Annotated in this window: 222 protein-coding genes, 3 tRNA genes, 3 pseudogenes and 1 riboswitch (2 of these 229 running past the window's edge); of the genes and pseudogenes, 122 read left to right on the top strand and 106 right to left on the bottom strand. The window is 66.1% G+C overall.

All coding sequences use genetic code 11. The annotated features are described in order from the left end of the window. From F792_RS0106590 to F792_RS0106580, 3 genes are all read left to right on the top strand, one after another. Positions 1-322: the 3' portion of a pteridine reductase gene (locus tag F792_RS0106590; RefSeq protein WP_026305918.1), read on the top strand. The gene continues 401 nt to the left of window position 1, outside the view; only the last 322 of its 723 coding nucleotides appear in the window; its start codon lies beyond the left edge, outside the window; the stop codon is at positions 320-322. Positions 323-386: 64 nt separating this feature from the next. Further along, positions 387-647, top strand: a complete 261-nt coding sequence (locus F792_RS0106585; RefSeq protein ID WP_018168899.1) for an accessory factor UbiK family protein — start codon at positions 387-389, stop codon at positions 645-647. A gap of 59 nt (positions 648-706) precedes the next feature. Further along, complete coding sequence (locus F792_RS0106580; RefSeq protein ID WP_018168898.1) at positions 707-2,212, top strand: YifB family Mg chelatase-like AAA ATPase; 1,506 nt, start codon at positions 707-709, stop codon at positions 2,210-2,212. A gap of 72 nt (positions 2,213-2,284) precedes the next feature. Here F792_RS0106580 and F792_RS0106575 read toward each other — a convergent pair whose 3' ends face one another. Continuing rightward, positions 2,285-3,157, bottom strand: a complete 873-nt coding sequence (locus F792_RS0106575; RefSeq protein WP_018168897.1) for a c-type cytochrome — start codon at positions 3,155-3,157, stop codon at positions 2,285-2,287. 183 nt (positions 3,158-3,340) lie between these two features. Between F792_RS0106575 and F792_RS0106570 the strand changes: the two genes are divergently transcribed. Continuing rightward, positions 3,341-3,417 (top strand) — tRNA-Arg (locus tag F792_RS0106570). A gap of 179 nt (positions 3,418-3,596) precedes the next feature. Here the strand turns inward: F792_RS0106570 and rfaH are convergent. Beyond that, entirely contained in the window at positions 3,597-4,148 is a 552-nt protein-coding gene (rfaH, locus tag F792_RS0106565; RefSeq protein ID WP_018168896.1) for a transcription/translation regulatory transformer protein RfaH, read from the bottom strand. Positions 4,149-4,322: 174 nt separating this feature from the next. Here rfaH and F792_RS15055 point away from each other — a divergent pair, with 174 nt between their 5' ends. Continuing rightward, the gene (locus F792_RS15055; protein WP_018168895.1) at positions 4,323-4,457 is read left to right on the top strand and encodes a hypothetical protein; all 135 of its coding nucleotides are present in this window, start codon (positions 4,323-4,325) and stop codon (positions 4,455-4,457) included. Between the two features lie 94 nt (positions 4,458-4,551). Here the strand turns inward: F792_RS15055 and F792_RS0106555 are convergent, their stop codons facing one another. The 3 genes from F792_RS0106555 to F792_RS0106545 form a co-directional block, all read right to left on the bottom strand. After that, positions 4,552-5,490 (bottom strand): DmsC/YnfH family molybdoenzyme membrane anchor subunit, encoded by a 939-nt coding sequence (locus F792_RS0106555; protein ID WP_018168894.1) that lies wholly within the window; start codon positions 5,488-5,490, stop codon positions 4,552-4,554. A gap of 26 nt (positions 5,491-5,516) precedes the next feature. Then, on the bottom strand, positions 5,517-6,212 hold the full coding sequence (locus tag F792_RS0106550) for a 4Fe-4S dicluster domain-containing protein (protein WP_038032074.1): 696 nt from the start codon (positions 6,210-6,212) through the stop codon (positions 5,517-5,519). Between the two features lie 75 nt (positions 6,213-6,287). After that, positions 6,288-9,197 (bottom strand): molybdopterin oxidoreductase family protein, encoded by a 2,910-nt coding sequence (locus F792_RS0106545; RefSeq protein ID WP_018168893.1) that lies wholly within the window; start codon positions 9,195-9,197, stop codon positions 6,288-6,290. A 235-nt stretch (positions 9,198-9,432) separates the two neighbouring features. Here F792_RS0106545 and moaA point away from each other — a divergent pair, with 235 nt between their 5' ends. Continuing rightward, entirely contained in the window at positions 9,433-10,443 is a 1,011-nt protein-coding gene (gene moaA, locus F792_RS0106540; protein ID WP_018168892.1) for a GTP 3',8-cyclase MoaA, read from the top strand. Positions 10,444-10,539: 96 nt separating this feature from the next. On the opposite strand, the gene F792_RS0106535 is transcribed toward moaA, so the two are convergent. Beyond that, complete coding sequence (locus F792_RS0106535) at positions 10,540-11,028, bottom strand: universal stress protein (RefSeq protein WP_018145067.1); 489 nt, start codon at positions 11,026-11,028, stop codon at positions 10,540-10,542. 310 nt (positions 11,029-11,338) lie between these two features. On the opposite strand from F792_RS0106535, the gene F792_RS0106530 reads away from it, so the two are divergent. Both F792_RS0106530 and F792_RS0106525 read left to right on the top strand, forming a co-directional pair. After that, complete coding sequence (locus tag F792_RS0106530; protein WP_018168891.1) at positions 11,339-12,844, top strand: SulP family inorganic anion transporter; 1,506 nt, start codon at positions 11,339-11,341, stop codon at positions 12,842-12,844. Positions 12,845-13,109: 265 nt separating this feature from the next. Continuing rightward, on the top strand, positions 13,110-13,838 hold the full coding sequence (locus F792_RS0106525) for a rhomboid family intramembrane serine protease (RefSeq protein WP_018168890.1): 729 nt from the start codon (positions 13,110-13,112) through the stop codon (positions 13,836-13,838). Between the two features lie 115 nt (positions 13,839-13,953). Here the strand turns inward: F792_RS0106525 and F792_RS0106520 are convergent, their stop codons facing one another. Then, positions 13,954-16,074 carry a TonB-dependent receptor domain-containing protein gene (locus F792_RS0106520; RefSeq protein WP_018168889.1) on the bottom strand — a complete coding sequence of 707 codons (2,121 nt, stop codon included), beginning with the start codon at positions 16,072-16,074 and terminating at the stop codon, positions 13,954-13,956. Between the two features lie 243 nt (positions 16,075-16,317). Between F792_RS0106520 and F792_RS0106515 the strand changes: the two genes are divergently transcribed. Next, positions 16,318-17,343, top strand: a complete 1,026-nt coding sequence (locus F792_RS0106515; RefSeq protein ID WP_018168888.1) for a porin — start codon at positions 16,318-16,320, stop codon at positions 17,341-17,343. A gap of 121 nt (positions 17,344-17,464) precedes the next feature. Here F792_RS0106515 and F792_RS0106510 read toward each other — a convergent pair whose 3' ends face one another. Together F792_RS0106510 and F792_RS0106505 are read right to left on the bottom strand one after the other, a co-directional pair. Further along, positions 17,465-18,337: a dienelactone hydrolase family protein gene (locus F792_RS0106510; protein ID WP_018168887.1), complete on the bottom strand. Its 873-nt coding sequence runs from the start codon at positions 18,335-18,337 to the stop codon at positions 17,465-17,467. Positions 18,338-18,450: 113 nt separating this feature from the next. Further along, positions 18,451-18,915, bottom strand: a complete 465-nt coding sequence (locus F792_RS0106505; RefSeq protein WP_018168886.1) for a tRNA (cytidine(34)-2'-O)-methyltransferase — start codon at positions 18,913-18,915, stop codon at positions 18,451-18,453. On the opposite strand from F792_RS0106505, the gene F792_RS0106500 reads away from it, so the two are divergent. Further along, positions 18,914-19,906, top strand: a complete 993-nt coding sequence (locus tag F792_RS0106500; protein WP_018168885.1) for a dihydroorotate dehydrogenase — start codon at positions 18,914-18,916, stop codon at positions 19,904-19,906. The genes F792_RS0106505 and F792_RS0106500 overlap by 2 nt on opposite strands. 339 nt (positions 19,907-20,245) lie before the next feature. Here the strand turns inward: F792_RS0106500 and ntrC are convergent, their stop codons facing one another. From ntrC to F792_RS0106470, 6 genes are all read right to left on the bottom strand, one after another. Continuing rightward, positions 20,246-21,682 carry a nitrogen regulation protein NR(I) gene (ntrC, locus tag F792_RS0106495; RefSeq protein WP_018145059.1) on the bottom strand — a complete coding sequence of 479 codons (1,437 nt, stop codon included), beginning with the start codon at positions 21,680-21,682 and terminating at the stop codon, positions 20,246-20,248. Beyond that, entirely contained in the window at positions 21,682-22,779 is a 1,098-nt protein-coding gene (gene glnL, locus F792_RS0106490) for a nitrogen regulation protein NR(II) (protein ID WP_026312996.1), read from the bottom strand. Before glnL ends, ntrC begins: the two co-directional genes overlap by 1 nt. A gap of 188 nt (positions 22,780-22,967) precedes the next feature. After that, positions 22,968-23,615 (bottom strand): DUF4124 domain-containing protein, encoded by a 648-nt coding sequence (locus tag F792_RS0106485; protein WP_018168883.1) that lies wholly within the window; start codon positions 23,613-23,615, stop codon positions 22,968-22,970. A 102-nt stretch (positions 23,616-23,717) separates the two neighbouring features. Continuing rightward, entirely contained in the window at positions 23,718-24,572 is an 855-nt protein-coding gene (locus F792_RS0106480; RefSeq protein ID WP_018168882.1) for a hypothetical protein, read from the bottom strand. Beyond that, positions 24,572-24,967: a DUF2782 domain-containing protein gene (locus tag F792_RS0106475; protein ID WP_018168881.1), complete on the bottom strand. Its 396-nt coding sequence runs from the start codon at positions 24,965-24,967 to the stop codon at positions 24,572-24,574. The genes F792_RS0106480 and F792_RS0106475 overlap by 1 nt, the downstream gene beginning before the upstream one ends. After that, positions 24,967-25,692: a TIGR00730 family Rossman fold protein gene (locus tag F792_RS0106470; protein ID WP_018168880.1), complete on the bottom strand. Its 726-nt coding sequence runs from the start codon at positions 25,690-25,692 to the stop codon at positions 24,967-24,969. Before F792_RS0106470 ends, F792_RS0106475 begins: the two co-directional genes overlap by 1 nt. A 144-nt stretch (positions 25,693-25,836) precedes the next feature. Here F792_RS0106470 and polA point away from each other — a divergent pair, with 144 nt between their 5' ends. From polA to F792_RS0106455, 3 genes are read left to right on the top strand one after another with little or no spacing between them, the layout of a single operon-like run. Next, complete coding sequence (gene polA, locus F792_RS0106465; RefSeq protein ID WP_018168879.1) at positions 25,837-28,539, top strand: DNA polymerase I; 2,703 nt, start codon at positions 25,837-25,839, stop codon at positions 28,537-28,539. Then, on the top strand, positions 28,540-29,058 hold the full coding sequence (locus F792_RS0106460; RefSeq protein ID WP_018168878.1) for a hypothetical protein: 519 nt from the start codon (positions 28,540-28,542) through the stop codon (positions 29,056-29,058). An 11-nt stretch (positions 29,059-29,069) separates the two neighbouring features. After that, positions 29,070-29,717 carry an SCO family protein gene (locus F792_RS0106455; RefSeq protein WP_018168877.1) on the top strand — a complete coding sequence of 216 codons (648 nt, stop codon included), beginning with the start codon at positions 29,070-29,072 and terminating at the stop codon, positions 29,715-29,717. Between the two features lie 282 nt (positions 29,718-29,999). Here F792_RS0106455 and yihA read toward each other — a convergent pair whose 3' ends face one another. Further along, entirely contained in the window at positions 30,000-30,614 is a 615-nt protein-coding gene (yihA, locus tag F792_RS0106450; RefSeq protein WP_018168876.1) for a ribosome biogenesis GTP-binding protein YihA/YsxC, read from the bottom strand. Between the two features lie 160 nt (positions 30,615-30,774). Here yihA and F792_RS0106445 point away from each other — a divergent pair, with 160 nt between their 5' ends. The 8 genes from F792_RS0106445 (at position 30,775) to F792_RS0106410 (ending at position 40,461) form a co-directional block, all read left to right on the top strand. Further along, positions 30,775-31,398 (top strand): cytochrome c, encoded by a 624-nt coding sequence (locus F792_RS0106445; protein WP_018168875.1) that lies wholly within the window; start codon positions 30,775-30,777, stop codon positions 31,396-31,398. Positions 31,399-31,664: 266 nt separating this feature from the next. After that, positions 31,665-33,734 (top strand): cytochrome c biogenesis protein ResB, encoded by a 2,070-nt coding sequence (locus F792_RS0106440; RefSeq protein WP_018168874.1) that lies wholly within the window; start codon positions 31,665-31,667, stop codon positions 33,732-33,734. 26 nt (positions 33,735-33,760) lie between these two features. Further along, entirely contained in the window at positions 33,761-34,933 is a 1,173-nt protein-coding gene (gene ccsB / locus F792_RS0106435) for a c-type cytochrome biogenesis protein CcsB (protein WP_018168873.1), read from the top strand. Further along, a complete protein-coding gene (locus F792_RS0106430) occupies positions 34,934-35,566 on the top strand; it encodes a thiol:disulfide interchange protein DsbA/DsbL (RefSeq protein ID WP_018168872.1) in 633 nt (210 codons plus the stop codon). It abuts the gene before it with no gap. 27 nt (positions 35,567-35,593) lie between these two features. Continuing rightward, positions 35,594-37,234: an acetolactate synthase large subunit gene (locus F792_RS0106425; RefSeq protein WP_018168871.1), complete on the top strand. Its 1,641-nt coding sequence runs from the start codon at positions 35,594-35,596 to the stop codon at positions 37,232-37,234. 37 nt (positions 37,235-37,271) lie between these two features. Next, positions 37,272-38,153: an endonuclease/exonuclease/phosphatase family protein gene (locus F792_RS0106420; protein WP_018145044.1), complete on the top strand. Its 882-nt coding sequence runs from the start codon at positions 37,272-37,274 to the stop codon at positions 38,151-38,153. A gap of 117 nt (positions 38,154-38,270) precedes the next feature. Then, positions 38,271-39,557, top strand: a complete 1,287-nt coding sequence (locus F792_RS0106415) for a GGDEF domain-containing protein (RefSeq protein WP_018168870.1) — start codon at positions 38,271-38,273, stop codon at positions 39,555-39,557. A 19-nt stretch (positions 39,558-39,576) separates the two neighbouring features. Next, positions 39,577-40,461, top strand: a complete 885-nt coding sequence (locus tag F792_RS0106410) for a carbohydrate kinase (protein ID WP_018168869.1) — start codon at positions 39,577-39,579, stop codon at positions 40,459-40,461. Positions 40,462-40,821: 360 nt separating this feature from the next. Here the strand turns inward: F792_RS0106410 and F792_RS14990 are convergent. Continuing rightward, positions 40,822-41,157 (bottom strand): annotated as a pseudogene (locus F792_RS14990) (HlyD family efflux transporter periplasmic adaptor subunit); the annotation flags it as partial. Between the two features lie 1,156 nt (positions 41,158-42,313). Then, positions 42,314-43,654, bottom strand: coding sequence for a calcium-binding protein (locus F792_RS0106395; RefSeq protein WP_026305917.1), 1,341 nt, complete (start codon positions 43,652-43,654; stop codon positions 42,314-42,316). A 417-nt stretch (positions 43,655-44,071) separates the two neighbouring features. Between F792_RS0106395 and F792_RS0106390 the strand changes: the two genes are divergently transcribed. From F792_RS0106390 to ubiB, 4 genes are read left to right on the top strand one after another with little or no spacing between them, the layout of a single operon-like run. Next, on the top strand, positions 44,072-44,437 hold the full coding sequence (locus F792_RS0106390) for a gamma-butyrobetaine hydroxylase-like domain-containing protein (RefSeq protein WP_018145031.1): 366 nt from the start codon (positions 44,072-44,074) through the stop codon (positions 44,435-44,437). Positions 44,438-44,450: 13 nt separating this feature from the next. Next, positions 44,451-45,200, top strand: a complete 750-nt coding sequence (gene ubiE / locus F792_RS0106385) for a bifunctional demethylmenaquinone methyltransferase/2-methoxy-6-polyprenyl-1,4-benzoquinol methylase UbiE (RefSeq protein ID WP_018168865.1) — start codon at positions 44,451-44,453, stop codon at positions 45,198-45,200. A gap of 7 nt (positions 45,201-45,207) precedes the next feature. Then, complete coding sequence (locus tag F792_RS0106380) at positions 45,208-45,828, top strand: SCP2 domain-containing protein (protein WP_018168864.1); 621 nt, start codon at positions 45,208-45,210, stop codon at positions 45,826-45,828. Further along, on the top strand, positions 45,828-47,513 hold the full coding sequence (ubiB, locus tag F792_RS0106375) for a ubiquinone biosynthesis regulatory protein kinase UbiB (RefSeq protein ID WP_018168863.1): 1,686 nt from the start codon (positions 45,828-45,830) through the stop codon (positions 47,511-47,513). The genes F792_RS0106380 and ubiB overlap by 1 nt, the downstream gene beginning before the upstream one ends. Before the next feature lie 64 nt (positions 47,514-47,577). On the opposite strand, the gene odhB is transcribed toward ubiB, so the two are convergent. Both odhB and F792_RS0106365 read right to left on the bottom strand, forming a co-directional pair. Continuing rightward, positions 47,578-48,921, bottom strand: coding sequence for a 2-oxoglutarate dehydrogenase complex dihydrolipoyllysine-residue succinyltransferase (gene odhB, locus F792_RS0106370; RefSeq protein WP_018168862.1), 1,344 nt, complete (start codon positions 48,919-48,921; stop codon positions 47,578-47,580). Between the two features lie 35 nt (positions 48,922-48,956). Beyond that, positions 48,957-51,767, bottom strand: coding sequence for a 2-oxoglutarate dehydrogenase E1 component (locus F792_RS0106365; protein ID WP_018168861.1), 2,811 nt, complete (start codon positions 51,765-51,767; stop codon positions 48,957-48,959). A 189-nt stretch (positions 51,768-51,956) separates the two neighbouring features. On the opposite strand from F792_RS0106365, the gene uvrD reads away from it, so the two are divergent. Then, the gene (gene uvrD, locus F792_RS0106360; RefSeq protein WP_038032117.1) at positions 51,957-54,161 is read left to right on the top strand and encodes a DNA helicase II; all 2,205 of its coding nucleotides are present in this window, start codon (positions 51,957-51,959) and stop codon (positions 54,159-54,161) included. Between the two features lie 208 nt (positions 54,162-54,369). On the opposite strand, the gene F792_RS0106355 is transcribed toward uvrD, so the two are convergent. Further along, positions 54,370-54,900 (bottom strand): DsrE family protein, encoded by a 531-nt coding sequence (locus F792_RS0106355; RefSeq protein WP_018168859.1) that lies wholly within the window; start codon positions 54,898-54,900, stop codon positions 54,370-54,372. Positions 54,901-55,058: 158 nt separating this feature from the next. Between F792_RS0106355 and rpsT the strand changes: the two genes are divergently transcribed. Beyond that, complete coding sequence (gene rpsT / locus F792_RS0106350; protein ID WP_019612252.1) at positions 55,059-55,328, top strand: 30S ribosomal protein S20; 270 nt, start codon at positions 55,059-55,061, stop codon at positions 55,326-55,328. 169 nt (positions 55,329-55,497) lie between these two features. Here the strand turns inward: rpsT and ggt are convergent, their stop codons facing one another. Genes ggt through coaD form a run of 3 tightly spaced genes read right to left on the bottom strand, consistent with a single transcriptional unit; the run spans position 55,498 to position 57,989 of the window. Continuing rightward, the gene (gene ggt / locus F792_RS0106345; RefSeq protein ID WP_018168858.1) at positions 55,498-57,207 is read right to left on the bottom strand and encodes a gamma-glutamyltransferase; all 1,710 of its coding nucleotides are present in this window, start codon (positions 57,205-57,207) and stop codon (positions 55,498-55,500) included. 8 nt (positions 57,208-57,215) lie between these two features. Next, entirely contained in the window at positions 57,216-57,467 is a 252-nt protein-coding gene (locus F792_RS0106340; RefSeq protein WP_018168857.1) for a YfhL family 4Fe-4S dicluster ferredoxin, read from the bottom strand. A 33-nt stretch (positions 57,468-57,500) separates the two neighbouring features. Continuing rightward, a complete protein-coding gene (gene coaD / locus F792_RS0106335) occupies positions 57,501-57,989 on the bottom strand; it encodes a pantetheine-phosphate adenylyltransferase (protein ID WP_018145020.1) in 489 nt (162 codons plus the stop codon). Between the two features lie 104 nt (positions 57,990-58,093). Here coaD and F792_RS0106330 point away from each other — a divergent pair, with 104 nt between their 5' ends. Beyond that, positions 58,094-58,321 (top strand): hypothetical protein, encoded by a 228-nt coding sequence (locus tag F792_RS0106330; protein ID WP_018168855.1) that lies wholly within the window; start codon positions 58,094-58,096, stop codon positions 58,319-58,321. 96 nt (positions 58,322-58,417) lie between these two features. Here F792_RS0106330 and F792_RS0106325 read toward each other — a convergent pair whose 3' ends face one another. The 3 genes from F792_RS0106325 to F792_RS0106315 all read right to left on the bottom strand — a co-directional run bounded on the left by F792_RS0106325 (position 58,418) and on the right by F792_RS0106315 (position 60,396). After that, complete coding sequence (locus F792_RS0106325; RefSeq protein ID WP_018168854.1) at positions 58,418-59,428, bottom strand: PA2778 family cysteine peptidase; 1,011 nt, start codon at positions 59,426-59,428, stop codon at positions 58,418-58,420. Positions 59,429-59,440: 12 nt separating this feature from the next. Next, on the bottom strand, positions 59,441-59,854 hold the full coding sequence (locus tag F792_RS0106320) for a PA2779 family protein (protein WP_018145017.1): 414 nt from the start codon (positions 59,852-59,854) through the stop codon (positions 59,441-59,443). A gap of 104 nt (positions 59,855-59,958) precedes the next feature. Continuing rightward, positions 59,959-60,396 (bottom strand): hypothetical protein, encoded by a 438-nt coding sequence (locus F792_RS0106315; protein ID WP_018168853.1) that lies wholly within the window; start codon positions 60,394-60,396, stop codon positions 59,959-59,961. Between the two features lie 152 nt (positions 60,397-60,548). Between F792_RS0106315 and F792_RS14545 the strand changes: the two genes are divergently transcribed. Beyond that, entirely contained in the window at positions 60,549-60,773 is a 225-nt protein-coding gene (locus tag F792_RS14545) for a GDCCVxC domain-containing (seleno)protein (RefSeq protein ID WP_018168852.1), read from the top strand. Then, a complete protein-coding gene (merB, locus tag F792_RS0106305; RefSeq protein WP_018168851.1) occupies positions 60,770-61,405 on the top strand; it encodes an organomercurial lyase in 636 nt (211 codons plus the stop codon). The genes F792_RS14545 and merB overlap by 4 nt, the downstream gene beginning before the upstream one ends. On the opposite strand, the gene F792_RS0106300 is transcribed toward merB, so the two are convergent. Next, entirely contained in the window at positions 61,402-62,667 is a 1,266-nt protein-coding gene (locus tag F792_RS0106300) for a 6-phosphofructokinase (protein ID WP_018168850.1), read from the bottom strand. The two genes, merB and F792_RS0106300, sit on opposite strands and share 4 nt — an antisense overlap. A 217-nt stretch (positions 62,668-62,884) precedes the next feature. On the opposite strand from F792_RS0106300, the gene F792_RS0106295 reads away from it, so the two are divergent. The 4 genes from F792_RS0106295 (at position 62,885) to F792_RS0106280 (ending at position 67,315) form a co-directional block, all read left to right on the top strand. Further along, positions 62,885-63,898, top strand: coding sequence for a class 1 fructose-bisphosphatase (locus tag F792_RS0106295; RefSeq protein WP_018168849.1), 1,014 nt, complete (start codon positions 62,885-62,887; stop codon positions 63,896-63,898). A gap of 125 nt (positions 63,899-64,023) precedes the next feature. Next, the gene (locus F792_RS0106290; RefSeq protein ID WP_018168848.1) at positions 64,024-64,995 is read left to right on the top strand and encodes a chromate resistance protein ChrB domain-containing protein; all 972 of its coding nucleotides are present in this window, start codon (positions 64,024-64,026) and stop codon (positions 64,993-64,995) included. After that, entirely contained in the window at positions 64,992-66,344 is a 1,353-nt protein-coding gene (gene chrA / locus F792_RS0106285; RefSeq protein WP_018168847.1) for a chromate efflux transporter, read from the top strand. The genes F792_RS0106290 and chrA overlap by 4 nt, the downstream gene beginning before the upstream one ends. An 11-nt stretch (positions 66,345-66,355) precedes the next feature. Continuing rightward, entirely contained in the window at positions 66,356-67,315 is a 960-nt protein-coding gene (locus tag F792_RS0106280; RefSeq protein WP_018168846.1) for an MBL fold metallo-hydrolase, read from the top strand. A 70-nt stretch (positions 67,316-67,385) separates the two neighbouring features. Here F792_RS0106280 and F792_RS0106275 read toward each other — a convergent pair whose 3' ends face one another. The 3 genes from F792_RS0106275 to F792_RS0106265 form a co-directional block, all read right to left on the bottom strand. After that, positions 67,386-68,381, bottom strand: coding sequence for a 2-hydroxyacid dehydrogenase (locus F792_RS0106275; protein WP_018168845.1), 996 nt, complete (start codon positions 68,379-68,381; stop codon positions 67,386-67,388). A 211-nt stretch (positions 68,382-68,592) separates the two neighbouring features. Beyond that, entirely contained in the window at positions 68,593-70,620 is a 2,028-nt protein-coding gene (locus F792_RS0106270; RefSeq protein WP_018168844.1) for a CocE/NonD family hydrolase, read from the bottom strand. Further along, positions 70,617-71,930, bottom strand: a complete 1,314-nt coding sequence (locus tag F792_RS0106265; protein WP_018168843.1) for an ATP-grasp domain-containing protein — start codon at positions 71,928-71,930, stop codon at positions 70,617-70,619. Before F792_RS0106265 ends, F792_RS0106270 begins: the two co-directional genes overlap by 4 nt. Positions 71,931-72,116: 186 nt before the next feature. Between F792_RS0106265 and F792_RS0106260 the strand changes: the two genes are divergently transcribed. The 7 genes from F792_RS0106260 to F792_RS0106230 all read left to right on the top strand — a co-directional run bounded on the left by F792_RS0106260 (position 72,117) and on the right by F792_RS0106230 (position 78,584). Beyond that, complete coding sequence (locus tag F792_RS0106260) at positions 72,117-73,229, top strand: 4Fe-4S dicluster domain-containing protein (protein ID WP_026305916.1); 1,113 nt, start codon at positions 72,117-72,119, stop codon at positions 73,227-73,229. Beyond that, positions 73,226-73,699, top strand: coding sequence for a cyclic nucleotide-binding domain-containing protein (locus F792_RS0106255; protein ID WP_018168841.1), 474 nt, complete (start codon positions 73,226-73,228; stop codon positions 73,697-73,699). Before F792_RS0106260 ends, F792_RS0106255 begins: the two co-directional genes overlap by 4 nt. Beyond that, positions 73,689-74,549, top strand: coding sequence for an FAD/NAD(P)-binding protein (locus F792_RS0106250; RefSeq protein ID WP_018168840.1), 861 nt, complete (start codon positions 73,689-73,691; stop codon positions 74,547-74,549). Before F792_RS0106255 ends, F792_RS0106250 begins: the two co-directional genes overlap by 11 nt. Beyond that, positions 74,546-75,358, top strand: a complete 813-nt coding sequence (locus F792_RS0106245; RefSeq protein WP_018168839.1) for an oxidoreductase — start codon at positions 74,546-74,548, stop codon at positions 75,356-75,358. The genes F792_RS0106250 and F792_RS0106245 overlap by 4 nt, the downstream gene beginning before the upstream one ends. After that, the gene (locus F792_RS0106240) at positions 75,355-76,653 is read left to right on the top strand and encodes a Ni/Fe hydrogenase subunit alpha (RefSeq protein WP_018168838.1); all 1,299 of its coding nucleotides are present in this window, start codon (positions 75,355-75,357) and stop codon (positions 76,651-76,653) included. The genes F792_RS0106245 and F792_RS0106240 overlap by 4 nt, the downstream gene beginning before the upstream one ends. Before the next feature lie 40 nt (positions 76,654-76,693). After that, entirely contained in the window at positions 76,694-77,344 is a 651-nt protein-coding gene (locus F792_RS0106235) for a hydrogenase maturation protease (RefSeq protein ID WP_018168837.1), read from the top strand. Positions 77,345-77,576: 232 nt separating this feature from the next. Then, positions 77,577-78,584 carry a chemotaxis protein CheB gene (locus tag F792_RS0106230; protein WP_018168836.1) on the top strand — a complete coding sequence of 336 codons (1,008 nt, stop codon included), beginning with the start codon at positions 77,577-77,579 and terminating at the stop codon, positions 78,582-78,584. 110 nt (positions 78,585-78,694) lie between these two features. Here F792_RS0106230 and gdhA read toward each other — a convergent pair whose 3' ends face one another. Then, positions 78,695-80,044, bottom strand: coding sequence for an NADP-specific glutamate dehydrogenase (gdhA, locus tag F792_RS0106225; RefSeq protein WP_018168835.1), 1,350 nt, complete (start codon positions 80,042-80,044; stop codon positions 78,695-78,697). Between the two features lie 235 nt (positions 80,045-80,279). Beyond that, positions 80,280-80,601: pseudogene (locus tag F792_RS14890) on the bottom strand (EamA family transporter); the annotation flags it as partial. A gap of 157 nt (positions 80,602-80,758) precedes the next feature. Here F792_RS14890 and F792_RS0106215 point away from each other — a divergent pair. Further along, on the top strand, positions 80,759-81,892 hold the full coding sequence (locus F792_RS0106215; RefSeq protein ID WP_018168834.1) for an acyl-CoA desaturase: 1,134 nt from the start codon (positions 80,759-80,761) through the stop codon (positions 81,890-81,892). 33 nt (positions 81,893-81,925) lie between these two features. Here F792_RS0106215 and F792_RS0106210 read toward each other — a convergent pair whose 3' ends face one another. Next, positions 81,926-82,243 (bottom strand): response regulator transcription factor, encoded by a 318-nt coding sequence (locus F792_RS0106210; protein ID WP_018168833.1) that lies wholly within the window; start codon positions 82,241-82,243, stop codon positions 81,926-81,928. A gap of 210 nt (positions 82,244-82,453) precedes the next feature. Here F792_RS0106210 and F792_RS0106205 point away from each other — a divergent pair, with 210 nt between their 5' ends. Genes F792_RS0106205 through F792_RS0106175 form a run of 7 tightly spaced genes read left to right on the top strand, consistent with a single transcriptional unit; the run spans position 82,454 to position 87,981 of the window. Next, the gene (locus F792_RS0106205) at positions 82,454-82,801 is read left to right on the top strand and encodes a DUF3024 domain-containing protein (protein ID WP_018168832.1); all 348 of its coding nucleotides are present in this window, start codon (positions 82,454-82,456) and stop codon (positions 82,799-82,801) included. Positions 82,802-82,810: 9 nt separating this feature from the next. Beyond that, positions 82,811-83,071 carry a hydrogenase maturation nickel metallochaperone HypA gene (locus F792_RS0106200; RefSeq protein WP_018168831.1) on the top strand — a complete coding sequence of 87 codons (261 nt, stop codon included), beginning with the start codon at positions 82,811-82,813 and terminating at the stop codon, positions 83,069-83,071. Continuing rightward, positions 83,068-85,377 carry a carbamoyltransferase HypF gene (hypF, locus tag F792_RS0106195; protein WP_018168830.1) on the top strand — a complete coding sequence of 770 codons (2,310 nt, stop codon included), beginning with the start codon at positions 83,068-83,070 and terminating at the stop codon, positions 85,375-85,377. Before F792_RS0106200 ends, hypF begins: the two co-directional genes overlap by 4 nt. Before the next feature lie 4 nt (positions 85,378-85,381). Continuing rightward, positions 85,382-85,636 (top strand): HypC/HybG/HupF family hydrogenase formation chaperone, encoded by a 255-nt coding sequence (locus tag F792_RS0106190; RefSeq protein ID WP_018168829.1) that lies wholly within the window; start codon positions 85,382-85,384, stop codon positions 85,634-85,636. Further along, on the top strand, positions 85,633-86,721 hold the full coding sequence (gene hypD / locus F792_RS0106185; RefSeq protein ID WP_018168828.1) for a hydrogenase formation protein HypD: 1,089 nt from the start codon (positions 85,633-85,635) through the stop codon (positions 86,719-86,721). The genes F792_RS0106190 and hypD overlap by 4 nt, the downstream gene beginning before the upstream one ends. Next, positions 86,718-87,722: a hydrogenase expression/formation protein HypE gene (hypE, locus tag F792_RS0106180; protein ID WP_018168827.1), complete on the top strand. Its 1,005-nt coding sequence runs from the start codon at positions 86,718-86,720 to the stop codon at positions 87,720-87,722. The genes hypD and hypE overlap by 4 nt, the downstream gene beginning before the upstream one ends. 52 nt (positions 87,723-87,774) lie before the next feature. Further along, positions 87,775-87,981 (top strand): hypothetical protein, encoded by a 207-nt coding sequence (locus F792_RS0106175; RefSeq protein WP_018168826.1) that lies wholly within the window; start codon positions 87,775-87,777, stop codon positions 87,979-87,981. Positions 87,982-87,983: 2 nt separating this feature from the next. Here F792_RS0106175 and F792_RS0106170 read toward each other — a convergent pair whose 3' ends face one another. Beyond that, positions 87,984-88,487 (bottom strand): GNAT family N-acetyltransferase, encoded by a 504-nt coding sequence (locus F792_RS0106170; RefSeq protein WP_143592439.1) that lies wholly within the window; start codon positions 88,485-88,487, stop codon positions 87,984-87,986. Between the two features lie 170 nt (positions 88,488-88,657). Between F792_RS0106170 and F792_RS0106165 the strand changes: the two genes are divergently transcribed. The 3 genes from F792_RS0106165 (at position 88,658) to F792_RS0106155 (ending at position 91,641) form a co-directional block, all read left to right on the top strand. Beyond that, complete coding sequence (locus F792_RS0106165) at positions 88,658-89,608, top strand: PDC sensor domain-containing protein (protein ID WP_018168824.1); 951 nt, start codon at positions 88,658-88,660, stop codon at positions 89,606-89,608. Between the two features lie 93 nt (positions 89,609-89,701). Beyond that, the gene (locus tag F792_RS0106160; RefSeq protein ID WP_026305913.1) at positions 89,702-90,538 is read left to right on the top strand and encodes a PP2C family serine/threonine-protein phosphatase; all 837 of its coding nucleotides are present in this window, start codon (positions 89,702-89,704) and stop codon (positions 90,536-90,538) included. Positions 90,539-90,585: 47 nt separating this feature from the next. Then, entirely contained in the window at positions 90,586-91,641 is a 1,056-nt protein-coding gene (locus tag F792_RS0106155; RefSeq protein ID WP_018168822.1) for a LysM domain-containing protein, read from the top strand. On the opposite strand, the gene F792_RS0106150 is transcribed toward F792_RS0106155, so the two are convergent. Both F792_RS0106150 and F792_RS0106145 read right to left on the bottom strand, forming a co-directional pair. Continuing rightward, a complete protein-coding gene (locus tag F792_RS0106150; protein ID WP_018168821.1) occupies positions 91,638-93,359 on the bottom strand; it encodes a serine/threonine-protein kinase in 1,722 nt (573 codons plus the stop codon). The genes F792_RS0106155 and F792_RS0106150 overlap by 4 nt on opposite strands. A 19-nt stretch (positions 93,360-93,378) precedes the next feature. Then, positions 93,379-93,861, bottom strand: a complete 483-nt coding sequence (locus tag F792_RS0106145) for an FHA domain-containing protein (protein ID WP_018168820.1) — start codon at positions 93,859-93,861, stop codon at positions 93,379-93,381. A gap of 212 nt (positions 93,862-94,073) precedes the next feature. On the opposite strand from F792_RS0106145, the gene F792_RS0106140 reads away from it, so the two are divergent. Together F792_RS0106140 and F792_RS0106135 are read left to right on the top strand one after the other, a co-directional pair. Continuing rightward, positions 94,074-94,445 carry a DUF5362 family protein gene (locus tag F792_RS0106140; RefSeq protein ID WP_018144985.1) on the top strand — a complete coding sequence of 124 codons (372 nt, stop codon included), beginning with the start codon at positions 94,074-94,076 and terminating at the stop codon, positions 94,443-94,445. Positions 94,446-94,557: 112 nt separating this feature from the next. Next, on the top strand, positions 94,558-95,655 hold the full coding sequence (locus tag F792_RS0106135; protein WP_018168819.1) for a diguanylate cyclase: 1,098 nt from the start codon (positions 94,558-94,560) through the stop codon (positions 95,653-95,655). A 311-nt stretch (positions 95,656-95,966) separates the two neighbouring features. Here the strand turns inward: F792_RS0106135 and thiC are convergent, their stop codons facing one another. Further along, positions 95,967-97,856 (bottom strand): phosphomethylpyrimidine synthase ThiC, encoded by a 1,890-nt coding sequence (thiC, locus tag F792_RS0106130; RefSeq protein ID WP_018168818.1) that lies wholly within the window; start codon positions 97,854-97,856, stop codon positions 95,967-95,969. An 81-nt stretch (positions 97,857-97,937) separates the two neighbouring features. Continuing rightward, positions 97,938-98,035, bottom strand: a riboswitch (TPP riboswitch). Between the two features lie 101 nt (positions 98,036-98,136). On the opposite strand from thiC, the gene F792_RS0106125 reads away from it, so the two are divergent. Together F792_RS0106125 and F792_RS0106120 are read left to right on the top strand one after the other, a co-directional pair. Next, positions 98,137-98,817 carry a TIGR00153 family protein gene (locus F792_RS0106125; RefSeq protein WP_018168817.1) on the top strand — a complete coding sequence of 227 codons (681 nt, stop codon included), beginning with the start codon at positions 98,137-98,139 and terminating at the stop codon, positions 98,815-98,817. Positions 98,818-98,851: 34 nt separating this feature from the next. Beyond that, entirely contained in the window at positions 98,852-100,111 is a 1,260-nt protein-coding gene (locus tag F792_RS0106120) for an inorganic phosphate transporter (protein WP_018168816.1), read from the top strand. 52 nt (positions 100,112-100,163) lie between these two features. Here the strand turns inward: F792_RS0106120 and F792_RS0106115 are convergent, their stop codons facing one another. Continuing rightward, positions 100,164-101,672 carry a YdiU family protein gene (locus tag F792_RS0106115; RefSeq protein ID WP_018168815.1) on the bottom strand — a complete coding sequence of 503 codons (1,509 nt, stop codon included), beginning with the start codon at positions 101,670-101,672 and terminating at the stop codon, positions 100,164-100,166. A 145-nt stretch (positions 101,673-101,817) separates the two neighbouring features. On the opposite strand from F792_RS0106115, the gene F792_RS0106110 reads away from it, so the two are divergent. Beyond that, the gene (locus tag F792_RS0106110; RefSeq protein ID WP_018649594.1) at positions 101,818-102,321 is read left to right on the top strand and encodes a hypothetical protein; all 504 of its coding nucleotides are present in this window, start codon (positions 101,818-101,820) and stop codon (positions 102,319-102,321) included. Between the two features lie 67 nt (positions 102,322-102,388). Here F792_RS0106110 and argH read toward each other — a convergent pair whose 3' ends face one another. After that, a complete protein-coding gene (gene argH, locus F792_RS0106105) occupies positions 102,389-103,837 on the bottom strand; it encodes an argininosuccinate lyase (RefSeq protein WP_018168813.1) in 1,449 nt (482 codons plus the stop codon). A gap of 113 nt (positions 103,838-103,950) precedes the next feature. Between argH and F792_RS0106100 the strand changes: the two genes are divergently transcribed. The 4 genes from F792_RS0106100 to F792_RS0106085 all read left to right on the top strand — a co-directional run bounded on the left by F792_RS0106100 (position 103,951) and on the right by F792_RS0106085 (position 107,584). Further along, positions 103,951-104,982: a sensor histidine kinase gene (locus F792_RS0106100; RefSeq protein WP_018168812.1), complete on the top strand. Its 1,032-nt coding sequence runs from the start codon at positions 103,951-103,953 to the stop codon at positions 104,980-104,982. Next, on the top strand, positions 104,979-105,701 hold the full coding sequence (locus tag F792_RS0106095) for a LytTR family DNA-binding domain-containing protein (protein ID WP_018168811.1): 723 nt from the start codon (positions 104,979-104,981) through the stop codon (positions 105,699-105,701). Before F792_RS0106100 ends, F792_RS0106095 begins: the two co-directional genes overlap by 4 nt. A 103-nt stretch (positions 105,702-105,804) precedes the next feature. Further along, positions 105,805-106,749 carry a hydroxymethylbilane synthase gene (hemC, locus tag F792_RS0106090; protein ID WP_077276955.1) on the top strand — a complete coding sequence of 315 codons (945 nt, stop codon included), beginning with the start codon at positions 105,805-105,807 and terminating at the stop codon, positions 106,747-106,749. Between the two features lie 4 nt (positions 106,750-106,753). Then, entirely contained in the window at positions 106,754-107,584 is an 831-nt protein-coding gene (locus tag F792_RS0106085) for a uroporphyrinogen-III synthase (protein ID WP_018168809.1), read from the top strand. 260 nt (positions 107,585-107,844) lie between these two features. Here the strand turns inward: F792_RS0106085 and F792_RS0106080 are convergent, their stop codons facing one another. The 10 genes from F792_RS0106080 to dnaA all read right to left on the bottom strand — a co-directional run bounded on the left by F792_RS0106080 (position 107,845) and on the right by dnaA (position 121,290). Continuing rightward, positions 107,845-108,873, bottom strand: a complete 1,029-nt coding sequence (locus F792_RS0106080) for a CDP-6-deoxy-delta-3,4-glucoseen reductase (protein ID WP_018168808.1) — start codon at positions 108,871-108,873, stop codon at positions 107,845-107,847. Between the two features lie 90 nt (positions 108,874-108,963). Further along, positions 108,964-109,950 carry an alpha/beta fold hydrolase gene (locus F792_RS0106075; protein WP_018168807.1) on the bottom strand — a complete coding sequence of 329 codons (987 nt, stop codon included), beginning with the start codon at positions 109,948-109,950 and terminating at the stop codon, positions 108,964-108,966. Between the two features lie 3 nt (positions 109,951-109,953). Continuing rightward, the gene (gene ubiD, locus F792_RS0106070) at positions 109,954-111,417 is read right to left on the bottom strand and encodes a 4-hydroxy-3-polyprenylbenzoate decarboxylase (protein WP_018168806.1); all 1,464 of its coding nucleotides are present in this window, start codon (positions 111,415-111,417) and stop codon (positions 109,954-109,956) included. 45 nt (positions 111,418-111,462) lie between these two features. Further along, entirely contained in the window at positions 111,463-112,230 is a 768-nt protein-coding gene (gene xth / locus F792_RS0106065; RefSeq protein ID WP_018168805.1) for an exodeoxyribonuclease III, read from the bottom strand. Next, positions 112,227-114,278, bottom strand: a complete 2,052-nt coding sequence (locus tag F792_RS0106060; protein ID WP_018168804.1) for a M3 family metallopeptidase — start codon at positions 114,276-114,278, stop codon at positions 112,227-112,229. Before F792_RS0106060 ends, xth begins: the two co-directional genes overlap by 4 nt. A 93-nt stretch (positions 114,279-114,371) precedes the next feature. Beyond that, entirely contained in the window at positions 114,372-114,890 is a 519-nt protein-coding gene (locus F792_RS0106055) for a hypothetical protein (protein WP_018168803.1), read from the bottom strand. A gap of 39 nt (positions 114,891-114,929) precedes the next feature. Beyond that, positions 114,930-117,359 carry a DNA topoisomerase (ATP-hydrolyzing) subunit B gene (gene gyrB, locus F792_RS0106050; protein ID WP_018168802.1) on the bottom strand — a complete coding sequence of 810 codons (2,430 nt, stop codon included), beginning with the start codon at positions 117,357-117,359 and terminating at the stop codon, positions 114,930-114,932. Between the two features lie 115 nt (positions 117,360-117,474). Next, the gene (locus F792_RS0106045; RefSeq protein WP_051080698.1) at positions 117,475-118,557 is read right to left on the bottom strand and encodes a DNA replication/repair protein RecF; all 1,083 of its coding nucleotides are present in this window, start codon (positions 118,555-118,557) and stop codon (positions 117,475-117,477) included. 13 nt (positions 118,558-118,570) lie between these two features. Continuing rightward, positions 118,571-119,674: a DNA polymerase III subunit beta gene (dnaN, locus tag F792_RS0106040; RefSeq protein ID WP_018168800.1), complete on the bottom strand. Its 1,104-nt coding sequence runs from the start codon at positions 119,672-119,674 to the stop codon at positions 118,571-118,573. Between the two features lie 242 nt (positions 119,675-119,916). Continuing rightward, positions 119,917-121,290, bottom strand: coding sequence for a chromosomal replication initiator protein DnaA (gene dnaA / locus F792_RS0106035; protein ID WP_018168799.1), 1,374 nt, complete (start codon positions 121,288-121,290; stop codon positions 119,917-119,919). 155 nt (positions 121,291-121,445) lie between these two features. On the opposite strand from dnaA, the gene rpmH reads away from it, so the two are divergent. From rpmH to F792_RS0105935, 21 genes are all read left to right on the top strand, one after another. Further along, positions 121,446-121,580 (top strand): 50S ribosomal protein L34, encoded by a 135-nt coding sequence (rpmH, locus tag F792_RS0106030; RefSeq protein ID WP_018141118.1) that lies wholly within the window; start codon positions 121,446-121,448, stop codon positions 121,578-121,580. A 22-nt stretch (positions 121,581-121,602) separates the two neighbouring features. Next, entirely contained in the window at positions 121,603-121,956 is a 354-nt protein-coding gene (gene rnpA / locus F792_RS0106025) for a ribonuclease P protein component (protein WP_038084435.1), read from the top strand. Beyond that, positions 121,953-122,210, top strand: a complete 258-nt coding sequence (yidD, locus tag F792_RS14535) for a membrane protein insertion efficiency factor YidD (protein WP_047251849.1) — start codon at positions 121,953-121,955, stop codon at positions 122,208-122,210. Before rnpA ends, yidD begins: the two co-directional genes overlap by 4 nt. 8 nt (positions 122,211-122,218) lie before the next feature. Next, a complete protein-coding gene (gene yidC / locus F792_RS0106020) occupies positions 122,219-123,919 on the top strand; it encodes a membrane protein insertase YidC (RefSeq protein ID WP_038084433.1) in 1,701 nt (566 codons plus the stop codon). Between the two features lie 6 nt (positions 123,920-123,925). Further along, complete coding sequence (mnmE, locus tag F792_RS0106015; protein WP_018168796.1) at positions 123,926-125,242, top strand: tRNA uridine-5-carboxymethylaminomethyl(34) synthesis GTPase MnmE; 1,317 nt, start codon at positions 123,926-123,928, stop codon at positions 125,240-125,242. 338 nt (positions 125,243-125,580) lie between these two features. Next, entirely contained in the window at positions 125,581-127,455 is a 1,875-nt protein-coding gene (mnmG, locus tag F792_RS0106010) for a tRNA uridine-5-carboxymethylaminomethyl(34) synthesis enzyme MnmG (RefSeq protein ID WP_018168795.1), read from the top strand. Next, on the top strand, positions 127,445-128,074 hold the full coding sequence (gene rsmG / locus F792_RS0106005; protein ID WP_018168794.1) for a 16S rRNA (guanine(527)-N(7))-methyltransferase RsmG: 630 nt from the start codon (positions 127,445-127,447) through the stop codon (positions 128,072-128,074). Before mnmG ends, rsmG begins: the two co-directional genes overlap by 11 nt. Next, the gene (locus F792_RS0106000) at positions 128,071-128,826 is read left to right on the top strand and encodes a ParA family protein (protein ID WP_018168793.1); all 756 of its coding nucleotides are present in this window, start codon (positions 128,071-128,073) and stop codon (positions 128,824-128,826) included. Before rsmG ends, F792_RS0106000 begins: the two co-directional genes overlap by 4 nt. A gap of 47 nt (positions 128,827-128,873) precedes the next feature. Then, positions 128,874-129,716 (top strand): ParB/RepB/Spo0J family partition protein, encoded by an 843-nt coding sequence (locus F792_RS0105995; RefSeq protein WP_018168792.1) that lies wholly within the window; start codon positions 128,874-128,876, stop codon positions 129,714-129,716. 109 nt (positions 129,717-129,825) lie between these two features. Continuing rightward, entirely contained in the window at positions 129,826-130,212 is a 387-nt protein-coding gene (locus F792_RS0105990) for an ATP synthase subunit I (RefSeq protein ID WP_018144955.1), read from the top strand. Between the two features lie 31 nt (positions 130,213-130,243). Further along, positions 130,244-131,086: a F0F1 ATP synthase subunit A gene (atpB, locus tag F792_RS0105985; RefSeq protein WP_026287973.1), complete on the top strand. Its 843-nt coding sequence runs from the start codon at positions 130,244-130,246 to the stop codon at positions 131,084-131,086. 53 nt (positions 131,087-131,139) lie between these two features. After that, positions 131,140-131,376, top strand: coding sequence for a F0F1 ATP synthase subunit C (gene atpE, locus F792_RS0105980; protein ID WP_012983953.1), 237 nt, complete (start codon positions 131,140-131,142; stop codon positions 131,374-131,376). Between the two features lie 54 nt (positions 131,377-131,430). Next, on the top strand, positions 131,431-131,901 hold the full coding sequence (locus tag F792_RS0105975) for a F0F1 ATP synthase subunit B (protein WP_018144953.1): 471 nt from the start codon (positions 131,431-131,433) through the stop codon (positions 131,899-131,901). A gap of 9 nt (positions 131,902-131,910) precedes the next feature. Beyond that, positions 131,911-132,447: a F0F1 ATP synthase subunit delta gene (locus F792_RS0105970; protein ID WP_018144952.1), complete on the top strand. Its 537-nt coding sequence runs from the start codon at positions 131,911-131,913 to the stop codon at positions 132,445-132,447. Positions 132,448-132,460: 13 nt separating this feature from the next. Beyond that, positions 132,461-134,002 (top strand): F0F1 ATP synthase subunit alpha, encoded by a 1,542-nt coding sequence (atpA, locus tag F792_RS0105965; RefSeq protein WP_018168790.1) that lies wholly within the window; start codon positions 132,461-132,463, stop codon positions 134,000-134,002. Positions 134,003-134,014: 12 nt separating this feature from the next. After that, positions 134,015-134,875 carry a F0F1 ATP synthase subunit gamma gene (gene atpG, locus F792_RS0105960; protein WP_018168789.1) on the top strand — a complete coding sequence of 287 codons (861 nt, stop codon included), beginning with the start codon at positions 134,015-134,017 and terminating at the stop codon, positions 134,873-134,875. A 58-nt stretch (positions 134,876-134,933) separates the two neighbouring features. After that, complete coding sequence (atpD, locus tag F792_RS0105955; RefSeq protein WP_018144949.1) at positions 134,934-136,310, top strand: F0F1 ATP synthase subunit beta; 1,377 nt, start codon at positions 134,934-134,936, stop codon at positions 136,308-136,310. Positions 136,311-136,323: 13 nt separating this feature from the next. After that, positions 136,324-136,743 carry a F0F1 ATP synthase subunit epsilon gene (locus tag F792_RS0105950; protein ID WP_018144948.1) on the top strand — a complete coding sequence of 140 codons (420 nt, stop codon included), beginning with the start codon at positions 136,324-136,326 and terminating at the stop codon, positions 136,741-136,743. Between the two features lie 127 nt (positions 136,744-136,870). Next, on the top strand, positions 136,871-138,205 hold the full coding sequence (glmU, locus tag F792_RS0105945) for a bifunctional UDP-N-acetylglucosamine diphosphorylase/glucosamine-1-phosphate N-acetyltransferase GlmU (protein ID WP_018168788.1): 1,335 nt from the start codon (positions 136,871-136,873) through the stop codon (positions 138,203-138,205). Between the two features lie 3 nt (positions 138,206-138,208). Further along, on the top strand, positions 138,209-140,059 hold the full coding sequence (glmS, locus tag F792_RS0105940) for a glutamine--fructose-6-phosphate transaminase (isomerizing) (protein WP_018168787.1): 1,851 nt from the start codon (positions 138,209-138,211) through the stop codon (positions 140,057-140,059). Between the two features lie 103 nt (positions 140,060-140,162). Next, positions 140,163-140,459, top strand: a complete 297-nt coding sequence (locus tag F792_RS0105935; protein WP_018144945.1) for a hypothetical protein — start codon at positions 140,163-140,165, stop codon at positions 140,457-140,459. Between the two features lie 306 nt (positions 140,460-140,765). Here F792_RS0105935 and dtd read toward each other — a convergent pair whose 3' ends face one another. The 3 genes from dtd to F792_RS0105920 all read right to left on the bottom strand — a co-directional run bounded on the left by dtd (position 140,766) and on the right by F792_RS0105920 (position 142,595). Continuing rightward, positions 140,766-141,212: a D-aminoacyl-tRNA deacylase gene (gene dtd / locus F792_RS0105930; protein ID WP_018144944.1), complete on the bottom strand. Its 447-nt coding sequence runs from the start codon at positions 141,210-141,212 to the stop codon at positions 140,766-140,768. Then, positions 141,209-142,195, bottom strand: a complete 987-nt coding sequence (gene pip, locus F792_RS0105925) for a prolyl aminopeptidase (protein ID WP_018168786.1) — start codon at positions 142,193-142,195, stop codon at positions 141,209-141,211. The genes dtd and pip overlap by 4 nt, the downstream gene beginning before the upstream one ends. Positions 142,196-142,283: 88 nt before the next feature. Then, entirely contained in the window at positions 142,284-142,595 is a 312-nt protein-coding gene (locus tag F792_RS0105920; RefSeq protein ID WP_018168785.1) for a hypothetical protein, read from the bottom strand. Positions 142,596-142,824: 229 nt separating this feature from the next. Here F792_RS0105920 and F792_RS0105915 point away from each other — a divergent pair, with 229 nt between their 5' ends. Together F792_RS0105915 and F792_RS0105910 are read left to right on the top strand one after the other, a co-directional pair. Beyond that, positions 142,825-143,637: a tRNA 2-thiocytidine(32) synthetase TtcA gene (locus tag F792_RS0105915; RefSeq protein WP_018168784.1), complete on the top strand. Its 813-nt coding sequence runs from the start codon at positions 142,825-142,827 to the stop codon at positions 143,635-143,637. Next, positions 143,612-144,523, top strand: a complete 912-nt coding sequence (locus tag F792_RS0105910) for a lysophospholipid acyltransferase family protein (RefSeq protein ID WP_018168783.1) — start codon at positions 143,612-143,614, stop codon at positions 144,521-144,523. The genes F792_RS0105915 and F792_RS0105910 overlap by 26 nt, the downstream gene beginning before the upstream one ends. Before the next feature lie 81 nt (positions 144,524-144,604). On the opposite strand, the gene hslU is transcribed toward F792_RS0105910, so the two are convergent. The 8 genes from hslU to F792_RS14530 form a co-directional block, all read right to left on the bottom strand. Beyond that, complete coding sequence (gene hslU / locus F792_RS0105905) at positions 144,605-145,939, bottom strand: ATP-dependent protease ATPase subunit HslU (RefSeq protein ID WP_018168782.1); 1,335 nt, start codon at positions 145,937-145,939, stop codon at positions 144,605-144,607. A gap of 41 nt (positions 145,940-145,980) precedes the next feature. Next, positions 145,981-146,523: an ATP-dependent protease subunit HslV gene (gene hslV / locus F792_RS0105900; protein WP_018168781.1), complete on the bottom strand. Its 543-nt coding sequence runs from the start codon at positions 146,521-146,523 to the stop codon at positions 145,981-145,983. Between the two features lie 93 nt (positions 146,524-146,616). Then, on the bottom strand, positions 146,617-147,540 hold the full coding sequence (gene xerC, locus F792_RS0105895) for a tyrosine recombinase XerC (protein WP_018168780.1): 924 nt from the start codon (positions 147,538-147,540) through the stop codon (positions 146,617-146,619). Further along, on the bottom strand, positions 147,512-148,249 hold the full coding sequence (locus F792_RS0105890) for a DUF484 family protein (protein ID WP_018144936.1): 738 nt from the start codon (positions 148,247-148,249) through the stop codon (positions 147,512-147,514). Before F792_RS0105890 ends, xerC begins: the two co-directional genes overlap by 29 nt. Next, positions 148,246-149,082 carry a diaminopimelate epimerase gene (gene dapF, locus F792_RS0105885; protein WP_018168779.1) on the bottom strand — a complete coding sequence of 279 codons (837 nt, stop codon included), beginning with the start codon at positions 149,080-149,082 and terminating at the stop codon, positions 148,246-148,248. The genes F792_RS0105890 and dapF overlap by 4 nt, the downstream gene beginning before the upstream one ends. Beyond that, a complete protein-coding gene (locus F792_RS0105880) occupies positions 149,082-149,756 on the bottom strand; it encodes a trans-aconitate 2-methyltransferase (RefSeq protein ID WP_018168778.1) in 675 nt (224 codons plus the stop codon). Before F792_RS0105880 ends, dapF begins: the two co-directional genes overlap by 1 nt. Further along, on the bottom strand, positions 149,753-151,042 hold the full coding sequence (gene lysA / locus F792_RS0105875; protein WP_018168777.1) for a diaminopimelate decarboxylase: 1,290 nt from the start codon (positions 151,040-151,042) through the stop codon (positions 149,753-149,755). The genes F792_RS0105880 and lysA overlap by 4 nt, the downstream gene beginning before the upstream one ends. Further along, positions 151,043-151,177: a lipoprotein gene (locus F792_RS14530; RefSeq protein ID WP_018144932.1), complete on the bottom strand. Its 135-nt coding sequence runs from the start codon at positions 151,175-151,177 to the stop codon at positions 151,043-151,045. 79 nt (positions 151,178-151,256) lie between these two features. Here F792_RS14530 and F792_RS14885 point away from each other — a divergent pair, with 79 nt between their 5' ends. The 14 genes from F792_RS14885 (at position 151,257) to F792_RS0105805 (ending at position 160,873) form a co-directional block, all read left to right on the top strand. Further along, the gene (locus F792_RS14885; RefSeq protein ID WP_196799401.1) at positions 151,257-151,517 is read left to right on the top strand and encodes a hypothetical protein; all 261 of its coding nucleotides are present in this window, start codon (positions 151,257-151,259) and stop codon (positions 151,515-151,517) included. Next, positions 151,514-151,984, top strand: coding sequence for a thiosulfate oxidation carrier protein SoxY (soxY, locus tag F792_RS0105865; protein ID WP_018144931.1), 471 nt, complete (start codon positions 151,514-151,516; stop codon positions 151,982-151,984). The genes F792_RS14885 and soxY overlap by 4 nt, the downstream gene beginning before the upstream one ends. A gap of 46 nt (positions 151,985-152,030) precedes the next feature. Then, on the top strand, positions 152,031-152,315 hold the full coding sequence (soxZ, locus tag F792_RS14125; RefSeq protein ID WP_018168776.1) for a thiosulfate oxidation carrier complex protein SoxZ: 285 nt from the start codon (positions 152,031-152,033) through the stop codon (positions 152,313-152,315). 135 nt (positions 152,316-152,450) lie between these two features. Beyond that, the gene (locus F792_RS0105855) at positions 152,451-152,828 is read left to right on the top strand and encodes a hypothetical protein (protein ID WP_018168775.1); all 378 of its coding nucleotides are present in this window, start codon (positions 152,451-152,453) and stop codon (positions 152,826-152,828) included. A 409-nt stretch (positions 152,829-153,237) separates the two neighbouring features. Further along, entirely contained in the window at positions 153,238-153,831 is a 594-nt protein-coding gene (hisB, locus tag F792_RS0105850) for an imidazoleglycerol-phosphate dehydratase HisB (protein WP_018144928.1), read from the top strand. 24 nt (positions 153,832-153,855) lie between these two features. Next, positions 153,856-154,512 (top strand): imidazole glycerol phosphate synthase subunit HisH, encoded by a 657-nt coding sequence (gene hisH, locus F792_RS0105845; RefSeq protein ID WP_018168774.1) that lies wholly within the window; start codon positions 153,856-153,858, stop codon positions 154,510-154,512. A 10-nt stretch (positions 154,513-154,522) separates the two neighbouring features. Then, on the top strand, positions 154,523-155,251 hold the full coding sequence (hisA, locus tag F792_RS0105840; protein WP_018144926.1) for a 1-(5-phosphoribosyl)-5-[(5-phosphoribosylamino)methylideneamino]imidazole-4-carboxamide isomerase: 729 nt from the start codon (positions 154,523-154,525) through the stop codon (positions 155,249-155,251). 1 nt (position 155,252) lies between these two features. Beyond that, entirely contained in the window at positions 155,253-156,047 is a 795-nt protein-coding gene (gene hisF / locus F792_RS0105835) for an imidazole glycerol phosphate synthase subunit HisF (protein WP_018144925.1), read from the top strand. Next, positions 156,044-156,415 (top strand): phosphoribosyl-ATP diphosphatase, encoded by a 372-nt coding sequence (locus F792_RS0105830; protein ID WP_018168773.1) that lies wholly within the window; start codon positions 156,044-156,046, stop codon positions 156,413-156,415. Before hisF ends, F792_RS0105830 begins: the two co-directional genes overlap by 4 nt. Positions 156,416-156,635: 220 nt before the next feature. Continuing rightward, positions 156,636-156,926 carry a twin-arginine translocase TatA/TatE family subunit gene (gene tatA, locus F792_RS0105825; RefSeq protein WP_018144923.1) on the top strand — a complete coding sequence of 97 codons (291 nt, stop codon included), beginning with the start codon at positions 156,636-156,638 and terminating at the stop codon, positions 156,924-156,926. 41 nt (positions 156,927-156,967) lie between these two features. Further along, positions 156,968-157,678: a Sec-independent protein translocase protein TatB gene (gene tatB / locus F792_RS0105820; protein WP_018168772.1), complete on the top strand. Its 711-nt coding sequence runs from the start codon at positions 156,968-156,970 to the stop codon at positions 157,676-157,678. After that, complete coding sequence (gene tatC, locus F792_RS0105815) at positions 157,675-158,850, top strand: twin-arginine translocase subunit TatC (protein WP_018168771.1); 1,176 nt, start codon at positions 157,675-157,677, stop codon at positions 158,848-158,850. Before tatB ends, tatC begins: the two co-directional genes overlap by 4 nt. Positions 158,851-158,954: 104 nt before the next feature. Further along, positions 158,955-160,505, top strand: coding sequence for a 2,3-bisphosphoglycerate-independent phosphoglycerate mutase (gpmI, locus tag F792_RS0105810; RefSeq protein WP_018144920.1), 1,551 nt, complete (start codon positions 158,955-158,957; stop codon positions 160,503-160,505). Between the two features lie 11 nt (positions 160,506-160,516). After that, complete coding sequence (locus F792_RS0105805) at positions 160,517-160,873, top strand: cupin domain-containing protein (protein ID WP_018168770.1); 357 nt, start codon at positions 160,517-160,519, stop codon at positions 160,871-160,873. 249 nt (positions 160,874-161,122) lie between these two features. Here F792_RS0105805 and pyrE read toward each other — a convergent pair whose 3' ends face one another. After that, the gene (gene pyrE, locus F792_RS0105800; protein WP_018168769.1) at positions 161,123-161,758 is read right to left on the bottom strand and encodes an orotate phosphoribosyltransferase; all 636 of its coding nucleotides are present in this window, start codon (positions 161,756-161,758) and stop codon (positions 161,123-161,125) included. A gap of 103 nt (positions 161,759-161,861) precedes the next feature. On the opposite strand from pyrE, the gene F792_RS0105795 reads away from it, so the two are divergent. Beyond that, the gene (locus tag F792_RS0105795; protein ID WP_255349456.1) at positions 161,862-162,635 is read left to right on the top strand and encodes an exodeoxyribonuclease III; all 774 of its coding nucleotides are present in this window, start codon (positions 161,862-161,864) and stop codon (positions 162,633-162,635) included. A gap of 36 nt (positions 162,636-162,671) precedes the next feature. Next, positions 162,672-164,081: an AmpG family muropeptide MFS transporter gene (locus tag F792_RS0105790; protein WP_018168767.1), complete on the top strand. Its 1,410-nt coding sequence runs from the start codon at positions 162,672-162,674 to the stop codon at positions 164,079-164,081. A gap of 108 nt (positions 164,082-164,189) precedes the next feature. Here F792_RS0105790 and F792_RS0105785 read toward each other — a convergent pair whose 3' ends face one another. Then, positions 164,190-165,401 (bottom strand): hypothetical protein, encoded by a 1,212-nt coding sequence (locus tag F792_RS0105785; protein WP_018168766.1) that lies wholly within the window; start codon positions 165,399-165,401, stop codon positions 164,190-164,192. Between the two features lie 381 nt (positions 165,402-165,782). On the opposite strand from F792_RS0105785, the gene F792_RS0105780 reads away from it, so the two are divergent. The 8 genes from F792_RS0105780 to asnB all read left to right on the top strand — a co-directional run bounded on the left by F792_RS0105780 (position 165,783) and on the right by asnB (position 173,598). Next, positions 165,783-166,319, top strand: a complete 537-nt coding sequence (locus tag F792_RS0105780) for a MarR family winged helix-turn-helix transcriptional regulator (RefSeq protein ID WP_018168765.1) — start codon at positions 165,783-165,785, stop codon at positions 166,317-166,319. A gap of 22 nt (positions 166,320-166,341) precedes the next feature. Continuing rightward, the gene (locus F792_RS0105775; protein WP_018168764.1) at positions 166,342-166,749 is read left to right on the top strand and encodes a hypothetical protein; all 408 of its coding nucleotides are present in this window, start codon (positions 166,342-166,344) and stop codon (positions 166,747-166,749) included. Between the two features lie 81 nt (positions 166,750-166,830). Further along, positions 166,831-168,072 (top strand): Zn-dependent hydrolase, encoded by a 1,242-nt coding sequence (locus F792_RS0105770; protein WP_018168763.1) that lies wholly within the window; start codon positions 166,831-166,833, stop codon positions 168,070-168,072. Positions 168,073-168,097: 25 nt separating this feature from the next. Next, entirely contained in the window at positions 168,098-168,841 is a 744-nt protein-coding gene (locus F792_RS0105765; RefSeq protein WP_018168762.1) for a cysteine hydrolase family protein, read from the top strand. Next, the gene (locus F792_RS0105760) at positions 168,838-170,295 is read left to right on the top strand and encodes a sodium:solute symporter family protein (RefSeq protein ID WP_018168761.1); all 1,458 of its coding nucleotides are present in this window, start codon (positions 168,838-168,840) and stop codon (positions 170,293-170,295) included. The genes F792_RS0105765 and F792_RS0105760 overlap by 4 nt, the downstream gene beginning before the upstream one ends. Then, the gene (locus F792_RS15050; protein WP_018168760.1) at positions 170,292-170,414 is read left to right on the top strand and encodes a hypothetical protein; all 123 of its coding nucleotides are present in this window, start codon (positions 170,292-170,294) and stop codon (positions 170,412-170,414) included. The genes F792_RS0105760 and F792_RS15050 overlap by 4 nt, the downstream gene beginning before the upstream one ends. Beyond that, positions 170,402-171,484: an aspartate carbamoyltransferase gene (locus F792_RS0105750; protein ID WP_018144908.1), complete on the top strand. Its 1,083-nt coding sequence runs from the start codon at positions 170,402-170,404 to the stop codon at positions 171,482-171,484. The genes F792_RS15050 and F792_RS0105750 overlap by 13 nt, the downstream gene beginning before the upstream one ends. 95 nt (positions 171,485-171,579) lie before the next feature. Next, positions 171,580-173,598: an asparagine synthase (glutamine-hydrolyzing) gene (gene asnB / locus F792_RS0105745; protein WP_018168759.1), complete on the top strand. Its 2,019-nt coding sequence runs from the start codon at positions 171,580-171,582 to the stop codon at positions 173,596-173,598. Positions 173,599-173,825: 227 nt separating this feature from the next. Here the strand turns inward: asnB and glnA are convergent, their stop codons facing one another. Together glnA and F792_RS0105735 are read right to left on the bottom strand one after the other, a co-directional pair. Further along, a complete protein-coding gene (gene glnA / locus F792_RS0105740) occupies positions 173,826-175,235 on the bottom strand; it encodes a glutamate--ammonia ligase (protein ID WP_018168758.1) in 1,410 nt (469 codons plus the stop codon). Positions 175,236-175,455: 220 nt separating this feature from the next. Next, on the bottom strand, positions 175,456-176,709 hold the full coding sequence (locus tag F792_RS0105735) for a cation diffusion facilitator family transporter (protein WP_026305912.1): 1,254 nt from the start codon (positions 176,707-176,709) through the stop codon (positions 175,456-175,458). Positions 176,710-176,795: 86 nt separating this feature from the next. Between F792_RS0105735 and glyQ the strand changes: the two genes are divergently transcribed. The 4 genes from glyQ to F792_RS0105715 all read left to right on the top strand — a co-directional run bounded on the left by glyQ (position 176,796) and on the right by F792_RS0105715 (position 181,284). Beyond that, complete coding sequence (gene glyQ / locus F792_RS0105730; RefSeq protein WP_018168756.1) at positions 176,796-177,737, top strand: glycine--tRNA ligase subunit alpha; 942 nt, start codon at positions 176,796-176,798, stop codon at positions 177,735-177,737. A gap of 69 nt (positions 177,738-177,806) precedes the next feature. Beyond that, positions 177,807-179,888, top strand: coding sequence for a glycine--tRNA ligase subunit beta (glyS, locus tag F792_RS0105725; RefSeq protein ID WP_018168755.1), 2,082 nt, complete (start codon positions 177,807-177,809; stop codon positions 179,886-179,888). A 9-nt stretch (positions 179,889-179,897) separates the two neighbouring features. Next, entirely contained in the window at positions 179,898-180,653 is a 756-nt protein-coding gene (locus F792_RS0105720) for a 1-acyl-sn-glycerol-3-phosphate acyltransferase (RefSeq protein ID WP_018168754.1), read from the top strand. Next, positions 180,643-181,284, top strand: a complete 642-nt coding sequence (locus F792_RS0105715) for a hypothetical protein (protein ID WP_018168753.1) — start codon at positions 180,643-180,645, stop codon at positions 181,282-181,284. Before F792_RS0105720 ends, F792_RS0105715 begins: the two co-directional genes overlap by 11 nt. Before the next feature lie 120 nt (positions 181,285-181,404). Here the strand turns inward: F792_RS0105715 and F792_RS0105710 are convergent, their stop codons facing one another. The 7 genes from F792_RS0105710 to F792_RS0105680 all read right to left on the bottom strand — a co-directional run bounded on the left by F792_RS0105710 (position 181,405) and on the right by F792_RS0105680 (position 188,475). Beyond that, a complete protein-coding gene (locus F792_RS0105710) occupies positions 181,405-182,151 on the bottom strand; it encodes a ThiF family adenylyltransferase (RefSeq protein WP_018168752.1) in 747 nt (248 codons plus the stop codon). Next, a complete protein-coding gene (locus tag F792_RS0105705; protein WP_018168751.1) occupies positions 182,148-182,930 on the bottom strand; it encodes a TatD family hydrolase in 783 nt (260 codons plus the stop codon). The genes F792_RS0105710 and F792_RS0105705 overlap by 4 nt, the downstream gene beginning before the upstream one ends. Before the next feature lie 10 nt (positions 182,931-182,940). Further along, a complete protein-coding gene (locus tag F792_RS0105700) occupies positions 182,941-183,975 on the bottom strand; it encodes an NADP(H)-dependent aldo-keto reductase (protein ID WP_018168750.1) in 1,035 nt (344 codons plus the stop codon). 30 nt (positions 183,976-184,005) lie between these two features. Then, the gene (locus tag F792_RS0105695) at positions 184,006-185,136 is read right to left on the bottom strand and encodes an FIST C-terminal domain-containing protein (protein ID WP_018168749.1); all 1,131 of its coding nucleotides are present in this window, start codon (positions 185,134-185,136) and stop codon (positions 184,006-184,008) included. Further along, positions 185,133-185,591: a hypothetical protein gene (locus F792_RS0105690; RefSeq protein ID WP_018168748.1), complete on the bottom strand. Its 459-nt coding sequence runs from the start codon at positions 185,589-185,591 to the stop codon at positions 185,133-185,135. The genes F792_RS0105695 and F792_RS0105690 overlap by 4 nt, the downstream gene beginning before the upstream one ends. 108 nt (positions 185,592-185,699) lie before the next feature. Further along, on the bottom strand, positions 185,700-186,590 hold the full coding sequence (locus F792_RS0105685) for a phosphoribulokinase (protein ID WP_018144895.1): 891 nt from the start codon (positions 186,588-186,590) through the stop codon (positions 185,700-185,702). Between the two features lie 46 nt (positions 186,591-186,636). Further along, positions 186,637-188,475 (bottom strand): SLC13 family permease, encoded by a 1,839-nt coding sequence (locus F792_RS0105680; protein WP_018144894.1) that lies wholly within the window; start codon positions 188,473-188,475, stop codon positions 186,637-186,639. 267 nt (positions 188,476-188,742) lie between these two features. Here F792_RS0105680 and F792_RS0105675 point away from each other — a divergent pair, with 267 nt between their 5' ends. Then, positions 188,743-189,591, top strand: a complete 849-nt coding sequence (locus tag F792_RS0105675) for a universal stress protein (protein WP_018168747.1) — start codon at positions 188,743-188,745, stop codon at positions 189,589-189,591. A gap of 27 nt (positions 189,592-189,618) precedes the next feature. Here F792_RS0105675 and trmB read toward each other — a convergent pair whose 3' ends face one another. Genes trmB through thiS form a run of 3 tightly spaced genes read right to left on the bottom strand, consistent with a single transcriptional unit; the run spans position 189,619 to position 191,408 of the window. Beyond that, on the bottom strand, positions 189,619-190,347 hold the full coding sequence (gene trmB, locus F792_RS0105670; protein WP_018168746.1) for a tRNA (guanosine(46)-N7)-methyltransferase TrmB: 729 nt from the start codon (positions 190,345-190,347) through the stop codon (positions 189,619-189,621). Positions 190,348-190,349: 2 nt separating this feature from the next. Then, positions 190,350-191,153, bottom strand: a complete 804-nt coding sequence (locus F792_RS0105665) for a thiazole synthase (RefSeq protein ID WP_018168745.1) — start codon at positions 191,151-191,153, stop codon at positions 190,350-190,352. Positions 191,154-191,201: 48 nt separating this feature from the next. After that, the gene (thiS, locus tag F792_RS0105660; protein ID WP_018168744.1) at positions 191,202-191,408 is read right to left on the bottom strand and encodes a sulfur carrier protein ThiS; all 207 of its coding nucleotides are present in this window, start codon (positions 191,406-191,408) and stop codon (positions 191,202-191,204) included. Positions 191,409-191,473: 65 nt separating this feature from the next. Between thiS and F792_RS0105655 the strand changes: the two genes are divergently transcribed. The 3 genes from F792_RS0105655 to F792_RS0105645 all read left to right on the top strand — a co-directional run bounded on the left by F792_RS0105655 (position 191,474) and on the right by F792_RS0105645 (position 192,216). Continuing rightward, positions 191,474-191,547: transfer RNA gene (locus F792_RS0105655), tRNA-Gly, on the top strand. Between the two features lie 82 nt (positions 191,548-191,629). Beyond that, positions 191,630-192,067, top strand: coding sequence for a Fur family transcriptional regulator (locus tag F792_RS0105650; RefSeq protein WP_018144889.1), 438 nt, complete (start codon positions 191,630-191,632; stop codon positions 192,065-192,067). Between the two features lie 73 nt (positions 192,068-192,140). Further along, positions 192,141-192,216 (top strand) — tRNA-Thr (locus F792_RS0105645). Between the two features lie 264 nt (positions 192,217-192,480). Here F792_RS0105645 and F792_RS0105640 read toward each other — a convergent pair. The 3 genes from F792_RS0105640 to mobH all read right to left on the bottom strand — a co-directional run bounded on the left by F792_RS0105640 (position 192,481) and on the right by mobH (position 195,823). Further along, positions 192,481-193,419: a site-specific integrase gene (locus F792_RS0105640; RefSeq protein WP_018168743.1), complete on the bottom strand. Its 939-nt coding sequence runs from the start codon at positions 193,417-193,419 to the stop codon at positions 192,481-192,483. 104 nt (positions 193,420-193,523) lie between these two features. Then, positions 193,524-193,835, bottom strand: a complete 312-nt coding sequence (locus tag F792_RS0105635; RefSeq protein ID WP_018168742.1) for a carbon storage regulator — start codon at positions 193,833-193,835, stop codon at positions 193,524-193,526. A gap of 155 nt (positions 193,836-193,990) precedes the next feature. Then, the gene (gene mobH / locus F792_RS0105630) at positions 193,991-195,823 is read right to left on the bottom strand and encodes a MobH family relaxase (RefSeq protein ID WP_018168741.1); all 1,833 of its coding nucleotides are present in this window, start codon (positions 195,821-195,823) and stop codon (positions 193,991-193,993) included. Positions 195,824-196,560: 737 nt separating this feature from the next. On the opposite strand from mobH, the pseudogene F792_RS14310 reads away from it, so the two are divergent. The 5 genes and pseudogenes from F792_RS14310 to F792_RS0105605 all read left to right on the top strand — a co-directional run. Beyond that, positions 196,561-196,776, top strand: a pseudogene (locus F792_RS14310) (hypothetical protein); the annotation flags it as partial. A 233-nt stretch (positions 196,777-197,009) separates the two neighbouring features. Then, positions 197,010-197,882, top strand: a complete 873-nt coding sequence (locus tag F792_RS14805) for a hypothetical protein (RefSeq protein WP_156000293.1) — start codon at positions 197,010-197,012, stop codon at positions 197,880-197,882. A gap of 122 nt (positions 197,883-198,004) precedes the next feature. After that, positions 198,005-199,126 (top strand): adenine-specific methyltransferase EcoRI family protein, encoded by a 1,122-nt coding sequence (locus F792_RS0105615; protein ID WP_231362635.1) that lies wholly within the window; start codon positions 198,005-198,007, stop codon positions 199,124-199,126. Further along, complete coding sequence (locus F792_RS0105610; RefSeq protein ID WP_018168737.1) at positions 199,126-200,211, top strand: DUF262 domain-containing protein; 1,086 nt, start codon at positions 199,126-199,128, stop codon at positions 200,209-200,211. Before F792_RS0105615 ends, F792_RS0105610 begins: the two co-directional genes overlap by 1 nt. 95 nt (positions 200,212-200,306) lie before the next feature. Next, a complete protein-coding gene (locus tag F792_RS0105605; protein ID WP_018168736.1) occupies positions 200,307-201,305 on the top strand; it encodes a hypothetical protein in 999 nt (332 codons plus the stop codon). Between the two features lie 128 nt (positions 201,306-201,433). Here F792_RS0105605 and F792_RS14520 read toward each other — a convergent pair whose 3' ends face one another. The 4 genes from F792_RS14520 to F792_RS14800 form a co-directional block, all read right to left on the bottom strand. Next, on the bottom strand, positions 201,434-201,676 hold the full coding sequence (locus F792_RS14520; protein ID WP_081620119.1) for a WGR domain-containing protein: 243 nt from the start codon (positions 201,674-201,676) through the stop codon (positions 201,434-201,436). Continuing rightward, positions 201,669-202,250 carry a recombinase family protein gene (locus tag F792_RS0105600; protein ID WP_018168735.1) on the bottom strand — a complete coding sequence of 194 codons (582 nt, stop codon included), beginning with the start codon at positions 202,248-202,250 and terminating at the stop codon, positions 201,669-201,671. Before F792_RS0105600 ends, F792_RS14520 begins: the two co-directional genes overlap by 8 nt. A 349-nt stretch (positions 202,251-202,599) precedes the next feature. After that, complete coding sequence (locus F792_RS14115) at positions 202,600-203,376, bottom strand: hypothetical protein (protein ID WP_018168734.1); 777 nt, start codon at positions 203,374-203,376, stop codon at positions 202,600-202,602. After that, positions 203,373-204,281 (bottom strand): HipA domain-containing protein, encoded by a 909-nt coding sequence (locus F792_RS14800; protein ID WP_156000291.1) that lies wholly within the window; start codon positions 204,279-204,281, stop codon positions 203,373-203,375. Before F792_RS14800 ends, F792_RS14115 begins: the two co-directional genes overlap by 4 nt. Before the next feature lie 441 nt (positions 204,282-204,722). Here F792_RS14800 and F792_RS14305 point away from each other — a divergent pair, with 441 nt between their 5' ends. Further along, entirely contained in the window at positions 204,723-205,133 is a 411-nt protein-coding gene (locus F792_RS14305; protein ID WP_018168732.1) for a hypothetical protein, read from the top strand. Between the two features lie 30 nt (positions 205,134-205,163). Here the strand turns inward: F792_RS14305 and F792_RS0105580 are convergent, their stop codons facing one another. The 24 genes from F792_RS0105580 to F792_RS0105465 all read right to left on the bottom strand — a co-directional run. Then, positions 205,164-206,690, bottom strand: a complete 1,527-nt coding sequence (locus F792_RS0105580) for a conjugal transfer protein TraG N-terminal domain-containing protein (RefSeq protein WP_018168731.1) — start codon at positions 206,688-206,690, stop codon at positions 205,164-205,166. Continuing rightward, positions 206,687-207,025 (bottom strand): hypothetical protein, encoded by a 339-nt coding sequence (locus F792_RS0105575; RefSeq protein WP_018168730.1) that lies wholly within the window; start codon positions 207,023-207,025, stop codon positions 206,687-206,689. The genes F792_RS0105580 and F792_RS0105575 overlap by 4 nt, the downstream gene beginning before the upstream one ends. Beyond that, positions 207,022-208,290, bottom strand: coding sequence for an integrating conjugative element protein (locus F792_RS0105570; RefSeq protein WP_018168729.1), 1,269 nt, complete (start codon positions 208,288-208,290; stop codon positions 207,022-207,024). The genes F792_RS0105575 and F792_RS0105570 overlap by 4 nt, the downstream gene beginning before the upstream one ends. Before the next feature lie 85 nt (positions 208,291-208,375). Then, positions 208,376-209,398: a TIGR03756 family integrating conjugative element protein gene (locus tag F792_RS0105565; RefSeq protein ID WP_026305911.1), complete on the bottom strand. Its 1,023-nt coding sequence runs from the start codon at positions 209,396-209,398 to the stop codon at positions 208,376-208,378. An 11-nt stretch (positions 209,399-209,409) separates the two neighbouring features. Then, the gene (locus F792_RS0105560) at positions 209,410-209,805 is read right to left on the bottom strand and encodes a TIGR03757 family integrating conjugative element protein (protein WP_018168727.1); all 396 of its coding nucleotides are present in this window, start codon (positions 209,803-209,805) and stop codon (positions 209,410-209,412) included. Further along, positions 209,802-210,227, bottom strand: coding sequence for a hypothetical protein (locus tag F792_RS0105555; RefSeq protein ID WP_018168726.1), 426 nt, complete (start codon positions 210,225-210,227; stop codon positions 209,802-209,804). Before F792_RS0105555 ends, F792_RS0105560 begins: the two co-directional genes overlap by 4 nt. Further along, on the bottom strand, positions 210,224-212,965 hold the full coding sequence (locus tag F792_RS0105550; protein ID WP_018168725.1) for a conjugative transfer ATPase: 2,742 nt from the start codon (positions 212,963-212,965) through the stop codon (positions 210,224-210,226). Before F792_RS0105550 ends, F792_RS0105555 begins: the two co-directional genes overlap by 4 nt. Then, on the bottom strand, positions 212,965-213,384 hold the full coding sequence (locus F792_RS0105545) for a TIGR03751 family conjugal transfer lipoprotein (RefSeq protein ID WP_155987714.1): 420 nt from the start codon (positions 213,382-213,384) through the stop codon (positions 212,965-212,967). The genes F792_RS0105550 and F792_RS0105545 overlap by 1 nt, the downstream gene beginning before the upstream one ends. Further along, positions 213,341-214,744: a TIGR03752 family integrating conjugative element protein gene (locus tag F792_RS0105540; RefSeq protein ID WP_018168723.1), complete on the bottom strand. Its 1,404-nt coding sequence runs from the start codon at positions 214,742-214,744 to the stop codon at positions 213,341-213,343. Before F792_RS0105540 ends, F792_RS0105545 begins: the two co-directional genes overlap by 44 nt. After that, entirely contained in the window at positions 214,729-215,511 is a 783-nt protein-coding gene (locus tag F792_RS0105535) for a TIGR03749 family integrating conjugative element protein (RefSeq protein WP_018168722.1), read from the bottom strand. Before F792_RS0105535 ends, F792_RS0105540 begins: the two co-directional genes overlap by 16 nt. Continuing rightward, positions 215,511-216,137: a PFL_4703 family integrating conjugative element protein gene (locus F792_RS0105530; protein WP_018168721.1), complete on the bottom strand. Its 627-nt coding sequence runs from the start codon at positions 216,135-216,137 to the stop codon at positions 215,511-215,513. The genes F792_RS0105535 and F792_RS0105530 overlap by 1 nt, the downstream gene beginning before the upstream one ends. Further along, the gene (locus tag F792_RS0105525) at positions 216,134-216,466 is read right to left on the bottom strand and encodes a TIGR03750 family conjugal transfer protein (protein WP_018168720.1); all 333 of its coding nucleotides are present in this window, start codon (positions 216,464-216,466) and stop codon (positions 216,134-216,136) included. The genes F792_RS0105530 and F792_RS0105525 overlap by 4 nt, the downstream gene beginning before the upstream one ends. Before the next feature lie 33 nt (positions 216,467-216,499). Continuing rightward, positions 216,500-216,871, bottom strand: a complete 372-nt coding sequence (locus tag F792_RS0105520) for a TIGR03745 family integrating conjugative element membrane protein (RefSeq protein ID WP_018168719.1) — start codon at positions 216,869-216,871, stop codon at positions 216,500-216,502. Positions 216,872-216,883: 12 nt separating this feature from the next. Beyond that, positions 216,884-217,117, bottom strand: a complete 234-nt coding sequence (locus tag F792_RS0105515; protein WP_018168718.1) for a DUF3262 family protein — start codon at positions 217,115-217,117, stop codon at positions 216,884-216,886. Next, positions 217,114-217,416: an RAQPRD family integrative conjugative element protein gene (locus tag F792_RS0105510; RefSeq protein WP_038084421.1), complete on the bottom strand. Its 303-nt coding sequence runs from the start codon at positions 217,414-217,416 to the stop codon at positions 217,114-217,116. The genes F792_RS0105515 and F792_RS0105510 overlap by 4 nt, the downstream gene beginning before the upstream one ends. 310 nt (positions 217,417-217,726) lie before the next feature. After that, positions 217,727-218,470, bottom strand: coding sequence for a TIGR03747 family integrating conjugative element membrane protein (locus F792_RS0105505; protein WP_018168716.1), 744 nt, complete (start codon positions 218,468-218,470; stop codon positions 217,727-217,729). Then, positions 218,470-220,551 (bottom strand): type IV conjugative transfer system coupling protein TraD, encoded by a 2,082-nt coding sequence (traD, locus tag F792_RS0105500; RefSeq protein ID WP_018168715.1) that lies wholly within the window; start codon positions 220,549-220,551, stop codon positions 218,470-218,472. Before traD ends, F792_RS0105505 begins: the two co-directional genes overlap by 1 nt. Continuing rightward, a complete protein-coding gene (locus F792_RS0105495; RefSeq protein WP_026305910.1) occupies positions 220,548-221,060 on the bottom strand; it encodes a PFL_4695 family integrating conjugative element protein in 513 nt (170 codons plus the stop codon). Before F792_RS0105495 ends, traD begins: the two co-directional genes overlap by 4 nt. Positions 221,061-221,074: 14 nt before the next feature. Beyond that, complete coding sequence (locus F792_RS14515) at positions 221,075-221,473, bottom strand: transglycosylase SLT domain-containing protein (protein WP_156000315.1); 399 nt, start codon at positions 221,471-221,473, stop codon at positions 221,075-221,077. A gap of 80 nt (positions 221,474-221,553) precedes the next feature. Next, a complete protein-coding gene (locus F792_RS0105485; RefSeq protein ID WP_018168712.1) occupies positions 221,554-222,324 on the bottom strand; it encodes a TIGR03759 family integrating conjugative element protein in 771 nt (256 codons plus the stop codon). Then, positions 222,321-222,560, bottom strand: a complete 240-nt coding sequence (locus F792_RS0105480; protein ID WP_018168711.1) for a hypothetical protein — start codon at positions 222,558-222,560, stop codon at positions 222,321-222,323. The genes F792_RS0105485 and F792_RS0105480 overlap by 4 nt, the downstream gene beginning before the upstream one ends. Before the next feature lie 15 nt (positions 222,561-222,575). Beyond that, the gene (locus tag F792_RS0105475) at positions 222,576-223,283 is read right to left on the bottom strand and encodes a hypothetical protein (RefSeq protein WP_018168710.1); all 708 of its coding nucleotides are present in this window, start codon (positions 223,281-223,283) and stop codon (positions 222,576-222,578) included. Continuing rightward, positions 223,280-223,984, bottom strand: coding sequence for a hypothetical protein (locus F792_RS0105470; RefSeq protein WP_018168709.1), 705 nt, complete (start codon positions 223,982-223,984; stop codon positions 223,280-223,282). Before F792_RS0105470 ends, F792_RS0105475 begins: the two co-directional genes overlap by 4 nt. Before the next feature lie 1,015 nt (positions 223,985-224,999). Next, positions 225,000-226,237 carry the 3' portion of an ATP-dependent endonuclease gene (locus F792_RS0105465; RefSeq protein ID WP_026305909.1) on the bottom strand. It continues 577 nt past the right edge of the window, so 1,238 of the gene's 1,815 nt are visible here — the last part of the coding sequence; its start codon lies off the right edge, out of view; it ends in the stop codon at positions 225,000-225,002.

Raw genomic sequence — 226,237 nt, 5'->3', positions numbered from 1 at the left:
CGTCGACATCCATGCGCTGCGCCCGCTAAAGGGCTTCCCGGTGTACTCGGCGGCCAAGGCCGGTCTGTGGGCGCTGACCCAGGCCTACGCCCGCGAGCTGGGGCCGGACGTGCGGGTCAACGGCGTTGCCCCCGGCGCGATCCTCGCCCCCGAGGAGGCCGAAAACACTGGCACCCACGAGGCAATGATTGAACGCACCGCACTCAAGCGCGAGGGAAGCCCGGAGGACATCGCGCGCACCGTGCGCTTCCTGCTGCTGGACGCGCCCTACATCACCGGCCAGGTGATCCCGGTGGACGGCGGCCGGTCGGCATCGCAGTAGCCGCGCCCCCGTCCCGCCGCGCTACACTGGTCCCAACCGAGCATTTGCGCCAGGAGACTGCAGCATGATCGATTCCAAACGCTTCGACGACCTTGCCCGCCGCATCACCGAAAGCCTGCCGGAGTCGGTACGCCACATGCAGGAGGACGTGCAGCGCCAGGTCCGCTCGTCGCTGCAAAGCGGCTTCGAACGCATGGACCTGGTGACCCGCGAAGACTTCGACATCCAGGTGGCCCTGCTGGAACGTACCCGCGAACGCCTGGCGGAGCTGGAGGCGCGCGTCGCCGCGCTGGAAGCCCGCCCGAGCGACGAATCCGGGCAGTAACCACCACCTGAATCCACCCGCCGGGCACGGATGCCGGGCGGCAGAACGGAGGGGCACGGATGCCCGTCACTATCGCCTACGCCCGCGCCATCGACGGCATTCACGCCCCGCTGGTCACCATCGAGACCCACCTGGCCAACGGGCTGCCCGCCTTCCAGATCGTGGGCCTGCCCGAGGCCGCGGTGCGCGAAAGCCGTGATCGCGTGCGCGCGGCGATCCAGACCAGCGGCTTCGAGTTTCCACGGCGCCGCATCACCGTCAACCTGGCCCCCGCCGACCTGCCCAAGGACGGCGGCCGCTTCGATCTCGGCATTGCGCTGGGCATCCTGGCCGCCAGCCAGCAGATCCCGGGCGCAGCGCTGGCCCGGCACGAGTTTCTCGGCGAGCTGGGGCTGGACGGCACCTTGCGCCCGGTGGGCGGCACCCTGGCTGCCGGACTTGCGGCAGCCAACGCCGAGCGGGCGCTGGTGGTGAACCCGGAGGATGGGGCGGAGGCGGCCCTCGCCAGCCGCGCCCGGGTTCTCACCGGCTCGCACCTGAGCGCCGTCTGCGCCGCGCTGGCGGGGCGCGAGGCCCTGGTGCCGGCACAACCGCCCGAGCCTTCCGCACCCGCGCACCCCGACCTCGCCGACGTGCGCGGCCAGCACCAGGCGCGCCGGGCCCTGGAGATAGCGGCCGCCGGCGGGCATCACCTGCTGATGGTCGGCCCACCCGGGAGCGGCAAATCCATGCTGGCCGCGCGCATCCCCGGCATCCTGCCGTCAATGGACGAGGACGAGGCCCTGGAGACCGCGGCCATCCACAGCCTGCGCGGCAGTTCGCACCTGCGCCGGGACTGGCGCGCGCGTCCGTTCCGGTCCCCGCACCACACCGCCTCGGGCGTCGCGCTGGTCGGTGGCGGCAGTACGCCACGCCCCGGCGAGATCTCGCTCGCGCACCAGGGCGTATTGTTCCTCGACGAACTCACCGAATTCAGCCGCTCGGTGCTCGACGTACTGCGCGAGCCGCTGGAGAGTGGCGTCATCCACATCTCGCGCGCGGCCCGCCAGGCCGAGTTTCCGGCCCGCTTCCAGCTGGTCGGTGCGATGAACCCCTGCCCACAGGGCTTCGATTGCGACCTCGCCGAACGCTGCGAATGCACCCCGGAGCAGCGGGCCCGTCACCGCAAGCGCCTGTCGGCACCGCTACTCGACCGGATTGACCTGGCCATCGAGGTCCCGCGTATCCCGCCCGGGGACCTGGCGGGATCGGCCGACGCATCCGAAGACTCGGCCTCCGTGGCGAAACGCGTGGCGCGGGCCCGCAAGGTGCAGCGCGAGCGCCAGAATGGACTGAACAGCGCACTCGATGGCTCAGCCCTGGACCGGTACGCCGCCCTCGGCACGGCTGACCGGGAGCTGCTGGACAAGGCTGCGGAACGCTTCCGGCTCTCCGCGCGGGCCTACCACCGCATCCTGCGGGTAGCGCGCTCCATTGCCGATCTCAACGGCGCCGAGGCGATCGCGACCCAGCACCTGACCGAGGCTCTGAGCTACCGCGCCCTGGACCACTGGCGCACGCAATAGGCGCCGCCAAAGAAAAACCCCGCCCAGGCGATACCTGGGCGGGGTTTTGTAGTGCCATTGCTACGGGGTCGATCAGTCTTCGAACGTCGCCACGTAGACGGCCAGGTCGGCGATGTCCTCGTCCGACAGGTTGGCGGCATTCGGCGCCATCAGGGCGGTCTGGTCGCCAACGGTCTCGCCGGCGCGGTAACGCACCAGCTTGTCGGCAATGTACTCGGCATCACGACCGGCCAGCTTCGGGAACACCGGGGTACCCTGGCCCTGCGCACCATGGCAGGCAATACAGGTGTTGTAACTCGACTGGCCGCGCTCCGCATCGCCATCTTCAACCGCGATGGTGGCAACCGCTTCGGCCTCTTCTTCGGCCGCCGCTTCGCCAGTCTCGGTAGTAGCGACCGGCTCTTCGCCCTCGGCAGCATCTTCAGCGGCGGTGTCGCCATTGCCGTTATCGCTGCCTTCATAGTCGTGATCGACCCCGGCCTGGTCCAGCATGTAGGCGACCACGTCGCGCATCTGCTCGTCGCTCAGGCTGGAATCGCCACCGCGCGCCGGCATGGCGCCGATGCCGTTGATCGAGTTGGCGAACAGGGTATCCAGGCCCTTGTCGTTCAGGCGGTTGCTCCACTCGTCGGTGTCGTCTTTGAGCGGGGCGCCGGAAACACCAGCGTCATGGCAGGCCGCGCAGACGTTCGAGTAGAGGTCGCCCGGGCTCAGGTCCGCGGCTTCCTCGGCGCTATCCACCTGGCCGGACACCACCTGACCGATCGGCGCGATGCGCTGGGCGACGCGCTCGTCACTCACGGTGTCGGGCTGGGACACCTGCATGCCGGCAAGCCAGCCGGCCAGGTGCGACACCAGGAAAAGGACCGTACCCAGCAAGGCCAGGGACGCAATAAACAGCAACACCTTGTTCCCGGTGTCCATCTTGATCGGTTGATTTCCCACTTCTCTCCCTCCGAGATCCCGGCCTTGAGCGGCCATGTGGTGTGCTATTCGAAAGCCCTCGCGCATCAAGCGCAAATCGGGCGCAGAGTATAGGGCATCATGCAAACCACGACCACAAACCGAGTGTGGCGGTCAAATATGGCTGGACGCGTCAAAGCTCGCGCCCGTATCATTGCAGGTCTTGCGCCCGTAGCTCAGCTGGATAGAGTACTGCCCTCCGAAGGCAGGGGTCGCAGGTTCGAATCCTGCCGGGCGCGCCATCATGACGACGAAGAAGGGCCCATTGTATGGGCTCTTCTTCGTTATGCGGATGGATCCCGGAGCCGGACGCCCCCTTCTCCAGCCGAGGCCCGCTGAACGGGACAACCGATCCGCCCCACCATGACAATCCCCAGTCTCTGCACATCGCAGACGACCGCCTTGCCCTCGCACTGCCCGATCAGACAACAGGCCCTACGGCCGCAGCCGGCAGCTCGACCTGCTGACACTGGCTCATGATCTGCATGAGAACGATCACGCGCTCTTCTCCGGTACGGGCGAGAAACAAGGCCTCGCGCCCCTGGAACGGCCCATCCGTGATGGTGACCGGCTGCTGCGGGGCAAAGTCACTGTCACGGGTAAGGTCGAGACAGCCGCTCTCGGGGTCCAAGCGCAGGCGGATCCCCTCGATAACCGGCTCGGGAACCGGCACCGGGCTGGAGCCAAAGCGCACCAACCCAAGCACGCCGCGCGTGGAGCGAATTGGGGCCCAGTTTTCTGCGACGTCGCAAAGCTGTGCGAAAAGGTAGCGCGGAAACAGGGACTCGGTGACGGCGGTGCGACGCCCCCTGCGGCGAATGGGCCGGCGGATCAGCGGCCGGAACGTGCGATAGCCCTGGCGGTCGAGATTCGCCTCGGCGCGGGCTTCTTCCCGGGGTTTGCATTGGATGGTGTACCAGTGTTTCAAGGGGACCTCTTCGCAGCAGTGCGCCGGCAATTGCGCACCAGCCATAGCATCAGCTCACTCTAATGATAGGCCGACTGGCAGCGAACGTGCGTAGTTGCATCACGAAACTGGATGCACAGGGTTGCCGGGGCGATCGGCTACTGCCTTGATCTGGATCAAATTCGGCAGCCCGGGGCAGCGCTAGCTTCAGAGGTGCAACAACACCTCAGGAGAACCCTCATGCTGACCGAAATCATGTTCCAGTCGCCCATCGGCATTCTGACCATCATCACCCTGCTGGGGATCGTGGCCTTCTTTGGCTACGTGGGCTATTACATCATCCACGGCATGCGCCAGGACGAGCAGCGCGAGTAAGACATCCGCGCCCGACGGCCAGCGGCCACGACGGGCGCCCATGAAAACGCCCGCGCAAGGCGGGCGTTCGATGTGCCACTTCAGCCAGCGGGGCTCAGGTGTGCTGGTCCCCGTGGTACAAGCGCACGACGTGCCGGGCCTCGGCGAAGAACAGCCAGCGCTCCATGATCACACCCGCCAGGGCCGCGACCAGGCCGAGCCAGGCCACGATGGCCGGCACGCCGGACAGGATCGCGGCGAACACCAGGATCGGGGTACCGAACGCGAGCAGGAACACGCCCATCTTCAGGGTGTCGGTGGTGTTCTTGCCTGCATCGTAGCCAAACTCGTCGGTCAGGAAGGTACCGGCGGTATGCCCGGTATCCAGCAACCGCACGGTCGCGCGGTTGAAGGTGGTGGCGGTGTTGATGGTCGGGCCGGTCACGCGGGAGATCCAGAAGTAGTAGATCCCCTTGAGGACGCCAGCGATCAGCAGCAGCACGATGGCCACGCCCGCATGCATCGCGGTGGCGTTGCCGAACACACTGGCAATGGCGGCGAAGGCGACGGCACCGGTGGCCACACCCAGAAGGATGTAGTTGGCCGGGGTCAGCGCGGTGTTCCACTGGCGGATGGTCTTCAGGCAGCCGTAGATCATCCCGGTGGAGAACAGCGTGACCACCGCCAGCACGGCGGCGATGGCGCCAGCCACTGCGGCCAACGGACCGACTTCGTGGCCCTGCAGCAGCACGCCGAGGCCATAGATCGCGGCGAACGGGTAGAACAGCACGGCAAATACCGCCTCGCGCGAGAGCCAGGAGGTCTTGAAGCGCATGAAGGAACGCCAGGCGTTCTTCTTGTTCGCCAGGTGGCCGGTGGACAGCATGAGCCCGACGGTGATCATGCCCAGGGCCGCAACCCCGTGCGCGATCAGCTCGCCATGGCTCATGACCGGACCGATGCCCGCGAGATGGAAGGCCACCAGCAACAGGAACAGGCCGTAGCCCGCACCGGAGATGACAGTAAACAGAATGACGGAAAACGCCGGATGCATGGTTTTCTCTCCCCGATCGGGCGCGCTTAGCGCGCCACCATCTTGTTGACCCAGTCCTTCACCGAGGTGATCAGCGTGTTGGCACGCACGTCGTCGGTGGGGATGGAACGGGTGATCCGCGGCGGCAGATAGGTGTTGACCGGCTTGTAGCCAAGCTCGGGCATCTGCTTCACACCGCCACGTTCGCGGACCAGGCGGCTCACCTCGGAGGCGTCGTCATCAAAGTCGCCGAAGAAGCGCGCGTGCGCCGGGCAGGTGATGACGCAGGCGGGCTGACGCTCTTCCGGCGGCAGCTGCTCGTCGTAGATGCGGTCCACGCACAGCGTGCACTTCTTCATCACGCCGTCTTCGCGGTCCAGCTCGCGGGCGCCGTACGGGCAGGCCCAGGCGCAGTAGTTGCAGCCCATGCACTTGTCCTGGTCGACCAGCACGATGCCGTCTTCCGGGCGCTTGTAGGAGGCACCGGTGGGGCAGACGTTCACGCAGTCGGCATGCTCGCAGTGCATGCAGGACATCGGGATGTTGACGGTCTTGTTGTTGGGGTAGTCCCCGACCTCGTAGTGGCGGATGCGGTTGAACCACACGCCGCTCGGGTCCTCGCCGTAGGGGCGATAGTCGGTCAGCGGACCCGTGGTGCCGCTGGTGTTCCACTGCTTGCAGGCCACCGCGCAGGCATGGCAGCCCACGCAGGTGTCCATGTCGATTACGAGTCCAAGTCGCATGGTTGGTACTCCCTCAAATCGTTCGTGCGGGCAAGCCCCGCGATGGCCTTGAGGCCGTCGCGGAACCGGGCCGGATCAGTTTTTCTCGTCGTCCAGCGAACCGCGCGTGAGCACGTCGCGGATGTCGCGGTTCAGGTGCACGGGCTTGTGCGCGTGGTAGCGCAGCTGGTCCGGCGATTCGGACATGCCCGGCGTGGCCTTCACCTCGTCGAACTGCGGCCAGGCGCTCTGCTCGTCGGGACCGGCCGGGGTGATCTTGACCTTGAGGTCGTACCACGCGGCCTGCCCGGTGACCGGGTCGGAGTTGGTGATGTTGTCGATCGGGTCGCCCTTCTTCGGGAGCAGCTCGCTGATCAGGTGATTCATCAGGAAGCCCTTCTGCGACTCGTTCGCCTCCGGCTTCAGGCCCCAGGCGCCCTTCTGCTTGCCGATGGCGTTCCAGGTCCAGACGGTGCTGGGCTCGCAGCCCTCGATCAGCTTGACCTGCACGCGAATCTTGCCGTTGTGCGACTCCAGCCACACCCAGGACAGATCCTCGATGCCCATGGACTCCGCCTTCTGACGGTTCATGTACAGGTAGTTCTGGGCGCAGATCTGGCGCAGCCAGGCGTTCTGCGAATCCCAGGAGTGGTACATGAACATCGGACGCTGGTTGACCGCGTAGAACGGGTACTCGTCCTCGTCGATCCGGGTCTGCTCCAGCGGCTTGTGCCAGATGGGCAGCGGATCGAAGTACTGGGTCAGCCGGTCCTTGTGCTCCTGCTTGGTCGGTTGCGGGCCGTCGTACAGGCCCTGGCCGGCCAGCTTGAAGCGCTGCTGGGTCTCGGAGTAGATCTCGATCGTGATCGGATCGGTCTTGCCTACCCAGCCGGCGTGCTTGGCCAGCTCCAGGTAGTCCTTGTTGGCGTAGCGGTAGAACTGCTGATTCGGCGCCAGGTGGTACAGGAAGAACCCCTGGTTCTCGATGTACGCCTCCCACTGCTTCGGGTTCGGCTCGCCGCGCAAGTGGCTCTGGCCGTCCTTGCCGCGATAGCCGGACAGGAAGCCGATGCCCGGCTCCTTCTCGAAGTTGACGATGAAGTCCTTGTAATCCGAGAACTTGCGGCTGCCATCGTCCTTGGTGAACGCCGGGAACTTCAGGCGCCCGGCCAGCTCGACCATGACCTCCTGCCACGGCCGCACGTTGCGATCGGGCTCGAGGATCGGGTGGCGGATGGAGTCCGCCGCCGCGGCCGGCTCGGAGATCGGGCGGTCGAGCATGGAGATGGTGTCGTAGCGCTCCAGATAGGTGGTATCCGGCAGCACCAGGTCGGCGAAGCTGACCATCTCGGAATTGAACGCATCCGAGACCACCAGGAACGGGATCTTGTACTCGCCGTTCTCGTCCTTGGACCGCAGCATGTCCATCACTTCGGCGGTGTTCATCGTGGAGTTCCACGACATGTTCGCCATGAAGAAGATCAGGGTGTCGATCGGGTACGGGTCGGCGTTGACCGCGTTGGTCACCACCATGTGCATCATGCCGTGGTTGGACACCGGCGCATCCCAGGAGAAGGCCTTGTCGATGCGCAGCGGGTTGCCGTCGTCATCGATGACCAGATCCTCCGGCGCGGTCGGGAAACCGAGCGGCGGGCTCTTCAGCGGGGTGTTCGGGGCGCATTCCTTGGCCGGCTTGATGCCCGGCGGGATGTGCTTCGGATACGGCGGCTTGGCCAGGTGACCGCCGGGGCAGTCCACCGAGCCGAGCATGATCTGCAGCAGGTGAATCGCGCGGCAGGTCTGGAATCCATTGGAGTGCGCGGAGATGCCGCGCATCGCGTGCATGGACACCGGACGCCCGAACACCTTGTCGTGCTTGCGGCCCCAGGAGTCGGTCCACTCGATGTCGAGCTCGATGGTCTCCTTGAACGCGACGTGGGCCATCTCCAGCGCCAGGCGCTCGGTCTGCTCGGCCGGGATGCCGGTCACCGCGGCGGTATTCTCCGGGGAATACTCGTCCGCCAGGTAACGTTCGGCCAGCAGGGTCATCACGGTCTTGACCGGGCGGCCGTCCGGGGCGGTGTACTCGCCGAACAGGGCCGGCTTGATGTCGACCTGGCTGCCGTCGACGAAGGCCTCCTTCTCCAGTTCCCAGACCTGCGGGTTGCCGGCCTCGTCACGCAGGATCAGGCCGTCGCCCTTCTGGCCCGGGGTCTGTACGACCAGCTGGGTGGCGTTGGTGTAGCGCACCAGGAAGTCCCAGTCGAACTGGTCGTTCTTCAGCAGCACGTGCAGCATCGACAGCGCGAACAGGCCGTCGGTGCCGGGCTTGATGCCCACCCACTCGTCGGCGATCGCCTGGTAGCCGGTGCGCACCGGGTTGATCGCGACGAACTTGCCGCCGCTGCGCTTGAGCTTTTCCAGCCCGATCTTGATCGGGTTGGAGGCATGGTCTTCCGCCACACCCCAGAGCATGTGGTACTTGGTGCGATCCCAGTCGGGGTCGCCGAATTCCCAGAAGGCGAAGCCAGTGGTGTACAGGCCGCCGGCGGCCATGTTCACCGAGCAGAAGCCACCGTGGGCCGCCCAGTTGTAGGTACCGAACTGGGTTGCCCACAGGCCGGTCAGGGCCTGCATCTGGTCACGGCCGGTGAAGAACGCCAGCTTGCGCGGGTCGGTCTCGCGGATCTTCTGCAGGCGCGCGGACAGGGTGTCCAGCGCCTCGTCCCAGGAGATCGGCTCAAACTCGCCAGCACCGCGCTCGGTGCCCGGCTTGCGGCGCATCGGCTGGTGCAGGCGCGCCGGGGACTGCTGCTTCATGATCCCCGCGTTGCCCTTGGCGCAGAGCACACCCTTGTTGATCGGGTGGTGCCGATTCCCCTGGATGTAGCGGACCTTGTTGTCCTGGACGGTAACCTTGATACCGCAACGACAGGCGCACATGTAGCAGGTGGTGTACTTGATCTCCTGCTCGCCGTGCTTTTCGAATTCGGGCAACGCGCTCATGGGGGCGACCTCGTGATCTCGGTTCAGTTATGCATCGCGCATTGTGGACGGAGCGGACACATTCTGCCAACGAGTCTTTTCTATTTGCGGATAAACCAGAATTATCGGGTGAAGATTTTTTTTATTGTGACCCGAATCCACAGATGATTTGCACGTTCATGTGGCAAAGACCGCAAAATGATCTACGATGTGTACCACGGAACATATCGCCCCACTCGACGTCACAGGCCCGCCAATGGAACACGCCGACACCCCCACGGAAGGAAACGCCCTGATCGACGCCTTCGGTCGCCGCATCGAATACGTGCGCCTCTCGGTCACCGATCGCTGCGATCTGCGCTGTTTCTACTGCATGCCCAAGGGCTTTCGCGACTTCGAGGAGCCGGAACACTGGCTCAGCTTCGAGGAGATCGAGCGCGTGATGGGCGCCTTCGGTCGCCTCGGCACCCGCCGTGTGCGCCTGACCGGCGGCGAGCCCCTGGTGCGCAAGAACCTCCCGGATCTGGCCGCGCGCCTGAATGCCCTGCCCGGCATCGACGATATCTCGCTGTCCACCAACGCCACGCGCATGGCGCGCCATGCGCAGGAGCTGAAGGATGCTGGCGTCGACCGGATCAACGTCAGCCTCGATTCGCTCAAGCCCGAGGTCTTCAAGGAGATCACCGGCGGCAAGCTGGAGAAGGTGCTGGACGGGCTGATGGCCTCCAAGGCCGCGGGCCTCGCCCCAATCAAGATCAACATGGTCGTGATGGGCGGGATCAACGAGCCGGAGGTCGAGGACATGGTCGACTTCTGCATCGAGCACGGCTTCACCCTGCGCTTCATCGAGACCATGCCGATGGGCGACACGGGCCGCCAGGCGAAAGAGGGCCATTACGTGAACCTGCAGGATGTGCGTGCCCGCCTGGAGCCGCGCTACAACCTGGTGCCCGGCGTGATGCCCGGGGGCGGCCCGGCGCGCTACATGCAGATCCCGGATACCGATGTGCGCATCGGCTTCATCACCCCGATCTCGCAGCACTTCTGCGATACCTGCAACCGCGTGCGCCTGTCGGTGGACGGCACCATCTACACCTGCCTCGGCAACGACCACAGCCTGAACCTGCGCCCCTACCTGCGCGAGGGCTGTACCGATTCGGAACTGGAGGACCTGGTGGTTCAGGCCATCAACCTGAAGCCGGAACGCCACGAATTCTCCGAGCGCCCGGAGAAAGTCCTGCGCTTCATGTCCATGACCGGGGGCTGAGGCCCGGCCAGCCGGCACCGCGATGAGCATGCCGCAGGAACGAGAAAGGCCCGCTGAAAGCGGGCCTTCTGCATGCCGGGAGGGCTGCGAGCCGCTTCAGTCGACGGCGCCTTCCGGCGGCAGCTTTTCCTTCATCGAGTCGGACAGCGGCACGTCGTGCACCACCAGGACCGGCAGGCGCGCATTGCGCACCAGCCACTCGGTGGCAGAGCCGGAGAGCATGTTGGAGATCTGGCTGCGCCCACGGGTCCCCATCACGATCATGTCCGCACCCCACTCTTCGGCGTGGCGGGAAATTTCCTCGGGGGCGCTGCCCACGGCGATGGCGACGTCGTCGTCTGCCTCGGCCCACTCCTGCATCTGGGCACGCACCTTCTCCTCCGCAGCATTGCGCATGTCCTTCGCGTTCAGCGGCGACGAGCCCGCACCACTGAACGCACCGGCAGAGCTGGGACCGGCCACGTCCGACGGCTTCATCACATACAACAACCGCTTCTTCGCCCCCGGGCAGTGCTGGCGGGCAATCGCCAGGGCCGAGGCCGACGCGGGCGAGAAGTCGATGGCGATGATGACGCGCTGCAGCATGGGGATCCCCTTTGTGATCGCATGAAACCGACCCGGCGTACGCGCCCGGGGTCATGAAAACTTCAGAACCGACTACATAGAGTGGTACAATTTCGCGCCTTTCCTGAGCGGTTCTCAGTCTGTACTGGCACCGAACCGCTTGCAACCGCGCCATCCACTGGTGGCAACCGGGCCCGGCTACTTCCCGGGGAAGCGCCGATCCAACCCTTCGCGTGGATCCGCGCCTCCCAAAGTCTCTGGTACCTGTTCGTTCACCCGTTGATCCCGACCCGGGTCGGCTTCGGCGCGCACCGGTATTGGGGAACGCAACGTGCAGCAGACCATACAAGACTTCCTGTCCCGCCAGCGCAAGGTCTGGTTCTTCAATGTCCGCGGCGACCTGATCGCCGGGATCGTGGTCGCACTGGCCCTGATCCCCGAGGCGATCGCCTTCTCCATCATTGCCGGCGTCGATCCGAGCGTGGGCCTGTACGCCTCGTTCACCATGGCGGTGGTGATCGCCTTCGCCGGCGGGCGCCCCGGAATGATCTCGGCGGCGACCGGGGCGATGGCCCTGCTCACGGTCACTCTGGTGGCCGAGCACGGGCTGCAGTACCTGCTGGCGGCCACCATCCTGACCGGGCTCATCCAGCTCCTGTTCTCGTGGGCCAAGCTCGCGCGCTACATGATGTTCATCCCGCGCACCGTGCTGGTCGGCTTCGTCAACGCGCTGGCGATCCTGATCTTTCTCTCCCAGGTGCCCTACCTGGTCGATGGCGACACCACCATGTGGGCGCTGGTCGCGGCCGGCCTGATCATCCTCTACGGCCTGCCGATGATCCCCGGCTACCCGAAGCTCCTGCCGCCACCGCTGGTCGCGATCATCGCGCTAACCGCCGTCGTCTACTACATGGGCATGCCCACGCTGGAAGTCGGCGACATGGGCGACCTGCCCTCCGGCCTGCCGGTGTTCCTGTTCCCGGACATCCCGTGGAACCTGGAGACCCTGCAGATCATCTTCCCGACCGCCTTCGCGCTGGCGATCGTTGGTCTGCTGGAGTCGCTGCTGACGGCCTCGATCCTCGATGACCTGACCGACACCCCCTCCGGCAAGAACCGTGAGGCCCAGGGCCAGGGCATCGCCAATATCGTGACCGGCTTCTTCGGCGGCATGGCCGGCTGCGCGATGATTGGCCAGTCGGTCATCAACATCAAGTCCGGAGGGCTCGGCCGTTTGTCCACGCTGGCGGCCGGCCTCTTCCTCCTGCTGTTCATCGTGTTCCTGGGCGATCTGGTCTCGATCATCCCGATGGCCGCACTGGTCGCGGTGATGATCATGGTCTCCATCGCCACCTTCGACTGGGGCTCGCTGACCACGCTGCACAAGTTGCCGCGCACCGATGCCGTGGTGCTGATCGTGACCGTCGCGGTCACCGTGATCACCCACGACCTGTCGATGGGCGTGTTCGCCGGCGTGCTGCTCTCCGCGATCTTCTTCGCACGCAAGATGGTCAAGGCGGTGGAAGTGAAGAGTGACCTGTCGGAGGACGGCAAGACCCGCATCTACACCGTGCGCGGCCAGCTCTTCTTCGTCGCCGTGGACAAGTTCATCGACAGCTTTGACTACCGCGAAGGCATCCATAACGTCGAGATCGACCTGACCCGCGCCTCGCTGTGGGACAGCTCGGCCGTGGCCGCGATCGACAAGGTCGTCGGCAAGTTCCGCCGCAACGGCATGGAAGTCGACGTGAAAGCCCCGCACGGCGAGAGCGGCGAACTCCACGACAAGCTCGCCCTGCACGACAAGGGCGCCGACCTGGGGCCGGGCGGGCACTAATCCCGCCGTTCGCCTTCGGCACCGTCATTGCGAGGAGCCGAAGGCGACGCGGCACAAAAGCAGCGGAGCTGGGTTGAACGGCCGCAGGCCGGCCCGAAGGGCGTGCGGAGCGAGTAACCGCCATCCGGAACCACCGGCTCCCGACTCGGTGCCAGCTTTGGGAGGTTGCCACGGCCCCTGCGGGGCCTCGCAATGACGGTGCCAGGGGCGGCGCCCGGGAGCCAGAGAGATTGGACCTCGTGCCCGAGCGTGGCAGGCTAGGCGCATGATGAATCTGCGCCGGCCGGCACCCCCGACCGATCCCAGGGCCGAACGCGAGCGCATTCGGCGCGCCCTGATGTGGCCCATGCTCGGGGCCGGCATCCTGATCGCGATCCACGCGCTGCAGGAGCTGACCGGCGGTGACTGGTCACGCCTGGGCATCCTCCCGCGCGACGCGGTCGGGGTGCTGGGCATCATCACCTCGCCGCTGATCCACGGCTCCTGGGGCCACCTGCTGGCCAATGTCCCGACCCTCTGGGTGCTGGGCATGCTGACCCTCTACGGCTTTCCCCAGGCCACGCGCACGGCGGTGCCGCTGATCTGGCTGATGGGCGGGCTGGGCGTGTGGCTGTTTGCCCGCGAGGGGCTGCACATCGGGGCGTCCGGCCTTACCCACGGTCTGATGTTCTTCGCGGTCGTGATCGGGATTCGCCGCCGCGATGCGCTGTCCATCGCGCTCGCCATCATCATCCTGTTTCTTTACGGCAGCATGCTGTGGGGCGTGTTCCCCAGCGGTCCCAAGGTGTCGTTCGAGGCACACCTGTTCGGCGCGGTGGTGGGCGCGGTCTGTGGCGGGCTCCTGTACCGGCGTGACCCGTTACCCCCGGCGCGCCGATCCTCCTGGGAGGACGACGACGAGACCGACCCGGAGACCCTGCGCAAGATCGAGCAGGGGCGCCTGGACGAGATCGAGCCCGGGAAGTCGTCGGACGAGCCGTGGCGTCGTGATTAGTTGGACACGTGTGCTGATGCGGTTCGCTACGCTCAGCGCATCCTGCGGTCATGCTTCCGGACCCGCCGATCGCAGGGTGCCGTGAGCGCAGCGAACCGCACCGACCCCACCCCTCTCACTGTCCGAAATACATCCGCACCCCCGCCATCAAGGTCAGGCCCGGCGCTGGCTCGTAGTAGCGGCCGCCCGCCGCATTGATACGGATGTTGTCGACATTGTCCGCATCCAGCAGGTTGTTGGCGGCGACGAAGGCCTCGGCGCGGGTATCGCCCTGCTGCCAGAACCGGCCGGCGCGCAGGTTCAGCGTCGTCTGCGGCCCCACCTTCTCCGTGTTCGCGTTGTCCGCGTAACGCGACCCCACATGCAGCGCGTCCACGGTCACGAACCAGGGGCCGTCGCGCCAGTCGGCCTCGACGAACAACTGCTCGCGCGGCAGCCCCGGCATCCGGTTGCCGTCATGGCGAACACCCTCGGCATCCTCGAACTCTCGAAAACGGAAACGATTGAGGCTTGCAGCGGCGCTCAGGGTCCACTGTGGGTTCAACCGCCAGTCTGCGCTTAGCTCAACGCCATCGCGGGCCGTGCGCCCGGCGTTGGTATAGAACGTCCGGTCGCCCTGACCTTCAAGCTGGTACGGCGACAGCTCGTCGCGCACCCGGGTAGCGTAGACCGAGGCCTCCCAGGAGAGCTGCGGATTCTCGCGCCGGATACCGACCTCGATACTGCGCGCCCGTTGTGGGTCGACCTCGGGATTAAAGCCGCCTCCGCCCTCCGGATTGGCAAACTCGGTGAAGGTCGGGGTCTCGAAGTTGGTCGCCACATTCACGTAGGCGCGATACTCGGGCCGGAAGTGCCAGATCAGCCCGGCCATGCCGCTGGTCTCGTCAAAGGTCCGTCGGCCCGATCGGTCCGTGACGTCATCACCGTCGTCAAACCGCTCGACGAAGTGATCGTCGATGGACATGCGAATACGGTCGTGACGGGCGCCGGCCACCAGGTTCCAGTCCGACCCGAGTGCGGTATCGGTCTGCACGAACACCCCGCGCGAGCGGGCACGCTCCCGCTGGTCGAGCGCCAGGTCGCTCATGGGATCAACCGGGTCCGCGGAACACTCGCCGCCGTCGCGATCGAAAAGCCGGCCAGCAGAACAGCGCCGTGTGCGGTCATCGCGCTGTTCTTCCAGGTCGATGCCGGTGAGCACACGGGTCGCCCCAACGTCGCGCTCGTACTGGGCATTGACTCCAAAGAAATCGCGCTCGTAGGCGACGCGGGAATCACCGGGGAACGGCAACTGCTGCGCATAGTCGCGCTGGGTCCAGAATCCGCCCAGGCGCAGCTCGCCCCCGGCCAGCGGCTGCTCCCATTGCAGGCCGGTGGTCAGCTGTTCGGCGGACTGGGTACTGTCCAGCGCCGTGGCCAGCGGGGCCGCGGCACGCCGGTCCTCGCGCATCTCCTCGCGGGTCAGGCCGCCGGGATCGTCGGTGCGTGGCGCATCCAGGTAGCGCAGGTGAACGTTGAGCGTGCCGGCATCCAGTTCCGAGGCGGTATGCAGGCGCAGATAGCGCTTCTCGGCGGTGGACTGTTCGCGGTAGCCGTCGATGGCGAAATCATGTGCGGTCAGGGAATAGCGGTGGGTGCCGTGGTCCTGCTCCGCCACCGCCTCGGCGCGACGATAGCCGTAGCTGCCCAGCAGCACCCCGCCGCCGAAGCCGCGCGGATCCCGCCCATCGCGGGTGCGCGCAGCGATCACACCGCCGGAGGCATTGCCGTACAACGCCGCGCTGGGCCCGCGCAGCACCTCGATGTCGCGCAGGTTCAGCAGATCGATGGCATCCACCTGCGACTGGCCGTCCGGCGTGGTCTCGGGGACCCCGTCCTGGAGGATGCGCAGTCCACGCACCCCGAACGGGGCGCGCGAACCGAAACCGCGGATCGAGATTCGCGCATCCTGGGCAAAGTTGTAGCGGTTCTGGCCGAACAGCCCCGGCACACGGTTGAGCGCCTCGTCCAGCTGCAGACCCTGCCGCCCCTCGGTGGCCTGGCGGTCGTCGACCCGGCTGACCGCCGCCGGCAGATCCGCCAACGGGGTCGCCAGGCGCGGCGCCGTCACCGTGATCTCGACCGGATCGAGCACCGGCGGCGCCTCATCCTCCGCGCCGCTTGCCGGGGATACAACCAGAAGGGGCCACAGCATCCAGCCACTCAGGCGGGGGATCGTCGACTCCGATGCTTCCAATGCCGCACCTCCTCTCGCTCGCCCCGAGACCTCCAGTAGACCGGAAACCGGCTCCTCATCGGAAGGACCCATCGCCTTGCGGCGGGTTCCGTTCGAAGCCGTGTCATTTCCGCAACGGTGTGGCCTTTTAACGGGATCTTCATGAGCGCTTAACCAGGGCGTCACCCGGCCTCCCCATGCTTGCGCCCTGTCGAGAGGCACTCGCGTCTCGCCAACGTTCAAACGCAAATAGGGGAGAAATCCATGAACCGCAAGCACCTGCTGACCAGCCTGATCGCCGCCGGCCTGGTCGTCCCGGCCCTGGCCACCGCCGACTGGACGCTGTACGGCCGCGCCCACCTGTCCGCCGACATCCTGGATGACGGCGCCGAATACAACGAATTCAACGTCTCGAGCAATTCCAGCCGCCTGGGCTTCAAGGGCGAGCGCGAATTCCGCGAACAGCTGGTCGGCATGTTCCAGATCGAGCAGCAGATCGATTTCGACACCAACGGCACAAACTTCGCGACCCGCGACACCTTTGTGGGCCTGAAGGGTTCCGAGTGGGGCATGCTGCGCATCGGCAAGTTCGACACCCCGTTCAAGCGCGCCCGTGGCCCGGCCAACTTCTTCGGCGATCAGGTCGGCGATATGCGCAACCTGACTCGCTCACGCGCCCAGACCGGACGTTTCGACGAGCGCTTCAACAACAGCATCCACTACCAGACCCCCAGCTTCGGCGGCCTGACCTGGAACATCCAGTACGCCAACGAGACCGGCGATGCCTCCACCGTGGACGGTGCGACCAACAAGGCCTACTCCACCTCGCTGAATCTCAACATGGGCGACCTGACCGGTGCCCTGGCCTACGAAAAACAGGAAGACGGCGCGATGGATCCGGATGCCTGGCGCCTGGCCGTTGGCTACCGCATCACGCCGGCCTTCCGCATGGGTGCCTTCTACCAGAACTCGGAAACTACCAATGGCGACGAAGCAGATGTGTACGGCCTGGGCGGGCAGTTCCGCCTGACATCGAACATGTACCTGAACGGCCACGCCTTCCAGCTGGATTCCGATCTGGACGATGCCGACGCCACCATGTATGCGCTTGGCCTCGAATACCGTGTCGACAGTGACCTGCGTTTCTACGGCAACGTCGCAATGGTCGACAACGACGCGAACTCCGCCTTGAGCCCCTGGAGTGCGGCCCGCAGTGCCAACCCCGACGATGCCAACCCCCTCGCCCAGACGGCCACGGCACTGTCGATCGGCATGCGCTACGACTTCTAAGGCCGTAGCACGGACACCCCGACGGCCAGGACCGCCGGGGCGTCTACCATCCCAGGCCCTGCCGGATTACGCCCCGGCGGGGCCTTTTTCGTTGGTGCCCAGCTCGCGGACGGCAGCGAGGTCAGTCGCGCAGGTGCTGATTGACGAAGCGGGTGACGCGGATCATGGCGTCGCGCGATGCGAGGTCGTCGGCGAAGGTGCGGTTGTTGCCGTTGCGGAAGTCGAAGCCGCGGCCCACGCCGGGGTATTCGATCCAGTGCACTTCGCCCCCGCGGCTTGCGAGACCATCGGCGGCCATGCGCGCGGTGCGGTGGCGCTGGTACTGCTCCTCGTCCCCGATCAGGATCATCATCGGGATCTCGAGCTCGTTGACCTCGTTGGCGTAGCGATATACCTGGTGCGGCTCGCCCAGGTTCGGGTCCTGCAGGTGCGGGTAGTAGCCAGCCCAGCAGGCGACATCCTCGACCTGGCGCTCGAAGGTGACGGCGACCTTGAGCGCCTTGTAGCCGCCACGGGTGATGGAGAGCAGGCAGGCGCGGTCACCCACGATGTCGTCGCGTTCCAGCAGCACGTCCAGACCCTGGTTCAGGTCACCTTCCAGCTCGTAGTCATGGTCCAGCGGGTGGCTTTCCATGAAACGGCCGGTGTACAGGTCCGGTGCCAGCACGACGAAGCCGCGTGCCGCCAGGCGCTTCACATGCAGTTCGGCCAGATCGTCCAGGCCGCGCCGGCCATGGGTCCAGAGGATTGCGGGATAGTCCTCACCGTCCGCCGGACGGGCGACCATCGCCGGAATGCCGATGCCATCGCGCTCGTATTCGATGCGTTCGATCGCCACCTTGTGGTTTTCGAGATCGGCGTACATGACCCCGTCCTCCCACCAGTCGTCGTCCCACCACCAGTTGTCGGAACCGGTGGGTTCATCGGCCGCCAGCGGGGCCGAGATCAGGGCCGTGGCGGCCAGCAGACAGAAAGAACGCAGCACTGGAAACATCGGAAACCTCTCGTGGTGGACGTACGGGCGCGATCGCCCTCGAAAGACGGACGGCGCGGGTGCTTTCTTCCGAGGGTAGTGCAATCCCGCACGCCGTACCTGCTGACTCGGCGTCATGCGCCGTCGGGAAACCCCAGCTGGCGCCAGGCCTCGTAGACCACCACCGCCACGGCATTGGAAAGGTTGAGGCTGCGGCTGCCCTCGCGCATCGGGAGGCGCAGGCGATGCTCCGACGGCAGGGTATCCAGGACGGACTCCGGCAGGCCTCGCGTCTCGGGACCGAACAACAAGGCATCGCCATCGCGGAAGGTCGGGGCGTCGTAGCGAACCTGCCCGCGCGTGGTCATGGCGAAGACCCGGCCAGGCTGCACCGATTCCCGCCAATGGTCGAGGCTGTCATACTCTTGCACCCGGGCCAGCTCGTGATAGTCGAGCCCGGCGCGGCGCGCCCGCGCACTGTCCAGCTCGAAGCCTAGCGGATGGATCAGGTGCAGCGCCGCCCCGGTATTGGCCGCCAGACGAATGATATTGCCCGTGTTCGGCGGGATCTCCGGTTCATAGAGGACGATGTGAAGCATGAGTGATTCGCGCACCGATCCGCGGCTGGCCCTGGAATTCTGCGGCCTGCATTTGAACACGCCGCTGGTGCTGCTGTCCGGCTGTGTCGGCTTCGGCGAGGAGTACACCCGCGTGGCCGGCTTTTCCAACCGCGATGCGGGCGCGATCTGCCTGAAGGGCACGACCGGCCAGGCGCGGCTGGGCAACGCCCCGCACCGCGTCTACGAGACCCCGGACGGCATGCTGAACGCAATCGGCCTGCAGAACCCCGGGGTCGATCACGTGGTGGACCACACCCTGCCACAGCTCGATTTCGACGAGACGCGCTTCTTCGCCAACGTCTCGGGCTCCACCCTCGAGGAGTACATCGAGGTCACCCGACGCTTCGACGACTCGCCGATCGACGCCATCGAGATCAACATCTCCTGCCCCAACGTGAAGGAAGGCGGCGTCGCCTTCGGCAACGATCCCGACATGTCCGCGCGGGTGGTCGAGGCCTGCCGCAAGGTCACCTCCAAGCCGCTGATCACCAAGCTCTCGCCCAACCAGACCGACATCGCCGAGAACGCCCGGCGCTGCATCGAGGCCGGCACCGACGCGTTTGCGGTGATCAACACCCTGATGGGCATGGCGGTGGACGTGGAGAACCGCCGCGCGGTCATCGGCAACAACCAGGGCGGGCTGTCCGGCCCGGCGATCAAGCCGATCGCGCTGCTGAAGGTGCAGCAGGTCTACCAGGTGGCCGCGCCGCACAACGTGCCGATCATCGGCCAGGGCGGCGTGATGAACGCCACCGACGCGCTGGAGTTCCTGATCGCCGGCGCCAGCACCGTGGGCGTGGGCACGGGCCTGTTCTACGACGCGCTGTGCCTGCCGAAGATCCTGCATGGCATCAGCGACTACATGGACCGCCACGGCTACACCCACGTGCGCGACCTGACCGGCACCCTGCAGCTGAACGGTGCCGTCTCCGCCTGCGCCCCACCCGCTCCGCAGGATCCCACCACCTGAAAGGCCGGTTCACTAAAGAGCCTGTTGACCACGAAGCACACGAAGGCGCGAAGAAGGGCGAGATCAAGGGCGCTTCACAGGAAGAAGGAAAGTCCTGAGGGTTCGAGGGTGGGGCACTTGGTCTCCGACCCGGGACCCTGACAGAGGGGTAGGATGCGTTGAGCCATGCGAAACGCATCGGGGCCGGGCCACCCCGTGTGGCCGATGCGATTCGCTACGCTCATCGGCATCCTACCCGTAACAAAACGATCCCTGGTTTTCTCCGTGTCCTCCGTGATCTCTGTGGTTAAATCGCCCTTGCCCTTCTTCGTGCCTTCGTGGGCTTCGTGGTGAAAAAACCTACTCGTCGTCGAGGCCGAGTTCCTGGATCTTGCGAGTGAGGGTGTTGCGGCCCCATCCAAGCAGGGCGGCCGCCTGCTGGCGGTGACCACCGGTCGCGTTCAGGGCCTCGCGGATCACCGTGCGTTCCATCTGCGGCAGGACCGAGCCCAGCAGGTCGTGATCGCCGCGCTGCCAGTGCTGACGGGCGACCTGGGCGAGTTCGGCGGTCCAGTCCCGCGGACCGGCAGCGACACGGACCGGGGCACTCCCGGGCTCGGCACGGCTCTCGGTCGGCTGGTGCAACTCGGCCGGCAGGTCATCCAGGTGCACCTCCCGGCCCGATGCCATGACGGTGAGCCAACGGCAGGTGTTTTCCAGCTGGCGGACGTTCCCCGGCCACGGCAAACGCTGCAGCTCCGCGACCACCTCGGGGCGCATGGTCTTGGCCTCCACCCCCAGTTCCTGAGCGACCTCGGCCATGAAGTGCTGTACCAGCAACGGGATATCCTCCGGCCGCTCGCGCAGGGATGGCACGTGGATGCGGATCACGTTCAGGCGGTGGAACAGATCCTCGCGGAACAAGCCCGCGCGGACGCGTTCTTCCAGGTCCTGGTGGGTCGCGGCGATGATGCGCACGTCCACCCGGATCGGGGTATGCCCGCCCACACGGTAGAACGTGCCATCGGACAGCACCCGCAACAGGCGCGTCTGCAGGTCGAACGGCATATCGCCGATCTCGTCGAGGAACAGGGTGCCGCCGTCGGCCTGCTCGAAGCGGCCCTTGCGACTCTGGTTGGCCCCGGTGAACGCGCCGCGTTCGTGACCGAACAGTTCGCTTTCCAGCAGATCCTTGGGGATGGCCGCGGTGTTCAGCGCGATCAACGGCTGGTCGGCGCGCGGGCTGTGCTGGTGCAGGGCCCGCGCGACCAGCTCCTTGCCGGTACCGGATTCGCCGTTGATCAGCACGGTGATATTGCTGCGCGAGAGCCGCCCGATGGCACGGAACATCTCCTGCATGGCCGGGGCCTCGCCGATGATCGGGGTCTCCTCGATCTCGGGACCGGCGGGACCGTTCTCCTGCCCGGCACGGCGCGCCTCCAGCGCGCGCTGCACCAGGGCCACGGCCTCGTCCACGTCGAACGGCTTGGGCAGGTACTCGAAGGCCCCGGTCTGGTAGGCGCCCACCGCGCTCTCCAGATCGGAGAAGGCGGTCATGATGATGACCGGCGGCGGATCCGGGCGGGTCTGCATGCGGGCGAGGAAATCCAGCCCGTTCAGGCCCGGCATGCGGATGTCGGCGACGATGGTGTCCGGGACCGGATCCCGCTCGAGCGCCGCCCAGGCAGCGTCCGCGGTCTCGAAGCCGCGCACGGCGATCGCGTGACGCTGGAGGGCGCGTTCCAGCACCCAGCGGATCGAGTCGTCGTCGTCAATGATCCAGACGATGGGTTCCATCAGTGCGTCTCCTCCCGGCCCTGGGGGGAATCAATAGGAAGCAGGATGTCGAATGAGGTCGCCCCCGGGCGCGAATGGCATTCGATCAAGCCGTCATGCAGCTGGATCAGGCTCTGGGCAATCGGCAGCCCCAGCCCGGTGCCCTCGGCGCGCCCGGTGACCATCGGGAAAAAGATGCGTTCGCGGATCTCCTCCGGGATGCCGGGGCCGTTGTCGCGCACACTCAGTTTGGCCACCAGCCGGTGGCGCTTTCCGGAGATCGTGTACTGGCGCAGGATCCGCGAGCTCAGGGTGATCTGCCCCCCGTCTTCCAGTGCATGCACCGCGTTCTGCACCAGGTTGAGGATGGCCTGCACCAGCATGTCGCGATCCGCCTGCACGTCGGGAATACTGGGGTCGTAGTCGCCGCGGATCTTCAGCCCCAGCGGCAGTTGCACGCTGACCAGGCCCCGCACGTGCTCCAGGACCTCGTGCAGATTGACGGCCTCGCGCCGCGGCATGTTGTTCGGCCCCAGCATGCGGTCGACCAGGCTGCGCAGGCGGTCCGCCTCGCGGATGATGATCTGGGTGTATTCCTTGAGGCCCGAGTCGTCCAGCTCGCTGGCGAGCAACTGCGCCGCGCCGCGCAGCCCGCCCAGCGGGTTCTTGATCTCGTGGGCCAGCCCGCGCGTCACTGCACGGGTGATCGCCTGCTGCTTCTGCAACTGTTCCTCGCGGCTGATGCGCTCGTGGCGGTCGATGGCGTTCAGTTCGAACAGCAACTGGCCTGGCCGCTCGCCGGCCGGGTGCAGTGGCGTGATGATCACGTCGGCCAGGAAGCTGTCGGCTCGCAGGGGCTCCATCTGACGGGCACGCAGCGTGATCGGCTGATCCAGGGTCAGCGCCGAACGCAAGCGGTTGGCCAGATTCCGGTCCAGCTTGAGCCATTGCCCCAGTCCGTAACCGACGATGCGTTCGCGGCTCAGCCCGAGCAGGACCTCAGCCGCACTGTTCAGGCTCAGCAGGCGCAGGTCCGCATCGGTCACCAGCACCGCCGTGGAGAGGTCGTCCCACCAGGGCGGGGTGGTCATACCGGGATTGGCAAGGGGCGTAGTCATCGAAAGGCCTCAAGCAGGAATCGCGCCAAGCGAAAATCGCCGGGCGGGACGCTGAAGCCGAGGGCTGCGTCACACCAGAAGCCTGGCCGCCGACACCCTTGAAACCGAAACGCCCCAGATTGGTGCAAGTGTAGCACCAACCTGGGGCGCAAGCCGCACCACTTCGGTGCGCTATACGAGGGCCGCCGTCAATTCGGGCCAGGCGTCACCGGCTGCGGCGCCCGGGGAGCCTGCGGTGCCTGCGGTGCACCGCCCGACGGAAACTGCTGGGGCCGTTGCTGCTGTTGCTGGCTGCGCGGGATGGCCATGCGCAGCACGTTGAACTCGATGGTATCGCTGGCGCCCAGTTCCTGACCCGACTCGTCCACGACCCGCGCCTGCAGGGTATAGGCACCGCGGTTCAGGCCCTGGAAGGTCGCGCTCGTCGAAGCCCCCTCGCCGGCGGCCTCCCCGTCCAGCAGCCAGACCACGCGGTGGCCGGCGTCGGCATCAAGCGCCGGTTCAAGCTCGAGCTCGGCGGTCACGTTGCCGTCGTTCGCCCGCACGCCCTCGCCATCCTCCGGCCGCGCGATGGCGACCCGCTGGTAGGCACCCTCCACCTCCGGCTGGCCGCGGGGGCGCACCGGACGTTCGAGGATCTCGCGCGCGCCCTCCAGCGGCACGCCCCGCATCGGCTCACGCACATCGACCGACTCGCTACGGCTCCCCTCGGGGGGCCGGTCGCCGAAGTGGACATTGCCCTGATCGTCGGTCCAGCGATAGACGTCGGCACTCAGGAGCGCAGGGGCGAGAAGGGCGGCCAGGGGCAGCGCCAGCCAGACAGCGATTCGGAACATGGGCTTTCCTCCTTGGAAGGCACGGATCCACGACCCCGCCTCGTTGTGTTTGCGAACGACTGGCCCAGGCGCCCCACACGTCCGTGCGGGCCGGCTGGGCCATCAAGCCGCGGCGCGAACCCAGATACCCTGCAAGCGAGCCGCTTCTGCCTGAAGGGCTGCCAGCCGTTCGCGCTCGGTGCGCCCATCGGCCCCGGCCTCCAGTGCGGCGAGCCAGTCGTCCAGCGCAGCCAGGCGCAGCAGGGTCGGCGCCGCCCCTCGCTCGATGGCGGTCAACGGCCGCCGTCCGTTATATCCGGACAGCAACGCCCGGTAGCCCTCGGCATCCGGCCGCCCCGCGTCATCCACGGCGACCGCCAGGGCGAGCCGTGCGACCTGCCAGAAGGCCGGCACCGGCGCGGGCGGGAGGACCAGATCGGCCAGGCCGGCGCCCTCCGGATAGATGCGGACCGTCTGCCAGACACTTCCCGCCAGCGGCAGGTCCTCGAAACGGTAAAGCCCCTGATGGTGCAGCTCGGCATCCAGGATCGCCCGCGATTCGGCATCCAGCGAAGACGTGATTGTGTCCGCACGCTCGCGCATCCTCTGCTGCAGCACGCCGCGTCGGTAGCCGTCTCCAGCAGGCAGGGCACCGGCCGTGTGGCGGCCCTGCCAGTCGGCCGCGCGCTCGCCCAGGGCCTCCAGGCTGCCAGGCCCTTCGGCCGCGACCGTGCCCTGAATGGCCTGGCCACGCTCGAGCACCAGCACCACCTGCCCGGCCGCATCATCCGCACCCCGGCCGATCACGCGGCCACAGCCAGCAGGGACCTCGGCGAGGGCCTGCTCCAGGGCCGGCGCCGCGGCGGCCGGCAGGCGCAGGCACTGCACCGGCCGGCCGTCGAGTTCCGGCCCCTCGGGACCGGCCGTCAGTGCCAGGCCGGCAAGCTCGCCGCAGCCCTGAATTTCGGATTCATTCATTACCATCGGAAAATCACCCAGGACGGGGGTACAAAGTCGGGATCCAGCTCATTGCGGCGACCATCCAGCGTGCCATCGCCGGTGGTATCGATGAGGTAGTAGGTCGGGCCGACCGCAGGCGTAACCTCGACCATCACCAGCTGGCCGCCCATGCGGTATTCGCGCCGCGTCTCGCCATCGCGCTCGATAATGATGATGTCGGCCTCTTCCAGGGAGCGCTGCTCGCGGGCGCGCTCGTCCAGCACCGGGGGCGGCGGATCGGCAGCCTCGTCCAGTTCCGGCGGCGGCGGGGCATCCCCCCACTCGCGGTCTTCCTGCGCCAGCGCCGAACCGGGCACCAGCAGCAGGGCCGCCAGCAGCGACAGGGGCAGGCTCAGGCGGGTCGGGGTCATCATCACAGCTCCATCAGTCGTTTCTTTTCTTCCGCGGACGGCTCGAAGCTGCGCGTCTCGTAGTGCTCGAAGATCGCGCTCACCACATCCTCCGGCGAATCTACCAACGAGTATAGCTGCAGGTCCTCCTGGTCGATGGTGCCCTGTTCCACCAGGGTGTCCTGGAACCAGTCGAGCAGCCCCTTCCAGAACTCGCTGCCCACGAGGACCACGGGAATACGCCGAGTCTTGCCGGTCTGCACCAGCGTCAGGATCTCCGCCAGCTCGTCCAGCGTGCCAAAGCCGCCCGGCAGGACCACGTAGGCGGATGCATACTTCACGAACATCACCTTGCGCGAAAAGAAGTGGCGAAAGCCCAGTCCCACGTCTTGGTAATCATTCGCACTCTGCTCGTGGGGTAGCTGGATGTTCAGGCCGATGCTGGGCGAGCGCCCGCCGAAGGCCCCCTTGTTGGCCGCCTCCATGATGCCCGGACCGCCGCCGCTGACCACCGCAAAGCCGGCATCCGACAGCTGGCGCGCGGTCGTCTCGCCCAGCTGGTAATAGCGATGCTCCGGGGGGAAGCGGGCAGAACCAAAGATGCTGACCGAGGGCTTGATGTGCGCCAGGCGCTCGAAGCCCTCCACGAACTCCGCCATGATCTGGAAGATCTTCCAGCTTTCGCGGGTCAGGGCAGAGTCATCAATCGGACGCAGGCCCGGGTGTTCGGCACGTTCACGGTTGTTCATGCGGCGGGTTCCTCGGATGGAGACTCAAGCGTAACGGGCGCCCCGCGTCCATACAAACGTATCCATACAAATGGCCCGCACGAATGGGCGCCTCACGGCCAGCCCTGTAGAATGGCGCGCGTTCCCTGTCCGGATTCCGCCTGCATGTCGCAACCGCCCCTCGTCCTGGTCGACGGCTCGTCCTACCTGTTCCGCGCGTTCCACGCCCTGCCGCCACTGACCGCGCCGGATGGCGCCCCGACCGGCGCGATGATCGGTGTGGCCAACATGCTGCGCAAGCTGCGCGCGGACTACGGGCCGGAGCACATGGCGGTGGTGTTCGACGCCAAGGGCAAGACCTTCCGCGATGACATCTACCCCGAATACAAGGCCACCCGCCCCCCGATGCCGGATGAGCTGGCGGCCCAGATCGAGCCTCTGCACGAGCTGGTCCGGGCGATGGGCCTGCCGCTGCTGTGCGTCGGGGGTGTCGAGGCCGACGACGTGATCGCGACCCTGGCCGACCAGGCGGCGCGCGCCGGCCACGCGGTGGTGATCTCCACCGGCGACAAGGACCTCGCCCAACTGGTGGATGACCGCATCACGCTGGTGAACACCATGAGCGGCGTCACCCTGGACCCGGACGGCGTGCAGGAGAAGTTCGGCGTCGCCCCGGAGCAGATCGTCGACTATCTCGCGCTCATGGGCGACAGCGTCGACAACATCCCGGGCGTCGACAAGGTCGGCCCGAAGACGGCGGCCAAGTGGATCGCGAAGTACGGTGACCTCGATACCATCCTCGAGCAGGCCGACGACATCGGCGGCAAGATTGGCGAGAACCTACGCGCGGCCGCCGACCGGCTGCCGACCTCGCGCGAGCTGATTACGGTCAAGCGCGATGTCGAGCTGGACATCGGCCCCGATGACCTCGCCATCCAGGAACCGGACCATGAACGCCTGCTGGAGATGGTGCGCCGCTACGGCTTCACCCGCTGGCGTGCGGAACTGGAGGGCGGCAACGGCGAGGCCGCAGGCGACAACCCCGGGCCAGCGAAGGCACAGGGGACCTACCAGACCGTTCGCGAAGAGGCCGATTTCGCTGGGCTACTGGAGCGTCTGGACAAGGCCGAGCGCGTGGCCTTCGACACCGAGACCACCAGCCTGGATGCGATGCGGGCCGAACTGGTAGGCATGTCGTTCGCGTTCGATCCGGGTACCGCGTACTACCTGCCGCTCGCCCATACCGGGCCGGATGCGGACCCGCAGCTACCGTTCGACGCGACGCTGGAGCGCCTGAAGCCGTGGCTGGAGTCCACGGACCACGGCAAGCTCGGACATCACCTGAAGTACGACCGCAACGTACTGGGGAATCACGGCATCACCCTGCGGGGCATCGTCGATGACACGCTGCTGGAGTCCTTCTGCCTGGACGCCGGCGCCAACCGCCACGACCTGGACTCCCTGGCCGAGCGCCACCTGGACTACAAGACCACGCACTACGAGGACGTGGCGGGCAAGGGCGCGAAGCAGATTCCGTTCGCCGAGGTGGATATCGGGATCGCGACCGACTACGCGGGCGAGGACGCCGACATCTGCCTGCAACTGGACGCGGTGTTCCAGCCGCGCCTGAAGGAAGCGGAAGGGCCGGCGTTCGTCTATCGCGAGATCGAGATGCCGCTGGTCCCGGTACTGGCGGATATCGAGCGTGCAGGCGTGAAGGTCGACCCGGACCAGCTCGGCGCGCAGAGCCAGGCGCTGCTGACCGAGATGGAGCGTATCGAGCGCGAGGCCTTCGAGGAGGCCGGTGGCGAGTTCAACCTCGGCTCGCCCAAGCAGATCCAGGAGATCCTGTTCGAACGCCTGGGGCTGCCGGTGCTGCGGCGCACGCCCAAGGGCCAGCCCTCGACCGCCGAGGACGTGCTGGAACAGATGGCGGGTGACTACGCCCTGCCACGCCTGATCCTGGAACACCGCGGGCTGTCCAAGCTGCGCAGCACCTACACCGAGACCCTGCCCCGGCGCATCCACCCCAAGACCGGGCGGGTGCATACGTCCTATCACCAGTCGGGCGCGGCCACCGGACGCCTGTCGTCGTCGGAACCGAACCTGCAGAACATCCCGGTGCGCACCGAGGCCGGGCGGCGCATCCGCCAGGCCTTCATCGCCGAACCGGGCCACCAGCTGCTGGCGGCCGACTACTCGCAGATCGAGCTGCGCATCATGGCCCACCTGTCGCAGGACGCGGGCCTGCTGCGCGCCTTCGCCGAGGGGCAGGACATCCACCGCGCGACCGCCGCCGAGGTCTTTGGCACAGAGCCGGACCAGGTCTCGAACGACCAGCGCCGGGCGGCCAAGGCGATCAACTTCGGCTTGATCTACGGCATGTCCGCCTGGGGGCTGGCGCGCAACCTCGGCATCGAGCAGGGCGAGGCGCGCGAATACATCGACCGCTACTTCAATCGCTATCCCGGCGTGCACGACTATATGGAGAAGGCCCGCGCCAGGGGGCGCGAGAACGGCTATGTCGAGACGCTCTTCGGCCGCCGCCTGTACCTGCCGGAGATCAACAGCCGCAACGGTGCCCGGCGCCAGCAGTCCGAGCGCGTCGCAATCAACGCCCCGATGCAGGGCACGGCCGCCGACATCATCAAGCGCGCGATGGTACGGGTCGCGAACGACCTGGCCGAGTCAGCAATCGAGGCCTGCATGATCATGCAGGTACACGATGAACTCGTATTCGAAGTCGCCAACGACGCACTGGATGCATTGACCGACCTCGTGCGCCAGGCCATGAGCGGCGCCGCCGATCTCGACGTGGAGCTGGTGGTGGATGTCGGCGTCGGCGCCAACTGGGACGATGCGCACTAAATGACGGACGCGCCCGCCATGCGCTTCGATCGGGTCGCCCCCTGGCTGGTCGCGATCCTGTTGCTGGCTACGGCATGGGTGCTGGCTGATCGCTATCTGGACACCGGCGGTTCGGGCGACGTCACGATTCTCCAGCCAGGCGAGTGCGATCTGAACGTCGCCCCCTGCACCGCCACCCATCCGGCAGGCGGCACGCTCACCCTCGAGATCGCGCCGCGCCCGGTGCCGATGCTGCAACCCCTGGCCCTGACCCTGGATCTGGATGCGACCGCGCGGACCCACTTGGGCGACCCGGAGGCCCTGGAACTGGACCTGGCCGGGGTGGAGATGTACATGGGCTTCCAGCGCCCGCGACTGGAACATACCGGTGACGGGCGCTACACCGGCGAGACCACCCTGCCCATCTGCACCACCGAGGCCATGACCTGGGCCGCCACCGTAATGCCCGCGGGCGACCCCGATGCGGCCCGGGTCCAGTTCCGCTTCGTCACCCGCCGCAGCCACAGCGACACACCCTGAGGGAGATCGACATGCAGCGCATTCCGCTGAGCAGCCTGTTATGGGCGCTGGCCGTGCTGGCGGCCGGTGCCCTGCTCGTCTTCGTGATGCTCCGCCCGGCACCGCCGCCCGTGCCCCAGGGGGCCGACCACGAACGCCTGCCGGTGGCGGATGCGGTATCCGGCGGGCCGATCGAACTGCCGGTATCCACCGAGGGCAACCGGTTCCGGCTCGCGGACCTGGAAGGGCAATACGTCTGGGTGTACTTCGGCTACACCGCCTGCCCGGATGCCTGCCCCACCAGCCTGGGCTGGATCAGCGCCGCGCTGGATCGCCTGCCCCCGGAACTGGAGGACAAGGTGGCCGCGGTACTGGTGAGCGTCGACCCGGAACGCGACGACGCCCAGCGCCTGGAAACCTACGTCGGCCACTTCCACCCGGCCATCCAGGCCGCCACGGGTCCCCACGAGGAGCTACGACCGATCACCGAACGCTACGGGGTGTTCTACGAGCGCACCGAGATCGACTCGGCCATGGGGTATGTGGTGGATCACAGCTCGTCCACCTACCTGATCGGGCCCGAAGGCGAACTACTGGAGATCCACCCGCACGGCACATCGGCAAGCGAGCTGATGGCCACCCTGCAGGCGCGAATCGAGGGCCGTGAGGGCCGCGAATAAGTTCGCCTCTTCCGCGCCGGACGCTTGTGCGAGCCTGGGGCAATCGATTCTGTGAACAAATTCGCAATCGAGACGGATCCGGCCGGAACTTTGCCCGGACGACGCTTTCTCACCTCATAAGCGCTCTAGCCCAGCGCGGCCCGCTTCTCTCCCTGAGCGGGCAATAGGCCTCTCCACCCCCTGTAGAGGCCGAAATTAGCCCCGGTCCCACCCCAAGGCCGGGGCTTCTTTTTGTCCAAGCCTCCTGACCCAACGCCTGACACCCGGCCCTATGCCCGTGGGTCAATCGGACTCGTGGTCAACCAGCCAGTCGCCGAGCAGGCCGCGCAAATCGTCCACGCCCTGGTTTTTCAGGGAAGAAAAGGTCTGCAGCGTCGCCTCCACGCCCATGACCTCGAGCTCGCCATGGGCCTTGCGCAGCTGCCGATCGGCCTCCTGGCGCGAGAGCTTGTCCGCCTTGGTCAACACACAGTGCAGGCGGCAGCGCTCCAGCGGGACCCACTCCAGCAGCTGGCGATCCAGGTCCGTCAGCGGGCGGCGGATATCCATGATCAGCACCAGCCCAATCAGGTTTTGGCGCGTCCGCAGATACCCCCCCAGCAACTGGTCCCACTCGGCCCGCTTTCCGGCCGAGACCTTGGCAAAGCCGTAACCCGGCAGGTCCACCAGCCGCCAGTGCTCTGCCGGCGGCAGGCTGAACAGGTTGATCTCCTGGGTGCGTCCCGGTGTGCGCCCGACCCGCGCCAGCGCCTTGCGCCCGCACAGGGCATTCAGGGCGCTCGACTTACCGGCATTGGAACGCCCGGCGAAGGCGATCTCGACGCCGGCATCCTCGGGGAGCTGGGATAGCTGAGCCACCCCGCGCATGAAGGCGGTCTCGCGGAATCGGGGTTGCATGGGGGGATACTGTCCTTGGCCGAGTGCGGGGCTCGGTTTATTTTTGAGTACAAATTAGCATTGTGCTATAAACTGCGCCCCTTATGTTGATCGCCCTACCATGGGGCACAAGGAACGGGTCGAGACCCGGCACGCATTTACAAGCAGGAGATTCTCCATCATGAACCACAAGCTTTCCGCTCTCTTTGCTGCCCTGTCCGTATCCCTGCTGCTCCCGCTGTCGGCGGCCCAGGCGGGCGATCCTCAGCGCGGCCAGGAACTCTCCCAGTCCTGCGCGGCTTGCCACCAGGCTGACGGCAACAGCGTCAATCCGGAATGGCCCAAGCTCGCCGGCCAGCACCCGAAGTACACCACCAAGCAGCTGGAAGACTACAAGTCCGGCCGCCGTGAAAACTCGCTGATGGCCGGCCAGGTTGCCAACCTGGACGAGCAGGACATGCGTGACCTGTCCGCCTACTTCGCCGAGCAGAGCACCAGCAGCGGCACCGCCGACGAAGAAGTCGTCGAGCGCGGCGAACAGATCTACCGCGGCGGCATCCCGTCGCAGAATGTCGCCGCCTGCATCGCCTGCCACGGCCCCAACGGCAACGGCAACCCGGAAGCCATGTTCCCGGCCGTCGCCGGCCAGCACGCGCAGTACAGCGCCGACCAGCTGCGCTACTTCCGCAGCGGCGAGCGCGCCAACGATAACGGTCGCATGATGCGCAATGTCGCGCGCAACATGTCGGATTCCGACATCGAGGCCGTGTCCCAGTACATGGCCGGCCTGCAGACCGGTAACTGATCCGGTCCGCAGTTGTGCCGCGCAGGATGGGCGGCGAAGCGACCCAGGAAAGGGGCGGCCTCGGCCGCCCCTTTTTGTTGGGCGCAAGAAATACACGTTTTGCGGGAATGCCCTCGTAGCCATTTGCGTCATGGTGGGGCACGACCGAACTCCTCGGCACGCCATCGGTCCACCCAGTGCTCGCGGAACGCCCGTGCAGTTTGTCTTGGAAATTGAACCCCCTCGGGTTGCTTCGCATAGTCGCCAGGGTTAAAGCAGGTTTCAGAATGTCGAATATCGATCAGGCCGCAGACGCCGGCCCGTCCTCCGCATCTCGCCAGAAAGCCGCCCGCAAGCCGCGGCGTAGCCGCATCCTTGTGGATTTCATGGGCTCGATGACCCTGGCGATCACCCTGCTGGTGGCGCTGTCCATCGCCTCCGTGATCGGCACCGTACTGGTGCAGAACGAGCCCTATACGGAGTACCTGATGGATTTCGGGCCGTTCTGGCATGAGATCTTCGCCGGGATGGGCCTGTATCAGGTGTACTCCGCCACATGGTTCCTGCTGGTGGTGGCCTTCCTGGTCATCTCCACCTCCTTCTGCGTCTATCGCCAGTCGCCCGGACTGCTGAAGGACCTTCGCCGCTATAACCTGCAGGTCAAGGAAAAGTCCCTGCGCTCGTTTCACTCGAGCGCCACCGGCGACCTCGACCAGCCGCAGGACGAATTCGTCCAGCACGCCCATCGGGTGCTGAAGGCCCAGGGCTTCAAGGCCCGCGAGAAGAACAGCGATGGCCAGACCGTCATTGCCGCGATGCGCGGGCGCTGGAACCGCCTGGGCTACCTGCTGACCCATGTCGGCATTGTCGTCATCTGTGTCGGCGCCCTGGCCGATGGCACGACCCTGCTCAAGATCAACGAATGGCTGGGGAACCTGGAGATCGAGACCCGCAGCGTGCCGATCTCCGAGGTCCCGCGCTCGGCCTGGATCCCGGACTGGAACCCGTCCTTCCGCGGTTCGGTGGAGATCCCCGAGGGCGCCTCGGCCAACGTGGTCTTCCTGCCGATGCGGGAGGGCTATTTCGTCCAGGAACTGCCGTTCCGCATCGAATTGGAGGAGTTCCGCATTGAGCGCTTTTCCACCGGCGCCGAGAGCTCCTACGAATCGGACCTGATCATCCACGATCCGAACCGCGACGAGCCGCTGCGGCATACGATCTCGGTCAACTATCCGCTGATCTACAACGGCTACGCCATCTTCCAGGCCAGTTTTGCCGACGGCGGCACCCGCCTGGACATCGACGCCATCCCGCTGGGTGCCGAGGCGCTGCAAGCGCTCGAAGTCCCCGGCCGCGTGTTCCAGGAGATGGACATCCCGACCCCGGATGGCGATACCCGTACCATCGAATTCATCAATTTCCAGCTGGAGAACGTAGTCCCGCTCCTGAATGAAGAAGGCGTGCGCGAAAACCGGCACATGGGCCCGAGCTTCGACTTCCGCCTGATGGATCGCACCGGCCATGGCCTGTACTACCGCAACTACCAGCGCCCGGCCCTGCAGGAAGGGGCGATGTATTTCCTGAGCGGCGTGCGCGAGAGCCCGGCCGACGAGTTCCATTACCTGTTCCTGCCGGCCGATGCCGACAACTCGCTGGAACGTTTCCGCACCTATCTGGCCATGCTGCACAACCCGGAGGTGCGCAACGAGATCGCCCGCCAGGTCGCCCGTGACGACGACACCGTCGAGGGGTCGCAGAACCAGGCGATTGCGCAAACCGCGGCCGAACTGATGGGCCTGTTCGCCCAGGGCGGCTACATGGCCGTGCACAACGAGATCGAACGCCGCGTCCCGGCAGAACGCATCGAGGAAGTACGTGACCTGATGGTCCGCATCCTTCACGCCGGTCTTCAGGGGCTTTACATGGAGGTCCTGCAGGACGAGGGTGTGGTCTCGATCCAGGAAGAAGAACAGCGCTTCCTGGAGGACACGATCTCGGCGATCAACGCGATCAGCCTGTATCAGTCGCCGTTCTTCTTCCACCTGAAGGACTTCGAGCACCGCGAGGCCTCGGGCCTGCAGATCGCCCGCGCCCCGGGCCAGAGCACGGTGTACGTCGGCAGCACCATGCTGATTGTCGGGATCTTCCTGCTGTTCTACGTGTCCTATCAGCGCCTGTGGATCATGGCGCGGCGGCGCGAGGACGGCGAAGGCACCCACGTGGTGATGGCCGGCACCAGTAACCGCCATCAAGTGGAATTCGAGGAACGTTTCGCGCATCTTAAGCGCTGGATCATCGAGCAAAAGCCGGTCCGTTCGGACTCGGCTAGCGACGACAGTCACAACAAGAACGCCTGACCCGCGCGTAGCCGGAGGAGCACACCATGTCTGTACCCCACGAGGCCCTGGATTTCGAACGGCCCGGTTTCTTCCGCCAACTGCAGTTGCGCGACTGGGCCTACTTTGCACTGATGGCCGCCGTAGCGGTGATCTCGCTGACGTTCTACGGCGAGAACATGGACCGCTACGACATCGGCGGCCTGATCCTTGCGGTCGGCACCAGCGCCTGGATGGGCTGGTTCTGGCGCCCATGGCAGGCCTTCTCGATCATCGTCGGGGTGCTGGCGCTGTTCGGCATCTGGCTTTACGGCGACAGCCTGGCCGCCAACGAGACCAATTTCTGGCTGAACTACATCGGTTCCGGTCAGGCCGGCGTCATGTGGATGAGCGTGTTCCTCTATCTCTCCACCGTCGCCTATCTGATGGGCCTGTTCTCCAATTCCGATTTCCCCGCCCGCGTGGGCGCCGCCTTCGCCTGGGTCGGTGCTGGTGCGGGGGCCATGGCGCTGCTGGTGCGCTGGCGCGAGATCTACCTGACCGACCCGACCTGGGGCTACATCCCGGTGGCGAACCTCTACGAGGTGTTCATCCTGTTTGCGGCCCTGACCGCGCTGATGTACCTCTACTACGAGCAGCGCACCGGCTCGCGCAACATGGGTGCCTTCGTGATGCTCATCATCGCGGCCTCGGTCACCTTCCTGCTGTGGTACATGTTCACCCGCGACGCGCACATCGTCGAGCCGCTGGTGCCGGCGCTGAACAGCTGGTGGATGAAGATCCACGTACCCACCAATTTCGTGGGCTACGGCGGCTTTGCCATCGCCGCCATGCTCGGCGTCGCCTTCCTGATCCGCGATCGCCTGGAACGCACGCGGCCGGACGCCGCGATCACCCAGCGCATGCCGACCAAGGAGACGCTGGACAGCGTGATGTATAAGTCCATCGCGATCGGCTTCGCCTTCTTCACCCTCGCGACCGTGCTCGGCGCGATGTGGGCGGCCGAGGCCTGGGGCGGCTACTGGTCCTGGGACCCGAAGGAGACCTGGGCGCTGATCGTCTGGCTGAACTACGCGGCCTGGCTGCACATGCGCTTTACCAAGGGCTGGCGTGGCCCGACCATGGCCTGGTGGGCGATTGTGGGCCTGTTCATCACCACCTTCGCGTTCCTGGGCGTGAACATGTTCCTGTCCGGCCTGCATTCCTACGGAGAACTGTAAATGAAGCGTCGTGAATTCATGGGCGCCCTGGGCGGCGCCGGCCTGCTGCTCGCCACCGGTACCAGCCTCGCGGCCGAATACCGCGAAGGCCAGCACTACCGGGCCATCCAGCCGCCGCTCGACACCGGCCTGGAGGACGGCAGGATCCAGGTCGTCGAGATCTTCTGGTATGGCTGCCCGCACTGCTACGAATTCGAGCCCAAGGTCCAGGCGTGGAAGCCCGGCCTGGCCGACGACGTACAGTTCGAATACCTGCCTGCACCGATGAACGATGTCTGGGCGCTGCATGCCCGGGTGTACTACACCGCAGAAAAGCTGGGCGTGCTCGACGAGGTGCATCAGGCGTTCTACGACGCGATCCACGATCAGGGCCGCCAGCTGCGCTCGGAAAGCGCCATCCTGCGCTTCATCAACCAGCGCGGACTCGACGCCGACGAATTCCGCGAAACCATGCGCTCCGACGCGATTCGCCAGCGGATCGTCGAGGCCACCGAGGCGGTGCAGGACTACGCCGTGAGCGGCGTGCCCACCCTGGTCATCAATGGCGAGGCCAGCGTCTCCGCCAGCATGGCCGGCGGGCACGACGAAATGCTGGAGGTTGCCGACTACCTGATCGAACGTGCCCGCGGCTAACGCGGGCCCGCTCCGACGGGTTCGGCCATGAGCGATCCGACCACCGCCCAGCGTCTGGTCGAGTGCCTCGAACAGGAGGGCGTTGAACGCATCTTCGGCCTCCCCGGCGAAGAGAACATGGCCGTTCTCGACGCCCTGGCCGATTCCCCCATCGAGTTCGTCACCACCCGTCACGAGCAGGGCGCGGCCTTCATGGCCGACGTCCACGGGCGGCTGTCCGGCAAGGCGGGCGTCTGTCTGGCGACCCTGGGACCCGGCGCCACCAACCTGATCACCGGCGTCGCCGACGCCAACATGGATCACGCCCCCCTGGTCGCAATTGCCGGCCAGGCCAGCACCCATCGGCTGCACAAGGAATCGCACCAGGTCCTCGACCTGAAGGGCCTGTTCCAGCCGATCACCAAGTACAGCTCACAGGTGCTGGAACCCGAGATCCTGCCCGAGGTGATCCGCAAGGCCTTCAAGTGGGCCGAAGGCGGCAAACCCGGTGCCAGCTTCATCGAGCTGCCAGAGAACATCGCCTCACTGCCGTGCCCGAATCCACCCTTGCCGGTACATGCCGGCCCGGCCGCCGTACCGGCCGAAGCCTCCCTGGAGGCGGCCGCACGCCTGCTGAACGAGGCCCGGCACCCGCTGATCCTGGCCGGGAACGGCGTGATCCGTTCCGGCGCCAGCGGCGCCCTGGCCATGCTCGCCAGCGCCCTGAACATTCCGGTCGCCAACACCTTCATGGCCAAGGGCGTACTGCCGTTCCGCCACCCGCTGGCGCTGGGCTCGGTCGGCCTGCAAAGCCAGGACTTCGTGAATTTTGGCTTCCACAAGGCCGATGTGATCGTCTGCATCGGCTACGACCTGGTCGAATACCCGCCCAGCTTCTGGCATCCGGACGCCGACCGGACCCTGATCCATATCGACTCCGCGCCGGCCGAGATCGACGGTCACTACAATGTCACCGCCGAGGTACTGGGCGATCTGACGACCTGCCTGCACCGCCTGGCGGAACAGGTGAGCCCCCGCGAAGAGACCATCCTGCGCCCGCTACGCCAGAGCCTGATCGACGACATGAACGAGCACCGCAACGACACCCAGGTGCCGCTCAAGCCGCAAAAGCTGATCTGGGATCTGCGCACCGCCGCCGACCTCGACGCGATCATGATCACCGATGTGGGCGCGCACAAGCTCTGGATGGCGCGCATGTTCCGCTGCGAGCTGCCCAATACCTGCCTGATCTCCAATGGCTTTGCCAGCATGGGGATCGCGCTCCCGGGCGCCATTGCCGCCGCCAAGCTCCACCCCGAACGCCAGGTGGTCGCGGTCACCGGCGATGCCGGCTTCCTGATGAACGTGCAGGAACTGGAAACGGCGGTTCGCCTGGGCCTCAACTTCGTTGTGCTGATCTGGAACGACAACGCCTACGGCCTGATCGAGTGGAAGCAGGTGCGCGAATATGGCCGCAAGGCCTTCGTCGAGTTCGGCAATCCGGACTTCGTGCAGCTGGCGCAGTCGTTTGGGGCGCAAGGCGTGCGCATCGAACCCGGCGACAGCCTGGAGATGGCGCTGCGCGAGGCCCTGGTAACACCCGGGGTCACGATCATCGACTGCCCAGTGGACTACAGCGAGAACATGAAGCTGACGGAACGTTTGGGCGAACTGGTTTGTCCATTCTGACAACGCGGACTTCCCCGCCAGCAGGAGACGACCCGCGATGACCTCGATCGCGTCCGGCCATGATCGCACCGCGCCCACCGGGCCCGAGGGCGCGACACAACCGGAAGCCTCCACCCCGGAACGCCTGGGATATCACCACGAGCAGGGCAGCCAGCGCCTGCGGCTCTTGAGCTTCAACGCCCAGGTCGGCATCCACTCCTCCCGGTTGCATCACTACCTGACCAACAGCTGGAAGCACGTGCTCCCCTACGGTGGGCGCATGGACAACCTCGACCGGGTGGCACGCTTTATCTCGGAGTTCGACATCGTCGGTGTGCAGGAACTGGACGGGGGTAGCCTGCGCAGCAACTTCGTCGATCTGGCCTCCTATCTCTCCGAACGTGCGCAGTTCCCGTATACCTACAACCGGATCAACCGCGATCTGGGGCAGTTCGCCAAGCACTCCCTCGCCCTGTTCTCGCGCTTGGAGCCGGACCGGGTGGAGATGCACCGTCTGCCCGGAGCGCTGCCCGGCCGTGGCGCGATCGAGGCCCGCTACGCCATGGGCGACGGCGAGGAGCTGGTGCTGTTCCTGCTGCACCTGGCCCTGGGCAAGCGCACGCGGAAATCCCAGCTGGCCTACGTCGCGGAGCATATCCAGGATTTTCCACATGCGATCGTGATGGGCGACCTCAACTGCCAGCAGGACAGCGAGGAACTGCGGCAACTGGTCGCGCGTACCGGGTTGATGGAGCCGATGGCCTGCCCGGCCACCTATCCCGCCTGGGACCCGCGCCTGGTGTTCGACCACATCCTGCTGACCCCCGACCTGCACGTCAGCGACGTGCGTGTCTACAACGTGGCGCTCTCCGACCACCTGCCGGTCGGTATCGAGATCGAACTGCCGCAGCGCCAAGCCCTTCATGATCCAGCGCACTAAACCGATGCCGAAAGACGGGTACGGTTCGAGCGCTAGTGGGTACATTAGTCCGTGTTTCCCTGGCATCCACCCCATTTCCGCGTTTAAATAGGCGCGCCTACTATCCGGGATTTCCCGATGTCCGATAGCGATCTGCGCAAGACCATTATCGAGCTCGAGCGCTCGCTGGATCGGGAGCGCGCCCTGCAGGACGCGATCCGCCGCGTCGCCCTGCGATCGCTCGCGGTGGTCTCCGCGAAGGTGCCGGCACTGGAAGGCGCCGTGCGCGACCTGACCCGCGCCATCGAATCCGACCCCGGCGACACCGCCTGGCTGGATCGCCTGAGCGGCCAGCTGGCCGACGCCGTGCGCTCCAGCGATCAGCGAGAGGACCTGGCCGACGGCATCCTCGCGGTCGTCCAGCGTGGCCTGCTCGGCTTCGAATTCCTCGACCCCGAGCGGGAGGCCCTCACCCGAGCCGCCGATCGGCGCGACAAGGCAGAGATCGAACGCACCCTCACACGCCTGTTCTCGGTGATGCACGACAAGTGCGAGCAGGCAATGACGGAGCGCGAAGAACTCACCGAGGTCGTCGGCGAGATCTGGCACCGACTGGAGGACGTGGATACCGCCCTGTCCGAAGACGAGGCGCGCGGCCAGCGCGCCCGGGAATCGGTCTCCGAACTGCACGCGGGGATCTCCGGGGATGTCGAGCACATCAAAGGCCGGGTGGTCGACGTCGAGGACCTCGCGACCCTGCGCACCGAGGTGACCCGCGGTCTCGACCGCATGGTGGAGCGCGTCACCACGTTTCGGAACGAGCAGGAAGACGAACTGCAGGTGGTGCAGGAACGGAACCGCCTCCTGCGCTCCAAGGGCCGCAGCCTGGAGGGTCAGGTGCAAGCGCTGCGCAACCGGCTGGAACAGGCGCGCGCCGAAGCCAGTCGCGACAGCCTCACCGGCCTGCCCAATCGAATGGCCTTCGAACAGCGGCTGGAGCAACTCCCCGCAGAGCTCGAGAAATCGGGCGCGGCCTCGCTGCTGGTCTGGGACATCGACCACTTCAAGACCATCAATGACGAGTACGGCCACACTGCCGGCGACAAGGTCCTGCGGGCGGTCGCCGAGATCCTGGCCGAGGGCGTGCGCGAGCCGGATTTCGTCGCGCGCTACGGCGGGGAGGAATTCGTGATGATCATCCATCGCGAGCCTGACGCTGCATACAGCCAGGCCAATACCATCCGCGACGCTGTGGACCGTCTGATCGTGCGCTCCGGCAAGACGCGTCTGAAGGTCACCATCTCCGCCGGGCTGGCCGGAATCGACCCCGCCGCCGCCCCGGAGGCGATATTCGATGCCGCCGACCACGCGCTGCTACAAGCGAAAAAGCGAGGCCGTGACCGCATCGAGCGGGCCGGCGACTGATCCACTGCCGAGGGAACCCATGAACGGTACGCCTCAACCCCACCTGATCTTCGGCGAAGTCCTGTTCGATTGCTTCCCCGACGGTACGCGCGTCCTCGGCGGCGCGCCCTTCAACGTCGCCTGGAACCTGCACCAGCTGGGCGAGGCCGCCTGTTTCGTGGGCGGAGTCGGGGACGACGCGGACGGCCGCAGCATCCGCGAGCGCATGAACCGCATCGGGATGGACACCCGCGGCCTGTACAGGCACCCCGCGGCCCCCACCGGCCAGGTCCGCATCGCCCTGGAAGACGGCGAACCGACCTACACCATCGTCCCTGACCAGGCCTATGACACCGTTCCGGCGGAATGGGCGGACCAGCTGCCGGACACCGCGGGCCTCCTCTATCACGGCACGCTCGCCCTGCGCGCGGACAACCGCGAGCTACTGGAACGGTTACAGGCCCGCGCACAACATCGTTTCGTCGACGTGAACCTGCGCGCACCGTGGTACCAGCCTGACGACGTCCTCGCGCTGATGCGCGGGGCCGACGTGGTCAAGCTGAACACCGACGAGGCGGCCACGCTGGCCCCCGACGTCGCCGCACCGGAGCGCTCGGCGGCGCTCCTGGAACGCGCCGCGATCCGCTCCGCCCTGATCATCACCCACGGCGCCGACGGCGCAGCCATCCACACCACCGATGGCCAGCACTGGCAGGCCCCAGCCCCCGCGGTCGACGGCTTCCGCGACGCCGTAGGCGCCGGCGACGCCTTCGCCAGTGTCGCCATCATCGGCCAGCAACACGGTTGGCCCTGGGCGACCACGCTGGAGCGCGCGCTCGGGTTCGCAGCCGCCGTCTGCTCCCTGCAGGGCGCCACCAGCGAAGACTCCGACTTCTACCACCGCGCCCGCACCGCCTGGAGCTAATCGCTCCCTTCGCACAAACAATGCCCCGCGCACAAAAACCGGCGGCAACCTGACTCCAGAGAAGGGACTCAGCCCATCCTCACGACACTGGGCAGCGATGAGAGCCAAGCCGAGCATGTATCGCTTGGGGGCACTACAATCCCGCAACTAACCCAATGGGAGGCTGATCGCTTTGCAGCTCGCCCATACAGCGCGGTGGCAGATCATTAACCGTGCCCGGTCAGTACACAGACCGACTCCAACACGAACGTTTACATCATGCGATGCCGCCCTATCGCCTAGGGAGACGCTGATTGAATCGCGCGCTCGCGCTCGAGTCGCTTTTGCGTGCGAACAAGGCGCGGTGACTGCCGTGCAGGCATTCTGCACCGCATCCTGCAAGACGTCCGTCACCACACCGCCGATGGTGCCGTACTTGGTATAGGGAAACGTCTGCAGCTTGACCTCGGCCTCCTGGCCGGCCCGGACAAAGCCGATGTCCTTGTTGGGCAGGGTGGCCTCGACCTCCACTGCGCCATCCTCGGGGACCACGACCATCAACGGACGGGCCGGCTCCACGACCCCGCCCACCGTGTGCACGGCCAGTTGCTCGACCGTGCCATCCACCGGGGCCCGCAGGCGGGTCAGCTCGTCCAGACGGCGCGCCTTGATCAGCTCCTGGCGCAGCGACTCGGCGTCCGAACGCGCCCGGTGCAGGTCGTGTCAGCCAGAATCGAGAGAGATGTGCTATTGCGGATGTACCGGAATTCGGCGATTGCAAGCCGTCCAAGGCCGCTATTGACGCGCCGAGGGAGTCCTTGTCATTTAAATTATTCGCTGCACTCGCAAACTCCGCTGGCGACAGCTTCATGTGAAGAGCCGACTTCATCAAGTGATGATATTTTTCGTCAAGCCCACGAGCCGCAACAAACATCCTTGTATTGTTATCCGTTTAAACTTCTATTAATCGATAATTCTATTGACCCACCAGACGCGCATGAGCGGAATCACTCCGAGGACGAGCCACCATATTACGAATCTCGGAAGCCTCTCCTGCGACGCTTCCAAGCGTGGCCTTATTTCCTCGTAATTAACGAGAGTCTCTCCCTCGAATTCGAGATGATAAACCCTGGTTGATGGACCAAATACACTAATCTTACTGTGCAACCAGACCGTAACGGGCTCCCCGATAATCTTCTCGCCATTCTCGCCCAAAGGGATCGCCCCAAAATAGCGAACAGGATCGCCATCGTCCACGTCCATGACAATTGAACGACGAGCGCGCCCTCGCCCTTCATTAATGCGCTCCACCAGGCCTTCTTGCCTCGTCAATCCCCCCATATCGGGGACAGTATTTAGATAATCCACATAGTCGGATACAGCAAAGAAAAGGAAACAAAACGAGACGATGTACCAAGCTCTAGAAGTCCCGCGCTGAAGGGCCCGGACAACGAACACTTGATAGGGCCAGCTGCCTTTCGCCCAACTAGCCAACCTAGAATGAGAGAGAGACTCAGGCACCCGTCTCATCGTTTCGCCCCCCAACTTTTCCCGAGCTCGATACCAGCCTCAGCGGTATCTGAGCCCCCCTGAAGACGAAGGATTGCGCTACCTCGTGGAAACAGCGGCGCCTTCTCGTGCGGTATAGAATCATCCGCAACCCAACGACTAGGCGCGAATACGACGGAACCCGCTCCAGCGATACACCGATGCGTCTAGCGGGGCGATGCGGCATAAGCCGAAGCGGTACTGCGGAGAAGACGCCGATCCGTGGCGAGGTCATGGCTTTTCCCTGTCCATGAGTGATGGTTTTAAAGGCTGCCGGCTTCAGGTGGCCCTGACAAAGTTGCTGCTGAACGCTCTGGCGTGGCGTTCATTGGGGAAGCTCCAGGGTCTGCCCGTCGGCGAGGCGCACGGCGCGCAGACGATGGCGCTCGGGGTGGATGGAGCCGAACCAGTTCTGGATGCGGATGCTGTCCTTGCCATTTCGGTGGGCGATCACCAGCTCGTGGTCCTCGACGTGAATATCGACATCTTCGGGGCGGATGTCCGGGCCCAGCTCGAGTACGCTACGGCCGCGGTCTCCGTGCATCTCCACCAGGATGTTATGGCCGGTACCGACGTCAAAGCGGTAGGTATTGTCGCCAGCGCCGCCATACAACAGATCGTCACTGGGCCCGGGCTGCAGGACATTGTCACCATCGCCCCCGAGCAGCCAGTCACCGCCGGATCCGGCCTTCAGCGTTGCGGCATCATTGCGGGCCAGGACAATCTCGCGCTCCACCGTGCCTTGGCCACCCATGCGCACGCCGTCCCAGCCCAGGGCCGATAGCGCCGCCTGCACACTCGGGTCGCCCCCAGCCTCGACCAGCCAGTCGCGCGTCAGGCGGTAGGGATCGAAGCCCATTGCGCGCAGGCGCTCGCCACCCGCCCGCTCGAATTCGAACAAATCGGTCAGCCCCCGGGCCGGGTCGCGCTCGAAGCTCTCCTTCAGGGCGCTCGTGGTATCGGAGAAATCGAAGCCGGGACCGGATTCGTTCAGGGCAAAGCTGATCGCATCGAAGTAGGGCGCCAGGTGCGTCTGCCGCATGGGCTCGCCGTACATCGCCGTTTTCAAGATCGCGAAGGCCTTGTGCAACTCCGATGCTCCTCCCGGGCGAGGGTCGGGGCTGCCCTGCTGGCGGAAATCCCTGTCCAGGAAGGCCTCCAAGGTGACAAGCTTGCGGCCATCGATGTTCGGCCCCCGGTCTTCCGGATCGACGTCGGCGGCTCCGGCCCATTCAAACAGCAACGCGTTCATGCGGGCGGCACGCGCCTGCACGTCGGTCTCGTCTCGAAAGGCCTCGACATGCTCGCGCAAACGGCCGCTGTCGTCGCGCTCCAGGGCCACGCGCAGGTTCGGCACGTTGCCGTAGCCCTTCAGGTCAACGTCAGCGCCAGAACCAGCCGGAATACTCGGGTCCCGGATAACGCCCAGGGAACGCGGCTCCGAACCACTCCGCCCGGTCGAAACCTCGGATGAAAGCTCTGACGAGTGATCCGGAGACCACCCCGGAAGAGGGACGCCACCTGCGGTCGAGGAAAACCCTTGCTTGAACCCCCGAGCGAACTCGGCCGCGAAGAGGTTCACGCCATGCCGGACCTCGGGTAGCAACGTATACACCGCACCCAGGCAGGCCAGCACGAATACAACGGTGACCAGGGCAGACCTCATGAGGCCACCCTCCCGAACGGCCGGAAAGAAGCGGCCTCGGGGATGCGAGCAGGAGACCCTGGGGCTGAACACCAGGCAAAACGGCGGTCCTGCGACTCTGCGCGGCGATCGTCCGCAAGGCGCGGGAGAGCACGACGGCCTATCCAGGCACCTGGCGCAAGGAATTCGTCGTCCGACTCTTGACGAGATGGGGGCACGCCAATCCGTGGCGAAGTCATGGACATTCCCTTTCCATGAATGAGGCTGCGGACTCTGACGCGCCACCCAAAGGGTGTCAAGATCCGCAGACCTGCGGTGCGCGGGGAGATGCCACGCTGGTCCGCAGGGCTGGTATCCTCGCAGTCCATTGATGGCCGCCGTTTGGCGGTCCGCTGATTCGGTTCGGGCGGCGCCCGGACTGTGGATTCTGGAGGCCGCATGAGCAGTACCCACCGACCCACCGATATCCAGCTGCATCAGAAGTCGCGCATCCTGGAGCTGACGTATTCGGACGGCTCGCATTTCGAGTTGCCCTGCGAGTTCCTGCGCGTGTATTCGCCCTCGGCCGAGGTGCGCGGGCACGGCAAGGGCCAGGAGGTGCTGCAGGTCGGCAAGGAAGACGTGAACATCACCGGGATCGAGCCGGTCGGAAACTATGCGGTGAAGCTCGTGTTCTCCGACGGGCACGACACCGGCATCTATGACTGGGACTACCTGCACGAACTCGGCACGAACCAGGAGCGACTGTGGCAGGATTACCTGGATCGGCTGAAAGAGGCCGGACACGAGCGCAAGACGCACTGACAACGGCACTTTGATGAAAGAAGAATCCGGCAAGACCCACTTCGGCTACCAGAGCGTCCCCGAGTCCGAGAAGGCCTCGCGGGTCGGCGAGGTGTTCCATTCGGTCGCCTCGCGCTACGACGTGATGAACGACCTGATGTCCATGGGCGTCCATCGCATCTGGAAGCGCTACACCCTGGAGCGCACGGGCGTGCGCCCAGGCATGAAGATCCTGGACCTGGCCGGCGGCACCGGGGACCTCGCCGGGGCCTTTGCCCCACGGGTCGGACCCAAGGGTCAGATCGTGGTCTGCGACATCAATGCCTCGATGCTGGAGGCCGGGCGCGACCGCATGCTGGACGAGGGCCATGTGGGTAACCTCGACTTCGTGCAGGCGGACGCCGAACAGCTCCCCTATCCGGACGACTACTTCGACCGCGTGACCATCGCCTTCGGCCTGCGCAACGTGACCCGCAAGGAGCGCGCGCTGGCCGAGATGCGCCGGGTGATCAAGCCGGGCGGGCGCGTGCTGGTGCTGGAGTTCTCGCAACCGATGGCGCCGCTGCGCCCGATCTACGATGTCTATTCGTTCAAGATGCTCCCCCTGATGGGCAAGCTGGTCGCGAACGACGCGGACAGCTACCGCTATCTGGCCGAATCCATCCGCATGCACCCGGACCAGGAAACCCTGGCCGGCATGATGCGCGACGCCGGACTGGAACGGGTCGAATACGACAACCTGACCGGCGGCATCGTCGCCCTGCACCGCGGCACCAAGCTCTAGCATTTTCATGGCCGAACCCTTCGCCCTGCCCAGTCCGTTCGCGGCCCTGATCGAGGCCACACTGAACGAACACCTGGCCAGCGCTCCGGAGAAGGACCGGGCGCGGCTGGCCGGGCGTGCGATCGCCATCGTGATCGAGCCACCGGGGCTCGCGCTGTCGCTGGTCGGGGCCGCCGACCGGCTGCAGGTTACAGGCGGCGTCGAGGAGCCAGTGGACGTGCAGCTGAAGGGCTCGCCGCTGTCGCTGGCCGCGGCGATGGCACGTGACGACCGCTCCGGGTTGAGCATTACCGGGGATGCGACCGTGCTCTCCGACCTGCAACATGCACTGCGCGATGCCGGTATCGACTGGGAAGATCTGTTCGAACGCTTTGCCGGCGCCGGAGCGGCCGGGCCGCTGCGCCACCTGCTGGACCAGGCGCGCGACAGCCTGCGGCACCTGGGCCGGCGCTCCGCCGAGGACACGGCCGACTACCTGCGCGACGAGCTCGAGTGGCTACCGGCCGGCGGCGCGTTCGAGGCCTTCGCCGAAGACGTAGCCACGCTGCGCGACGACGTCGCCCGGCTGGATGCGCGGCTGCGTCGTCTGGAGGCATCGGCCTCCGCACCTGACGACCGGCAGGCCTGATGCGCCGCGCGCTGTACCGGGGCCTGCGGCTGTGGACCATTGCGCGGGTCCTGGTGCGCTATCGCCTGGACGTCATCCTGTTCACGCTGAAGCCGCTGCGCCCGCTCAGCTTCCTGCTCTATCTCGCCCCCTGGAACTGGTTCCGCCGCACCGAGGGCACGCGCGGCGAGCGCATCCGCCGCGCACTGGAGGACCTGGGCCCGATCTTCATCAAGTTCGGGCAGATGCTCTCCACCCGGCGCGACCTGCTGCCGGACGACATCGCGATCGAGCTTGCGCGCCTGCAGGACCGGGTGCCGCCGTTCCCCAGTGACCAGGCGCGCGCCGTGATCGAGGCCGAGCTGGAACGCCCGATCGAGATCGCCTTCGCCGCCTTCGAGGACACGCCGATCGCCTCGGCCTCCATCGCCCAGGTGCACGCGGCCACGCTGCAGGACGGGCGCGAGGTGGTCGTGAAGGTGGTGCGCCCCGGCATCCTCAAGACCATCCGTGCGGATCTCGAGGTCATGCACCTGATCGCGGACCTGGCGGACCGCTACTGGTCCGAGGCCAAGCGCCTGCGCCCGCGCGAGGTGGTGGACGAATACGAAAAGACCATCACCGACGAACTGGACCTGATCCGCGAGGGCGCGAACGCCGCCGCGATCCACCGCAACTTCGAGGACAGCCACCTCCTCTACATCCCGGAGATCATCTGGGATTACACCCGCCGCAGCGTACTGGTGATGGAGCGCATCGGCGGCCTCCCGGTGGCCGATGTGGCCGCCCTGCGCGAACGCAACGTGGACCTGAAGCTGCTGGCCGAACGCGGGGTGGAGATCTTCTTCACCCAGGTGTTCCAGCACAACTTCTTCCACGCCGACATGCACCCGGGCAACATCTTCGTCGATGCCACCCACCCGGACGACCCGACCTACCTGGCCGTGGACTTCGGCATCGTCGGCTCGCTGCTGGACTCCGACCAGCGCTATCTGGCCGAGAACTTCCACGCCTTCTTCAACCGCGATTACCGCCGCGTGGCCGAACTGCACGTGGAATCCGGCTGGGTCCCGAAGGACACCCGCGTCGACGAGTTCGAGGCGGCGATCCGCACCGTGTGCGAACCGATCTTCCAGCGTCCGCTGGACGAGATCTCCTTCGGTCAGGTCCTGTTGCGCCTGTTCCAGACCGCTCGGCGGTTCAACATGGAGGTCCAGCCGCAGCTGGTGCTGCTGCAGAAGACCCTGCTGAACATCGAGGGCCTGGGCCGCCAGCTCTACCCCCAGTTGGACCTGTGGACCACCGCCAAGCCGTTCATCGAAAAATGGATGCACGAACGCATGGGCGTGCGCGCATTCATCCGCAACGCGCAGCAACACCTGCCGCGCCTGCTGGCGCACCTGCCGGAACTGCCGATGCACCTGGAGAAGGCCCTGACCGTGGAGGAACAGCGGGCCGAGCGCGACGCCGCGCTACGCCGCCAGATCCTCGAGCTGGAAAACGGGCTGAGGCGCCAGTCCCGCCGCCGCAACGAGGGCTGGGCGGGTGTGGCCCTGCTGGCCCTCGCGGGGCTGGCCACGCAGCTGGAGGTCACCGCCTGGCAGGGGCTTGCCTGGCCGGCCTGGCCGCTCGCGCTGATCGGCGCCGGCGTGCTGCTGTTCAGCCTGCGCCCCGGCCCCCGGCGCCGTCCCGTCACGGACGACTGAGCCAGCCGTCACGTGGGATGCGGCTTGAGTCGCAGCCCTGACGCCACCACTCCACCTCACAGGGTCAAACGTCGAGCAGCAACCGTGCCGGGTCCTCGATGGCTTCCTTGATGGCGACCAGGAACTGCACCGCCTCGGCACCGTCGACCAGGCGGTGGTCGTAGGACAGGGCGACGTACATCATCGGCCGGACGACGACCTCGCCGTCCACCGCGACCGGGCGTTCCTTGATCGCGTGCATGCCGAGGATCGCGCTCTGCGGCGGATTCAGGATCGGCGTGGAGAACAACGAACCGAACACGCCCCCGTTGGTGATGGTGAAGGTGCCACCGCGCAGCTCGTCGATATCCAGCTTGCCGTCGCGGGCACGCTCGGCGTAGTCGCGGATACGCCGCTCGATCTCGGCGATGGAGGCGTTTCCGGTATCGCGCAGGACCGGCACCACCAGTCCGCGCGAGGAGGAGACTGCAATGCCGATGTCGCTGTAGTGGTGATAAACGATCTCTTCGCCATCCAGTGCGGCATTGACGACCGGGAAGCGCTCGAGCGCGCGGCTGGCCGCGGCCACGAACAGGCCCATGAAGCCGAGCTTGATGGAATGGCGCTTCTCGAAGGGCTCCTTGTAGCGGCTACGCAGGGCCATCGCCGCGGACATGTCGACCTCGTTGAAGGTGGTCAGCATCGCGGTGGTCTGCTTCGCCTCCAGCAGCCGTTCCGCGATGCGCGCCCGCAGGCGGGTCATCGGCACACGCTCGATGCGCTCGGCGCGGTCTCCGGGGTCGGCCGCATGCCCCTGGGGTCGCGCCGCCCCGACGGAACCCGATGGCTTCGAAGAAGCCGCGGGCGCGCTGCGATCGCTGCACGCACGCTCCACATCGGCACGCTGGATGCGCCCGTCGTCGCCGGTGCCCTCGACATCCTCCGGACGCAGGCCGGCTTCCTGCAGCAGGCGCCGCACGGCCGGCGTGGGCGGCGGCGGGCTACCGGCCGCTCCGTTCTCGGCCCCGGACGGCGCGGGCTCGGGTGAGGAGGCAGCGACCGGTTTCCCTTCCCGACCCCCCGTTGCAACAGACGCTGGCTTGCCGCCCTCCGTGGCTGTCGATGCCCTGGAAGGCGCTGCCTCATCCTCGGTCTCTTCGTCCGGGTCCTCCGGGACGGCTTCGGCGGGACCCAGATAACCCAGGATCGCGTCGGCCTTGACCACATCGCCCTCGTTGGCGGAGAGCTCGACCAGGGTGCCCGCACTGGGGGCCGACACCTCGAGGACCACCTTGTCGGTCTCCAGCTCGGCGATCAGCTCGTCGCGCTTGACGGCGTCGCCAGCCTTTTTGTGCAGGGCGATCACGGTCGCATCGGCGACCGACTCGGGGAGTTCCGGGACCTGGATCGGGGTGCGATCGGATGCCATCTCGCTTCCTTGTTCTGTGCGTCTTTATCGAATGTTCAGGGCGTGGGGTGCGGCGTGTCACGCGAGCTGATCGGCCCGAACGCGCGCTCGAGCAGATCTTTCAGCTGCGCCTTGTGCACCTCGGGGTAACCGACGGCGGGCGCGGCGGCCGGGGGTCTCGCGACGGCGTGCAGGGTCTGGCCACGCACCGCCAGCAGCGGGTTGATACGCGGGGCGACAAACTCCAGGTAACCCTGGTTCTCCGGTTCATCCTGGACCCAGACGAATTCATCCGCCTCCGGATAACGCCCCAGCAATTCGGTCAGGCGCGCCTCGGGGAAGGGGTAACACTGCTCCAGGCGCAGGATCGCCGTATCCGCGTGCTCGCCCTCGGCCTGGCGCGCGGCCAGATCGTAGAAGATGCGCCCACTGGTCATCAGCACGCGCTTCACCTTGCCGGGATCCTCGATACGGGCGTCGTCGATGACCGTCTGGTACTGGCCCGTCGCCAGCGCATCGAGGTCGGAGACCGCGTCCTTGTGGCGCAAAAGGCTCTTCGGGGTCATCACGATCAGTGGCTTGCGATAGGGCCGCAGCATCTGCCGGCGCAGCAGGTGAAACATCTGCGCCGGCGTAGTGGGCACGCAGACCTGCATGTTCTCCTGCGCCGCCAGTTGCAGGAAGCGCTCCGGGCGGGCCGAGGAGTGCTCCGGCCCCTGCCCCTCGTAGCCGTGGGGCAGCAACAGGGTCAGGCCGGACAGGCGCCCCCACTTCTGCTCGCCGGAGGAGATGAACTGGTCGATCACCACCTGGGCGCCGTTCACGAAGTCGCCGAACTGCGCCTCCCAGACCACCAGGGCCTCGGGCGCGGCAGTGGCATAGCCGTATTCGAAGGCGAGCACGCCCTCCTCGGACAACAGCGAATCGATCACCAGGAAACGCGGGTGGTCCGGATCCAGGCGCCGCAGCGGGACGATGGCCTTGCCGGTCTCCTGGTCGTGCAGGACCGCATGGCGGTGGAAGAAGGTGCCCCGGCTGGAGTCCTGCCCGGACAGGCGAATGCGGTAGCCGTCCTGGATCAGCGCGCCGTAGGCCAGGGTCTCGGCCGCACCCCAGTCCAGCGGCTGCTCGCCGCGCGCCATGGCCACGCGGGCATCCAGGATCTTCTGCACGCGGTCGTTCAGTCGGAAACCCTCCGGCGGGGTGGAAAGCTGCTCGAGGGTGCGCGCCAGACGGTCGGCGGGGGCGCCGGTGTCCACATCCTGGTCCCAGGTCTGGTTCAGATAGGGGCCCCAGTTGGTCGAGGATCCGGCATGGCTGTTGCGCTCGCGCAGCAACGACAGCGCCACCGGCTGGCCGGCATCCAGTCGGCCGCGATAGTCCTCCAGCGCTTGCTCCTGTGCGTCTTCGGTCGTCAGGCCCTCGCGGATCAGGCGTCTGGCGTAACGCTCGCGAGTGGTCGGCAGGTCGCGGATACGACGATACATATGCGGCTGCGTGGCGGCCGGCTCGTCGGCCTCGTTGTGACCCTGGCGGCGGTAGCAGACGAGATCGATGACCACGTCCTTGCCGAAGCGCATGCGGTAGTCAAGCGCGATCTGGGTGATGAACACCACGGCCTCGGGATCATCGCCATTCACATGCAGGATGGGCGCGTTCACCATCTTGGCGACATCCGTGGCGTAATGCGTCGAACGAGCGTCCTTCAGGGTCGAAGTCGTGAAACCGATCTGGTTGTTCACCACCACATGCACGGTGCCCTTGGTGGAGAAGCCCCGGGTCTGGGACATGTTCAGGGTCTCCATGACCACGCCCTGCCCGGCAAAGGCGGCATCGCCATGGATCACCACCGGCATCACCCGGTTGCCCTTGCGATCGCCGATACGCACCTGGCGCGCCCGCACCGAACCCTCCACCACCGGGGTGACGATCTCCAGGTGCGAGGGATTGAAGGCCAGCGCCAGATGCACCCGACCGCCCGGGGTATCCAGGTCCGAGGAGAAACCCATGTGGTATTTCACGTCGCCGGTGCCACGGTCGTCGCGCGGACGCCCCTCGAACTCGTTGGCCAGCTCCTCCGGGGACTTGCCGAACAGGTTGACCAGCACGTTGAGGCGTCCGCGGTGTGCCATGCCGACCACGAACTCCTGCAGCCCGCGCGCGCCGCCCCGCTGGATCAGGGCATTCAGCAGCGGGATCAGGCTCTCCGCGCCTTCCAGCGAGAAGCGCTTCTGCCCGACATAGCGCCGATGCAGATAGCGCTCCAGACCCTCGGCCGCGGTCAGACGCTCGAGGATCGCCAGGCGGGTGTCGTCATCGAAACCGAAGTGGCCATGGGCCGATTCCAGACGCTCCTGCAGCCAGCGCTTCTCGTCGGTGGCCATCAGGTGCATGTATTCCGCGCCGATACCGGCGCAGTAGGTCTCCTTCAGCACCCGTTCGATCGTATCCAGCGAGACCCGCCCGTCGATGAACAGCGAGCCCGGATCAAAGGTGACATCGGGGCCGACCTGGTCGAGGCCGTGATGCTCGCGGCTCAGCTCGCGCGGTGGCTCCGGCGGTTCGCGCTCCAGAGGATCCAGACGGGCGCCAAAGTGACCGAGGTAGCGGTAGGCATTGATGAACTGCAGCACGCGGATCTGCAGCTGTTCATGGGCCAGATCGGGCCGATCGGTGGAGCGCCGGCGGCGTTCCGGGCGCGGCGCCCCTTCCAGCGAGCGGAAGTAATCGGCCCAGGCCGGCGGGACGGAATCGGGCTCGTCCTGGTAGCGCTCCAGCAGATCCTCGGCGAAAGCGAGGTTATCCGGGTGCAGCTCCTGCCCGGATACGGGGCTGTCCAGCCGGTGCCGGGATGGCATCTCGTTCATTCGCGGTCTCTTCCCATTCCTGATGCGTCGGCCTTTGGGACCTGATCGGCGCGCGAGGTTCCCGCGCGGAGTCGATGAATCAGCGTCTTCTTGAAGGCTGCCTCCGAGGGTAGCGCGTTTGCGCGGGCGAAGGCACACGGCCCGCATGCGGAACGTGCGATTCCGGCCGGGTTTCCCTACCATTCGCGCATGGATGTCTCCCCCCTGCTCGATTCCCTCAACCCGGCCCAGCGCGAGGCCGTGGCCGCCCCGCCGCATCCGGTGCTGGTCCTGGCCGGCGCCGGCTCCGGCAAGACCCGCGTGCTGGTGCACCGCATCGCCTGGCTGATTGGCGTCGAGGGCGTGGCCCCGCACAGCCTGCTGGCGGTCACTTTCACCAACAAGGCGGCGGCCGAGATGCGCGGGCGCATCGAGTCGCTGCTGGGGCACCCGGCCACCGGGCTGTGGGTCGGGACCTTCCATGGCCTCGCCCACCGCCTGCTGCGCCAGCACTGGCAGGAGGCGAAGCTGCCGCAGGCCTTCCAGATCCTCGACTCCGATGACCAGCTGCGCATGGTCAAGCGCGTGCTGCGCGCCCTGGAGCTGGACGAGTCGCGCTGGCCGCCCAAGCAGGCGCAGTGGTACATCAACGCGCGCAAGGACGAGGGCTCGCGCCCGGAACACCTGCCGGATACCGGCGACCCGGTCGCCCGCCAGTGGGTACGCGTCTACACCACCTACCAGCAGGCCTGCGAGCGCGCCGGTGTGGTGGACTTCGCCGAGCTGATGCTCCGCTCGCTGGAATTGCTGCGCGACAACAAGGCCCTGCTGGAGCACTACCGCACGCGCTTTCGCCACGTGCTGGTCGACGAATTCCAGGACACCAACGACATCCAGTACGGCTGGCTGCGCCTGCTCGCCGGGGACAGCCCGGTATTCGCCGTGGGCGACGACGACCAGTCGATCTACGGCTGGCGCGGCGCGAAGATCGAGAACATCCAGCACTTCCAGAAGGACTACCCGGGCACCCAGGTCGTGCGCCTGGAGCAGAACTACCGCTCCAGCGCCAACATCCTGAACGCGGCCAACGCCCTGATCCGGCACAACTCGGGCCGTCTGGGCAAGGAGCTGTGGACCGAGGGCCACGAAGGCGCACCGGTCCGCCTGTACACCGCGCTGAACGAGCAGGAAGAAGCGCGCTTCATCGCCGAGACCATCGCCCGCCACGTGGACCAGGGCGGGCTGTACCGCGAGTGCGCGGTGCTGTATCGCTCCAATGCCCAGTCACGCGTGCTGGAAGAGACCTTCATCGGCCGGCGCATGCCCTACCGGGTCTACGGCGGCCTGCGCTTCTTCGAGCGCCAGGAGATCCGCGATGCCCTGGCCTACCTGCGCCTGGCCGGCAACGGCGATGACGATGCCGCCTTCCTGCGCGTGGTCAACCAGCCCCCGCGCGGGATCGGCGAGAAGACCCTGGAGGGCCTGCGCCAGGCCGCCCAGGCAGCCGACACCAGCCTGCTGCAGGCCGCCACTCACGCGGTGGACGCCGACGCCCTGCCCGGACGCGCGCGCACCGCGGTCGCCGGGTTCGTGCAGCTGGTCCGCACCCTGCAGCAGGAGCTCCCGCGCCAGCCGCTGGCCGATCAGGTGGAACAGGCAATCGAGCGCGCGCAATTGCGCGAGCACTACAAAAAGGAAAAGGGCGAGCGTGGCGAGGCACGGCTGGAAAACCTGGACGAGCTGGTAGGGGCCGCGCGCGCCTTCGACATGAGCAGCACCGCCGAGAGCGAGGAAGGCGAGGGCAATCGCCTGACCGAATTTCTCGCCCATGCCGCGCTGGAGGCCGGCGAGGGTGCGGCCGACCCGCACGAGGACGCGGTGCAGATGATGACCCTGCACTCGGCCAAGGGCCTGGAGTTTCCGCTGGTGTTCCTGACCGGCATGGAGGAGGGCCTGTTCCCCAACGCCCGCTCGCTGGAAGAGCCGGGGCGACTGGAGGAGGAGCGCCGCCTGGCCTATGTCGGCATGACCCGCGCCGAACAGGAGCTGTACCTGATCCATGCCGAGACGCGGCGGCTGTATGGACGCGAGTCCTACAACGTCGCCTCGCGCTTCATCAACGAGATCCCCGAGGGCGCGCTGGAAGTGCTGCGCCCGCAGGCCTCGCCGTATGGCGCGGGCCGCTTTGCCGCGGCCCGGAACAAGACGGCGGGCTTCGGGGCCATGGATACGCAGGCCGCCGAGGCCTCCGCGGCGGGCCTGGCGATCGGCGCACGGGTGCACCACGCGAAGTTCGGCGAGGGGCTGATCACCCAGTTCGAGGGTTCCGGCAACTCGGCCCGGGTCCAGGTGAACTTCGCCCACGCCGGCTCCAAGTGGCTGGTGCTGAGCTTCGCCAAGCTCGAAGTCCTGTAATCCACGACTGAACGGGCACGCCCGACACGGCCTGCTTGCACCACGAAGGGCACGGAGAAAAAGGACTCGAGGTGGTATTGCGCAAGGCCGGCGCACCCTGCCCGCGATGCCCCAGTATCGCACCCACCCCTGGCCGTCTCCGGACCTTCGTGGAGACACGAAAAAGCCCCGCCGAGGCGGGGCTTCGGGTCAAGCATGCGGAAGACCCTTACTCGATCTTGATGTAGGCGAAGCCTTCCTCGTTCTGCAGCTCGGCCACGCGCACCACACCCGAGGGCACGAAGGTGACGTGGTCATAGATCAGGTCCTCGTCCAGTCCGATCTGCGAACGGGTGATCTCGCACAGCTCGAGCTTCACGCCGTGGGTGCTGGCGAGGCTCATCAGGCGCCCACGCAGGGTGTCGCGCTCTTCCTTGAGCTCCTCGTCGGCCTCGAACGGGGTATCAGCCAGGTCGTCATCGGTCAGGAAGCGGATGCCGTGCGCCACGAACACGATGCGCACGTCGGCATCGATAAACTCGTTCTGGTAATGCGTCATCATATTGTTGATGCTGGTCAGCATCGCGGAGAAGCGGCGCGGGTCGGCAAAGTCGGCGTGATAGACGACCTTGGCCTCCGGCTCGAAGGCCTTGGCCTGCGGCATGAAGGCAATGCTGGCCAGCAGGAGCGCCACGAACAGCAGGGCCATGCCCGATGCTGTCGCCGGTGCGGCCCGAAGGGTCTGGTTGAATCGATTCATCCTGTTCTCCTTTGAATGGCTTTCTTTCTTCTACAGTAGACGCATGGACGGCCCCAGGCCATCCCCATCACGCGCACGACCCGGTTGACGCTGGAGTGCTCCGGGGGTATGCTCTGCCGCCTTTCCAGAACCTAGCGATTTAACGCGAGGGAAGTACTTTGGCAAATATTGCTTCTGCCCGTAAGCGGGCCCGTCAGGCGGTCAAGAACCGCGCCCACAACATGGGGCTGCGCTCCCGTTTCCGCACGGCCATGAAGGCCGTGCTGAAGCCGCTGCACAAGGGCGATGCCCAGGCGGCCGCCGAGGCCTACAAAGAGGCCGTTCCGGTGATCGACAAGACCGTGAGCAAGGGCCTGATTCACCGCAACAAGGCGGCTCGCCACAAGAGCCGCCTGAACGCCCGCATCCGCGATCTGGCCCAGGGCTAAGCCCCCGGGTTCCGGGCCGGCACTGCCGGCCCGGCGGTTGCAGTGAATCGAAACAAGCCGCCCCCCGATCTCGGGGCGCGGCTTTTTGTGTGGGCGCAATTCGTGAAGGCCAGGGATACTCTGACCCATTCTTCGCGCGCCCCCTGCGCGCGCGTCCACCAGCGCGCCTTCAGGGCTGGAACACCCGCGCTTCGCCCTCTCCGCGCGGATCGGAAGCCGCCTCCAGGCGACCCGCCCCGCGCTCCCACAGGATGGCGTGCATGTCACCGAACGGACGCACCTGCGGCACCAGCTGATGCCCACGCGAGACCAGCTGGCCACGCAGTTCGGCATCGAACGCCCCGGTCTCGTGTTCCACCCGATCGGGCAAATACTGGTGGTGGTAGCGAGGCGCCGCGACGACCTCCTCGATGGATTGCCCCTCGAGCACGCCGAACACGCCGTGCAGGACCATGGTAATGATGCGGCTGCCACCCGGCGTGCCCAGGATCGCCACGCGATCCTGGGTCTCGACGAAGGTCGGGCTCATGCTCGATAGCGGGCGGCGCTGCGGCGCGATGGCATTGGCCTCGAAACCGACCAGGCCATAGGCGTTGGGCTCGCCCGGCTTGGCCGAGAAGTCGTCCATCTCGTTGTTCAGCAGCACGCCCGTCCCGGGCACCACGTAGCCGGATCCGAACGGATAGTTCAGCGTCAGCGTGGCCGCGACCCGGTTGCCCTCGGCGTCGATCACGGAAAAGTGCGTCGTCTCGCGACTTTCGGTCGACACCGACTCCGGAAGCTCGGCCTGCGGCTCGACCGACAGCGGCAGGTAGCGGCTGGGGGTGGCCGTGTCGGGATGGATGGTAGCGCGCAGACCGGCCGCGTATTCGCGCGACAGCAGCCGCTTCAGCGGCATATCCACATGGTCCGGATCGCCCAGGTACTCGGCGCGATCACGATAGGCGCGGCGCATCGCCTCGATGGTCAGGTGGACGCGCATGTCCGGCGCCAGTGCCTCGAGGTCGTAGAACGCCAGGATGTTCAGGATCTGGCCGAGCGCGACCCCGCCGGAAGATGGCGGCGAGGCGGTGGTGATCGTGGCGCCAAGATAGTCCAGACGCACGGGGTCGCGCTCGACGACCGCGTACCCCGCCAGGTCGTCCAGAGTCCAGATACCGCCGGCCTCGCGCACGCCGGCGACCAGGCGCTCGGCCAGATCACCGGTATAGAAACCATCACGGCCTTCGTCCGCCAGGCGCCGAAGGGTCACGGCCAAGTCCGGCTGGCGCAGGGTCGTGCCTTCGTCCGGCAGGCGACCCGCCTCAAGGTAAATGTCTCGTGCGTCAGCCCCGTCGCGCAGGGCCTGATGGCGAAAGCCCGCCATCTGCAGGTAGCGGCCGCTGACCGGAACACCGTCCTCGGCCAGACGGATCGCCGGGGCCAGGCTGTCGGCCAGCGAAAGGCGTCCGTATTCCCGCGCCAGGTGATCCATACCGGCGGGCATGCCGGGGATGCCGGCGCCAAGCACGCCATCCAGCGACAAGCCGTCGATCACCTCGCCGTCGGCATCCAGATACATGTCGCGGTCGGCCGCGGCCGGGGCGATCTCGCGGGCATCGAGCATCACGCTGCGGTCGGAGGATGCCTCGTACAGCAGGAAGAACCCGCCGCCCCCGAGCCCGGAGCCGTAGGGCTCGGCTACACCCAGGGCAGCGGTAATCGCGACGGCGGCATCGAAGGCATTGCCGCCGTCGCGCAGTATGGCCTCGCCCGCCTCGGTGGCGGCCGGGTGAGCGCTCGCCACTGCGTGCTGCCCCGGGCCGGCCAGCGCCAGCGGCGCCGCCAGCGACAGGGTGACGAAGACCGCGCAGTGCAGGAACGGGCGGCGCCAATCCATGTCGCGGCCTACTTCGCGGCCATCAGGGCGTCGTACTTGGCCGTCAGCTGCTCGCGGGTCTCCTTGTGATCGGGATCCAGCGGGATGCAGTCCACCGGGCAGACCTGCTGGCACTGCGGCTCGTCGAAATGGCCGACACATTCCGTGCACAGGGCGGGGTCGATCTCGTAGATCTCGTCCCCCGGGTAGATGGCCTCATTCGGGCACTCGGGCTCGCAGACATCGCAGTTGATGCATTCGTCGGTGATCATCAGGGCCATGGGCCGTTCCTCGTATCCAGTGGCGGGGCCCGGCTAGCGTGCTGCGCCGTTTTGTTCGGCCAGCATGCGCGCCACACCGGGGCTAACGAATTTTGAGACGTCGCCGCCCAATCGGGCGATTTCCCGTACCAGACTGGAGGAGACGAAGCTGTACTCCTCCGCTGGCGTCAGAAACAGCGTTTCGACCTCCGGCGCAAGCTGTCGGTTCATCGCTGCGAGCTGGAATTCATGTTCAAAGTCGGACACCGCCCGCAATCCGCGCAGGATCACGTTGGCCTGCTGCGCATGAACAAAGTGCGCGAGCAGGACATCGAAGCCCTGCACCTCCACGCCGGGGATGTCACCTACCGCCTGCTCGGCCAGGGCCACGCGGGTCTCCAGCGGGAAGGCCGGGCCCTTGTTGGGACTGGCGGCCACCGCGACTACCACGCGATCGAACAACCGTGCCGCACGCCGCACGATGTCCGTGTGACCGTGGGTGATCGGGTCGAAGGTGCCAGGATAGATGGCAGTAACGGACATGGGCGAAAGGCCGGTCAGGAAAGCCCCCATTAGACCGCAAGCACCGCGAACAGACAAAATGCCTTTCGCGCACGCCGCGCCCGCACCAAACTAAGGACTGCCCGATGAGTGACGACTACCGCCCCCCGCTTGCCGACTACTGGGACCAGCTCGAGTCCCGCTACGGCGGCGGCTTCAACTTCCATCAGATCTCGCGCGACGAACTGGCGCAATTGGTGGAACACCTGCGTCAAGCGGTAAAGAATGACCCGCAGGTCACGGACGTGGAGAAGCAGAACCTGGGCCTGGTGCTCAAGCACGCCGAACAGGCCCTGGAAAAACGCTCGACCTGACGCAACAGGGACTGTCCCTGCGAGCGGTGCGCGGTCATCCACACCCTGCCGATCGCCGCGGGCTTCGCGACTCGCGATGACGGAAGCCGTGCGGTCTTACCGCGCGCGTGCCTCGGTCGCCACGGCACAGGGCGGCAGGGCTCGACACTCGGCGCCGCCGTCCGGAGCCTCCGCCGCAGCGCCCAGGGTGCGCGCATACGCTCCCGGTCCCGCCAGATCGGCCGCACAGCTCGCGGCCTCGCGTGCCTGCTCGCCGCACTCGCGAGCGATCAGCACGTGCGCGAGGTTGTTCCAGCCCTCGTGGCGGGCCGGATCGCGCTCGACCAGCGCCCGCAGGGCATTCTCCGCCGCCGGCAGATCGCCCTGGGCAAAGGCCACGTTGGCGCGACCCACGTAGGGGATCGGTTCATCGGGCCAGCGGTCCATGGCGGTTTCGTAGCCCGTGGCCGCCGCCGCAAAGCGCCCGGTCTGTTCCAGTTCGTTGACCGCACGCAGCCAGCGCAGCGGCTGGGCGGTGGCCGGCAGGGTATCGGGGGACATCACAAGGAAGGCCCAGCGCTCACCCCGCGCCCAGGTGCGCTCGAAGCGGGCGAAGGAATTCACGTGGCGCTGGATCGGGCCGCTGCGCAGGAAAATCTCCCGATCCTCCAGGTCGTATCCGATAACCACCGCAAAGTGCCATTCCGGGATCAGGGCCACCCCGAGGTTCTGGAACACCACCACCGGGTTGCCCGCCGCCACCTCGCGCAGGATCGCCTCCAGTTGGGGCTCGATACGGTAGGCCACCTGGTCGCGCGCGCGCACCGCCGCGCGCATCTCGGTCTGCAGGCTGCCCGCGCGGGCGGGGATGTAAACCTCCTCGATCAGATCATCCAGCGCGGCGTCGATACCCCGGGCATTCAACGCCGTGGCCAGCGCGGCGGGGCCGCACTGGTATTGCTCCTGGGGAAAGAACGGCGTGTCAGCCAGTTCGACGCGCGCCGGCAGGTCCGTCGGACGCTCGCTCGCCAGACCCGCGCTCTGCGGCGCGGTGGCACAACCGGTCAGCCAGAGAAGCGCGGCGAGCGCGAGAAACCCCGTGACTCGCCGCGTCGAGATGAACCCCATGCAGGGCGTGGCTTAGCGGGACGGCCCGACAAACGAGAAGATGTCGGTCACACCCACCGCATCCAGGATCACGAACACCACGAACACGATGGCGACCACACCCAGGACGCTGGCCGCGCCGGCCGGGTCGGTCTCCATGTGCGCCTCCAGCTGCGCCAGTTCGTCGTCGGTCAGGCGGGCCACACGCTGCTCGGCGCGCTCGGGATCAACCCCCATCTCGATCAGCTGCGCGCGAACCTCGGCGTCATTGAGCTGTTCCAGCAACTGGGCGCGGGTGTCGTCCGCGCTGGCCTGCTGGATCATGCTGCCGGTATCCAGCATGCCGACATCGGCGAATGCCGGGGTGGCGGGCAGCAGGGTCAGGGCCAGCGCGACCAGCAGTGCCGCGGGTGCGGACAGAACTCGACGGAACGAATGAACGCTCATGGGCAGACTCCTTGAAATCGGTGAACGGTTGTTAGAAGTGTAGCCCGCCAGAACCGCGAATTGACCGGCCGCAAACGAAATTCGCGGCCGGTTTCACACGTCTGTCAGCTTTCGTCGGGGGCGTCGACCACCTTGATCTCGTACTCCAGGACCTCGACACCACGCGCCCAGGCCCCGCCGCACACGGAGTTGTCGCGCGTGCGCTCCTGGGTCTCGCCCGGACCCAGCGTGCGCCACAGGCGGGTCGTCGTGCGCACGTCGTCTTCCAGCTCTCCGGGGCAGTTGTAGGCGGTCTTGGTGACCCGGACTTCCAGCCAGTCATCCGTGTTGTTGGTCGCGCGCCACTGTCCGCGCACATTGGCGCAGCCGTATTCGTGCATGCGGTATTCGAAGGCGACCTCGTCCGGCGAACCGTCCGCCGGGGCAAAGTAGGCGCCCTGGGCCGCGACCTGGCCGGGCACGACAAACGCGGCGGCCAGCACACTGGCAGCGGTCAGGGCGAGGGTGCGATTGAGAATGCGCGAGTACATGATTTCCTCCATCCGGGATCCGGTTGTGGGCCCGTCTTGCGCGGGCTTGGCAGAGAATAGACGCTGGCCAGACGGCGTTTGTGCCGATTCCGGTTGTCTGGCGGGGTTTTTCCCGCCAGCCCCGGTCGTTGGCTCCCATCCTCGCAAACCGAGCTGAAACGCATATGAACGAGATCGTGCCCGATTCGACCCTGACCTGCCCGGAATGCGGGCACCAGAAGACGGAAACGATGCCCACCGACGCCTGCCAGTGGTTCTACGAATGCACCGGCTGCGGGGCCCTGCTCCGGCCACTTCCAGGGGACTGCTGCGTGTTCTGCTCCTACGGCACGGTGCCCTGTCCGCCCATTCAGCAGGAGGGCCCGGGCGGCTGCTGCGCCTCGTCATGAGGCCGGCGCACGTGACCGCCGCCCTGGGACGCCTGCGCGGCGACTTCCCGCTGGAACAGCGCCTGCGGGATGCCCCCGAAGCCGTGCGCGCCGCCTATCTCGAAGTCCTGGAACACTGGCGCCAGCGCGGACGGCCACCAGAGGCCCGGGAGCTGGATATCCGCGCGCTGGAGCGACTGGCCGCGCTGGATGCCGTGGCCCATCAGGCCCAGGGTCTGGGCTGCTACCCGTACAGCGCCGCACCGGGGCGGATCACGGTCAGCGTCGCCGGGCGCGGTCCAGTTACCGCGATGTGCGCCATCGACGCGCTGGCCATCCCGATGCTGAGCGGCGCGCATAGCCGGCTCGAGGCGGCTTGCAGCCACTGCGGCGCGGCGCTCAGCCTGGAATCCGGGCCCACCGCGGTTGCGGATACGGCCTCCGTGTGGGTGCATTACCGGCCGCGCCGCACGGACAACACCCCGTGCTGCACCAGCCTTTGTGAGGACATCACCTTCGTCTGTGCGCGTTGTGCAGCGGCCGAACACGCGGACTATTTGCGCGTCGACGAGGCGGACAGGGTCGCCCGGCAGTTCTTCGCCTTCCAGCGGGCCTGGCTGGACGCCGACGCCCACTCGCCCGGAAATGACTAGTCGGTCTTGACCTCGAACGGAGGGCAACGCTTGGGCAGCAATTCGCCCCGGATGCGCGGGTAGCAGGGCAGGCCCTGGTCGAACGGCGGGGCGTCCTCGCCCTGGATCAGCGGGCGCAGGTAATCGCGCGCGGCCTGGGTGATGCCGTAGCCGTCCGGGGTGATGTACTCGCGCGGCATGCCCTGCTCGACGTCGGCCACGGTCTCCAGCGGGGTAAAACCGATACTCCAGCGGTAGGGATCGTTGGAATCGCGGCGGATGATCGGCATGAAGGCATCCTCGCCGGCCACCACGCCCTCCACCGCCGCACGGCCACAGGCATAGGCCTGCTCCACGTCCACCTTCGACGCGATATGCCGCGCGGAGCGCTGGATATAGTCGACCACCGCCCAGTGCAGCTTGTGTCCGGTCTGTTCGCGGATCAGCTCGGCCAGGCGCGGGGCGGCGCCGCCCAGCTGGGTGTAGGCATACACATCATGGCTTTGTGCCACCGAGAACAGGGTGCCATCCGGATTCTTCAGACCCTCGGAGACCACCACCACACAGTAGCCGTGACGCTCGATGGTCCGGTTCAGGTGCTCGAGAAAGTCGTCCTGGTCAAACAGGGTCTCGGCGAACAGGATCAGCATCGGCGGCTGGCCGTCGAACTCCTGTGCCAGCGCGGCGGCGGCCGCCAGCCAGCCCGCATGCCGACCCATTACCTCGAGCACGAACACCTTGGTGGAACTGGTGTGCATGGACTCGACATCCAGACTGGCCTCGCGCACGACCGTGGCGATGAACTTGGCGGCGGAGCCGAACCCGGGGCTGGAGTCGGTCACGGCGAGATCGTTGTCGATCGTCTTGGGCACGCCGATCGCCTTGATCGGGAAGCCCATGCGATCCCCCATCCTGGCGATCTTCAGCGCGGTATCCATGGAACCGCCGCCGCCGTTGTAGAAGAAGGTGCCGATGTCATGGGCGCGGAAGACCTCGACCAGGCGTTCGTACTGTTCCGGATCCTGGTCGGGATCGCCCAGGTCGAAACGGCAGGAGCCGAACGCCCCGCCGGGGGTATGACGCAGGGCCGCGAGGGTCAGCGGGTCCTCCTGATCCAGATCGATGATCTCCTCGCGCAGGACACCGAGGATGCCGTCGCGCGCCGCATAGATCTTGCCGAAATGGGCCGGATGGGCGCGCACCGCCTCGATCACCCCCCAGGCGCTGGCGTTGATGACGGCGGTAACCCCGCCGGACTGGGCGTACAGCGCGTTTTGCGGCATGCGAATCTCCCTTGTGGATACAGCCCCGGATGCCATGCACGACAAGTGCCAGCCCGCTCAAGCCATGAACTACCCGTCGGATCGGCCCATCCGGGTGCTTTTGCTACACTATGCCGGTTAAGACACTCGGCGCACCGGGGCCGTTCGCCCCGTCATGGTGCTCACGCACCTCGATTGCGCGGTGTCACCCGATTCACAACACCATCAGGATTGCATCATGCATATCGGCACGACTTTGACCAACTACATTATCGAGACCCAGCGCGGTATCCAGGGCGCGACCGGCGAATTCACCGGCCTGCTGAACGATATCTCGGTGGCCTGCAAGAAGATCTCCGACCTCGTCGACAAGGGTGACCTGGTCGGCGTTCTCGGCTCCGCCGGCTCCGAGAACGTGCAGGGCGAGACGCAGAAGAAGCTCGACATCATCACCAACGAGGTGTTCATCGAGGCCCTGGGCCACAACGGCCACGCCGCCGGCCTCGCCTCCGAAGAGATGGACGAGATCTGCGAGATGCCGGCCGGTGCCCCGCGCGGTCATTACCTGGTCCTGTTCGACCCGCTGGACGGCTCCTCCAACATCGACGTGAACGTCTCCGTCGGCACGATCTTCTCCATCCTGAAGGCGCCGGAAGGCGTCTCCGATCCGAAGACCGAGGACTTCCTGCAGCCGGGCACCAAGCAGATCGCCGCCGGCTACTGCCTGTACGGTCCGTCCACCATGATGGTGCTGACCACCGGCAAGGGCGTGCAGATGTTCACCCTGGACAAGGACTTCGGCGAGTTCCTGCTGACCAAGGACAGCGTGCAGATCCCGGAAGACACCGAGGAATTCGCGATCAACATGTCCAACAGCCGCTTCTGGGAGGCCCCGGTCAAGCGCTACATCGACGAATGCCTGGCCGGCAAGGAAGGCGCCCGCGACAAGGACTTCAACATGCGCTGGGTGGCCTCCATGGTCGCCGAGGTGCACCGCATCCTGTCGCGCGGCGGCGTGTTCATGTACCCGATGGACTCCAAGATGCAGGCCAAGGGCACCGCCGGCAAGCTGCGCCTGATGTACGAGGCCAACCCGATGAGCTTCATCATCGAGCAGGCCGGCGGCGCCTCCACCACCGGTCGCGAGCGCATCATGGATATCAGCCCCACGGGCATTCACCAGCGCGTACCGGTGGTCCTGGGCGCGAAGAACGAAGTGGAGCGGATCACCCGCTACCACAACGAGGGCTAAGAACCCCTCGCGCCTCGGGCACCCCGATGCGCTCCCCAAGGCCCGGCCCCGCAAGGCGCCGGGCCTTTTTGTGCGCGCACCCCCTGAATTTGTAACGGACGTTACATTGCTGATATACATGTGACATGAATTTTCGGGATACCGATTGGCAACTCCTGATCTTCGCCTTTCAGAGCGGGCAGGACTCGACCCGGGTCCGGCTATGGCGGGCGCTGAAGGCACTTGGCGCAGCCACCCTGCGCGATGGGGTCTACCTGCTGCCCAACCGCTCGGACCTGCGCGACGCCCTGCTGGAGCTGGCCGAGTCGGCGCGCGCGGCGGGCAACCAGGCCTACCACCTGCCGGTGGCCGCCAACCCCGAGGAGCAGGCGCATTACCACAGCCTGTTCGACCGGGACACGGAATACCGGGCACTGCAAGGCAACGCGGAAACCCTGCTGGGACAGCTGCCCGGACTGGGCGAATCCGAGCTCCTCAAGCGCCTGCGCCAGATCCACCGCGAGGCCGACCAGTTGCGCCGCACCGACTACTTCCCGGGCCCCGGTCGCGCACCGCTGGAGGCGCAGCTGGCCCGCCTGGATTCCGCCGCGCAGGCGGTCCTGTCGCCTGACGAACCCTCGCCCGAGCCGGACGCGGGCATTGCCAGGCTGGAGCGGGCGGACTACCGGGGCCGACTGTGGGCGACGCGCGCGGCAATGTGGGTAGACCGGGTCGCCAGTGCCTGGCTGATCCGCGAATTCATCGACCCCGACGCGCGCTTCGTCTGGCTCGCAACCCCGGCCGATTGCCCGGCCGAGGCCCTTGGTTTCGACTTCGACGGCGCCACGTTCACCCACGTCGGCGACCGCGTCACCTTCGAAGTGCTGCTGGCGGCATTCAGTCTGGAACGCGACAGCGGGCTCGCCGGCCTGGCGGAGATGGTGCATTTCCTGGACGTGGGCGGGCGCCCCGTCGCCGAGGCCGCGGGCTTCGAGAGCATCCTGACCGGGGCGAAGCAGCAGTGCGCAGATGACGATGCCCTGCTGGCCCGCGTAACGCCCGTACTGCACGACCTGCGCCAGGCCTTTGAACAACAATCCGGACGCGACCCCGCATGACCGACCCCGATCCCTCGACCACGCAACGTCCGAGCCCGCCCACCCGGGCCGAGGCCTTTCGCTACTGGCTGAAGCTCGGCTTCATCTCGTTCGGTGGGGCCGCCGGGCAGATCGGGATGATGCACGAGGAGCTGGTGGAACGGCGGCGCTGGGTCTCCGAGAACCGCTTCCTGCACGCGCTGAACTACGCGATGGTCCTGCCGGGGCCGGAGGCGCAGCAGCTCGCCACGTATCTCGGCTGGCTGCTGCACGGCACTTTCGGCGGCGTGATGGCCGGGCTGCTGTTCATCCTGCCTTCGCTGGTCCTGATCACCGGGCTGTCCTGGGTGTACCTGGCCTTTGGCGACGTGCCCGCGGTGGAGGCCGTGTTCTACGGCATCAAGCCAGCGGTGATCGCGATCATCGTCTATGCCGGCTGGCGCATCGGCGGACGTGTCCTGAACAACGGCCTGCTATGGCTGATGGCCGTAGCGGCGTTCCTGGCGATCTTCGCGCTCAACATCCCGTTCCCGTACATCATCATAGCCGCGGGGCTGCTCGGCTGGCTGGGCAGCCGGATCTGGCCGGAGCGCTTCCGCAGCGGCGAATCGCACAGCGCTGGCGGCCGCAAGGCCACGGGGCCGGCCGTGGTGGACGACGACACCCCACCCGCACCCTGGATGCAGTTTCGCTGGGCGCGCGTGATCCGCTTCCTCGCCGTCGGCCTCGGCCTGTGGGCTGCCGTCTTCGGCATGCTGCTCGCGGTATTCGGGTGGGACACCACGCTGACCCGCATGGGGCAGTTCTTTACCCAGACCGCCCTGGTGACCTTCGGCGGCGCTTACGCGGTGCTGCCATACGTCTACCAGGGCGGGGTGGAGACCTACGGCTGGCTGAGCCCGACCCAGATGATCGACGGGCTGGCGCTTGGCGAGTCCACGCCAGGCCCGCTGATCATGGTGGTCACCTTCGTCGGCTTCATCGGCGGCTGGACCCAGGCCTTCCTCGGCCCCGATCAGGTGTTGCTCGCCGCCTTGCTCGGCGCGCTGGTCGCGACCTTCTTCACCTTCCTGCCGTCGTTCCTGTTCATCCTGGTGGGCGCGCCCCTGGTCGAGCGCACCCGGGGCGACCTGCACTTCACCGGACCGCTGACCGGCATTACCGCCGCCGTGGTCGGCGTGATCGCGAACCTGGCCGTGTTCTTCACCTGGCACGTCCTGTGGCCCGCGGGCTTCGAGGGAACCTTCGAATGGTTCTCCGCCCTGCTCGGCATCGCCGCCTTTATCGCCCTGGCCCGTTTCCGGGTGGGCATCATCCCGCTGATCCTCGTCTGCGCCGTGCTCGGCGCCGGGTATCGGCTCCTGCTGTAGGAGTCCGCACCATGCTGAACCCCACCCGCACCTGGGCCCTGGCCGGAATGGCCCTCCTGATCCTGGCGCCCGGCGTCAGCCTGGGTGCCGACGACGCCCCGATCCTGCCCGAACCGCGGGCGATCTCCGATCACGCCCATACCTGGATCGGCCCTTACGGCGGACCCGATGCGGAGAACCAGGGCTTTCGCATGAACCTGGGCTACGTGGTCGGCGACGACGCCGTGGCCGTCATCGATTCCGGCTACACGCCGGAGATGGCGCAGGCGATGCTGGAGCATATCGGCGCCACCACCGACAAGCCGGTGCGCTACGTGATCAACACCAATTCGCAACCACACCGCTTCATGGGCAACGACGTGTTCCGCGAGGCCGGCGCCGACATCCTGGCCGCGCCCGAGGCCGTCGAGCGCATGCAGGGCAGCGCCTCGATGTTCGCCATGCAGCTCGAGAATGCCCTGGACTGGCCGGAAGGGTCCACCGAGCACCCCAAGCGACCCAATGTGATGGTCGAGGATGACAAAAAGCTGGATCTGGGCGGCGTGAGTGTGACCATCCGTCACGTGGGCAGCACCCATACGCACGGCAGCCTGATCGCGGTGGTCGAACCGGACAATGTCGTGTTCGCGGGCGACGTGCTCTACAGCGGGCGCCTGCTGGCCATCCTGGCCGACGGCAGCATGGAGGGCTGGCTGCAGGCCTATGAGCATCTACAAGAGGAGTACGCGGACGCGAAGTTCATCCCGGGCCACGGTGAGCCGGGTGCGCTGTCGACCTTCGAACATCCCACCCACGACTACCTGCGGTCGTTATGGGACCACATGTACGAGGCAGCGGACATGGGTACGGACATGCAATCCGCCATCCGGGCCTTCGACGACGCGCCCTGGCAGGACCTTGCCGACTTCGACGACCTGGCCCCGCGCAACACGAATATCGCCTACCAGGAGGCCGAACTGGCCTTGTTCTAGCGAGGCACTGATTGATCCCGACGTCCGGGGCCACGCGCCACGCGCCCCGGACGTTCGAGGCAGCGTCTCCCTAGACAACACGGCCCTCCGGCCGGGCCTCGGGGTCGTCAAGCAGGGTCTGGATACTGGCAACCGTGGTCGCGGCGATGTTGGTCAGCGCCTCGCGAGTCAGGAAGGCCTGGTGGCCGGTGACCAGCACGTCGTCGCGCTGCATCAGCCGCGCCAGGCGGCGATCGGGCAGCCCGGCCAACGACCAGTCGCGGAAGAACAGCGAGGCCTCGTTCTCGTACACATCCATCGCCAGCCCGCCGAGCTGACCGGACTCCAACGCGGCCTCGGCCGCATCCGTGTCGACCAGCGCCCCGCGAGCGGTGTTGACCAGGAAGGCCCCGCGCGGCAGCCGCGCCAGGGTCTCGGCATTGATCATGTGGCGGTTCTCGCGGGTCAGCGGACAGCTGAGGCTGAGCACCTCGGACTGCGCCAGCAGCGCATCCAGCTCGAGGTACTGGACGCCCGCGGCCTGCAGCTCGGCGTTCGGATACGGGTCGTGCGCCGCCACCCGGCAGCCGAAGCCCAGCATGATGCGCGCAAAGGCCTGGCCGATGCGGCCGGTGCCGACGATGCCCACCGAGCGGCCAACGAGATCGAATCCGGTCAGGTGATCGAGGCGAAAATCACCTCGCCGCGTGCGGTCCCAGGCGAGGTGAACGCGCCGGTTCAGCGTCATCAGCAGGGCGACGGCGTGCTCCGCAATCGCGTTCGGGGAATAGGCCGGCACCCGCGCCACGCGCACGCCACGCTCGCGGGCGCGGTCGATATCCAGGTTGTCGTAGCCGGAACAGCGCAGCGCCACCACATGCACCCCGTGATCGGCGAGCCCGTCGATCACGCGCCGGTGCAAGTCATCGTTGGTAAAGACGCAGACCGCATCCGACCCTGTGGCAAGGTGCACCGTCTCTGCGGTCAGGCGTTCGGCATGCAGGAGAGGCTTCATGTCCGCCGCTTGAAAAGCAGGGAGCAGAAACTCGCGATCGTGTTGCTGAACACTGAATACGGTGACCCGCATAACGTTCTCTCTAATCCATAGGTTGGATAGGGGTTCGCGCAGTACCTGCGCACGCTAGGCCCCCAAGGGGTTTCCCAAAGATGCCTCGTCCCGGTGTTTGCGCATGAGGGAGGAACCGGCCCCGAGACCGGACGATGGCACCAGCGGGGGCCCAGCATAACGCAGGATCGGGCGCTGTCACGGGCAGACTCCAACCCCCCTGGTGGCTTTGTCAGACGAGGTCGCGGGGGATCTTCACGTCCCAGTTGCGGGCATAGACGCGACGCTCGCCCTCGTACGCATCTAGCTGGGCGTGGATCTCGAAATCGGTGGGGCTCGAGGTAAGCACCGTTCGGGTTACCGTGCGCACCGCCCAGTCGCCGCGTCGGAAGCCGCGTTCCCATAGGGTCTCCCCACGCACCGAGTTGAAGTCGTCACCCTGGTAGCTGTACCACTCCAGCGCCTTCCGCTGCATCTCCAGGTTCAGGTCGTCCAGCCGTACCGTCCCCGCATCGTTGGTCACCGCGAGAGTCGACTCGTCCTCCGCCAGGTCGCGAATGACCCGCCAGTTGTGCAGCTGCGGCGTTAGCTGATGGGTTTCCGTCGAGGGAGGCCCGCCCTCGGGGAGCGGGAAGGCGATTCGGGCATCCATGTCTTCGCGCGGCGCGCGACGGGGCAGAAGCAGACGGCTCGCGCCCGTCATGAGCCGCAGCCGCACCGGCCGCGGCGCCGGCCATGCCAGCGGGAAATACGAAGTCGACAGCGATAGCCGGATGCGATGGCCTACCGGGAAGCGCTGGGCCACGTCGTTGAACTTGACCCGGACGCGGTAGGTTTTCCCGGGCTCCAGGGGTTGCGGGGTCTCGGCGTCTTCGCGGTGGGTCAGGTTGAGCAGCCCGTAGGTGACGCGGGTCGCCTTGTCGTCAGCGGCAACATCGGACAACCGCGCCGCAACCATTGCGACGGGCTGGTCGACACTCAACTCCAGCTCCAGCATCGCGGCGCCGAGGACCTCCAGGGGCTCTTCCAGCGGGGCGCTGGTGAACACCAGGGCACCGCCATCCTCTTCGCGCTGGTCATGGGGCAGGTCCGGGGTCGCGGCATACGAGCACCACTTGCCAGCAAACAGGCCCACGCTCAGCGGCGACTGCAGGGTCATTTCGCGTTCCGGCGCGACAGCCGATGCCCTCTCCAGCCTCCCCGGCCAGGCCAGGGTCAACGGTTCGAACTCCACGTTCGCCGAGGGCCAGTGTGGTTCGCCTACCCAGCGCCCAGGGCGCTCCTCGTAGCGGGTGGTCGGCGGGACGCTGTCCTGCATCCAGACCCTCAGCATGGGTTCGTCCATGATCCCGTTCTGCTCACCCTTCAGCCAGCGGTCCCACCAGCGCAGACATTCCTGCAGGAAACCGATGGCCGGGCCCGGTACACCCTGATGCGGATACTTGTGGCTCCAGGGGCCGACCAGACCCAGTCGCGGCCCCTGGAGGTTGGCCAGCAGGCGAAAGACCGCATTGGAGTAGCCGTCGGCCCAGCCACTGACCGCCATCACCGGGGCTCGCACCGCGGACCAGTCTTCGCAGATCGAGCCATGCTTCCAGTAGTCGTCGCGGCGCTGGTGGCGCAACCACTTCTCGAGCCACAGCCCGCTGCCCTCCAGGCGCTGGAACCACATCTCGCGCCAGCGTTCGCCCACGATCTCCGGATCCGGCGGCAGGGAGTTGTAGGCAAACATGGTCGAGGCCCAGGACAGGTTGTCCCCCAGCAGGCAGCCGCCCATGTGATGGACGTCGTCGGCATAGCGGTCATCGGTGGAGCACACGCTGACCACCGCCTTTAGTTCCGGGGGCCGCAGCGCGGCGATCTGCAGGCCGTTGAAGCCGCCCCAGGAGATGCCGATCATGCCCACATTGCCGTTGCACCAGGGCTGTTCACCCATCCAGCGCAGAACCTCCACGCCGTCGTCCAGTTCCTGCTGCAGGTATTCGTCCTCCAGCACCCCCTCGGAGTCACCGGACCCGCGCAGGTCCACCCGCAAACAGGCGTAGCCGTGACCGGCAAAGTAGTGATGCATCGCGTCGTCGCGCAGCCGGGTGGAATCGCGCCGTCGGTACGGGATGTATTCCAGGATCGCGGGGACGGTTTGCTGTTCGGCGCCTTCGGGGCGCCACAACCGGGCGGCCAGGTGCGTGCCGTCAGCAAGCGGGATCGGGATGTATTCCTCGACCGTCACGGCGTAGGGAAAGTCGCGGACGATTTTCATGGCTGTGCCTCGTCGACGGGTTCGAACTCCATGGGCAGGTGCTCCATCACACGCGTATAGGTTCGCTCCAGCTCGGTGTTGTCCGCGGCCCCTACAAACAGGGTAGCGACCTCGTAGGAGTAGCTGTCCTGATAACAAAGCTGCGACAGCAGCATGCCCTCCTCGACTTCGATCTGTACGACCACACCGGGGAACTCGGCCTCGACGGCCGCGATGTCCGCCGGCGTGGGCATCCGCACGACCCGTGCATCCTGGTACCGGCGAACCATGAATTTGGCCGCACATCGGAAGGCCCCCTGGCGATGGGGCATCGTCGGCGCGCGCCCCAAGCCCAGATCAATCATCACCTGATGGTGATAGCAGCCATCCACCATCCGGAACAGCGGGGCATGAGACTTGGAGATGCGGGTGTTGATCTCCAGCAGCCAGATCCGGTCCGTGGCCTCGTCCCAGTAGAACTCCACGTTGAACGGGGCGCAGTCATAGCCCACCTGCCGGATCACGCGGTCCGCTATCTCCTCCATGCGTGCCTGTACCGTCTGCGGCAGGATGGACGGGTACTGGTAGCGGGAGAACGAGGAGCCGGCTGCACCCTCGCGCAGGGAGTCGATGGCACCGTAGATCCGGACCTCGCCCTGCCAGGCATACCCTTCCAGCGTGCACTGGCGACCCTCCGATATCAGCGCCTCGGCAATGCAGTGATTGCCGTCGATCGCGGCCACCTCCGGGGGCAGCGTCGCGTGTCCGAGGACATGGTTGAAGGGCTCGCCGAAGCGATCGATCTCCCTGCGGATCCGCTCCATGGCGCGCCGGAAGTCGTCCGCATCGCCGACGCGAAAGCCGAGGTAGGAGAGCACCGATTTCACCGGTTTGATCCAGAACGGAAAATCCAGGGTGACCTCGCGCAGGGGATCGTCGGCAAACGGGTTGACCGCGCAGAAGGCCGGGATGTGTTCGGGTGCAACGCGGGCCTGTTCAAGCCGGCTCCAGTACTTGTGCTCGCACTTCAGCACGCTTTCCAGGGTCGGCCCCGGCAGGTCCCTGACCTGGCGCAGGAGGGGCAGGATCGTGCTGACCGGAAAGTCCCAGAAACCGACCACGGCATCCACCGTGCCGGGAAACTGGCTCAACCGTTCGCGACCCTCGACCAGGATCCGACGCACCGGAAACCGGGCGCAGGGCTTGACCTCCTCGCGTGTGAACAGTGCGTGGAAGGCATAACCCTCCGCCCCGGGCAGGGTCTGGAGCTGGCCCAGATGGAAGTCGTCCAGACCGACCACGAAGATATTGTGCCTCGCCGGCGCATTCATAACTGGCATCGTTTTCCCCGGACAACGGGTCGCCAGGGCCGCACACCGCCCTCCATGGAGTGTGGCAGGTATCCGGGTTATTACCAGCCCGGGATGTCGCTGGATCGCGCCACGCTCTTGCCGCACTATGGACGGGTGTGGGGCCTTGCCGTACCGAGCGGCTCGCCCGAGGCCCAGGAGCCGTCTGTGGAAGTGATCGCACCGCAAGCCGTGGACACGCTGATCCGCCTGCTGGCCGGGGAGGGCTACGAGGTCGTGGGGCCGACACGGCGCGATGGCGCGATCGTCTACGACCGAGTGGGCGGTCTCGAGGACCTGCCGGTGGGCTGGACCGACGAGCAGGCCCCCGGACACTACCGCCTGCGCGAACGCGACGACGACGCGCTGTTCGGCTATGTGGTCGGGCCGCATTCCTGGAAGAAGTACCTGTTCCCGCCCGAGGAGACCCTGTTCCGGCTGACCCGCCAGCCGGACGGCAGCTTCGTGACCGAGCCCGGCACCTCCGACGCGCCGCGCCGTGCCTTCATCGGCATGCGCGCCTGCGAGCTGGCGGCGATCGACGTGCAGGACCGGGTATTCCTCGGCCAGGCGGTGCAGGACCGCGGCTATGCCGCGCGCCGGCGGGACCTGTTCATGGTCGCGGTCAGCTGCGCCGAGCCGGGCGGCACCTGCTTCTGCGCTTCCATGGATACCGGCCCGCGCGCCCGCGAGGGCTTCGACCTGGCGCTGACCGAGGTGATCGACGCCACGCAGCACTTTCTGGTCGCCGAGGCCGGGTCCGAGGCCGGGCGCGCGATGCTCGACCGGCTCGATCCGCGCCCGGCCAGCGATGCCGAGCAGGCCGCCGCCGAGCGGGTGTGGGCCGAGGCACCGGGAAAGATGGGCCGGCAGATGCCGGCGGATGCCCGCGAGGTGCTCAACCGGGCCTTCGAGCACCCGCGCTGGGAGGAAACCGCCGAGCGCTGCCTGTCCTGCTCCAACTGCACCCTGGTCTGCCCTACCTGCTTCTGCTCGCAGGTCGAGGAGGTCCCGGATCTGGAAGGCCAACGCACCGAGCGCGTGCGGCGCTGGGATTCCTGCTTCAACCAGGAACACTCGCACCTGGTCGGCGGCCCACACCGCGAGTCCGTGGCCGCGCGCTATCGCCAATGGATCACCCACAAGCTGGCCACCTGGCACGACCAGTTCGGCACCTCCGGCTGTGTCGGCTGCGGGCGCTGCATCACCTGGTGCCCGGTGGGGATCGACATCACCGAGGAAGTCACCGCGGTGCGCCGCGATCCGGAGGGCCGGGGATGAACGAGCTGCTGGCCATCATCGAGGAACAGCCCTTCTTCGAGGATATGGCGCCGGAGCACCGGCGCCTGCTGGCGGCCTGCGCGGCGAAGTGCAGCTATACGCCCGAGACCCGGCTGATGCGCGACCACGAGCCGACCGAGACCTTCTGGCTGATCCGCGAGGGCCAGGTCGCGCTGGAGAGCCCGCTGCGGGAAGGCAGCGTGGCGTTCCAGACTCTCGGGCCCGGGGACATCCTCGGCTGGTCCTGGCTGCTTCCGCCGTACCGTGCCAGTTACGACGCGCGCGCGGTGACGGACATCCATACCCTGCGCTTCGATGCCGGCGTGCTGCGCGAACGTATGGAGGCCGACCCGGCGTTCGGCTACGTACTGATGAAGCACTTCGCCGCGCTGATCGTCCAGCGCCTGCAGGCGGCGCGGTTGCAGGCGCTGGATATCTACAGCCACGGAGGGCCCGGCCATGGCAACTGACGCGGCTGCAACCCTGCCGGATCAGGCGATGGCGCCAGAGCCCTGGCGCATCCACTCGGTGCGCCGCGACGTGGCCAGCAACGAGGTCCTCAGCTGGACGCTGTACCCCGAGCCGGGGGTGGAGCCCGGCGCCGCGCCGGCACCCGGGCAGTTCAACATGCTTTACCTGTTCGGCGTGGGCGAGGTGCCGATCTCGGTCTCCGCGATCACCGACGACGGCGGCATCGTGCACACCATCCGTGCGGTGGGCAGCGTGACCCGCGCGATGCAGGATCTGGAGGCCGGCACGGTGGTCGGCCTGCGCGGGCCGTTCGGCACGGCCTGGCCGCTGGAACAGGCGCGCGGGCGCGACCTGGTGCTGGTCGCCGGCGGCATCGGCCTGGCGCCGCTGCGGCCGGTGATCCACGCGGCGCTCCAGAGGCGTTCGGAATTCGGGCGCGTGGTGGTCTGCTACGGCGCGCGTTCGCCCGGCGACATGATCTTCCGCGACGAGCTGGACGCCTGGGCGGCGCGCGATGATGTGGATCTGCGCATCACCGTGGATCGCGGCACCGCCGCCTGGCGCGGCGATGTCGGCGTGGTCACCCAGCTGGTCGATCGCGGCGGTTTCGACCGGCGCAACACCCTGGCGATGACCTGCGGCCCGGAGGTGATGATGCGCTTCACCGCGTCCGCGCTGGAGCGCCGCGGCCTGAAGCCGGAGGACATCTTTGTCTCCATGGAGCGCAACATGCGCTGCGCGGTGGGCTTTTGCGGCCACTGCCAGATCGGGTCGCACTTCGTCTGCCGCGACGGCCCCGTGTTCCCCTACCCGGTGATGGAACCGGCCTTCCGGATACGCGAGCTATGAGTCGGGAAAAGCCTACCCTCGCGGTGTTCAAGTTTGCCTCCTGCGACGGCTGCCAGCTCAGCCTGCTGGACTGCGAGGACGAGCTCCTGGCGGTCACCGACCGCATCCGGATCGCGCACTTCCCCGAGGCCACGCGCACCCGCATCGACGGGCCGTGGGACCTGACACTGGTGGAGGGCTCGATCACCACGCCACAGGCGGCGGAGGAGATCCGCGAGATCCGCCGCGCATCGAAGTTCCTCGTGACCATCGGCGCCTGCGCGACCACCGGCGGCATCCAGGCCCTGCGCAACTTCGCGGATGTCGAGGCATTCACCCGCCAGGTCTACGCCCACCCGGAATACATCGAGACCCTGGCCACCTCGGATGCCATCAGCCAGCACGTGCCGGTGGACTTCGAGCTGCGCGGCTGCCCGATCGACAAGTACCAGTTGCTGGAGGTCATCAGCGCCTTCCTCTACGGTCGGCGCCCGCAGGTCTCCAGCGCCAGCGTCTGCGAGGAGTGCAAGCGGGCGGGACAGGTCTGCGTGATGGTCGCCCACGGCACGCCCTGTCTCGGCCCGGTCACCCACGCCGGCTGCGGCGCGTTGTGCCCTGGTTGCAACCGCGGCTGCTATGGCTGCTTCGGGCCCAAGGAGACGCCCAACGCGCCGGGCCTGTCCGGCCAGCTGGAGACCCTGGGGATGGATCGCGCCACGCGCGTGCGCTTCTACCGCACCTTCAACGCCGGCGCCGACGCCTTCCGCGAGGAGAGCGAACGTCAGGAGAGCGGCGCGGCACCGCCCGAAGAATCAGGAAACCGGCCATGAGCGAGACCCGCACCATCGAAGTCGACTACCTCGCCCGCGTGGAGGGCGAGGGCGCGATGTACGTGCGCACTGAGGGCGACCGCGTGGAGGAGGTGAAGCTGTCGATCTTCGAGGCGCCGCGCTTCTTCGAGGGCTTCCTGCGCGGGCGCGACTTCCGCGAGGCCCCGGACATCACCGCGCGCATCTGCGGCATCTGCCCGATCGCCTACCAGATGGGGGCCTCGCTGGCGATGGAGGACATCTGTGGCATCACCGTGGACGGCGTGCTGCAGGACCTGCGGCGGCTGGCCTACTGCGGCGAGTGGATCGAGAGCCACGCCCTGCATGTATTCATGCTCCACCTTCCGGACTTCCTCGGCTATCCGGATGCGGTCACCGCCGCGAAGGACCACCCGGATATGGTGCGCAACGGCCTGCGCATCAAGAAGATCGGCAACTCCATCCTGCGCCTGCTGGGCGGGCGCGAGATCCACCCGGTGAACCTGCGCGTCGGCGGCTTCTACCGCGCGCCGTCGCCGGCCGAGGTCGCGGGGCTGGGCGAGGACCTGTCCTGGGGCCTGGAGGCCTCCTGCGAGGTCGCCGAATTCCTCGCCACCCTCGACTACCCGAACCTCGAACGCGACTACGAGTTCGTGTCGCTCGTCCACCCGGACGAATACCCGATCACCCACGGGCGCCTCGGCTCCAGCAGCGGCCTGGACGCGGCCATCCGCAACTACGACGACATCTTCACCGAGGAACACGTCGCCCACTCCAACGCCCTGCACAGCCACCGCTCGGACTCCGGCGAACCGGTGTTCATGGGCCCGCTGGCGCGCTTCGCCCTGAACCGCGAACGCCTCACCCCGCGCGCCGCCGAGCTGGCCGAGCGCGCCGGGCTGGGCGCGCCCTGTCGCAACCCCTTCCGCAGTATCCAGGTGCGCATGATCGAGATCGTCCTCGCCTTCGAGGAGGCCCTGCGCCTAGTCGAAGGTTACCGGCAGACACCGGCCGAACCCGCGCTGCCGGTCACCCCGCGCGCCGGCACCGGCTTTGGCGCCACCGAGGCCCCGCGCGGCATCTGCTACCACCGCTACAGCATCGACGACGCGGGTCTGATCAGCGATGCGAAGATCGTCCCGCCCACCTCCGTCAACCAGCCCACCATCGAGGCCGACCTGCGCGAACTGGTACAGAACAACCTCGACCTGCCGGACGACGAACTACGCCACCACTGCGAAGTCGCCATCCGCAACTACGACCCCTGCATCTCCTGCGCCACCCACTTCCTCGACCTGACCGTCGACCGAAAATGAACGGCGCCCGAAAGAAAGATGCGAGTTTCGGAAGGAACGCATGCGGAAGCCCACCAAACTGAATCAGGAAGAGCAGGAACTGCTCGATGCCTTTGAAGCAGGCGAGTTCGAATCGGACATGGACAACGAACGCAGGGCATCCATTGTCGAGGCCGCGGAAAATGGATCCCGCAAGACCCCTGAACAAACCCAAGAGGCCTCGGCCGACGATGGAAGATCGGCAGGCAAGGGCCCACTCGTCATCGGCATAGGGAACCCCTGGCGCGGCGACGACGGCATCGGCCACGCCGTGGTCGACGCACTCGCCGGCACGCCGGGCCTCACAACCGCCACCTGCACCGGCGAGCCCGCCGAACTCATGGAGCTGTGGCAGGGCCACAACCCCGTCATCCTGGTCGACGCCATCGTCACCGGCGCCGCCCCCGGCACCCTCCATCGTCTTGACGCCCGCGAGCCCCTGCCGCGCGGCGCCCGCTACTCCTCGCACGGCATCGGCCTCGCCGAGGCCGTCGAACTCGCCCGCGCGCTCGACGCCTTTCCGCCCACCCTTATCGTCCACGGAATCGAGCCCGCACACCTGGAAGACGGTACCGGACTCTCGCCGCAAGCCATCGACGCCATCCCAAAAGCCGCCCGCCGAATCCTCGACGACCTCACACTAGCGATGCCCCCGGACCGCTGTGCCCGGTAACGGCTTCCACACATTCGCAGATTCGGGGCCGTAGCTCGCCTTTCCCGTTCAGCGAGGGGAGACGACGAAGGTAAAAGCTGACCCCGTTCGCGCTTCGCATGCCCCTTTTTGCGATTGCCGATGGTCAGGTCTATATATTCCGAATAACCCATTTATTTATCGGCGTCACCGATCTCGGTGACGCGATGCCACACTCGGCTGTTCGAACCTGCTCCATCGATGGATGGTCGTGATGACTAAAAAAAGCAACTCGATGGTCATTGTTGTTGGGGCATCCGCTGGGGGGATGGCTGCATTAAAGACTCTGGTCGCGCAACTTCCGAAGGGTTTTGCGGCACCCATTTTCATAGTCAACCACATGAGCGCGGACAACTCCGGAGAAGCGCTGGTCAAAGCCCTGAGTGAAAGCAGCCCCCTTGCCTGTGTCCAGGCGCATGACGAACACGCTTTCAAACCTGGGGGGATTTATCTGGCACCCCCCGACCAACACATGTTGATTGAGAAGGGAAAGATCCTCATTACCAAAGGTGCCAGGGAAAACCGTTCACGGCCCGCTATTGATCCCTTGTTTCGCTCCGCAGCAGTGGCCTATGGCAACCGGGTGATAGGCATCATCCTGACGGGGTATCTGGATGATGGCACCAGCGGAATGATGGCCATCAAAAGATGCGGTGGAGTCTGCATCGCACAAGATCCCGAGGATGCGTCTTATCCGGATATGCCGCAATCGGTAATCGCGAATGTTGGGGCCGATCACTGTTTGCCGGTATCCGGGATGGGGGCACTGCTATCCGATCTTTTAAGGAGGGAGCTACCGGAAAGCAAGGAGGTTCCGGAAGACATCATGATCGAGGCAACGATCGCAAAGCGGGTACTGAGCGATTTGCCTTCGGTCGAGGCGCTCGGCGAGCAGGTGCCCTACAACTGTCCCGACTGTGGTGGGGTGTTATGGCAAATAGAGGAAGGAAGCATCCTGCGCTATCGCTGTCATACAGGCCATGCGTTTACCTCTTCGGTGCTGCTTGCACAACAAAATGAAAAGATTGAGGAAACGCTCTGGGTTGCGCTCAGAATGTTCGAGGAGCGCCAGAATCTGCTCGTAACTATGAGCAAGAATGAAAACAAAACGGCCGCTTCATCGGTCTCCCAGCGGGCAAAGGACTCTCAAGTCCACATTGACCGCATTCGTGCCATGTTGAAGGCGACCGACCATGATTCTCACGGCAAAGAGGCGAGATGAACGTTTCCGTCAATCTCGCCGCACGCACCTCGGGCCGGGTGTTGCCCCTCGCCTCGCCATAGTGGCAAATGGCAAACCGCTGATCCATTTGCACGTCCGCGTTGAGCGTCTCAGATGTGGCCCATCGCCTCCATGGCACGTGCGACCTTCACGAAGCCGGCGATGTTGGCGCCGACCGTGTAATTGCCAGGCGAGCCGTATTCCTCAGCCGTTTCGTGGCAGGTGCGATGGATGATGGCCATGATCTCCTGCAGGCGCGCCTCGGTGTATTCGAAGGTCCAGGAGTCCCGGCTCGCATTCTGCTGCATCTCCAACGCGCTGGTAGCCACGCCGCCGGCGTTGGCGGCCTTGCCGGGACCGAAGGCGGTGCCGGCATCGCGGAAGGTCCGGATGCCTTCCGGGGTCACGGGCATGTTGGCGCCCTCGGCGACCGCGATGCAGCCGTTCTCGACCAGCGCCTTGGCGTCCTTGCCGGTCAATTCGTTCTGCGTGGCACACGGCAGGGCGACGTCGCAGGGGATTTCCCAGATGCAGCCGTTTTCGCTGTATTTCGCCCCCTTCTTGCGCTCAGCGTAGGCGCTGATCGGGCCGCGCTCACGTTCCTTGATCTGGCGCACCAGGTCCAGGTCGAGACCGCCTTCATCGAGAATGACGCCGCGCGAGTCGGAGCAGGCGATCACCCGGGCGCCCAGTTGCTGGGCCTTCTGGGTGGCATAGATGGCGACGTTGCCGGCCCCGGAGACCACCACGCGCTTGCCCTCCAGCGAATCGTTGCGGGCCTTGAGCATCTCCTGGGTAAAGAAGACCGCGCCGTAGCCGGTGGCCTCGGTGCGTGCACGACTGCCGCCCCAGTCCAGCCCCTTGCCCGTGAACACGCCGGATTCGAAGCGGTTGGTCAGGCGCTTGTACTGGCCGAACAGGTAGCCGACCTCGCGCTGGCCCACGCCGATGTCGCCCGCGGGCACGTCAGTGTACTCGCCGATGTGGCGGTACATCTCGGTCATCAGGCTCTGGCAGAAACGCATGATTTCGGAATCGGAGCGCCCCTTCGGGTCAAAGTCGCTACCGCCCTTGCCGCCCCCGATCGGCAGGCCGGTGAGGGCGTTCTTGAACACCTGCGAGAAGCCGAGGAACTTGATGATGCCCAGGTACACCGAGGGGTGAAAACGCATGCCCCCCTTGTAGGGGCCCAGCGCACTGTTGAACTGGACGCGGAAGGCCCGGTTGATGTGCAGCTCGCCCTTGTCGTCCTGCCAGGGGACGCGAAAGATGATCTGACGCTCGGGCTCGCAGATGCGCTGGATGATCTTGAGCTCGGCGAGCTCCGGGTACTTCACCAGCACCGGTCCCAGCGTCTCCAGCACGCCATGGACAGACTGATGGAATTCCGTCTCCCCGGCGTTGCGGTGCAGGACTTCCTGATAAATGGGTTCGAGCTTCTCGTCGAGGCTTCCGTTCATGGATCGCATCCTGATGGTCTGATTCGGACGCATTTAGGCATGCGGGTGCCGAGAAGACAATCCCGACCGCCCCATGATGGTGCATTCCGTCACCGACTTCGCAGCGCAGGAAGGGGGCAGGGTGCGGCGTCAAATCGAGCTATTGGCCACGATCTATCGAAGGCGACAAAGACCTGGCCTGACGCCGAGAACCTGCGCGGCCGGCCGGTCCATCGGTCGCGGCTTCGGGGTCATGGACAGCCTGCGGGCTTCCGTGCGAACCGGCGTACTTGAGAAGCCGAAGATGAAGATGGCGCAGGACATACCCGCCAGCAGGCCCTCACCGGCGCCAATAAGGATCACGCCGCTCGCGCCAGTGTCATAGATCTGGGTCAGCATCACGATCCCGACCATTATCAGCGCGATCGCCACCAGCTTGAGCGTGTCGGGGCTTTCCAGCTTCAGGGCGAAGGAGACGAGTAGACGAACACCGGAGCGGTGTACCTCAGTGTGGCCACCAGGGCCACGCTAGCGTTCGCGATACTCAGGAAGTAGAACGCGAAGTGGCCCGCCACACCCGGCGCGAAGCGGCGCCTCCGAAGGAATTACCATCATCCGGCAACGCTCTGGGCCCAAGCGTCCGGAACGAGGGCACTTTTACTCGCCGGTCGCGGTCTCATCTGCTATGAATAGGTGAGCATCTTCGCTCGCCCCGGTCGCCAGCAGGTCTCCACCATGTCCGAACGTGCCCCCCCGATTGCCTGGACGCCGGCGGTTTTCTTTGCACTGACCAACCTGGCCGCGGTCACGCTGGTGCCATGGTGGTGGCTCACCCAGGGCTTCAGCGGCGCGGCCTGGCTGTTTTTTGGCCTGTTCCTGGTGCTGAGCGGGCTGGGCATCACGGTGGGTTATCACCGGCTCTGGGCGCACCGCACCTTCAAGGCGCGGGGGCCATTGCGCGTTCTGCTGGCGCTGAGCGGTGCCCTGGCATTGCAGAACAGCATCTACAACTGGGGCGCGCGGCATCGCGTGCATCATCGCTACGTAGATGATGTGGAACGCGACCCGCATTCCATCAAGCGTGGTTTCTGGCATGCCCACATGGGCTGGATGCTGCGCAACTGGCCCACCAGCGAGCCCGACTATTCGCGGGTGAAGGACCTGGCGAAGGACCCGGTGGTGATGTGGCAACACCGGCATTACTGGACCCTGGCATGGGGACTGAACCTGGGCCTGCCTCTGCTGCTGGGACTGGCGTTCGGGGATGTGATCGGCATGCTGCTGCTGGCCGGCATTCTGCGCATGGTGCTCAGCCACCACTTCACGTTCTTCATCAACTCCCTGGCGCATTGGTGGGGCCGTCGTCCCTACAGTGACGACAGCACCGCCGTGGACAACGGACTGGTCGCCCTGCTCACCTGGGGCGAGGGGTACCACAACTTCCACCACGCCTTTCAGGCGGACTACCGCAACGGGGTGCGCTGGTGGCAGTACGACCCCTCGAAGTGGCTGATCAACCTTTTTGCCTGGACCGGACTGGTGTATGACCGCCGCTGGACACCCCGCTTCAAGATCATGCGCGCACGGCTGCACACCGAGTTTCGCCGGCTGCTCAATGCCGACCAGGCCGAGCCGGCGCACGACTCCTGGCGCGCAACCGTGGAGCGGGAGTATCAGCGTTTCCGCGATACCGTGAACCAGTGGCAGGAGGTGCAGGCGCGCAAGATGCGGGCCGGGCGCGAGGCCATGAACGATCGCTGGGTGCGCACGGAACTGCGCACCCAGTTCAAGGAACTGGAGTATCGCCTCAAGATGCAGCGCCGCCGCCTGCGCGCCCTGTCGGCCTCTCGTCGCGCGACCACGGCGTGAACGCGGGCCCCGGATTGCGGGGCCGGAGCGCCTTCAGGCGCGATCACCCCCCAGCTTGGCTGCGACCCGGTCGGCCACCTTGCCACGGACCACGACCTCGTCGGCGCCCGCCTGGCGCGCCGCCTTGAGCATCGCCCCTTCCACGTGCGGGCCAAAGGCGAGGATCTTCGCGTCTGGGTAGCGCTCGCGCCAGGTCGACACCGCTTCCACGCCACGGCTGCCGAGGTCGACTACCACCAGGTCGGGCTGCTCCGGCGCCTGACTGCGGGTAACCGATGCGCCGGCCGAACGCCAACGCGACTCCAGCCGCACGCGGGTCATCAGGTCCGGGGTGTCCAGATGGATCTGCATGAGCGCTCCTGATTGGGCCGGGCGATTGAAGGGGTGGCGCGCGGCGCGGCGACCTGACCGGATCGTGGGCAACCGTGCCCGGGCGGGTCGATTCCGCGCCTGCACGTAGTACAAACTCTAGACTACCGGGTACCGCCGGCATCATCGCGTTCGCGAAGGCCGGCTGGAAAGCCCCTCCTTGGCCCGGCTACAACCAGAGAACGGATAACAATGGCCCTGAGCGAACTCGAGCGCAAACGGATCGAAAAGGTGATGGAGGCGTTCATGGAAAGGCGCCGACCGCCCGCCCATGTTCGAGACCGTCTGGACTTTGTCTGGCGTCTGGAAGGTCAGAGCGTGTCGCTGTACGAGGTGCGCCCGCTGATGGATGACGCTTCGAGGATCGTGGAAAACCCGGTATTCAAGGCCACGTTCGTGCGCAAGTCGGGCCGGTGGAAACTCTACTGGCAACGGGCAGACCTGAAATGGCATGGCTACGACCCACACCCGGAACTCGCCTCGCTGGAGGACGTGCTACAGGTGGTGGAGAAAGACGAATACGCCTGTTTTTTCGGATAGGGAACACGGATGCACGAGTTTTCGCTGATGGCCGACCTGATGCGCAAGATCGAGCAGGTGGCGGCCGACAACAACGCCCGGCGCGTGACCCGCGTGCGGGTATGGCTGGGCGCGTTGTCGCATATCACGCCGGAGCATTTCCGCGAGCACTTCGAGGACGGCACCCGCGGCACCGTCGCCGAGGGGGCCGAGCTGGAGGTGGAAACCTCGGACGACGAGACCCACCCCGAGGCCCAGCAGATCCTGCTGCGGAGCCTGGACGTGGCGTGAGCGCCGCCGCGACACGCGCCCCGTCGCCTGCGCGCTGGCACCTGGTGGTCACCGGCCGGGTTCAGGGCGTTGGCTTCCGGCCGTTTGTCGCGGAGCGGGCCCGGCGGCTCGGCATCACCGGCTCGGTGGGCAACACGCCGTCCGGCGTGGTGATCGAGGCCGAGGGACGAGAGGCCGCGCTCGTCGCGCTGCGGGCTGCCCTGGAGCAGGAGGCCCCGCCGGCCGCGCGGGTCGATGCGATCACCGTGACGGCATCTCGCCCCGTCGGCGATACCACCTTCCGCGTGGTTCAGGGCCCCGGGCAGGGCGGCGCGCCGGCCCTGGCACCGGACCGTGCACCCTGCCCCGACTGCCTCGCCGAGATCCGTGACCCCGCGGCGCGGCGCCACCGCTACCCGTTTACCGCCTGTACGGCCTGCGGGCCGCGCTGGAGTATAGCGACGGCCCTGCCCTGGGACCGTTCGCAGACCACCCTGGACGGATTCCCGCTGTGCGCGGCCTGCCGGGCGGAGTTCGAGGCCCCGGGGGACCGGCGCTTTCACGCGGAGGCCATGGCCTGCCCGGACTGCGGGCCGCAGGTAAAGCTGCGCGGCCCGGACGGAAGCGAACACGCCACCGGCGATGCGGCCCTGCACGCGGCAGTCAACGCCCTGCGCGAGGGGCAGATCCTGGCGCTGAAGGGTCTGGGCGGGTTCCAGCTCCTGGTGGACGCGACCCGCCAGGATGCGGTGGTCCGCCTGCGCACGCGCAAGCAGCGCCCGGAGAAGCCGCTGGCGGTCATGCTGCCGGATGGCGACTGGCTGGACCAAGTGGCACGTGCCACCGGCGCCGAACGTACGCTGCTGGATGCGCCGGAGGCACCGATCGTGCTGGTGGACCGCCGGCCCGGCGCCCCGCTGGCAGAGGGCGTGGCGCCGGGGTTCAACCGTCTGGGACTGATGCGGCCGGCGACGCCACTGCATCACCTGCTGCTGGAGGCCTTCGCCGGCCCGCTGGTCTGCACCTCGGGCAACCGCGGCGGCGAGCCCCTTTGTATCGACACCGCGGAGGCGGTGACCCGACTGGGCATGATCGCGGACGGGATCCTGGACCACGATCGGCCGATCGCGCGGGCACTGGACGATTCGGTGTTCCAGATCGCCGCGGGCCGGCCGCAATGCCTGCGCCTCGGCCGCGGGTATGCGCCGCTGCGAGTGCCCCTGCCAGACGCCGGGCCCGTCACCCTCGCACTGGGGGGCCACCTGAAGGCCGCCCCGGCCCTGGCCCTGGAGGACGAGGTGGTCGTCGGCGCCCACGTCGGCGACCTGGACAGCGATGCGGCCCTGCACCGGCTGGCTGGCGAGGCCCGCGCACTGGGCGAGCTCTGTGGCGTGGACATCGCGCGCGTCGCCTGCGACCGGCATCCCGACTACGCCTCCACGCCGCTGGCCGGGGCCTGGGGGCCTCCGGTCGTCGCCGTACAGCACCATCACGCCCATGCGGCGGCCTGCCTGGCGGAGCACGGGGTACGCGAACCGGCCGTGGCGCTGGTCTGGGACGGCATGGGCCTCGGCGAGGACGGCATGCTGTGGGGCGGCGAATGCCTGGCAGTGGACGCCGACGGGGGCTTTCAACGGCGGGGTCATCTGCGGCCCTTCCGCCTGCCCGGGGCCGAGGCCGCGATACGCGAACCCCGGCGCGCCCTGCTGGGCCTGCTGCATGCCCACTTCGACGGCGATCCGGCCGCGCTGGAGGCGAGCCCCGCGCGGGCCTTGTTTACCGCTGCGGAATGGCACCCGCTGCTCGCGGCACTGGAGCGAGGGATCCACGCCCCCTGGACGTCCAGCGTCGGGCGGCTGTTCGACGCGGTCGCGGCGCTGGGCGGGCTACGCACCGGTGCCGGCTTCGAGGGGCAGGCGGCCATGCTCGTGCAGCAGGCGGCGGAGGCCACGGGATACGGACTCGGCACCGCCGGCATTGCGCTGGATACAGCAACGGCACCCTGGCAGGCCGACTGGGGCCCGCTGGTCGCGACCCTGCTAGCCGACCATGCCGACGGCGCCGGGGCCAGCCGTATGGCCGTCCGCCTGCACGGGGCGCTGGCCGGGTTCGCCGTGGAGGCCGCCCGGGCCGGGCGCGAGGAAACCGTGGCGCTGACCGGCGGATGCTTCCAGAATCGGTGGTTGCTGCAACAATGCGTGGACGCGCTGCAGGCCGCCGGCTTCCGTCCGCTGTGGCCGCAACGCATCCCGCCCAATGACGGCGGGCTGGCGCTGGGCCAGGCGCTGATCGGGCGCCGGGCCGCGGTGCCCCCGAACGGAGACTGAGCCCATGTGCCTTGCCATCCCCGGTCGTATCGACAGCGTGGACGGTGTCGACCCGCTGTTCCGCCAGGCGCGCGTAGCCTTCGGTGGCGTCACGCGCGTGGTCTCGCTGGCCTGCACCCCGGAGGCCGGGCCCGGCGACTACGTGCTGGTCCACGCCGGCATCGCGATCGCCACCCTCGACGAGGCCGCTGCCGAACGCACCCTGGCGGCCCTGCGCGAAATCCCCGCGCACGACCCGCCCGCCCCGGAGGGCCCGTGAAGCACCTGGACGAATACCGCGACCCGGCGCTGATCCTGCGTCAGGTGGAAGCGATCCGCGCCACCTGCACCCGGCGCTGGACGCTGATGGAGGTCTGCGGCGGCCAGACCCACGCGATCCTGCGCCATGGCCTGGATGAACTGCTGGCGGACGCCGTCGAGCTGATCCACGGGCCCGGCTGCCCGGTCTGCGTGACCCCGGCCGAGACCCTGGACCAGGCGGTACTGCTGACCCGACGCCCGGAGGTGATGCTTTGCACCTTCGGCGACATGCTGCGCGTGCCCGGGGCGCTGGGGGACCTGAACGCGGCGCGCGCGGCCGGGGGCGAGGTGCGCGTGATCTACTCGCCGCTGGATGCGGTGGCGCTGGCGCGCGAACACCCGGAGCGCGAGGTCGTGCTGCTGGCGGTGGGCTTCGAGACCACCGCCCCGGCCGCCGCAATCGCCGTGCTGCAGGCCGAAGCCCTGGGCCTGGCCAACCTGTCGCTGCTGGTCTCGCACTCGCTGGTACCGCCGGCGATGGAGGCCCTGCTGGCCGACCCGGACAACCGCATCCAGGGCTTCCTGGCCGCCGGCCATGTCTGCACGGTGGAGGGGGCGGCCGCCTATCACGCGATCGCCGAACGCTTCCGGGTCCCGATCGTGGTGACCGGCTTCGAGCCGGTGGACCTGCTGGCCGGGATCCACGCCTGCGTGGAGCAACTGGAACGCGGCGCGGCCCGGGTGGAGAACCGCTACGACCGGGCCGCGCCGGACGACGGCAACGCAGCCGCGCGCGCTGCGGTCTCTCGCGTCTTCGAGCCGGTCGAGCGCGAATGGCGTGGCATGGGACGCCTGCCCGCCAGCGGCCTCGGGCTGCGCCCGGAATACGCCCGGTTCGACGCCGTGGCCCGTTTCGGGCTCGTCCCACCCGAGGCGATCGGGGATGGCCCCTGCATCGCCGGCCAGGTGCTGCGCGGGCTGCGCCGCCCCACCGACTGCCCGGCCTTCGGCCGCGATTGCACGCCGGATACCCCGCTGGGCGCGCCCATGGTCTCCTCCGAGGGGGCCTGCGCGGCCTACCTGCACTATCGGGGCGAGGCATGACCACCGACGTCGTACGCCTCGCGCATGGCGGCGGGGGGCGGATGCAGGCGAAGCTGCTGGACGAGGTGATCCTGCCGGCGCTGGGCATCCCGGCCCTCGCCGCCCCCGATGCTGCCGTGCTCGACGCCCCGGGCGGGCGCCTGGCAATGACGACGGACAGCTTCGTGGTGCGGCCGCTGTTCTTCCCGGGTGGCGACATCGGCCGGCTCGCGGTGCACGGTACGATCAACGACTTGGCGATGGCCGGGGCGCGCCCCCTGTGGCTGACCCTCGGCCTGATCCTGGAGGAGGGGCTGCCGCTGGACGACCTGCGGCGCGTCCTCGCCTCGGTGCAGGCGGCCGCAGAGGAATGCGGCGTGCGGGTGGTCGCCGGCGACACCAAGGTGGTGGAGGCCGGGCGCGGCGACGGGGTCTACATCAGCACCAGCGGGGTGGGCGTCGTGCCCGAAGGCGTGCAGATCACGCCGGGCGCGATCCGGCCCGGTGATGTACTGCTCGCCAGTGGCGATCTTGGCCGCCATGGTGTCGCAATCCTCGCCGCCCGCGAAAACCTGGGCCTGGACCCGCCGATCCCCAGTGACAGCGCATCGGTCGCCGGGGCCGTGGCCGCACTACTGGCCGCCGGCGTGCCAGTCCGCGCGCTGCGCGACCCGACCCGCGGCGGTGCGATCGCCGCCCTGCAGGAGCTGGCCGATGCCTCCGCCTGCCGGCTGGTGCTGGAGGACGCCGCAATCCCCGTGCGCAACGACGTGCGCGGGGCCTGCGAGATCCTTGGTCTGGACCCGCTGCACTCCGCCTGCGAGGGCCGCTTCCTGGCCGCCGTTCCGGAACACGCGGCCGCTCAGGCCCTGAGGATTCTCCGGACCCGCGCGGAGACAGCCGGGGCCGTTGCCATCGGACGGGCGGAGGCGGGCGAACCGGCCGTCATCCGGCGCCTGGCGACCGGCGTGGAGCGCCGCGTCATCCTGCCGGCCGGCGAGCAACTGCCACGTATTTGCTGAAGCGGCCTGCGTGTCGCGCTATGGTGGGTCAGAACGACAGGAGGACCCCGAGATGAACTTGCGCACCCTCATGGGAACCGCTCTAGCATTGGCCACCACGCCCGTCCTGGCCCACCCCGGCCACGGACACGGGGACGCCTTCTCGCTGCTCCACTTCCTGAGTTCACCCGAGCATCTCTGGCCCCTCGGGCTGCTGATGCTGGCCATTGTCGGGGGCCTGTTCGGTGCCCGCTGGTGCCGCCACCGGGCGCGACGCTGACGTCAGCCGGCGACGGGCGAACCTTCCACCGCCCACCAGTAGCGCTGTTCGTAGTCACGGTCGCGATCGCGCACCGGTACCGGGACGAAACCCATCGCCGCGAAGAAGCTGGCCGCCGAGGCCTGGGCCTTGACCAGCACCCCGGCCACCCCGGCCTCGTGCGCGGCGCTCCGGCAGGCCTCGACCAGTTGCCGGCCCACACCCTGCCCGCGGGCGGCTCGCCCCACGTAGAGGCCATGCAGCAACAGCCCATCGGCGGCACCCTCCGGCAGCTCGCGGGTCTCCGCCGTCTCCCAGGCGGCGGCGCCGACCACCTCGCCCGCACGCTCCAGCACCGTCACCTCGAGGAACATCAGATCGGCCTCGGTATAGCGGTAGGCCGGCAGGGCGAGCCGGCGCACGCGCTCGGGCAAGGGCCAGTCCTCGACCGCCTCGGCCACCAGCCCATTGATAGCGTCGAGATCGCCGGGGCGGGCCGGGCGGAGGGATTCGGTAGATTTCGTCATGGGCATGTTCGCAGTATCGGGCACAGGCTGACTCGTCGTCGGCATGGTTCCTGCTCGGACCTGTTCGACGGGCCGAAGTGCCGGGACAAACGGCCCGCGCGGGCCGTCACGACAACGCCATCCCCGATCAGGGATAATCGTGGCGCACCGAAAGGAGACGACACCGCACCATGACGGAACTGAAAAAGGCGATCGAGCACCAGCGCGACTACCTCGAGGACAAACTGCATGAACCCCTGGCGGAGATCGCCAGCCGCTTGAGCGCGGCGTGGCCACGCCGCGAGGCGCTGGACTCGATCCTGGAGGAGGCGATCCGCCAGATCCCGGAGGCGACCTTCGTGTATGCGCTGAATACCGAGGGGGTCCAGCTTTCGGACAACATCTCGCGCACTGGCGTACTGCCGGAACACTTCGGGCGCGATCGCTCGCAGCGCCCGTACATGAAGGAGGCCGTGCCCGCGGACGGCTTCCTGCTGTCGGATGCCTACATCAGCCTGCTCGGACGCCGGCCATCCCTGACCTCATTGCAGCTGGTGCGCGACGACCAAGGCAATGCGCTGGGCTTTCTCGGCGCGGATTTCGACCTGCGCAACCTGCCCGACTTCTCCGAGGACCTGTACGAGGAACCCAGCGAGTGGCGCCAGATCAAGGGCGATCCGTCGATTCGCGGGACACTGTTCCTGCAGAGCCGCACCGAGAGCCTGATGGACCAGAACATGGACACCGCCCTGGCCATTCTGGAAGAACTGTTCACCGAGCGCGGCGTGTTCCAGGGCGTATTTCACTTCTCCAGTTCGCGCGCCACGCTGTGGACCACCGAGGACCCGTACCGCTACCGCATCCTGACCCACGAATCCCTGGGCGACCCGGACGTCTGCCTGGCGTTTCCGCACGAGCCATACCCCGCGGAGGCGCTGATCCCGAGGGAGGACGTCGGCCGCGTGCTGGAGGCGTTGCGCGCGCTGCGCTATGCCGACGAGACCGTGTACCTGCGTTCCGCCTCGATCAACCTGTTCAACGGCATGATCAGCCTGACCTTCTCGTGCGACGGCTCGCATTACATGACCTGGGACGACTTCCTCGGCCGCTCTATCCAGTTCTGGATCGGCGCCACCGGCTAGGGAGACACGGATCGATGCGCTTCTCCCCCCGGGGCTGTCGCGCGCCGATCAACTCGGTCATCATGGTCGCGGGATCAGCGGGGCCACACGCACATGGAAACCGGATACGCCAGGGAGATGGGTGGCCGCGCCGAGCAACAGGACGCGGTGACCGTGCTACAAAACGCGGACGGGCAGAGCGCCCTGCTGCTGGTCGCGGACGGAATGGGCGGCCACGAGGGCGGGGCACGCGCCTCGCACGCCGCGATCGCGACCGCCGAACGCCTGTGGACCCGCTACGCGGGGCAGGCTGCCGATGCCCGTGACCTGCTCCACGCTCTCTTCCACGAGACCCATGCAGCCTTGCTGGAGGCCGGGGGTACCGATCCGTCACAACGCCCCGGCACCACGCTGGTGGCACTGTATGTGACCCCGACCTCCGCCTGCTGGGCCCATTGCGGCGACAGCCGGCTGTACCACTTCGAGGGCGACACCCTTCAGCGACGCACGCGCGATCACACCCGGGTCCAGCAGCTGGTCGACGAGGGGGTAATAAGCGAGGCGCAAATGGCAACGCACCCGGAGCAGAACCGGCTATTGCGAGGCCTCGGCGTGGTCGACCCGATCGAAGTGGACTACGCCGAGGCCCCCGTCACCCGTCACACGCGCTTCTTGTTGTGCTCGGACGGCTTCTGGGAACAGATCGGACCGATCGAGATCGCGGAACTGCTGGACAGCCCGGACCTCGACTCGGCCACCGCGAGCGCCGCCGTCGAAGCGGCGCGACGCGGCGGAGCCAAGGGTGACAACGTGGCCCTGGCAGCATGGCGGAGCGGGCCGCCGCGCGGGCGTTTCTGGCGCCGGCACCTGAAGGCGCGCATTGGGCCCACGCTGGGCCTGCTGGCGCTACTGGCTGCGGCCCTTGCGATCCTGCTGTGGCCGCTGGACTGATGCCGACCGTATACTCGCGGACTCGCCGAGCCGCACCAGTCCTTGCCATGATGCCAGCCCACACCACGCTGCTTCGCCTCGTCCTGCTTGTCGTACTGACAGCGTTCCTGTCCGGCTGTGCGCAGCTACAGGGCTTGTTCGACCCCGAGGCGGAGTCCGCCGAGGACGTGGTCGCCGCGACCGACGAGGCCCCGTCCGACCCGATCGCCCGTGAGGGGCAGGACGAGCGCCTCAAGATCGCCGAGATCGTGCAGCTCTTGCAGGGCGGCGAGATGGACCGGGCACGCTCGGCACTGGACCGGATCCTCGCAGATGATCCGGGCAACCGCGCCGCCCGCGGCCTGCGTGAACAGCTCTCCGGGGATCCGCAGGCGACCCTGGGCGAGGCCTATTTCGTTCACACGGTCGAGCCGGGCGACAGCCTGGGCGGGCTGGCGCGTGAGCACCTCGGCGATGCCACCCGCTTTGTGATCCTCGCACGCTACAACGACATCGAACGCCCGGACCGACTGCTCGTCGGGCAACGGCTGCGCATCCCGCGGGATGTAGCGGGGCCGCAGCGTGGCGAGACCGATCTGGACGAACAGCTGATGGCTCTGGACCCCGACGCCGCGCCCGGCGTCAGCGAGGACGGTTTGCGCCGCGCAATCGAGGCCGACCTGGCAGCCGGGCGTTATGGCGCGGCGCTGGAGGTCGTGGAGCTGGCCCGCGAGCACCCCGAGGCGCAGAACGAATGGGCCAGCTGGCTGGACCCCCTTTCGCGCGACGCGGCGATCGGCTACTGGCACCAGCGGGGCGTGGAGGCGCGCTCTGCAGGCGCGACCGGAAACGCGCTGGAGGCCTTCGGCCGGGTGCTCGAACAGGACCCGCAACACGCGACCGCGCGCCAGCACCTTGACGAGCTGGAGCAACAGCGCAAGGAGGCCCTGCACGCGGAGGCCATCGTGCGCTACCGCAACCAGGACCTGGAGACCGCCATCGCATTGTGGGACGAGGCCCTGGCGATCGACCCCGGGTTCGAGGCGGCGCGCGGCTATCGCCTGCGAGCCCTGGAACTGCAGCGCCGCCTGGATGCCCTGGACCGCGAGAACGACCGGAGTTAATCCGTAGCGGTACGTCTTGAGGTGGCTTCGATCGGCAACTCGTCGGATGCGAGCTCCTGGGTGCGGTCGCCGTCAGCAACCGGCCCGGCAGCGCTGCACTCGGGCGTCCCGGCGACCCGGCGCTTCATGCGCGCCTCCAGCGAGTCGGCCATCGCGTTGTAGGCACTGAAGACCCGCTCGAAGTCGTCGTGTCGACGGGCACGGATCCGGGTATCGAGCCGCCCCTGACCGATCTGGTCCAGCGCCCCGCGCAGGCGGTCCAGCGGCGCCTGAAGACGCCGGGCGAGCACGTAGGCCCCCAGGAGCACCGCGAGGAGGGTGACCAGCGTGAGCATCAGCAAGGCCATGAAGGTGGCCTCGTTCGCCGCGCGCAGCGACCCCGTGGACAGCCCGACCTGGAGTTGCCCAAGGTGATGATCCTGGTAGCGAACCGGGGCCTCGAACATGAACAGCTCTGCGCCATCCCGCCCGGTGACGGACCACACGGCCTGGCCGTCGCGACGCTGAAGCAGGCGGTCCTCGGAAGGCGGCTCGTAGGGCTGGCCCAGGACCTCCGGGTCGCTGCTGGCCACCACCTCGCCGCGGTGGTCCACGACGCTCAGCAGGGCGATCTCCCGGTTCGCCTGCATGTCGCGCAGGCGGCCCTGGACCGCGATGGTGTCCTCCAGCAACAGGTCCTCGGCACTCTCCACCGAGATGATCTGCGCCAGCGTGGCCCCATAGTCAAACGCCAGGTCGGTCATCACCTCATTCTGCTTCTGGTGTACCAGCGTACCGCCGACAACCAGGGTGACCGCCACCAGTGCCCCCATGACCGCGGCCCAGCGCAGACGCAGCGGGATGATCCGACGCCCGGCACCTGCCCGTTCGCGCTCGGCGCGTTGCTCGTCGATACGCTCGAGGTCCACCAGTAGCTCGCCGGCCGACTGGTAGCGCTCGTCCGGCTCCTTCGCCAGCAGGCGCAACACCAGCTCGATCAGTTCCTGCGGACAGTCGCGCACGATGACCCGCGGTGCGGGGACCGAATCCTTGACCACCCGGGTCAGCAGGGTCTCGACATCATGCCCGCGAAACGGGGTGGCCCCCGTCAGGAGCTCGTACAGCACCACGCCCACGGAATAGAGATCGGCACGAGCGTCGGTATCGCGGCCACGGACCTGCTCCGGCGCCATATAGTGCGGCGATCCTGCGATATAGCCGTCGTCGTCCTCGGCAAGCCAGTCGTCGTCGGCGCGCCAGTCGGGGTCCCTGAGGGTGCGGGCGATGCCGAAGTCCATCACCTTGATGTTCGCCGTGGCGCTGGTGACGATGATGTTCTCGGGCTTGATGTCACGGTGCACGACGCCATGCCGGTGGGCATAGTCCAGGGCCTCCACCAGCTGGATGGCGATCTTCAGGACATTGCGCAGCAGCAGCGGCCGGAACTGTTCCGCGAACTCCGCGAGGGTGATGCCGTCCAGCAGCTCCATCGCGATGAACGGCTGCTGATCCGACTCGCCGACATCGAAGATGGTGACGATGCCCGGGTGGGTCAGGGTGCCGGCGGCACGCGCCTCGGCCAGGAAGCGCCGGCGGTACTCGGGCCGGCGGGCGTAGTCCGGTTGCAGGCACTTGATCGCCAGCGGACGCCGGATATCCGGGTCGTAGCCGCGATGGATGACGGCCATCGCACCGCGCCCGATCTCCTCGCCGACCCCGTAGCGTCCGATCCGCTGCATGCGCCGGCGACCCTGAGCCTCAAACCGTCTCGAGCAGGATGCGCGCGACGGCCGCCAGTACCAGGACCGCAACCGCGATGCCCAGCCAGCGCCAGCGTGACCGAGGCCCACGGCCAGGCCGGGCATCGGAACCGTCGTCGCGGCGGCGGAACACGAACTCGGCCCGCCCGAAACGGACGTGGTCGCCGTCCTTCAGCGCAGCCTCGTGCACCTTTTCGTCGTTTACCCAGGTGCCGTTGGTGGACAAGAGATTGACCACCCGGCATTCGCCGCCGTCGTTGACCAGCCAGGCATGCTGCGAGGAGACGCTGCCCTCCTGCAGTACGATGTCATTGGTAGCCTCACGCCCCACCGAGCGCTTGCCCGGTTTCAAGGTCAGGCGCTGCTGGCCGAAGGGCTCGGAGATCCCCACCAGCACCGGGTGGCCGCCGGGGGGCGCCCCCCCGCTGGCGGTGTCCGCGGCGCTTTCCTGCTCGGGCAAGGCCTGTCCCTGAAACAGCATTGTCCCCTGCGGCCCGCTGCGGCCGGCATCCCTGCGTCGTCCCTGGTCGCTCATACATCCCCCTGCTTCACGAGCCTTGCGTGGCCCTGTTTTTCGGGTTGTCACCTGCTCGAGTATGCACGGGCGGCGCGCACCAAAACAACGAATGCGTCACACCATGAAAGGGCCTGCTATGCTCCGGCCATCCGCCCATCACGACAAGGAGTCTGAACATGGAACAGGACACCACCAACGGGGCCGACCTCCGTGGACTGATCGAGCCGCTCGTTCGCGGAAAATTCTGGATGCAGTTGATCGGGGTGATGCTAATCATCTCGGGCGTGCTGACCGCCCTGTCGATCATCGGCATCATCATCGCCTGGATCCCGATCTGGGCCGGCGTGGTCCTGATGCAGGCCGCCGGCGCCTCCCAGCGCGCCTACGAAAGTGCCGATCCGGAAGCGATCAAGTACGCCCTCGGCCGCCTGCGCATCTACTTCACCATCTTTGGCGTGCTGCTGCTGATCTACCTGATCCTGATGGTCCTGGGCATGATCTTCGGCATCGGCGCCGGCCTGATGGGCGGCTTCGGCCACATGCAGTAGTCCCGGCGGGCGCCACTTTCGATTAACGTTTCGCATGGCCCGTTCGCAGGGCCGCGGCGGCGACACGTCCGGATCCGCACGCTGCGGCCTGAACGGTTATAGGAGTCAGGGTTTGGACATCATCAGGCGCCTGCGGGTCCTGGGAAACCCGTTGCACCGGGAAGACTCAGACGCTCGACGGGCTTTCGCGGCCTGGCATCGCCAGGTGCGGATCCCGCAGGCCCGCTACGTCGCGTTCCTGACGGCCCTGCTGTATTTTCTGTACGCCGTCCTCGAGCAATCGGTGGCCACCGACCTGCACACCTCGAGGCTTGTGGCCCATGCCCTGCTGGTGCCGGGATTGCTGCTGGCGGTCGGGCTGATGAGTTTCGATCAGCGCCTGCAGCCGCTGATGTGGGTGCTGCTGACCCTGGCACCAGTGGTAGCGAACGCGGCCAACCTGCATCTGAACGTTGGTTCGGCGCAGTTTCTGATATTCGCCCCCGAGATCTATCTCAGCATCATGTGGACGTTTGCGATCTCCGGACTGGCCCTGCGCCAGGCCGTGATTGCCGCAACCGCCATCATCGCGCTGGTAATCGCCGCCACCTTCCGCCAGCCGCTGGAGGCGGATCTGCTGCAGCTGCACCTGATGTGGGCCCTGGCCGCGTTCTCCTTCGGCTGCTTGAGCGCCTTCATCCTCGAGAAGGCCCACAAGCACACCTTCCTGCAACAACAGCAGCTGGCCCGTGCCGCCCGGATCGACGAACTGACCTCCTTGTGGAACCGTGCGCATATCGAGCGCCTGTTCGACGATGAACGCGCACGGGCCGAGCGCTACGGTGAACCGTTCGCGGTCATCCTGATCGACATCGATCACTTCAAGTCCGTGAATGACACCTGGGGACACAGCACCGGCGATGGGGTGCTTCGCCAGTTCGCCGGCCTGCTGCGGCAGAACCTGCGCAAGGTGGATGCCATCGGTCGGATCGGGGGCGAGGAGTTCTTCGTGCTGCTACCGCAGACGCGCGGCGAACAGGCGCTCGTCGCTGCCCGTGAGCTGCAGGCGCGAATCACCGCCTTCGACTTCGAGACGGTGGGGCGGCTGACCGCGAGCTTCGGTGTCACCGAATACCGCCCCGGCGAGGACCGGGTCGACACCTTCAATCGTGCCGACCAGGCCCTGTACGCCGCCAAGAAGAACGGCCGTAGCCGGATCGAGGTGCGCTAGGGAGACGCTGATTAATTCGCACGTCCGCGTTGGTGCCCCATTTTTTCCGAGACAAGGCGCGGTGCGCAGCGCCGTAGTCACTCTACGGTCAAGCGCCGCAACGCAGGATCGGGAAAAATGGGGCGCCAACCCCTTGAGGGCTCGGCCGCCCGTTGTTGACGAAAATGGGCCCGCTGACCGCGTTGCGGCTTGCTTATGTAGCTCGGCTACACTTCGCTCACCGCGCCTTGTCAGCGGGCAAAATCGATCGAGCGCGGACGTGCGAATTAATCAGCGTCTCCCTAGCGTCTCTAGCGTCTCTCCCGGTCGATCTACACCTCGCGGTAGAGGCGCGCACCCTTCTCGACGAACTCGACCGCCTTCTCCTGCATCCCCTTCTTCAGGGCCTCGTCTGCGGAGACGCCCTGGGCCGCGGCGTAGTCGCGCACATCCTGGGTGATCTTCATGGAGCAGAAGTTGGGGCCGCACATGGAGCAGAAGTGGGCGACCTTGTGCGCGTCCTTGGGCAGGGTCTCGTCGTGGAATTCGCGCGCGCGTTCCGGGTCCAGCGCCAGGTTGAACTGGTCCTCCCAGCGGAACTCGAAGCGCGCCTTGGACAGCGCGTTGTCCTGCAGCTGCGCGCCGGGGAAGCCCTTGGCGAGATCGGCCGCGTGGGCGGCGATCTTGTAGGTGATGATGCCGTCGCGCACGTCCTGCTTGTTGGGCAGGCCCAGATGCTCCTTCGGCGTCACGTAGCAGAGCATCGCGGTGCCATACCAGCCGATGTTGGCCGCGCCGATGCCGGAGGTGATGTGGTCATAGGCCGGGGCGATATCGGTCACCAGCGGGCCGAGGGTGTAGAACGGCGCCTCGAAGCAGTCTTCCAGCTCCTTGTCGACGTTCTCCTTCACCTTCTGCAGCGGGACGTGACCGGGGCCCTCGATCATCACCTGCACGTCGTGCGCCCAGGCCTTCTGCGTCAGCTCGCCCAGGGTCTCCAGCTCGCCGAACTGCGCGGCGTCGTTGGCGTCGGCCAGGCAGCCGGGGCGCAGCCCGTCACCGAGGGAGAACGAGACGTCGAACGCCTTCATGATCTCGCAGATCTCGTCGAAACGGGTGTAGAGGAAGTTCTCCTCGTGATGCGCCAGGCACCACTTGGCCATGATCGAGCCGCCGCGCGAGACGATGCCGGTCACCCGATCGGCGGTCAGCGGCACGTACTGCAGGCGCACGCCGGCGTGGATGGTGAAGTAGTCCACGCCCTGTTCGGCCTGCTCGATCAGGGTGTCGCGGAACAGCTCCCAGGTCAGGTCCTCGGGCTTGCCGTCGACCTTCTCCAGCGCCTGGTAGATCGGCACCGTGCCGATCGGCACCGGCGAGTTGCGCAGGATCCACTCACGGGTCTCGTGGATGTTCTTGCCGGTGGACAGGTCCATCAGGGTGTCGCCGCCCCAGCGTGCGGACCATACGAGCTTCTCGACCTCCTCCTCGATCGAGGAGGAGACCGCCGAGTTGCCGATGTTGGTGTTGACCTTCACGCGGAAGTTGCGGCCGATGATCATCGGCTCCAGCTCCGGGTGGTTGATGTTGGCCGGAATGATCGCGCGGCCACGGGCGATTTCGTCACGCACGAACTCGGGCGTGATCGCCTCGGGGATGGATGCCCCGAAGGACTCGCCGGCGTGCTGGCGCAGCAGCTTCTTGTAGCGCGGGTCGGCGCGCAGCTCCTGCAGGCGGTTGTTCTCGCGGATGGCGACGAACTCCATCTCCGGGGTGACAACCCCCTGGCGGGCGTAGTGCATCTGCGAGACGTTCGCCCCGGACTTCGCCCGGCGCGGCGGGCGGATGTGCTCGAAGCGCAGGCTGGCCAGTTCCGGGTCGGCGGCGCGGACGCGGCCGTATTCGGAACTGGGGCCATCCTGCCATTCGGTGTCGCCGCGCTCGTCAATCCAGCCGCCGCGCAGATCCGTCAGGCCATGGCGCAGATCGATGGTCGCGTCCGGATCCGTGTACGGGCCCGAGGTGTCGTAGACCGGGATCGGCGGGTTCTCTTCCGGGGTGCCGGAGGTCAGCGTGGGGCTTTGTGCGACCTGGCGGAACGGCACGCGGATATCCGGGCGCGAACCCTGCACGAAGACCTTCTCGGAATTGGGAAACGGGCGCGTGACGTCGGCGGAGACCTGGGCGGTCTTGCGGGCGAAGGACTCGGGGATGGCGCTCATACAGTGACCTCTGCGGTGCGGGCATGGCAGCAGAGGGAACGGAACGGGCCGGACAGACTGCGAACGGAGCGCGCGCGGACTGGATCGAGCACCGAGCTTCCCTCCGCCAGCGTTAACTGGTTCAGGTTCAAGGGGACTCTCTCAGCTCGCATCGATCGCGGGCACCCCCAGCTCTGACGGATGAGTGTACCGCACCGAGGGCGTCGGCGGGACCAACAAGACCGCGCGCGCTCCGGTGTTTTGCGTTAGATTAACGCTTTGTGACAACCTTCGCGCCGCCATGTCCCCCAAGAACTTCGTCTTCGAGCTGTTTGGCCGTTCCCCGGTACGCCCGCTACAGGCGCACATGGAGAAGGTGCGCGCCTGCATCGCCGAGCTCCCGCCGTTCATGGAGGCCATGGCCCGCGACGACTGGGAGACCGCGCGGGTACAGCAGAAGAAGATTTCGAAGCTGGAACGCGAGGCGGACCGCCTGAAGAAAGACCTGCGCCTGCACCTGCCCAAGGGCATGATGCTGGCCATGTCGCGCCGCGACGTGCTCGACACCCTGCTGATCCAGGACCGCATCGCCAACATGGCGAAAGACATCGCCGGGCTGATGCTGGGCCGCCAGATGCAATTCCCCGACAACATGGGCGAGTCGCTGAAGCGCTTCCTCGACCGCAGCGTGGATGCCGTCGACCAGGCCGGCCGGGCCATCAACGAGCTGGACGAACTGGTGGAGGCAGGCTTCCGCGGCCACGAGGTCGAGGTCGTCAACGGCATCCTCACTGAGCTGGACCAGATCGAGCACGAGTCCGACGAGGCCCAGCGCGAGGTGCGCGAGATCCTGTTCGCGCAGGAGGCCGAACTACCGCCGGTCAACGTGATGTTCATGTATCGCGTGATCGACTCCATCGGCGAGCTGGCCGACCTGGCCCAGCGTGTAGGCAGCCGCCTGCAGCTGATGCTCGCCAAGTAACCACCGGCACCCAGGCACAGGCACCGAGGACGGCATGGAATACAGCACCCTGTTGCTCGGCCTTGCAGTGATCTTCGGCCTGTTCATGGCCTGGGGCATCGGCGCCAACGACGTTGCCAATGCCATGGGCACCTCGGTGGGCTCACGCGCGCTGACGATTCGCCAGGCGGTGTTTGTAGCCGCGATCTTCGTCTTCTCCGGGGCCTGGCTGGCCGGCGGCGAGGTCACCCAGACCATTCGCAGCGGGATGGTCGACTCCAGCCTGATGGCCGACAACCCCGAATTGCTCGTTTACGGGATGCTGGCGGCCCTGGCAGCCGCCGGGACCTGGCTGATGGTCGCCTCCTATTTTGGCTGGCCGGTCTCCACGACCCACTCCATCATTGGCGCCATCGTCGGCTTTGCCGTGGTCGGCCTCGGCTTCGAGGTGGTTCGCTGGGAACGTGTCGGCACCATCGCGATGTCCTGGGTGGTCTCGCCGCTCGTCGGCGGGATGATCGCCTTTGCCCTGTTCCGCAGTGTGCAGATCCTGATCCTCGATACCGTCGATCCGCTGAAGAACGCCAAGCGCTGGGCGCCGCTCTATATCTTCCTCACGGCCTTTGTCACGGCACTGGTGACGATGTTCAAGGGCCTGACCCACGTCGGCCTGGACCTCACGCCCGTGCAGGCCTATGGCTTCGCGATCCTGATCAGCGCCATCGTGGTCGTGCTCGGGATGATGGCAATCCGCCGCCTGCGCTTTGACGATCCCACCGGCGTGGGCGAGGAAGGCTCCCATTTCGCCAATGTCGAGAAGGTGTTCGGCATCCAGATGGTGGTGACCGGGTGCGCGATGGCCTTTGCCCTGGGCTCCAACGACGTCGCCAATGCCGTCGGCCCGCTGGCTGCCGTCGTGGACGTGATCCAGACCGGCGATGTGAGCACCGAGACCGTCGTGCCCATGTGGGTGCTGCTGCTGGGTGGGGTCGGGATCGTGTTCGGCCTGTTCACCTACGGCCACAAGGTGATCGCGACCGTGGGCACCGGGATCACCCAGCTCACCCCCAGCCGCGGCTATGCCGCCACCGCCGCGGCGGCGGCCACCGTGGTCCTGGCCTCCGGCACCGGCCTGCCGATCTCCACTACCCATACCCTAGTGGGCGCGATCCTCGGCGTGGGCCTGGCGCGCGGGATTGCCGCGATCAATCTGGGGCTGGTGCGCATGATCTTCCTGTCCTGGATCGTGACCCTGCCGGCCGGCGCGATCCTCGCGGTGGTCTACTTCTACATCCTGCGCGGTATCCTCGGATAAGTTGGCCTCGGTCTCCGGACGTTCCAGTCCGGGGTCCGGCCTGCACGCCCTCTCAGGACGAACAGCTTAGCTGGATCCCGCTCGCCCACTCCGGCGGCAGGTCCGCATAGGCCTCGTATTCCGGCTGCTCGGCGAACGGACGCGCCAGGATCTGCTGCAGACGCAGCACCTCGGATGCATCCCCTGCCTCGGCTTGCTCGATCGCGGCCTGGGCCAGATGGTTGCGCAGGATGTACTTGGGATTGACGGCATTCATCGCCGCGCGCCGCTCTTCAGGGGGCAGCCCCTCCCCCGCGAGCCGCGCCTGATAGCGCGACCACCAGGCCTGCCATGCGGCCCCATCCTCCAGTTCCGATTCCAGTTGCGCCCGGATCTCCGGCTGCTCCAGGTCCGGCAGCTGGCGGAAGAATCGGGTGTAATCCACGCCCTCGGCCGTCATGCGTGCGAGCAGCTCCTGGATCAACGCCTCGTCGTCCTCCTGCTCCACCTGCAGCCCGAGCTTCGCGCGCATACGCGCCAGCCAGGCCTGCCGGTACTGCGACTGGAAGCCCTGCAGCAGCGCCTTGGCGTGCTCGATCGCCGCCTCGCGAGTGGCGTCGGCGAAATGGATCACCAGGGTCTCGGCCAGGCGGATCAGGTTCCACTGCGCGATCTGCGGCTGCTGGTCGAAGGCATAGCGCCCGCCCTGGTCGGTGTGGTTGCAGATGTAGCCGGGGTCGAAGGCATCCATGAACGCGAACGGCCCGTAGTCGATGGTCAGCCCGGCCAGGCTCATGTTGTCGGTGTTCATCACGCCGTGACAAAACCCGATGGCCTGCCAGTCGGCGACCATCTCCGCGGTGCGGGCGATCACCGCCTCCAGCATCGCGGCGACGGGATCATCGGCCCCCTGGAGTTCCGGGTAGTCATGTGCCAGGGCGTAGGCGATCAACTCCTGCAGGCGGGCGCTGTAGCCGTTGTAGTGGAAGTACTCGAAATGCCCGAAGCGCAGGAAGCTCGGCGCGGCACGCAGCACGATGGCCGCCGGCTCGACACGCTCGCGGTACACCGGCAGGCTGGACCCGAACAGCGCCACCGCACGGGTGGTCGGCACGCCAAGGGCGGCCATTGCCTCGGAGACGAGATACTCGCGCACCGAGGAACGCATGACCGCACGACCGTCCGCGCCGCGCGAGAAGCGCGTCGGACCGGCGCCCTTGACCTGCAACTCCCAGGTCTCGCCCGTTGGCGTGCGAACCTCGCCCAGGAGCTTCGCGCGACCATCGCCCAGTTGCGGCACGAAGACGCCGAACTGGTGTCCCGCGTACACCGAGGCGCGCGGCTCGGCGCCCGCCAGCTCGCTACCGTGAGTGCAGGCCCCGAGCCACGGGTCGCGGCCAAGGGCCGCGGCCTCCAGGCCCAGACGCTCGCACATGGCCGGGCTGCTCGCCAGGCAGGTCGCATCCGGAAACGGGGCGGGAGCCGGGCTCTCGTGAAAGGCCTCCGGCAGACGGGCAAAGTGGTTGATCCACTCCAGTTGGCTCTCGGATGCGGCGGCGTTGACGGGGTCGGGAACCGACATGGGGCATTCTCGGCAGGTTGCGGTGTCAGGGGTTATCATGCGCGTCGCATCGACCCGGGTTCAGGAACCCACGGCGGTCGCGCGTTCATTTTCCGGCCGGATGCCCCACGGCAGCCGGCACCCCAGCATTCCGGAGGCAAGCCCCGTGTCCGAACAAGACAACCCCAAGCCGCAGAACCTGAAGACCAACGAACGCCTGGTCTGGCTCGGCTTCATGCTGTTTTTCGTGGTCGTGCTGGCGATCTACATCGCCCGCGGCAACGGGCTCGAACAGGATCTTTCGGAGGCCAACCGCGACCTGCTGCAGGCGCAGATGCAGCTGCAGCAATACACCCGCCACGAGATCCCGCGTCCGGTGGAACTGGGCCTGACCAATGCCCATCTCCAGGACCTGCAGCGTCGCGGCATGGTGCGCCCGAACGAGCGTCTCGCCGATGACCTGATGCAGCAGACCGGCCTGATCCCGCACGAGGCGCCGGAAGGCGACGCATACGCGTTCCGCCGCGACGGCATCCACGTCCTGAACCACCAGTGGGTCCTGGCGAACTTCGAGGGCGATTCGGCGCACGGCCAGCTACTGCTGGCCTACGAGGTCGTCCACGGCAACGTCCACTGGGAAGTGCTGGAGTCCACGCTGGACCGGATCTGAAGGCGGGCCAGGCGGCACACAGACGCGCCCCGCCCCCGCACAACGGGAACCGCAGCGCGGGGTGAACTCAGCGGTCGGCGCGGGCCAGCGCGGCCAGGTGCTCGCGGGCGGCCGCAGCCTGGCGGCGCACCTGTTCCGGGGCGGTCCCCCCCGTGAGGTTACGCGCGGCGGCCGAGCCCTCGGGCGTCAGCACCGTGAACACGTCCTCGCCCACCGCCGGGCTGATCGCCTGCAGGTCCGCCAGCGGCAGCTCCGCCAGATCCACCCCGCGCTCCTGCGCAATACGCACCGCTCGCCCGACGACCTCGTGGGCATCGCGAAAGGCCACACCGCGCCCGACCAGGTAGTCGGCCAGATCGGTCGCCGTGGCGAAGCCCTTGCGCGTCGCCGCCAGCGTATTCTCCCGCCGCACCTCAAGGTTCGGCACCATGTCGCCGAACGCACGCAGCGAGCCCAGCAGGGTGTCGACGGTGTCGAACAGCGGTTCCTTGTCTTCCTGATTGTCTTTGTTGTACGCCAGCGGCTGGCTCTTCATCAGGGTCAGCAGCGACATCAGGTGGCCGTAGACCCGGCCGGTCTTGCCCCGCACCAGTTCGGGTACGTCCGGATTCTTCTTTTGCGGCATGATCGAGGAGCCGGTGCAGTAGCGATCCGGCAACTCGATGAAGGCGAACTGGGCGCTGGTCCACAGCACCAGCTCCTCGGCCTGACGCGACAGGTGCATCATCAGGGTCGCGGCGGCCGCGGTGAATTCGATGGCGAAATCACGATCGGAGACCGCGTCCAGGGAGTTGCGGGTGACACTCTCGAAACCCAGCAGCTCGGCGGTGTATTCACGATCCAGCGGATACGGCGTACCGGCCAGCGCGGCGGCGCCCAGCGGCAGGATGTTCACCCGGCGCCGCGTATCACGCAGACGCTCGGCATCGCGCTCCAGCATCTCGTACCAGGCCAGCATGTGATGGCCGAAGGTGACCGGCTGGGCGGTTTGCAGATGAGTGAAGCCGGGCATCACGGTATCCGCCTCGCGCTCGGCCAGGGCCACCAGGCCATCCTGATAGCCGCGGATCAGGCGCAGGACATCGTCGATGGCCGCGCGCAGCCACAGGCGGATGTCGGTCGCAATCTGGTCGTTGCGCGAACGCCCGGTATGCAGTTTCTTGCCGACGTCGCCGATGCGTTCGATCAGCCGCGCCTCGATGTTCATGTGCACGTCCTCGCGCCCGACCTGCCAGTCGAACTCGCCGGCGGCGATCTCGTCGCGGATGGCGTCCAGCCCCGCGAGGATCTCCCCGGCCTCGGCCTCTGTCAGCACCCCGACCTTGGCCAGCATGCGCGCATGCGCCTGTGAGCCCTGGATGTCCTCGCGGTACAGGCGGCGGTCGAAATCCACCGACGCGGTGAAGCGCTCGACGAAGGCATCGGTGGGCTCGGAAAAGCGCCCGCCCCACAGCTTGGCCTCGCCGGAGGCGGCGGGCGTGGCGGCTGGCTTGTCGTGCGAGGAATCCTGCGTCATGGTGCATCCTGAAGCGGGTGGGAAAGACACGGAAGTATACGGGCACAGCCGGGGAGTGAACATGGCGCGGTCCCGCGCCCGTTTGCGCACGGCAACAGGGGAGAGTGTTACGCATGGCCCAGGGGGAAACCACCAGGGACACCACCGGGGAGCTCTCGCCGCTGCCCGATTTCTGCAGTGCGGAGACGTTGCTGCGCGTGCTCATGGTGGCCGTGCTGCTGGCACTGGCCGTGGCCCTGTTGCGCGGCGGCGGCCAGGACTGGCTGTCGGCCCTGGCGCTGCACGCGCTGTTCATCTTCTGGGTGGCGCTGACCAGCCTGTTGATCCTGTGCGGGCTCAAGAGATCGCTGCACCGACTGCCGCTGACCGCGCAGATCGTGCTGCCGCCCTTGGTTCCCATCGCCAACACCGCCATCGTCTATCGCCTCGCGGAGGAACTGGTGCTGGCCGACCCGGCGCTGCGCTGGCCGGTGATCGGCGTCGCCACCATCCTCAGCCTGATGGCCATGCACTACCTGTACCTGCAGGCGGCCTGGCAACGCGAAACCCGGGCCGTGGCAGCGGCCCGGGAACAGGCCATGCGCGCCCGCCTGCGCCCGCATTTTCTCTACAACAGCATGAACACCATCGCCGGGCTGTGTCGCAGTGATCCTGCGCGTGCGGAACAGATCACCCTGGATCTGGCGGATCTGTTCCGCGCCACATTCGCCACCGGCGACCGCCACTCGCTGCGTGAGGAGCTGGACCTGGTCCGCGCGTTCCTCGAGATCGAACAGACCCGTTTCGGCGAACGCCTGGTACTCGACTGGGACTGCCCCGACCACCCGGGCCTGGATCTCGATGTGCCCACGCTGATCCTGCAACCGCTGGCGGAGAACGCGATCCAGCACGGGATCGCACCCGCACGCGGCGCAGGGCGCATATGGGTGCGCTGCCGCATGGATTCCGGACGGGTCACGGTGACCATCGGCAACACCGTGGATCCACACGCACGCGGCGAGGGGACCGGCACCGCCACCGATGCGGTACGCCTGCGGCTGCAGCACGCCTTCGGCGGGCAGGTACACTTCGAGGCCGAGGCCGAGGCCGAGCGGTTCGAGGTCCGGATCCGTTTGCCGCTCGCGAACCGGGGGGAAACCACATGAACAACGCTCGACTGGAGTTATTGATTGCCGACGACGAGCCGATTGCCCGTCAACGCCTGACCGCGCTCGCCCAGGAGCTGGGGCATCGGGTGGTGGCGCAAGCTGCGCATGCCGGCGAGGTCGAGATGCAATTGCAGGACCACGCGCCGGATGCCCTGCTGCTGGATATCGACATGCCCGGGGAAAACGGGCTGGAACTCGCGCGGCGTCTGCATGCGGAAGATCCCGCGCTGACGGTAATCCTGGTCACCGCACACGACCGCTTTCCGCTGGAGGCGTTCGAGGCCGGGGTGCGCGACTACGTGCTGAAGCCGGTGCGCCGCGAACGGCTGGAACAGGCGTTGCAGCGTGCGGTGCAGCAAAAACAGGACCGGCCCGAGACCTTCCCGAACGAGGTCCACATCACCGTCGGCCGGCGCGAGGAACGCGTACCGCTGGAACAGGTGGACATCTTCATCGCGGAGGGCGGTTACGTCATGGCGCGCTCGGCACGCCTGGCCGGCTTCGTCGACGCCCGCCTGCGCGAACTGGAGGGCCTGTACGGCCCCGCCCTGTTGCGGGTGCACCGCGGCTGCCTGGCGGTGAAGGCCTCGGTCAAGGGCGTCGAAAGCCTCGGCCAGACCGACCACCGCCTGCTGTTCCACGACGGCCTGGACCCCATCCCCATCAGCCGCCGCCAGCTGCCACGAGTGCGTGATTACCTGCGCAACGGGACCTGAGAGGGCCGCACACCCCTGCGGGATTCGGGGCGCGAAGCATTCGCCGTTATACTAGGCCGTTTGAACGCCCGGCCGCTCGCGCCGTGGCTCGCCCGGACAATCCATGAAGCCTGTACGCATCGCCACCCGAAAGAGCCCGCTTGCCATGTGGCAGGCCGAACACGTCGCCGCCCGTCTGCGCGCCCGTGAGCCGGAGCGCCCGGTTGAACTGGTGGGCATGACCACCCAGGGCGACCGTGTCCTGGACTCCCCGCTGGCGCGGATCGGCGGCAAGGGCCTGTTCGTGAAGGAGCTGGAGATCGCGCTGCTGGAGGACCGCGCCGACATCGCGGTGCACTCGGTGAAGGACGTGCCGATGGAGCTGCCCGAGCAGCTCGAACTGCCGGTGATCCTCGACCGCGAGGATCCACTGGACGCGTTCGTGTCCAACCAATACGCACATGTCGACGAACTGCCGCAGGGGGCCCGGGTTGGCTCCTCCAGCCTGCGCCGGCAGTGCCAGCTGCGCGCGCGGCGACCGGACCTGGAGGTCCGTGACCTGCGCGGCAACGTGAATACCCGCCTGGGCAAGCTGGATGCCGGCGAATACGACGCCATCCTGCTCGCTGCAGCCGGGCTCAAACGCCTCGGGTTCCATGAGCGGATTCGCAGCTGCCTGGAGCCGGACGTCAGCCTGCCGGCGGTTGGTCAGGGTGCCATCGCCATCGAGTGTCGCGCCGGCGATACCGCCATCGGCGCGCTGATCGCACCATTGAACGATACGGATACCGCCGACCGCGTGCGCGCCGAGCGGGCCTTCAACCGTCGCCTGGAAGGCGGCTGCCAGGTCCCACTGGCAGCCCATGCGACCCTGGTCGGGGATCAGCTGCACCTGGACGGCCTGGTCGGCGCAGTGGATGGCAGTCGCCTGTTGCGCCGCCAGGTCGAGGGGCCGCGCAGCGACGCCCAGGCCCTGGGGATCCGCCTGGCGGACATGCTGCTGGAACTCGGGGCAGGCGAACTGCTCGCGGCCGCACATCGGGAACACGGCCAGGACACGAAGGGGTAGACGCATGACCGCATCCGCAGACGACAACACGGTGGTCGACGAGGCCCAAGGCCCGCTCGCCGGCCTTGGCATCCTGGTCACCCGGCCGGCCGCCCAGGCGGAGCCGTTCTGTACCGCCTTGACGGCCGAGGGCGCGAGCGTGATCCGCTTTCCCGTGCTGGAGATCCTGGCCCCCAGTGATCCCACCAACCTGCGCGAGGTCCTGGACCGGCTGGCGGACTTCGATATCGCCGTGTTCATCAGCCCGAACGCCGTCCAGCGCGTGCTCAATCTGGCCCTGGCGGAACATTCATGGCCCACCACCACAAAGATCGCGGCGATCGGCAACCGCACGGCGCAGGAACTGAAGGGCTTCGGGCGCCCGGCGGACATCCTGCCGCCGCGACGCTTCGACAGCGAGGCCCTGCTGGCGCAGGAGGCGATGCAGGACGTGGCCGGCAAGCGCGTGGTGATCTTCCGCGGCGATGGCGGCCGCGAATTGCTGGGCGACACCCTGAAGGCCCGCGGCGCCGAGGTGACCTTTGCCGAGGCCTACCGCCGCGGGCGCCCCGAGGGCGATACCGGCGAGCTGATGTACGCCTTCTCGCGCGGGCAGATCGGCGTGATCACCATCACCAGTGGCGAGGGGCTGCGCAACTTGTACGAGATGGTCGGCAAGCTGGGGCGCATGTGGCTGCGCAAGACCCCGCTGGTGGTCGGCAGCGAACGCATCGCGGAGATCGCGCAGGAGCTGGGCTTCAAGGCCGCCGTCGAGACCGCCGAGGACCCGACCGACGCCGCCATGCTGGCCGCCGTCCACCGCCTGGCGAATCAGCTACGCGCGGATCGCGCCTAGTCATCGACCACGAAGCGCACGAAGGCTCGAAGAAATTCCAGGGCGACTGAACCCACGGAGGACACAGAGTCCACAGAGGAACGCAAAGACCCTCCAGGGCCACGACGAACGGCTATTGATTAGGCGGGGCTGGCCGATGGTCTGAGCCGCCGCGTCCAGAACCTAAGTACCGCCCTGCGCTTTTCTCCGTGTCCTCTGTGGTGCAATCCGCCCTACTTCGTGCGCTTCGCGGTGAACAAACAACGCGGGCGCCGGCGCTGTTACTCGGCCGGGGTGGCCGGTTCGAAGCTGTCGTAGTACAGCTGCTCCGGCGGCAGACCGGCCGCCTGGAAGGCCTCGCGCGCGGCGTGGATCATCGCCGGTGGCCCGGCCATGTAGACATCAAAGCCGGACAGGTCCGGGTACTCCGACAGCACCGCATCGTGAGGCCAGCCGCTGACGGCCGCAAAGCCGGCGGCGGTCTCGGCCGGCGTATCCGACAGCACCGGCGTGAAACGGAACTGTCCGGCGTGCTCGGCGGTCATCTGCTGCAGCCAGTCCGGGGCATAGATGCCATCGGCGCCGCGGGCGCCCCAGAACAGGTGGTGCGGTCGATCCAGTCCCTCGGCGGCCAGATGGTCCAGCATGCCTTTCAACGGACCAAAACCGGTGCCCCCTCCAACGAACAGGCGCGGGCGCGGGGATTCCTCGTCGACGAAAAAGCTGCCCAGCGGCCCCTCGATACGCAGCAGCGCCTTGGGCTTGAGCTCCTCGAACACCATGGTGGAGAAACGCCCGCCCGGCATGTGCCGGACATGCAGGGACAGCTGGGCATCGTCGTGCGGGGCGTTGGCCAGGGAGTAGCTGCGGCGCTCACCCCCCTTGAGCAGGATGTCCAGATACTGCCCGGCGAGAAACTGGAGGCGCTCGGCGGCCGGGAGCTGCAGACGCAGCTCCATCACGTCGTCGGCCAGGCGGTTCAGGGCCGCCACGCGACACGGCAGGGTCTTGACCACGATGTCCCTGGCCGCGCCGATCTCTTTCACCTCGATCTCGAGGTCGTCCACCGGGACCGCCTGGCAGAACAAGGCCATGCCGTCGGCCAGTTCCGCCTCGCTGATGCCCGGTGGCTTGTTCGGCCCGTGATCGACCTCGCCCTGCAGCACCCGCCCCTTGCAGGAGCCACAGGCGCCATTGCGGCAGCCGTAGGGAAAGGCGAAGCCCTGGCGCAGGCCGGCTTCGAGGACGGTCTCGTCGTCTTCGACCTCGAATACATGGCCACTGGGCTGAATGGTGACATCGAACGCCATCGGAAACCCTCGGTCGCGGAAAGGCCGTTATTCTCGCCGCTGCCGCCCCGAACGCAAGCAACCGCAGTCCGACCGGGTCGGCGGCCTCGGCTACGGGTCGTGGCGGGGGTTGGGAGCCAATACCGCAGGCGAGCCCGCCGGATCGGTCGTAACCCGCTGCATCCAGTCGACTAGGCGGGTGGCCGTGGTCTGCCAGTCGGGGGCGTGCAGAATGAGATGCGGCCAGTCGGCGTCGGTCCAGACCTCGGCCTGGCCCTGTGGATGGGCACGGGCGGCCATGTAGACCGACTCGCGCTGGATCGTCCCGTCCTGCTCGCCCCACAGGTACACCACCGGGGCTGTGACGTGGCCGATATGATCCGTAGCGTACTGGGCCAGCCAGACCACGCCGGCATAGGTATCCATGCGCACGCGGCGAATGATGCGCGGATCCGTGGAGAAGCGTTCGACCGCGGCGGGCGCGAGGCTGTCGGAGTAGTCGGGGTCGATGGTCAGCGTGAGCCCGCCGGCGAGGACCTCGCTGGTACGCACGGCGGCATCCCAGAAACCCCGAGCGGGGATCCCGCCACGCAGGCCCGGGGCAATGGCCATAACCCCGGCGACCTCCAGTTCCGGATGAGTGGCGAGGCTCGCTAGCGCGGCGGATCCGCCCATACTCTCGCCCAGCAGGAAAACCGGCCGCCCGGGGTACTCCGCTTGCACCGCGCGGACCATTGTAGCCACGTCGCTGATCAGGGGTTCGGCACCCGGCCAGCGGCCGTGCGGCTCGCTCGTGCCATGGCCGCGCTGATCCAGCGCCTGGACACTGTAGCCGCGATCGGCCAGCCAGGGGCCCAGGGCTTCATAGGCACCGGCGTGATCGCGGAAGCTGTGCAGGGCGATCACCACGGCGACGGGTTCTGCGGCCGACCAGCGGCGGACGCGATCGGGGGCAATCGCTGCGTGCGCAGGGGCTTCCTTCACTGGGGTCCCCGCCGCGCGCACGGTTTCACGCTCCGGGGCGGCCGCACAGGCGGTCAAGGCCAGCAGCAGTACAGCCAGGAGCCCGACCGCGCCCGGGATTCGGCGGCGCGTCACGCCTCATATCCCCAGTTCATCCCAGATCTCGTCCACGCGGCGCTTGACCGCCTCGTCCATGGCGATCGGCCGGCCCCACTCGCGATCGGTCTCGCCCGGCCATTTGGAGGTCGCGTCCATGCCCATCTTCGAGCCCAGTCCGGAGACTGGGGAAGCGAAATCGAGATAGTCGATGGGGGTGTTTTCCACCAGGGTGGTGTCGCGGGCCGGGTCCATGCGGGTGGTGATGGCCCAGATCACGTCTTTCCAGTCGCGGGTATCCACGTCGTCGTCGACCACGATCACGAACTTGGTATACATGAACTGACGCAGGAAGGACCACACCCCCATCATCACGCGCTTGGCGTGCCCCGGATACTGCTTGCGCATGGAGACGACGGCCAGACGGTAGGAACAACCCTCGGGCGGCAGGTAGAAGTCCACGATCTCCGGGAACTGCTTCTGCAGGATGGGAATGAACACCTCGTTCAGGGCCACCCCGAGCACGGCGGGCTCGTCCGGCGGGCGCCCGGTGTAGGTGGAATGGTAGATCGGCTGATCGCGATGGGTGATGCGGTCGATGGTGAAGACCGGGAAGTCGTCCACCTCGTTGTAGTAACCCGTGTGGTCCCCGAACGGGCCTTCCGGCGCAGTATCCCCCGGGTGGATGTGCCCCTCGAGCACGAACTCGGCGGAGGCCGGGACCTCCAGGTCGGAACCGATGCAGCGGGTGACCTCGGTTCGACTGCCACGCAGCAGCCCGGCGAAGGCATATTCGGACAGGGTGTCCGGCACCGGGGTCACTGCGCCGAGGATGGTGGCCGGATCGGCACCCAGGGCGACCGCGATGGGAAACGGCTCGCCGGGGTGGGCCTGGCACCAGTCGCGAAAATCGAGGGCCCCGCCGCGATGGGACAGCCAGCGCATGATCACGCGATTGCGCCCAATCACCTGCTGGCGATAGATCCCGAGGTTCTGACGCGACTTCTCCGGGCCACGGGTGACCACCAGGCCCCAGGTAATCAGGGGGCCGGCGTCTTCCGGCCAGCAGGTCTGGACCGGGAGTTGGTCGAGATCAACCGCATCGCCTTCTATTACATGGCGCTGACAGGGCGCCCCGCGGATCTTCTTGGGCGCCATGTCCAGCACCTTGCGAAAGATCGGCAGCTGTTCCCAGGCCGCCTTGAGCCCCTTGGGCGGATCCGGCTGCTTCAGGAAGGCAAGCAGGCGCCCGACCTCGCGCAGGGCTTCGACAGAGTCCTCGCCCATGCCCATGGCCACCCGCTCCGGAGTACCAAACAGGTTGGCGAGCACCGGGATGTCGGAGCCGGTAGGGTTTTCGAACAACAGGGCCGGGCCGCCGGCGCGCAGGACGCGGTCGGCGATCTCGGTCATCTCCAGGTTCGGGTCCACCTCGCGGGTGATGCGGCGCAGCTCGCCGCGCTGTTCGAGGCCATCAATGAAATCGCGCAGATCCTTGTACTTCACGGGGTCTCCCTCGGGAATGGCCGGTTGGTGCGACCCGGGCCAGGGTTAGGCGGAGAATTCCGCCCAGACCGGGGCATGGTCGGACGGACGCTCCCAGGCACGCGGTTCGCGGTCGATGCCCGCGGCCTGCAGACGGGCCTGCAAGGGAGCGCTGGCGAGGACCAGGTCGATGCGCAGACCCCGATTGCGACGGAAGGACGCAGCTCGATAATCGAACCAGGAATACTCCTCCGCGGGCTGCTCGAAGGCGCGGAAGGTATCCGTGAGGCCGAGATCGGTAAGCGCGGCCAGGGCCTCGCGTTCCGGCGTGGAGCAAAGGATGCGCTCGTGCCAGGCCTCGGGGTCGTGCACGTCGCGATCATCCGGGGCGATGTTGAAGTCACCGAGGACCACGAGATTCGGGTGCTGCGCAATCTCGTCGGCCAGCCAGGCGTGCAGCCGCGCCAGCCAGTCCAGCTTGTAGGCGTATTTCTCGGTACCGACGTTCTCGCCGTTCACTACATACAGGTTGACCACGCGAACCTCGCCGATGGTGGCGGCGAGGATACGGCGCTGGGCGTCCTCGAGCCCGGCCGGGTCGGTGACCACGTCGGTGGCCTCGGTGCGGGAGATGATGGCCACGCCGTTGTAGGTCTTCTGCCCGGAGAACACGACCTGATAGCCCGCATCACGGATGGCCGCGGCCGGAAAGTTCTCGTCGGTCAGCTTGGTCTCCTGCAGGGCCAGGACGTCGGTCCGCGAGCTCCCCAGCCAATCGAGGACCTGCGGCAGACGCACCTTGAGCGAATTGACGTTCCAGCTGGCGATCTTCACGCGGCTTTCTCCTCCAGGCCGCTATGACGCAACAGGGCGTCGATCTGCGGATCGCGCCCGCGGAAGGCACGGAAGGAATCCGCGGCCGGGCGCGAGGCTCCGGCCTCGAGAATCTCGCGCAGGTAGGCCGCCCCCACTTCGGACGAAAACAGACCTTCCTCTTCGAAGCGCCCGAATGCGTCAGCCGACAGGACCTCGGCCCACTTGTAGCTGTAGTACCCCGCGGCATAGCCGCCAGCGAAGATGTGGCCGAAGCCGTGGGCGAAGCGATTGAACGCCGGCGGATGGACCACCGCGATCTCCTGACGCACGGTCTCCAGGAGCCGCTGGATGTCCGCGGCCTGCGCAGGGGCGGGCCCGGCATGCAAGCGCATGTCGAAGAGGGAGAACTCGACCTGGCGCAATAGCTGTAACGCCGCGTGGAAATGGCGCGTCCCCTGCAGGCGCTGGAACAGGTCCTCGGGCATCGCCTCGCCGGTCTCGTGGTGGCGCGCGAACAGATCCAGCGCCTCGCGTTCCCAGCACCAGTTCTCCATGAACTGGCTGGGCAGTTCGACCGCATCCCATTCCACGCCGTTGATGCCGGCGATGTCGGGTTCGTCCACCCGGGTCAGCATGTGATGCAGGCCGTGACCGAACTCATGGAACAGCGTAATCACTTCGTCATGAGTGAAAAGGGCCGCCTTGCCGTCCACCGGCGGGGTGGAGTTGCAGGTCATGTAGGCGACCGGCAGCTGGGCGCGGTCCTCGGAGATGAAACGGTTGCGGCAGACATCCATCCAGGCGCCGCCGCGCTTGTTCTTGCGGGCGTAGAGATCGAAGTAAAAGCCAGCGCGTTCGGTGCCATTCGCGTCAAAGATGCGATAAAACCGGACGTCGTCGTGCCAGGTCTCGATGCTGTCGTCGGGCTCGAAGCGGACCTGGAACAGACGCTGGACCAGGCCGAACAAGCCGCTGACCGCGCGGTCAGCGGGGAAGTAGGGCTTCAACATCTCCTGGCTGAGACCCAGGCGCCGCTCGCGCATCTTCTCGGCCGCGAAGGCCATGTCCCAGGCCTCCAGGGTTCCGAGGTCGAGCTCGTCGCGGGCAAAGGCGCGCAACTCGTCCAGGTCGCGCTGGGCCTGGGGGCGCGCGCGGTGCGCCAGATCCTGGAGGAAGCCTTCGACCTGCTCGGCGCTATCGGCCATCTTGGTCGCGAGCGAGCGCTCGGCGTAGTGGCGAAAGCCCGTTAGATGCGCCTTCTCCTCCCGCAACTGGAGGATCTCGACCATGATCTCGCTGTTGTCGTGATTGCCGGCGCCGGGCCCGAGGTCAGACGCACGCGTCGTGAAGGCCTCGTAGACACGGTAACGCAGGTCGCGATCCTCGGCGTGGGTCATGACTGCGAGGTAACTGGGGATATCCAGGGTCACGACAAAGCCCGTCTGGTCGTGATCGCGAGCGTTCTGCGCGAGCATGGCCCGATCGGACTCGGAGATGCCGGCGAGCGCGGCCGCATCATCGGTCTGCCAGGTCCAGGCCTGAGTGGCGTCCAGCACGTTCTCTTCGAAACGTGCAGTCAGCTCCGAAAGGCGGGCGTTGATGGCGCGCAGGCGTTCGCGCTCGGCCTCGGGGAGATCGACGCCGCTCAGATGGAAATCACGCAGCATGTCATCCAGCACCTTGCGCCGCTGGGGCGAAAGCTGCGCGTACTCTTCACTGTCTGCCAGGCGACGGACCGCCCGGTACAGGCCCTGATGCTGCGAGACCCAACTGCCGTAATCCGACAACAGGGGAAGGCTGGCGTTGTATGCCTCGCGAATCTCGGGACCGTTCATGACCGCATTGAGGTGACCCACCGGAGACCAGACGGCATCCAGGCGCGTGTCCAGCGCCTGCAACGGCTGGATCAGCGTAGCCCAGGTTGGTTGATCCCCGGCGGCCGCGACCAGCCGATCAATCTCCGCGCGATTCTCCACCAGGACGGTTTCCACCGCGGGCAGGACATGTTGGGGCTCGATGGCACGAAAGGCGGGCAGCCGGTCGGTCTGCAGCAAGGGGTTGGACACGGTATCTCCAGGGGTCGGGCCAGCAGTGGATTATGCCATTCGGACAGAAAGCCCGGCAGGGTGTTCCCGGCAACGGGGTCGTCGGGGCGAAGCTTACGGGCTCGGCGGGCGAACGGGGTGAAAGACGGCATGGCCAGCGAGGCGGGCGAGGAGTCCGTAGGCCCACTGGCAGCGCAGCCCGGCATAGGCATCCACAGCAGCATTGTAGCGGCCGAGGGCCTCCGTAATTGCTTGGTCCAGTGCCGCTACGCGAGGGGGCAGTCGATCGGGCGAAACCGACAAATTGTTATATTTATCAAGGATTTGTGTTCGTATATGGTCCCATTCGGCGCGGATGGCGCGTTCGCCCCGGGCCAGACCAGGAAGATCACCGCAGCGTCGCGCTCGCTCCTGTTCCTGGACCAGCTGTTGGAGCGCCCGCAGGTCCAGGGGCGGATCAGCCCGGGTCGCGGAACAAGCCCGCTCCAGCAGGCCATTGCGCTGGGTGAGCAGGGTATCGAGTCGATCCCAGGCCGCGACGACGCGGCGTTCATGGACCGCAAGATGGGTGTACAGGCGAAACGCGACCAGCGCCAGAATCACCAGGACCAGGAGTGCGGCCAGGACCTGCATGGTGCCGGCGGGATTCGTCGTACCGTGGCAGCGAGTACGTCAGATATCGACGTTCTCGGCACTGAGGGCTCGCGACTCGATAAATTCGCGACGCGGCTCGACCTGATCGCCCATCAGGGTGGTGAAGATTTCGTCGGCACGGATGGCATCTTCGACCCGGACCTGGAGCAGGCGGCGGGATTCGGGGTTCATCGTGGTGTCCCAAAGCTGGTCGGGATTCATCTCGCCTAGGCCCTTGTAGCGCTGGGTTGCCAGCCCGCGGCGCCCCTCCTGCAGGAGCCATTCCATGGCTTCGGAAAAGCCCTCGATCACGTGGACGCGTTCCCCGCGCTTCATGTACGCACCTTCGTCGAGAAGGGCGTTAAGACGGGCGGACAGGTCGAGTACTGCCTGAAAATCACGCGATGCCAGGGTGTCATCGGTGATGTACTGCGACAGGGCGGCGCCGTGTTCGATGCGGTCCAGGCTCAGCTGTGCCGTGCCTTCATGCTGGGTCACCGGCCCCAGGCTGTAGCGGGTTGCACCCGCCTTGTCGCTGGATAGATTCTCCAGGATGCGGGCAAACCACGCCTGAACCGCAGCGTTAGTCACGCTTCGGGGCTCGGGGATCGCATCAGCCTCGAGCATCGCCCAAAGGATGCGCGAGTCGTACATCCGGCCCAGGCGCTGCACGGCGCGCGCGGCCTTTTGATAGCCCTTCACCAGGTCCTCGAAGGCCTCGCCGGTAATCGGAGGTGCATCCGGGCTGGGATAGAGCGCGGCGCCGTCCAGTGCGAGGGAGATCACGATCTCGCCCATTTCGGCCTCGTCGCGCACGTACTGCTCGCGCTTGCCACGCTTGATCTTGTACAGCGGCGGCTGCGCGATATATACGTGGCCGCGCTCGATCAGTTCCGGCATCTGGCGGAAGAAGAAGGTCAGAAGCAGGGTACGGATATGGGAGCCGTCCACGTCCGCGTCAGTCATGATGATAATGCGGTGATAACGCAGCTTGTCCGGATCGTACTCTTCCTTGCCAATACCGCAGCCCAGCGCCGTGATGAGCGTGCCCACCTCGGCTGAACCCAGCATACGGTCAAAGCGCGCGCGCTCGACATTCAGGATCTTGCCCTTGAGCGGCAGGATCGCCTGGAAATGGCGGTCACGACCCTGCTTGGCCGAACCGCCGGCGGAGTCACCCTCGACCAGGTAGAGCTCGGACTGAGCCGGGTCCTTCTCCTGACAGTCGGCCAGCTTGCCCGGCAGACCGGCAATATCCAGCGCTCCCTTGCGGCGGGTGACCTCACGCGCCTTGCGGGCGGCCTCGCGCGCTCGCGCGGCATCCAGCACCTTCTCGGTGATGGCCTTGGCTTCCTGCGGGTGTTCCAGCAGGAAATTGTTGAGGGCGTCCGACAGCACGCTTTCAACGATCGGCTTGACCTCGGAGGAAACCAGCTTGTCCTTGGTCTGCGACGAGAACTTGGGGTCCGGCACCTTGACCGAGAGCACGGCCGTGAGGCCTTCGCGCATGTCGTCGCCCGCCGTGGCGACCTTGGCCTTCTTGATCAGGCCCTCGTTCTCCAGGTACTGATTGATCGTGCGCGTCAGCGCGGCGCGAAAGCCCGCCATGTGCGAGCCACCGTCGCGCTGCGGAATGTTGTTGGTGTAGCAGAAGATGTTCTCCTGGTAGGAGTCATTCCACTGCAGGGCGATTTCGACTGCGTAGTCCTCGCGCATCTGGTCGGCGTAGACGACCGTGGGATGCAGCGCGGTTTTCTTCTGGTTCAGGTGTTCGACGAAGGCACGGATACCGCCTTCGAAGACAAAGGTCTCCTCGCGGTTATCCCGGTGGTCGCGCAGCGTGATGCGCACGCCCGAGTTGAGGAACGACAGCTCCCGCAGGCGCTTGGCGAGGATCTCGTAGTGAAAATTGATGTCGGTGAAGATGGTCGGGCTGGGGCGAAACCAGATCTTCGTTCCGTTGCGCTCCGTGGTGCCGGTCACCGCCAGCGGCGCATCCGGGACGCCGAGGTGATAGATCTGTTCGTGGCGCTGACCATCCCGGTGGATCTCCAGGCGGAGCTCTTCCGACAGGGCATTCACCACCGAGACACCCACGCCGTGCAGGCCGCCGGAGACCTTGTAGGAGTTGTTGTCGAACTTCCCGCCTGCATGCAGGACAGTGAGGATGACCTCTGCGGCCGACATACCCTCTTCTTCGTGGATATCCACGGGAATGCCGCGACCGTTGTCCGTGACGGAGACCGCATTGTCCTCGTGGATCGTGACCTCAATACTGTCGCAGTGACCTGCCAGCGCCTCGTCGATCGAGTTATCGACCACCTCGAAGACCATGTGGTGCAGGCCTGTGCCGTCATCGGTGTCACCGATGTACATGCCCGGTCGCTTGCGAACGGCATCCAGGCCCTTGAGGACGCGGATCTGAGAGGAATCGTAGACGGAGGGATCTTGGGCTTCAGTTTCGGACATTCGGGTCAGTCATCCGGCCAGTTGCAGACACGCCAGTATAGCGCAAAGGCGGGGGGCACCGGTGAGGTCACGTACGGGGGTCCAGGAGGGCGACGAGACCCAAGGCCCGGGCGCATCAGGCTGGGGGTTCGGGGGTTACGCGACCATGTTTCACGTGGAACAATTGCCCTGCGGTATCCCCTGCCAGCCCAGGGATATCATCCCCCACAGCGGTCACCAGGATCTGCCAGCCCGACGCACACAACCCGGACATCAACCCCTCCACTGCCTCGCGATCCAGCTCCGACACTACATCGTCCAGCAACATCACCGGCGCCCGCCCGGTCTCGGCCTCCAGCATCCATGCCTGCCCGCCCACGAGAGACGTAACCAGTCGCTTTTGCTCGCCCCGGGAGGCCTCGGCGGCGAGACGACCCGATAGCCGCAAATCAATGTCGGCCCGCTGCGGCCCCGCCTGCGCGAAGCCCCGTTCTTCGTCGCCCTCCCGACTACGCTCCAGCGCCTCGCTCAGGCTCCTTTCCCGATCCCAGCCCATCCGCGGATTCAAGTTCAAATCGGCTAACCGCTCGCCGAATCCGAACTGCCGGGCGGCCTCCTTGGTCGCCGCCTGCCAGGATTCTACGTAACGACGGCGCGCGTCACTGATCGCCTCGCCGAATTCCAGCCAGGGTCGCTCAAACTCGCGAGCCCCCGCGCGGTCCCCCGCGCGCAAGGCGGCATTACGTTGGTCATGGGCCCGCTTCCAGCGCTGCCACTGGCCCCGGTACCCCGGGATTGCATGGAAGCAGCCCCAGTCCAACAAGCGCCTGCGTTCTTCCGGTCCACCCGTCAACAATTCGAAGGAGCCCGCATGCAGCGTTCGCGCCGGCAACCACTCGGCGACCGCCGCATGGCCTTCCATCCAGCGGCCATCGAGCCGCGACCGGCGCGCACCATCCCAGCTAATCCCCAGCCGATGGGAGCCCCCAGCCGGATCCTTCACCACTGCCCCAATCCACAACCCTTCGGCTCCGCTCCGCCCAACACGACGTAATTGCTGAGTACGGAACGAGCGCCCAGCCGCGAGGATATGCACTGCTTCGAGAATGGAGGTCTTGCCTGCACCATTCGGCCCGACCAGCCGGTTGATCCCCGGCCCCAACGTCAAGGCCTGTTCCTCAAGGTTGCGGACCCCCTGCCACCACAGCGACTCCAGCACGCAGACCCCGGATCTACAGGCGCATCGGCATCACCACGTAGCGCGCCCCGCCCGGTGGTTCCGCCTGAATCAGGATCGACGAGTTCCCGTCACGCAGCCCGATCCGGACCTGCTCGGTCTCCAGGACATTCAGCACGTCCGCCAGGTACCCGAGGTTGAACCCGATCTCCATCGGCCCCCCGTCGTATTCCGCCTCGACCGACTCCTGGGCCTCTTCACGATCGGCATTGTGGGTCATCACCTGGCAACCGTTCTCCCCCAGGGCCATGCGTACGCCGCGATACTTGTCACTCGCAACAATCGCCACCCGGCCCAACGCCTGTTTCAGAACTTCCCGGTCGACCCGCAACGTGGAGGGCAGATCCGAAGGAATGACCCGTTCGTAGTCCGGGAAGCGCCCCTCGATCACCTTGCTGCGCAGGACCGCTTTGCCCAGTTCGAATACGACCTGGTCTTCCCCGAATCCGATCCGGACCGTCGATTCGTCGTCGGCCAGATTTCGTCGCAACTCCGCCACGGCCTTGCGCGGGACAATGCGTTCAACTCGCCCCTCCACCGGGTGCTCGAGTTCCACCTCGGCCAGCGCCAAGCGATGCCCGTCCGTCGCGACCGCCCGCAGACTGGTCCCGCTGGCTACCAGGAGCAAACCCTGGAGGTAGTAACGCACGTCCTGCTGCGCCATCGAAAACATCGTCGCTTCCAGCAGACGCCGCAGCCGGTTCTGGGGCACATCGAGCACGACCTCCGACCCTCGCGCCTCCCAGTCGGGGAAATCCGCGCCGGGCAGGGTCGCCAGGCTGAAGCGCGAACCGGCGAATCCCACGGTCATGCGTTCGCCTTCCACCCGAGCCCGAATCTCGCTGTCCCCGGGGGCCGCCTTCACGACGTCCAACAGCTTGCGCACCGATACGGTGATATCGCATTCGCCCGGGATGGTGCCTTCCGCACCCGCCTGCCAGGCGAGTTCGAGATCCGTGGTATCCATCCGGATCGCGCCGTTGTCGTCCGGTCGCAGACGCACATTCCCGAGGATCGGCATCGTCAATCGTTTTTCGGCCGCGCCCACAATCCGTTGCAGCGCTTCGGTCATCGTCTCGCGATTGAAAGACAGTTCCATGGCGATGTCCTGTATCTAGTGTTTAGATATTTAAATAGTAGTAATAAGGGGCAGGTCGACCTGTGCAGGAAACCCCGATTTCGTTTTGAATTCAGTTATTTGTCGACACTTTTTGGCTCTCGCGAACCTCTGTGAAGCCTGTTCCCAACCTGTGGACAGTTTCGCGGTCCGCGTTTTCCACCTTTCCATACCGCAGTTGCACCCAGCTTATCCACAGCTTTGCCGACAATTGGACAGCCACTTCAGCTACTGAGAGTCCGCAGAAGATTCGAGTAGTCCTCGTCCAGGCTGGCGTCCGCCTCGCGGAGTTCGGCGACCTTCCGGCAGGCATGGATTACCGTGGTGTGATCGCGACCGCCGAAGGCCTGTCCGATCTCCGGCAGGCTGTGCTGGGTCAGTTCCTTTGCCAGGGCCATCGCGATCTGCCGCGGACGGGCAATCGATCGGCTGCGCCGGCTCGACAGCAGATCGGCCACCTTCACGCGATAGTAGTCCGCGACCGTCTTCTGGATATTCTCCAGTGTAATCAGTTTGTTCTGTACTGCGAGAAGGTCGCGCAGAGCGTCCTTGGCAAACTCGACGGTGATCGGTTTCCCGGTAAAGTGCGCGTTGGCGATCACCCGCCGCAGCGAGCCTTCCAGTTCGCGGATGTTGGAACGGATCCGCTTGCCCATGAAGAATGCGACCTCGGACGGGAGCTCGATCCCCGCCTGCTCCGCCTTGCGCTGGAGGATGGCCACCCGGGTCTCCAGTTCTGGCGGCTCGATCGCGATCGTCAGCCCCCAGCCGAAGCGTGACTTCAGGCGTTCCTCCAGCCCCTCGACCTCTTTCGGGTAGCGATCCGAGGTCAGGATGATCTGCTGCTGGCCCTCCAGCAGCGCGTTGAAGGTGTGGAAGAACTCCTCCTGGGAACGCTCCTTGCCGGCAAAGAACTGAATGTCGTCGATCAGCAGTGCGTCGGCGGAGCGGTAGTGCTGCTTGAACTCGTCGATCGCGTTGTGCTGCAGCGCCTTGATCATGTCCGCCACGAAGCGCTCGGAGTGCAGATAGATGATCCGCCCTTCGGGGTGCCGGGCCAGGATGCTGTGCCCGATGGCATGCATCAAGTGGGTCTTGCCGAGCCCGACCCCGCCATAGATAAACAACGGGTTGTAGGCCACCCCGGGGTTTTCCGCGACCTGGAGGCTGGCTGCGCGCGCGAGCTGGTTCGACTTGCCCTCGACGAAGCTGTCGAAGGTGAAGGCCGGGTTCAGGTTACTCACGGGCCCTTGGGGGCGTGGCGCAGTGCTGGCGCTCTTGTCTGCAGCGCCGCGTTCGTGGCGGGACTCGCGACCACTGGGGGTCGGCGGGACCGGAATCTGCGCACCGCCAATCCCGAGTCGCACGCGGCGCCCGTCCTGCTCGCCCACCGGCTGCAGCTCGCCCACGGTCTGCTCGATCGATTCCAGCAGGTGATCGCGCACGTGCTCGAACACAAACTGGTTCGGCGCGAGCAGTCGCAGCCCGCCTTCGGACTCTTCGGCATGCAGCGGCCGCAGCCAGGTGTTGAGTTGCTGTTCGCTGACCTTCCCCTGCAGGCGATCCAGACAGGCTGTCCACAGGGCATTGGCTGACACGCGTTCGTCTCCGGGGCGACGGGGGAATTGGAAGCCACCGAGTCTACGCCGATGGGGGTACCCGGTGCCAGCGACTTGCCGACCCTCGAGATTGACTTTGCGTCCGGATGGCGCTAGTTTTCACCGCCCTTTAACCAAGCGTCACGGGAACTCTCATGAAGCGCACTTTTCAACCCAGCCGGCTCGTTCGCGCCCGCACGCATGGCTTCCGGGCCCGCATGGCCACCCGTGGTGGTCGCAAGGTCCTGAACGCCCGTCGCGCCAAGGGCCGCAAGCGCCTCTGCCCGTAGTCCGGGCGGCGCGCCGGCTCCCGTGACCGCGGCGCCAGCTAGCGAGACCTTTCCTCGCCGCGTCCGTCTGTTGACCGGTGCGGATTATCAGCGCGTCTTCAAGGACGCCCGGCGCCAGCGCGGTCGCGATCTGACCCTGCTGTATCGCCATTCGGAATCTGGCGAGGCACGCCTGGGCCTTGCGATTGGCAAGCGGCATGTCCGCCAGGCATCGGACCGCAACCGGATCAAGCGCATCGTGCGCGAGGCCTTCCGCCGGCGGCGGGCCCACCTGCCACCGGTCGACATGATCGTGCTGGCCCGAGGCGGCGCGGCGACCATGGACCGCCGCGCCCTGCGCGCCGAGATCGACAGCCTGCTGGAACGTCTGCAATGACTCTGCCACGCAAGATCGCCCTGTTGCCCGTCCGGGCCTACCAGTACGGCATCTCGCCGTTCATGGCGCCCCATTGTCGGCATTACCCGACGTGCTCGGCCTATACCGTCGAGGCGGTCGAGACTCACGGGGTCCTGCGGGGCTTTTGGCTCGGTTTGCGCCGCATCCTGCGCTGCCATCCCTGGTCGCCCGGTGGCTATGACCCGGTCCCGCACCCGCGTTCCGATACTCCCAGCACTCGACCCTCAAAGTAGTCGCGCTCATGGATAACCTTCGCCCCCTTTTGTGGCTGACCCTGGCCTTTGTCCTGTTCCTGATGTGGCAGGCCTGGAACCAGGATTACGGCAGCACATCCCAGCCGGACACCGCCGCCGAGCGCGCCGCGGAGGACCCCGATGCCCGTCCGGAGGACGTGCCGGATGCGCCGCAATTCGAGTCGGAACCGGACACGCGGGCGGCAGACGCCCCGCAAGTGAGCACCCTGCAGGAGCCGGACCGTCAGCAGATCACCGTGCGTACCGATACCCACGAGATCCTGATTGACACCCGCGGGGGCACGCTGCTGCGCGCCGACCTGCTGCAGTATCCACGGGACCTGCAGGACGATCCGCTGGTGCCGGTCCGCCTGTTCGACCATCGCGTGCGCGGCTATGTCGCCCAGAGTGGTCTGACCCACGACCGGGTGAACGACCAGTCGATGGAGGGGCGCGCACCGTCGCACCACGCCAATTTCCAGGTCGACCAGGACCGCTTCGAGCTCGCCGACGGGCAGGAACAGCTCGAGGTCCCGCTGCGCTGGGTCTCCGACGATGGCGAAATCGAGGTCACCAAGACCTACACCTTTACCCGTGGCTCGCATCTGATCGAGCTGGACTACGAGGTCCACAACCGGTCCGATTCCACCTGGAGCGGTCGCCAGTACCGACAGCTCCGCCACGGGCCGACGCCGGATCGGGAGTCCTGGTGGCTGTACACCTTTACCGGAGCGGCCTATTTCGATGGCAGCTACCAACGCGAAAGCTTCGAATCGTTCCGCGACGACCCCATTCAGGCACGCATCCAGGGCGGCTGGATCGCGATGATTCAGCACTACTTCGTTTCCACCTGGGTCCCGGGTGAGGACGAGGTCAATGCGCTGTACGCCCGTGCCGTGCCCAGCGATCTGGGTGACGAGTATCTGATTGGCCTGCACTCCGAATCGCGCCAGATCGCAGCGGGGAGCAGCGGCGAGTTCTCCACCCGCTTGTGGGTCGGACCCAAGCTCCAGGCAGAGCTCTCCGAGATCGCCCAGGGCCTGGAGCTTACGGCCGACTACGGCATCTTCACGTTCCTGTCCAAGCCGTTGTTCTGGCTGCTGGACAAGATCCACGCCTTCGTGGGCAACTGGGGTTGGTCGATCGTCATCCTGACCATCCTGATCAAGCTGGCCTTCTTCAAGCTCTCCGCCACCAGCTACCGTTCCATGGCGCGCATGCGCAAGGTCGCGCCCAAGCTGCAGGCACTGAAGGAACGCTACAAGGACGACAAGCAGCGCATGAACCAGGCGCTGATGGACCTGTACAAGAAGGAGAAGATCAACCCGCTGGGTGGCTGTCTCCCGATCCTGGTGCAAATCCCGGTGTTCATCGCCCTGTACTGGGTGCTGCTGGAGAGTGTCGAACTGCGCCAGGCGCCCTGGTGGCTGTGGGTGCAGGATCTGTCCTCGCGCGATCCGTACTTCATTCTGCCGATCCTGATGGGCGTGTCGATGTTCGTGCAGTACAAGCTGAACCCTCCGCCGATGGACCCGGTGCAGCAGAAGATCTTCATGGCGCTGCCGTTCGTGTTCACCGTGTTCTTCGCCTTCTTCCCGGCGGGTCTGGTGCTGTACTGGTTCACCAACAACCTGTTCTCCATCGCCCAGCAGTGGTACATCACGCGCAAGATCGAGAGCGGCGAGGACCCGGACAAGCAGAAGAGCTGACGCTCCGTGACCGTGACGGACACCATCGTCGCGGTCGCCACCCCGCCGGGGGTGGGCGGTATCGGTGTGGTCCGTCTGTCGGGTCCGCAGGCCCTGCCCATCGCCCAGCGCCTGACCCGACGCGCGCAGCTCCTTCCACGCCACGCCCACTACGGCAGCTTCATTGATCCGGCGACTGGCGAGCCGCTGGACGACGGTCTGATCCTGTCCTTCCCGGGCCCGCACTCCTACACCGGCGAGGACGTGATCGAGTTGCAGGGCCACGGCAGCCCGGTCTTGCTGGAGGCAATCGTCGCCGCTGCGGTGGATCTCGGCGCGCGTCGTGCCCGACCGGGGGAGTTCACCGAGCAGGCCTTCCTCAACGGCCGACTCGACCTGGCGCAGGCGGAGGCGGTGGCCGATCTGATCCACGCCCAGACCGAGCAGGCCGCCAGGCTTGCGCGATCCAGCTTGGACGGAGCCCTGGCGACCGAACTCGAACCGGTCTCGCGCGCGATCCGCGACCTGCGTGTGGTCATTGAGGCGGAGATCGACTTCGGCGAGACCGATCTCGAGTCGGAGGCTGCCGCCGATATCGCACGCCGTGCCGACACCCTCCACACGACCATCCGCGAACTCCTCGAACGACTGCGTCCGGCGCGTTACTTTGCCCAGGGCTTGCGCCTGGCCCTGGTCGGCGCCCCGAATGTCGGCAAGTCCAGCTTGATGAACCGTTTGGCCGAGAGCGAGGTCGCGATTGTCACCGATCGCCCCGGGACCACTCGCGACGTCCTGCGTTCGCCGATTGCGATCCACGGGATACCGGTCGAACTGATCGACACCGCCGGGCTGCACGCGAGTGAGGATCCGGTGGAGAAGATCGGCATGGAGCGGGCGCGGGAGGCGGCCACCGGGGCTGACTTGATCCTGGAGCTGCGCGATCTCACGCGTCCGGATGCGGCCCCCGACTTGGCGGCCCCGGCGGAAATCCCGCGACTGACCGTCTGGAACAAGATGGACTGCGCCGCCGACTCCACCCGAGCGGACCACGGGCTCAGGATCTCTGCACGGACCGGGGCAGGGGTCGACGCGCTCAAACAGGCGATCGTCGAGCGCCTGGGCGTGAGCGAGGGTGGCCAGCAACGCTTCAGCGTGCGCGCGCGCCATCTGGACGGCCTGCGTACGACGGCCACGCATCTCGCCGCGATCGACGCCGCCGCGCCCCCGGACCTGATCGCCGAAGAGCTGCGTCTGGCCGAGCGCGCCCTGGACGCGCTCCTCGGTCGCCAGGACCACGAGGCCCTGCTGGGCGAGATCTTCGCCGGCTTCTGCATCGGCAAGTAGTCCCCGTCATTGCGAGGCCCCGAAAGGGGTCGCGGCAATCGCCCGCCGCGACCACCGGATTTCGCGGCCCGACGTCATGCCAGCTTCCGGAGATTGCTTCGCTTTGCTCGCAATGACGGGGGGCGCTGGATTCGGCCTCTGCTGCCCATCACGGCCGAAGCCGCCGCGGCGCAACGAACCAGGCGAACAGGCCGCCGCGGCACGCCCGGAAAACCATTTGGCCCGGGGGCCGCTTCGCGCTCGCGTAACTCCCTGCTAGAATTCCGATTTTCGTGCCCGGACCATAAGCGGCGCGAATTGCACTCACAGGCCGGACCGTCGGCCGGGATAGCAGGACCATGGCGAACTCCTTTGATGTCATCGTGATTGGCGGCGGGCACGCCGGCACCGAGGCTGCCTTGGCCGCGGCGCGCGGCGGTGCGCGCACACTGCTGCTGACCCACAACATCGAGACCATCGGCCAGATGAGCTGCAACCCGGCCATCGGCGGGATCGGCAAGGGCCACCTGGTCAAGGAGATCGATGCCCTGGGGGGCGTCATGGGCCGCGCAGCGGACGCCGCCGGCATCCATTTCCGCATCCTCAATCGACGCAAGGGCCCGGCCGTGCGCGCGACCCGCGCCCAGTCGGACCGGCAGCTCTACCGCCAGGCCATCCGCCAGTTCGTCGAGGCCGAGCCGAACCTGCAGATCTTTCAGCAGCCGGTGGCCGATATCACCCTGGACGGCGACCGGGTCACCGGCGTGGTCACCGAGGGCGGCATTGCATTCGACGCCCGCGCCGTGGTGCTGACCGTGGGTACCTTCCTCAATGGCCAGATGCACACCGGGCTCACCCAGCAGCCCGGCGGGCGCGCGGGCGATCCGCCGAGCACCCGCCTGGCGGCGCGCCTGCGCGAGATGGCCTTTGCCGTCGGGCGGCTCAAGACCGGCACGCCGCCGCGCATCGACGGGCGCAGCGTGGATTTCTCGCGGCTCGAGCCGCAGCCGGGCGATGACCCGCGCCCGGTCTTTTCCTTCATCGGCTCGACCGACGACCACCCGGCCCAGCGCCCCTGCCATATCGCGCGCACCAGCGAGAAGACCCACGACCTGATCCGGGCGAACCTCGACCAGGCGCCGATGTACTCCGGCCAGATCGACAGCACTGGCCCGCGCTATTGCCCCTCGATCGAGGACAAGGTGGTGCGCTTTGCCGACAAGACCAGTCACCAGGTCTTTGTCGAGCCGGAAGGCCTCACCACCCACGAGCTGTACCCCAACGGGATCTCCACCTCGTTGCCGTATGCGATCCAGGTCCCCCTGGTGCAGAGCATTGCCGGCTTCGAGAACGCGCGCATCACACGCCCCGGCTACGCGATCGAATACGACTACTTCGATCCCCGCGGCCTGCGCCCGACGCTGGCCACGCGCGAGCTCGGAAACCTGTTCTTTGCCGGCCAGATCAACGGCACCACCGGCTACGAGGAGGCCGCTGCCCAGGGTCTGGTCGCCGGGCTCAATGCCGCGCGGCTGGTGCAGGACGCCGCGCCGTGGATCCCGCAGCGCTCCGAGGCCTACATCGGTGTGCTGATCGACGACCTGGTGACCCGCGGCACCCAGGAGCCCTACCGCATGTTCACCTCGCGCGCCGAGTACCGGCTGTTGCTGCGCGAGGACAATGCCGATCTGCGCCTGACCCCGGTCGGGCGCGAGTACGGGCTGGTCGACGACGCCCGCTGGACGCGCTTCGAGACCCGTGCCGCGGCCATCGAGACCGAGATGACCCGACTCGGACAAACCCGCCCGGACCGCGACCAGCGAACCCGCCCGGCCCTGATCGACTTGCTGGGCAAGGCGCCGGATCCGGATGCCACGCTGCTCGACCTGCTGCGCCGCCCCGAGGCCGATTACGATGGCTTGATGCATGCGCTGCCCGACCTGGATGTCGGCTGCACGCCCGACGTGCGCGAGCAGGCGGAGATCCAGGCCAAGTACGCCGGCTACATCGAGCGTCAGCAGGCCGAGATCGACCGCCAGGCGAAGGCCGAGCAGACCGCCCTCCCGGACAGCCTCGACTATGCCCGGGTCCACGGGCTGTCGAACGAGATCCGGCAGAAGCTGGCGGAATTCCGCCCCCATACCCTGGCCCAGGCGCAGCGCATCCCGGGCGTGACCCCGGCCGCGCTGTCGGCGTTGGCCGTGCACCTGAAGCAGCGCGCCAGTGGCGAGTAACGACTGGCGCGCGGCCCTGGCCGCCGTGGCCGGGGACTGGGCGCTGGACCCACCGGCCATCGAGGCCCTGGCGATTTATTTGGAACAGCTCGGGCGCTGGAACCGCGTGCACAACCTGACCGCGGTGCGTGACCCCGCGCAGTGGATTCGCCGGCATATCCTCGACAGCCTGACGTTGCGCCCGTATCTTCACGGGGACCGGGTGCTGGATGTCGGGACCGGCGCCGGGCTGCCTGGTTTCGTGCTCGCGGCCACCGAGCGCGAACGCGAATTCTGCCTGCTCGACAGCGCGGCCAAGCGCATCCGCTTCCTGCGGAACGTGATCGGACTCGCCCGGCTGTCCGGGGTCGAGGCCGTGCATGTACGGATCGAGGATTTCCAGCCCTCCGCGCCCTATACCACGGTGCTGGCGCGGGCGTTCAAGGCCCCGGCCGACATGGTCTCGCGGGTCGCGCCACAGGTGGCCGAGGGGGGCCGCGTGCTGGCCATGCTGGGTCAGCGCTCGGTCGTCGCCGAACCGCTCCCGGCCCCGTGGTCGTACCGAAGCGTGGACCCGGTTACCATTCCCGGCGAGACCGCCGAGCGGCACATCGCCATTATCGAGAGAGCCGACCCGTGACCGATACGCTGGCCATCACCAATCAGAAGGGCGGAGTGGGCAAGACCACTACCTGCGTGAACCTTGCCGCCTCGCTCGCCCGCCTGGGCAAGCGCGTGCTGGTGGTGGACATGGACCCGCAGGGCAACGCGACCACCGGTTCGGGCGTCGACAAGCACGCCGATGACCCAACCTCCTGCGAGGTCCTGCTGGGCCAGGCCACGGTGGCCGAGGCCGCCCACCGAGTGGAGGCCGGCTATGACCTGGTCCCGGCCAACGGCGACCTGACCGTGGCCGAGGTGCGGCTGATGGAGGCCGAGCGCCGTGAATACCGGTTGCAGGAGGCGCTGGCACCGGCCCGGGCAAACTACGACCACATCCTGGTCGATTGCCCGCCGTCGCTGAACCTTTTGACCGTCAACGGCCTGGTCGCGGCCGATGGTGTGGTGATCCCGATGCAGTGCGAGTACTACGCACTGGAGGGGTTGACCGCCCTGATGCGCACCATCGAGAGCATCCAGCGCGGTCCCAACCCCAAGCTGCGTATCTCGGGCCTGCTGCGCACGATGTTCGATCCACGCAATCGTCTTTCCGGGGATGTCTCGGCACAGCTCACCGGCCACTTCGGCGATCGCGTGTTCCGAACCGTGATCCCGCGCAACATCCGCCTGGCCGAGGCACCCAGTTTTGGCCAGCCGGCCTTGTTGTATGATGCCTCCTCGCGCGGGGCCGTGGCGTACCTGGCCCTGGCCGGCGAGATGTTGCGGCGCTGAACGCCGCCTGTTACCCCCTTACCGACTGCCTGCAGGAACGATCAACCATGGCGAAACGAGGACTGGGCCGAGGCCTGGATGCCCTGCTCTCCGGCGCCCAGGCCGGTGGTGACGACAGCGACAGTTTGGAGCAGCTCCCGATCGAGCAGATCCGGCGTGGCAAGTATCAGCCCCGGGTCCACATGGCGGAGGCGGCGCTGGCCGAGCTGGCAGACTCGATCCGAGCCCAGGGCATCGTGCAGCCCGTCGTCGTGCGGCGCCTGGACGAGGGCTATGAGCTGATCGCCGGCGAGCGCCGCTGGCGTGCCGCCCAGATCGCGGGCCTGGAGACCGTCCCGGCGGTGGTCCGCGACATCCCCGATCAGGCCGCCGCGGCGATGGCACTGATCGAGAACATCCAGCGCGAGGATCTGAACCCGCTGGAAGAGGCGCAGGCCATCCGCCGCCTGATCGGCGAATTCGAGATGACTCACCAGGCAGCGGCCGACGCGGTCGGCCGCTCGCGCACTGCGGTCACCAACCTGCTGCGCCTGCTGGAACTCCACGACACGGTGAAGGACCACGTCAACGAGGGGCGCCTGGAGATGGGCCACGCCCGCTGCCTGCTGGCGGTGCCCCTGGACGACCAGCCCGGGGTGGCCGCGACCGTGGTCAAGCGCGGGCTCTCGGTGCGCGCGACCGAGCAGCTGGTCAAGAAGATCCTCGCCGCGACCCCGGAGCCGAAGAAGGATGCCGGACCCTCGCCCGAGGTGCGGCAACTGGAGAGCCGTCTCTCCGACCAGCTGGGCGCCGCGGTCCAGGTTCGCTACAACCGCCAGGGCAAAGGCCGTCTGGTCATCGAATACAACAGCCTCGACGAGCTCGATGGCATCCTCGCCCACATCCAGTAACTCTCTGAGCGGCCTGGCCGATGGCCCCGAACGCCGTTTGACGCAGTAGAAGGGCGCTCTTATACTACGCGCACTTTTTGGGAGAGGGGTGGGTGTGCCCATCCGCTGAATGACACCGCGACGCTTCAGACACGCCTTACAATCGCTAGGTCTGCAGCTCGCCTTAACGCTGATACTGTCGGGCCTGCTTCTGGCCCTGTTCCCCCCGATCGTGGCGATCTCGGCTGCGGTGGGCGGCATCACCGCGACGCTCGGCAACGCCGTGGCCGCGGTTGTTGTGTTTCGGGCCTACCGTTCCGATCAGGTGGGCTCGCTGACCGCCCGCATGATGGGCGCCCAGATGGGACGACTGGCAATCATCGCGGTGGCATTCGGGGTGGCGTTCGCTTACCTGGACGAGCCGGACTTACTGGCGTTGTTCGGCATCTTCCTCCTGGTGCACCTGGCCCCCTTGTGGTGGCTGCACCGGGTTTCTGATCAAGCAATGACGAGATAACTGCATGGCTTCAGAAAGCGGACTGCCCACGATGGAAGAGCACATTGCTCACCATCTGACGAATCTTACCTTCGGACTCCACCCCGAGAAGGGGATGAGCTTCGCCACCACCAGCACCGAAGCCGCCGAAATGGGCTTCTGGGCGATCCACGTCGACTCCATGCTGTGGTCGATCGCACTCGGGCTGCTGTTCATCCTCACGTTCCGTGCCGCGGCCAAGAAGGTCACCGCCGGCGTCCCGGGCGGCTGGCAGAATTTCGTCGAAATGATGATGGACTTTGTGAACGACAACGTCCGTGGCTCGTTCAAGCACAAGAACGACATGGTCGCGCCGCTCGCGCTGACCATCTTCGTCTGGATATTCCTGCTCAACCTGATGGACCTCGTGCCGGTCGACCTGATCCCGCACATCGCCTATCTTCTGGGTATCCCGTACTTCAAGATCGTGCCGACTACGGATATCAACGTGACCGCGGGCCTGGCGCTCGGTGTGTTCATCCTGATCATCTACTACTCGCTCAAGATCAAGGGCCCAGTGGGTTTCATCAAGGAACTGACGGGCATCCCGTTCCAGACCAACATCGTGTACATCAAGCCGTTTTTCTGGGTGATCAACTTCGTCCTGGAGTTTATCAACCTGCTGGCCAAGCCGGCCTCGCTCGCCCTGCGACTGTTCGGCAACCTGTACGCCGCGGAGATGATCTTCATCCTGATCGGTGTCATGTACTCTGCGGGCCTGATCCTGGGTCTGGCCGGCGGTGTACTGCACGTGGGCTGGGCGATCTTCCACATCCTCGTGGTGCCGCTGCAGGCCTTCATCTTCATGGTGCTGACCGTCGTCTACATCGACATGGCGTACAGCGAAGACCACTGATTTCGACTTCCCTACTCAACTGACTGTTTCAACACTCGACTGGAGATACAAAAATGGAAATGGCTAACGCTCTGATCGTCCTGGCTGGCTCGCTGCTTCTGGGTCTGGCCGCTGTCGGCGCCGCCATCGGCGTGGGTACCCTCGGTGGTCGCTTCCTGGAAGGCGCCGCGCGTCAGCCGGAACTGATCCCGATGCTGCGCACCCAGTTCTTCATCGTGATGGGTCTGACCGACGCCGTGCCGATGATCGGCGTGGGTATCGGCCTGTACGTCCTGTTCGCCCTGGGTTAATAAGGCTGAGCGAGTCCCGAGGTCCCCTCCACTCGTCCAACCTGAGGTAGCAGGATGAATATCAATCTGACCATCATTGGCCAGCTGCTCGCGTTCAGCGTCTTCGTGTGGTTCACGATGCGCTACGTCTGGCCGCCCATGTCCGCCGCCCTGGAAGAACGTCGCAAGAAAATTGCCGACGGCCTGGCAGCCGCGGAACGTGGCGAGAAAGAGCAGGAGCTCGCCCAGGAGCGTGCGACCGAGGTCCTCAAGGAGGCCAAGCAGCAGGCCAACGAGATCGTGGCCTCTGCGCAGAAGCGCGCCAACGACGTGGTTGAGGAAAGCAAGTCCACGGCCCACGAAGAAGGCGAACGCATCAAGCAGGCGGCGCACGCCGAGATCGAGCAGGAGATCAACCGCGCGAAGGAAGAGCTGCGCAAGCAGGTCTCCGAGCTGGCGGTTGCCGGTGCCGAGCAGATCCTGGCCAAGGAAATCGACGCCAAGGCGCACGGCGATCTGCTCAAGAAGCTCTCGGCCAAGCTGTAAGGAGACGTTATGTCAGACCTGATTTCGGTCGCCCGACCCTACGCTCGCGCAGCTTTCGAGCGGGCCCGCGAGGCCAAGGATCTCGCCGGCTGGGCCGAGCAGCTCGAATTGCTGGCGGCGATCGCCCGCGATTCGCAGATGCACAGTCTCCTCTCCAACCCGCGGGTCCCGCGGCCGGACCGGGCACAGCTCGTGCTCGACGTGGCCGGTGACAAGGTGGGGCCCGAGGCGGGGAACCTCGTTCGCCTGCTGGCCGAAAACGGCCGGCTGCCCGCCCTCCCCGCCGTGAGCGATGCCTTTGCCGAATTGAAGGCCGCGGCCGAGCACCGCGTCCATGCCGACGTGATTGCCTTTCGCAAGCTCACCCAGGCGCAGGAGAAAGAGATCCACGACGCCCTGGCCCAGGGCCTGGGCTGCGAAGTCGATCTCGAGCATTCGGTCGACAGCGCCCTTCTTGGAGGGGCCATCATCCGCGCCGGCGACCTGGTAATCGACGGCTCCGTGCGAGGCCAGCTGAACCGCCTGGCTGCCAATTTGAGTCGCTAAGAGGATATTTAACATGCAACTGAATCCCTCCGAGATCAGTGATCTGATCAAACAGCGCATCGAGAAATTCGATGCCTCGTCCGAGGCCTCCAACGAGGGCACCGTGGTCAGCGTGACCGACGGTATCGCCCGCGTCCACGGTCTCGGTGACGTCATGCAGGGCGAGATGCTCGAGTTCCCGGGCGACACCTTCGGTATGGCGCTTAACCTTGAACGCGACTCTGTGGGTGTCGTGATCCTGGGCGACTACAAGCACATCTCCGAGGGCCAGACGGTCAAGTGCACCGGCCGCATCCTCGAAGTGCCGGTTGGCGAGGCGCTGCTGGGTCGGGTAGTCGATTCCCTGGGTCGTCCGATCGACGGCAAGGGCCCGATCGAAAGCGACATCACCAGCCCGATCGAAAAGATCGCGCCCGGTGTTATCGAGCGGAAGTCGGTCGACCAGCCGCTGCAGTCCGGTATCAAGGCGATCGACGCCATGGTCCCGGTCGGTCGCGGCCAGCGCGAGCTGATCATCGGCGACCGCCAGACCGGCAAGACCGCCGTCGCGATCGATGCGATCATTAACCAGAAGGACTCCGGCGTTAAGTGCGTCTACGTCGCGGTTGGCCAGAAGGCCTCCTCGGTCGCCTCCGTGGTGTCCAAGCTGGAAGAAGCGGGCGCGATGCAGAACACCATCATCGTGGCCGCCAATGCGTCGGAGTCGGCGGCGATGCAGTTCATCGCCCCGTACGCCGGCTGCGCGATGGGCGAATACTTCCGCGATCGCGGCGAAGACGCGCTGATCGTCTACGATGACCTCACCAAACAGGCCTGGGCCTACCGTCAGGTCTCCCTGCTCCTGCGTCGTCCGCCGGGTCGTGAGGCCTACCCGGGTGATGTCTTCTACCTGCATTCGCGTCTGCTGGAGCGTGCCTCGCGTGTGAACGCCGAGTACGTTGAAGAGAAGACCAACGGTGAAGTGAAGGGCAAGACCGGTTCTCTGACCGCGTTGCCGATCATCGAGACCCAGGCGGGTGACGTCTCCGCGTTCGTTCCGACCAACGTGATCTCGATCACCGACGGTCAGATCTTCCTCGAGACCGACCTGTTCAACTCCGGTATTCGCCCGGCGATCAACGCCGGTCTGTCGGTGTCCCGAGTCGGTGGTGCCGCCCAGACCAAGATCATCAAGAAGCTGGGTGGCGGCGTGCGTCTGGCGCTGGCGCAATATCGTGAGCTGGCGGCGTTCTCGCAGTTTGCCTCCGATCTGGACGAACTGACCCGCAAGCAGCTGGATCGCGGTAAGCGCGTGACCGAGCTGATGAAGCAGGGTCAGTACCAGCCGATGTCCATCGGCGAGATGGCCTTTTCGCTGTACGCCGCGAACGAGGGCTTCCTCGACGACGTCGAGGCCGACAAGATCGTGAGCTTCGAGAAGGAACTGATCGCCTACGCGCGTTCCTCCCAGAAGGAGCTCCTGGACGAAATCAACAGCACTGGCGACTACAACGACTCCATTCAGGAAAAGCTGAAAAGCGCCCTGGAAGAGTTCAAGGCCAAGCACAGCTGGTAACGGGAGCACGCAATGGCGGGCACTAAGGAGATCCGGACGCAGATCAAGAGTATCAAGAATACTCAGAAGATCACCAAGGCGATGGAAATGGTCGCCGCGTCCAAGATGCGCAAGGCCCAGGACCGCATGCAGGAGTCCCGGCCTTACGCACAGAAGATCCACGACGTGATCGGTCACGTCGCGATGGCGAATGCGGAGTACAAGCATCCGTTCATGGTGGAACGCGAGGTCAAGCGCGTCGCGCTGATCATCGTGTCGACCGACCGTGGTCTTTGCGGCGGGTTGAACACCAACCTGTTCAAGAAGGCCGTGATCGAGATGCGTCGCTACCGCGACGAGGGCGTCGAGGTCGATCTGTGCGTGATCGGGAGCAAGGCGCTGCAGTTCTTCAAGCGCCTGGGCGGCAACATCGTGGCCGAGTCCAAGGATCTCGGGGACCGTCCGCACATCAATGACCTGATCGGTTCGATCAAGGTCGTGCTGGACAACTTCCGCGACGGCAAGGTCGATCGCGTGGTGCTGCTCGAGAACAAGTTCGTCAACACCATGACGCAGCAGGCCCAGGCCACGCAGTTGCTGCCGACGGCGCCTAGCCGCGACGAATCGCTCAAGCACCACTGGGATTACATCTACGAGCCCGACACGCATCCGGTGATGGATACGCTGCTCGAGCGCTATGTCGAGTCCCTGATCTATCAGGCGGTGGTCGAGAACGTGGCCTGCGAGATGGCCGCACGGATGGTCGCGATGAAGTCGGCCTCCGACAACGCCGGCACGATGATCAAGGACCTGCAGCTCGTCTACAACAAGGCGCGCCAGGCTGCGATCACCCAGGAGATCTCCGAGATCGTCGGCGGCGCGGCTGCGGTCTAGCGCCCACCGGCACGAATCGGTCGATTCGGCACGAATTACGACTTACGAGGATGAACAAATGAGTTCTGGAAAGATTGTCGAAATCATCGGCGCCGTCGTGGACGTGGAATTCCCCCACGGCGAAGTGCCCAAGATCTACGACGCGCTGACCCTGGAAAACGGTCTGACCCTGGAAGTCCAGCAGCAGTTGGGCGACGGCGTGGTACGTACCATTGCCATGGGCACGACCGAGGGCGTGAAGCGTCAGACCGCGGTTACCGCCACGGGCAAGCCGATCTCCGTGCCGGTCGGCAAGGGGACCCTGGGTCGGGTGATGGATGTCCTCGGTCGTCCGGTGGACAACGCCGGTGATGTGGAGGCCCAGGAGACCTGGTCGATCCACCGCGCCGCCCCGACCTTTGACGAGCAGGCGGGCTCGACCGAGCTGCTGGAAACTGGCATCAAGGTCATTGACCTGCTGTGCCCCTTCGCGAAGGGCGGCAAGGTCGGCCTGTTTGGTGGGGCCGGCGTGGGCAAGACCGTTAACATGATGGAGCTGATCCGTAATATCGCGATCGAGCACTCCGGTTATTCGGTGTTTGCGGGTGTCGGGGAGCGTACTCGTGAGGGCAACGACTTCTACCACGAGATGAAGGACTCCAACGTCCTCGACAAGGTGGCCCTGGTCTATGGCCAGATGAACGAGCCGCCGGGTAACCGTCTGCGCGTAGCGCTGACCGGTCTGACCATGGCCGAGTTCTTCCGTGACGAAGGCCGTGACGTGCTGATGTTCATTGACAACATCTACCGTTACACCCTGGCCGGTACCGAGGTCTCGGCGCTGCTGGGTCGTATGCCCTCCGCGGTGGGTTACCAGCCGACCCTGGCGGAAGAGATGGGTGTGCTGCAGGAGCGCATCACCTCGACCAAGAAAGGCTCGATCACTTCTATCCAGGCCGTCTACGTGCCAGCGGATGACTTGACCGACCCGTCCCCCGCCACCACCTTCGCGCACCTGGATGCCACGGTCGTGCTGTCCCGCCAGATCGCCGAGCTGGGCATCTACCCGGCCGTGGACCCGCTGGACTCGACCTCGCGTCAGCTGGATCCGCAGATCATCGGGCAGGAACACTACGACACCGCGCGGGCGGTGCAGGGCACCCTGCAGCGCTACAAGGAGCTGAAGGACATCATCGCGATCCTCGGCATGGACGAGCTGTCGGAAGATGACAAGCTGGCCGTGGCCCGTGCGCGAAAGATCCAGCGCTACCTGTCGCAGCCGTTCTTCGTTGCGGAAGTCTTCACCGGAGCCCCGGGCAAGTACGTCTCCCTGAAGGACACCATCCGGGCGTTCAAGGCCATCGTGGACGGCGAATACGATCACCTGCCGGAACAGGCCTTTTACATGGTCGGCACGATCGAAGAAGCTGTCGAGAAGGCCGAGAAGCTCGGCTAAGGAGCAAGGCGTTATGCCCATGAATATGCATGTGGATGTGGTCAGTGCGGAGGAGTCGATCTACTCCGGGACGGCCCTGATGATCGCCGCACCCGCCGAAGGGGGCGAGGTCGGCGTGTATGCCGGGCATACGCAGATGCTCGCCCGGCTGAATCCGGGTGAACTGCGCATCCTGGAAAAGGAAGGCGCGGAGCCGCAGCCGGTGTTCGTGTCCGGCGGCATCCTCGAGGTGCAGCCGTACCATGTGACCGTTCTGGCGGACACTGCGGTGCGCGCGAAGGATCTTGACGAGGCCGAGGCCATCGAGGCGAAAAAACGTGCGGAGGAGGCGCTGGCCAACTCCAAGGCCGATTTCGACTACGCCAAGGCCCAGGCCGAGCTGGTCGAGGCGGCGGCACGCCTGCAGATGATCCAGAAGCTGCGCCGGAAATAATCCGGCAAACTGCGACGGATGACTTACGCTAAGGGCCAACCATCTCGGTTGGCCCTTTATCATTGTACCCATGCCTGAATCCAAGCCCCTTCATATCGCGGTACTTGCAGCCGGCAAGGGGACGCGCATGCGTTCGCGCCGTCCGAAAGTCCTGCAAGCCCTTGCCGGCCGTCCCCTGCTGGCCCATGTCCTGGAAAGAGTTACGGCGCTGGACGCCGCCGCCTGCCACGTGGTGGTAGGTCACGAGCAGGAGCGGGTGCGGGCGGCGTTCGCCGACTCCCCGCAAGCCTTGACCTGGGTCGACCAGGGGGAGCCTCGCGGGACCGGCCACGCGGTGTTTCGAGCCCTTGAAGCCATCCCGGACGCGGCACGTGTACTGGTGACCTATGGCGATGTGCCGCGCATACCGATTCCCGACCTGGTGGCCTGTGCGGACGGCGATGGTGTCACGGTGCTGGCCGCCCGGGTCGTCGACCCGAGCGGCTATGGGCGCTTGATTCTGGATTCGTCGGGGCAACTTGAGCGGATCGTCGAGGACAAGGAGGCCAGTGCACGTGAACGTGCCGTGGACCTGATCAATACGGGTGTCCTTGCCGCCCCCGCGGGTGAGCTGCGCCGATGGCTGGCCGCCTGTGAACCACGGGTGACCGGACCACGCGAGTGGTACCTTACCGATGTCGTGGCGGCAGCGCGCGCCGACGGATGTGCCGTGGAGGTGGTGGAAAGCGGCGATTCCGCGGCAGTCCTCGGGGTGAACGACCGCGAGCAACTGGCAGTTCAGGAACGGCTGTACCAGGCGGCGCTTGGTGCAGGGTTGATGCGCGACGGTCTGGGCCTTGCCGACCCCGCGCGCCTGGATGTGCGCGGTGTTCTCACCTTCGGGCGCGACTGCCAGATCGATGTGAACGTCGTGATCGAGGGCACGGTGACGCTCTCGGACGATGTTTATATTGGACCCGGTTGCGTGCTGCGGGACTGCGACATCGGTTCCGGCACGCAGATCGCGGCGCATAGTGTCCTCGAGGGGGTGCGGGTTCATGCCGATGCGCGGATTGGACCGTTCGCCCGCCTGCGGCCCGGCACCGAACTGGGGACCGGGGCGCGCGTCGGCAACTTCGTCGAGATCAAGAATTCCACCCTGGGTGCCGGGGCCAAGGCGAACCACCTGACCTACGTCGGCGACGCCCAGATTGGCGCTGGCGCCAATCTGGGCGCGGGCACCATTACGTGCAACTATGACGGCGCCAACAAGCATCGCACCGAGATCGGCGAGCGCGCCTTTATCGGCTCCAATACGGCCTTGGTGGCCCCGATACGCATCGGGGACGACGCGACCGTGGGCGCAGGGTCAACCCTGTCCGACGACGTCGAGGCGGGCGCTCTCGCGCTGACTCGCGCCCGAGCCCGCACGATTCGCGACTGGCCGCGCCCGAAAAAGAGCGGTAACGACAAGGAGAAGTAATCGATGTGCGGTCTGGTTGCAGGCATTGGCGAACGAAACCTGGTCCCCGTCCTGGTCGAGGGTCTGCATCGCCTGGAATACCGGGGGTATGACTCCGCTGGCGTGGCCGTGGTCAACGACTGCGGCCTCTCGGACCTGCGTGCCATCGGCAAGGTTGCGGCCCTGGAGCAACGGATCGACGCCGCTGGGCTGGAGGGGCCGGTGGGCATCGCTCACACCCGCTGGGCGACGCACGGGGCTCCCACCGAAGAGAATGCCCATCCCCACCGTTCGCGCGACGGCCGCGTGGCCATCGTGCACAACGGCATCATCGAGAATCACGGCGACCTGCGTTCCCGGCTCGACGCTGCCGGCTGGCCCTGCGTATCCGCGACCGACAGCGAGGTGATCGCCCATCGTCTCGAGCAGGCCCTGGCACTGGGTTCGTCGCCGCTGGATGCGATGCGCAGCGCCTGTGCCGAACTTCAAGGTGCCTACGCGATCGCGGCGGTCTTTGCGGACTTCCCCGACGAATTGATTGTTGCCCGTTCCGGGAGCCCGGTCCTGCTGGGCCTGGGCATTGGCGAGACCTTCGCCGCCTCCGACGTGCAGGCGCTGCTTCCGGTCACCCAGCGTTTCGTCGACCTGGAAGATGGAGACATTGCCCGGCTCACGCGCGACGGCGTCGAGATCCACGACGCCGCCGGAGAACGCGTCGAGCGCGGTATCCGCGAGAGTCGGTGCCAGGCGAGCATCGCGGACCGGGGCGAGTACCGCCATTTCATGCTCAAGGAGATCTACGAGCAACCCCACGCCCTGGAAGAAACCCTGTCGGGGCGCCTGGGCGAAGCCGGCATCCTCGAGAACATCCTCGGACCGGGCAGCGACGAGCGCTTGGCCGATGTCGCCGCCGTGCAGATCGTTGCCTGCGGAACGAGTTATCACGCCGGCATGGTCGCGGCCCACTGGATCGAGGAGCACCTGGGTCTTCCGGCCCGAGTCGAAGTCGCCAGTGAATATCGCTACCGGCGCCACGTCCTCGCCCCGGGCACCCTGCTGGTGGTGATCTCGCAGTCCGGCGAGACCGCCGATACCCTGGCGGTCCTACGTCAGTCCCAGGACGAGCCGTTCCTGGCGCGGCTGGCGATCTGCAACGTGCCCGAGAGCACGATGGCACGGGCGGCCGACCTGGTCCTGATGACCCATGCCGGACCCGAGATCGGCGTCGCATCCACCAAGGCGTTTACCACCCAACTGGCGGCTCTGGCCATCCTGGTCCTGCTGCTGGGTCAGGTCGCCAGCGCCGCCCGTATGCCCGCCGCCGCGCGGGCCGATGCGGTCGCGGCCCTGCGCAGTCTCCCCGATCAGGTGGCCCGTATCCTCGCGCTCGACACGCCTATTGCGCGGATCGCCGAGGGTCTTCTGGAGCGCCAGCATGCGCTGTTTCTCGGGCGTGGGGCCTATTTCCCGATTGCCCTGGAAGGCGCGCTGAAGCTGAAGGAAATCTCCTATATCCACGCCGAGGCCTACCCCTCCGGCGAGCTGAAACACGGTCCGTTGGCACTCGTGGATACCGAGATGCCGGTCGTGGCCGTCGCCCCGGACGATGCCCAGCTGGAGAAACTTTCCAGCAACCTGCAGGAGGTACGGGCCCGGGGCGGGCAGCTGATCGTCATTGGCGAATCCAACGCCGCGCGCGCGCTGGAACCCGAGGACACCTGGGTCGGTCTCCCGCAGAACGAGGCCCTCAGTCCCTGGCTGGCTCCGGTTCTGTTCACGGTCCCGCTTCAGTTGCTGGCTTACCATACGGCCGTGCTGAAGGGCACCGATGTGGATCAGCCGCGCAACCTCGCCAAATCGGTGACCGTGGAATAGTGTGCGGCGCCCCAACCGTTCATTCCATCAGGAGACGCTTGTATTCGTGCCCCGGGTTCGCTAGATTTTGGTGCGCTTGAATAACCTGTCACAGGAGCACCTTATGGATCAGCAAGAGCTCAACAACCGCTGCGTCACCCTGTTCCAGTCCCCGCGAATCCAGACCAAGCTGTGGAACCCCCGCATGTTCTGGGAAGTCGGCCGCAAGCTGAACACGAACCCGGACGAACTGACAGAGCCGAAGGTCGACCTGTGCGAGCTGGAAGTCATGCTCTCCGCCGCAGCCTACGAGCCGTCGAAATGCGCCGACAACCTGAACCAGCGCGAGGCCGGCCGCGCCGACTTCATCCGTCGCGCGGTCCAGTCCGGCCAGCGTCCGTTCCTGCGCCGCGCGGCCTGATCCACGCCCGGATCATCGCCCGCCAGGACCCGGCCTCGCGCCGGGTCTTTTCGTTTGGGGTCGCGACACCTGCTTGTTCGTCACCGAGGACACGGGGCAGACAGACATCCACTGAGGTGCACGTCATGGCAGTGGCAATGCCGGGCAATCAAATGACCGGCAAGTAGCGGTGCATCCGGCCCCGGCCAGTTCCGTGGGTCGGTCCCAAATAGAGGGTCAGGCCATGTGCGTCACCCTGGCCTTTGTCCGTGTCCTTTGTGCTTCGCCCGTCTTGAGCCTCATCGTGGGTGTCCACGAGATCGTCCCTTACTGGCCCCTGGCCTCCAGCCAGAAGGTCACCGGGCCGTCGTTGGTCAGACTGACCTGCATGTCCGCCCCGAAACGCCCGCTGGCCACGGGTTCATGGCGTTGGCCTGCCCGCCGTACCAGCCAATCGAACAGCGCTGCGCCATGCTCGGGGCTCGCCGATCCGGAAAAGCTCGGTCGCATCCCCTTGCGCGTATCGGCTGCCAGGGTGAACTGGGGCACCAGCAGCAGCCCGCCACCGGTCTCGCCCAGGCTCCGGTTCATTCGGCCCGCCGAGTCCGCGAATACCCGGTAGCCCAATAGCCGGTCGAGCATCCGTTCCGCGCTCGCCTCGGTATCGTTCGGCTCCACGGCCACCAGAGCCACCAGGCCGCTCCCGATCGCCCCGACGTCCTCCCCGTCGATGGTGACCCGCGCCGCGCTTGCGCGCTGGATCAGTGCGATCACGCCTGCCCCCGTCCAGTGCCGGGCTCGATGTGCCCGGACAGTTCCCCTGCCAGTCGGTCCGTGGCTGCGACCAGTCGGCGCACGATGCCCGGCTCCGCCGCCGAGTGGCCGGCGTCCGGTACGATCTCCAGCTGCGCCTGCGGCCAGGCCTGGTGCAGGGCCACCGCCTGGTTCACCGGACACACCACGTCGTAGCGGCCGTGCACAATGGTGCCGGGAATCCCCTGCAGCCGGCCGGCATCGCGCAGCAGCTGGTCGGGTTCCAGGAACGTCTCGTGAACGAAGTAGTGGCACTCCAGCCGGGCCAGGCTCACGGCCACATCCGGCGCCTCGAAGTGCGCAATTACGTCGTGGTTCGGGATCAGACAGGAGGTGCGCCCTTCCCAGCTCGACCAGGCGCGGGCCGCGGCCTCGCGCACCGCGCGATCGTCGGCGGTCAGCCGCCGATAATAGGCACCTACCATGTCCTCCCGCTCGCCATCCGGGATCTGTGCCTCGTAGTCGGCCCAGGCCTCCGGAAACAACCGGTCCGCGCCCGACTGGTAGAACCATTGGATATCCTGCGGGCGGCACAGGAAGATCCCGCGCAGCACCAGGCCCAGGATCCGCTCCGGGTGTTTCTGGGCATACGCCAGCCCGAGGGTCGAGCCCCAGGACCCGCCAAATACCACCCAGCGTTCGACCCCCAGGTGCTCGCGCAGGCGCTCGATGTCTGCGACCGCGTGCCAGGTCGTGTTCGCCTCGAGGCTTGCGTGCGGGGTCGAGCGTCCGCAGCCGCGCTGGTCGAACAGCACGATGCGGTAGCGTTCCGGATCGTAGAAGCGGCGGTGCCAGCTTTCGCAACCCGAGCCGGGCCCGCCATGCAGAAACACGACGGGTATCCCCTCCGGATTGCCGCATTCCTCGAAGTACAGCTCGTGGCCGTCGCCAACCTGCAGGCGCCCCATGCCGTGGGGCTCGATCTCGGGATACAGCGCGTCCATGGAAGCCCTCCGGGCAAAACCCCGAGTGTCGCCAAAACGCAGCGTGGGCGAAACCCTTCGGGCTCTTCCCGCAACCGCCGATCCGGCCCTACTCCGGGTCCTCGATTACCCGCCCGCGATAGACCCGCCGCTTGTGCGCAGGCCGGTGTTCTCCCTGGGCCCCGTCTTCTGGTTGCGTCTTCGCGGGTGAGGGTGTTCGTAGATACCCCGTTCCCTCCAGCTGACTGCGCAGGGTCAGCGCCGCCGCCTCGACCATGCTCGACTGCGAGCGGGCAGCGTAATCAAGGATGGCCTCCATGAAATCCGGGTCGCTGACCGAAAGCCGTGCTACCGCGGGGAATTCGGCGCGCAGGTTTCGCCGAAGTTCGGCGGCCAGGCTGAGGCTCTTGCGGTCGTGCATCGGGTCCCCCGGGTGGACGTAGGTTTCTCCGTCTTCATGCAAGCGGGGTGCCACGGCGAGACGCCCGCCATTCGCCGCCCCGGTGCCCCCAGGTCGCAACCCCTGCCCTGTGCGAGAGCGACGGGTGTTCATCTCTGGTGCACGGGAGGCGCGGTGTGCACCGAAATCCTCCGCCACCATTGCGGGTTGGGCTTGCGTGCAGCCGACCGCCGGCCTATGTTGCGGGCCCATGGAGACACCCGCCGTTCCCGCCTCGATCCGCCGCCTCGCCGGGCGCGCCATCGCCGACTTCGACATGGTCCGCGAGGGCGACCGCATCCTGGTGGGCCTGTCCGGTGGCAAGGATTCGCTGACCCTGCTGTGGCTGCTGCACAACCTCGCTCGGCGGGCCCCGGTGCACTTCGAGGTGGGGGCGGTCACGATCAACCCCGAGATCGAGGGATTCGAGCCGCAGCGGCTGATGGATTACCTGGGCAGCTACGGCATCCCCTATCACTTCGTGTCCGAGCCCATCGCCGAGCTGGCCGATGCGCACATGGACAACGACTCGTTCTGCTCCTTCTGCTCGCGCATGAAGCGCGGCCTGATGTATCGCACGGCGCGCGAACACGGCTACAACGTACTGGCGCTGGGCCAGCACCTCGATGATCTCGCGGAGAGCTTCATGATGAGCGCCTTCCATGGCGGCCAGCTGCGCACCATGAAGGCCCACTACGCGATCGACGCCGGCGACCTGCGGGTCATTCGCCCGCTGGTCTACGTGCGTGAACGCCAGACCCGCGACTTTGCCGACGCCGCGGGGCTCCCGGTGATCCTCGACAACTGCCCCGCCTGCTTCGCCATGCCCACCCAGCGCGAGCACATGAAACAGCTGCTGGCGCAGGAGGAGGCGCAGCACCCGCGACTGTTCCGCAACCTGCGCACCACACTCAAGCCCCTGATGACCGAGGGTGGCATTCCTCCGCGCGATCCACCGCCGAGCGCGGCCGCAACCACCGAATCCGCAGTGTCCGAACATGGCCCGACGTCGGCATCTGCGTGATCGCCTGATCGGGGTGGGCCTGCGCCTGCTGGCGCGCCTCCCGCTGCGCGTGAACCACGCCCTGGGCGGCGCGGTCGGGGCGCTGGTGTGGTACCTGCCCACCCGCGCGGCCCGTATCACCCGCATCAATCTGGCGCTGTGCTTTCCGGAAAAGGACCCGGCGTGGCGGCGGCGGGTGGGGCGGCGCTCCCTGATGGCGATGGGCCGGGCCCTGACCGAGTCCCCCTGGCTGTGGCAGTCGCCTCCGGAGAGCCTCGAGACCCTGGCCGTCCAGCCGCCGCAGTACGCGCGCCTGCGCGAGCGCTCCGCCGGTCGGGCGTTGTTCCTGTGCGCCCCGCATCTCGGTTCCTGGGAATTCGCCGGACTGCATGCCGCTTGCCACGGGCCGATGGCCACGCTGTACAGCCCGTTCAAGACCCCGGAGGTGGACCGCTGGGTGCGCGAGGCCCGTGCCTCCACCGGGGCCGAGCTGGCCCCGGCCGATCGCAGTGGCCTGCGCATCCTGCAACAGGCCCGCGACCGCGGCGAGATCATCGGCATCCTGCCGGACCAGAGCCCCAAGGGCGCCTCGGGCCAGCACGCCTCGTTTTTCGGGCGTCCGGCCCTGACCATGACCCTGCTCCCGCGCCTGCTGCGCGGGCGCGCGGATCACGTGGTATTCCTGTTTGCCGAGCGTCTGCCCGGGGGCCGGGGCTATCGCTATCACGAGGTCGTGGCCGGCCCGGAGGTGGCCGATCGCGATTTTGCCCGGGCGGCCGCGGCGATCAACCGCCACGTGGAGACCCTGGTCCGGCGCTGTCCCGAGCAGTACAACTGGGCCTACAAGCGCTTCAACCCAGCGCCCGCGGGCTGGCCCGATCCCTATCGCCGGGGGGCGCCCGAGTAACCTCCCGCGCGGTAGCTCTCCGCGCATGGCCGGCCCGCGCATGGCCGACCCGCGCATGGCCGACCCGCTGAGCGGGTCGCGTCAGAGGATGTAGCGGGACAGGTCCTCGTCTTCCGCCAGGTCGCCGAGGCGTTCGTCGACGAAGGCGCGATCCACGATCACCGGGCCTTCGACATCCGGGGCGCGGTAGGCGACGTCCTGCAGAAGGCGCTCCAGCACGGTATGCAGACGGCGGGCGCCGATATTCTCGGTGCGTGCGTTCACGTCAAAGGCGATTTCGGCCAGACGGCGCACGCCCTCTTCCTCGAAGCGCAGCTCCACGCCCTCGGTCTTCATCAGCGCGGTGTACTGCTCGGTCAGCGAGGCGGTGGGCTCGGTCAGGATGCGCACGAAGGCATCGGCCGACAGGGCGTCCAGCTCCACACGGATGGGCAGCCGGCCCTGCAGCTCCGGCACCAGGTCGGACGGCTTGGACAGGTGGAAGGCGCCGGAGGCGATGAACAGGATGTGGTCGGTGCGCACCATGCCCAGCTTGGTGGAGACGGTGGTGCCCTCGATCAGCGGCAGCAGGTCGCGCTGCACGCCCTCGCGGGAGACCTCGCCACCGCCGGTCTTCTCGCTGCCCTTGGCGACCTTGTCGATCTCGTCGAGGAACACGATGCCGCTTTGTTCCACGCGCTCGATCGCCTTCAGCTTCAGCTCTTCTTCATTGACCAGGCGCGCGGCCTCTTCCTCGATCAGCAGCTTGCGCGCCTCGGCGATCTTCAGCCGCCGCGACCGGGTCTTCTGCCCGCCGAGGTTCTGGAACATCGACTGCAGCTGGCTGGCCATCTCTTCCATGCCCGGGGGCGTCATGATCTCCACGCCCTGCGGGTTCTGCGAGACCTCGATGTCGATCTCGCGTTCGTCCATGTCCCCCTCGCGCAGGCGCTTGCGCAGCTTCTGGCGGGTCTCGCTGTTGGCGTGGTCCGGCTCGGACTCGGTGAAGCCGGCATTGCGTGGGCTTGGCAGCAGGGCGTCGAGGATGCGCTCCTCGGCGGCGTCCTCGGCCTTCAGGCGGTTTTCCTTGATCGCCTCGTCGCGCAGCTGTTTCACCGCGGCCTCAGCCAGATCGCGGATGATCGACTCGACATCGCGCCCGACATAACCGACTTCGGTGAACTTGGTCGCCTCGATCTTGATGAACGGGGCGTGGGCCAGTTTCGCCAGACGCCGGGCGATCTCGGTCTTGCCCACACCGGTCGGGCCGATCATCAGGATGTTCTTGGGTGTGACCTCCGGTTGCAGCTCCGGCGGCAGCTGGCGGCGGCGCCAGCGGTTGCGCAGGGCAACGGCGACGGAGCGCTTGGCGTCGTCCTGGCCGATGATGTAGCGGTCCAGTTCCTGGACGATCTCGCGGGGGGTCATGTCGGTCATGGCAAATGGGCCTTGGTCGAATCGCTTGGCGCCGGGTCGCGTTACTCCGCGTCCAGGCTCTCCAGGGTGATGTTGTGATTGGTGTACACGCAGATATCGGCAGCGATGTTCAGGGACTTCTCCACGATATCGCGGGCTGGCAGATCCGTGTTCTGCAGCAGGGCCTGGGCGGAGGCCTGGGCGTAGGGGCCGCCGGACCCGATTGCGATCAGTGCATGCTCGGGCTCGATCACGTCGCCATTGCCGGAGATCACGAAGGAGTTCTCGCGGTCGGAGACCGCCAGCAATGCCTCCAGCTTGCGCAGGGCGCGGTCGGTACGCCAGTCCTTGGCCAGCTCGACGGCGGCGCGGGTAATGTTGCCGGAGTGTTTCTCCAGCATCCCTTCGAAGCGTTCGAACAGGGTGAAGGCATCGGCGGTGCCGCCGGCAAAACCGGCGAGGATGCGATCATGGTAGACGCGGCGCACCTTGCGCGCGTTGCCCTTCATCACGGTGTTGCCAAGGGAAACCTGGCCGTCGCCCCCGAGGGTGACGGCGCCGCCCTTGCGGACGCATACGATGGTGGTGCCGCGAAACTGTTCCACGGATCTCTCCTGTTACGGCTGAGTGTCATGGGGCACGGTGTTGGGTTGCGGCGGCCCGGGATCGTTCACCTGGTGGGTGGGATCCTCGCCGAATCAGTCTCTCCGGCGGGCCCGCGGATGGGCGGCATCATACACCTGTGCCAGGTGCTGATAGTCGAGATGGGTATAGATCTGGGTGGTTTCAAGGTTGGCGTGGCCGAGAAGTTCCTGGATCGCCCGCAGATCGCCACTCGACTCCAGCAGGTGACTGGCGAAGGCATGGCGCAGACGGTGCGGGTGCAGGCGCACATCCAGCCCGGCGCGACGGCCGGCCTCGGCGACCCGGCGTTGCACCGCGCGGTTGCCGAGGCGCTGGCCTCGGCGGCTGACGAACACGGCGCGCTCGTCCGCTGTGGCCCAGTCGCCCCGGCATTTCAGCCAAGTGCGCAGCGCATCGCGTGCCACACGCCCCACCGGGACGCTGCGCTCGCGCCGGCCCTTGCCGAGCACGCGCACCAGCCCGGAATCCAGGTCAAGGTCGGTCAGATCCAGTCCGGTCAGTTCCGACAGGCGCAGCCCGGACGAATACAGCAGCTCCAGCATCGCCTGGTCGCGTGCCGCCAGGTTGGGTTCGATGCCCTCCGCCGGGGTCAGCGCCCGCTGGGTCTGGTCGACATCGAGATCGCGCGGCAGGGGGCGCCCGGCACGCGGGCCGCGCATGCCGGCGGCCGGATTGGCCGGCATGCGCCGCTGTTCGACCTGATAGGCGAAGAAGCCGCGCACGGCGGACAGGAAGCGCTGGATCGAGCGCGGGTGGCGGCCCTGGCGGGCCAGCTGTCCGGCGATGCGCCGCATGTCGGCTGCCTTGAGGGCATCCCAGGGGCCGTTATGCAGCCCGCGCAGGCGGGCCAGGTCGCGCCGATAGGCCTGTACGGTATGCGGCGAATGGCCGCGAATATCGCTCAAATGGGCCAGAAAGGCCGCGATATCCGCATCCTGCTCGGGTGCGTCAGGCAGCGGCGTGGGCCCGCTCGACATGGCAGCGGATCGATTCGGCCAGCAGGTCGCCGATGTGGGTGACGAAGTACGTGCCCATGTCGGGCTCGAAGCGGTCCGCGGATTCGCTGGCCAGGCCAAGTACCCCGATATGGTCGGATTCATTGCCCAACGGCATCAGGATGGCCGAACCGATCTCCTCGGCGTCATCGAACAGCACGTCCAGCATCTCGGCCGGGACGCGACCGCATTGGGCCTTGCCGCGGCTGAACAGCGGGTCGAAGGTGGCCAGCTCGCTGGTGGTCAGCGCATGCAGGTCGTCGACCTCGCGGTGGGCCAGGCGGATGCTGACGCGTTCCGCGCCCAGCTCGTTGCGCAGGGCGTCCTGGGTCAGCGCCAGCACGGCGTCCAGGTTCTCGGCGCGCATCAGGGTCTTGGCCAGTTCGTGCAGGTGCTGGCCCATGCGCTCGTTGTCGCGGGCACGCTCGACCAGCTCGCCCATGTGCTGTTCCATGGCGCGGTGCTTCTCGCGCAGCAGGGCGACCTGGCGTTCCAGCAGGGACACCGCGCCACCGGTCGGGTGCGGCAGGCGCAGTATGTCCAGCAGCGGCAGGTGGTCCTGGAAGAAGTCGGGATGCTCGCGCAGGTAGGCCTCGACGTCGGCCGCGCTGATCGTGCGGTCTTCCGGAGCCCGGGTCTTGGGGGTCTTGGTTTTTGCCGCAGAGGCGTTGGAGGATTGCTGCCCAGTCATAGATCGATCCAGCCGTTGAATACCGTGGTGGCCGGCCCGGTCAGCCAAACCGGAGCCTCGGCCTGTCCGGTCCAGCTTAGCACAAGGGTCCCGCCCGGCAGGGTCACTTCGAGGTTGTCGTCGACCAGTCCGCGGCGTCGCAATACGGCCATCGCGGCGGCCGCGCCGCTGCCACAGGCGAGTGTCTCGCCGACCCCGCGTTCGAACACCCGCAGGTCGACATGTCCGCGGTCGCACAGTGCGGCGAACCCGACATTGACGCGGCGCGGGAAGCTTGCGTGGCGTTCGATGATCGGGCCGATCTCGTGGACCGGTGCGCTGGCCACGTCGTCGACCAGGATCACCGCATGCGGGTTGCCCATGGAGACCGCGCCCAGGGTGATCGAGTGGCCCTGCACATCCAGCGTGTAGGCATCGGCCTCGGCCTCGGCGAGCAGCGGGATGCGCGCCGGTGCGAACTCCGGCCGCCCCATATCCACGCGCACCTGCTCGTCGTCCTCGACATGCAGCACGATGCGCCCGCCGAGGGTCTCGACCGGGATCTCGCGGGCCTCGGTCAGGCCCTGCTCGCGGACGAAGCGGGCGAAGCAGCGCGCGCCGTTGCCGCACTGCTCCACCTCGGAGCCATCGGCATTGAAGATGCGGTAGCGGAACAGCGCCTGCGCCGGATCGCCCGGTGGCTCCACCAGCAGGATCTGATCGCAGCCGATGCCGAAGTGGCGATCGGCCAGGTGACGCAGCGTTGGCTCGTCGAGCCGCACGTTCTGACGTATGCCGTCGATGACCACGAAGTCATTGCCCAGGCCGTGCATCTTGGTGAAGTCCAGGCGCATCAGGCGGTCTCCGGCAGGTGGCCGACAATGGTCATGTGGCGATCCGAGGTGATGGTCACCGTGAAGCCCTCGATCCCGGCCGCTGCCAGCTGTTCGCGTACCTCGTCGGGCGTGAAGGCGGCATGCAGGGAGTGCTCGAAGTCGTGGCGCAGCACCGGCGGCGCGTCGGCGGCGTACTCCGCGACCAGGGCCCGGACCGTCTCGGTCGTATCCGGCCGTCGCAGGTCCATGATGAACACCGCCGCGCCGGGCGCGCCGTCACGCGCAATGGTTTGCCACAGAGCGGCCGGGTCATGCAGGTGATGCAGCAGGGAGTTGCTGATGATCGTGGCATATGGCGCGCGCGGTCCGCGCGCCTCTGGCAGGCAGCCTTCGGCCAGATGCACCCGGTCCGCGGCTGGGTGCCCGGCCATCAGCGCGTCGCCGGCCGCCAGCATTGCCGGGGCGCCGTCGAGGCCGTCGACCTCGCAGTCGGGGTAGCGCGTGGCGAAGCGCAGCGAGACATCGCCCGGGCCGCAGCCCAGGTCCAGCACCGGCCCGGTCACGGGCCCGGGAAAGGCCTCGGCGAAGGCGTCGACGAAACCCTCGTGCGGGGCGGCGAAGTCGGCCTCGGCATAGGCACGGGCCTGCTCCGGCTCCAGCATCAACTCCGGCTCCGGGCGCCGCGGGATCACGGCTCGACGCTCCCTGACGGGTCCTGGTCCTCCGGATCCCGGGGCAGCATGCTTTCGCGCATCATCAGGTGATCGACCTGCTCGCGGCGGTTGATGATCTGGAAGTGGTCGCCGTCGACCATTACCTCCGGCGGGCGCGGGCGCGAGTTGTAGTTGCCGGACATCACGTAGCCGTAGGCGCCGGCCGAGCGCACCGCGAGCAGGTCGCCGGCGGCCAGCGCAAGCTCGCGTTCGCGGCCGAGGAAGTCGCCGGTCTCGCAGACCGGGCCGACGATGTCGTAGGTGCGGGTCTCGGTGTCGCTGCGCGGTACCACCGGGACGATTTCCTGCCAGGCGCCGTACAGGGCCGGGCGCAGCAGGTCGTTCATCGCGCCGTCGACGATCGCGAAGTCATGGGCCTCGGTGTGTTTCAGGTATTCCACCCGGGTCAGGAACACGCCGGCATTCGCGGCGATTGCGCGCCCCGGTTCCAGCAGGACCTTCAGCGGGCGATCGCCCAGGACCTCGCGCAGGGCGCTGGCCCAGGCATCCGGTTCCGGTGGGGTCTCGTCGCGGTAGCGCACGCCCAGCCCGCCGCCGACATCGATATGTTCCAGCTCGACGCCGTCTGCGGCCAGTTCGTCGACCAGTGCCAGTACGCGCTTGAGCGCGTCGGTGAATGGGTCGATGCGGGTCAGCTGCGAGCCGATGTGGAAGTCGACGCCGGTTGCTTCCAGGTGCTGGCTGTCGCGCACCCGGGCATACAGCGCCGGTGCCTCCTCGATGGCGACGCCGAACTTGTTCTCGCGCAGCCCGGTGGCGATATAGGGATGGGTCTCGGCGTCGACGTCCGGATTTACCCGGATCGACACCGGGGCCAGGACACCCATCTCCATGGCGACGGCCTCCAGCCGGTCCAGCTCCGGGGCGGATTCGACATTGAAACAGTGGATGCCGACCTCCAGGGCCCGGCGCATCTCGGCGGCGGTCTTGCCGACCCCGGAGAACACGACCTTCGCCGGATCGCCCCCGGCGCGCAGCACGCGCTCCAGTTCGCCGCCGGAGACGATGTCGAAACCGGCGCCCATGCGCGCCAGCACATTCAGTACGCCCAGCGCGGAGTTCGCCTTCACGGCGAAGCAGACCTGGTGCGGGGTGCCGATGAGGGCCTCGCTGAACGCGCGGAAGTGGCGCTCCAGCGTGGCGCGGGAATACACGTACGCGGGGGTGCCGACCAGCTCTGCAAGGCGGTCCATTGCTACGCCTTCGCAGAACAGGGTGCCGCGGTGGTAATCGAAGTAGTCCATTCAGCGCCGCTCCTCGGTTTCGTCGTCATCGGGCAGATAGAGATCGCCCTTCTGACCACAGGCGGAGAGCATCTGCATCGTGCCGAGCACGACGATCACGGCAATCAGGAGCCACTGGGCCTTGCAGGAGAACATGGGTCGGATCCGGGGTTCGTTGCATCAAGAGGCGATAGTGTGCCATTGATACGCCCCTGGCTTCAGGTGCTAGCGATAGATGCTGCGGTATCTGTCCGACGAAATTTACCCGATCGTGAACGGCGATGATTCGTTCATCAATGATTCAGCCAGGTTTGGGACGATGCATCTGCGAGACCAGCAAAAGACCACTGAAGCTGGTCAGGGGGCGGAGCCCGATCCGCAGGGAATAGAGACCTGCCGCTCGCCGTCCAAAGCAACAGGCGTCACCGCGGTTCGCCGCCAAGACGTCCCGGATAATCCGGATCTGACCCACAAGATGAGAGGAGATCATCCATGATTAGCACCAAGCGCCGTGTCTTCCTGAAAGGCACTCTCGCCGCCGGTACTGTCGGTGTCGCCGTCGGGGCCGGTCTGCTCGCCCCGAGCAAGCTGCTCGCCGCCTGGCCGTCCGAGGCCTTCGGCGCCGAAGGCCTCGAAGCCGCCTTTGAAGCCGTCACCGGCTCCAGCGACATTGCCGATGGCGACGTCACCCTGAGCGCCCCGGAAATCGCCGAGAACGGCGCCGTGGTTCCGGTGTCGGTCGAATCCAGCCTGGACAACGTGACCGAAATGGCCGTGTTCGTCGAGCTGAACAACCTGCCGCTGGTCGCACATTACGTGCTGGCCGATGGCGCGCATGCGAACATCTCTGGCCGTATCCGCATGGGCGAGTCCTCCAACGTGATCGCCGCCGTGAAGTCCGGCGACACCTGGTACAAGACGGTTCAAGAAGTGAAGGTCACGGTCGGTGGCTGCGGCGGCTAACGCCGACCCCCAACCGCTGATCCGAACACTACTGGAGGTTTAAGATATGTCTATCCGAGTTCGCGCCCAAGAAAGCAACGGCGTTATCAATATCCGTGCGCTGATGAGCCACGACATGCTCGTCCCCGACGACGACGGTGGCCCGCACTTCATCGAAACCGTGGAAATTGCGCGCAATGGCGACACCGCCATTACCGCCAACTGGAACTACACCGTCTCCCGCAACCCGTTCCTGCAGTGCGAGATCGACGGCGCCGCCGGTGACACCGTGACCGTCTCCTGGACGGACAACAAGGGTGAATCCGACTCGACCGACGTCGAAGTGCGGTAAAAAGAGGGTTCCCACTCTCTTTGAAGAAGCCGGGGCTGGTCCCCGGCTTTTTTGTGTCCGGTCATCGGGTGTCTGTGGTCAGCGTCTCTCTGGCGTGGACTACACTCCAGACAGGTCCATGCCGAGCGCACCGCCATGTCCCCGGATATCCCCGCGCCCCGTGAAGCCGATCCGGCCCTGCGCCCGGCGCTGCTCCTCGAGCCCCACCAGCCCCTGTGGCAACGCCTGCCCCGGCGCGACGCCGCAGGCCGCCGGCTGGCGGACTTCATGATGCTGATCCCCGGGCTGCGCCAGCGTCCGCGCTCCGAACTCCATGCCCGGGCGCGCGCCATCGAGCGCGTGTTGAACAGCTATGGGGACGATATCGCGTTCGTCGAGCTGAACCTGAAGCTGAACACCCTGTGGGTCTCGTTGACCGCGCGGCCAGGGCTTTGCACTGAAGTGCCGGGGGCGATCCAGGCGGTGGTGCCCGAGGCGTTATTGGTGGGGCCGAAGCTGACCTCCGGCATGTAGTGGCGGGGGTGAGGCCGCTGTCCGCCCCGACGCTGCTCTAGGGAAACACTGATTAATGTGCACGCTCGCGCTCGAGTCGCTTTTGCGTGCGAACAAGGCGCGGTGACTGCCGTGCAGTCATTCTGCACAAGGGAGCCGTAACGCTGTGCGCGCGCAAAAGCGGCCGAGCCCCTGCTTTCAATGGCTTGTGGGGTTGGCACCCCAGGTTCCCCGATCCTGCGTTGCACCGCTTGCGGGTAGAACCCTACCCGTTGCACGGCGCGCCTTGTCTCGGAAAACCTGGGGTGCCAACGCGAGTGTGTACATTGATCAGTGTTTCCCTAGCGTGAATAGGCCCGTGTTTCCCTGTGTCATACCGGGCGACGGCCAGCCTTGCTACACTGACCTTTTACCGTGCCCGAACCGGAACATGACTGAACGTACTGCATCTGTCCGCCGCGACACCCTGGAGACCCGGATCGCCGTCGAGTTGAACCTCGACGGCACCGGCCAAAGCCATCTTGAGACCGGCATCCCGTTCCTCGACCACATGCTGGACCAGGTGGCCCGTCACGGCCTGGTGGATCTCGACGTGCGCGCCGAGGGCGATCTGCATATCGATGCCCATCACACGGTGGAGGACGTCGGGATCACCCTGGGGCAGGCGCTGGCCAAGGCCCTGGGGGACAAGAAGGGTATCCGCCGCTATGGCCATGCCTATGTCCCGCTGGACGAGGCCCTTTCACGGGTGGTCATCGACTTCTCCGGGCGTCCGGGGCTGGAGATGCACGCGGATTTCCGCCGTTCGCACATCGGCGAATTTGATGTGGACTTGTTCCACGAGTTCTTCCAGGGCCTGGTCAACCACAGCTGGATGACCCTGCACATCGACTGCCTGCGTGGCGACAACGCGCATCATGTCGCCGAGACCATCTTCAAGGCCTTCGGGCGCGCCCTGCGTGTGGCGGCGGAGTTCGATCCGCGCTCCGCGGGGATCACGCCGTCCACCAAGGGCAGTCTGTAACGGACCAACGGACGAGACCCGGCCATGGAAACTGTTGCCGTCATCGATTACGGCATGGGGAATCTGCACTCGGTCGTGCGTGCACTGGAGCACGAGGCCGCGGGCGACCAGCGCGTACTGCTGACCGACGACCCCGAGACCTTGCGCGAGGCCGACCGGTTGGTGTTTCCCGGCCAGGGCGCGGCCGGGGACGCCATGCAGGCGCTGTCGAATCGCGGGCTCGACCGGCTGCTGCCGGAGCTGGCGGCCGACCGCCCGTTCCTGGGCCTCTGCCTGGGCCAGCAGATCCTGATGGACGCCAGCGAGGAGAGCGGCGGCGTCGACCTGCTGGGCATCCTGCCGGGCCGGGTCGCGCGCTTTCCCGCCATGGAGGGCCCGGATGGCCGGCGCCTGAAGATCCCGCACATGGGCTGGAACCGCGTGCTGCCGGCGCAGGAGCATCCCCTGTGGCACGGCCTGCCGGAGACCCCGTGGTTTTATTTCGTCCATAGTTACCGGGTGCAGCCCGAGCGCGAGGCCGATGTCGCCGGGCGCACCGATTATGGCGAGACCTTTGCCTCGGCACTGGCGCGGGGCTCGTTGTTCACCATGCAGTGCCATCCGGAGAAGAGCGCCGCCTGCGGGCTGCGTCTGCTGCATAACTTTCTGCGCTGGGACGGTGACGGTCCCGGGGCGTCGTGAGGAGTCGAAGATGCTGGTCATTCCCGCAATCGATCTGAAGGAAGGCAAGTGCGTTCGCCTGCGCCAGGGGAACATGGACGATTCCACCGTGTTCGGCGAGGACCCGGTGGAGATGGCGAAGCGCTGGGTCGATGCCGGGGCCGAGCGGTTGCATATCGTTGATCTCGACGGCGCCTTTGCCGGTCAGCCGCGCAATGCCAAGGCGGTGCACGCGATTGCCAAGGCCTTCCCCGACCTGCCGATCCAGATCGGCGGTGGCGTGCGCGACGAGGACACGGTTCAGGCCTATCTGGATGCCGGGGTCGAATACGTGATCATCGGTACCCGCGCGGTCAGCGCGCCGCACTTCGTGAACGACCTGTGTCTGGAATTCCCCGGCCGTATCATCGTCGGGCTGGATGCCAAGGACGGCAAGCTGGCGGTGGATGGCTGGTCCAAGCTGTCGCACCACGACGTGATCGACCTGGCCCAGCACTTCGAGGCGGACGGCGTGGTGGCCTTCGTCTACACCGACATCGCCCGCGACGGGATGATGAAGGGCCCCAACGTGGAGGCTACCGCGCGCCTGGCGAGCAACGTGCGCGTGCCGGTGATCGCCTCCGGCGGCATCAGCTCGCTGGACGACCTGCGCAACCTCGCAGCCCGCGAGGACGAGGGCATTACCGGCGCCATCGTCGGCCGGGCCTTGTACGACGGCGCCTTCACCCTGGAGGAGGCCCGCAAGGCCCTCGCAACCTGAGATGCTCGCCAAGCGCATCATTCCCTGTCTGGATGTCGACGCCGGCCGCGTGGTCAAGGGTGTCAACTTCGTCGGCATCCGCGATGCCGGGGACCCGGTGGAGATCGCCCGGCGCTACAACACCCAGGGTGCGGACGAGATCACCTTCCTCGACATCACCGCCTCCAGCGACGACCGCGAGACCATCGTGCACGTGGTCGAGGCCGTCGCGCGCGAGGTGTTCATCCCGCTGACTGTGGGTGGTGGCGTGCGCGCCGTCGAAGACATCCGCCGCCTGCTGAACGCCGGGGCCGACAAGGTCTCCATCAACACCGCCGCGGTGCACCGGCCCGAGCTGGTGCGCGAGGCCGCCGACTGGGTCGGCAGCCAGTGCATCGTGGTCGCGATTGACGCCAAGCAGGTCAGCACGGGGAATGAACCACCGCGCTGGGAGGTCTTTACCCACGGAGGCCGCCGCGAGACCGGGCTGGACGTGGTCGAGTGGGCGCAGCGCATGGAGTCTCTGGGGGCCGGCGAGATCCTGCTGACGAGCATGGATCGTGACGGCACCCGTATCGGCTTCGACCTGCCCCTGACCCGCGCGGTCAGCGATGCGGTCGGCGTGCCGGTGATTGCTTCGGGCGGGGTCGGTGAGCTGCAGCACCTGGTGGAGGGCGTGACCGAGGGCCATGCCGATGCCGTGCTGGCGGCCAGTATCTTTCACTTTGGTCAGCACACGGTGGGCGAGGCCAAGGACGCAATGGCGGCGGCCGGTGTCCCGGTGCGGCCGAACGATGCCGAGGTGGCCGCGCAATGACCGATTCGACTCCCGCTCGTCCGAGTGGTGCCGAGGTGCTTTCCGCGCTCGCCGAGGTGATCGAGCAGCGTCGCCAGGCCGACCCGGAGCAGTCCTACGTGGCGAAGCTTCACGCGCGCGGGCTGGACGAGATGCTCAAGAAACTGGGCGAGGAATCGGCGGAGACGCTGATTGCCGCCAAGAACGACGACACCGACGCCCTGGTGTCGGAAATGGCCGACCTGTGGTTTCATGCCCTGGTGGTGCTCGCGGCCCGCGGACGGCACCCGGACGATGTCCTCGATGAACTGGGCCGGCGTTTCGGTCTGTCGGGCGTTGCCGAGAAGGCCGCGCGCGAAACCAGTGGTCGCCGGTCCGACCATTCGTAGCGTGTACATTGATCGGTCTTTCCCCGGGGGCCGCATTTAGTCGCCGGCCGTAAAGCGTTCGTTCATGTGGCGCGGCTACACTGCAATCACCGCGCCCTGTCCGCGAAGAAACAGCGACTCCAGCACGAACGCCCACAGTGGCCGGTGTGCCCCAGAGTTGATTATGGGCCTGGCGCCGTTCAGGCTAACCCCAAAGTTGTATGACTGGAGAACAGAGTCCATGGGTATTGGTGGTATCAGCATTTGGCAGCTCCTCATCGTCCTGCTCATCGTCGTGCTGCTGTTCGGCACGAAGAAGCTGCGCAACATGGGTGGGGATATCGGCTCGGCGATGAAAAACTTCCGCCAGGCGGTCAAGGATCCCGACGCCGAGAAGAAGGAAGGCGAAGAAGACGAAGAGCCGCGCGAGGTCGAGAACCAGACCGACAGCGAAGGCCGGGTGGTCGACGCCGAGGTGAAGAAGAGCAGCGAAAAGGATTCCGACGCCTCGCAATCGGACAAGAAGTCCTGAGCCTCGCGCCCTGCGCGGCGGCCAGGCTCGAGCGATAGCCCATGTTCGACATCGGCTTCTGGGAAATCATCATCATCGTGCTGGTGGCGCTTCTGGTCGTGGGGCCGGAGCGTCTGCCCGGGCTTGCGCGCGAGATCGGGCGCTGGGTCGGCAAGACCCGGCGTTTCGTCCATAGCGTGCGATCGGACTTCGAGCAGGAGCTGCAGACCGACGAACTGCGCAACATGCTGAAGAGCCAGGATCGCGAGATCCGCCAGCTCAAGAACATGATGGACGAGACCGAGACCAGTCTGCGCGAGGATATCGAGGATATCGAGGATACCGAGCGGGACCTGCGCGAAGATATCGAGGGCAAGCCGAAGACCCGCAAGGATCTCTCCGGCAAGGAGCAAAAGGCCCTGGCCGAGAACAAGGCCAAGCCCGCGGTGCGGGACAAGCCATCCATGCGCAGCCCGGATGCGTCGGCGCGTGCTTCGGACACGGGTGCGCCGGAGGCAGCCGACGACGCGGATGCGCCCGAGGTTCGGCGTGTGCCCACCCAGGGCGATCTGGATGGCAACTTGATGACCGACGACCCGGCGCTGGCCGCCGAGCAAAAGGCGCGCGCCTCCGATGGCCCGCGTCCGGAGCGGACGAAACCGGCGGTGCGCGAACGGCGTACCCCGGACCCTGCCGAGTCACGGGGGGGCGAGGCCTCTGATCCCGAAGCGGATACCACCCACAACGACCAGACCCCTGACAAGCACTCATGAGCAAGACCAAACCGGGGGTCGAGCCGAGTCCGGAAGCGACCGAGACCCTGCTCACGCACCTGATCGAGCTGCGCGACCGCATCCTCAGGATGTTCATTGCCATCCTGGTGATGTTCCTGATCCTGTTCCCGTTCGCCAACCCGATCTACACCTGGTTGGCCGGCCCGCTGATGCAGCACCTGCCGGAAGGCACCAGCATGATCGCGATCGACGTGGCCGCGCCGTTCCTGATCCCGTTCAAGCTGACCCTGCTGCTGGCGGTGGTGCTCAGCATCCCCTACCTGCTGTATCAGGTCTGGTCCTTCGTGGCGCCCGGACTTTACTCGCACGAAAAGAGCATGGCGCTGCCGCTGGTGGCGTCGTCCACCGCGCTGTTCTATCTGGGGATGGCGTTCGCCTACTTCGTGGTCTTCCCGCTCATTTTCGCGTTCTTCACGGCCACGGCGCCCGAGGGCGTGGCCGTGATGACCGATATCTCGCGCTATCTGTCGTTCGTCATCATGCTGTTCATCGCCTTCGGCATTGCCTTCGAGGTGCCGGTGGCAACGATCCTGCTGGTCTCCATGGGGGCCACGACCCCGGCCAAGCTGTCGCAGAAGCGCCCCTATGTGATCGTCGGCGTGTTTCTGGTCGGCATGGTGCTGACCCCGCCGGACATCATCTCGCAGACCCTGCTGGCGCTACCGATGTGGCTGTTGTTCGAGATTGGCCTGATCCTGTCGCGCATCATGGAGCGCAAGAAGGCGCAACGCCGTGCGACTGCGGGCGGTGACGATGCGGCCGACGCCGATGATGGTCCGGACGACGATGGACCGGGTGGCGGCGGTGGTACGCCGCGCGGTGGCCCCGGCGGTTCGGGCAAGGCGTCCGGCACCACGCGGGCCACTTCGTCCACGGCGGCCGCATCCGCCGGCGGGGGCGCGAGCGCCGCCGCGCGCACCGGGTACACGCCGTTGACCGACGACGAGATGGACGCCGAGCTCGACCGCATCGAGGAAGAACAGGCCGAACTGCGTCGCCAGCGCGAGTCCGCGAGCACACTCGCCACTGACGCCCCCGCCGAGCCGGCGCCCGTGGCGGACGAGAGCCAGGGTGGCGAGGGCCCAGCTGACGACGGCCAGCCCGACGCGGACGCATCGCAGGAGGATGGCGATACGGCGCGCGATCGTTGAGTCACCGCGCCGGCGGCCGTATTTGTGCAGGCCTGCGCCCCCGCCAAGCATCGGAAGTTGCTAAAATACCCGGGTAACCCATTGACCCAGGTAATGATCCCGCGATGGCACACCCGCGTCCCACCCCCCGCCGCCCTGTCCTGCTGATCATCATGGACGGGGTGGGCGTGAACCCGTCCAAGCTGAACAATGCCTACGCCGAGGCCGATACGCCGCGCCTCGACGAGTACCTCTCCACTCATACCCACACGACACTGGACGCCTGTGGTCGCGCCGTCGGGCTGCCGGATGGGCAGATGGGCAACTCCGAGGTCGGGCATCTGACCCTGGGTGCGGGCACCGTGATCAACCAGGACCTGGTGCGTATCGACGACTCGATCACCGATGGCAGCTTCTACGAGAACGACGCCCTGGTCAGTGCTGCGCGCGCCGCGGCCGCGAAGGACCAGCCGCTGCATCTGATCGGTCTGGTGTCCGATGGTGGCGTGCACTCGCATATCCGCCACCTGCGCGCCCTGGTGGAGATCTGCCAGCGCGAGGGCGCGCGCCCGATGGTGCACATGATCACCGACGGCCGCGATACCGCACCCCGTTCCGCGCTCCACTACCTCGATCCGCTGGAGGAAGAGCTGGCGAACGCTGGCGGCGCCATCGCCACCGTGTGCGGGCGTTACTACGCGATGGACCGTGACAAGCGCTGGAAGCGCACGGAAAAGGCCTTCCGCGCGATGGCCTACGCCGAGGGGGAGGCCGCCGGTTCCGCGCGCGAGGCGATCGAGGCGGCCTATGCGGCGGGCGAGGACGACGAGTTCATCAACCCGCGCATCATCAACGGTGGCGAGCCGCTGGGACAGGATGCGGTCTGCGTGCTGTTCAATTTCCGTAATGACCGTCCGCGTCAGCTGACCGCGGCCCTGGGCATGGACGACTTCGACGGCTTCGACCGCGGTGACTTTCACCCGGTGTCCGAGACCTGCCTGACCGAGTACGACCCGCGCTTCCTGTCGCCGATCGCGTTCCCGCCGGAACGCCCGTCGACGACTCTGGGCAGCACCATCGCCTCCGCCGGCATCCCGCAGTTCCACTGTGCGGAGACCGAGAAGTACGCCCACGTGACCTTCTTTTTCAACGGCGGCAAGGAAGAGCCCTACGCCGGCGAGCAGCGCGTGATGGTCCCCTCGCCGTCGGTGGATACCTACGACGAGCAGCCGGAGATGAGCGCGGCCGAGGTCGCCGACCAGACCATCCAGGCGATGGAGAGCGGGCGCTACGGGTTCGTCCTGGTCAACTTCGCCAATGGCGACATGGTGGGGCATACGGCCAAGCGCGAGGCCCTGATCGAGGCCGTCCAGGTCCTGGATCGTGAGGTCGGGCGGGTGCTGGATGCGGCGAAGAGGCTCGAATATTCGGCGATCGTCACCGCGGACCATGGCAACTGCGACGAATACGTGGATCCGGTGACCGGGGCCCCGCACACCCAGCACACCATCTATCCGGTGATGTGCATGATTACCGACTCGCAGCGCTGGCGTCTGCGCACCGGCGGCGGCCTGGCCGATGTGGCCCCGACCGTGCTGGAGCTGATGGGCGTGCCCAAGCCCTCTGCAATGGGCGGGCGCAGCCTCCTGTTCGAGGAAGTGCCGGCCTCGGCCTGAGGGAGCGCGCCATGCACACACGCTACAGCGACACACCGGCCTACGATACGAAGGACGGCTCCGAGATCCGCGAGCTGATGCACCCTGACGTGCACGGCAATGCGGCCCAGAGCCTGGCCGAGGCGGTGGTCGAGCCGGGTGCCGTCACGCGCCTGCATCGCCATGCCCGCACCGAGGAGATCTATCACGTGACCCGCGGGCAGGGCGAGATGCGTCTGGGTGAGGAGACCTTCCCGGTGGCCGTGGGTGACACCGTCTGTATCCATCCCGGCACGCCGCACAACATCCTCAATACTGGCACCGAGCCGCTGCACATCCTCTGCAGCTGCTCCCCGGCCTACTCGCACGACGATACCGAACTGCTGTAGCGCCGATCGGCGCACATGCCGCCACCCCGCGTAAACCCCTGCCCCGTCATTGCGAGGAGGCGTAGCCGACGAAGCAACCTCCGTCCGGAACCGCCCGATCCCGGCCCGGCCCCCTGCCAGCTCCGGGAGGTTGCTCGCTTCGATCGCCCTGCGGGCCGGCCTGCGGCCGTTCAACGCAGCTTCGCTGCTTTTGTGCTTCGTCGCTTCACTCCTCGCAATGACGGGGGGCGATGCCGCGGTACGCGCCCCCTAAACGCCGTACTCGGCGCGGTACGCGCGCAGGGCCTCCAGGTGTTCGGGCGCGCGGCCCGTATCCTCCAGCATGGTCACGAGATCGGTCAGCCCGGCAACGCGGATGACCTGCAGGCCCAAGTCGGCTTCGACCTCCTGGATCGCCGAGCGCTCGCCGCGGCCGCGCTCCTCGCGGTCCAGGGCGATCGCCACGCCCACTGGCGTCGCCCCGGCCGCGCGGATCAGGTCCACCGATTCGCGGATGGCGGTGCCGGCGGTGATCACGTCGTCCACGATCAGCACCCGGCCCTGCAGCGGCGCGCCGACGATGTTCCCGCCCTCGCCGTGGTCCTTCGCCTCCTTGCGGTTGAAGGCCCAGGGGAGGTCCATGCCGTGATCGCGGAACAGCGCTTCGGTGACCGCCGCCGCCAGCGGGATGCCCTTGTAGGCGGGGCCGAACACCAGGTCGAATTCGATGCCGGAGTCCACGATCGCACGGGCGTAGAACTCGCCCAGGCGGGTCAGGTCGGAGCCGCGGTTGAACAGGCCCGCGTTGAAGAAGTACGGACTGGTCCGCCCGGACTTCAGCGTGAACTCGCCAAAGCGCAGGACGTCGCGTTGCAGGGCGTATTCCAGGAAGGCGTGGGCGGTCATCGGGGTGCTCCGGTCGTAAAACGCCGTATTCTGACACAGGGACACGCGGATTCCGCAGCCAGGCCCTTTCCCGCGCGTGCGCGCGCCGGTATCGTTCCCCGCCATGCGCATACTCTCGATGAACGCCAACGGCATCCGTGCCGCCGCCCGCAAGGGTTTCTTCGACTGGCTCCCGGGGACCGGGGCCGACGTGGTCTGCATCCAGGAGACCAAGGCCCAGATCCACCAGATCCAGGGCGAGCCCTTCCATCCACCCGGGTACCACAGTGTCTATGTCGATGCCGTAAAGCCCGGCTACAGCGGCGTGGCCCTGTACAGCCGCCGCCAGCCGGACGAGGTCATTACGCGTATCGGCTTCGAGGAGGCGGACAACGAGGGCCGGTATGCCGAGATGCGTTTCGGCAATCTGTCGGTGGTCTCGTTGTACCTGCCGTCCGGCTCCTCCGGCGATCATCGCCAGGATTCCAAGTGGCGTTTCCTGGAGTTCTTCCGGCCCTGGCTGACCGAGCGCATGCAGGACGGGCGCGAATGGGTGATCTGTGGCGACTGGAACATCGCCCACCGCGAGATTGACCTGACCAACTACAAGTCCAACCGCAAGAATTCGGGCTTCCTGCCGGAAGAGCGGGCCTGGCTGGACCACTTGTTCGACGAGATCGGCATGGTGGACGTGTTCCGGCGGCTGGACGAACGCCCGGAGCAGTACACCTGGTGGTCCAACCGCGGCCAGGCCTGGGCCAAGAACGTGGGCTGGCGCATCGACTACCAGATCGCCACGCCGGGCATCGCGGCCACCGCGCATGACCCGTACATCCATACCGACGATCGCTTCTCCGACCACGCGCCGTTCTGGATCGACTATGACTACCAGCCCTGATCGGGGCATTTTCCTCGCATTCGGTGACGTCCGCGCATGACCGGAGTCGCTGAAGCGCAGCGTCCCCCGAGCCGCGACTGGCGCGCGGCCCTGGCGGTCTACCGCCACCCACGGGTCATCGGGATGCTGTTCCTCGGCTTCGCCGCGGGGTTGCCGCTGCTGCTGACCGGCGGGACCTTCACCGCCTGGCTGCGCGATCTCGGGGTGGAGCTGGCCTCCATCGGCTTCCTGTCCTGGGTCGGCATGGCCTACAGCATCAAGGTGTTCTGGGCACCGGTGGTCGACCGCCTCGCCCTGCCGCTCCTGACCCGCGTATTCGGGCGCCGCCGCGCGTGGATGCTGTTCGCCCAGGCCGTGATCATCCTCGGGCTGGGCGGGATCGCCCTGACCGACCCGGTCGAACAGCTCTGGCTGGTTGCGGTTCTGGCCGTGCTCACCGCCTTTGGCGCCGCCACCCAGGACATCGCCATCGACGCCTATCGCATCGAGGCCGTCAGCCAGGAGCGCCAGGGCGCCATGGCGGCGGCCTACGTGTTCGGTTATCGCGTCGCACTGCTGACCGCGGGGGCCGGGGCGCTGCACATCGCCGCCGTCGGTAGCTGGAGCCTGTCCTATGCCGCCATGGCCGCGCTGATGCTGGTAGGTGTCGTCTGCACGTTGATCGTGCGCGAGCCCGAGGTCGCGAAACGCGATGCTGCCACGGCCCGGCTCGAGGATCGCGTGGTCCATTACCTCAACAGCACATCGGATACCGGCTGGTGGCGGGACCTCAAGGCCTGGGTCATCGGCGCGGTGGTCTGCCCCTTTGTCGAGTTCTGGCAGCGTTTCGGCCGCATCGCCCTCGTTGTTATCGCGTTTATCGCGGTCTTTCGCATCAGCGACATCTTCATGGGGGTGATGGCCAACCCGTTCTATCTGGACATCGGATTCACCAAGGAAGAGATCGCCAATATTGCCGCCGCCTTCGGCCTGGCCATGACCCTGACCGGTGCGGCCCTGGGCGGATTGCTGGTGGTGCGCTTCGGCATCATGCGCATGCTGATCGCGACCGCGATCCTGGCGCCGCTGACCAACCTCACCTTCTCCTGGCTGGCGACGCTCGGGCCCGAGACCTATGGGCTGGTGTTCGCGATCATGGCCGACAACCTCTCCGGGGGCATGGCGATTTCGGTGTTCATCGCCTATCTCTCCAGTCTGACCAACAGCGCCTACACCGCCACCCAGTACGCCCTGTTCAGCTCCATCATGACCCTGCCGGGGCAATTCCTCGCCGGCTTCACCGGCGTGCTGGCCGAACACATCGGCTGGGTCTGGTTCTTCGCCAGCTCCGCCCTGATCGGCATCCCCACCATCCTGCTCGCCTTCGCCCTGATGCGCTGGGCCAACCCCGACCGTATGCCCCAGCCCGGCCGACCAGATACCTCGCCGGCGTCCGCCCGCGAGTAGCCGCACCTGATCCCAGTGGCTTTCGGCGGGCACAAAAAAGCCCGCACCATTCGGTGCGGGCTCGGCTTCGCCCGAAGGCCGTCCGGCGACGACCTTCCGCGACCGCCCTTAGAAGTAATACCCGAAGTTGATGTTGATACGGGTTTCCCAGTCGTCGGTGGTATTGGCACCAAGCTGTTCGCCGTAAGGGGTATCACCGCCAACAAAGCCGTTGCCGTTGGAGTAAGCGAGGTCGGTGTAGATGTACCAGTTCCCCCGAGCCCAAGCGGCACCTAGAACCAGCAGGTCGCTGTTGTTGAAGTCGCTCTCGCGCTTCACTACGGAGCTGTATTCTGCGTACGGGATCACGTAGTCCAGCCACGGAATATTTGGAGTCTCGTGGTAGTAACTGGCCGAGACCGCTGGAATCCAGGCTTCTGCCGCTACTTCATTCCAGTAGTCGTAGGCCCCAAACTGCACTAGCTTGTCACTTCGGAAGACCTCGCCGCCTACATCGAGAAGATCATGCTCTTCTACGTCGTACTTGTAGTACGACAGTTGACTGGCAAGGGTCCAGTTGCCAAAGCGGTTAACTGCGTGTCCTGAGACCGCGAACATGTCGCCGTCGCTTTGAGGACCATTGCTCTTCAGCTCGCCATATTGTGCCGAGAAACCGACCTCGTGTTCAGTATTGGGGATGTTGTAAATCCCGCGGAAATTGACTTGGTTTCGTTCCTCGAAGCCTGTCCCGGTTTCGTCGACTACGTCGTAAGAGTATCGCGCACTGTCATCAGAGTTGTTGCCAGAGTAAGAGCCGGCATCCGAGTAGAAGTAGCCAACGTCCCACGTCCAGTCACCCATCGGCATGGTGTACTTGACGCCGAGGTTCATATTGTCGGAAAGACCAACGTAGTAATGCTGGTCGAAGAACCAGCTCTGGGAGACGCCGTACGCACCCGGCCCAAACGGTGCTCGGGTTACGCCCACCTCGAGCTGGTTCTCGTTTTCGAACCTATAACCTACCCAGCCAGTGTGCAGCATATTGTAGGAACTGGCGGCATCGTTGTACCAACGGTATTCCATCTTGCCGAGCCAGGGCCCATTCTCGTAGTCAAGGTTGATCCGGGCAGTATCGAGAAGGAAGTCGCCGCCCTTGTCCCAATCGCGTCGGTCTCCTTCATAGTCACCCACGGTGTAGTTCGCGCGCAGGGCGCCGCCGATCGCCAGGTTGCCGACCTGGATGCTGTCGTATTCCGCGGCAGCGACATTCGGGCCCAAAAACAGGGCCAGGGCAACGGCACCGGAAAGGGGTGCCAGGGTCCAGCTCATCGTCTTCTTCATTGCGATCCTCTCTGGTCGGGCGGTTCGGGTGTCGCCAGAGGCCATCCTGGGCGGACACGGAATGTGCGTCTGTGCGTCTTGATCGTAGCCGGCAACGTTTATAAGCAGTTTCTAATGCGTTGTAAACAAGATACGCGAGCTCGGCGCACTGTGGTGCGACCACCACACCCGCCCCGTGTTCCTCCTTGTGGCCCCGAGGGTTCGGGGCCCTTCGGTCGCGCGTCTCGGACCCGGCAGGGAGACGGGCTTCTCGCCGGGGCAGATACCCCAACTCACTTGTTTAGAGCCCGTGGCACGATTTCGCCAGTTCGACCTCGAGTTGCAATAAAACTATTTTTGTACAAAAATAAATAGACGAATGATTTATTGCGAGAAGTTTTCATGACCTCCACCCAAGCCGTGCACCAGGCACCCCAGGACGAATCCGGCACCCCTGCCGGTGCGCCGGCCGAGCCGGATGTCGCGCGGTCGGTAATCCGCCAGCTGCGCGTGATCATCCGCGCCCTGCAGGGGCATTCGCGGTCGGTGGAGCGCGCCTGCGGCATCAGCGCCTCGCAGCTGTGGGCGTTGTGGGAGTTGCAGCGCACGCCGGGACTGAACGTCAGCGACCTGTCGCGCCGACTATCGGTGCATGCCTCCACCACGTCCAATCTTCTGGACAAGCTGGAACACCGGGGTCTGATCGAGCGCCGGCGTCCGGAAAAGGACCAGCGCATCGTCCGGCTCTACGTCACCGATGCCGGGCTGGAACTGCTGGAGAGGGCACCGGCCGCCCCGCAGGGCGAACTGAACCGCGCCCTGCAGTCGTTGCCGAAGGGACGTCTCGTGGAGCTGGACCAGGGCCTGGACCTGCTGGTCGAGGCGATGAACACCACCGAGCCCAAGGCCGGCCTGCAGCCGTTCGACGGCAAGTCCTGAACCGTCTGCCGCGGAGGCCCTGATGCGATTCTTTCGCGTGCTGCTGCCGTTTCTTCTCTGCCTTCCTCTGGCGGCGGGTGCGCAGCCCACGTTTGATGCGCCACCCGAGCGCTCAACGGATGGCGGCTTCACCCTGGCGTGGGAGGCAGATGCGCCCGTGGTACTGGAGCAGGCCTCGGGTCCCGACCACGCGGATGCGCGCATCCTCTATCAGGGCGGCGATACCAGCACGGTCATCAGCGGCCTGCCCGATGGTGACTACCGGTTTCGCCTGCGCGCCGCGGATGCCGATCCGGACACCTGGGCCGATCAAGCCATGGTGTCGGTGGAGCATCACAGCCTGGCCCGAGCCTTCGGTTTTTTTGCCGTGGGCGCAGTCGTCTTTCTGGTCCTGATCGGGGCCATCCTGCGCGGGCGTCCGCGCAGCTGATTCACTTGGTCCAGCCCTGCCGATCCGTGTCGAGCTAACGTTCTCGCGTGATCCGGGGTGGGCCCGCTTTCGGAGGTATCCATGACGGATCTCAAGATCAACATGCAGCGCCTGCAGCAGGACATCAACGATCTCGCGCAGATCGGCCGCGATGCCGACCGGGGCCTGCATCGTCGCGCATTCAGCGACGGCGACCGCGCCGGGCGCGAGTGGTTTCGTGGGCGCCTCGAGGCCGCCGGCCTGGATGTCTGGCAGGACGGTGCCGCCAACCTGCACGGGCGCCTCGACTACGACGGCAAGCGGCCTGTAGTGGCCATGGGCTCGCATCTGGATACTGTGCCCGGTGGGGGGCCGCTGGATGGGGCACTGGGCGTGCTGATCGGGCTGGAGGTGCTGCGCACCGCCAAGGAGAACGCGGTCGACCTCGAGTACCCGCTCGAGGTGATCGACTTCACCGACGAGGAGGGCCGCTTCGGCGGCATGTTCGGCTCGCAGGCGATGGCCGGCAAGCTCACCCCGGAGAGCATCAGCCATGCGCGTGATCTCGAAGGCGTGACCCTGGTCGAGGCCATGGCCAACTGGGGGCTGAACGCCGACGACGCGCTGGCCGCGCGGCGCGATCCGCACAGCCTGCATGCCTTCATCGAGACCCACATCGAGCAGGGCCCGGTGCTGGACCGGCGCGGCCTCAGTGTCGGGGTGGTCGAGGCAATCACCGGCTTGTTCAAGTGGGAGGTGCGCCTGAAGGGCCAGCCCAACCACGCCGGCACCACGCCGATGGACATGCGTATCGATCCCTTCCAGGGTCTGGCGGAGTTCGGCGGCGAGATCAATCGCCTGATCGAGGAGCACGGCAGTCCGAACTCGCGCGCCACCATCGGCCGCGTGGAGCTGGCACCGGGGGCGGCGAATACCGTGCCGGGCATGGCGACCTTCTCCTTCGAGGTGCGCGACACCGACGAGAAGGTCCTGACTGCGCTGGCCCATGCGGCCCGGCGCACCCTGTCCAGCCTGGCGCGCCGACGCGACCTGATGTTCGAGTTCGACGTCCTCTCCGAGATCGATCCGGTGCGTTGTGACCCCGGCGTCGTGCAGACCATCGAGGCGCAGGCCGAACGCATGGGGCTGGAGTACATCACCATGCCCAGCGGTGCAGCCCACGATACCCAGAGCATGAGCCGCATCACCCGCACGGGCATGATCTTCGTGCCGAGCCTGCAGGGGCGTAGCCATTCCGCCGCGGAATGGACAAACTGGGAAGACATCGAGACCGGCGCCAACCTGACCCTGCAAAGTGCCCTGGCGTTGGCCGCTCGGCAATAAATCGCGACGAGAGGAAGCGCCCGGAATGGCCGAACACGACAACGTCACCCAGTTGACCGACTACGACTCCCTGGATCCGCTGCGCGAGCAGTACCAGGAAAGTCTGATCACCACGCCGGTGCTGCGTCAGGAGTTGCGGGAGCACCATGTCGCCCTGCTGTGCATCGACTTGCAGTATCTGGATGCCGCGCGCGGCCACGGCGTGTTCGCGAACTCCGCCGACTCTGGCGTGCCGCTGGAGGCCCAGGAGTATTACTTCAATCGCCTGGAGCAGACGGTGCTGCCCAATGTGCGCCGCCTGCAGGATGCCTTCCGCGAAGAGGGGCTGGAGGTGATCCATACCCGTATCCGCTCGCTGACCCATGACGGCCGCGACCGCAGCCCGGGCCACAAGCGCCTGAATCTGCATGCCGCCCCCGGCTCCAAGGATGCCGAGTTCGTCGAAGAGGTGGCCCCGGTCGGGGACGAGATCGTGCTGGACAAGACCGCCAGCGGGGTCTTCAACTCCACCAACCTCCACTACATCCTGCGCAACCTGAACATCAGCGCGCTGTTCATCGTGGGCGTGTATTCCAACGAGTGCGTATCCACCGCCGTGCGGGATGCCTGCGACCTGGGCTTTTATGTCACCCTGATGGACGACGCCACGGCCACGGTGACGCCGGAGATGCAGAAGGCCACGCTCACGACCATCAAGGACCGCTACGCCCGCGTGATGACCACCGACGAGGCGATCCGCGAGATCAAGAAGGTGCAGGAGGCTTCGTGACCGGTCTCGACGACCCGATCCTCCCGACCTCCATCGCCTGGGGGCTGCTGGCGGCGTTCAGCGTCCTCTGGGTGGTGCTGGGCTGGTGGCTGGGTCGTCGCAACAAGACCGCCGAGGATCACATGCTGGCGGGGCGCAACGTCGGCCTGGCGCTGGCCACCGCCACCGCGATGGCTACCTGGGTCACCGCCAACACCACGATGACGGCCCCGCAGCTGGCGCTGCAACTGGGCGTCTGGGGCATGCTTGGCTACTCGCTGGGGGCCCTGGGCCTGATCCTGTTCGCGCCGCTGGCGCGGCGCATCCGCGAACTGATGCCCGAGGGCTTTACCTCCGGCGACTTTATCCGGCTGCGCTACGGCAAATTCACCTGGCGGGTGTTCCTGGTGGTGTCATTGATCTACGCCTTCGGCTGGCTGGTCTCGATGGCGATGGCCGGCGGCGTGCTGATCAACGCCCTGGCCGGCATCGACTACCGCGTGGGCATGACCGTGATTTTGACCGTCTGCGTGCTCTACACCCTGCTGGGCGGCCTGCGCGCGGTGATCGGGACCGACTTCATCCAGACCGTCATCATCATCGCCGGCGCGGCGTTCATCGCCTGGCTGACCATCGACAAGGTCGGCTTCGAGGCGATCCACTTCAACCTGATGGAAGAGCGCCCGGAGCTGCTGAACCTGCTGTTCCCGGCCGCGATCATGTTCCTGTTCAACAATCTGCTGTTTGGCGTCGGCGAGATCTTCCACTCCAATGTCTGGTGGTCGCGCGCCTTCGCCTTCGGCCGCAACGTGGGCTTCCGGGCCTACCTCTTTGGCGGCCTGCTGTGGCTGCCAATCCCGATCGTGGCCGGCTTCATCGCCCTGGCCACGCCAGCGCTGGGCCTCAACGTGCCCGCCGCGGACATGGTCGGGCCGCTGGTGGCCGCCGAGGTGCTGGGCCTGACCGGGGCGATCGTGGTGTTCATCGTGGTCTTCGCCGCGCTCGCCTCCAGTCTCGACTCGCTGCTGGCGGCCACCTCGGACCTGGTGACCCGTGACATCTACCGCGGCCACATCCGCCCGCAGGCCAGCGAACAGCACCAGTTCCACGCGACCAAGGTGATCGTGGTGCTCCTGGGCCTCGTGACCTGGCTGGCGGCCAGTTACCGCGGCGAGCTGCCGATCGTCGGCTCGCTGGCCGAGCTTCTGTACTTCACCGGCGCCTTCGTGGCCTCCGCGATCTGGCCGATCGTCGCCGGGCTGTACTGGCAGCGGGCGAACCCGCAGGGCGCGGCCTGGTCGATGATACTGGGGTCGGGCATTGGCCTGGCCAGCTACTTCCTGATTGGATTCTATGTGGCCGCGCTGGTCGGGGCCGCTGTCTCGCTGGCCGTGATGGTGCTGAGCACCTGGCTGATGCCGCGGCCATTCGACTGGGGCCGCCTGGCCCGTCCGGACGGCGAGGTGGCCGCATGACGATCTCCATTACAGCCCTGTCCGTGATCGTGATCATCGCCACACTGGTGGCGAGCCTGACCCCGATCCTGCTGATTGCCCTGTTTATCCGCGACTGGAAAAAAGGATGCCTCTGGTGAACTACACCGAAGATCCCCTGCACGTGCTCCACCCGAAAGACGGCGCCGCCGGTACCGACCGGCCGAAGGCGTTGCTGGCGGCGGTGGAGGAAGACCCCGACCCGCTTCTCAAGCTGGCGGCCTCGCATGTGGTCTCCAGCCAGCAGTTCTCGCGCGACGAGCTGCTGCAGCTGTTCCGCCTGGCGGCGCAGTACGAGACCACGCCGGCGCTGATGCACCTGCCGCTGGCGGGCAAGATCCTGATCAGCGCGTTCTACGAGCCGTCCACGCGCACGCGGCTGTCGTTCGAGAGTGCCTGGCACCGCCTGGGCGGCTCGGTCATGTCGATTACCGACCCCAAGAGCACCGGTATTGCCAAGGGGGAATCGCTGGCGGACATCGCGGAGATGTTCAACAACTACGGCGATGTTCTGGTCCTGCGCTCCTCCGACGGCGAGGCCGCGCACAACATGCTGGAGAACCTGCGCATCCCGCTGGTGAACGCCGGCAACGGGATCGACGAACACCCGACCCAGGCGCTGGCGGACGTCTACGCCCTGGCCAAGTGGCGCCCGGAGCTGTTCACCGGCGAGGTGGCCCCGGAGCAGCGCATCAAGGTCGGCATCATCGGGGTGCCCTCGCGCATGCGCACGGTGCGCTCCCTGCTGCGCCTGTTGAGCCTGTTCCCGCAGGCGATCGACGAGATCGTGCTCGTCTCGCGCGAGGACGAGAATTTCGATCCGGGTCAGCGCGAGGAACTGGAAGAGGCCGGGATCTCGCTACGCGTGGTGCACGACCTGGACCCGGCGCTGCCGGATCTGGATGTCGTGTACATCAACGCGATCGCCTGGGTGGGTGACACCTTCGAGGCGATGGGCGAGGGGCTGAAGCTGGATCGCCACTCCCCGCTGAAGGAGGGCGCAGTGGTCCTGCATCCGCTGGCGCGAGGTGAAGAGCTGTCCACCGACCTCGATGCCACCCCGCACAACTGGTATTTCGCCCAGGCTCGCGGGGCCGTATTCGTGCGCATGGCGCTGCTGACCACGGTGGTACGCCGCATCAGCGCGGTGATGGATACCCCGGACGGCTGACGCCGCCTTTTAGTTGAATCGCGAGCGGCGTGGCGCGCCGGGCCTGCCCGGCCCGCGCCCCGCTCGCCCCGAACGGATAACCAAGGAGACATGCCATGTGTGGCATTGCAGGAATCTTTCACGCCGACCCGACCCGCAAGGTCGACCCGCAAACCCTGGTCAACATGGCCGCGATCCAGTATCACCGCGGCCCCGACGGCTTCGGTTACCGCACCCAGGATGACCGCGGTGTGGGCTTTTCCCATGCGCGTCTGTCGATCATCGACCTGGACGAGAACCGCGGCCGTCAGCCGTTCTGCATGGACAGCGGCGAGATCATGACCGCGGTCAACGGCGAGCTGTACGACTACAAGCGCATCCGCACCGATCTCACCTCGCGCGGGGTGAAGTTCCGCACCAAGAGCGACTCCGAGATGGTCATGCACCTGTACCAGCGCGAAGGGCTGGAGGACGCGGTCAAGCATTTCCGTGGCGAGTTCGCGATCTCGCTGTACGACCGCAAGCACGACCGGCTGATACTGATCCGCGACCGCTTCGGCATCAAGCCGCTGTACTTCACCGAGGCCAACGGCAGCTTCGTGTTTGGCTCCGAGCTGAAGGTGCTGTTCGCCAACCCCGATGTGCCGCGCCAGTTTTCCGATGACGGCCTCTACCACCAGCTGATGCAGACCATGGTGCCCGGCACCACCGCCTTCGAGGACATCCAGCAGGTGAAGCCCGGCCACATGGTGATCGTCGAGCGCGCCCACGGGAAGCTGAAGATCCGCCAGGAGAAGTACTGGGACATGGACTTCCCGCTGGCCTCCGAGCGCCCGCCCGAGAGCGAGACCGACGAGGAGTACTGGATCGAGGGCGTGCGCGACCAGCTCATGGAGGCGGTGCAGTTGCGCCTGGAGGCCGACGTGCCGGTCGCCTGTTACCTCTCCGGCGGGATCGACTCCTGCATCACCCTGGGGCTGGCCTCGGCCAGCCAGCAGGCGCCGGTCAAGGCCTTCACCATCGGCTTCGACAACGACGACTATGACGAGACCGCGATCGCCCGCGAGATGGCCGAGAGCGTGGGTGCCGACCAGGACATCATGACCCTGGACGCCAACCACCTCTACGACAACTTCGAAGAGGCCCTCTGGCACGCCGAGCGCACCATCTACAACACCCTGGGTGTCGCCAAGTTGCTGATGAGCCGCCACGTGAACAAGGCCGGCTACAAGGTCGTCGTCACCGGCGAGGGTTCGGATGAGCTGTTCGGCGGCTATCCGGCCTTCCGCCGCGACATGTTCCTGCACGGCCTGGATACCCTGCCGGAGGCCGACCGCCAGGCCTGGCAGCAGATGCTGAACGAGTCCAACGAGCTGGTCTCTGGTGCGATGCTGGCCGAGGACGAGGTCAACGACCCCGACTTCACGCAGATGATGGGCTTCACCCCGTCCTGCCTGCAGCCGTGGCTGGCCGCGGCCGACCACGTGCCGGGCCTGCTGCACCCGAAGCGCCGCGAGCGCATGCAGGACTACAAGCCGGGCAAGGCGATCGCCAACGCCCTGGATGACGACATGCTGGAAGGCCGGCATCCGCTGGACAAGGCTCAGTACGTCTGGATCAAGACCATGCTGGAGGGCCAGATCCTGACCTGGGGCGGCGACCGCATGGACATGGCCAATTCGATGGAGGCGCGTCCGCCGTTCCTCGATCACCACCTGGCCGAGTTCGCCGCCCACCTGCCGCCGACCATGCGCATCAAGGGCTCCACCGAGAAGTACGTGTTGCGCGAATCGATGAAGGGCCTGTTGCCGAAGGTGCTCTACGAGCGCGAGAAGTTCGCCTTCATGGCGCCGCCCGCGCACACCGACCCGGTCAAGTGGGCGGCGATGAAGGCCCTGGCCGATCGCTATCTGTCCCCGGAGAAGGTCGCCGAGGCCGGGTTGCTGGACCCGGAGGGCGTGCGTCAGGTGTTTGAGCTGCACGAGTCCGAGGACACGCCGGCCGCCACCCAGGTTCAGCTGGACGCGGTGATCAACCACATGATCGGGGTCCAGGTGCTGCACGACAAGTTCGTCGCCACCGACATCCCGGCGCTGGCGCGGCAAAAGGCCGAGGAGTTCGGCTGGCACGCCTGATCACGGGTGCAAGCCTCGAGTGACCCAGAAGGCCCCGCGGACGAAGATCCGCGGGGCCTTTTTCGTTCTAGCCAACAAGGCCGGTCGGGGGCTCGACGGGGGTGAGCGCCCTCATCCGTTGCCCGCCGCGCACGGATCGCGCTCGACCGGCACAAAAAAGCCGCCCGCGGCCAGGGGCCGGGGGCGGCTGATGGCTTCGCGGCCCCGAGGGGCCGGAAGCGGCTGCCTTACAGGCTGTAGTACATGTCGAACTCGATCGGATGGGTGGTCATGCGCATCTGCGTGACGTCTTCCATCTTCAGGTCGATGTAGGCATCGATCATGTCGTCGGTGAACACGCCACCCTGGGTCAGGTATTCGCGATCCTGGTTCAGGGCTTCCAGCGCCTGGTCCAGCGAATGGCAGACCTGCGGAATGCCCTTCTCTTCTTCCGGCGGCAGGTCGTAGAGGTTCTTGTCCATCGCATCGCCCGGGTGGATCTTGTTCTGGATGCCGTCCAGGCCGGCCATCAGCATCGCCGCGAAGGCGAGATACGGGTTGGCGGTGGAGTCCGGGAAGCGCAGCTCGACGCGACGGCCCTTCGGGTTCATGACGAACGGGATACGCAGCGAGGCGGAGCGGTTGCGGGCGGAGTAGGCCAGCATGACCGGTGCCTCGAAGCCCGGCACCAGACGCTTGTAGCTGTTGGTGGACGGGTTGGTGAAGGCATTCAGCGAGCGGGCGTGCTTGATGATCCCGCCGATGTAGTACAGCGCGGTCTCGGACAGGCCGCCGTACAGGTCACCGGAGAACAGGTTCTTGCCGTCCTTGGACAGCGACTGGTGCACGTGCATGCCGGAGCCGTTGTCACCGACGATCGGCTTGGGCATGAAGGTCGCGGTCTTGCCGTGGACGTGGGCCACGTTCTGGATCACGTACTTCAGGATCTGCACCTCGTCGGCCTTCTGCGTCAGGGTCGCGGGACCCACGCCAATCTCGCACTGGCCGGCGGTCGCCACCTCGTGGTGGTGCACCTCGGTCTCGAGGCCCATCTCGGTCAACACTTCGCACATGGTGGAGCGGATGTCGTGCAGGCTGTCGACTGGCGGGACCGGGAAGTAGCCGCCCTTCACGCCCGGGCGGTGACCGATGTTGCCGTCCTCGTAGACGCGTTCGGAGTTCCAGGAGGCCTCCTGGGAATCCACGCGGCAGTAGGAGCCGGACAGGGTGGTGCCCCACTTCACATCGTCAAAGATGAAGAACTCGTTCTCCGGGCCGAACAGCGCGGTGTCGGCGATGCCGGTGCTTTGCAGGTAGGCCTCGGCGCGGCGCGCCAGGGAGCGCGGGCAGCGGTCGTAGCCCTGCATGGTGGCCGGTTCGACCACGTCGCAGCGGATGTTCATGGTCATGTCTTCGAAGAACGGATCGAGGACCGCGGACTCGGCGTCCGGCATCAGGATCATGTCGGACTCGTTGATCCCCTTCCAGCCGGCGATCGACGAGCCGTCGAACATCTTGCCTTCCTCGAAGGTCTCTTCGTCGATGTCGTGGGCCGGCACGGTCACATGCTGTTCCTTGCCCTTGGAGTCGGTAAAACGGAAGTCGATGAAGCGAACTTCCTTTTCCTTGATCTGGTTCAGCACGTCGGCTGCGGACATGGGGATCTCCTTGGTCTTTACTTGGGTATTCAAAGGTGGCCGGCCGGCCCGTCGGGCGCTTGCGCGGCGTCGCGATTCATTATGCAGGCATCATGCCATCCGGTCCTGTTTGGCCCGGGCGCGCGAAAAACGGGCACCCGGGGCGCCCCGCCACATCCTGTATGCACCAATCTGGTGCCTTATATGCACAACTTTCGTGCGCATCTTTGGTGGCGCGCACCTAATGAGTGCAGGGCCGATAGAGTAGCGTGACCTCGCCCAGCATGTCGCCTACCCCGGGATGGCGGTGCAGCCGGTCGGCCAGGGCCTGGGTGCGGGCCTCGAGGTCTGCCGGGGTGGCTGCCCCGTCAAGGCGCAGGGTCAGCGTCACGTGTACCCGACCGCCGAGATAATGCAGCGACAGGTGCTCCACCGCATCCAGCTCCGGGGCGTCCGCCCAGGCCTCGCGCAGCGCCTCCACCAGCGTCGGGCGCAGCGGCAGCATGGAACTCCGGGCCTGTTCCGCGTCGTTTTCCGGATCCACGTGCACGGTGATGTCGTTCACCCGGTCATGTGCATCGGTCACCGCGTGGAACACCGCATCGGCGATCCGATGGCCCTCGGAGACCGAGATCATCGGCGCGACCTGGATATGCACGTCCACGACGACTTCGCTGCCGTGGCGCCGCGTGCGCAGCATATGCGCATCCTTGACCCCGGGCACATCCATGATCGTGCGGTGGATGCGCTCGACCTTCTCCGGCTCCAGGGCCGTGTCGATCAGCTCCGCCGCGCTGCGTACGATCAGCCGCCCGGCGATATGCAGGATGAACAGCGCGACGATCAGCGCCGCGAGGGCATCCGCCCACGGGAACCCGGCCACCGCAGCGGCCACCCCGGCCAGCACGAACAGCGACGAGATCGCATCCGTGCGGTGATGCCAGGCGTTGGCATCCAGCATCCGCGACTTCAGGCGCTTCGCCACCCGGTGGGTGTACTGGTACAGGCCTTCCTTGGCCACCAGGGTCAGCAGGGCAAAGGCGATCGCCATGTTTGCGGGGCCGGTCATGGCCTCGGGCTCGACCAGGCGGTTGCCGGCAGCCCAGGCAATCGCCAGACCCGCGAGCGCCAGAAAGACTCCGACGATCACCGTGGCCAGGGTCTCGATCCGCGCGTGACCGTAGGGGTGTTCCTGATCGGGGGAGGCGGCGGCCTTGCTTGCCGCGAACAGCACCACCCCGTCGGTGATCAGGTCCGACAGGGTATGCACGCCGTCCGCCACCAGGGCCTGCGAGTTCAGCAGCCAGCCACTGACGAGCTGCGCCACGGCGAGGAAGCTGTTCACGGCCGCGCCGACCAACGTGACCCGGCGGGTATCACGATAGCGCTGGCCGCTCTCCGGCGTGACCGAAGGTCCGGAATTGGCGAGGGGGTCGCTCAGGGCCACTCTCCCGAACAGAATCAAGGCCCCAGTATGGGCGCGCTTTGGCTGCATGCAAAACGCCCGCGCCAACGCGAGCGGTGGCCGTGGCCGAAGCCGGGCCGATATACTGTCGGCTTTGCCCTGACCCGGGATCCCGCATGTCGCAAGAACGCACCCCGCCCAGCAGTCCGACCTTCCAGGACCTGATCCGCCGCCTGCAGGACTACTGGAACGATCACGGCTGCGTGGTCCTGCAGCCCTACGACATGGAGATGGGCGCGGGGACCTTCCATCCGGCGACCTTCCTGCGCTCCATCGGGCCGGAGCCGTGGCGCGCGGCCTATGTGCAGCCGAGCCGCCGCCCGACCGACGGGCGCTACGGCGACAACCCCAACCGTTTGCAGCACTACTACCAGTTTCAGGTCCTGCTGAAACCCTCGCCGCCGGACATCCAGGCGCTCTACCTGGGCTCGCTGGAGGCGCTCGGGTTCGACACCCTGACCCACGACGTCCGCTTCGTCGAGGACAACTGGGAGTCCCCGACGCTGGGCGCCTGGGGTCTGGGCTGGGAGGTCTGGCTGAATGGCATGGAGGTCACCCAGTTCACCTACTTCCAGCAGGTGGGCGGACTGGACTGCCACCCGGTCTCCGGCGAGATCACCTACGGCCTCGAGCGCCTGGCGATGTACTTGCAGGGGGTGGAGAGCGTGTTTGATCTGGTCTGGACGATCGGGCCCGACGGCCGCGCGATCACCTACGGCGACGTCTACCACCAGAACGAGGTGGAGCAGTCCACCTACAACTTCGAGCATGCCGACCGCGACGCCCTGTTCGCCGCCTTCGACCAGCACGCGACCGAGAGCGATCGCATGATCGAGCTGGGCCTGCCCCTGCCGGCCTACGAGCAGATGCTGCGCGCCTCGCACAGCTTCAATCTGCTGGATGCGCGCGGCGCGATCTCGGTCACCGAGCGCCAGCGCTATATCCTGCGCGTGCGTGAGCTGTCGCGGAACGTCGCCCGGAAATACTACGAGTCGCGCGAGGCCCTGGGCTTCCCGCTGTGTGCCGAAGACGACGCGAACAAGCCCGACGCCGCCTGAATCCCGCAATCCCGCGCCGGCCGGCCCCCTGGGTCGCGCGGCGCGTACTGGACCCAACCTGGACCCAACATGGCCGAAGCCCGAGAACTCCTGATCGAACTTGGCACCGAGGAGCTGCCCCCGACCGCCCTCGCGCGCCTGCGCGACGCCCTGGCCGAGGGCCTGACCACCCGCCTGCGCGAGGCCGGGCTGGAGCCGGGCGAGCCCGAGGCCTTCGCCACCCCGCGGCGCCTGGCCGTGTTGTTCCCGAGCGTACCCGCGCGCCAGCCGGACCAGCTGCAGGAGCGCCGCGGCCCGGCGGTGGCCGCGGCCTTCGACGATGCCGGCGAGCCGACCAAGGCCGTGCTGGGCTTTGCCCGATCCTGTGGTGTCGAGGTCGAGCGCCTGGAGCGCGAGACCACCGACAAGGGCGAATACCTGGTGTTTCGTCAGCTGCAGCCGGGGCGCGCCCTTGGCGAACTGCTGCCGGAGATGCTGGAGGCCGCGCTGGACGCCCTGCCCACACCCAAGCGCATGCGCTGGGGCAGCAGCCGTACCGAGTTCGTGCGGCCCGCACACTGGCTGGTCGTACTGCACGGGCCCGAGGTGCTGGAGATGACCGTGCTGGAACAAACAGCGGGTCGGGAGACCCACGGCCACCGCTTCCATCAGCCCGGCGCCCTGGAGCTCAAGCGCGGGAACGACTACGCCGAGCGGCTGCGTCGCCCGGGGTTTGTCGAGCCGTCTTTCGAGGCGCGCCGCGAGCGCATCCTCGAGCAGGTCCACGAGCAGGCGAAGGCCCTGGGTGGGCGTGCGCTGGTGGATGCGGACCTGCTGGACGAGGTGACCGCGCTGGTCGAGTGGCCGGTGGCGCTGACCGGCGGCTTTGATCCGCGTTTCCTGGATGTCCCGCAGGAGGCGCTGATCTCCACCATGCAGGACAACCAGAAGTACTTCCCGGTGGTCGACGAGGCCGGCCGCATGCAGCCGCACTTCATCGTGATCAGCAACATCGAATCGCGTGATCCGCACGCGGTGCGCGACGGCAACGAGCGCGTGTTGCGCCCGCGCTTCGCGGATGCCGAGTTCTTCTGGCAGCAGGACCGCAAGAAGCGCCTGGAAGAGCGCCTGGAGGCGCTGGACTCGGTCGTGTTCGAGAAGCGCCTGGGCACGCTGCGCGACAAGTCCATGCGGCTGGAGGCCCTGATGCAGCGCCTGGCCGGGCTGATGGGCCTGGACGCGACCCTCGCCGCGCGCGCCGCACGTCTGGCCAAGTGCGACCTGGTTACCCAGATGGTGTTCGAGTTCACCGAGCTGCAGGGCACCATGGGGCGTTACTACGCCCTGCACGACCGTGAGGACGAGACCGTCGCCGCCGCGATCGAGCAGCACTACTGGCCGCGCCAGTCCGGCTCCGAGCTGCCGGACGCCCCGCTCGCCCAGGCGCTGGCGCTGGCCGATCGTCTCGACACCCTGGTCGGCATCTTCGCCATCGGCAAGCAGCCCAGTGGCACCAAGGACCCGTTCGCCCTGCGCCGCGCCGCGCTGGGGCTGGTGCGCATCCTGGTCGAGCGCGAACTGCCGCTGGCCTTGACCCCCTTGCTGCAGGCCGCCGCCGAACCCATCCGCGAACCCGTGCCGGAGGCCGATCAGGCCGTGGAACCGGTACGCGAGTACATCCTCGAGCGCCTGCGCGGGTACCTGCTGGAACAGGGGCAGGCGCACGAGACTATCGAGGCGGTGGCCGCGGTCGCGCCGGATGCCCCGCTGGATTTCGTGCGCCGCGTGCGCGCGGTCAGCTTGTTCCGCGAGCGCCCGGAGGCCGAGGCCCTGGCCGCCGCGAACAAGCGGATCCACAACCTGCTGCGCAAGGCCGGCGAGGAGGCCGAGGCGGAACTCGATCCGGAGGCCCTGGCGCTGGACGAGGAGCGTCAGCTGTACCAGGGCCTGCAGGCCGTGCGTCCGGGGGTCGAGCAGGCGGTGGCCGACGGTGACTACCTGCATGCGCTCGGCGAACTGGCAGGCCTGCGAGACCGGGTGGACACCTTTTTCGACCAGGTGATGGTGATGGCCGAGGACGCCGCAGAGCGGCGCAACCGCCTGGCCCTGCTGCGTGAACTGCGTCGCGCGTTCGAGACCGTGGCCGACATCGGCCGCCTGGCGACGGGGTAGGGCCGGGCGATGCTGCCCCTGATCCGAGGTCTGCTGTTCCAGCTGGGGCTCGTTGGCTCCATCCTGGTCTTCGGGCTGCTGGTACCCCCGCTGATCTGGCCGTTTTCCCGCCCCGTCCGCTACCGTGTCCTGACCCTGTGGGGCCGGTTCAACGTCTGGTGGCTGCGTGTCAGTTGCGGCATCGATTACCGGGTGCACGGGCGCGAGCACATCGACCCCTCGCGCCCTCATGTGGTGCTGTCCAAGCACCAGTCGGCCTGGGAGACGGTGGCCTTCGTCGCGATCTTTCCCATGCAGACCTGGGTGCTCAAGCGTGAACTGATGCGGATCCCCCTGTTCGGCTGGACGTTGTCCATGCTCGATCCGGTACCGATTGATCGCGAGGGCGGACGCCAGGCCCTGGAGAACCTGGTGGCCGAAGGCAAGCAGCGCCTGGACCAGGGCCGCTGGGTGATCGTGTTCCCCGAGGGCACGCGCGTGGCCCCGGGCGAACACGGGCGCTACCGTCAGGGCGGCGCGATGCTCGCAGTGCGCACCGGCTACCCGGTCCTGCCGGTGGCGCTGAACAGCGGGAGCTTCTGGCCGAAAAAGGGCCTGCGGCGCTATCCCGGCACCGTCGAGGTAGTGATCGGGGCACCGATCGAGACCGCCGGTCGCAAGCCGGTCGAGGTGCTGTCCGAGGCCGAGAGCTGGATCGAGACCACCATGATCGAGATCGAACCTCGCCCCGCCACCCTGTCGACGGAGAAGCCCGATGGCCAGTGAACCCCTGATCAGCGCCCCATTGGTCGAACTGCGTGACCGGACCATCTACCGGATCGGCGATTCGGAACCGGCCGTGTGGCTGATCGACGACCTCGAGCTCGGCGGCATCCTGGTGAACGCGCCGATCTATTCCGAGTCGCTCCTGGAGGCGATCCGGGCCATCAGCAAGCCCGCGTACCTGTTCCTGCCCAGCCGGTATGGGGCGCAGGATCTGGATGCCTGGCGCGCTGCGGGACTGGAGACCCTCACGTTCGAGGCCGAGGCCCCGGCGATCCGCGCAGCGGGCGGCGAGATCGATATCGCCTTCAACCGCAAGCAGCGCCTGTCGCGCACCATCGACTTCCTGCCGATGGCCGGCGTAACCGATGGCACCTGTGCACTGCGCCTGAAGAATCTGCCCGGCGTGGTCTTCTTCGGCCCTGCCCTGGCCCCGGGCGCGGACGGCTGGCCCACGCTGATCCAGAACCCTGAGGATCATTCCTTCGAGGCACGCCTGTTCGGTGCCCTCGGAGTGAAGGATCTGAAGTTTGCCTACGCCTTCTGCGACCGCTTTGATCCCGCCACTACACAGTTCGGCCCGGACGCTGACCAGCACATCCAGGCCCGCATCGAGGCCGTGTTCGACGAGTAGCGGTGCTGTCCAGGGCTTGCGGGTGCGGTGCGGCTGGGGGGTACCCCTCGCCGATTGCCGCGGCGCGTCGCGCCTCGCAATGACGAGTCGATACGGGTTCCTGCACTCGATTCGTGTCCGTCAGCTGCGGGTGATCAGGGTCTGGATCACGTGGCCGGCGGCGGTCAGGCCGAAGATCGCGGGCAGGTAGGAGATGGTGCCGTTGACCGAGCGCGGGCGCCCGCCGTCGCCGACCGGCCGGTGCTCCGTGCCCTTGCGCGGCTGCTCGATGGAGAACACCACGGGATAGTCGAGATGTGCGCCCAGGCGCCGCAGCCGCTTGCGCATCTGCCGCGCGAGCGGGCACACGCGGGTCTCGGTCAGCGGCCCTACGCGCACGGCCGTCGGGTCGATGCGCCCACCTGCGCCCATGCTCGAGATCACGGCCTGCCCGCGGGCCTGGGCGGTCGCGACCAGCGCGGCCTTGCAGACAATGGAGTCGATCGCGTCCAGCACGAAGTCGGCATCCTCGGGGACCAGGTCGCCGATGGTGTCGGGCTGGAGGAAGTCCTGGCGGATGGTGACCTCGATGTCGGGATCGATGTCGTGGATGCGGTTCGCCATGATCTCGGTCTTGGGCCGGTCCACGGTGGAGCGCAGCGCGACGAGCTGGCGGTTCAGGTTGGAGGCCCCCACCACGTCGTGATCGGCCAGGGTCATGCGTCCGACCCCGGCCCGCGCGATCGCCTCGGCCGCGTAGCTGCCTACACCGCCCAGTCCGGCGATGAAGACATGCCGATCGCGCAGGCGCGCGGTGACGTCATGCCCCAGCAGCAGATCCGTGCGTTCGGTATAGGGATTGTGCGGGGCGTCGGCGGGCGAGCTCATGCAGCGGAACCGGTCGGGAGCCGGAGGACCCGGCGTGCGTTTTGTGACGTGATTATAGCCATCTCGGCCGGATCCATGTCTCGCAGGGCCGCGAGCTGGCGGTTGACCTCGGCAGTCATGGCCGGCTCGTTGCGCTCGCCCTGGTGTCCGGCCAGCGGTTGGTCCGGGGCGTCCGTCTCCACCACCAGCGCCTGCAGCGGTGCGTCGCGCACCACGCGGTGCAGTTTCTTTGCGCGCTCGTAGGTCACGGGTCCGCCGATCCCGAGTGCAAAGCCGAGATCCGCCGCCTGCCGAGCCTGCTGCGGACTCCCGATGAAGGCATGCAGGATGCCGCTGATGCCGGGGTACTGGCGCAGGCCCTTCAGGACCTCGTCGAGCGCGCGTCGGCTGTGGATGATCACCGGCAGCTCGCGTTCCCGGGCGATGGCCAGTTGCCGCGTATAGAACCGCCACTGACGGTCCCAGTCGAGCTCCTGGTGGTAGCCGTCCAGTCCGATCTCGCCGACGGCGACGGTCTCCGGGTGCGCGTCCAGCCAGGGCTCCAGCGCGTCGAGGTCGTCATCCGCATGGTCCTGCAGGAAGATTGGGTGCAGACCGTAGGCGACATGCAGACCATCGTAGTGCCGGTGCAGGGCGTCCAGATCCGGCCAGCGGGCACGCGTGACGCCGGGCAGGACCAACTCCCGCACGCCGGCGGCGCGGGCCCGGTCCAGCACCGCCGGGCGGTCCGGATCGAACGCGTCGAGGTCCAGGTGGACGTGCGTATCGATCAGGTGCAACGGATCCGACCTACGGACAGGGGTAGGTAAAGCGGGCGTGGATCGCCTCGATGGCTTCCAGCACGGCGTCGGACAGGGTGATGTCGACGGTGGCGATGTTCTCGCGCAGCTGTTCCATGGTGGTCGCGCCGACCAGGTTGCTGGTCACGAACGGTTGCTGGTTGACGAAGGCCAGTGCCAGCTGGGTTGGCGTCAGCCCATGTTCGGCGGCGAGCCTGGCGTACTCGGCGGTCGCGGCCAGGCCGGATTCGTTGCTGTAGCGCTGGAAGCGCTCGAACAGGGTCAGGCGGGCACCTGCCGGCTTGGCGCCATCCAGGTACTTGCCGGAGAGCATGCCGAAGGCCAGCGGCGAGTAGGCCAGGAGGCCGGCGTCCTCGCGGATGGCCATCTCGGCCAGGCCCGCCTCGAAACTGCGGTTGAGCAGGTTGTAGGGGTTCTGGATGGAGACAATGCGCTCGGACAGGCCGCGGTCATGTGCGCGGATCCATTCCATGAAGCCCCACGGGGTCTCGTTGGAGATGCCGATGGTCCGCACCCGGCCGCTGTCGACCATGGCCTTGAGGGCGGCGGCGGTCTCCTCGATCGGCGTGGCGTTATCGTCGGGCTTGTGGCTGTAACCGAGCTGGCCGAAGAAGTTGGTCGCGCGCGCCGGCCAGTGGACCTGGTAGAGGTCCAGATAGTCGGTCTGCAGCCGCTTGAGACTGTCGCTCAGGGCCTGCTCGATGTGCTCGCGGTTCAGCTGGGGGCCGCCGCGCAGGTAGTCGATCATGCCGGGGCCGGCGACCTTGCTGGCCAGCACGACCTGGTCGCGATTCTGGCGCTGCGCCAGCCAGTTGCCAATGTAGGTCTCGGTCAGGCCCTGGGTGTCTTCGCGCGGCGGCACCGGGTACATCTCGGCGGCGTCGATGAAGTTCACGCCCTGCCCCAGCGCGTAGTCCAGCTGCTCGTGCGCCTCGGCCTCGGTGTTCTGCTCGCCCCAGGTCATGGTGCCCAGGCCGATCAGGCTGACTTCGATATCGGTTTGTCCCAGCTTGCGGTACTGCATGCCTTCTCCCGGGGTGTGGTGGAGTGCGTTTCAGGTGAACAGGGTCAGGACCCCGGTGTAGCCGTACAGGCGGTTGGCGAAGATCTCGCCATTGGCGAAGAAGCCGACCAGGGGTACGTCCCCCAGCCCCTTTTGCACGATAGCCAACTCCGCGCCTTCCTGCCCGAACTGGTGGCGTCCGCGCCCGACACAGGAGATGTAGAGCGCCCCGCGAATACCGTTGGGTGCCTGGGCGCGCACCTGTTCCAGCATGCGTTCCAGGTCGTCGCGGGCGGCCTGGCCGTCGCGGCGAACGAACAGGATCTGCGACCCCGGTTCCAGCATCTCGCCGATCGCGAGCACCTCCTGGTCCAGGTCCACCCCGATAATGTTGCGCACGCGATAGTCGCCGGTATCCGAGCCGGCGATGGGAAAGCCGACCAGGATGTAGCCCAGCGCGCGTTCCAGATCGCGCGACAGGACATCGCCGATGATGCCCTTGAATGCCGGCAGCGCCTGCTGCCCGTCCAGGCGCACGATGATGTTGCGCCAGGTCTCGGTCAGCTCGTGCTGGCCGGGCAGCGGTGTGCAGCCCTGGCTGTGGCGCGCGGCGATGGCGACATCGTCGCGCAGCGCCAGGCCGGTGATGCCCGAGGCGGAGACCCCGTCGGCGATCTGTACCACGCCGGGCTCGCCGGAGTTGACACCCCCGGTGGCGAACCAGGCGGTCTGCTCGCCGATCTCGGTCAGTATGTCTTCCAGGCCCTCCGTTTGGGGGTCGGCATTCAGGATCAGACGCCCCGGGGTCTGCGGGTCGAGGAAGCCGTCCAGTTCCTGTACCAGATCCTCGAAGCGACGTACCGGATGGTAGATGACCCGAACACTGGATGCCGGGAACTCGCCGATCATCAGGGTCACACCGGGCTGCTCGTAGAGCTCGTCGCGCGGGCCGATGATCGCCATGGCCATGCCGCCGACGAAGTGATCGATCCCGAGGCCTTCGCGCAGGTGTTTCAGCAGGCTGCGGGCGTGGCGGCTCAGGGGGTCGGAGAGATAGATGAAGCCGACGCGTACCTCATCATCGCCACGTACCGGCTGTTCGCCGAGCTCGGCGATCAGGGTGGTGGCCAGGGCCCCGGGCTCGTCGCCGCGGGCGGTGGCGCTGCGAAAGGGTGTGGTCATAAACCGAGATGCTCCAGCATGCTGAGGGCCTCGTTGTCTTCGACCGGCAGGCCGGTGTGCACGTGCAGGCCGCCGTCTTCGGCGAAGACCAGGCGGGCGTGGTGGCGAGTGTCCAGTTCCTCCAGAAACCAGGCGATCTCGGAGGGGTGCACGGCATGCTGCCCGCGCGTCAGGTGGCGCACGAGGATGGCGTCCTCGCGTACGTCCAGAAACAGTGGCTGAGGGAGGTCCAGCGGCAGGATGTAGGTCTGCACCAGCCATTCCACCGGGGTGGGGCGCCGCCGCGGCAGTGGCCGGCTGTCCATGCGGAAGTGCCCGCCGCCACCCGGCTGCTTGATGAGCTCCTCCAGCCAGTCCCCGTTGAAACCCTGGTGCACGATCAGCGAGCGTCCGTCGTAACGGCTGCGAAAGCGCTCCATCTGTTGGGCCGGCCGTGGCCCGAAGAGTCCGAACACGCCAACTCCGTCCTGTTGGTTAAAGCCCGAATCCTAGCGGAATGCCCGGCCTTGAACGAAAAAAGCCCCGCCGGAGCGGGGCTTGGGAACTTCTCTTGGGCTTGCGGATCACCCGCGACGCGACAGCATCTCGTGGATGATCGGGGCCAGGATGACCTCCATCGCGAAGCTCATCTTGCCGCCCGGGACCACCAGGGTCTTGGGATCGGACATGAAGGAGTCCGGGATCATGTTCTGCAGGTACGGGAAGTCGATGCCGAGCTTCGCCGGATCCTTGAAGCTGATCACCACCATCGACTCGTCCGGGGTCGGCACCGCGCGGGCGATGAACGGGTTGGAGGTGTCCACCGTCGGCACGCGCTGGAAGTTGATGTCGGTGTAGCCGAACTGCGGGGTGATGTAGTTCACGTAGTCCGGCATGCGCCGCAGGATCGTGTCGACGATCGCCTCGGCGGAATAGCCGCGCTCGGCGTTGTCGCGGAAGATCTTCTGGATCCACTCGAGGTTCACGATCGGCACCACGCCGATACCCAGGTCCACGTGCTGCGCGGCGTCCACTTCGCCGTTCACGACCAGGCCGTGCAGGCCTTCGTAGAACATCAGATCGGTGCCCGGCTGGATCTCTTCCCAGGGGGTGAACTCGCCCGGTCCAAGGTTGGTGCCAAGGCGCTCGTTGTGCTCGGCGGCCTCTTCGTCGGAGTGCAGGTAGTAGCGCTTCTCGCCCTGGCCGGTCTCGCCGTAGGTCTTGAACAGCCCCTCGATGCGATCGAACAGGTTGGCTTCGGGGCCGAAGTGCGAGAAGTGATCGTTGCCGTCGGCGGCGGCCTTCTGCATCGCCTCCTTCATTGCCTTGCGGTCATAGCGATGGAAGCTGTCGCCCTCGATCACAACCGGGCTGATCTGCTCGCGACGGAAGATGGACTCGAAGGAGCGCTTGACGGTGGAGGTGCCGGCACCCGAGGAACCGGTCACCGCAATCACGGGATGCTTCTGGGACATGGGATTTCTCCTTGCAAACGGGTTGCTAAAGGTTGCGTTTAACAGACTAGAAAATCAGGTTGAGCATGAACATGGCGACCACGGCGAACAGGATGGTCATGATGCCGCCCGCCTTCATGAAGTCCTTCACCCGATAGCCGCCGGGGCCCATGATCAGGGCGTTCACCTGGTGGGTCGGGATCAGGAAGGAATTCGAGGTGGCGATCGCCACGGTCAGCGCGAACACGCGCGGGTCGGCATCCATGCCCGCGGCCTGCGCGGCGATCGCGAAATTGATCGCCAGCGGCACCAGCAGCACGGTCGCGCCGACGTTGGACATGACCAGCGTGAAGAACGTGGCCAGGGCAAAGATCGTCGCCTGCAGCACCCAGGGCGGTACGGTCCCCAGCATCTCCAGCGTGTTCTGCGCGATCCAGGCGGCGGTTCCGGTGTTCTCCACCGCCATGCCTAGCGGGATCAGTGACGCCAGCAGGAAGACGGTCTTCCAGCTGACGGCGCGATAGGCGTTGTCGAGGCTGATGACGCCGGTCAGGATCATGCCCAGTGCGCCGGTCAGCAGTGCGACCGAGAGCATCAGGTCGGTGAACACGATCAGGCCCACGGTCAGCGCCAGGAAGAACAGCGCATGCGGCACCTTGGACGGTACCAGTTCCTCGCGCGGATAGTCCGACGTGATCACCACGAAATCGCGGTCCTGCTCCAGCCGGGCCAGCGATTCCCAGGTGCAGTGCACCACCAGGATATCGCCCGGTTCCAGGGGGATGTCGCGTAGCCCCTCGCCGTAGGTCTCGTTGCCGCGCTGGATGCGCATCACCGACAGGCCGTAGGTCTGGCGCATCGCCAGTTCGGTGACCGTCTTGCCGGCGAGGTTCGAGCCCGGCGCGATGGCGACCTCGGCGACGCCGGAACGCCCACTGTCCAGGGCGTTGGCGAACACGTCGAGATGGGTGCTGGGACGCTTGCGCGTGCCCTCGCACAGCTTTTCCATGCGTGACGGGCTGGCCAGCACGGCCAGGTGCGAGTTGGCCTGGATCTCGTAGCCGGTCCACGGTGCCATGCGCAGCTCGTCGCGCATGTAGGTGCCGACGATCGCGATCCCGGTCTCGCGCTCGATCTCGGCCACCGTGCGCCCAACCATCGGGTCGTTCTCCGGGACGAACAGCTCATGGATCTCGTAGGACAGGCCGTACACGCGCTGGAAGTAGTCCTGTGCACTTTCGCGCTGGGTGGCCTTGCTCTTGACCGACGGCAGTACGAAGCGGCCCAGCAGCACGAAGTAGACGATGGCGGTGGCCAGCAGGGCCAGGCCGATCGGGGTCACGTCGAACAGCTGGAACGGTTCCATGTCCGACGGCAGCAGGTCGTTCAGCAGGATCAGCGGGCTGGACCCGACCAGGGTGATGGTGCCGCCGACGATCGCGGCGAAGCCCATCGGCATCAGCAGGCGCGACAGCGGGATGTTCAGGCGATTGGAGATGCGGCTCATCACCGGCATGAACAGCGCGGCTGCGCCGATGTTCTGCATGAAGCTGGAGATTACGCCGACGGTTCCGGAGACGGTCGGGATGATGCTTTTTTCGGTGGTGCCACCCACGCGCATGATGAACGCCGCCACCTTGTGCATCACGCCGGTCTTGTCCAGGCCGGCGCCGATAATCATCACCGCGATGATCGAGATCACCGCATTGGAGGCGAAGCCGCTGAACAGCTCTTCCTGGCCGACCAGCATCCCGAGTCCGGGCACCAGCGTCAGCAGGCCGAGCAGGACCATCACCGAGATCGCCGCCAGGTCGACCCGGATGATCTCGGAGACAAACAGGAAGATCGTGAACGCGAGCAGCGCAAGCACCACGATCATCTCGGTGGTCAGCGTAAGGTTTTCCATGTTCCAGTCGTGTCCTGAGGACCCGCGCCGGACGGCGCGTGGCCAGAAGCCGAAAAAGGGGACTCGCGCCGGGCGCAGGCGCCGAGGCGGGTCGGCGGAAACAGATTCCGCCTTTCCCTTGAAAGCGCGGGATTATTTCATCCCGCGGGCACGGACGCAAAAAATGCGCTGGCGTTGGGTAGGCGGTTCGTTCGGCGCGGCCCCGAGTGCTGGCGTTTGCCGGCATGTCGGTTATGCTTGGAAAAAAGTCCAGGTGGAGACCCCAGCATGTCCGATTCAGATGCCCCGCTGTGCCGTTTCGAGACCATCGTCCTGGCGACGGATGGCTCCGAGTTCAGCGAATCCGCCGAGAATGTGGCGCTGGATCTGGCGCAGCGCTGTGGTGCGCGCCTGATCGTCGCACGGATTATCCGCACCGATACCCAGCACGATGCGTTGTCTCCGCCGCGCAGCCACGAGGCGAGCGTTGCCGGCCAGACCGATCTGGACGCACTGGAAAAGCGCGCCCGCGAGGTGGGCATCGATGCCTCCATGATCCTGCGCCACGGGGTCGACCGGCACCAGGAGATCGTCGCCATTGCCGAGGAGTTCAAGGCCGGGCTGATCGTCATCGGCCGACGCGATCGAGGTGACCTCTCGCGCCTGATGGTGGGCGACGCCACGCGCAAGGTCGTGGGGCTCGCACCCTGCAACGTGATGATTGTCCCGCGCGGCGCCCAGGCGCCGCATCGCGGGCTTCTGGTGGGGACCGACGGCTCCGACCTTGGGGACCAGGCCGCGCGCGCCGCAATCGAGCTGGCCGGCTATTGCAAGCTTCCGATCACGATCGTGTCCGTGGCGGTCCCGGGGCAGAACGAGGAGCGGCGTCAGGAGGGTGTCCAGGCCATCCAGCGTCTGCAGGGCGAGGCCCGCGAGAAGGGGCTGGAGGCCGATGCGACCTTCGAGGAGGGGCGCCCCGAGGTCACCCTGCTGGAGGTCGCTGCGCGCGACCATCGCGATCTGGTGGTGGTCGGCAGCCACGGGCGTACCGGGCTCAAGCGCCTTCTGATGGGCAGCGTGTCCGAGCGCGTGATTGGCGGGGCTGACTGCCCGGTCCTGGTGGTCAAGAACGCCTGATCCGACCCGGCATCGCGCCGGGTATCATCAGGCGGGTTCGTCGGTGCGCCGGTAGAGCAGATCGGCGACCTTGTGGCCGCGTTGCTCCCCGCGCCGTTCGAACTTGGTCACCGGGCGCTCCGGCGGCCGGCCGGGAGCCGGGATCGGGCCATCCGGCACGAACCATGGCCGGCATTCCTCCAGCACCACCAGCATGTGTTCGGCGTATTCGGCCCAGTCGGTCGCCAGATGCAGCCGCCCGCCCGGCCGGATGCGCGTCGCCAGGTGGCGCACGAAGGCCGGCTGGATCAGGCGCCGCTTGTGGTGGCGCTTCTTGTGCCAAGGGTCGGGGAAGAACACCTGCACGCAGTCCAGGCTGGCGGGCGTCAGGTAGTGCTCCAGCAGTTCCACCGCATCGACGTCGCTGACGCGCACATTGGTCAGGCCGCGCTGCTCCACCTCGCGCAGCAGATGCCCGACCCCCGGCCGGTGCACCTCGGTACCGATGAAGTCGCGTGCCGGCTGGTTCGCGGCCTGCTCGGCCAGGCTCTCGCCGTCCCCGAAGCCGATCTCCAGCGTCACGGGTGCCGTGCGCCCGAAAACGGAAGTCAGGTCCAGCGGTGCCGCGGGTTCCGGTAGCTGCAGGCCAAAGCGCGGAAACAGGTCGTCCAGTGCCCGCTGCTGGCCCGGCGTCAGCCGGCCCTCGCGGCGCACGAAGCTGCGGATACGGCGGTAGAACGGCTTGTCGTCCGTCTCGGCGTTGGCGTGGTCGCTCATGCTCAGCTGAAGAACAGGCCGGTCTGCGGCGAGGAGGCCGAGGCGTAGCGCCGCGGCGCCATGCGCCCGGCGCGAAAGGCCTGGCGCCCGCCGATGATCGCGTGGCGCATCGCCGAGGCCATCAGCACGGGGTCGTCGGCGGCGGCGATGGCGGTGTTCATCAGCACGCCGTCGCAGCCCAGCTCCATTGCGATCGCGGCGTCCGAGGCGGTGCCGACCCCGGCATCCACCAGCACCGGAACCGAGGCGTTCTCCACGATCTCGCGGATGTTGTAGCGATTCTGGATGCCCAGGCCCGAGCCGATCGGCGCGGCCAGCGGCATGATCGCCAGGCAGCCGATGTCTTCCAGGCGCTTCGCCAGCAGCGGGTCGTCGGTGGTGTAGACCATCACGTCGAAGCCCTCGGCCACCAGCGTCTCCGCGGCCTTCACGGTTTCGAAGACGTCCGGGTACAGGGTCTTCTCGTCGCCCAGGACCTCCAGCTTCACCAGGTTGTGGCCGTCGAGCAGCTCGCGTGCCAGGCGGCAGGTGCGGATCGCATCCTCGGCATTGAAGCAGCCGGCAGTATTCGGCAGCAGCGTGTAGCGCTCCGGCGAGATCACGTCCAGCAGGTTGGGTTCGTCCGGGTTCTGGCCGATGTTGGTGCGGCGGATGGCGACGGTCACGATCTCCGCGCCGCTCGCCTCGATGGCGTCGCGGGTCTGGTCGAGATCGCGGTACTTGCCGGTCCCAACGAGCAGGCGGGAGGTGAACTCGCGCGTGCCTACGCGGAACAGGTCGTCGGCGGACGCGGCCGATTCGGTCATGGTCATTCCTTCGTTGAAAAGTGGTCGCAGGCCGGGCGGCTGGGCAATCTAGCCGCCCCCGATCGCCTGCACGATCTCCACGCGATCCCCGGGTTTCAGGGGATGGGCCGCGTGCTCGCTGCGCGGGACCAGCTCTTCGTTCACCTCCACCGCCAGACGGCGGCCGCCAAGGCCGCGTGCCTCGATCAGCGCGGCCAGGGTGGCCCCGCGATCATCGGGGAGTTCAAAGGGTTCGCCGTTCAGCTGAATCTGCATGGTTCTTCGACTGCTCAGTTTACCGTTGAGCCGGAGGCCGACAAGGCCTACAATCGGCGGCGCAAGCGGGTGTAGTTCAATGGTAGAACGGGAGCTTCCCAAGCTCTTAATGTGGGTTCGATTCCCATCACCCGCTCCATTCTATCAGGCTTCCCGGCCTCACCGGTCCCCGGAAAGCGGGATATGGACTTGCTCCAGATCCCTGTTATATCGTCGGAATCATGAACATCGACTCCAACAACCCGGATCTGCTCTCGGTCCACGCCGCGCGCGAAATGCTGCGCGAGCACGCGATCTCCCCGACCGAGCAGCGCGTCGAGATTGCCCGCGTGATGTTCGCCCGCCATCAGCACCTCAGCGCCGAGCAAATCCTCGGGCAGCTAATGCGGCATGCCTCGCGGGTGTCCAAGGCCACGGTGTACAACACCCTGAACCTGTTCGCCGAGAAGGGGCTGGTGCGCGAGGTCGTGATTGATCCGGCCAAGCTGTTCTACGACTCCAACCTGAATCCGCATCACCACCTATTCCATACCGATACCGGGCAACTGGAAGACGTGGATCCGGCGCGGATCGACATCTCCGATCTGCCCGCCCTGCCCGAAGGCAAGGAACTCGAGGGTGTGGACGTCGTCTTCCGCGTGGGCCGCCGCCGCTCCTGAGCCGGTGATCGGTCGATTGTCCGGGCTCGCCGGATTGTGGTCGGCACCGGCCCTCGCTATCATGTCGCGCTTCGCCGGTGTAGCTCAGTTGGTAGAGCAATCGATTCGTAATCGATAGGTCGGAGGTTCGACTCCTCTCGCCGGCACCAAACTTGCTGCCATCGTCGGATCAAGGGGACGATGACAGACCAGAGCCAGGGACAGGTCCGCCCTATTCGGACCATCGGAAGGGCGGTGTTGATGGCACCGCCCTTCTTTTTTGCGTCCCCCGCTCGAATGTCGAGGCGTACTGCCAGGTGGCACGTACTGACTGGCTACGGGCGGCATGTGAAGCCACCCGATCCTTTACTATCCCATATCGGAATCCACAGTCAAGCAAGGGTTTGCGTGTCTGTGGTGATCCGGCACGCTGGCTAGGATCGGCCCGGTTGGGGAAGGTGGTCAACCAACTGGCGCAGCTGCCCCATGTCCGGTTCGACGTATTGCATCGTAGTCGATAGGTTGGTGTGTCCCAGCAAGTGCTGCAGCGCGCGAAGCGGGGGGTTCTCCCGTCGCCCCACCTCGGTCCCCAGCGTATGCCGGAGACGGTGCGGCGATATGGGCTGTCCCAGTACCTCGCCTAGCTTCCGGAAAAAGCCGCTGACCTGTCCTACTCGGATGCCGTCCCCCTGGTAGCGCGTTTCGCCACGGTGCAGGCCCAGGTTGAACACTTGCGCTTGCTCAAGGCCCCGGGGGCCGCGTAGCGCAATGGTCCGGTCATAGAGTTCCCGCAACGGCTCCACCAAGGGCGCGGGGATCGGAATATCCCACTCTCGGTGGGTTTTCGATCCCGCTGCTGATAGCCGCAGCTCGCCTTCTTTCCAGCACACATCGCCCCAGGTTAGTGCCACCAGTTGCCGCCGTCGCATACCGGTGTAGTAGAAGGTGAGCAGCACCACGAGCCAGAACCACCGGGGCTCAAGGCACCGGTTCTCGGGATCATCGAGCGCCGCGATCGCCTCATCCAGAAGGTCGCGCGAAACGGTCTTGATCCGGCGATCTTCAGGAGCCGCATCGACCCGTTCCAGGGGGTCATGGCTGATCCATTCCGCTTCCATGGCGAAGCGCCACATCGCGCGGAAATGGCGACGGTAGTAGTTCCAGGTCGTCGCGCGGGCGCGCTGCAGGACCTGGCTGCGCCACTCCAGCAGCGTGTCGCGCTGAATCTCGTCCAGCGTCCTGACGCCCATGTCGTTCTTAATCTGTCGGACAACCTGTTGGTAGCGGATGGCGGTATCGGGCCGCAAAATCCGCTCGCGCAGATAGATCTGCACCAGGTCGTCGAGGGTGCGGTGGGTTTCCATCGCGGGCATGCCCTCCCCTGTAACGGGTTCAAGTCACGCCCCTGGCATCACTGAAGTTAGCACACGGTCTCCCTGCCAGGCGCGCGTCCTCACGAATCCAGCAGTGAAACCGCCTACTCCGTTTGCGATGGAGCCGAAATTTCCTGGGAGGATTGACGTCGCTCCTGCAACGCCTCGCGCACGATCTCCACGCTATCGGGGGCCTCGATGCCAAGGCGCGCCTTGCGATGATCGACGTACTCCATACGGACAGGGCCGTCCGGGTGATGAAGCGTGATTCGGCTGCCTGCGGTGTCCCACTCGACATTGAGACCGGGCGCGCATGCCGCCAGTCGAAGTGGTGCTTCCTGGGTCTGCACCGCGACCACGAGGGCGCTATTCCCCACGTACAGTGCTTCCCCGTCCTTCAGGGTCAAAACCAACATTCCTTTTCCTCCTCCTTGCTTCCTTGCCTGTTTGCCAGCTCCCTCTGCATTTCTTCCGAATATTCGATTTTTATGATTTCGGAAGAAACCATGGAGAATATTTCGTTCTTGCTCCCGTGTCACACCCCTGTAACTATCCGGGCAAGACGGCTGGCTTACGCTTCGGTGGCGGGTGTCAGGTGGTCGTTGGGTGAGGGTATCCAGTCCGGACCGAAGACAGCGGAGATGTCGCGGATTAGGAGACCGTTGATACGGCTCGTTTGGCGTTCACCCCGTACCACATAGCGATGGATGTTGGTGCCTTCGGAAGACTTCTCGTGCAGCTGTAACCGCTGAAAGCGCTTCTGAGCGGTGTTCCACGCGTGGCCCGTCGCGCTCCCAAAGTCACGGAAGATCCCGGGGCTGACGAGCAGCACCCCCTCGGGGACAACGTGGATCCGTGCTTCACGCGTGTTCACCAGGAGAGACCCGTCCGCGACACCGCGTCGGATCCATTCGAGACAGGCATCCCCCGGGTCTTCAGGCAAGGGGGCGTCCGCACCCGAATCGCAGGACGCCATCGACTGCGGCGGTGGCTCGGCCTTCGGCTCATCAGTGGCTTCATCCTGGACACCGTCGAGCCCCGGAGGGAGCGGCAGGTCGTCAGCACCGCCGGATACGGGCGGGCAGGGGGTCGAGTGACCTTCCACCACCTCGTCAGACTGACCCGTCTGGATCGCGACGCTCCTCGCCGTGGGCGGATCTGCCGCAGGGGCGCCCGCATCTTCAGGTGCCGAACGGCTTGGCGATCCCTCGCCGGACTCCGCTGTTCCCTCGGCCGGCGCCTCACCAAGCGGACTCACGGAACCCTCGAACACCATCGGCATCGCATCAGGATCGGACCAAATGCGGGCCACCGGCAGGCGGATGAGAGTTAGCTCGTGCGACCAGCCGTCACCGGCAACCCGGGCCCTCCAGATGGCGCGGTCCCCGTTGGTGGTCAGCACTCCGTGCTCCTGCAGTGTGTCGAAGATCCGGTCGTTGTTTGAAGGAATACCGGAATGCCCCTCCTCGCGGAGCTGTGCCCGCAGCACGTCGGCTGCGCGCTTCGATACGAGCCACAGATCCGACTCCGTGCGCCAGCCTGCCGCGCCGTTGCGATTCAGCGGCAGATCTTCGCTCCTCAACAGGTGCCGAAGCGATGTCATCAGCTTCTCGTGGAGCGGCTTCGTGGGCGTCGGAAGTCGGTCCGGTGATTCGCCGCCCAGGTTTCGCGCCACCGACTCCCGGTCGGCCTGCAGGATGATCTGTCCCAGCGCCCCCGCATCCTCCATCCGCCCGTGGATTGCATGGATCCACGCCTGCAGCAGTTCCTGGTGTTGACCGATCCAGGACATGCCTTCCGGCGGCAGGACCCAATGCGCGACGAGACTGGATACAGGTTCGTGGAGTTTGTGAACACGACCGCGCCTGTACCGCACGGAATACCAGTGCGCACCCGGTCGCTCGGTCATCGGCCCGAGCCAGGGTTCCCAGCGCCCCAGGCGGTTGCCCAGGGCGTCGTACAGGACGATCTCCTGGTCAACCGCGGGCTTGCCCACGTCGTGCAGCAGAGCTGCCGAGAAGACGCCGTAGGACCACGCATCCGCCTCGTGTGACAGCCGCTCGGGTTCTGCCCCGGGTGGCAGAACGTACCCCCGGCGGATCTGCAGCGCCTTGAGCACCACCTCAAGGCCGTGGTCCAGCATGCCGCCACGACCGGAGTGATGGTGCACCTCGGACGCGGGCACCTCCTGGACGAACGTCGCGTACTGGCGCAGGGTCGCAGCGACGTACTGTTCGGCGCACTCCGACGGGAGCGCGAGAAGGCCGGTGATCTGGCGCAGGAGTGCCTTTCGGTGGGGGGGCTGCAGTAGATTGTCGGGCTTGAGGACGGGGAGTAGCCCGTCAATCGGTGGCTTGAAGCTCGGGCCATCTGGAGGGGTTGATCGACGGAACAGACGCAGCATGGCTCAGCCAGAAATGGGGACCGTATGATGATGCGGACTTCGCGGTGCTCATGTATGGGTAAACCCTGTCAGCATGGCGCCTGTTTTTCAGGCAAGGGTCGGGTACCCTGACGCCAGCAACAAGCCAAGGGGGCAAAGCGATGAGAGGAAGGGAAACTCTCTATTTCGTGGAGGTACGGGGTGCGGCCCGTCTCCCGATCACCCTGTTTGCCATAGAGGCTAAGGACACAGTCATGGTCGGGCCGCATACCCGAGTTTGTGGTGGGGGTGCAGTGGCGTATTTCCGTGACAATGGCCTCGCTGAACAGTACGCAGACGCACTTTCGCCCATTCTGCGCCGACGCCATGGACCGGAGACCGAGGTCCGCGTCAGCACCGTAACGGTGGGTGAGCGGTCACCAGAAGCCCGCGGCGCGGAAGAGCACGAACGGATCGTGAGGGCGCGTCTCGCCACGAAGAACATGGCCCCAAACAAACGGGTTGAGCTGTAAGGCAACGGTTCGGGCCCGGATGCCGATGCGGATGGAGACGACATGTGCGGTCGAATGGCGCGGTACAGCGCGACCAGTGAGCTCTGCCTATGCTTGTACTTCCCGCCCCCGGATCCGGCGCTGCTCCGACGTCAGCGGTCGCCCATCGCCGGCTTCGCCGGCGATATCCGCCTTGAGCTGCTCGACCCAGCGCCGGATCGCGGTCTGACCAAGCCCCGTATCCCGTACCGCCGGCGCTCCACCCTGGCCCTCGTCCACAACCATCCGGGCCAGGTGATGCACGGCCTGTTCCCCAAACGCGTCACTGACACCGTCCTCGACGCGATGACCGACCACGAAAAACTCTCCATGCAGGTCCTCGACGACCCCGAACGCCAACGCGACTTCGCCCTACTGATCCTGCACCTGCTGACCGCCGGGACAGGCGACCAACGCACCATCCCCACGAGGCCCGCTCAATGAACACATGTCTCGGCGCATTGGCGCTCCCTTCGGCACCACCGGGCCCGAAACGCACAACGCCGCAATCCCGCCGCGAGGTTCACCAAGCAGTCTCCCCTCTGCGCGTTGGTAACCGAACGGCATGGAGCCGCGCTCGCGGGATATCATGGCTATGTCGGTGTTATCCAGAATCTGTATAGCGCCAATATCCCAGATCCTTTCTAATACACTGTTAGCCTTTCTAAGGAGCGAGGATGGAAATAGAAATTGATTTGTCTGGCGATTGGGTTGAGTATCTTCGCAGCGAGATAACCACAGCAGGATATGCTGTAGACGCAACTGATACGCCTGACGACCTTTCGTATAAGTTCTTTAATATACGCAAGCGCAGGGTCCCACCGTTATGTCGCGATGTGCACGAGTCGAGCAGGCTTTCATGTCCGCAAGAACATCAATCTGGTTACGCGGCGCTAAAAGCTAAATTCGCCAATGGCGACGACGTTACGCCGCACCTAAGCAAAACGATACTGAGCGACACTTATGAGGATTATCTTCTGAACGACTGGGGGATACATCATTTTCATTTGGGTCAAAATATAAGCAATGGCTTCGCTGGGAGGACTGGGCCACTGCTGTTTGCATTGGTCGGTAATTCGGACGTGTACTTCATTGACATAAAGGCGCACGGCGCTTGGCGTGAACAAGAGCTTATAAAGACGCTTCATGAGGAGTGGCCGGAGGCCATTGCAAACTATCGCATTAATGGTGTCTTGGGACTTGCTTATCAACCAACCAATGATGACATTGCTAAGCTTCGCAAGGCCGGCGTGCAAACCCTGGTACAGGTCGATGAAGGTGTAGTGTATGGGCCAATCGGAGGCGGATACAGCACCGCAGGGACTTCGGTCCAGTCAAAAATGCTCGCTGACCGCTATCGGAGTCTGGTAAGAGATATTGAAAAGCATGTAAAGGAAAACACAGATATGTTCATTCAAAAAATCCGTCAGCACGGATTGGAGCCTGAAAACAAGCCGCGTTTCCAACTGCTGGTTGATGAAAATGGATTTCATGTTGTTGAGGTTGGTTCGAGGGTCGCATTTTTGGTGCATCCACATGTTCAAGGCTAACAAGCCCGTCAACTCCGACAGCCAAAAGCTACGCTCCTTCGTTGCTCCGCTTTTAGCTGCGGGTTATGGGCGGCGTTAGACCGCCGAGTTACCCACAAGGCGTGGTGTATCCGAAAAAATCAATGGTCGAGCTCAGGAAAAATAGGATGGTAGATACGCAGAATGCGAGTTTGAGCAGAGCAAAGGCGAACAAAGAGGACGAGTTCTATACACAATTAGAGGATGTGGAGCGAGAGCTCAAGCACTATCGGAAGCACTTTAAGGGCAAGGTCGTCTACCTCAACTGCGACGACCCGAGAGTCAGCGCCTTCTTCCACTTTTTCTCTTATAACTTCGAGAGGCTCGGTCTCAAAAAGTTAATAGCAACCTGTTACCAGAACCAGAAGCGAGACCTCTTCAGCGAGCATGACAGCGAGAGAGCGATCTTCCTAGAGTACGATGGGGACAAGGATGGTGACCGCATCCCTGGAGACCACGAAATCGAGGCCAACTTCCTAGAAGGCGACGGAGACTTTCGAAGTCCGGAGGCCATCGATCTTTTGAAGCAGGCGGATATCGTGGTCACGAATCCGCCTTTCTCTCTGTTTCGGGAATATGTCTCACAACTCATAAAGCTCAAAAAGAAGTTCCTCATTCTTGCAAGCCAGAACGCCATCACGTTGAAGGAAATCTTTCCGCTTCTCAAAGACGAGAAAATGTGGTTGGGCGCTAACAGCGGTGACATGAGTTTCAAAGTTCCAGAGCATTACCAAGAACGCGCAACGCGGTTCTGGGTTGATGACGCGGGCCAGAAGTGGCGCAGCTTTGGAAATATGTGTTGGTTCACCAACCTCGACTACAAGAAACGCCACGAGAATTTGATTCTCTACAAAACGTACAATCCTGACGAATATCCCGCTTATGACAATTTCGATGCCATAGAGGTTGGCGCAGTTGCCAACATCCCAAAGGACTACAAGGGTGTAATGGGTGTCACTCCCGGATTTTTCGCGAAGCACAACCCTGATCAGTTTGAGATTGTCGGAATTACCAAAACGTGGTTTGGTGCGGCGAACAAGAAGTATCCGCAGCAAGAGCAAGTGAGCGCAAACGGCAAAGTCAGTCTCGTTGGGAAGTTAAATGATGGCGCAGTAATTAAGGTGGCGACACCCCCCTCTGGAAAGACTTACTATAAAGTGAGCGGTGAGCTCTTTATTCAGACTTACCCTCGCATCTTGATCCGCAGCAAGAAGGTTGAAATCTGATGGAAATCGAACTCAAGGAAATCTCCGTTCGCGATCTATGTGAGGATTACGAAGACGACGCGGAGGGTGGTGTTCGCGGATACGGCGGCAGACTCGACATTCGCCCGCCTTATCAACGTGAGTTCGTCTACGATGCCAAAGAGCGAGACAAGGTCATTGACACACTCACCAAAGATTTTCCCCTCAACGTAATGTATTGGTCCGTCCGCGACGACGGAACCTACGAAGTGATCGACGGCCAGCAGCGCACGATCTCGATCTGTCAGTACGTGGACGGAGAGTTCGCGTGGAACGACCTCTATTTCCACAACCTAACGGATGACCAGCAGGAGCAGATCCTCAATTACGAGTTGATGGTGTACTTCTGTGAAGGGACAGACAGCGAGCGCTTGGCGTGGTTCGAGACCATCAACATTGCCGGTAAGGTTTTGACCAAGCAAGAACTTCGCAACGCGACGTATGCTGGTCCCTGGTTGTCTGACGCTAAGAAGCACTTCAGCAAGACTGGGTGTCCCGCCCACCAAGTGGGCGGAGACTTAATGAAAGGAGCGGCAATCCGTCAAGATTATCTTGAAACCGTCCTCGACTGGATCAGTGGCGGCGATATTCCGGGCTATATGGGAAAACATCAACATAAGTCCAAGGCGAACGAATTGTGGGTCTACTTCCAGAACGTCGTTGCTTGGGTGAGAGCGACCTTTCCCGTGGAGCGCAAGAAAGCAATGAAGGGTCAGCCTTGGGGTTTTCTCTACAATGAGTACAAGGACGTGGCTCTCGACCCGGACGAACTCGAGGATCGTATTTCGGCGCTCATCCAAGATCCAGACGTGACGAACCATCGCGGTATCTACCTCTACGTCTTGAACGGCAAGGAGAAGCATCTCAACATTCGCCAGTTCGATGAGAGGATGGTCCGTTCAGCGTTTGAGAGGCAGAAGGGCGTTTGTCCGGACTGCGGCAACACCTTTAATATCGAGGAGATGGAGGCAGACCATATCAGGCCGTGGCACGAGGGCGGCAAGACTGAGGCGGACAACTGTCAGATGCTCTGCATCGAGGACAACCGTAAAAAAGGGGGCAAATGACTCGGCCTAACACGGCTTAGTGGGTGTTTTCCAGAATCTGCATATCACCAATATCACAGATTCTGTCTAATCTACTGTTGGGCACAGGAACAAACATGATGGGAATTTCCATAGCCAGCGTGTCAGAGCGAGATGTGGATCTCCTACTTCTTGAAGAGTTCATAGCGTCTCCGGCGTTCGGGAATTGGTTCGTTGAGCTGGGGCTCAACCTGTCGCTCGACGTAGGAGCGTGCATAGATGCGCAGCGCTCAGTGACAGACTCGACGGGCGAGTCGGATCTTGAAGTGACATTTGCTGCTACCGACGGGCGACGCTCCCGCTTGCTAGTCGAGAATAAGGTGGGCGCCGGACTTCAGCCGCGGCAGGCCGAACGGTACCGCCTCCGCGGTGATAGATACGTATCGCGCCAGGTCTGTGCCCGGTACTACAGCGTGATTATCGCGCCGAGCCGCTATTTTGCCCCATTGTCCGGGAACAAAGGTTTCGACTATAGGATCACGTATGAAGCCATCCTGGACTGGTTCCTGTCAGCAGAGGACCTAGGAAACCGACGCCACTACAAAATCGCGCTACTACAAGCAGCAATAGAGAAAGGTACACTTGGCTATCAGCCCGAAGAGGACGCGGCAGCCAGTTCCTTTTGGCGGGAATATTGGTTGTACTCATGTAAATACGCGCCGGATCGTGAAATGCGGGAGCCCGGTACAAAGCCTGCTGGATCCACTTTCATATCCTTTCACTCGCCAGAACTACCTCGCGGCGTGGGCCTCGTACACAAGTTCACCCACGGCTACGTCGATCTCCAAGTAAGCGGCGCTGGGCCTCGCCTGAACGCCATGCGCGCGGAGCTTGAACGTTCGCTCGCCGAGGGAATGAAAGTCACGAGAGCGGGGAAATCCGGCGCGGTTCGGCTCAGAGTGCCGCGCCTAGATCCGAGCGCTACGGCTAGTTCGCAAGGCGCCGATATCCTCGCTGGGCTCCAGGCAGCCCAGCAGCTTCTTAGGTGGTACTGCGAGAACGCTGACGCATTGACAGAATTTAGGCCGCGTGCCCAACAAGGCGCTGCAGCCGACGCGGCAAAGCCGCACGGCTGAGCTTACGCGTAGGGCGGCTCGGAACCTATACCGTTTGTGCCCTTTGGCTCGACTTATCGACATCCCTTTTCGGGTAAGCCCCTTGCCCTTCTTCATGCCATTCCCTTCCCGAGCCTTTCCCTTTTGCCCTACGCGTCGTTCGACCAGCCGGTGTAGCCGCGTCGCATCTTGGCCGCAGCCCTTTGGGTGAGCGTCGCCTCTGCCTGGTCCGCGGTACTGCACCGTTCTTCGCGAGTGGTTCCAGGGCGTCCGATGCGGCCCCATTCGCGACAGACGGCATACCCACCGAAAAGCCCTCTCTGGATGAGCATCCGGTAGAACCGGTACTGATTGCGATCCGGGACGACCTTGCGTAGGCGGACCTCATTCATCGCTATTGTCACGAAGTGCGGCCCGGCCGCCGGGAAAGTGGCGATAGAGCGTAGCGGGCGAAACACTCAGTTGCTTGGCGAGTTCCCGCACGGGGGCATCGGAATGGGAAAGGACTGTCGACGCAAAGGCCAGCTGCTCGTCTGTAAGCGCAGGGGGGCGCCCGCCGGTGCGGCCACGCTGGCGCGCGGCGTCCAGGCCCGCACGAGTCCGCTCCTGCATGATGGAGCGCTCGAACTCGGCCACTGCGCCAAATACGTGAAAGACCAGCTTCCCGCCTGGCGTCGTAGTGTCGATGGACTCCGTCAGGGATTGGAACTCGATCCCGCGCTCCTCCAGATCCCCAACGGTGGTAATGAGCTGACGCATTGACCGGGCAAGCCTGTCCAGTCTCCAGACCACCAGGACGTCGCCCTGCCGCATGTAATCCAGGGCCTCCCGAAGCTGCGGACGATCACGCTGGGCTCCCGAAGCGCGGTCCTCGTAGATCCGGTCGCACCCGGCCTGCCGCAGGGCATCGGTCTGGAGCGATGGGTCCTGGTCCCGGGTTGAAACGCGCGCGTACCCGACTTTCATAGGCTTGGCCTCTCGAAACTCATCGCTATGCTAGGTTCTGCGACACAGGGTTTCAAGACACAGTTTTGAGGCGCTTGACCGCAATCAATGGGGTGGCATCGCTGGATTCGGCCTGACCCTCTCGAAAACGATCAATTTCGAGACGGGTGGGCCGATGCGCATTCGCAGGAAGAAAACGGGAGGATCCGAGTGTTGGGAACGGGAGGATCCGAGTGTTAGGGAAGATGGAAGCAAAAAAGCGTCTAGAAACCGACTGCTGGCTAGGGGCGCTGAATTCCCGTTCGGCAGGTACCGCGGACCGCGGTGCCGTGATTAGCCTCAGCCCCTGGGTGGGCTGAGGTGGCCAGTCTCAAGATACTAGTGGCTGAAAATCCGGTGAACTCATGGGTTCGACCGTCTTTGGGAGAGACCCCCTCATATCGACCAGGTAACGCTGATTGTAGGGTGCGGGTGCCGGATTGATCCGCGCCACACGAGCAGTGAGTTTTGCCGGTGCTTCCGAAACAGCCTGTAGGAGATCAGCAATCAGATATCGAGGGGCCCATCCAATCACGTGGTACTCATCCGAAGTTTGGAGTTGCAAGGCCACTCCAGTGGCCGGGTTATTGAGTTCAACCGCAATACGCAGTTCATCGCCTTGTTCCAGCGCAGAAAGTCTCTGGCGCGCGCTGTCGCTCACATGGCGCCAACCGTGTAGGAAAAATCCGCAGGTGAAGCTCCCGTCAACATTCTTCTGGATCTTTGGGAAGACCTCCAAATTGTCGGTCTGTTTCCTGCCGCCGGAAACAGCCAGAATCTCAGACGGAGTGGCCTCCGAAGTTAAGCCAAGCCGCTTCAAAATGTTGCCGTAATCGCGCCGTGCCCTGCTCGGCACGCGGTTCCGGAAGAGGGCAAATAGATCTGGCGACAGGTAATCGCCGTACATTTCCGGAAACGCGTCCAGCGGCTGGAATCCAGCCTTGTCCCGCGCCTCTTCGGCACCTCGGATGTATCGGAACCGATACCCCTTTCCTTTGCTGAGCGTGTCAAGCTGCCCGACAGGAAACCACTGTCGGGTAGCGGACTTTCCATCGTGCCCACCGTGTCGGTCCTGCCAGGCCAGGTACAACGTCTGATCCGTCATCATCGCACCAATCGTGAGTAGGTATGTTCGAGAAGGTTTCGCGCAAACCATCGATGCGCCTCTGTCATGCAGTCCGGCGGAACACGCTCCAAGGGAGCGGTAATAGCCTCGCGGCCGACGTCTCGCAGCCGTTTTAGCCAAGGATCGATAAATTGCGGCCACGTACGCTGTGCAAGCTCAGCCAACTGCAACGGATTAGCGCCTCTTCTGTCCCCCGTATTGCGAAACACACCGCCACGTCCACGTTTAGCGTACCAAGCAACCCGATCAATCGTCGTGTCGTTTTGCCAGTCGATCAACATGCTCCGCGTTAGCTCTCGCCCTAGGGATGAAGCGTGATCGAATGATGGTGCTATCCAGTGTTCGATCGAGTTATCGCCCTTCGTGCGACGGAACAGCGCCCAGTTCTCATGATGCCTGTCAGTATTCAGGATCAGTGCGTCCAGTACCAAATACCCGCCAATTTGGTGGTACGCTTCCGCCAATCGGGACTCATTACCCTGAATGCCATGCTGTACGGCGTGCAGGATATTCTCCAGGGTGTGCTGGTTCTGCTTATACCTGCGTTCGGGATCATAGGCTGGAATTTCACCTGCGAGGAGCTCATTTCCATGAACGAGCTCGACCGCTTCATCGGCAAGCGTTTCGAACATTCGAGACAGACTGCCCCAAGAATCGCCAAATCGGGCTAATTCGACCGGCGCATGTTGAATGCCGAGCCGTTGCGCGATTTCCGCAGCCAGTTTTTCCGACCAGTGCTCGCCAGTCTCCTCTCCATCGTTGACGCGGCTGAATTTGAACAGCCACGGCAGAGAATCGTCCGGACGATCTACCCAGAATTTGTCCTTGCTACCCATGGGCTCATCGTCGAGTGCCCAGTCGGCTTCGATGTCGATTACAGTGAACATTTCGGCATGGACACACGATGGGGCTGCTGTGCCCCGGCTGAGAAAGGGAAAACTGCACATCGTTACCGAAGATGCCGCATCCGGCCCGGCCACTCTACTCGCTTTGCGCTCACGGTGACGCCTCCTCGCACGATCGCGCCCCCGACCGGCGAGCTTGAAGTGTCCAGCGATAAAAGTAGCCCCTGACTCCGCCTAGCTTGGGCCACTATCATGTCCTATCCATCAACCTGCGGCGATCGACGCCCAATGTTGCTCGTGCGTGCCAACGCCATAGTCTGAGGGCGCATAAGCCTCGCAGACAAGCCTGGTTCGGAGTCGAGCCTGGCTCTTCGTTCGGGCTAACTTCGATCCACCTACGGCATCGCACGTCACGGTGGTTGCGTCCGTGGCCCGACTGCGCTAAGTGTGTAGTAATAGACGCAGAAACGTCGTGGGTAGTGTATGGGCTTCATCCTGACTCTGATCTTGGCCGCCTTGGCCATCTTCCTGTCCGCAGGGCTGGTGACCGCCGTCCGTCGGCATGGCTGGACGGTGGGCGTGCGGCGCTATGGCGCCGCGCTGGTCGGCTTGGGCTTGGGCGTTGGGCACGCTGTTGCCCGGCCAGCGCTGGACGGCCAGGAGGCCGCCGGCGCTTCAAGTCAGGACGCGACAGTGGCTGACATCCTAGGCGACATGATGGTCCCAGCCGAAACCCCTGGCTTTGAGGGTGGCGATGTACTGCCTGACCCCTATTCGGATGAGAACGTGGAGATTGAGGCACTCGATGGCAGGACCTATATCGGCGCCGTCGGGCCGGGACGCGAGGCGCCCGACGACTCGTGGACCCAACTCGGATGGAAACATCACAGGTAAAGGCGTCCTACCTTCCAACCCGCGCCGCAACTAGCGACGTCGGCTGCCTTCCATCGCTTTTCTCCCGGCAGCGGTCCCGGCGGCGCCCCCAACTTTGTCCATGCCGCCGCTGGTCTGATCTGCAGCGCCCATCGCGCCTTGGACCTTAAAGCCCGCCCATCCCACGAGCATGCTGAACAGCAGCGGAAGGCCGATGTGCAGGAACCCGATCGCCATGCTCAGGATGCTGGCCTTCATCCCCATGTCATTCGACAGTAGCGACCCGAAGCTCGATGCCATGTAATTACCCGTGGACGGATACAACGCCGCCATCATGTTGTCCTCCAGCCAGCGGCTGATCGTCCAGAGGTAGGTCCAGAACGTGATCGTGAGGATCGAGGCCGTCGCGATGAACACCGGACCCCAGGAGTACAGCGACAACACGAGCAGAATGGGGAGCAGCATGTAGATCCCCATGAGCAGGAAGCTCTGCACGATGGGCGCGGCCTCGCGGATGGTGAGCATCAGGGGGCCGTGGGAGAACATTTCCTGCTGAGCGATACCGAACGACGCCGCCATGCGGGAGAACACGCCGGCATCGGTATTGGAATTTACGAGGTCGCTGGTCGCAGTCGGGGCGTTGACTGCCGCTTGATCGACCATCCGTCGGATCATCCGGTCTTCGATCTCCTCGTCCGAGGTCCCGAAGAATCCGGATACCCGGTCCCGGATCCCCTCAAAGGTGCTGGTTTCCATTTCATCCAGGATCTGCTGCCGCAGACCGGGTCCTCCGTTCCCGCTCCACCAGTCCTCACAGGACGGCCGACCGTAAATCGGTTCCGCGCCTTCGTTGTAATCTGGATCGTCTCGGGCCGGGTTGTAGTCGAAGCCGTGTACGGGGCTGCCGGCCCTATAGCGGTCGTAGAATCCTCCGGTCTGCAGGTACACACGGGAACCGATGAACTCGGGATCGTCCGTGCCGTGCGTGGCCAGCAGTGAATCGACGTCCGGACGCTCTCGCTGGTATCGAGAGCGGGCCGGGATAAAGCACTCATTCGTGAATCGCTGGACGTTCTGCGCCACTTCGGGATCCGAGATCCGCTGTTCATCGATTGTCAGGCGTGTGCGCACCATTTCTTCCGGGCAACCGATACCGGCGATCGCCGCGCCGGTGATCCCCTTCGAGATCGCCATCGTCCCGTACCACCAGACCGGCACCGACGCGTTCGTGAGATCGAAGGCGTCCGAGTACGTGGTGTCCTCGATGCCGGAAATGCCTGGTGTCTGATTGCAGGTGTTCTCAAACTCCAGCTCACTGAGAGCGAGGGGCCAGATCGGCTGCGCAGCCAGCACGACGACCGAGAGCGCCTTTACGATCTCGACCTCCATCATGTGGACGGATTTCCGGCTCCCGGCCTTGGCCTCCTGCCCGGTGTAGTTGTCCACGAAGGCCCGGATCACGATGATCAGGAAGGGGATGAACGCAATCCCCGAGAACACCAGGATGTCCCACAGATTCTGAAACTGCATCCACCCAAAGATGGTGGTGAATGCTTCGAGGGGATGCCCAACGGTCATACCACTAGCTCCACGGCGCGGCCCAGCAGGTTCTGTCCCAGCAGAATTTCCAGGATCACGAGCCATCCCGCGACTCTCCAGCGCGCGTCCACCAGACGCTGTTGCGACTCCGCCGGCAGGTGCCCGCCGAGCCAGGTCACCCAGTACCGCCAACCCAGCACGACCGCCGCGATAAGCAGCCAGCGCCACCCGGCCAGCAGCCATTCAGCCCGGTCCAGTCGGGCGCGTACCGCCTCCGCCCCTTCGATCATGTTCCACGCGAGGCCCGCCACGATGACGATCGCAAAGGCCGCGATGACCCCGATCAGGAGGTGGCGCGGGATCCGAGAAATCATGGCCGTGGCACCACGCCGCCACGGATTGGGGCGGTCTCAATCGGTTGCGGGGACGGGGTGCCGCTGGATGCGTTGGTCCGGCGCTGTGCTTCACGCAGGATCGAGCTGGCCGTATTCGACACCACCGCCTGACGCGCCTCGATCTCCAGCATCAGGGTGTCGATCTCCGAGGTGATCTCCTCGATGCCGTCCCGGATGTCTTCGCGGGCGACGCCGGCCGCGTCGATCTCCGGTGCCTTCCGCCCACTCAGCAGCATGCGACGGGTCAGAAGGGCCTGCTCCATCGTGCGCGCGGTCGCAACTTCCTGTGCGAGTCGTCCTGTCGCCACCATCCGGTCGGATTCCGGGAGTTCGCGAAGCGACTCGATCAGGCCGCGTGACACACCCACGCCGGGTGCCGAAACGTCACGCAGGTTGTTTCGTGTCGGATTGGTCGCGCCCGAAACGAGCTGCATCAGGTCCTCGCGGACCTGCTGGTTGGTTTCTTCGAGGATGGGCAGGAGGCCCACGCCGGGGGTGGTCTCGCTTTCGCAGCCCTGGCAGGTGCGGATGTGCTTGTCCCCGAGCACCCGGGTTGCCCACTCCTGCGCCTCCTGTGGGCTGCTCCAGGTCCGCGCGAGGAGGGGCGTGTCTCCGCCCCCTGCATAGGGTGTTCCGGCGTTCGGGGGCCGGTCCAGGGTGATGTTGTAGCCTGCCTTGACGGTATCGCTGATCACATCAATCGGTTCTTGGCCCTGTCCACCACGCCGACCTCCGATCCATTCGGCCCCGTCGTTCCCGGCGTTCTGATCAATCTCCTCCTGGACCTGCACGATGTCGCCCCCGGAGCCCATGGCCGCGCGCCAGTCATCGCCCTTCGAGAGCGTGACCCACTCCTGATAGGGGTTGCGGCCGTCGGCGATGGCGGCTTCCATTTCCTCGCAGCTCTGCGTGGCGAGCGACAGCTCTTCCTCGGCTCGCAGCAGGTTGTTCTGGAACAGGTCGTACAGTCCCGGATTGGACCGCTGGAGCACCATGGCCGGCAGGGAGGCGATCGCATTCGTGGCGGCCTGGACCATCTGATCGACCATGTCTTCCATGCCCTGAGCGACTTCGTTCAGGGTGTTCTCGATGCTCAGCAGGGGATCGAAGCTGCCACAGCTATACCCCGCACTGGCCTCCGCGCCGAAGGCCAGCCGGGTCGTGGTGACATTGGGATTCGGGGCATTGGAAATGGGCTCGGCACCGCCCACTTCGTAGTACCAGAACCCGTCTTCGGACGGCACGAGGGCATGGCCGGCGGTAGGTCCCCAAAGCGCCGCGCAGGCTGTAGCAGCGATCAGTGTTTTCCGCATCCGCATGATCCGTCTCCTAGAACGTGACAGAGCCGAGGTAGACCTGGCCCCCGATTTCGCAGCAGTTGTACGGGCGCCAGAGCGTCCAGACGTAGTTGCCCTTGAGGTTGGTCTTGTCGCTGGACCAGCCCTCCTTGTCCTCGGTGTCGTCTTCCCCGAACACCTCGCAGGCGTTGGTCTCCGTGGGCATGTGCATCTGGAACGTGCCGGTCTCTTCGTCCCGCTCCACCAGTTCGGGGGGCAGCCACACGCGGTAACCGTCCTCATGCACCACGTCGTCGCCCGGGAGCTGTTCGTAGACATGCCCCGACTGGTCTTCCCGAGTGGTAATGTCGCCCGCCCGCTGCGCGACGATCGCGGCCGCCTTGGCATCCTCCGGCTGGGAGACATAACCCGACCGGGGGTACACCGCACCCCAGGTGTAGTCGTCCCACTCTCCGATCTCCCGCTCACCCTCCTGGAGCGATTCGGTGTAGAACATTTCGGGCACCGCGTAGCGCCAGGCGAGTACGCTGGTCGCGGACTGGTAGTAGGGGTGGAAGGCTTCGGCCGTGGCCGCGCCCGGACAAATGTACGGGACGTCGATGTACTCCAGGATCTCCATGAAGGGGTGTCCGACAACATCCGCTTCCTTGAATCGAAGCTGACGGGCATCGCGGGAATGGCGCCCCTCCAGCGTGTTTCCGCCTCCGACAAAGGCATCGAACGACAGGATCGATTCGGCGGCGGATTCCTGTGCGGACCCCAGCGCTCCCCGGATTTCCGCCCACGGGTTTTCGCCGGTGTTCTGGTAGGCCGAAATGACGGCGTCCGGGACGTAGTGCCGGATCCGTTCGGTGGTGACGACGCTGCACCCGGTAATGGTGCAGCGCAGCCACAGACAGACCCCGATGATCTCCCAATTCAGGCAGGACGAGAGGGCGCTGCTCGTCTGTGAAGTGATCTCGGCTGTGCTAATGGTGTCCGGATCCTCGGCCTTCGCGGGGCTGCCCACCAGCAGGCAGAGCGCGGCCACGATTCCGGCGCCGGTGCTGCGCATGGACCCCCGGATCATGGCCGCCACCGTCCATACTCGCGCAGGCCGCGCGCGAGATCCGTTGTGCCATACACCACGGCCTGGCCGTCGAAGACGATGGCCGGTACTTGTTCAATGTTCAGGCGATAGGCGCGCAGCAGCGGATCGTAGGCGGCTTCGAGATCCCGATGTGCCCGGGCGTCCAGGCGCTCCTGCGCGATTGAGGCCGCGGCCTCGGGGTCGGCTGGAAGCCCCTGACTCAGGGCCTCCGTTGCTCGGTCCACGGCGTCCACATGGTGGATCTCGACGGGGATCCCCCGGCGGTCGGCCGGCGTGGTGGACACGGTCGTACCGGTGGTCACGAAGACCTCGATCTGCCCCGGGTCGGCACCGGCGGGGCTGATCCCCATCAGGAGTAGAACGGCGATCATTTGTCGCATGAGCGGCCTCCTGCGCTGGATGTCGAGGGAAGGTGAAGCTGTGCCCGGAAGCGGCGCTGAGGCTCGTTCAGCATGCGCTCGCACACGCGGCCTTCTGCCTCAGCCAAACGGATCGCCATGTCCCGCAGCGGACCCGCGCGCACCTCGCCTTCCTCGAACTCACGCGCCAGCGTCTCGGGCGTGCGCCCGTACACGGTCAGCTCCATCAGAACGACGTCGCGTTGGGCATCGGTGAGCCAGCCGCCCTTGTGGATCAGCTGGCCCTCGCCCTGCAGAGGGAGGGTGTGGATCTCCAGTCGTTCCGGGCCACCCTTGTTCTCGGGCATCAGGAACAGGCCTTTGCGCCCCCCGGCGACCAGCAGCCATTCGGTCCAGGCGAAGTCGCTCGCCCAAAGGGTGTGTTGATTGATCACGATGCGTCCCCTCCGATCCGGCGCGCGACTTCTTCGGCGGCTTCGACTTCCGAGCACCCCAGCTCGTCCATGATCTTTCGGCGCTCCGATTTCTCGTGCTTCTCGGTCATCGCCAGGGCCAGGGCGATCGGGGGTGGGACGTTGCGGAACAGCGTTTCCACCTGGTCGGCCAGGACCACGCCCTCGACGTACTTGCCGGGTTCCTTGCGGGCTCCGAGCAGCAGGCTTTTCTGCTCGCTGGTGAGGTCCTTGAAGCGGGCGATCTGCTCGATCTCCTCCTTCGGCATCACCAGGCACATCCACCACTCCATCATGTTGAGCATCTTCCGGGACGCGTCCGGGAAGTCCTCCAGGTTCTGCGTGGCGATCCAGAACCAGGCCCCGAGCTTTCGCCACATCTTCGTGATCTTGACGACGTAGGGGGCGAGCAACGGATTGGTCGTGATCATGTGGCCCTCGTCGGTGAGCACGAGGGTCGGGCGTTCGGAGTGCTGGTGTTGCTCGACCAGGTCGTTGATATGGTTCATCAGGCCCACGTAGGCGACCGTGAGCTGATCCTCGTAGCCCTCGCGCGCCATGATTCCCATATCGACGATCGTTACGTCGGCCTCCGGCCAACGCTCGCCGGCCCGGTTGAAGACCTTGCCGGCGAACCCGTGACAGAACACCTCCATGGACTGCGCCATTTCGCTTACACGCTTGCGGCGTTCGGGGGAATCTTCCTCCTTCGCGACCTCGTGCAACCCGGCGACCACGTCTTCGGTCAGGACCTGTTCGCGCCCCGCTGCGCGGACGTTCTTGGCGGCACGGAGGATGCCGTTGGCGATGGCCGTGTTGTCCGGGCGGCGCATGTGCGCCTCCTCGCGCGGATCACCCCCGGTGATCATGATCTTCGCCGCGATCTGCATTTCGCCGAGCAGGTCGCGCCCCTCCTCGATGTCGTCCTCGTCGTCTTCGTCGGGGTTTTCTTCCTCGATCTTCTTGTCCACCAGGGGGTCGTCCAGGAGCTGGGTCGCCGCCGCGAACGGCGGCAGGCTGACACGCTCCTTGGGGTTGAGGGAGACCTGATTGACCGAAACGCCCCGGTGGTTCAGGTACTGACCCAGCAGACCGAACGAGTTGCCCGCCTCGATGATGAAGATCCGGGGGCGGTAGACCGCCACCATCTGGAGGATCAGATAGGTGAGCAGGGCGGATTTGCCGGCCCCGGTGGGGCCAAGGATCAACGCGTGGGCGTTCTTCTTCCGATCCGAGGGATGCAACGGATCGAACATCAGGGGCTCGGCGCCCCGGTTGTAGAACAGAAACCCGGCGTGGTCCGTCCCCTTCGTGCGCCCGTAAAGGGGGAGCAGGGCGGCGAGGTGGTCCGCGTACACGTAGCGGCTCCGGCGCGTGACGCGCTCCAGGGTCGGGTCATAGGCCATCGGGAGCGCGCGCAGGTAGGTGTCCAGCGGGAGCAGCTCGGCCTCTCGGGTGATGATCTGGAGGCCGTTTGCCACCAGACGCGAGGCTAGCTCGTTGCGCCGGCGCACCAGCTGCGTGTCGTTCTCCGCGCGGATATAGAAAGCGATTTGGGTGGGGTAGAGCTTGTTGCCTCGCGCGAGTTCTTCCTGCGCCGTCTCCACCTCCTCCAGTGCCAGCCGCGATTCGATGTTGTCCCCACGGGACGCGGCGTGGATTTGCCCGATGTGGTTGGAGACCTGGTCCTGCGGCTGGATGGTGATCGTGACCGAGAGGATCGTGCCTTCGGGGGCGCGATCGAACAGCGCATAGATGTTCTCGCCGGCCTGGCGTTCCGCCGTGAAATGCCCCGTCTTGGGCGCCTGACGCAGGCTCTGGACGTTCAGGACCGCATGGGGCATACCATCGAAGCGCCAGACGCCGGCCTCGGCATCCGACACCGGCATCGAATAGGTGAACAGTTCGGCCAGGTCACGGCCGAACGGGAGATCCTCGTCACCCGGGTAGGGGGCGACGTTCAGCAGCTTCTCCGGGTCGCCATCGGCCACCTCGGGACGCGGGTTGAACCACGGGACGAGCCACTCATATAGATCCTGCGCCTTGCAGCGCTTCACGCCGACCCCGACGGCTTCCAGGGAGGTCGCCCATTGGGCGGCGACCTGGTTGAGCGTCTCCTCGGGCGACAGGTCGCCCGAGATCGAGCGGCGGTACAGGCACGCGCGCACGCGGCGTTTCTGCCCACGCCACGCGCCCCCGGTGACCTGCTGATCGACGAAGAGGCCGCCCTCCTGCGAGATCCGGTGCAGATGGTCGTCCACTTCCGCGAGGTAGGCGTCCCGAAACGGATTGTCCTCGGACCGCTCGCGGGCATAGGCCCGGATATGGTCGGTGACACCTCCAAGCGACGGGTCGTCCTGCACGAACACCTGCAGCACCCAGGGAGAGCCGTCCACCTCGGGGACCGCGTCGGTCAGCGCACCCTGGATCTGTTGGCGCAGGTCCTCCATGTATTCGGGCGTGCGCGCCTCGGAGCTGGCCGGGGTCAGCTCGAACAGGGCGCCAACGCTGTTTTGGTCCTCCAGGAGGAACACCTGAGTCGCCGGGTCGTAGTCCGTCCACGGGAGCAGGTCCGTGAACGAGTTGGGCCGGCGGTAGAGGTCCTTGACCTCGGCCTGTGTCACCGGCCGCGACCCGCCCAGGTTCGGGTCGGGCCCCTGGTTCTCGTCTTCATCCCTTGCCGAACGGCCGGGGAGGAGCGAGGTGAGCATCTTCAGCATCATCGGGCTCCCGCCTCTCCGGGGAGTGCATAGTGGTGGCGGTCATACATCGGGAACGACGTCGAATACCCGGGCACGGGCACCTCGTCGCGACCGGCCAGGTGCGGGTACACGAACATCACCAGGGTCGGATTGGGGACCCGACTGAAACGGGTTTCGATTTCGTCGTGGGCGGACCGGGTGTAGCCCGCGAGATCCGCCGTGCCGTCCTGGACGTCTCGGCCGATCGGCTGTTGCAGCGCCTGACGCGCGGCATCGACATCGGTGCGCCCCATGGACTCGAAGTGTCCTTCGTACACCTCGTCCATCGTGGGGCCGTCCTTCGGGATCACCTTGTCCGCCGAAGTGGAGGCGCAGCCGGCGGTCAGGACCGCACTAATCAAGAGTGCGATGGGTAGAGCGGCGCTCGAACGCTTCATGGGAGACCCTTCTGCCTTCAAGTTCATAATCGATCCTCAGTTCCCGGTCGAGGTGGATGGCGACCGTTTCGCCGGCGGGGGCGAAGACCGCGTCGAAGTGGCTTTCCTGGCGTTCCCGCAGCCACTGGGCGAGTTCGCGAGCGGCGCCGGATGCCGCGCGGCCGGCGATGAACTCCCCGGTGTCGCCGGTGACGATGTTCTGCGTGAATCCCTCCTGCCCGACGATCTGCGTGGTCTGAGCGGCGGCGGCTGCGTCGGCGGCGGCCTGCGCCGTGACGATGCCGGTGGACTGCGCCAGATAGGCCGCTGCATTGGAAATGCGATCGCCCGCAATGCAGGGCACGCCCCGCTCGTTGGAGATCCAGCCGAGGGCGTCGCCGGAATCCCCGTCGGGGTCCGGCAGGGTGCGCACGGTGCCGTCCTGGAAGACAAAGGTGACCGACTCCAGCGACCCACGGACGCAGGACAGCGTCCAGTCGCCAATGGCCGTGCCGGAGAAGATCATGCCTTCGATGTTGGGGATCTCGATGTCGTTGGCGGCCAGGTTGCGTTCGCCCACGATCACCTTGAATGGCACCGGGTCCTCCACCGTCCCGCCGTGCGGTACGCGACCGATCAGGGCCGTCATGGCGGTCGAGCCCATCAGGGTCGAGTTGCGTGGCACCGTGTACCGGGGATCTTCCTCCGGCGTATCCGTGCCGGTGGCGCGCGCCGCCGTGTCGCGCGCGCTCTCCATCCCGGCGGCGCCGCGATCCCGGATGGTGCCGGCCACCGACCGGCTGCGATCGAGGAGCCCGCCCCCTTCTTCTTCGGGGTCATAGCCCACGGGATTCGTCCAGCGCAGGGTGTCGGCGGACTCGGGTTCGGCCGTGCGCGTGCGGTCCTGAATGACCGGGGCCTCGTCTTCCCGGATGCCCAGCCCGATCGGAATGTCGCTCCCGGGCACCAGGTCGGGATCTTCGTCGCGCTGCTCCAGCTGCTGCCCCATGTCCTGTACGCGGGAACTGAGCTGGTCCATGCGCCCGAGGAGTCCCTCCAGGTGGCTCTGGCGCTCGGGGTCCGGCTCCTGCCGTGCTTCCTCGGCCAGCTGCTCGCGCATCCGCTGGTTGTCTTCGCGCAGTTCGCGCAGCTGTCGGCGCGTCTCGCGCTGCTCGGCCGTCAGGGTGCGGATGGTGTCGGTGGCGGTGTCCGCGTCCGGTTGCGCCGCCGCCTGTCGCTGGTCCAACGAGTCCGGTGCCTCGGCCGTCGGCTCGGTGCCGCACGAGCGCAACATCACCAGGATCATCAATACCCCGACGGCCAGGCCGATGATCGGCAGGAGTCGATTGCCCTTGGTGGAAACCATCAGCGCACCCCCCAAAAGCTCTCGTCAAAGGGGCGGTCCGACACGACATACACGGCGGTCGTGTCGGCTTCGTGGCCGGCCGGGTGCAGCCGCGCATGCTGAAAGGTGGCCGTCAGCCAGTCGCCCCGCAGGTCGCGGGGGTCGAGCGTGACCGGGGATTCCGTGGCGTTGCGCAGCTTGACGGCGGTGACATACCAGCGCCCGCCACGCCAGGCCGCGAGCGGTTCGGCGGTGACGGCCGCGCCCCGGACCAGCCGGACCGGTTCCCGGTTCAGCGAAACCTGGCGCACGCCGGGCATCTGCGGGGCGAGCCGGCTGGGGCCATACAGGGATTGGGACGCGAATCGCGTCAGCGCCACGTAGTCCAGGTTCTGGTGGTCGGGTTCGGCGTCGGGGACGTCCGTCGCGCGGTCCCGGCGGCTCCCCGGTCGATGAATGACGACCTCGTTGGCGCGCGCCCCGTCTTCGGCCGAAAGGTCGAGCATGAACGTCGCCCCGGACTCGACATCGGCAATGACGGCGCGGGCGGGGCCGAACGAGGATTGCGCCTTGAGGTACACGACCCCGTCGTTCGAGAACACGCGGACCTGATCATCAATATGGGGTGGGAGCCCCACGCGGACGTGCCCTGCGGGGAAGCGAATCAGCCGCTCCTGCCCCACGGGCAGGGTGACCTGGACGGGCGTGCCGTCCCACGTAATGCGGTCGGGGCTGTCGTCGGCGGTGGCCGACACCGGGCCCGCGAGGGCCGCGATAAGGGCAATGGCGAGGATCGGGCGCATTACTGCTCCTCCTCCGGATCGATGCGATAGGGGTCTTGGGCGAAGCCCGCGAGGGCGAGCCCCCAGGGGTTCGATTCAGGGTCGATGTCGTAGGCGATCACCCGCAGGGGGTAGCGGATGAAGACCTGCTTGACGCGCTCGCCGTCGATGCGCTCCTCGACCTCCACGTCCAGCCATACCGTCCACGTCCCGTCCCCCGTGGCCTGCACGCGGTCCGGGGTGTAGCGCAGGCCGTCGATCTCCCGGATGAATCGGCTGCGATCCCGCAGCTCACCGCGCCGCTCGCGCTGCTCGCGGTCGGCTTCGAGGGTTTGCTGAAACCGTGGAGTCAGGAACGCCTGCAGCGACCAAAGGTTGTCCGGGTAGTCCGCGCGCCCGTCCTCGGGCCAGCGATGGACCTGCTGCCAGATATAGAACGCGAAGGTGTACACCGACGCGGGATGCACCTCTCCGGCTTCCAGAACCCCGCCGGTGCGCAGCTCCGGGGGGATGTGCACCGTCAGACGGTCGGGGGCCTGCTGCCACCCCCACCACAGGCCGAGGGCCACGAGCGCCATGACGCCGATGACGCCCCGGAGGGTGTTGATGTGCGATCGGGCGCTGTCGAGTTCCTTGCGGTATCTCACGAACGTCTCCCCAGGTCCCAGGTCCCGCTGCGTAGCGTCACCGGGACCTTGCGCAGGCCGCTCCGGTGAAGGGCGAGCATGGCGCGTTGTTGGTAGTAGCCGGTGGGGCGGCCCCGCTTGATCTTCTGGAAGATCGTGGCGGTGATGAATACGGTCCCCAGCACGGCGATCGCCGCGAATCCGACGCCCATCATCGGAGCGCCGACCACGAAACCGAGCAGGATCCCGACGGGTAGCCAGCCGATCACGGCGAGCACGAGAATGGCGAGCAGCTCACTGGAGGAGCAGCCGCGAAAGATGGGCGGCTCCTCGTTAAGCCGCTCGGCCATTCGGTTTTCGAGTCCGGGTGTCGCCACGCGGCATTACTCCATGATCGAAATGGCCTGATTGACGAAGAAGCTCAGGACGAGGAGCACCACGGCACCCACCACGCCAAGCAGACCCACCTCGCCCCATTCGGCCTTGCCTTGGCGGGCCTCATTGAATTTGGTCAGCGCGGTCCAGGACACCCACAGGAAGGAGGCGACGGCGATCAGCGTGCCGAGGACGATCGCGCCCTCGAAGATGTAGCCGCGCATGACGTCGATCCAGTTGCCATCCTCGAACCCTCCGTCGGGCTCGGGTGCCGTCGGCAGGTTCTGCGCCCAGGCGGGCGTGGAGTGGAGGGCGACCACGACTCCAGTCATAAGGATGTGGCGGGCGCGGGCCCATTGGCGTTTGCAGGTATTGAGCATCGGAAAGTCCTCCTATGGACGGATGAAGTAACCCACGAGCATCACCACGACGGCGGCCCGTACAGAGACCCAAAGCAGGTCGAACATGGGTGTCTCGCGATCGCTCCAGGCGCGGAACTGACCCATCACGACCCACATGAGCCAGATCAGATAGGTGACCGCGACAATGGCCGCGATCGCGAGCCCCAGGTCGGCGCCACTCGCGCCGGCCCACTGCTCGAACTGACTGGAGGCATCGCCGCTCACCGGCGGTAATCACCACTGAGGGGCTCGACCCGGCGCGGTTGGGCGCGCGGTGCCCGGAGGTGCTCCTCGATGCCGGCCTGCACCCGCTCCAGGTCGTGGCGCAGCCAGTCGTACTGGAAGCGAATCCGTGCGTCGGGTTCGGCATGGGCTTCGGCCTGATCAACCAGCGCGTGCAGGGCCTGGATCTCGTGAGCGAGTCGGCTCAGGCTCTCGCGTTCCGCATCGCGGTCGGCCAGGGCCGCCGGTGTGAGGGTGATCATCACCACGCCCGTAGCGAGCGCGACAAGGGTCCTGTGCATGGCGTATGACTCCGAGGCGTTAGCGTGAGCCACAGTCTTCTGATTCCCGGCCGTGGCGACTACGAAAAATCCTCAAACCGATCGCGAGGGTTTTTCGGGCGCCATGGGTGAAACCCCTGCGCCGTACTATTCGAGCCTTCCGAAAGGGCGGGTTTGGCGAGGGTGAAACGCGGGTGGTTCGAGCGGGCCACATCGCAAGCCCGAGCGGGAGTGCGGCGCCGAACGTCGGTGGTAAGGGGTTTGGCGTCCGGCCGTCCGGGGGTGGAGAAACGCCCTGCGCTCGTGACACTCGCAGGGGCGGGTGGGGTTCTCAGAGGTATTTCTTGAAGCTCGAAGCCGTAATGGCGATGGTGATCGCATTGAGCAGGGCGAACGGGAGAATGACCCAATTCGGGTGGACCGAAAACGGCAGGGCGAGGTAGACCACCCAGGCCATGGCGATCGAGGGCGCCATCAGCCGTTTCGCGTGGTGGTAGACGAACGACGATTCGCGGCCACCCCCCCAGCGGCGGAGATCGCGCTGCACGAGGCCATCGACCAGGGCCACCATGGCGAACAGGACGAACACCGGCATGGCGAGGGTCAGCACTCCCAGGCGGAGGGCGAAGACCTGCGTGATCGCCATGCCGGCCAGGACATACGGCTCAATGGAGTGATACCCGTTGCGCAGGGAGTGAACGATCCGGCCATCCTCGGGGTGCGCGGGAATCGACAGCCACTCCACGAGCGAGTGGATCCCCGTGTACTCGAACAGGAAGCGATAGGACATCTCCGCGAAGCTGCGCGCGTAGCTCCCTGGATCCGCGGTCAACATGGACTGACGAAAGTCCTCGTTGAGGTAGCCGATCTCGCGTTCGAGCATCTGCTGGCTGTGCTGGATGCCTTGCTCCGGCCAGATCCACGTCATGCCGACCCATTCCGCCACCAGGGAAAACAGCAACGCCGCGAGCAACCACAGGACGAGCTGCCCCGCGAGGTTCAGCGTTCGCCCGATCAGCCCCGGGTCGCGCTGCTGCGCGGGGTGACTCGATCTCTGCCGGCGCGCGCTCGCCATCAGGCGGGTTCCTGCGGGGCGACCGGCATGGCGGTGTCCTGCCACCAGTGCTCGGCGGTGGTGTAATCGCGCTGCATGCGCTCGGCGATGTCGGCGAGCGACCCGGGCATCACCGGATCCGCTGTACTGTCCGGGAGCGGCATACGGATCTTCCAGAGCTGCCCCCCCTCGATCAGGGCGAACGCCTGACCCTTGGGCAGGGTGACGATGTCGGACGGCGTGAGCAGCGGGACCTCGGTCACCGTGATGCGGTCTTCGTTGCGGCTGGAGAAGTGCTGGTCCGATTCTGGATCGGCCGAATCGTTGGTGCCGGACACCTGCATGAGCGTGTTGATCTCGACCTGCGGAAGCTGCTCCGTGAGCATTTCGGCCGTCTCGTACTCCTTCACCCGCAGCATGACCAGCGTGTTGAAGTTACCGGCAACCTGACCGGCCTTGGGCTTGGATCCGATCCGGGCCTCGACGTCGGACCAGGTCTGCGTATAGGCCGTGACCTGAAACCCCGCTCCACCGGCCTTGTTCAGCAGGGGGATAAACTCGTCGCCGATCAGCTCGTTGAACTCGTCGGCATGCACGTTGACGGTCGGGAGCCCCGACCGACCACCATCCGGCAGTCCGTCGTCCTGCCCATGCTTGTACAGCTGACCCGCGACGGAACAGAGATCCGCGAACATCGAGTTGCCCACGGCCGCCGCCACGTCCGCATCCGAGAGCGCGTCGAGGCCCACGTAGACGATGCCGCCGGTGCGGATGATCTCCCGCCAGGAGAAGATCGGGCGAGGGTCGTCGGTGTCGAGATAGTCGGGGGCGATCAGCTCCGCCGTCTTGCCGGTGGTCAGCTTTTCCATCAGGGGGAGCAGCGAAGCCACGATCTTGTCGAAATAGGTCTTGTCGTACTCGAAGGCGCTGCGCAGGCCGTCGGCGACCGGGTCGAACAGCCCCTGCTCCTTGGCGTAGAGCATCAGGGCGACGGCACGCTTGTCCCGACCCTGCAGGTTGCGCGGTAGCTGGCGTTCGTTGGTGTTGGCCTCGCGCCGCCCCACTTCCTCTTTCCATCCTTCGGGCGCCACGCTGGGGAGCCAGTGCTCGTAGTATTCGATCAGCAGCGGCTCGATGTAGGTGATGTGCCGGAGGATCTGTTGGTAATCCGGGCGTCGGCCCAGCGCCACGATCGCCTGAGACACGATGTTCACGAATCGCCACGCGAACTCCTTGAAGGCGGCACTGTTGCCTTCGCTCGGGAGCTGGTTCGAGACACGGGTGGCGACCTCGGTAATGCGGCTGAACGACCCGACGGCGTTGTAGCGTGCCGAGTGGTCGGGGTAGCCCAGGTGAAACATATAGAACTGGTCTTCGCGCCCTGCGCGCCGGGCCTCCGCATACATCCGCTTGAGCAGCTCGGCATCCCCCTTGGGGTCGATCACGATGGTGACGTCGCCGCGCCGGATGTCCTGAGTGATCAGGACTTCGGCCAGTCGAGTCTTGCCCACTCGGGTCGTACCCAGGACGAGGGTGTGCCCCACGCGCTCACCGAGATCCGTCCAGGCATCTTCCTCGTCCGGCTCGACCGCATGTAGCGCGGGTTTTCCACCCACGGGGGGCAGGGGTGCCAGGGGGTTCCACCAGGCCCGGGTGCCCAGTGCGCGTGCGATACCGCGTAGCCCGGGGGTGGACTCCCACTGGACCTCCTTGCGGCGGGCCCAGCGGTACAGGTGGCCGGGATCCACGTAATGCTGGACCTCCGGTCGGATCGTGTCCCGCAGGCGCTGCGTGTGCTTCTGTGTCCAGCGGAACCCCCGTCCGAGGTAGAGCTTGCGGCGCGAGACGGGGATCTGTTTCGCGCTCATGGAAAACTCGGGCAGCTGTCGGAGATGGCGGTGATACCGCACGATCCTCCACCCCTGTCGCGCCCGGTGCACGGCCAGTGCCCCGAGCATCGCCGCCGCGACCCAGGCGATCGAGGGCGTCATCATCAGGGCCCAGGGCGCGGCGACCGCGATGACGGCGGCGGCGCCGGCCACAAAGGCGGAGTAGAACTCGACCGGCGGCCGTAGCAGGGCCTCGACGGGCAGCTGGCTCATTGTTCGATCCCCTCGCGCGAGATCAGGACCGGGTAGACGTCGAGCTGCAAACGCTCGGCGAGATCATCGCCGTGCGAGAGCTGGACCGGGATCCCGTGCGCGGTGTCGCGCACCCGTTCGAGGTCGTCGGGGGTCTCCGCCTGAACGAGCATGCACACGGCCCCCGCCTGCATGAGCGCGACCCGGTGGAGTTCCAGCCAGGCGAGCGATTGCGGATCCGAGCCCACCAAACAGAGTGGACGTGGCATGTGCTGAAGCGTCTCGCGGACATGCGCCGGCGGCTGTCCCTGCAGCGGTGCCACGCGCAAGCGGGACGGTTCGATGGGCAGCATGCGCTCGGCCGCGTCGTTCAGCGGGGGGAGTGCGGCCGTATTGCGAGGTGTGGGCTCTTCGGCGCCCTCCAGGCGCTCCAGGTAGGGGGCCGCCGGACGGCCCTCACCCGTATCGAGGATCACCTCCATGGCCTGCGCAGAGGCAGAGACGAAGAGAAGGGGCAGCAGGGCGGCCAGGGGGGACTTCACGATCACGGCAGAGCATCCAGATGGTGTTGGACGCGGGCCCGGTGGCGGGCGGCGTTGGTGGTGTTCGAGGGCGCGTGATAGAGGCCGCTGGCTTCCAGCCAGTGGCCGCTGCGTTCGTACTGCTCTCGCAGGATCGCGGCACCGATGTGGAGGTTGCGATAGGGGTCGAGGGCCCGCGCCGGGTCCTGGAGACGAGCCTCGTGCCAGCGCCAGTTGACCTGCATGAGTCCTATATCGATGTTCCGCTTCCCGGCCGCGAGGTGGCGCTCCAGGGCGTCCAGCGCCTCCCGGTACGTGCGGTATCGCTCCGGCCGTCCACCCACGTTGAGGGTCCAGGGCCACGGCCGCGCCGCACCCGTGGACAGCCGTGCGCCGGACTCGGCGGCGGCGAGGGCGTACAGGACATCGGCCGGAACACCCTCGGCCTGAGCGACGCGGTGGTAGCCTTCAGGAACGCCGGCTACCGCTTGGGTCGCGAGCGTTAGGGCAAGACCGGCTGCCAGCGCTGCCCGGATTGCCGCAACAGCGAGGGCGTGTCGTGATCGGCCAGCGTGCCGTCGTCGTGATTGAGGGTGATACGACCGGCTCGCACCAGGTCGATCGGGACCGCGTTCTCCGCCGCCCATCGGCGCACCTCCTGATCCGCATCGGTATCCGTCAGAAAGACGTCCAGCCGCCACTGTGCCCCGTCCTGCAAGCGCTCCACGGCGCGTTCCAGGATGTCCCCGCAGCGGCCGCAGTCGCGGGCGGCGACCAGAACCACGCGATCGTCCGCACCGAGGTCGTCCAGGGTGGGGGTCCTCGGCTCGCTGATTCTCGGCTCGGCCCCGTCCGAAGCGCCGGACCGATCACGCGGCTCGATCAGCACCCGATCCGGGTAGAGGCGATCCCACGCGGCATCGTAGGCATGCTGGAAGGCCAGTTCTCCGGTGACGCGATCACGCTCCTGCTCCACGGCCAGCTCGGCGTAGTACCGACGTTCGCGCTCGGTCTCTGCATGAATCCCCAGGACCCATATCGGGTCCAGATCCGGCGACCAGAGTCCTCGTGGCCCCTCCATGATGGCGTCGTAGCGTTCCCACTCGGCGTCGGAGAGATCCCAATGCTGTGTCCGGGCCGGCACCGTTTCGACGCCTTCGGACGCCCGGGCCTCGGTGCGGGTCGCGTCGGACTCGACCGAACTGGCCTGAACGGTGCCGGAAAGTCCGACCGCGACCAACAGCGCGATCACGGAGGAGCGAGACCGGGTCATGGGTGCCCCCGCATGCAGGGGCGCCCATCAATGAAATAGACCCGCTGTTCCCATGTGGACGACAGATCGGCTTCGACCCGAGTCCGCTCGGCGACCCGGTCAAGGCAGGTCGGGGGTGGCTCGGGAATCGCGACGGGCTCGACGGGGGGCGGATCGGGTGCCACCTCGGGTTCCGGATCGTGCGTGGCCGCGATGACGCCGACTCCAATCAACAGCAAAACGACAGCTCCACCCATGATGGTCTCCTGCTCCTACTCGTCGTGGATGGCGAGGGCGTGCATGAACCCGCGTGGATGCCGGAGGACCGCGACGCCGGCATCCGGATCAAGGCTTTCCAGCGTCCATTGCCCATAGCGCCCACCCACGCGGATACGCTCGCGGCCACTCACGCCTTCCAGGATGGCGAAGTGGCGAGCCCCCCAGTGTTCGATACCCGTCAGGGTGGCGTTCGGTTCGGGGGTTTCAGGCGTTTCCTCCAGGCGGGCGACGCGGCGCTGCGTGGCGTTCAGATCGCCCCTCAGCGCCTCGATGGGCTCCAGGGCCTCCGAGGATTCCACCTCGGCGCGCAGGTCCATGAGTTCACCCTGCAGGGCCTCCAGTCGGTCGGTCACGGCCTGATCCGGTCCCTGGTGGTCGAGCGCGGACTCCAGCCCGTCGAGCTTCTCGCGAAAGTCGCGTTGCTCGGAGCGCAGCGCGCGCAGATCCTCGTCCTGACTGGCGACCCGTGCCTCCAGGGAGGCGAGCAGCATTTCCAGTTCGTTGAAGTGCGCTCCATCTGCCTCCGCGACCGGTTCGGCCGGCACGGGCTCGGGTTCCTCGGTTTCGGCCCCTCCGCCGCCGATGAACATCAGGAGCAACCCCGTTACGGCGGCGAGGCCGACGACCGGCCCCGCGATCTTGAGCCAGCGCGGGATGGGCTGAGGCGCTGGACGATTGTCCGACTTCTCGTTCGTGCTCATTGATCACCTCGCGGAATCGACCGGGCGCGGGACGGGGCATACCGGGCGGCGACCTCGTCGCTGGGGATCTCCAGTTCGGCGCCGGTGCGGAGCTGATTCGGGTTCGGCGCATTGGCCGGGAAGAACGCGTGCGGGTTGGCCTCGAACAGCGCGACGGCCATGCGCGTCGGCTGCTCCGGCGAAACCGCCTCGGCGATGGAACCGAGGGTCTCTCCGCGCTGAACCGGACCATACAGGCGGGCTGTTGGGGGCTGTGGCGCGAGCACGTCGCGCACGGTGTCGGCTTCGATCGCTTGGCCGCGCGCCCGCGCGGACTCGGCGTAAGGCGCACGCGGTTCGTAGGAGATTTCCCGCATGGCGGGATCGACGACCAGGCGCCAGGTGGGGCCGGCGAGGGTGGTAAGCGCATTCTCAAGGCTCAGGGGCCCCAGCTCTCGATGCACCTCGGGAAGCGGTCGGGTCAGGAGCACCCGCATGGCCGGGTCCGCCTTGGCCGGCTCCTCCAGTTGATACCCGCTATGTGTCAGGAGGTAGGTGAGCGCGGAGCCGACGTGCTGGATGTCCGAGGGAAAATCCATCTGGACCGTGACCTGCAGGGGCTGCACCTGCTCGGGTGCGGGCGCATCGGTGGCGGTGAGGTATCGACCCACCTGAATGTCACTGGCCGCAGCGGTTCCCCAGGAGGTGAACGCCAGCGCCACAAGGAGTGCGGGTAACCGTTTTCGCATGTCTTGCCTCGCCTGCTTGGAATAAAGGCCCGCGCCAACGGAGGCGCGGGCACCAGCCCTACGGGGGTATGGGCCGCCCGCTGCCAAGGCAGCGGACGTCGCTAATTCTCCGGGTCCCGCGTGTAGCGGCTACGAAAAATCCTGAAGCGAGCGCGAAGGGTTTTTGAGTTATCCACAAAAACCGGGGGTAACTGCATGGGAAAGAGGGGGAAGAAAGCGAGGGAACAAGGACTTGCCAGGCGTGGGCAAAACGTAACCAGCCACCCCGGTTGGGTCGGGGGTGGCTGATCCGCGAGTTGACTTCGATTGAGGTGCTTCAGGACCGGGCGCGTCGATTGTGCGATGGCCCGGTCGAGTAGGAGTCTTCCCCAGGGCGGATCGATCTCACCCTCCTGCAGTAGCGAGTCGTATTCCGGCGATCCATGGTTTTGGGGGGATGGATCTATCTCGAATGGCGCGGCAGTACCGCACAAAGGGACCCACGCTGCATCTGGCGGTGGGCGGCCAGTGATTTGAATCACGGAGACTAGGGTCTCCCCACGGCGGGCGCTACGCACCGACCGTGGGGAGACCCCCCTAAGCCATTCGAGAAGAACTCGTGCCGGGCCCGGAGGGCCCAACGAGTTGACTTGTGAACCTCCACCGAGGATCGGTATTGATCGACTGACCCGAGCCAGGGACAAAATTGGATCAGTCGATAGCGCCGGTCCGCCTACGGGGTTGCGGCGCCCCCACTCTCGGCGCGTAGGGGCTTTTGCCGACGGGCGTCGGCAAGGGGCCTGATCCGCTCAGGCGGGCGGTGTAATCCGTATTGGAACGCATGGCGATGGACCGAAGCAAATACTCCGGAACGCGCGTGTCGGATATCTGCAACCAACGGAAATGGAATGCGCCATGCTGAGAGGGAACTCGAGATCACATCAGCCGTTGCATGGTGCAGATGTGATGCCATATTGCGCCTGATCGAAATTTCTTAACCATCACGCAGTCATAAGGCCGGACACGCGGGACGCACCCATTGCACAAGAGCCTTTACGGTCTCGCTGTCGTAAACGACCGCGTCGAAAGGCTCGCTGTCCAGCCGCCGACGGAATGGTGCCCAGCTGCTGATATCCTTGGAGCCGGATAGGCCCAAGTGATGTTCGATGTCTCCGCCCGTCCAGAGCCAGACGTCGTGACCCCGAAGCTTATGGTGGAGAGATTCCGCTACGGGACGCGATTCCGGGCGCGCAGCCCAGTCGCGGAACACTACGGAAGGCTTCTTGCTGCCAGCCGGGTTGCGGGCGTTTCTGCAGGGGCGGCCATTATCACCGATGAAAATAGTCGGGTCATCATCAGCCATGGCGTGAATCTGGCGGAGGCATTTGCACAGGTCTTCGTCGTCATCCGGAATCAAGCCGTGCTGCACGGCTTGATTTGCCGCGAAGTCCAAATCTGCTAACGCGCAAACTTCGATTCCTAGCTCACGGAAGACGGTAAGCGACTCCGGTAGGCTCCCGCCACCTCCGAGTCCAAGGATAGCGAGGCCATCATCCGCTGGTTTCCGCCGGGTGACCGCTTCGTAAACAAAGGGGAGAAGATAGCGCTCTGTTGAGCCCTCGGCGATGAGGACGCGGTCGCTAAACAGCCAGTGGTTGGCATTTTCCAGCCCGAAAAGGGCATGCAACCGCTTATTGTCGTCTTGAATCCGCTTCTTGAGCGCCTCCTCTGCTGTCAGGGTGACACGAGTCTCCCCCGATTCGGCGGACTTGCGGACGATGCGCGTATGCGCTGCTGTTTCCCGCTCCACCATCACCGGGGAGTGCGACGCAAAGATGACCTGGTAACCATGTCCGGAGAGGCTGTCCAGAGCAGAGCGTACCTGTTCGATGGCTTGCGGGTGGAGGAACAGCTCGGGCTCCTCAATGAGCAGGAGCCGGCGTTGTGCCGTCGTGTGCTGGTCCGCTCGGAAGTCGGCGAGATAACGGATGAGCGCCATCTGGATGCTGCGCTGGGCGCCGTGGCCCAGGGCGGTGAAGTCGCGAACGGCATTACGCCCTTGTTCGCTTACCCGGATGGTCCCCCGGCTGAAGAGTTCCTTGACGCTGGGCACGGGAATATCGAGGTGCAGCTTTATGCCGGGAAAGAAGGGGCGCAGGGCCTCAGTGGCCTCATGGTCAAAGCGGTTGAGTTCTTCGGCGCGCTCGGCACCGGCGGCCGTGAGTTTGTCGGTCAGCGGTGCCAGAG

This window comes from Thioalkalivibrio sp. ALMg9 (assembly GCF_000380625.1).
In the GTDB taxonomy this organism is placed as follows: Bacteria; Pseudomonadota; Gammaproteobacteria; order Ectothiorhodospirales; family Ectothiorhodospiraceae; genus Thioalkalivibrio; species Thioalkalivibrio versutus.
Note: the sequence above shows the minus strand (reverse complement) of the source record. Positions and strands in the feature narration are given on the sequence as shown.

Bases quoted from the DNA above. Each gene is read 5' to 3' on its own strand.
- F792_RS0106585 (WP_018168899.1), top strand. From the start codon at position 387: ATGATCGATTCCAAACGCTTCGACGACCTTGCCCGCCGCATCACCGAA.
- F792_RS0106580 (WP_018168898.1), top strand. From the start codon at position 707: ATGCCCGTCACTATCGCCTACGCCCGCGCCATCGACGGCATTCACGCC.
- rfaH (WP_018168896.1), bottom strand. From the start codon at position 4,148: ATGGCTGGTGCGCAATTGCCGGCGCACTGCTGCGAAGAGGTCCCCTTG.
- F792_RS15055 (WP_018168895.1), top strand. From the start codon at position 4,323: ATGCTGACCGAAATCATGTTCCAGTCGCCCATCGGCATTCTGACCATC.
- F792_RS0106555 (WP_018168894.1), bottom strand. From the start codon at position 5,490: ATGCATCCGGCGTTTTCCGTCATTCTGTTTACTGTCATCTCCGGTGCG.
- F792_RS0106550 (WP_038032074.1), bottom strand. From the start codon at position 6,212: ATGCGACTTGGACTCGTAATCGACATGGACACCTGCGTGGGCTGCCAT.
- F792_RS0106545 (WP_018168893.1), bottom strand. From the start codon at position 9,197: ATGAGCGCGTTGCCCGAATTCGAAAAGCACGGCGAGCAGGAGATCAAG.
- moaA (WP_018168892.1), top strand. From the start codon at position 9,433: ATGGAACACGCCGACACCCCCACGGAAGGAAACGCCCTGATCGACGCC.
- F792_RS0106535 (WP_018145067.1), bottom strand. From the start codon at position 11,028: ATGCTGCAGCGCGTCATCATCGCCATCGACTTCTCGCCCGCGTCGGCC.
- F792_RS0106525 (WP_018168890.1), top strand. From the start codon at position 13,110: ATGATGAATCTGCGCCGGCCGGCACCCCCGACCGATCCCAGGGCCGAA.
- F792_RS0106515 (WP_018168888.1), top strand. From the start codon at position 16,318: ATGAACCGCAAGCACCTGCTGACCAGCCTGATCGCCGCCGGCCTGGTC.
- F792_RS0106510 (WP_018168887.1), bottom strand. From the start codon at position 18,337: ATGTTTCCAGTGCTGCGTTCTTTCTGTCTGCTGGCCGCCACGGCCCTG.
- F792_RS0106500 (WP_018168885.1), top strand. From the start codon at position 18,914: ATGAGTGATTCGCGCACCGATCCGCGGCTGGCCCTGGAATTCTGCGGC.
- F792_RS0106505 (WP_018168886.1), bottom strand. From the start codon at position 18,915: ATGCTTCACATCGTCCTCTATGAACCGGAGATCCCGCCGAACACGGGC.
- ntrC (WP_018145059.1), bottom strand. From the start codon at position 21,682: ATGGAACCCATCGTCTGGATCATTGACGACGACGACTCGATCCGCTGG.
- glnL (WP_026312996.1), bottom strand. From the start codon at position 22,779: ATGACTACGCCCCTTGCCAATCCCGGTATGACCACCCCGCCCTGGTGG.
- F792_RS0106485 (WP_018168883.1), bottom strand. From the start codon at position 23,615: ATGTTCCGAATCGCTGTCTGGCTGGCGCTGCCCCTGGCCGCCCTTCTC.
- F792_RS0106480 (WP_018168882.1), bottom strand. From the start codon at position 24,572: ATGAATGAATCCGAAATTCAGGGCTGCGGCGAGCTTGCCGGCCTGGCA.
- F792_RS0106475 (WP_018168881.1), bottom strand. From the start codon at position 24,967: ATGATGACCCCGACCCGCCTGAGCCTGCCCCTGTCGCTGCTGGCGGCC.
- F792_RS0106470 (WP_018168880.1), bottom strand. From the start codon at position 25,692: ATGAACAACCGTGAACGTGCCGAACACCCGGGCCTGCGTCCGATTGAT.
- polA (WP_018168879.1), top strand. From the start codon at position 25,837: ATGTCGCAACCGCCCCTCGTCCTGGTCGACGGCTCGTCCTACCTGTTC.
- F792_RS0106460 (WP_018168878.1), top strand. From the start codon at position 28,540: ATGACGGACGCGCCCGCCATGCGCTTCGATCGGGTCGCCCCCTGGCTG.
- F792_RS0106455 (WP_018168877.1), top strand. From the start codon at position 29,070: ATGCAGCGCATTCCGCTGAGCAGCCTGTTATGGGCGCTGGCCGTGCTG.
- yihA (WP_018168876.1), bottom strand. From the start codon at position 30,614: ATGCAACCCCGATTCCGCGAGACCGCCTTCATGCGCGGGGTGGCTCAG.
- F792_RS0106445 (WP_018168875.1), top strand. From the start codon at position 30,775: ATGAACCACAAGCTTTCCGCTCTCTTTGCTGCCCTGTCCGTATCCCTG.
- F792_RS0106440 (WP_018168874.1), top strand. From the start codon at position 31,665: ATGTCGAATATCGATCAGGCCGCAGACGCCGGCCCGTCCTCCGCATCT.
- ccsB (WP_018168873.1), top strand. From the start codon at position 33,761: ATGTCTGTACCCCACGAGGCCCTGGATTTCGAACGGCCCGGTTTCTTC.
- F792_RS0106430 (WP_018168872.1), top strand. From the start codon at position 34,934: ATGAAGCGTCGTGAATTCATGGGCGCCCTGGGCGGCGCCGGCCTGCTG.
- F792_RS0106425 (WP_018168871.1), top strand. From the start codon at position 35,594: ATGAGCGATCCGACCACCGCCCAGCGTCTGGTCGAGTGCCTCGAACAG.
- F792_RS0106420 (WP_018145044.1), top strand. From the start codon at position 37,272: ATGACCTCGATCGCGTCCGGCCATGATCGCACCGCGCCCACCGGGCCC.
- F792_RS0106415 (WP_018168870.1), top strand. From the start codon at position 38,271: ATGTCCGATAGCGATCTGCGCAAGACCATTATCGAGCTCGAGCGCTCG.
- F792_RS0106410 (WP_018168869.1), top strand. From the start codon at position 39,577: ATGAACGGTACGCCTCAACCCCACCTGATCTTCGGCGAAGTCCTGTTC.
- F792_RS0106395 (WP_026305917.1), bottom strand. From the start codon at position 43,654: ATGAGGTCTGCCCTGGTCACCGTTGTATTCGTGCTGGCCTGCCTGGGT.
- F792_RS0106390 (WP_018145031.1), top strand. From the start codon at position 44,072: ATGAGCAGTACCCACCGACCCACCGATATCCAGCTGCATCAGAAGTCG.
- ubiE (WP_018168865.1), top strand. From the start codon at position 44,451: ATGAAAGAAGAATCCGGCAAGACCCACTTCGGCTACCAGAGCGTCCCC.
- F792_RS0106380 (WP_018168864.1), top strand. From the start codon at position 45,208: ATGGCCGAACCCTTCGCCCTGCCCAGTCCGTTCGCGGCCCTGATCGAG.
- ubiB (WP_018168863.1), top strand. From the start codon at position 45,828: ATGCGCCGCGCGCTGTACCGGGGCCTGCGGCTGTGGACCATTGCGCGG.
- odhB (WP_018168862.1), bottom strand. From the start codon at position 48,921: ATGGCATCCGATCGCACCCCGATCCAGGTCCCGGAACTCCCCGAGTCG.
- F792_RS0106365 (WP_018168861.1), bottom strand. From the start codon at position 51,767: ATGAACGAGATGCCATCCCGGCACCGGCTGGACAGCCCCGTATCCGGG.
- uvrD (WP_038032117.1), top strand. From the start codon at position 51,957: ATGGATGTCTCCCCCCTGCTCGATTCCCTCAACCCGGCCCAGCGCGAG.
- F792_RS0106355 (WP_018168859.1), bottom strand. From the start codon at position 54,900: ATGAATCGATTCAACCAGACCCTTCGGGCCGCACCGGCGACAGCATCG.
- ggt (WP_018168858.1), bottom strand. From the start codon at position 57,207: ATGGATTGGCGCCGCCCGTTCCTGCACTGCGCGGTCTTCGTCACCCTG.
- F792_RS0106340 (WP_018168857.1), bottom strand. From the start codon at position 57,467: ATGGCCCTGATGATCACCGACGAATGCATCAACTGCGATGTCTGCGAG.
- coaD (WP_018145020.1), bottom strand. From the start codon at position 57,989: ATGTCCGTTACTGCCATCTATCCTGGCACCTTCGACCCGATCACCCAC.
- F792_RS0106330 (WP_018168855.1), top strand. From the start codon at position 58,094: ATGAGTGACGACTACCGCCCCCCGCTTGCCGACTACTGGGACCAGCTC.
- F792_RS0106325 (WP_018168854.1), bottom strand. From the start codon at position 59,428: ATGGGGTTCATCTCGACGCGGCGAGTCACGGGGTTTCTCGCGCTCGCC.
- F792_RS0106320 (WP_018145017.1), bottom strand. From the start codon at position 59,854: ATGAGCGTTCATTCGTTCCGTCGAGTTCTGTCCGCACCCGCGGCACTG.
- F792_RS0106315 (WP_018168853.1), bottom strand. From the start codon at position 60,396: ATGGAGGAAATCATGTACTCGCGCATTCTCAATCGCACCCTCGCCCTG.
- F792_RS14545 (WP_018168852.1), top strand. From the start codon at position 60,549: ATGAACGAGATCGTGCCCGATTCGACCCTGACCTGCCCGGAATGCGGG.
- merB (WP_018168851.1), top strand. From the start codon at position 60,770: ATGAGGCCGGCGCACGTGACCGCCGCCCTGGGACGCCTGCGCGGCGAC.
- F792_RS0106300 (WP_018168850.1), bottom strand. From the start codon at position 62,667: ATGCCGCAAAACGCGCTGTACGCCCAGTCCGGCGGGGTTACCGCCGTC.
- F792_RS0106295 (WP_018168849.1), top strand. From the start codon at position 62,885: ATGCATATCGGCACGACTTTGACCAACTACATTATCGAGACCCAGCGC.
- F792_RS0106290 (WP_018168848.1), top strand. From the start codon at position 64,024: ATGAATTTTCGGGATACCGATTGGCAACTCCTGATCTTCGCCTTTCAG.
- chrA (WP_018168847.1), top strand. From the start codon at position 64,992: ATGACCGACCCCGATCCCTCGACCACGCAACGTCCGAGCCCGCCCACC.
- F792_RS0106280 (WP_018168846.1), top strand. From the start codon at position 66,356: ATGCTGAACCCCACCCGCACCTGGGCCCTGGCCGGAATGGCCCTCCTG.
- F792_RS0106275 (WP_018168845.1), bottom strand. From the start codon at position 68,381: ATGCGGGTCACCGTATTCAGTGTTCAGCAACACGATCGCGAGTTTCTG.
- F792_RS0106270 (WP_018168844.1), bottom strand. From the start codon at position 70,620: ATGAAAATCGTCCGCGACTTTCCCTACGCCGTGACGGTCGAGGAATAC.
- F792_RS0106265 (WP_018168843.1), bottom strand. From the start codon at position 71,930: ATGAATGCGCCGGCGAGGCACAATATCTTCGTGGTCGGTCTGGACGAC.
- F792_RS0106255 (WP_018168841.1), top strand. From the start codon at position 73,226: ATGAACGAGCTGCTGGCCATCATCGAGGAACAGCCCTTCTTCGAGGAT.
- F792_RS0106250 (WP_018168840.1), top strand. From the start codon at position 73,689: ATGGCAACTGACGCGGCTGCAACCCTGCCGGATCAGGCGATGGCGCCA.
- F792_RS0106245 (WP_018168839.1), top strand. From the start codon at position 74,546: ATGAGTCGGGAAAAGCCTACCCTCGCGGTGTTCAAGTTTGCCTCCTGC.
- F792_RS0106240 (WP_018168838.1), top strand. From the start codon at position 75,355: ATGAGCGAGACCCGCACCATCGAAGTCGACTACCTCGCCCGCGTGGAG.
- F792_RS0106235 (WP_018168837.1), top strand. From the start codon at position 76,694: ATGCGGAAGCCCACCAAACTGAATCAGGAAGAGCAGGAACTGCTCGAT.
- F792_RS0106230 (WP_018168836.1), top strand. From the start codon at position 77,577: ATGACTAAAAAAAGCAACTCGATGGTCATTGTTGTTGGGGCATCCGCT.
- gdhA (WP_018168835.1), bottom strand. From the start codon at position 80,044: ATGAACGGAAGCCTCGACGAGAAGCTCGAACCCATTTATCAGGAAGTC.
- F792_RS0106215 (WP_018168834.1), top strand. From the start codon at position 80,759: ATGTCCGAACGTGCCCCCCCGATTGCCTGGACGCCGGCGGTTTTCTTT.
- F792_RS0106210 (WP_018168833.1), bottom strand. From the start codon at position 82,243: ATGCAGATCCATCTGGACACCCCGGACCTGATGACCCGCGTGCGGCTG.
- F792_RS0106205 (WP_018168832.1), top strand. From the start codon at position 82,454: ATGGCCCTGAGCGAACTCGAGCGCAAACGGATCGAAAAGGTGATGGAG.
- F792_RS0106200 (WP_018168831.1), top strand. From the start codon at position 82,811: ATGCACGAGTTTTCGCTGATGGCCGACCTGATGCGCAAGATCGAGCAG.
- F792_RS0106190 (WP_018168829.1), top strand. From the start codon at position 85,382: ATGTGCCTTGCCATCCCCGGTCGTATCGACAGCGTGGACGGTGTCGAC.
- hypE (WP_018168827.1), top strand. From the start codon at position 86,718: ATGACCACCGACGTCGTACGCCTCGCGCATGGCGGCGGGGGGCGGATG.
- F792_RS0106175 (WP_018168826.1), top strand. From the start codon at position 87,775: ATGAACTTGCGCACCCTCATGGGAACCGCTCTAGCATTGGCCACCACG.
- F792_RS0106170 (WP_143592439.1), bottom strand. From the start codon at position 88,487: ATGACGAAATCTACCGAATCCCTCCGCCCGGCCCGCCCCGGCGATCTC.
- F792_RS0106165 (WP_018168824.1), top strand. From the start codon at position 88,658: ATGACGGAACTGAAAAAGGCGATCGAGCACCAGCGCGACTACCTCGAG.
- F792_RS0106160 (WP_026305913.1), top strand. From the start codon at position 89,702: ATGGAAACCGGATACGCCAGGGAGATGGGTGGCCGCGCCGAGCAACAG.
- F792_RS0106155 (WP_018168822.1), top strand. From the start codon at position 90,586: ATGATGCCAGCCCACACCACGCTGCTTCGCCTCGTCCTGCTTGTCGTA.
- F792_RS0106150 (WP_018168821.1), bottom strand. From the start codon at position 93,359: ATGCAGCGGATCGGACGCTACGGGGTCGGCGAGGAGATCGGGCGCGGT.
- F792_RS0106145 (WP_018168820.1), bottom strand. From the start codon at position 93,861: ATGCTGTTTCAGGGACAGGCCTTGCCCGAGCAGGAAAGCGCCGCGGAC.
- F792_RS0106140 (WP_018144985.1), top strand. From the start codon at position 94,074: ATGGAACAGGACACCACCAACGGGGCCGACCTCCGTGGACTGATCGAG.
- thiC (WP_018168818.1), bottom strand. From the start codon at position 97,856: ATGAGCGCCATCCCCGAGTCCTTCGCCCGCAAGACCGCCCAGGTCTCC.
- F792_RS0106125 (WP_018168817.1), top strand. From the start codon at position 98,137: ATGTCCCCCAAGAACTTCGTCTTCGAGCTGTTTGGCCGTTCCCCGGTA.
- F792_RS0106120 (WP_018168816.1), top strand. From the start codon at position 98,852: ATGGAATACAGCACCCTGTTGCTCGGCCTTGCAGTGATCTTCGGCCTG.
- F792_RS0106115 (WP_018168815.1), bottom strand. From the start codon at position 101,672: ATGTCGGTTCCCGACCCCGTCAACGCCGCCGCATCCGAGAGCCAACTG.
- argH (WP_018168813.1), bottom strand. From the start codon at position 103,837: ATGACGCAGGATTCCTCGCACGACAAGCCAGCCGCCACGCCCGCCGCC.
- F792_RS0106100 (WP_018168812.1), top strand. From the start codon at position 103,951: ATGGCCCAGGGGGAAACCACCAGGGACACCACCGGGGAGCTCTCGCCG.
- F792_RS0106095 (WP_018168811.1), top strand. From the start codon at position 104,979: ATGAACAACGCTCGACTGGAGTTATTGATTGCCGACGACGAGCCGATT.
- hemC (WP_077276955.1), top strand. From the start codon at position 105,805: ATGAAGCCTGTACGCATCGCCACCCGAAAGAGCCCGCTTGCCATGTGG.
- F792_RS0106085 (WP_018168809.1), top strand. From the start codon at position 106,754: ATGACCGCATCCGCAGACGACAACACGGTGGTCGACGAGGCCCAAGGC.
- F792_RS0106080 (WP_018168808.1), bottom strand. From the start codon at position 108,873: ATGGCGTTCGATGTCACCATTCAGCCCAGTGGCCATGTATTCGAGGTC.
- F792_RS0106055 (WP_018168803.1), bottom strand. From the start codon at position 114,890: ATGCAGGTCCTGGCCGCACTCCTGGTCCTGGTGATTCTGGCGCTGGTC.
- gyrB (WP_018168802.1), bottom strand. From the start codon at position 117,359: ATGTCCGAAACTGAAGCCCAAGATCCCTCCGTCTACGATTCCTCTCAG.
- dnaN (WP_018168800.1), bottom strand. From the start codon at position 119,674: ATGGAACTGTCTTTCAATCGCGAGACGATGACCGAAGCGCTGCAACGG.
- rpmH (WP_018141118.1), top strand. From the start codon at position 121,446: ATGAAGCGCACTTTTCAACCCAGCCGGCTCGTTCGCGCCCGCACGCAT.
- yidD (WP_047251849.1), top strand. From the start codon at position 121,953: ATGACTCTGCCACGCAAGATCGCCCTGTTGCCCGTCCGGGCCTACCAG.
- yidC (WP_038084433.1), top strand. From the start codon at position 122,219: ATGGATAACCTTCGCCCCCTTTTGTGGCTGACCCTGGCCTTTGTCCTG.
- mnmG (WP_018168795.1), top strand. From the start codon at position 125,581: ATGGCGAACTCCTTTGATGTCATCGTGATTGGCGGCGGGCACGCCGGC.
- F792_RS0105995 (WP_018168792.1), top strand. From the start codon at position 128,874: ATGGCGAAACGAGGACTGGGCCGAGGCCTGGATGCCCTGCTCTCCGGC.
- F792_RS0105990 (WP_018144955.1), top strand. From the start codon at position 129,826: ATGACACCGCGACGCTTCAGACACGCCTTACAATCGCTAGGTCTGCAG.
- atpB (WP_026287973.1), top strand. From the start codon at position 130,244: ATGGAAGAGCACATTGCTCACCATCTGACGAATCTTACCTTCGGACTC.
- atpE (WP_012983953.1), top strand. From the start codon at position 131,140: ATGGAAATGGCTAACGCTCTGATCGTCCTGGCTGGCTCGCTGCTTCTG.
- F792_RS0105975 (WP_018144953.1), top strand. From the start codon at position 131,431: ATGAATATCAATCTGACCATCATTGGCCAGCTGCTCGCGTTCAGCGTC.
- F792_RS0105970 (WP_018144952.1), top strand. From the start codon at position 131,911: ATGTCAGACCTGATTTCGGTCGCCCGACCCTACGCTCGCGCAGCTTTC.
- atpA (WP_018168790.1), top strand. From the start codon at position 132,461: ATGCAACTGAATCCCTCCGAGATCAGTGATCTGATCAAACAGCGCATC.
- atpG (WP_018168789.1), top strand. From the start codon at position 134,015: ATGGCGGGCACTAAGGAGATCCGGACGCAGATCAAGAGTATCAAGAAT.
- atpD (WP_018144949.1), top strand. From the start codon at position 134,934: ATGAGTTCTGGAAAGATTGTCGAAATCATCGGCGCCGTCGTGGACGTG.
- F792_RS0105950 (WP_018144948.1), top strand. From the start codon at position 136,324: ATGCCCATGAATATGCATGTGGATGTGGTCAGTGCGGAGGAGTCGATC.
- glmU (WP_018168788.1), top strand. From the start codon at position 136,871: ATGCGTTCGCGCCGTCCGAAAGTCCTGCAAGCCCTTGCCGGCCGTCCC.
- glmS (WP_018168787.1), top strand. From the start codon at position 138,209: ATGTGCGGTCTGGTTGCAGGCATTGGCGAACGAAACCTGGTCCCCGTC.
- F792_RS0105935 (WP_018144945.1), top strand. From the start codon at position 140,163: ATGGATCAGCAAGAGCTCAACAACCGCTGCGTCACCCTGTTCCAGTCC.
- pip (WP_018168786.1), bottom strand. From the start codon at position 142,195: ATGGACGCGCTGTATCCCGAGATCGAGCCCCACGGCATGGGGCGCCTG.
- F792_RS0105920 (WP_018168785.1), bottom strand. From the start codon at position 142,595: ATGCACGACCGCAAGAGCCTCAGCCTGGCCGCCGAACTTCGGCGAAAC.
- F792_RS0105915 (WP_018168784.1), top strand. From the start codon at position 142,825: ATGGAGACACCCGCCGTTCCCGCCTCGATCCGCCGCCTCGCCGGGCGC.
- F792_RS0105910 (WP_018168783.1), top strand. From the start codon at position 143,612: ATGGCCCGACGTCGGCATCTGCGTGATCGCCTGATCGGGGTGGGCCTG.
- hslU (WP_018168782.1), bottom strand. From the start codon at position 145,939: ATGACCGACATGACCCCCCGCGAGATCGTCCAGGAACTGGACCGCTAC.
- xerC (WP_018168780.1), bottom strand. From the start codon at position 147,540: ATGTCGAGCGGGCCCACGCCGCTGCCTGACGCACCCGAGCAGGATGCG.
- F792_RS0105890 (WP_018144936.1), bottom strand. From the start codon at position 148,249: ATGACTGGGCAGCAATCCTCCAACGCCTCTGCGGCAAAAACCAAGACC.
- dapF (WP_018168779.1), bottom strand. From the start codon at position 149,082: ATGCGCCTGGACTTCACCAAGATGCACGGCCTGGGCAATGACTTCGTG.
- lysA (WP_018168777.1), bottom strand. From the start codon at position 151,042: ATGGACTACTTCGATTACCACCGCGGCACCCTGTTCTGCGAAGGCGTA.
- F792_RS14530 (WP_018144932.1), bottom strand. From the start codon at position 151,177: ATGTTCTCCTGCAAGGCCCAGTGGCTCCTGATTGCCGTGATCGTCGTG.
- F792_RS14885 (WP_196799401.1), top strand. From the start codon at position 151,257: ATGCTGCGGTATCTGTCCGACGAAATTTACCCGATCGTGAACGGCGAT.
- soxY (WP_018144931.1), top strand. From the start codon at position 151,514: ATGATTAGCACCAAGCGCCGTGTCTTCCTGAAAGGCACTCTCGCCGCC.
- soxZ (WP_018168776.1), top strand. From the start codon at position 152,031: ATGTCTATCCGAGTTCGCGCCCAAGAAAGCAACGGCGTTATCAATATC.
- F792_RS0105855 (WP_018168775.1), top strand. From the start codon at position 152,451: ATGTCCCCGGATATCCCCGCGCCCCGTGAAGCCGATCCGGCCCTGCGC.
- hisB (WP_018144928.1), top strand. From the start codon at position 153,238: ATGACTGAACGTACTGCATCTGTCCGCCGCGACACCCTGGAGACCCGG.
- hisH (WP_018168774.1), top strand. From the start codon at position 153,856: ATGGAAACTGTTGCCGTCATCGATTACGGCATGGGGAATCTGCACTCG.
- hisA (WP_018144926.1), top strand. From the start codon at position 154,523: ATGCTGGTCATTCCCGCAATCGATCTGAAGGAAGGCAAGTGCGTTCGC.
- hisF (WP_018144925.1), top strand. From the start codon at position 155,253: ATGCTCGCCAAGCGCATCATTCCCTGTCTGGATGTCGACGCCGGCCGC.
- F792_RS0105830 (WP_018168773.1), top strand. From the start codon at position 156,044: ATGACCGATTCGACTCCCGCTCGTCCGAGTGGTGCCGAGGTGCTTTCC.
- tatA (WP_018144923.1), top strand. From the start codon at position 156,636: ATGGGTATTGGTGGTATCAGCATTTGGCAGCTCCTCATCGTCCTGCTC.
- tatB (WP_018168772.1), top strand. From the start codon at position 156,968: ATGTTCGACATCGGCTTCTGGGAAATCATCATCATCGTGCTGGTGGCG.
- tatC (WP_018168771.1), top strand. From the start codon at position 157,675: ATGAGCAAGACCAAACCGGGGGTCGAGCCGAGTCCGGAAGCGACCGAG.
- gpmI (WP_018144920.1), top strand. From the start codon at position 158,955: ATGGCACACCCGCGTCCCACCCCCCGCCGCCCTGTCCTGCTGATCATC.
- F792_RS0105805 (WP_018168770.1), top strand. From the start codon at position 160,517: ATGCACACACGCTACAGCGACACACCGGCCTACGATACGAAGGACGGC.
- pyrE (WP_018168769.1), bottom strand. From the start codon at position 161,758: ATGACCGCCCACGCCTTCCTGGAATACGCCCTGCAACGCGACGTCCTG.
- F792_RS0105795 (WP_255349456.1), top strand. From the start codon at position 161,862: ATGCGCATACTCTCGATGAACGCCAACGGCATCCGTGCCGCCGCCCGC.
- F792_RS0105790 (WP_018168767.1), top strand. From the start codon at position 162,672: ATGACCGGAGTCGCTGAAGCGCAGCGTCCCCCGAGCCGCGACTGGCGC.
- F792_RS0105785 (WP_018168766.1), bottom strand. From the start codon at position 165,401: ATGAAGAAGACGATGAGCTGGACCCTGGCACCCCTTTCCGGTGCCGTT.
- F792_RS0105780 (WP_018168765.1), top strand. From the start codon at position 165,783: ATGACCTCCACCCAAGCCGTGCACCAGGCACCCCAGGACGAATCCGGC.
- F792_RS0105775 (WP_018168764.1), top strand. From the start codon at position 166,342: ATGCGATTCTTTCGCGTGCTGCTGCCGTTTCTTCTCTGCCTTCCTCTG.
- F792_RS0105770 (WP_018168763.1), top strand. From the start codon at position 166,831: ATGACGGATCTCAAGATCAACATGCAGCGCCTGCAGCAGGACATCAAC.
- F792_RS0105765 (WP_018168762.1), top strand. From the start codon at position 168,098: ATGGCCGAACACGACAACGTCACCCAGTTGACCGACTACGACTCCCTG.
- F792_RS15050 (WP_018168760.1), top strand. From the start codon at position 170,292: ATGACGATCTCCATTACAGCCCTGTCCGTGATCGTGATCATCGCCACA.
- F792_RS0105750 (WP_018144908.1), top strand. From the start codon at position 170,402: ATGCCTCTGGTGAACTACACCGAAGATCCCCTGCACGTGCTCCACCCG.
- asnB (WP_018168759.1), top strand. From the start codon at position 171,580: ATGTGTGGCATTGCAGGAATCTTTCACGCCGACCCGACCCGCAAGGTC.
- glnA (WP_018168758.1), bottom strand. From the start codon at position 175,235: ATGTCCGCAGCCGACGTGCTGAACCAGATCAAGGAAAAGGAAGTTCGC.
- F792_RS0105735 (WP_026305912.1), bottom strand. From the start codon at position 176,709: ATGCAGCCAAAGCGCGCCCATACTGGGGCCTTGATTCTGTTCGGGAGA.
- glyQ (WP_018168756.1), top strand. From the start codon at position 176,796: ATGTCGCAAGAACGCACCCCGCCCAGCAGTCCGACCTTCCAGGACCTG.
- glyS (WP_018168755.1), top strand. From the start codon at position 177,807: ATGGCCGAAGCCCGAGAACTCCTGATCGAACTTGGCACCGAGGAGCTG.
- F792_RS0105720 (WP_018168754.1), top strand. From the start codon at position 179,898: ATGCTGCCCCTGATCCGAGGTCTGCTGTTCCAGCTGGGGCTCGTTGGC.
- F792_RS0105715 (WP_018168753.1), top strand. From the start codon at position 180,643: ATGGCCAGTGAACCCCTGATCAGCGCCCCATTGGTCGAACTGCGTGAC.
- F792_RS0105710 (WP_018168752.1), bottom strand. From the start codon at position 182,151: ATGAGCTCGCCCGCCGACGCCCCGCACAATCCCTATACCGAACGCACG.
- F792_RS0105700 (WP_018168750.1), bottom strand. From the start codon at position 183,975: ATGCAGTACCGCAAGCTGGGACAAACCGATATCGAAGTCAGCCTGATC.
- F792_RS0105695 (WP_018168749.1), bottom strand. From the start codon at position 185,136: ATGACCACACCCTTTCGCAGCGCCACCGCCCGCGGCGACGAGCCCGGG.
- F792_RS0105685 (WP_018144895.1), bottom strand. From the start codon at position 186,590: ATGTCCCAGAAGCATCCCGTGATTGCGGTGACCGGTTCCTCGGGTGCC.
- F792_RS0105680 (WP_018144894.1), bottom strand. From the start codon at position 188,475: ATGGAAAACCTTACGCTGACCACCGAGATGATCGTGGTGCTTGCGCTG.
- F792_RS0105675 (WP_018168747.1), top strand. From the start codon at position 188,743: ATGTCCGATTCAGATGCCCCGCTGTGCCGTTTCGAGACCATCGTCCTG.
- trmB (WP_018168746.1), bottom strand. From the start codon at position 190,347: ATGAGCGACCACGCCAACGCCGAGACGGACGACAAGCCGTTCTACCGC.
- F792_RS0105665 (WP_018168745.1), bottom strand. From the start codon at position 191,153: ATGACCGAATCGGCCGCGTCCGCCGACGACCTGTTCCGCGTAGGCACG.
- thiS (WP_018168744.1), bottom strand. From the start codon at position 191,408: ATGCAGATTCAGCTGAACGGCGAACCCTTTGAACTCCCCGATGATCGC.
- F792_RS0105650 (WP_018144889.1), top strand. From the start codon at position 191,630: ATGAACATCGACTCCAACAACCCGGATCTGCTCTCGGTCCACGCCGCG.
- F792_RS0105640 (WP_018168743.1), bottom strand. From the start codon at position 193,419: ATGCCCGCGATGGAAACCCACCGCACCCTCGACGACCTGGTGCAGATC.
- F792_RS0105635 (WP_018168742.1), bottom strand. From the start codon at position 193,835: ATGTTGGTTTTGACCCTGAAGGACGGGGAAGCACTGTACGTGGGGAAT.
- mobH (WP_018168741.1), bottom strand. From the start codon at position 195,823: ATGCTGCGTCTGTTCCGTCGATCAACCCCTCCAGATGGCCCGAGCTTC.
- F792_RS14805 (WP_156000293.1), top strand. From the start codon at position 197,010: ATGGAAATAGAAATTGATTTGTCTGGCGATTGGGTTGAGTATCTTCGC.
- F792_RS0105615 (WP_231362635.1), top strand. From the start codon at position 198,005: ATGGTCGAGCTCAGGAAAAATAGGATGGTAGATACGCAGAATGCGAGT.
- F792_RS0105610 (WP_018168737.1), top strand. From the start codon at position 199,126: ATGGAAATCGAACTCAAGGAAATCTCCGTTCGCGATCTATGTGAGGAT.
- F792_RS0105605 (WP_018168736.1), top strand. From the start codon at position 200,307: ATGATGGGAATTTCCATAGCCAGCGTGTCAGAGCGAGATGTGGATCTC.
- F792_RS14520 (WP_081620119.1), bottom strand. From the start codon at position 201,676: ATGAATGAGGTCCGCCTACGCAAGGTCGTCCCGGATCGCAATCAGTAC.
- F792_RS0105600 (WP_018168735.1), bottom strand. From the start codon at position 202,250: ATGAAAGTCGGGTACGCGCGCGTTTCAACCCGGGACCAGGACCCATCG.
- F792_RS14115 (WP_018168734.1), bottom strand. From the start codon at position 203,376: ATGATGACGGATCAGACGTTGTACCTGGCCTGGCAGGACCGACACGGT.
- F792_RS14800 (WP_156000291.1), bottom strand. From the start codon at position 204,281: ATGTTCACTGTAATCGACATCGAAGCCGACTGGGCACTCGACGATGAG.
- F792_RS14305 (WP_018168732.1), top strand. From the start codon at position 204,723: ATGGGCTTCATCCTGACTCTGATCTTGGCCGCCTTGGCCATCTTCCTG.
- F792_RS0105580 (WP_018168731.1), bottom strand. From the start codon at position 206,690: ATGACCGTTGGGCATCCCCTCGAAGCATTCACCACCATCTTTGGGTGG.
- F792_RS0105575 (WP_018168730.1), bottom strand. From the start codon at position 207,025: ATGATTTCTCGGATCCCGCGCCACCTCCTGATCGGGGTCATCGCGGCC.
- F792_RS0105565 (WP_026305911.1), bottom strand. From the start codon at position 209,398: ATGCGCAGCACCGGCGCCGGAATCGTGGCCGCGCTCTGCCTGCTGGTG.
- F792_RS0105560 (WP_018168727.1), bottom strand. From the start codon at position 209,805: ATGATCGCCGTTCTACTCCTGATGGGGATCAGCCCCGCCGGTGCCGAC.
- F792_RS0105550 (WP_018168725.1), bottom strand. From the start codon at position 212,965: ATGCTGAAGATGCTCACCTCGCTCCTCCCCGGCCGTTCGGCAAGGGAT.
- F792_RS0105545 (WP_155987714.1), bottom strand. From the start codon at position 213,384: ATGAAGCGTTCGAGCGCCGCTCTACCCATCGCACTCTTGATTAGTGCG.
- F792_RS0105535 (WP_018168722.1), bottom strand. From the start codon at position 215,511: ATGCGCCCGATCCTCGCCATTGCCCTTATCGCGGCCCTCGCGGGCCCG.
- F792_RS0105525 (WP_018168720.1), bottom strand. From the start codon at position 216,466: ATGGCCGAGCGGCTTAACGAGGAGCCGCCCATCTTTCGCGGCTGCTCC.
- F792_RS0105520 (WP_018168719.1), bottom strand. From the start codon at position 216,871: ATGCTCAATACCTGCAAACGCCAATGGGCCCGCGCCCGCCACATCCTT.
- F792_RS0105510 (WP_038084421.1), bottom strand. From the start codon at position 217,416: ATGCACAGGACCCTTGTCGCGCTCGCTACGGGCGTGGTGATGATCACC.
- F792_RS0105505 (WP_018168716.1), bottom strand. From the start codon at position 218,470: ATGGCGAGCGCGCGCCGGCAGAGATCGAGTCACCCCGCGCAGCAGCGC.
- traD (WP_018168715.1), bottom strand. From the start codon at position 220,551: ATGAGCCAGCTGCCCGTCGAGGCCCTGCTACGGCCGCCGGTCGAGTTC.
- F792_RS0105485 (WP_018168712.1), bottom strand. From the start codon at position 222,324: ATGACCCGGTCTCGCTCCTCCGTGATCGCGCTGTTGGTCGCGGTCGGA.
- F792_RS0105480 (WP_018168711.1), bottom strand. From the start codon at position 222,560: ATGGGTGGAGCTGTCGTTTTGCTGTTGATTGGAGTCGGCGTCATCGCG.
- F792_RS0105475 (WP_018168710.1), bottom strand. From the start codon at position 223,283: ATGAGCACGAACGAGAAGTCGGACAATCGTCCAGCGCCTCAGCCCATC.